The sequence below is a fragment of the Planococcus lenghuensis genome, from assembly GCF_001999905.1.
GTDB classification, from domain to species: domain Bacteria; phylum Bacillota; class Bacilli; order Bacillales_A; family Planococcaceae; genus Indiicoccus; species Indiicoccus lenghuensis.
Genome location: NZ_CP019640.1, coordinates 1,392,207 through 1,622,892 on the forward strand (window position 1 = coordinate 1,392,207; position 230,686 = coordinate 1,622,892).

The window sequence follows — 230,686 nt, forward strand, 5'->3', positions numbered from 1 at the left end:
ATCGGACGCGAGATTCCGATTGTTGCGGACGATTATGTCGACATGGAATTCGGAAGCGGTGCGGTCAAGATTACGCCGGCTCACGACCCGAATGACTTTGAAATCGGCAACCGTCACGATTTGCCTCGCGTTCTTGTGATGAATGAGGACGGCACGATGAATGGAAACGCCGGCAAGTACGAAGGCATGGACCGCTTTGATTGCCGGAAGCAAATCGTCAAGGATCTGCAGGAACAAGGCGTACTATTCAACATTGAAGACCATCTGCATTCCGTTGGCCATTCCGAGCGGAGCGGTGCAGTCGTTGAGCCATACCTGTCAACGCAATGGTTCGTGGATATGCAGCCGCTCGCTGCGGAAGCCGTCAAGCTGCAAAAAGGCGACGATGGAGTCGACTTCGTGCCGGAGCGCTTCGAGAAAACGTATTTGAACTGGATGGAGAACATTCGCGACTGGTGTATTTCCCGTCAGCTGTGGTGGGGTCACCGCATCCCGGCGTGGTACCACAACGAAACCGGTGAGCTGTATGTTGGCCGGACCGCACCGGAAGACGAAGAAAACTGGACACAGGACGAAGACGTACTCGATACGTGGTTCTCATCCGCCTTGTGGCCGTTCTCGACGCTCGGCTGGCCGGACATCGACAACGAAGAGTTCAAGCGTTATTACCCGACGGACGCACTCGTAACGGGCTATGACATCATCTTCTTCTGGGTGTCGCGCATGATCTTTCAAGCGCTGGAGTTCACGGACCAGAAGCCATTTGATGACGTATTGATCCACGGGCTCGTTCGCGCAGCGGACGGCCGCAAAATGTCGAAGTCACTCGGCAACGGCGTCGATCCGATGGATGTCATCGACGAATACGGTGCCGATTCACTCCGCTACTTCCTGGCGACCGGCTCAGCGCCGGGACAGGATCTCCGCTTCTCGATGGAGAAGGTGGAGTCCGTCTGGAACTTTGCGAATAAAATCTGGAATGCGTCGCGGTTTGCCCTCATGAACATGGAAGGCATGACGTATGACGAAATCGACTTGTCGGGCGAGAAATCTGTTGCCGATGCGTGGATTCTGACGCGCCTGAATGAAACCATCGATTCCGTGACAAAACTCGCGGAGAAATACGAATTCGGTGAAGTGGGCCGCGTGCTCTATAACTTCATCTGGGATGATTTCTGTGACTGGTACATCGAAATGGCGAAACTGCCGTTGTACGGGGAAGACGAAGCGGCGAAGAAAATGACGCGTTCGGTTCTGGCGTACGTACTCGATAACACGATGCGTCTCCTGCATCCATTCATGCCATTCATCACTGAAGAAATCTGGCAGAACTTGCCGCATCAAGGGGAATCGATCACAACGGCGGCGTGGCCGACAGCTGACGCATCGCTCACAGATACGGAACAAGCCGACAGCATGAAACTGCTCGTCGACATCATCCGCGCTGTCCGCAACATCCGGGCGGAAGTCTCGACGCCGCTGTCGAAGAAAGTGCCGCTCACGATCATTGCACGTGATGAGAAGACGGAAGGCGTACTGAAAGCGAACTCCGCATACATCGAGCGCTTCTGTAACCCGGACGGCCTGACGATCACGCATAACACTGCGGCGCCGGAAAAATCCATGTCCGCTGTCGTGTCAGGTGCCGAGCTGTTCATGCCGCTCGAAGGCTTGATCGACATCGATGCGGAACTCGCGCGTCTCGGCAAAGAACTCGACAAATGGAACGGCGAAGTCAAACGCGTCCAAGGCAAACTGTCGAACGAGCGTTTTGTCTCGAAAGCGCCGGAAGCAGTAGTCGAAGAAGAACGTGCGAAAGAAAAAGACTACCTCGAAAAACGCGCGGCCGTTGAAAAACGCATTGAAGAATTGAAGAACCTGTAAATGGTATGATGAACCCCCGCTCTCCTGGGAAGGATGCGGGGGTTTTTGGGGTTTCTATGCTTTATTTATGATTTGTACGCGATAAATTGATTTTCTACGCTATATTTCGGGTTTCTACGCCATCATAATGAAGAAAACCATCCGAATTACAGGAAATATATGATCGTTAATTTCAGTTTATGCTCTATAATTCGGATTTATGCTCGATAAATTCACTTTTATGATCGTTAATTTGGATTTATGCTCGATGATCCGGATTCTTACAAAAAAGCGCACGATTCCATCGGCTGATTCGCTGCGCTATCCCAGTAAACTCTCTCTTCAAGGCAGCCGCGTAATCTTCCCATCTGGCCCGAGCACTCATTCCACTTCATCAACCCCTTGGTTCCGGTCTTTCCACTTCATTTCTTCCAATAAATCCTTGAACGTCAGCTCGGCACAATCCACTACGGCTTCATCCGCCAGCGCCAGCAGATCATCAATCAACCTCGGTTCGACATCGATGAAAGCCACAGACAACGGCGTCTCCTCATGCCATTTTTTCATCTCACAGACAATCGTCCGGTAAAGAATAGGGAAGTCCCGGCTGATCGCTTCCTTATGTACCAGAAACGCTTCAGCATAATCGTCAAACGCATAACGGAAGCGTTCATGACTCCTCGGCTGCAGCACACGGGCTACGCCTCTCCGCGTGTTCCCGAGCGCAGACGCAAACACGAGGATGGACAGCTTCCGCACTTCCGGATCAGCGTCGCCAAAATACAGAAAATAATCTTCGTAGTCGTCGCTGTTCCAGTCTTTTGCCGTTTCAAAATGGCCGACTTCCAGTCCCTCCAGCAGCCGCTTCGCTTTTTCGATCAAAGACGCAGACATGGAATTCCTCCTCTACAGTCGATCATCCGCCCATCGCCAGCCGCGCGCTTTCTTGTCCCGCAAGTACTTGCACAATAATTCCGCCACATTCTCCTCATGCGTCTCATAAAATGCCCGCGCACCGACCGGATCCTCGATTTCATTGAACACATGCCGCCCGTCCGGCAGCAATAAAAAATCGATTCCGATGTAATCACTTTTCAGCGCCCGCGCAATCCGCAGCACGTCCCGCTCCTGGGCCGCCGACACCAAAAACTTCTCCGCTTTCCCGCCGAGCGCAATATTGGCTTTAAAGGAATCCACCCCGGACCGCTTCACGGCACCGACGACTTCATCGCCGATCACATACACCCGCACATCCGCTTCGTGTTCCATAAACGGCTGGAAAATAAGCGCCTCATCCGCGTCGCGCGGCGTATCCCAGATCTCGACACCCTCACCGCCATGGCCGTCCCGCGTCTTCGCGACACACGGATAGCCCGGCGGTTCCTTGAACGTCGGAATTACCGGCAGGCCCAATAACTGCATCATTTCAAACGCTGTCCATTTATCATTCGCGATCCGGTTCACTTCCGCCCGGTTCACGAGCCGCACACCGGCATCTTCAAGCGCCCGCGCGGCCACCGGATGCCGCACCCGGAACAGCACCGTCTCGCCGTGCAATCGGTCCGCCAGCTGAAGCAGCCCTGACTCCGACCAGTCATCCCACGTCATGAGCCCGACATCCCCGAACTTCTTTAATTCGGCAATAAACCCCTGATTCCGCTCGGCATCCGCACTCCGGTACAGCGCAATCATGCGAGATCTCTCAAAATATACGTCATCATCGCATCCGCCACATTGATCCCCGTCACGTTCAAAATGTTCCGGATATGTGCCGCCGCATTCACTTCGCACACCAACGGCTCCTCGTCCGGCCCGAACAGCAGATCCACGCCGGCAAACTCCGCACCGACCGCATCCGCCGCCTGCAGCGCCAGCACCCGCTGAACTTCCGTCAGTTCCACGGGCGACGCTTTCCCGCCGTTCGTGATGTTCGCCCGGAAATCCGTCTCCGAATGCCGAACCATCGCCGCAATCACTTCACCGCCGACCACATTCACGCGGATATCCCGGCCGCGGCTCGATGCCACGAATTTTTGGAACACGAAATCCACGCCGCGCAGCGACTCCACTTTGTCATAAAACGCATCTTCCGTTTCGATCAAATACACCTTCATGCCGAACGACCCGTGCCCTTCCTTAATGATCATCGGCAAGCCCAATGTCTCCAGCACCCCTTCAAAATACCCCGACTCGCGGATCGAGAACGCCGGATACACTTTCGGCGCCACAATCGTCTTCGGCATCGGAATGCCGCGAGCCGCGAGCTCAATGTACTGTTTCGCTTTATTGTCACACAGATCGATCACCGCCGGATCGTTATAAACCGGCACCCCTGAGCTCTTCAAAAAATACCCGAGCAGAATGTCCTTATCGAGCAACACGGCAAAATCCGGGGGAAGAACCCCTGCGTCCAGCTGCATCACGATGTCGTAGTTTTTCTTAATCGCGGCATTCACGCCTGCGCGTTCCGCCGCTTCCGCGACCAGTTCCGCCTGATCGCGGAATTTATCACTCGTCAAACTTCCGTTATAAATTACCCAGCAAGTTGTCATAATTGACCCTCCGTACTTTGCTATAATCAGTAAAAGTGTAGCACGAAACGAAAGGAAGAGGTTAAATGATTCCGGGACTCGACCGATATAAAAAGAAATGGAATATTACTACCGATCCAGCCATCAAGCCAGGATTGGATTCCATTACAGCAGCACTCAAAGAACTCGGCAACCCGCAAAAAGAAGGGACGTATATCCATCTCGCCGGCTCGAACGGCAAAGGGTCGACCGCTGCGTTCTTGACGGCCATCTTCAAGGAGCATCATCTGTCTGTCGGCAGCTTCATGTCGCCGCATATTGAAGACCTGCACGATCAAATCCAATTGAACGGGAAACCAGTGACCCCGGACGTGCTCGATCAAGCGATGGAGCAGCTCGCCAATATCCGGACACTGCTCACCGATTTTGAATTGCTGACGGCGGCTGCGTTTCTCGTATTCAAAAACGAACAGCCGGACGTCATCATCCTCGAAGCCGGCATGGGTGGCCGCTTCGACAGCACGAATGTCATCACCCCGGCGGTCGCCATCATTCCGTCCGTTTCATTGGAACATACGAATTTCCTCGGACCGACGATCGGGGACATCGCCTGGCATAAAGCCGGGGTTATCAAAGTGCACATACCTATTATCATCGGGGACTTGCCGGAAGAAGCGGAAGCGGTGATCCGAAAAGAAGCAAAGAAACTCACGGCGCCGGTCGTCCTTCCGGAAGGTGTTCCGAATGTTTCGTTAAAACTGAAAGGCGCTCATCAGCAACGCAATGCGATGCTGGCACAAGCTGCAGCTGCCCACGTATTAGGCGACCGGTTCGACGCCGAGCGAGCCGATCGCGGACTGGCCGCTGCGTTTATTCCGAACCGATTCGAGGAAGTCGCGCCGAATATCTTTTTCGATGGTGCCCATAACCCAGCGAGTGTGGAAAAACTGGTGGAAACCGTGAAAACGGAATTGGCAGATCGGCCGATTCATGTATACGTCGGTATTCTGAAAGATAAGGATTACATAACAATATTACGTAAACTGGAAGAAATCAGCGATAACTTCACGTTTGTCGATTTTCCGCATGAGCGGGCGATGGTGGCAAAAAATTTATATTTGGAAAGTAAAGGAAAAGTAAAGACAATCCAAAAGGTCTGTGATATATTACCTGTATTGCATAAAAATGAAGTGGCTTTAGTCACGGGTTCACTTTATTTATTAGCTGAAATACGTCATTTATTAATAAACAGGCAAGATACGAAGTAACGCAAGGAAATGGGGGAGTGAGCATCAGTGGATTATAAAAAGCGGGCGGTGATTCTCTGGTCGCTCTGGACGTTACTTGTGCCATCGGGGTTTTACATGGTGTACAGGCTAAGCCCGCCAGCCGAAATGGACCTCTCTTATTTGCTTGTGTTCGCCGCGTTCGCTGTGTTCATGATGCTGTTTCCGTTAACGATCAACGGCAATTCAATATTCATCGTTCAATGGGCGACGCTCGCCATTTTCCTGAAATATGGCTTATTCATGGAAATGATCGTCATCCAGCTGTCTGCCGTATTCGTCATTTTACGGGCGCGCAGCAGTGAACCCGTGTACTTGCGATTGCCGTTCAACTCCCTCATGTTTTTTGCGGTATCTATTATTGCCGGAACGGTCTTTTTTGTCTACGGCGGTGAAATCGGAAGTGAAGCATTGGGCCATGTGTTTTTTTACGGGCTTTTGTTTCAGCTCATCTATTTTTTGGCCAACCATTTCATCCTGTATTTTTATTCACTGATCATTGACGAAGAAACGAAATTTATCACGATTGATACCATTTGGGATTTCTGTATCATGCTCACCATTTTTCCATTCACCCTCATCCTGTACTTGGTGGAAGCCCATGTCGGCGTATATGGCGTCTTTCTGCTCGGTCTGCCGTTTATCATCGTGTCCTATTTTCTTCGCATGTATTCGGATTCCGAACGCATCAACCGTGATTTGAAGATCGCCGTCACAATCGGCCATCAGCTGGCCGGCAGCATGACATCAAACGAAGTGCTCGATTTGTTCGTCGTCCGCATTGCGGAGTTATTGCCGGTTGACTATGTGTATCTGATCGACCACCGGCGCAAACAAGGCGATTTTGCAATGCTCCGCCGCTGGCAGGACAGTCGCTTCCTGGATGAGGAATTCCCGATCTGCCAGCGCTCAGAAGGGGTTGCCGGGCATGTACTTGCGCGAAAAAAACCTGTCATTTACCACAGCAGAGAAGAGTGGGAATGGCTGACACTCGGTCATATCGCGGCTGACGCAGAAAGCCTGATGGCGCTCCCGATCAGCCGGAATGGAATCACAGAAGGCATCCTCGTTGTGGCGGCCCGTAAGAAAAACGTCTTTGTCCATCATCAATTGAAGATCCTCGAGATGCTGTGCTCGTATTTCGCAGTCTCACTCGAGCGGGCGGGACTCGTTCAATCGGCGATTGCCCGCAGTGAACGCTGCGGACTCACAAAGCTCTATAATTACCGCTATATTGAAGACCGGCTCGAATCGCTCGTGCAGCAGGTGAATAAAGGCGAAATGGACGCTCTGTCCCTCATCATGATGGATATCGATTTCTTCAAATCCATCAACGACCGTTACGGGCACCAAAGCGGCAACGATGTTCTGATCCGGGTCGCCCGGCTGATTGAAGAAGAAGTCGGAGAGGCCGGAATCATCGCCCGCTACGGGGGAGAGGAATTCATCGTCGCCTTGCCGGATTACAGTAAAACGCTGGCGCTTTTGCTCGGCGAAAAACTGCGGAAGCGGATCGAAGACCATGATTTTGAAATCCAATCCGATCTCGACGAGGGCCGGACCTTGCAGAAAGTGAAAATCACCATGAGCATCGGCATCGCCAGCGCGCCGGAAGACAGCGACGACGCCATGGGACTGATCCGCAATGCCGACCGGGCATTATACATTGGAGCTAAACAAGCCGGCCGCAATAAAGTCGCAGCTTATGCGAAAATGTGAAGAGACGAGACAATCGTCTCTTTTTTTACTTCAATCGCCAAAATAGGTCAAAATATCCTAGAACAATTTATAGTTCTTTATGATAATTAGTATAGGAAATAATGATTATATAAAATAAAAAAGTCCCGAATGACGAAAAAAGATTCCAAGTGCCGGTACATGACTGAGTTTAAGGACCTCCGGCAGAGCGAACTTCCATAACTCGTGCCTATTTTCCTTGTCCTGCCTGGTTTTTTGGTGACTTTATGTAAAAAAATCAGGTTTTACGCAAAAAAATAGTGCAAAATCCCGGGCAACATGTGATAATTCTCTTAAGTGAATTTTTAGATAACATTACATGCGGTCTTGGAATAATAAGTAATATGCCGGAATTAGCTAAAGGACGGGGTGATAAGAGTGAAAAAAGTCTTAATTGCCAAGCAGGATGGACTGACATTGATCGAAGTTCTTGCGGCGTTGGTCATATTGGGGATTCTATTCGTCGGAATCATGTCGGTCTTTCCGCAGATGACTCTTTTTAATGTAAAAACCGAAGCGAAACTGAGTACGATGAACTTGGCCAGACAGGAAATGGCAGATGTGACGGAGCGGACAAAATGGGAAAAGCAATTGCTTGATCTTCCTGCTGAACCGACTGCTGAGGACATGCTCGCCGCTGCCCCAAGCTATTTAACGGACACGAAAATCAGCAGCGAGATGAGTGCTGCCGGGTATTCCTGGATATCCAAGACTGCGGATTACATTCGGTATCAGAAAAACGGCGATTACCGGTATGAGGTTGATGTTTACTTGAAGTGTGAACCATTTCTGAATCCTGAGTCGGTCAACCCCGATGCTGCTGCCCCTGATGCCGGCACCTGCTCAGTTGCTGATAAGCAGAAGCTCTATAAGGTTCACTTGAAAGTTCTGCAGGAAAGCACACCGGGAAGTGGAAATTACCGCTTAAGCAGTGAAACTTTTTCCTATTTGGCTTATACAGCAGTCCCAGCGGCCCCTGTAGCAAGCGCGGGTGGTGGATGAAATGAAGCTGGATGAAAAAGGGATCACACTCGTCGAACTATTGGGAGCGCTGATGCTGGTCGCGTTGATCGCCGTTACAGCGTGGACCACTTTATCGATCGGATTCAAACACACCGACATGGAGACGACAAAAACACAACTTCAGCAAGATGCAAATTTAATCATTACCAGCCTTTCGAATACACATCGCCTGAACAGCACATACACGGTAACATTTGAAAATAATAGGATTAAGGTCGATTCGTGTAAAGCTCCTGGAAATTGCGCTACGGAAACGATTGATAAAGAGTACGATTTCACAGGGACAGTCATTAATGCTACGACGGTTGATTCGCACGACAGTGTAGCAGACATCATTGCGAACATCGAACCTGAAAAGACGCACACCGACCTGACATTGGTCATCACAGACTTGCAGAATCCAAAGCGGACGCTTTCCATAAAAACTACACTGACCCGGGTCCTCACGGGTATGAATTGAAGGGAGCGGGACAGATGAAGCTATTGAAGAATCAGCAAGGATATGCACTTCTCGTGGTACTGCTGATCGTTGTGCTTTTTCTCACGATGTCAGCGACATTCATGATGAAGTCACTGACTAATGCTAAGCAGGAGCAGACGATTGATACATCGAATCAATCAGTCGCCTCAGCGGAAATGGGCGCCCGGTTCTACAGTTCCGATTTTGAACGGGAACTGCAATTGATTAAGCAAGATATTGCCATTCAAACACAGACAGAGATTAATCTTCTTATCGACTGTATTAAAGCTCGGGAGGCCAAATGCGACGATCCGGCGGATATTCCGCTCCGGGAAGCAGAGATCGACGAGAAAATGCGAACGCTTTACATCAAACTGATTGAAGACAAAATCGCAGCATTAGATACATTAGCGAATTCAGGAACAGAAGTCATTCCTTTTTCCGCAGACCAGATCAATTACTCCATTACTTCTGCAGCCGGCACCCGACTAAACGCAGCAGAAGAAGATATATCACTTGCCACGACAATGGATAAGAAAATCAGATTCATTGAAGTGGAACTGGGAATGTCCGGGACATCCAAAAGTGTTACGAAAACGCTGGATGCGCTATTCAAGATAGATGTGCCAAATACATTCCTGAACCCAAGTGAATCATTGATCATCGAAACCGTTGTGCCTGTGGATAAAGAAGCTGTCACTTATGAGGATGTTTTCAGCACGTCGAAGCCGACTATTTCGTGCACTCAATTGGTGGCTGATATTATCGCGAATCCAAGTGGATATTCCGCACCTTTTGAATGTCTGCTAGATGGCAGTACCGACTTGGCGGATTTAATTACTCAAATTGAAGCGGGTGGCCTTGATCCTGAATTGTTCAAAGTGTATACGGATAACTTTGTTGAGAACATCTGTACCACTGAGTGCAACTCGCTGGATTTCAAAGGAATCACGATTGTTGTCAATCCTGATGATGCAGAAGCCATTAAGAACATGAATAATCTAATCAATGCTAATTTGCTCGTCAACGGTGAGCTCCTTACCGGTAATAACCTGATCAATCTAGGGAAGAATAACTCGAAACAGACCATCATTGTCAAAGAACTAAATGTTGGAAGCAACATCCAGAATCTCTACTATACGAATTTCCTTGTTCTTGGTTTGACAGAGGCGACTCCAGGAGATCTCATCTGGGGGCAAAATATCGAAATCGATAATTACTCGAACTTCTGTATCGATATTGACCGGATCAACCCCGACCATTTGAAACGATTGGCTAATGAAGTCAAATTCACCAATAGCGGGAAGTTGATCTACTTTACTCGTTACAACGATGGAGCGACCCGTAAAGAATTCGTGCTGACCGGCAATAAAGTCGAGGAGCGTTCGAAATCAGTAGTCAGGATTGAAGATTATACAACTTTCCTGAATGCCTGCGGAGTTACATTGAAGGACTCTGTGACAGAAACGACTGAAGTCGCTGTTCCAAACATCTTGGATCCAGGTATCGACATCAAGATTCTGTACTAAATAAACCGGAACATCGGGAGAGAAAATAGCTAGCGAATGGGGAAGTGACAAAATGATCAAACTACTGGTGTTCATCATACTGTCGTTACTGGTGCTGCCGTTCATGTATTGGATTGCAAAACAGCGGGGGGATATGAAGCAATTCGGACTGATTACTGCAGGAGCGGTACTGGCATTGCTCGGTATTACTCTCCAGACGCTTTATCCGTTCTATCTGGTGCTGTTGCTGCTTGTATGTGTATCGTTCCTCGGTGCTTTCGGATTTGCGAAATACGATGAAAAACAGGCAGTGTCGGCTTTCGCTGATATGCCTGAAGATTTAGATGTAAAGCAACCGATGCTTGAAAAAGCGGAACCGGGAAAGCTTCCTGAAATCAAAAGTGTCAATCAGCAACCAGAATCAGCGACCGGTATGGCATCAATCGAACCGATCGGAAAGGAGCAGGGCCGTGAATAATAAAATTGTTCTTCAATTGTTTTCCGTTATCGCAGTTTCCGCACTCGCGTTTTTCGGTCTTGCCAATGCCGGTGCGTTTGCAGTCGATAAATTATTGTTTCCTGAACGGGAATTCGGCAGCAACACGAGAATCGGCTCTGTCGATGTATCGAATGTCAGTGAAAGGGAAGCGAAAATTGCCCTTACGCAGCAACTCGCCGGTTGGCAGTCCGGTACAACCCTGCAAGTCGTATACATGGATGCAGTGGCGGATTATCCGATGGATGCCGCAGAGCTTCTATTAGAAGAAAGCGTAGCGACTGCTGAAACCGGCGAACGGAATAAATTGGATGTGAGTTTATCGGAAGAAGCGACGGCGGTATTTTTATCCCAGAATTTCCCGACAGTCACATTCAGTGCGGAAGATATCACGAACATTAACAGCATGCTCGCTGATGCGCTTGGCAGCGGTAACCGCCGGGTATCGATCAGCACCGATGCGGCCGATTTTATCAAAGGTATCACAGCTGAAACGATCTTCCCGGCGATGAGCCCGGAAGCCGCCCTGGTCGCGCAAGTACTGGACGGCATAGAGCTTGCACCGGGCGAGACGTTTTCTCTTCTTGAATCCATTGAAGCCGGAAACCTGGATTCCATCAGCGATGCAGCGTTGACTGAAGTCGCATCGGCTCTTTATAACCTGGTGCTGCAGACGAGTTTTACAGTAGAACAGCGGTCGATCGGAACGAAGATCCCGGAAACGGTCCCGCTTGGCTTCGAGGCGGCAATCGACCAGGATCTGGGCATCGATTTTGCCTTCACGAATACGACGGATAGTTCATTTATATTGAACGCTGATCAATCCGCTGAATCGCTGTATGTAGCATTAACAGGCTACCCGTTTGTGTACACCTATGATGTGTACGCACAGGCGCCGGAAATCGTCGAACCGCGTACGATCAAAGAGTACAGCGCACTTGTCACTTCAGGCAAACAAGTTAAGGAAGAAGGAGAGGATGGTCTCCGGACAACTGTTAACCGCCTTGCCATCGATAATGAAGACAACGTGCTTGAGACGACAGTCGTCTCAACGGACTTCTATCCACCGACACATAAAGTGGAAGTGTATCCATTAGAAGCGGCAGAATCAACTGGAACAGACGGAACTGCGTCGGACGGCACAACAGATGGGACATCTACCGATGGAACACCGACTGATGGCACGTCTTCAGACGGAACCACAGATGGAACAACGACAGATGGAACAACAACTGACGGCACTTCCACAACGGGTGGCGGAACAACAACTGATGGCACTGCCACTGATAAAGGTGGAGAAGATTCAGAGACAGACAGCACAGACTCGGATCAGGGAGATTCAGCTGATGACAGCACGGATTCAGAAAATGAATCGTATGATAAAGGCGGTAACCTGATCGGGTCGGGGAAATGAAGGGAAGTGATCGGGGATGGCTGTAACACGGAGAAGACTCGGCGACATCCTGATTGAACAAGGGCTCCTTACAGAACAGCAGCTGAAAGATACACTGGACGACAAAGCGACTGACCAGAAGCTAGGTGATGCTCTCCTTTTACGGGGGTTCATCACAGAGCAGCAATTGATCGAAACACTCGAAGTGCAGTTGGGCATTCCACATGTGTCCCTGTTCCGCTATCCGTTTGAAGCGAGACTATTCAATATCGTGCCGAAAGAATTTGCGAAGCGGAAATTGCTTGTCCCTTTAAAAGTGGAAGGCAACAAACTGTACGTCGGGATGGCGGATCCGATGGATGTTATTGCAATTGATGATCTCCGGCTGATTACAGGATTTAAAATAGAGCCGGCGATCGCTTCAAAAGATGACATTTTAAAAACCATCACGAAATACTATGAAGAAGAATCTTTTGATGATCTGCTTGATGGACTGGAGCAGGATGAGGAAGATCAATCGGATGAATTGCTTGATATGGATGCGCCGGTTGTCCGGCTCGTCAATCAGCTGTTATCAAATGCAGTGACTCAAAAAGCGAGTGACGTCCATCTCGATCCACAGGAAAACCGGATTGTTGTCCGCTACCGGATTGATGGCACACTCCGCAATGAACGGGTTTTGCCGAAAAGCATGCAAGGCATGATGATCGCCCGGATCAAGATCATGGCGAATCTTGATATCACTGAACACCGAGTGCCGCAGGATGGGCGCATAAAAACGCAAGTGGATTTGCGTCCGATCGACCTCCGGGTATCCACGCTACCGACGGTTTTCGGGGAGAAAATCGTAATGCGGATTTTGGATCTCGGAAGCAATCTGACCGACATCGCCAAACTTGGTTTCGGGCAACTCAATATGGAACGCTTCATGCGGGAAATCGATAAGCCGAACGGCATCGTGCTTATTTCAGGGCCGACCGGATCCGGGAAATCATCCACGCTTTATGCAGCGCTCAGTAAACTTAATAGCGAAGAAGTGAACGTCATTACAGTTGAAGATCCGGTTGAGTATCAATTGGAAGGCATCAATCAAATCCAGGTAAATTCGAACGTCGGCCTGACGTTTGCAGCAGGATTGCGTTCCATTCTCCGGCAAGATCCGGATATCGTCATGGTCGGGGAAATCCGGGATAAAGAAACAGTGGAAATCGCCATCCGGGCTTCACTGACAGGGCATCTCGTTCTGTCGACCATTCACACAAACGACTCGATTGCATCCGTTACCCGACTGATGGACATGGGCGTCGAACCGTTTCTCGTCACGGCATCACTCAATGCGGTCGTTGCCCAGCGGCTCATCCGGCGGGTATGCCGCGATTGCCGGGAGATACATAAACCGACCATGCGTGAACAGGAAATTTTCCGGAAACGCGGACTGGAAATTCATGAAATCGCTCGCGGATCCGGTTGTCCGCAATGCAATATGAGTGGTTACAAGGGCCGGATGGCGATTCATGAAGTGCTCGTTATTACAGATGAAATGAAGACGGTCATCAATTCCGGTGGGTCTGCGGCAGATATCCGGCGCATCGCTGTCCAGGAAAACACTGTTTTCCTGATTGATGATGGACTGATGAAAGTACAGCAAGGACACACTACGACGGAAGAGGTGCTTCGAGTTGCAATTGCCGACTGAGGACGTACAGACGCTAGTTAATATAGATGAAATATTGACCACCGCGCACAAACTCGGTTCATCGGACGTCCACATAACGGTCGGTGTTCCGCCGATTTTCCGTGTGCATGGTCAATTGAAGCGGTATGGCGAAGAAAAAATCACCCCGGAAGTTTCAGAAGTCATTGCCCGGCAAATACTGCCGGCAAAAATGTGGGATCGATTTGTGGAGCGCGGCGAAATGGACTATTCCTATTCCTTGGACGGAGTCGGCCGGTTCCGTGTGAACACATTCCAGCAACGCGGATCAATGTCGCACGCCTTCCGGACGATTCCGACGAAGATTCCGACAGTCGACGACCTCCAAGTACCGCAAGTACTGAAAAAATTGGCGGAAACACATCAGGGCCTGATCCTCGTCACCGGACCGACGGGCTCAGGGAAATCGACGACACTCGCAGCGATGATCCGGCATATCAACGAAAATTTATCGAAACATATCATCACGCTCGAAGATCCGATCGAGTATTTGCATAATCACGGTTCATCCATCATTGACCAGCGGGAAGTCGGATTTGATACGCAGACGTTTGCGAATGGATTGCGTGCAGCCCTCCGTCAAGACCCGGACGTGCTGCTCGTCGGGGAGATGCGCGATCTGGAAACGATTTCGACAGCGATCACTGCTGCAGAAACCGGTCACTTAGTTCTGGCGACACTCCATACATCGAGCGCCGCTTCGACTGTGGAACGAATCATTGATGCATTTCCAGGTGAACAGCAGTCTCAAGTGCGGACGCAACTCGGCGGTATTTTGAAAGCCGTTATTTCCCAGCGACTGCTGCCGACAATTGACGGGCAGGGACGCAAAGCTGCAACGGAGATCATGATCAACAACCCGGCGATCGGCAACTTGATCCGTACAGAAAAAGTACACCAGATTCCGAACGTCATCATGACGAACCGCGCAATGGGCATGCACATGATGTCAACATCTGTGCAGGAACTGTTAACGCGAGGACTCATCAGTAAGCAAGTAGCCCAGCCTTTTTTAACAGAGGAGGAGTAACATGGCTCGTTTTCAGTATGAAGGGCGTGACCATAAACGCGTGAGGGGCGGCGTAGTAACCGCTCAGAGCCGCCGAGAAGCGGTGGAAATGCTGCGGGATCAAGGCGTACGCATCACCGATATCCGGGAAGCGAAAGAAACGACGCTGACAAAAGATATTTCAATCGGTGCCCCTGTAAAGCGCGAGCAGTTCATTATGTTTTTGCGTCAGTTCGCCACGCTCATGAGGGCTGGTGTAACGATTGTCGCGGCTATCGAGATACTGGCTCAGCAAGTGGAGTCAAAAGCGCTCGCTAAAGCATTGGATAAAGTCGGAGATGAACTAAGGACAGGGAATTCACTATCCGATGCATTTGCCAAACATCCGAAGATTTTCGAACCGCTCACGATTAATCTCATCCGTGCGGGAGAAATGACAGGGAATATTGACGAATCGCTTGATCGGCTGGCGGTACATTATGAGAAAGCGTACCAGACGAGACAGAAAGTTATTTCCGCATTGACGTATCCGGTTGTCGTTGCTTTTCTTGCCATTGGTGTTGTGATCTACCTGCTGACTTCTATCGTGCCGATGTTCGTCGATATGTTTAATGATTTCGGCGGGGAATTGCCGCTCGTGACGCAATTTGTCATGGGGGCGAGTGAAGTTGTACAGCAATACTGGTATCTGCTGGTACTTGTCGCACTCATTATTCCTATAGTTCTGACACTAACGCGACGATCGCCACAAGGACGTATGGCGCTTGACACTATTTTATTAAAACTGCCTATATTCGGGAAGATCTTGAAGAAATCCGCGCTCGCGCGAATGACCCGGTCATTAAGCTCATTATTTTCAAGTTCGGTACCGATTCTCCAAGCCATGACGATGGTTGAGAAAGTGGTCGGCAATGAAGTGATGGCAAAAGTCGTTCGGGAATCCCGAGAAGCGCTTCATAAAGGTGGTTCTATGACCGAACCGATGAAGAACCATTGGGCGTTCCCACCACTTATTCCGCATATGATCGCGATTGGGGAATCAACCGGTGCGCTGGATCATATGCTCTCTAAAGTTGCTGATTTCTACGAGAAAGAAGTCGAAGCGGAAACCGATCGTCTAAAGGCGCTGATCGAGCCCTTAATGATTGTTATTTTGGCCGCTTTGGTAGGTACCATTGTACTAGCTATCATGATGCCGATGTTTGAGATGTTCGAGAACGTGGACAAGTTGTAGGATAAAATTAATAAATTTTTCTATAAAAGTGAATAAAAATATCTAAAAAGCTATTGCTTTTATCAAGACAATTGATATAATAAAAATGTACTCAAAGAGTACTAAATTTTTAGAAAACTTAAGGAGGAAAAGAGAATGAAAAAACTGCTTCAAAAGAAACTGAAAGATGAGCGTGGACTCACGCTGATCGAACTTCTCGCCGTTATTGTTATTTTGGCTATCATCGCTGCAATCGCGATTCCAGCTATTGCAGGAATTATCGAGAATAGCCGAGTGGGGGCAGTTAAGTCGGATGCAATTAACTTAATTAATGCTGCAAATCTCTATGAGGCTGATACACCGGTAGATCCCACTACCCCTACTCCTGATACTCGAGTAACTTTAGGCGAACTCGAAGCTGGTGGATACATTGATGATGCAGGATCTTTTGACGGTGCTTCTGCTACTAACGTATTTGTTGATTACGATGCTGAAACTATTACAGGTACAAACACTGCATTAGGGGATGTAGTATTAACTTTCACTGCTACAACGATTGATCAAATTGGTGCTATGCCAAATGGACAAGGAAACGGAACCACATTTGGTGGAGTGGCAGGTGCAGCGAATACAATCGGAGTAGTAAGATAAAGAATTGGAGTTGATTCCATGAAGCTCGCACCCTCATTTCTAAACCGACGCACCCGCGTGATGACGGTGACAATTGAAGAAGATGCAGTTCGCTGTGTTGAGCTGAGAGCGGCTTCGCCGCTCCAGCTGGATTTTGCAGATGAAATCATGTTGCCGCTCGGTACGATCGAGAATGGCAAAGTGATTGACCCGGAAGCGCTGGCGTCGGTGCTGGATGAGGCAGTCGTTCAGTGGAAGCTCTCCAAAAAATTCGTCCGGTTTCTTGCGCCGGACGAATTTGTGGTTATCCGCAAAGTTCCTTATCCGCACGACGTGCAGACAGACGAACTGAAAGGTTACTTCTTTATTGAAATCGGATCGACGCTGCATTTGCCGTTTGATGATCCTGCATTTGATGTCGTTCCATACAAGACCGACGGAGAATCGCCAGAAGCCATCATCATCGCTTCCAAAGAATCGGTCTTGAAGCAATATGAAGACTCGTTATCAAAGTCAAAGATGAAACCGCTTGTTGCAGACATTTCACCGCTCGCACTTTATCGGCTCGCTTACATGCAGCATGATTTCTCAGCTGATGAGCATGTAATGTTACTTGATGTGTATAAGGATTCCGTTACCGTTTCCATCTTTAATGGCCATTATCCATTATTCATGCGTCACGTCGATTTCAGTAAAGAAATGGTTACTGGCGAACAGGAGAAAGTGGCTCTGATCAATACAGAAGCCGAAAAAATAGCGAACTTCTACCGTTATAATATGCAAAATGGTGAAATGGGCGTTTCTAAAATCGTCACGAACGGTGAATTCGAGGATTGGCAAGCGTTTCAGCAGTTAATGGAACAGCGATTCTCGGTTCCGGTCATGCCCATCGTTTTAAAACCGATTCCGTCAGATACAGAACAAGCCGTACCGGCTCGCTTCAATCGCGCAATCGGATTGGCCCTGAAAGAGGTGTAGTGTATGCTCGTCGATATTAACCTGCTGCCGCAGAAGGAACGAAATAATCCGACTGTCATCATCGCAGTCATTGCGCTTCTTTTTGCGGCCCTTCTTTTATGGATTGTCTTTTTCTTTCTGACGAAATCAGAAGAAAACCAGCAGCAGCTACTTTTGGCCGAGAGCCAGGAACTGGCTGCCCTCCAAACCGAATTGCGGGATGAAATTGCGATGCGATCCGGGTTAAGTGAAGAACAGGAACTTCAAGCAACCGTTACGTGGGCACAAAGTTATCAATATGATACTGTCCCTCTTTTGACGGAACTTGCTTCACTTCTGCCAGCTCGAGGGTTCTTTCAGACATTCACTTACACAGGTCCTAACACAGCAAAGCTCGACGTTCAATTCGATAATGCGCGGGAAGCTGCATTTTATTTGACTCACTTAAAAAATTCAGAGCTTTTGAGTGATGTGTCCTTGCTGTCAGTGGCTACAGAAGATCTGGTAACAGAAGAAGCGGAGGAAGAGGTAGACGAGGAAGATACAATGATTCTCCCCCGCTACGTCGCTTCTTACGAAATGACGTTCGTTGATGAACGGATTCCAGCTACTGACGCCGCAACTGTTGCAGGGGAAACGCTACCTGCAACAACAGCGGATGTACCGGTTGACGGCACTGCTCCCGTAGAACCTGTTCCGGCATCAGAAGCGGCTCTGGCAGAACAAGCACCAGCAGAGGAGGTGCCGGCAGATGAGTAATTTAACGAAACGCCAGAAAGAACGGGCGCTGGTCATCCTGGCAGTTGTTCTCCTTCTCGCTGTTGCGGCTTATTCCTATTTCAAGATGTACGCGCCGGCCCATTCTGCTCGGGAACAAGCAGAATTGATCGTTTCATCTGAACGGGAAGTAGTCATTGCGCTGGAAGACCAACTTATGAATTTGCCGATTGCCGAGCCGGTCAGCGCTCGCATGCTGCAGCAGGAAGTGCCGGTCCAGCCGCTTGCAGATCGCCTTTTGTTGCAGATTGAAGAAGCGGAATTCATGTCCGGTACGTTTGTGAACTCTGTTGAGTTTGCTCAAGGTCCGTTCACAATGCCTGCACCTGTTGAAGGCGTGGAGCAGATTGAAGTGGTTACGACGAACGTATCATTCCGGGCAGAAGATTATGAGAACATCACTGATTTCATCACAGAAATTGAAAAAATGGACCGGATCATGGTCGTGGATGCCATTGAGTTTTCTTCATATGAGGAAATGACGGTTGCTGAAACAGAGAACGAACCGATGGAAGTGTCGATTTCTTTCTCGGCGTTTTACCGGCCGGATCTGATTGCATTGGAAAACACAGCGCCACGGGTGGATGCACCGGTGCCCGCAGCAAAAGTCAATCCGCTTCCTATCAATGGTGACACGAATTCTGAAGACGAATGAGACCGGCGCAAGCCGGTCTTTTTTAAAAAGGTGTGAGTGGAATGGAAATCGTTATTGCATTATTTGTGTTCGCGTTTGGTCTCGTATTCGGGTCATTCTATAATGTGGCCGGCCTCCGGATTCCGGTCGGGGAATCGATCGCGTATCCGCCGTCGCATTGCACGACGTGTGACCGCCGGCTGACCGCGGGTGATCTTGTGCCAGTTTTGTCGTTTCTCGTGCTGCGAGGGAAATGCCGGTCGTGTGGCGAGCGCATCCGCTGGGTATATCCGTTCATGGAATTCGTCACGGCGCTATTGTTTGCCGGCGCGTATTTGCAGTTCGGCCTGACGCCGGAATTTTTCGTAGCAGTTTTATTCTTATCACTGCTCGTGATCATTACGGTCTCGGACATTGCCTATATGCTCATTCCGGATAAAGTATTGCTGCCGATTGGTGCCGTGCTGCTCGTGGCCCGTCTGTTCGTGCCGCTCAATCCTTGGTGGGATTCAATCGTCGGCGGCCTCGTCGGATTCAGCTTACTTATGCTTATTGCGCTCGTTTCAAAAGGCGGCATGGGTGGTGGTGACATCAAATTATTCTTTGTCATCGGCCTCGTGCTTGGTACAGCCGGAACCTTACTGACGCTGTTTCTGGCATCGCTCATCGGAGCAGTCGCAGGGATCATCCAGCTCCGTGTCACAAAACAAGGACGCAAAACACCGATTCCGTTCGGTCCGTGGATTGCACTTGCCTCCGTCATCGTCTACTTCTGGGGCAGCCAACTCATGTCCCTTTACATGGGGCTATGGTAAACTCTTTATCTGCCTAAAAGAACTGAATAACTTGAGCGGGAATGCAGGCAGGAATCTTGCGGAACAATGCAAGTAACAATCGCATGTAGGCATTGTATAAGGACAGGAGTTGAGGATCTAATCTAGTTATCTGGATTGATTGTCTACTTTCTGTTGTCTTAAAGAAGGAGCGACAGCCGGCGACTCCTGCGGAATCAGCGGTTTTATCGAGACCCCGGAGAAGCGAAGCGACGAGGAGGCTCGATGGACCGCCCGCGGAAAGCGCCGGCTAGGAACGATTTCGATAAATCAATATTTTCATCTTCCTTGGCTGCCCTTTGGCGGCTTTTTTTATTGAAAACCTTAGTTTCCTCACACTTCCTTCTCCAAATCCCCGTTTTCACGTTTCCTGCACAATTTTCCTTCTCCCGATTTTTGGTTATAGTCATAGAAAGGAGAGTGGACTGCCATGCAATTCAAAAACAATTACCCGATCATTCTCGCTTCGGCTTCGCCCCGCCGCCAGGAACTGCTTGCATCGCTCGGATTTCCGTTCGACGTGATTCCAAGCAAAAAGATGGAGCCGGACCCGAAGGATTTTTATTCACCGATCGCGTATGTCACGGAAACAGCGGAACAGAAAGCGCGCGAAGTCGCCGACGCGCATCCCGGCCATATCGTCATCGGTGCCGATACGATCGTCGTTTGGGAAAACGAGGTGTTACTGAAGCCGGCCAATGCCGAGGAAGCACGAAATTACCTGGAGAAGCTGTCCGGTCACATGCATAACGTCGTGACGGCGGTGGCGGTCATCGACGGGAAGAAATCGATGCCATTTTACGAGCGGACGGAAGTGACATTCCGGGACCTGCCCGCCTCATGGATCAGCGGATACGTTGCAACTGAAGATCCGTATGATAAAGCGGGCGGCTACGGCATCCAGACCGCCGGGAAACTGTTCGTCGAGAAAATCTATGGGGATTACAACAATGTCGTCGGCTTGCCGATCAGCCGTCTGGCTCATTTACTCGACAGCTGCGGTTATATTTCCGTAAAAGGAGGAGAAGAGGGGTGAGCGGAATGATGGAATTGATGATCCGCGATGTGCATATCGCCGACCGGCCGCGCGAACGGCTCATCCGCCAAGGGGCGATGAGCTTGTCGAATCAGGAGCTGATCGCCATCTTGCTCCGGACGGGGACGAAAGACGAATCCGTTCTGCAGCTCGCGAACCGCGTTCTGTTGCACGTCGAGAAAATCCATGAGCTGAAGGATGCGACGATTGAAGAAATGACAGCGATCAAAGGAATCGGGGAAGCGAAAGCGGTCCAGTTGCTCGCTGCGGTCGAGCTCGGCCGCCGGCTCGCCCAGCAGCAGACCGATGAAAAGTTCACGATCCGGTCACCGAAAGACGCCGCGGATTACTTAATGGCGGATATGACATCGCTTAAACAAGAACATTTTGTGGTATTGTTCCTGAACATAAAGAACCAGATTATGCATAAGCAGACGATCTTTGTCGGCTCACTCAATGCCTCGATCGTGCACCCCCGGGAGATTTTCCGTGAAGCTGTGCGCCGTTCATCGGCGTCCATCATCTGCGCGCATAACCATCCATCCGGCAATCCGACGCCATCGCCTGAGGATATTGACGTGACAAAACGATTGGCTGAGGCTGGTTCGATTGTCGGGGTCGAATTGCTCGACCATGTGATAATAGGTGACCATCAATTTACAAGCTTAAAGGAAAAGGGGGTCATGTAGCCCTTTTTCTTTCCCGTGCTTTCCTCTATAATAAACCCTAACTTTGCAATGAAGCACAGAAGGGAAGATCCTAATTGTTCGGGTTCGGTTCAAAAGATGTTGGCATAGATCTGGGAACGGCAAATACGCTCGTATATATGAAAGAACAAGGCATCATCCTGCGCGAGCCATCCGTCGTCACCCGGAATATACATACACGGGAAATTGTGGCAGTAGGTTCGGAAGCATATAAGATGATCGGTCGGACGCCGAATACGCTGGAAACGATCCGGCCAATGAAAGACGGCGTCATCGCGGATTTTGATATGACAGCGGCAATGATGCGGCATTATTTGCGGGAAGCATTGAAGACGGCCGGCGGCTCCATGCTGTGGAAGCCGAATGTGATGGTGTGCGCACCGTACGGCATTACGTCCGTGGAACAGCGGGCGATTATCGATGCCACGTATCAGGCGGGTGCAGGTAACGCATTCACCATTGAAGAACCACTCGCAGCGGCGATCGGTGTGGGACTCCCGGTTTGGGAACCTGCCGGCAGTATGATCGTCGATATAGGTGGCGGGACAACGGAAGTGGCGGTTGTGTCGCTCGGCGGCATCGTCGTCAGCGAATCGGTGCGCATTGCGGGCGATGCGATGGATCACGCCATCATGACGTACGTCCGCAGAAAACATAATGTCATGATCGGGGAACCGACGGCGGAGCGCATCAAGATGGAAGTCGGGACAGCGCGCGTGTACCGGGAAAACAAAAGCATGCAGATCCGCGGACGCGATATGCTTACGGGGCATCCGCAGACGGTGACCATCACGTCAGAAGAAGTGGCGGAAGCGCTCAAAGAGCCGGTTTCTGCTATTATAGAAGGCGTGAAGAAAACACTTGAAACGACACCGCCGGAACTTTCGGTGGATATTCTTGAAACGGGCATCATGCTGACAGGCGGCGGTGCCTTATTGAAGAACCTCGACCGGGTGTTGAGTGAAGAAATGCAGATGGGTGTGAATGTCGCAGATTCACCGCTTGACTGCGTAGCCATCGGTACCGGCATGGCGCTCGAGAATATGCGTCCGGCCCGCCGCCAGGCACGGCAAAGATAAGGAGGGCATTTCATGCCTCGATTTTTTTCAAATAAGCGGCTGATCATTTTGCTGGTGGGGGTTATCATCCTCGTCGCATTGATCGGCTTTTCGCTGCGGGACCGGGATAATGTAACCCTGCCTGAGCAGTTCATTAAAGATGCAGCCGGTATCGGACAGACTATCATCTCGCGTCCGGCGTCATTTGTCGCCGGTGCAATCGAGCAGGCGGATTTGCTCCTCGATTCCTATGAAGAGAACCGGCGGCTGAAAGCGCGGCTCGAGGAATATGCGAGCGTGCAGGCGGAAGTGGCGGATTTACGGATCGAAAATGAAGAGCTCCGGAAAATCGTCGGTAAAGAAGAAGACCTCCGGGATTTTAATCCGATCCAGGCGAATGTCATCGGACGCAATCCCGATCAATGGGAGAACCGGCTGATCCTCGATCAAGGTTCATCGAAAGGCATTGCCCCGAACATGGCCGTGATGACGGCGAACGGATTGATCGGCAAAGTGGCAACAGTCACGCCGCTCACATCGACAGTCGAACTTCTGACATCTGAAAGTGCGGATTACCGCGTATCAGCTATTGTTACGGGTGCAGATGCGCAAGTGCATGGATTGATCGAAGGCTATGATGCCGAGCGAGGGGAATTACTGCTCAAGCGAGTGGCATCGAACTTGGACATCCAACCGGGTCAGCAAGTTGTGACAAGCGGTCTTGGCGGGGTGTTCCCGCGCGGCATCGTCATCGGTGAAATCACGGAAGTGACAGTCGACGAATTCGGTCTGACGAAGCTCGCTTATGTGAAACCGTCAGCTGAATTCCCGCTGCTTGACCACGTCATGATCGCTGACCGGATTGCACCTGAAATCGAACCGGTTGAACTGAACGGACTGGAAGGCGAAGAGGAATGAACCGGGCGTTGATCCCGCTCATCCTTCTGCTGTTGTTTTTTATCGAACCGATTTTTACGCTGTTTTCTCCATTCCGGGTAAGCGATGAATTCTTTATCATCGTCCCAAGGTTCGTGCTCATCTTCCTGATGATGATCGCCATCTATGCGGATCGCATGCATGCGGTCTTGTGGGGGTTTGTGTTCGGTGTGATGCATGACGTGTTTTTCATTGATATCGTCGGCTTGTACGCGCTGTTTTTTCCGGTCGCGGCACTCGTCGCATCGTTCACGGCTTCCCGGTTTGACGACCGGCCGATTATTGGCACGGCAATCGGCTTCGGCATCCTGGTTGCATTTGAAGTCGTTTTATACGGCGTCTTCCTGCTGATCGGTTTTACATCAATGCCGGTGGGCGAATTCCTCGTTTACCGGTTATTCCCGACGGCGCTGATGAATGGCCTGCTGCTTTTCGGCGTTGCGTTTACCCTGTTCCGTTCCCGGGCCAGAGAGCGCAGCTCGAAGTACCAGGTCGGCAGCTTCCGGTGAAGAAAGCTGCTGTTTAAATGAACACTGTTTAGAGAAGCTTTCATACTAAACATGCTTATCTAGTGATTACTGGGCTATCCTGATTAGGGTAGCTTTTTTAATGCCAAAAAGCGGCACGGATTTTCTTATAAACATCAATAAGGAATGAAAGATGAAAAATTGCATTTTGCAAATTTGATTAATAATTATTCATTGATGGATTGGTTTAATTACTGTAAGCAATTAATAGAGCGACTGGAGCGTTGTTAACTTGATTTAATATGAGAGGAGCGGCAGGCGGCGACTCCGGCGGGAACAGCACGAGCTGAAGACCCTGGACTGAGTGAAACGAAGGAAGCGGCTGAAGCCGTGCCCGCGGAAAGCGTCCGCCTGCCGCTATTTCTTTTTTTATAAAGAAATCATGTCCTCTGATGCTCCCAAACTTTCGTAGCGCAATCATTGACAACACTTGTCTGGTGTACTAATATAATACTGTTATGTTTGTAGCACCCCGTGCTACTGTAACCGCTCGAATCGGGTTCAAGCATCTGCGCATGCGGATCACCTGAAGAGGCGAGTCTGAGTCTAAGAGGAGGTGCAAGTATGTACGCAATTATTGAAACAGGCGGCAAGCAAGTGAAAGTGGCGCCAGGCCAGGAAATCTTCATCGAGAAGCTTCCAGCTGAGGCAGGCGACACAGTGACGTTCGATAAAGTTCTGCTCGTAGGCGGAGACAACACGCAAGTCGGTGCTCCTTACGTTGATGGAGCAACTGTTACGGCGAAAGTCGAAAAACAGGGACGCGCGAAGAAAATCACGGTTTTCAAATACAAAGCGAAAAAGAACTACCGGCGCAAGCAAGGTCATCGTCAGCCTTACACGAAAGTCGTAATCGACGGTATCAACCTGTAAGATGATCCAAGTGATTGTTACGGAACATGACGGCCGGGTTGCTTCGTTTGAAATGTCCGGACATGCCGATTATGCAGAACACGGTCAGGATCTCGTCTGTGCCGGCGCTTCCGCTGTCTCGTTCGGGGCAGTGAACGCCATTGTGGAACTGACGGGGATTGAGCCTGCGATCGAGCAGGCCGACAGCGGTTATCTGCAGGTCGGTTTTCCGGAACTGCCAGACAGGGTAAAGGATGAGCAAGTACAGCTCATTGTCCGGTCGATGATTGTTTCCTTACAGACGATTGAACAAGGCTACGGTGATTTTATTGCCATTACCTTCAAAGGGTAGGAGGTGGAACAAATGTTGAAATTGGATCTTCAGTTTTTCGCATCCAAAAAGGGTGTAGGTTCAACGAAAAACGGACGTGACTCCGAATCGAAACGCCTTGGCGCTAAACGCGCTGACGGCCAGTACGTTTCAGGCGGTTCGATCCTTTACCGCCAGCGCGGTACAAAGATCTATCCGGGTGAAAACGTCGGACGCGGCGGAGACGACACACTTTTCGCTAAGGCGGACGGCATCGTGCGCTTTGAGCGTTACGGACGCGACCGCAAAAAAGTGAGCGTGTATCCTGCAGTGCAGGAAGCTTAATACTTGAGAAAAAGGGCTGCGTAACGGCAGCCCTTTTTCTTTTGGCGGAACTGTTGGTATACTAAGGGGAGACACAACAGGAAAGCGGGATCAGACACATGAAGGACAAGCTTACTGTAGCGGAAGCCCTGCAGCATGCGCGCCACGATTTTTTGAATAAACTCCAGCTCATTAAAATCAATGCCGATCTTGGGAAAACGGACCGGATCAGCGGGCTGATCGAGGAGTTTGCGGAACTGGCGAAAGTACAGAGCTGTCTAGTGCGGCTTGGGCTGCCGGTCACGGAAGAGTGGCTGCTGACAGCCGGGTGGCGCTTTCCTGAATTCCTGGTGAATGTGGAATGCAGCGGCGACCGGGCACCGCAGGAGTTGGACCAGCAATTTACTGATTTTCTTGAAGCGCTGTTGATTGGCATCACGGAAACGTGCGATATGGAGACGGAAACCGTCTGTACCGTGCGCCTTGGTGCTGAACAGTCGCTGTTTAAAATAACCGTCCTGTTGAACGGTCATTTGCCGGCACTGCCTTCTTACCCGGAAGATGTGCTGACAGTGGAACAGCAGCAAGCGGAACAGGATACGATTATCACTGTGACCGCGAAGTTGGAGGGATAATATACAATGTTTGTAGATCACGTAAAAGTGTATGTGAAAGGCGGCGACGGCGGCGACGGAATGGTGGCGTTCCGCCGCGAGAAATACGTCCCGAACGGCGGACCGGCCGGCGGCGACGGCGGCAGAGGCGCCGACGTCATATTTGAAGTGGATGAAGGTTTGCGGACATTGATGGATTTCCGCTATAAACGCCATTTTAAAGCGGACCGCGGCGAGCATGGTATGAGCAAAAACCAGCACGGCCGGAAAGCGAAAGAAATGGTGGTTCCTGTACCGCCGGGCACAGTCGTCATGGATGCGGAAACAGGCGCCGTGATTGCGGATCTCGTGGAACAGGGCCAACGGGCAGTCATTGCCCGCGGCGGACGGGGCGGACGCGGCAATACGCGCTTTGCCACACCGAAAAACCCGGCACCGGAACTATCGGAAAAAGGCGAACCGGGCGTGGAGCGCGATGTCGTCCTTGAACTGAAAGTGCTGGCGGATGTCGGCCTGGTCGGCTTCCCGAGCGTCGGGAAATCGACGTTATTATCGGTTGTCACATCAGCGAAACCGAAAATCGGCGCGTATCATTTCACGACGATCGTTCCGAACCTCGGCATGGTCGAAACACCGGACAACCGCAGCTTTGCCATGGCGGATCTGCCCGGACTGATTGAAGGCGCACATGAAGGGGTCGGGCTCGGCCATCAATTCCTGCGTCACATCGAGCGGACTCGCGTCATCGTGCATGTCATCGACATGTCCGGTATGGAAGGCCGCGATCCGTATGAGGATTATGTGACGATCAATGAAGAGCTTAAGCAATACAATTTGCGCCTGACCGAACGGCCGCAATTGATCGTGGCGAATAAAATGGATATTCCGGATTCGGAAGAAAACCTGAAAGCGTTCAAGGCGAAACTGCCGGAAGATGCCAAAGTATTCCCGATTTCCGCCGTATCCCGCGATGGATTGTCGAACCTGCTGTTTGCGATTGCGGACCTGCTCGAAGTCACGCCGGAGTTCCCGCTCATCTCGGAAGAAGAACTGGCGTCTGATAAAGCAGTGCTGTACAAGCATGAAGCAAAAGGTGATGAATTTGTCATCACGCGCGATGATGACGGTGCGTTTGTCGTGACGGGTTATGCAATCGAGCGTCTGTTCAAGATGACCGATTTCTCCCGCGAAGACTCGACCCGCCGGTTTGCGCGACAGATGCGCGGTATGGGCATTGATGACGCGCTGCGTGAACGCGGTGCGGAAAATGGCGACACCGTTCGTCTGCTCGATTACGATTTCGAATTCATTGACTGATTTGATCAATAAAGCTGCCGGCATGTCCGGCGGCCGTACATAGGAGGAGCCGCAGATGATGGAACATTCGACCCGTGGAGCGATATCTTATCTTGGACCGAAAGCGTCATTCACGCATTTGGCCGCAGCCCGATTATTCGGCGATGACAACCTGAAGCCGTATACGACCATACCTGAATGCATCGAAGCGGTGGCGGAAGGTGCGGTGGACTATGCGGTGGTGCCGGTGGAAAATGCGCTTGAAGGTTCAGTCTCGCTGACAGTCGATTACTTGTTTCATGACGTCGAGCTGTACGTGGCTGCGGAAATAACATCACCGATCGAGCAGCATTTGCTTGTCCATCCGGATAACCGGGACGCGGACGCATTTGAAGCGATTTATTCGCATCCGCAGGCGCTTGCGCAATCCCATAAATTCCTGTATTACACGTATCGGTCCACACCGCTCGAGCAGATGACGTCCACGGCAGCGGCCGCCAAAATGGTGAGCGAGCTGCCGGAACGCGCGATTGCCGCAATCGGTAATGAATTTTCGGCGAAAACATACGGACTGACGATTCTCGAGCGCAATATCCATGATTTCCATTTCAATCATACGCGCTTTTTCGTCTTGAGCCGGGATAACCAAAAGCTTGGCTTGCCGAATCATAAAGGGGACGTGAAGACAACGCTGATGATTTCACTGCCGGCGGATGACCGGTCGGGCGCACTTCATCAGGTGCTGTCAGTCTTCGCGTGGCGTCAGCTCAACTTGACCAAAATCGAGTCGCGGCCGCTGAAAACCGGCCTTGGCGATTATTTCTTCATTGTCGATGTGACAGAAGACGCGGCGGCGCGCATGATGCAAGGGGCATTCGAAGAACTCGAAGCTCTTGGCTGTGACGTGAAATCGCTCGGATCGTATTATAGGTATGAGGGCTGATCTGCAGAAGCAGGTCGGCTTTTTTATTGGGAGGTGTTTAAAAGTACTAAATTACAGAAGGTTAATAAAAAACAAAAAAAGACACAAGAAATCTTAAAGCGAACTTAATCGGTCTTAAAGTTAATTCAACCATCCTTAAAGTGACTTCAACCGGTGTTAAAACTCGTTCAGCCACTTTTAAAGTGCACTCAGCCGATCTTAATAGCCACTCATTTGAATTTCCACCACAAATCACAAAAAGCTGATACCGGTTTTCCGGCATCAGCTTTCCTGATCTTCAATAAGAAATCCATGTTCACGCATGGCAACAATCGCGCGTTCGATGGCTGCTTCATTCGGCGCCGTCAGCGTATGGAGATGAAAACCCTCCGTCAGTTCCAGCAGGTAACCGGCATTCGCTTTCCGGATTTTTTCAATGAATGCTTCCGCTTCTTGTTCTGTCGAGACGAACACGTTCGCAGTCAGCTCACCGTATACGGGATGCTCGATTGTGACATCTTTCACTGTGGCACCGGCTGCTGTAATAATCTTTAATTCGCTTGCTGTATCTTCCGGCCGGTGGACGCACGCAATCTGACGGCTGACGATGCGCTCTTTCCGGTCTTCCAAATACAGATAGCCCTGGCTCGTGGAAATGATCGGTTCCTTGCGCGCTTTCAGAAGTGTCATATCGCTTACGATCACTTGGCGGGAGACGTTCGCCAGTTTTGCCAGCTCAGTGCCGGTGAGCGGACCGCCTGCGGTCGCGAGCTGTTCCAGCAAATACGCACGCCGCTCTTCACCGTACATTTTTGTCATCGGATTCACCTGTCCTTTTCGTTTTTCAGTTTAACATGAAACGGCCGGCTTCGCAGGTATCCGTCATACTCCCGGGCCGCACGGAATTGTGATATAATCGAGCTATTGCATTTAAGGAGCGAGGCATATGTACGACTACATAAAAGGGGCAGTCACACGGGTGACGCCTGAATATGTGACGGTGGAGCAAGGGGGAATCGGCTGGCTGATTTATACGCCGAACCCGTACGTGTTTCATTCGTCTGAAGAAACACAGCAAGTATTCATTCACCAGCATATCCGGGAAGATGCGCATTTCCTGTTCGGCTTCAAAAGCATCGAGCAGCGCGAGTTGTTCCGGAAGCTGATTTCCGTCTCCGGCATCGGACCAAAAGGCGCACTGGCCATTCTGGCATCCGGCCAGCCGTCGCATGTGATTGATGCCATTGAACGGGAAGACGAGGCGTTCCTCACGAAATTCCCGGGCGTCGGCAAGAAAACCGCCCGTCAGATGATTCTTGATCTGAAAGGGAAGTTGAAGGATTTATATGAAGGATTCGGTGATGCGCCGGAGCGGATCCTGCCGGAACAGCAGGAGCGGGCGGAGCTGGAAGAAGCGATGCTGGCACTCGGTGCACTCGGATATTCCGAACGTGAAATCAATAAAGTGAAACCGCAGCTTGCGGAAATGGATCTCGATACAGAAGGCTATATGAAACAGGGCTTGCAGCTATTATTAAAAAAGAAATAAGAGGAGGCGGCGGCTATGACTGAACGGATCATTGCGGGCGAGGTATCGGAGTTCGATGAGAACTTTGAACAGTCGCTCCGGCCGCAGTATTTAGCGCAGTATATCGGCCAGCATAAAGTTAAACAGCATTTGGAGATTTTCATCGAAGCGGCAAAGATGCGCGAGGAAAGCCTCGATCACGTCCTTCTGTACGGCCCGCCAGGCCTCGGGAAAACGACGCTTGCATCCGTCATCGCCAATGAAATGGGAGTCGGCATCCGCATGACAAGCGGCCCTGCCATCGAACGGCCGGGCGATCTCGCTGCAATCGTATCGTCACTGGAACCGGGCGATGTGCTGTTCATCGACGAAATCCACCGGCTGAACCGGGCAATTGAAGAAGTGCTGTACCCGGCGATGGAGGATTTCTGTCTGGATATCGTCGTAGGCAAAGGACCGGAAGCGCGCACTGTGCGGCTCGATCTGCCGCCGTTTACGCTGATCGGTGCAACGACACGGGCGGGCGCCTTGTCTGCGCCGCTCCGTGATCGGTTTGGTGTTATGAGCCGGCTGGAGTATTACGATGCGGAAGCGCTGACGGAAATCGCAGTGCGCAGTGCGAAATTGTTCGGCGCCGGCATCTCCCGGGAAGCGGCTGTGGAAATCGCCCGGCGTTCCCGGGGAACCCCGCGAATCGTCAACCGCTTATTGAAGCGGGTGCGGGATTACGCGCAAGTGCGAGGTGATGGCGACATCACACTCGACATGGCGCAGCAGGCGCTTGAACTGCTGCAAGTCGATCCGCTCGGACTTGACAGCGTCGACAGCAAATTGATCGAAGCGATGATCGAGCGCTTCCGCGGCGGACCTGTTGGTCTGGATACGATCGCGGCAAGCATCGGCGAGGAATCGACGACCGTCGAAGACGTCTATGAACCGTATCTCCTGCAGATTGGCTTCATCCAGCGTACGCCGCGCGGACGCGTCGCCTCGCATATGGCATATGAACACTTCGGCTTTGCGCTGCCGGAAGCATAGGATCAACGAATATCGAGTAATTTTGTTTATATCTTAATAATTTAAACGGAAATTTTATCTCAGCACTGCGCGTCTACGGGAGAAGCGGGGCTGTAAGACCGGCGGTGTTTGCCGGGCTTGCGGCGGGAGCTCTCCCAGAGCGGGCGGTGCGGCTGAAAATGAATGGGACTTCTTGCTGGTTACAGAACAAGTAACTTTAATTTAGAAGGTTTTTATCTTTTGGGCTCCAAGCCAAGTCATTATGCTCAAAAAACAACCGCAGTTTAAGCGACGCCACCATAGGAAAAGCGGGAGCTTCCCCAGAGCGGGCGGTACGACTAAAAGAACGCAGATTTTATTCAGAAACAGAATTTCAAATAAGGATTGTGAACGAGTAATGGAAGTAAAAGATTTCGATTTTAATTTACCTGAAGAACTGATCGCCCAGACGCCATTGGCAGACCGGACAGCGAGCCGGCTACTCGTGCTTGATAAAGACACCGGTGACACGGCGCACCGTCATTTCCGGGACATCACCGAGTATTTGACAGCCGGTGATTGCCTCGTCTTGAACGATACGCGCGTGTTGCCCGCTCGGCTTCTCGGTACGAAAGAAGAAACAGGCGCCAATATTGAATTGTTATTGCTGAAACAAACTGAAGACGATGTATGGGAAGCGCTCGTCAAACCGGCGAAGCGCGTAAAAACAGGCACGGTCGTGTCATTCGGCGAAGGGCTGCTGAAAGCGGAATGCATCGGTGAAGCGGATCATGGCGGCCGTTATTTCCGCATGATCTATGACGGGATCTTTTATGAAATCCTCGATCAGCTCGGCGATATGCCACTCCCGCCGTACATCCGCGAAAAACTCGATGACAAAGACCGGTACCAGACGGTGTTTGCCCGCGAGCGCGGCTCGGCGGCGGCACCGACTGCCGGCCTTCACTTCACCGAAGGACTGCTGGATGACTTGCGGGAAAAAGGCGTAAACGTCGTATTTATCACGCTCCACGTCGGACTTGGCACGTTCCGCCCGGTGAGCGTCGAAGACATCGAAAGCCACGATATGCATGCGGAATTTTACCGCATCACGCAGGAAACAGCGGATATCATCAATAACACGAAACGGTCGGGCGGCCGTGTTGTCGCAGTCGGAACGACGTCGGCCCGGACACTGGAGACGGTCGGCACGAAGTTCGGTGACATGCAGGAAGACAGCGACTGGACGGATATTTTCATTTATCCGGGCTATACGTTCAAGGCGGTTGACGCACTTATCACCAATTTCCATCTGCCCAAATCGACGCTTGTCATGCTCGTGAGCGCACTTGCAGGCAGAGACCATATCTTGAATGCCTACCGGGAAGCGGTCGATGAAAAGTACCGTTTCTTCAGCTTTGGCGATGCGATGCTGATCGCACCGCAAACGAAAGGGGAACCACAATGACAGCAATCCGCTATGAGCACGTTAAAACGTGCAAGCAGACCGGCGCGCGTCTGGGCATTGTCCATACGCCGCATGGTTCATTTGAAACGCCGACATTCATGCCGGTCGGCACCCAGGCGACCGTGAAAACGATGTCGCCGGAAGAACTCAAAGAAATGAATGCCGGCATCATCTTAAGCAACACATATCACCTGTGGGTCCGGCCCGGCAATGACATCATCCGCGAAGCGGGCGGTCTGCATAAATTCATGAATTGGGACCGGCCGATTCTGACTGATTCCGGCGGATTCCAGGTGTTTTCACTGAGCGACCTCCGCGACATCAAAGAAGAAGGCGTTCATTTCCGCAACCATTTGAATGGTGATAAATTATTCCTAAGCCCGGAAAAGGCGATGGAAATTCAAAATGATCTCGGATCGGACATCATGATGGCGTTTGATGAATGTCCGCCGTATCCAGCCGATTATGATTACATGAAATCAAGTGTCGAGCGCACGAGCCGCTGGGCGGAACGTTGCCTTGAAGCGCATAAACGCCCACAGGACCAGGGGTTGTTCGGCATTGTGCAGGGCGGAGAGTACGAAGAATTGCGCAAACAGAGCGCGCGGGATCTCGTCTCACTTGATTTTCCGGGTTACGCGATCGGCGGTCTGTCTGTCGGGGAGCCGAAAGATGTCATGAACCGGGTGCTCGACTTTACGACGCCATTGCTGCCGGCGGATAAGCCGCGCTACCTCATGGGCGTCGGATCTGCGGATTCCCTCATCGACGGAGCAATCCGCGGCGTCGACATGTTCGACTGCGTGCTGCCGACCCGCATTGCGCGAAACGGCACGCTCATGACGAGTGAAGGGCGCATGAACATCAAAAAAGCGCAATATAAGACGGATTTCCGGCCGATTGATGAGCACTGCGATTGTTACACGTGCCGCAATTATACCCGGGCGTACGTAAATCACCTGATCCGGGCTGAGGAAACGTTCGGACTTCGGTTAACTAGTTACCATAACCTGCGTTTTCTGATACACTTAATGGAGCAAGTACGCCAGGCGATCCGCGAAGACCGTCTCGGCGACTTCCGCGAAGCGTTTTTCGAGGCATACGGCTTCAATAAACCCAACGCGAAAAATTTCTGAAATCCGCAGATCTGCGGATTTCACCGCAAGCCATAAACAGAGAGAACGATTGAAAGGGGGAACCACCAAATGGAAACACTTTTTGCATTAGCACCGCTTCTGCTCATGTTCGTCCTCATGTGGGCACTCATCATCCGCCCGGCACAGAAGCGACAGAAAACGACAGCGAAAATGCAGTCGGACCTGCAGCGCGGCGATCGCGTGGTTACGGTCGGAGGATTGCATGGCTCGGTCGACGCACTGGATGACACAACTGTCTATCTCACAGTTGCAGACGGCACACGCATGCAATTCGAACGTCAGGCAATTGCACGCGTCGTGGACAAATAAAAGACATGTTCCGCTTTCTCCATAGGAGAGCGGAACTTTTTTAGCGGTTTTATGTCAGAGTATTCGATCAGCTCGTGGTGCAGCTGAAGAAAGGAAAGGCCATGCCTCAACAACCGCAACACTATACACTCTTGCTCCCGGTACTTGAAGCCAAATGTACGGAAATGCGTTTATTGGAATCCGGCCGGCTGACGCCGGAACAATTATGGGCGTATTGCGTCCAGAATATATGGCGAAAAAAGAACATTGACGGGTTGGCGCTGCATGAAAAAGTGCGGGATATCCTGAATGTCCGTTTATCTGGTTATATGGAATTCCGCCAGCTGGAAGGATTCAAGCGGGATAATTGGTTTTCGGAGACCGCTGCAGACGACTGGAAGGAATTGCTGAAGTCACCGGCAAAAGGCGAAAAGCGGTTTGACACGCACTAGGGCGTGTCCCATAATGAAGGTGCTGTGTTTTTAGATAGAGGAGGAAGTGCATAACATGAAAGCAAGAGGCCGGATTATCGTCTTTTTTCTGATTGTTGCGGTACTGTTCGCGACAATTTTGACAACGGCTTTGCCGACTGCCAAAAACATTAATTTAGGACTCGACCTGCAGGGCGGGTTTGAAGTGCTGTATCAAGTGACTGAGCTGGAAGATGGTGTGGAAATCACCGATGACGTGCTCGCCGATACGACGACCGCACTCATGAGACGGATCAACGTGCTCGGCGTCAGTGAGCCGAACATCCAGATCGAGAGCGGTGACCGCATTCGCGTTCAGCTCGCCGGTGTGGAAGATCAGTCGCAGGCGCGGGAGCTGCTGTCGACGGAGGCGAATCTGTCGTTCCGGGACACGGATGACAACCTGCTGCTGGACGGCAGTGATCTCGAACAAGGCGGTGCCAACGCAACAATCGGTCAGACCGGCACGCCGATTGTGACGCTCGAACTGAAAAATCCGGATGAATTCGCCGAGATTACAGAAGAGATTTCACAGCGGCCGTTCGGTGAAAACCGGATCGTCATCTGGCTTGATTTTGAAGAAGGAGTCGATTCCTACCGGTCGGAAGTAACATCCGCCAATCCGGAATTCATTTCAGCTCCTGGCGTGGACCAGCGCATCAATTCGACGAATGTGCAAATTGACGGCATCCCGACAATCGAAGAAGCGACCAACTTGGCGGGTATCCTGAATGCAGGCGCATTGCCGGTTGATCTCGAAGAAATCTATTCGACATCCGTCGGGGCCCAGTTCGGCGAACAGGCGCTTGATAAGACAACATACGCTGCAGCGATCGGCATCACGCTTGTCCTGCTGTTCATGCTTTTCTATTACCGGCTGCCGGGCTTCATCGCCGTCATCACCCTGTCGGTATACGTTTATCTCATCCTCGTGGTTTTTGAATTAATCGAAGGTGTTCTGACGCTCCCTGGTATTGCTGCGATCATGCTCGGGGTCGGGATGGCGGTCGACGCCAACATCATCACCTACGAACGGATCCGGGAAGAACTGCGCACGGGCCGCTCTGTAAAAGAATCGTTTAAAGCGGGCGCAAGTTCATCGTTCTCGGCGATTCTGGATGCGAACATCACGACACTCCTGGCGGCGGCTGTCCTGTTCTATTTCGGGACGAGCTCTGTTAAAGGGTTTGCAACGATGCTCATCATTTCGATTCTGTCGAGCTTTATCACAGCTGTCTGGGGTACACGGGTCCTTCTTGGACTGTGGGTCAACAGCGGCGTGCTCGACGGCAAGTACTGGCTGTTCGGCTTACGTAAGTCGAAAGTGCATGACGCGAAAGAAAATTACAGCATTCTCGATCTCAGCACGAAGTTTGACCGCTTTGATTTTGCCGGCAACCGCCGGAAGTTCTTTGCGGCATCACTCGCGCTCATTACGATCGGCATGATTGTCCTTGCGATTTTCCGCCTCAACCTCGGCATCGATTTTGCCAGCGGAACGCGCGTGGAAGTGACGGCGGACGAAACGCTGACGCAGCAGGAAGTGGCGGCAACGGTCGAGGAAATCGGCTATCCGTCTGATAAAATCGTCATTTCCGGCGATGATGGCTCCATCGGGGTCATCACGTATGTCGAAGAATTCAGTCAGGAACAGATTGAAGAAATCCGGACTGAACTGGCGACGGTTTACGGAGCAGATCCGAATGTGAGCACTGTATCGCCGACGGTCGGCATCGAACTTGCGCAGAATGCGCTTAAAGCCCTTGCCATCGCATCGATCGGCATCATCATCTATGTCGCTTTCCGCTTTGAGTGGCGGATGGGGGTTGCGTCCATCGTGGCGCTCCTGCACGATGCGTTCTTCATTGTGGCGGCGTTCAGCCTGCTGCGGCTGGAAGTGGATATCACGTTCATCGCTGCTGTGCTCACAATCATCGGTTATTCCATTAACGATACGATCGTGACATTCGACCGCATTCGGGAAAACATGCGGCGCATGAAGAAAATCGATACGGTTGAAGCACTGGAGAGCATTGTGAACAAATCGCTCCGCCAGACGCTCGGCCGGTCGGTGAACACCGTACTGACGGTTGTCCTGGTCGTCATCGCCCTCATTTTCTTCGGAGCGGCATCGATCCTGAACTTCTCGATCGCGCTCTTGATCGGTCTGATCGCCGGCACGTACTCGTCAATCTTCATCGCGGCCCAGCTATGGCTCGTGCTGAAGAAACGGGAACTCCAGAAGAGCGGTCCGATCGATATCGAAAAACGGGAAAAAGAACGGCAGTGGGGAACCGACGAGCCGGTTGTATAACGTTTATGTAAGAATCAGAACAGGGTAAAGTACTATAGCCCTGTTCTGATTTTTTTATTGTCCAGACTACAGCGGCCAGACTCTCGGGGTCATAAGTCCCCGCCCTCAGGAATCGGGATTTCCTGAGGATGTCGCCTTATGCCTGTTAAGGGCCCGCACGAAGCGGGTCAGGCAACCGTTGCGGCAGGAAGCCGTGGTCTTAGGTTGCCTTCCTCAATTCGGGCCGCTTGCGCTTTTCTAATTGAGGCGAAAGGAGGAAATGATATGAAAGTGCAATGGTTTCTGATTATCAGTTTATTGTTTGCAATTATCATCGCCGTTTTTGCGGTTAATAATGTGGACGCTGTGCCGGTCAATTACGTATTTGGCGAAGCCCAGTGGCCGCTCATCCTGATCATTCTGCTTTCAGCATTCGCGGGGGCGCTTATCAGCGGCAGCTTCGCATTGTTCCGCAGCTACAGGCTGAGCCGCGAAGTGAAGTCGCTGAAAAAGGAAATGGCTGAAAAAGAGTCGAAGATCGCTTCCCAGCAAAATGAAATCAGTGCATACAAGCGCTCATCCAATGAACCAGGCAAACCGGATGAACGGGACGAGCTGATTGTGGTCACCGACGAAAAAAATCCGACGTGATTTCAACAAGTCCGGATCGACATTGTATTGCTTCATGTTTTTAATGGTAATTGTGGAACCTTCCGGGAATCACCTGGAAGGTTTTTTGGTTTCCGAGAAAAACTAAAGTGATCCATCCAACTCCTTAAAAGAAGTAAATGTAAAAATCCCTTATGGCAGTCCGTCCCACATTTCCTTCTGCATTTGGAACCTGTAATCCCTTTGTTTCCGGCTTACTCAGCTGTGGTCATGCATACGACAGTTAGAAATTCTTAACCGATACAAGCTGACGCCGGGTTTAAATAGGAATGTCAACACTATTCTTACCGGGTCCCTTTTTGTATAATGAATGCGTGAGGAAGTGACATCTATGATTGAATCCAAAAAACAGTGGCAATTGTCCACACCTGATGAACATAAAACTAAACAGCTGGAGCGGGAACTCGATATTCCGCCGGTTCTTGCAAAAATACTCGTTTCCCGCGGCATGGATACGCCTGAAAAAGCCCATGCTTTTATGAATATCGACCATACATCGCTTCACGATCCGTATTTATTGAAAGACATGGATAAAGCGGTCACCCGCATCCGCGAGGCGATCGACAAACAGGAACAGATCATCGTATACGGCGATTATGATGCCGATGGCGTCACGAGCACATCGGTCATGATGACCGTGCTCCGGGACCTCGGAGCGGACGTGACGTTCATGATCCCGAACCGCTTCGATCACGGCTACGGTCCGAACAGTGAACTTTTCCAGTTGGCATCCGACAGCGGCTGCACGCTCTTGATCACCGTCGATAACGGCGTGTCGGGCATCGAACAGGCTAAGCTCGCCAAGCAGCTCGGCATGGATCTCATCATCACCGATCACCACGATATCGGGGAGGTGCTGCCGGAAGCGCATGCTGTCATCCACCCCCGCCATCCGGACTCTACATACCCATTCGGCGAACTGGCCGGCGTCGGCGTCGCCTTCAAATTGGCGCATGCCCTTTACGGCGAAGCGCCTGATCATTTATTGGAACTGGCCGCGATTGGCACCGTGGCGGACCTCGTGCCGCTGCACGGGGAAAACCGCTATCTCGTCCGGGAAGGCATCAGCCGCCTGAAGACGACCGGCCGTGCAGCGATTGCGGCGCTTTGTGAAGTGGCGGGCGTCGGAGCGCATGAAATCACGGAAGAGACGCTCGGCTTCGCTTTCGGTCCCCGCATCAATGCGATCGGCCGGCTCCAGGATGCCGGTCCCGCAGTCGATCTTCTGCTGTCGGCAGACCCGGCGGAAGCGCGGGGGCTTGCCAAGCAACTCGATATGCTCAATAAAGAACGGCAGTCCATTGTCGCGAAAATCACGGAGCAGGCGACAGCCCAAGTGCATGCGAGGCATCCGGACGGCGCGCCGCATGTCATCGTTGTCGCTCAGGAAGGCTGGAATCCCGGTGTCGTCGGCATTGTCGCATCCCGGCTCGTAGAATTGTTCTACCGGCCGACGATCGTCTTGTCGCTTGACCCGGAAACCGGAAAAGCGAAAGGGTCCGCCCGGAGCATCGAAGGCTTTCATCTATACAATGAACTGGCGCAGAACCGGGATATCCTCCCGCATTTCGGTGGCCACCCGATGGCGGCGGGCATGACGCTTGCAGCCGCTGACGTCGATGCGCTGCGGGAGCGGCTCAACCGGCAAGGAGAAGCCGTGCTGACGGACGATCAATTGATTCCGGCAGTGGAGATTGATATTCCGGTGGAACCGGCTGAAATCAGCATTGAGACGCTTGAATCGATTCGGTCGCTCGCCCCGTACGGCATGGGCTTCAGCCGGCCGAAATTTTATCTGAACGGTGTCCGGGCAGCGACGATCCGCAAAATCGGCGCCAATAAGAACCATTTGAAAATGGAACTTGAAAAAGACGGCACGGCGATCGACGCTATCGGATTCAGCCTCGGTCATTTGGCGGATGAGCTGACACCGGAAGTGAAAGTGGAAGCGATCGGCGATCTGCAGATCAACGAATGGAATGGCCGCAAAAAGCCGCAGCTGCTGCTGGAGGACTTGCGGACGACCGAGTGGCAATTATATGACATCCGTGGTGTGCGGCAAGTGACGCGCTGGGCGCCGCTCATTCCTGAAACCGACCAACTGTACGTGGTGTTCCGGAACGAAACGGTGGAAGCATTCCAGAAGCTCGTGAAGGCGCCGATCAAGCAGGCGGACGGACTTGATGAGGCGGATTGTGCTGCCCATCACCTTGTGCTGCTCGATCTGCCGGACAGCGAACAGCAGCTGCAGGATGTGCTGCTGCGCATTCGTCCAAGAAGGGTGTACTGCCATTTCTTCACAGAAGAATCCCATTATTTCGGCACATTGCCGGACCGGGATCAGTTTAAATGGCTGTTCGGCTTCCTGAAGCAGCGGGGCCGGTTCGATGTGCGGAAAGACGGAGAGACGCTCGCAAAGCATAAAGGCTGGAGCCGCGATTCACTCATTTTTATGCTGCAGGTGTTTTTTGAGCTCGGATTTGTTAAAATGAATAATGGACTGACTGAAATCGCGGAAACGCCTGTCAAACGGGATCTTTCAGAAGCACCATCTTATCAGAAACGCCAGCGGCAGATGGAACTTGAACAGAAACTCCTGTATGCGTCGTATCATGACCTGAAGGAATGGTTCAATGCCCAGCTGTCAGCCAGGGAGGAAAAAGTATGGATTTGAAACAATATGTAACCATTGTAGAAGATTGGCCGAAGCCGGGTATCCGCTTCAAGGATATATCAACGATCATGGACAACGGCACCGTTTATAAGTACGCGACGGACCAGATTGTGGAGTTCGCCAAAGAAGTCGGCGCTGAAATCATCGTCGGCCCGGAAGCGCGGGGCTTCATCATCGGATGCCCGGTCGCATATGCCCTTGAAATCGGTTTTGCGCCGGTTCGAAAAGAAGGCAAGCTGCCGCGTGAAGTGATCCGGGAAGAGTACGGACTTGAGTACGGAAAAGACGTTCTGACCATGCATAAAGATGCCATCCGGCCGGGTCAGAAAGTGCTGATCGTCGACGATTTGCTCGCGACCGGCGGCACAGTGGAAGCGTCAGCCAAAATGGTGGAACGCCTTGGCGGTGAAGTGGTCGGCTGTGCCTTCCTCATCGAACTGACCTACTTGGACGGGCGGGACAAGATCAGCCAATTCCCGATCAAAACATTGGTTTCCTACTGAACATAAATCCCCTTCACCGGCAGACGGTGAAGGGTTTTTTGCTTGATCTTTGTGAATATAGCGTGACCTTATGGCAGGAGGCGGCAGCAAGTGAAGTTAACAGAGACGCATAATCCGCTTCAGAATGAAGCATTGATTGACGGATTTTATTTTGATTTGCCGGACAGGCAGACCATCCTTGATGAAACGGCGAAATTATATGCAGAGGTCAGCGGGGGGAAACAACCGGACATCAAATCGGCGCGTCCGTCCATCCGGTCGGCTGATTTCTGGATGCGGCCTTTTTGGCGGCTGTCTGCAGAACCGGTGCCGCCCGCTGTTCCGCTGACGGCAGAAAATGGTTTCTTTCCTGCGTGGAAAGAAGATCTCGATACGGAATACAGCAAATTTGAAGCCGGCACACAGCAAGTGAATGTTGCGGATTTTGGCGCAGTAGGTGATGGCAAAACCGACAGCACGGCGGCCTTCATGAAAGCGATCGGCAACGGCGGCGTTACGGTCCGTGTGCCGGCGGGTGTATTTGTGGTGCGCGGCATTACGCTGCCGGACAATACGCGGCTTATCGGGGCGGGAAAGTCGGAGACCATCATCCGGCTGCACCGGGACGCGCCCAAAAAGCAGCGGCTCGTGGCAAACAGCAATAGCAAGAAAGGCAATCGCCGCATTGCAGTGGAAGAACTGACGCTCGACTGGAATGCGGAACGGCTGCCGACAGAAGGCCGGACAAACACGTGGGGCACTTACTCAAGCTGTCTGACATTCGCCAATGTGACATACGGCTGGGTTAAAAACGTCGGGGCCCGCAACGCCGGTCTCCACGGGTTTGATGTGACGTCCCCCTTGTACAATTATGCGGGGGACGGCCAGCGGGCCAAAAGAGGGAGCCGTTATGTGTGGATTGACGGTGCGAGCGCCTCAGGTTTCGGGGATGATGGCATCACGACGCATCACAGCGATCACATCCTCATTTCCCGGTCGCATGCATGCAACCCGAGCGGCCGGGCACATGAAGCGGGCCGTTCGAATTCGAACGGCATTGAGATTGACGACGGCTCGCGGGATGTATGGCTCGTCCATAACTCGACTTCGAATTGCGTAGGCGGCATCGAAATCAAAGCGCATTCCAATTCATCCGCAGCGGCGGACGTACATATATTCGGCCATCTATCGGTCGGTGATAACCGGTCATTTAATTTCCGTCACATCGGACATCACCGGGACGGCGATCCGGTATCGCAGACAGCTTGGAACATCAAAGCCCAGCTCCTCGTCTCGATGGGGCCGGTGCCGACAGAACTGTATCCTTCGTCGACACCGCGTGCGCTCACGGTTTCTGCTTACCGGCATGTGGCTGTTAACCGGTTTTGCTTTGTGGGCGAGGAACACATCGACTACGGGGGAGAGCCGGCAGCCTCCATTCAGTTCAAAGCGGATTACGTGGGATTGGCGAATGGCTGGATCGAAGGGTTTGGCACAGAAAATGGAATTGCTGTGCCGGCACTGGAAAAAGGCGCGAAATGTGTCTTATTGACGAATATTGTCGAAACGCCATAGTCTAAAGCTTTACATTTGGCAGAAAGTTTTCGATAATAAAGGAATACACTTTTGGAACAGTCCGCACGTGAGATAGCCGGCGATCAGCCAGGCAAGCAAGAATTTCAGGATATCGGCGATCAGTCAGGGCAGCATTGTTTTGCCCTGATTACTTATGGGAAAGCAGATGTTGTCGGGTATTTGAACAAGCAGCTCCCTGCCGGCAGATCCGCCGGCAAAGCTGAAGGAAATAACAAAAGCAAGGTGGGCAATTATGGCGAAAGATCAAATCAAAACAGCCGAAGATGTCTTTGCGGACGCGGCAGCTTATATGAATGAGCAGCATGTCGCGATGGTAAAAAAGGCATACGATGTCGCAGAACTGGCACACCGCGGCCAGCTCCGTAAATCAGGTGAACCGTATATTGTCCATCCTGTTCAGGTTGCCGGCATTCTGACCGATCTGCAGATGGACCCGCAGACCGTCGCAGCCGGTTTCCTGCATGATGTCGTCGAGGATACGGACGTCTCGCGCGATGACATTGTCCGGGAGTTCAGTGAAGAAGTCGCACTCCTGGTGGACGGTGTAACAAAGCTCGGTCAGATTAAATACATGTCCAAAGAAGAGCAGCAGGCGGAAAACCACCGGAAAATGTTTGTGGCCATGGCCCAGGATATCCGGGTCATTTTGATCAAACTGGCGGACCGGCTGCACAATCTGCGGACATTGAAATACCAGACGGCGGATAAACAGCGGATGAAAGCGGCAGAGACGCTTGAAATTTTTGCGCCGATCGCACACCGGCTTGGAATTTCCACCATTAAGTGGGAGCTTGAAGATACCGCCCTCCGCTACTTGAATCCCCAACAGTACTACCGCATCGTGAACCTGATGAAGAAAAAACGCAACGAGCGGGAAGATTACCTGAAAGACGTCATTGAAGAAATCCAGCGCCAGCTCGATGAAGTGGAAATTGAAGCGGATATCTACGGCCGTCCGAAACATATCTACTCCATCTATAAGAAAATGGCGATGCAAAACAAGCAGTTCAATGAAATTTATGATTTGATTGCGGTGCGCATCACGGTCGGCAGCATCAAGGACTGCTATGCAGTGCTCGGCATCATCCATTCGACGTGGAAACCGATGCCCGGCCGCTTTAAGGATTATATTGCAATGCCGAAACAGAATTTGTACCAGTCGCTCCATACGACCGTGATCGGACCGCAGGGCGACCCGCTTGAAGTGCAGATCCGCACGGAAGAAATGCACCGCATCGCCGAATACGGGGTTGCGGCCCATTGGGCGTACAAAGAAGGCAAAAATATTGAAACGACCCAGAATACGGTCGATCAGCGGCTGACATGGTTCCGGGAAATCCTCGAGTTCCAGAATGCTTCGTCCAACGCGGAAGAATTCATGGAGTCGCTGAAATTCGATTTATTCTCGGATATGGTTTACGTCTTTTCACCAAAAGGCGATGTCATGGAATTGCCGGCCGGTTCCTGTCCGATCGATTTCGCTTACCGCGTGCATTCGGAAATCGGCCATAAAATGATCGGGGCCAAAGTGAATGGCAAGATGGTACCGCTCGACACGAAACTGAGCACCGGTGATATTGTGGAAGTGCTGACATCAAAGCAATCATTCGGCCCGAGCCGGGACTGGCTGAAAATCGCTCAGTCCTCTCAGGCAAAGAATAAGATCAAGCAATTTTTCAAGAAGCAGGTCCGCGATGAAAACGTCAATAAAGGCAAGGACATGATCGAACGCGAAATCCGGTCACAGGACTTTACCGTCAAGGATATCCTGACAAATGAAAATATCAAGCGGGTCTGTGAAAAATACAATTTTGCCGGGGAAGAAGATCTGTATGCGGCTGTCGGATTCGGCGGCATCACTGCCCAGCAAATCGTCAATCGCCTGGCGGAGCGGGAACGCCGCAAACGCGAACAGGATGAAGCGCTTGAACGGGTGACGATTGAAATGCGGACGGCTACCCCGAAAAAACCGACGGAATCCGGCGTCGTAGTGCGGGGCATCGATAATTTGATGATCCGCCTGTCCCGCTGCTGCAATCCGGTGCCGGGTGACCCGATCATCGGTTTTATCACAAAAGGACGCGGCGTTTCTGTACACCGCGGCGACTGTCCGAATATTTCGGTTGAAGAAACTGAACGTCTGGTGCCGGTGGAATGGGACGGATCGGAAAAAGAAGCGGCTGCGCTCAAACAGTATTCCGTGGATATCGCAGTGGAAGCGTACGATCGGCCTGGCCTCGTAAATGAAGTGATGCAGCTTGTCAATGACACCCGGACAAGCATCACGGCCGTGAACGCCCAGGCGGATAACGATAAAATTGCAACGATTAACCTGACCATCATGATTCCGAACGTTTCAACGCTTGACCGCGTTGTCGGCCGGATCAAAGGGCTGCCGGATATCTACTCCGTTCAGCGGGTTACGAATTGAGGTGAGACCATGAAGATTGTGCTTCAGCGCTCGAAGGAAGCGGCAGTGACGGTTGACGGTGAAGTTACCGGGAGCATTGCATCCGGCTATGTGCTTCTCGTCGGTCTCACGCATATGGATACACAAGAAGATGTGAAATATACAGCGAAGAAAATTGCCGGGCTCCGGCTGTTTGAAGATGCGGAAGGCAAAATGAACCGATCGATTCAGGAAGCGGGCGGGGAAGTCCTGTCCATTTCCCAATTCACTTTGTACGGCGATGTGCGGAAAGGGCGGCGGCCGAGCTTCACGGAAGCGGCCCGGCCCGAACAGGCGGAACAGCTGTACGAAGCGTTCAACGACGAGCTCCGGAAACACGGATTGACTGTTGAAACCGGCGTATTCGGCGCAATGATGGATGTATCACTCGTCAACGACGGCCCGGTAACGATAATCGTTGAATCCAGGCAAACAGAAAAAGACTGACTCACTTGGAGTCAGTCTTTTTTTTATAGCCGTTTTTGCGACATGGCGTTCCGCATGTTATTGATGGCTTGTTTCCCTTTATCGCCGCGGGCAATCATTAAATTCGTATAAAGGGCGTCAATCAGCGACAATTGGGCGATTCGCGAAGACAGCGCTTCCGAACGGTAATCCGTTTCTTCGGAGACTGTATAAAGTGCAATGTCCGCTTCTTTTGATAGAGGTGACTTGGCGAAATTGGTCACACAAATCACCGTTACTTCCTTTTCCTTCAGCACGCGGAGTACTTCCAGCACATCGGTTGTGGAACCGGAGTGGGAAATGATGATCGCGACATCCCCTTTTTCAAGTTGTGACGCTGACATCAATTGAATGTGCGCATCGAGATTCATCGCCACGTGAAGACCGAGGCGGATGAATTTATGATAGCCGTCCAGTGCCACGATGCCCGATCCGCCGTTTCCAAAAAACTCGATTTTCCTTGCGCTTAAAATTTCTGCTGCGGCTCGTTCGATGGCAGCCTCGTCTAAAATTCCAAGTGTGTCCTCAATGGCTTTCATATTTGTATGGAAAACTTTTTCGGAGACAGTCTTCATGCTGTCTCCTTCTTCAATTTCCTCGTGAATATCTTTCAAAGGTGTCACGATTTCTGCCGCAAGCGCGATTTTGAACGCCTGAAATCCCTTAAAGCCAATGCGCTGACAGAAGCGGAAAATGGTTGATTCCGCCAGATTCAGCTCATCTGCGATTTGATTGATCGTCAGGTGGATGATGTTTTTTGGATCTGCCAGTACAAAATCGGCTATTTTTCGCTCTTTGTCACTGAACTGAGAATAACTGCCGCGGATTGCGGCAAGTGCGTGCGTTTGTCCCTGCAATGAAATCCCTTCTTTCTATCGCTCAGTTTTATTTTACATGAAAAAGAAACTATTGCTTATAGAAAAATATTCGATATAATATTAAATATAAAGAAAAAAATTCTTCCAAACAAAAGGAGTGCTAATATGCAGATCGGAATGATTGGCTTAGGCAAAATGGGAAAGAACCTGGCGCTTAACTTGGCAGATCACGGCCACGAGGTAATCGGATACGACAGCAATGCGGCCGGAGAAGAAAACGGTTTCAAACTGGCGAAATCGGTTGGAGAACTTGTCGAGCGTCTTGAAAAACCCCGTACCGTCTGGCTGATGGTGCCGGCGGGTGACATCACGGAAACGGTCCTGACGGAACTGAGCGGGCTGCTAGAAGCAGGAGATACGATTATCGATGGCGGAAATTCCAATTACAAAGATACCGTCCGGCGGGCGAAGGAATTGAATGAGAAAGAGCTTTTCTTCTTTGATTGCGGCACAAGCGGCGGAACGGAAGGCGCCCGGAACGGGATTTGCGCAATGATTGGCGGAGATGCGGAAAAGTTTAAAGAACTTGAGCCGGTATTCCAAGGGATCTCTGTGACGGATGGCTATCTGTATACCGGAAAAGCCGGGAGCGGCCATTTCCTGAAGATGATTCACAACGGCATCGAATATGGCATCATGCAATCGATTGCTGAAGGGTTCGACATTCTGAATAAAAGTGATTTTGACTATGAGTACGAAAAAGTGGCCCGGGTTTGGAATAACGGTTCGATTATCCAGTCATACCTCATGGGACTCACAGAAAATGCATTTTCGAAAGACCCGGAACTGGAAAGCATCCGCGGTGTGATGAATTCTTCCGGGGAAGGAAAATGGACAGTCGAAACAGCGCTGGACTTCAACGTTCCTGCTCCAGTTATCGCGTTGTCTCTGATGATGCGTTACCGCTCACAAGAAGACGACACATTCACCGGAAAAGTGGTGGCAGCTCTCCGGAATGAATTCGGCGGACACGCCGTTGAGAAAAAATAACGTTTAACGATTGAGTTTGAAACAGCATGTTGAGGAGGGTGACAAATGGATGGATCGTTGTTAATTTTAGTGGCGCTTGCCGGGATTCTGCTGTTATTATTCCTGGTGATTGTAGTGAAACTGCACGCATTTGTTGCGCTGCTGCTCGTCAGCTTACTTGTCGGCATAGCCGCTGGAATGCCGCTGACAGGAGTACTTGAATCGATTATCGAAGGAATGGGCGGCACGCTCGGCTTTGTGGCGATCGTCGTCGGACTCGGTGCCATGTTCGGCAAAATGCTTGAGATCTCAGGCGGAGCGGAGCGGCTTGCTTCCACGCTGATCAAAAAATTCGGGGAAGATAAAGCGCAATGGGCGCTTGGCATCACCGGCTTTATCGTTGCCATTCCCGTATTTTTTGATGTCGGCTTCATCATTTTAGTGCCGCTTGTATACGGTCTGGCAAGAAAGACCGGCCGTTCTTTACTGTATTACGGCATTCCGCTGCTGGCGGGTCTTGCTGTCACGCATAGCTTTATTCCCCCGACCCCCGGCCCGATCGCAGTGGCGGATTTAGTCGGAGCGGAGCTTGGCTGGGTCATCCTGTTTGGTGCGATGGCGGGTCTTCCGGCAATGATTCTGGCCGGACCGCTTTTTGGCCGATTTATCGCGAAGCGAATCCATGTGAGCATTCCGGATTATATGGAAATTGATACGGAGAAGGAATACGATAAAGAAATGCCGAGCTTTGGTATGATCACGTTCCTGATTCTGATTCCGCTGATCCTGATTCTGTCGAATACACTTTCAACCGTGCTGTTGGAAGAAGGGAATGCGCTTCGAAGTGTGTTGGTATTCCTTGGCCATCCGATCGTCGCGTTAATCATTGCGACATTGCTGACTTTTTACTTGCTCGGCACACGTCGCGGCTATACACGACAGGAAGTGCAGGATATTGCGACAAAAGCATTGGAGCCTGCGGGAATTATCATTCTCGTCACAGGTGCCGGCGGTGTGTTCAAACAAGTGCTGATCGATTCCGGAGTCGGTGTGGTATTGGGTGAAATGATGAATAATTCAGCCATGCCTGCAATCGTACTGGCATTCCTTATTGCAACGGCTGTCCGTGTGGCTCAAGGTTCTGCAACCGTTGCCATGGTGACAGCAGCCGGTCTGATTACACCACTGTTGGAGCTAAATAACGTGACGGGACCGGCGCTCGGTTTGATTGTTATTTCCATTGCGTCAGGAGCAACTGTGCTTTCCCATGTGAATGACTCAGGTTTCTGGCTCGTTAACCGGTTCTTCGGTATGGATGTGAAAGACACACTGAAATCTTGGACGGTTATGGAAACCATCATCGGTCTTACCGGTTTCGTCGTGGTGCTTACAATTAGCTTATTCATTTAGCAAAGCGGAAAAAGAAAAAGGGCTGTTCCTTTTTCTTTTTCTTTTGATATAAGGAGAGAATGCAATGACTGAACACCATTATTATTTAGGTGTGGATATCGGGACGACATCCACAAAGGCTGTCCTGTTCAATAAAAGAGGCGAAACGATTGCGAGTGCAACCGTATTGTATCCATTGCATACACCGACACCGACAACAGCTGAGCAGGACCCGGAAGAATTGTTCCAGGCTGTGCTTGAAGCGATCCGCAGCGCGGTCAAGAAAAGTGAAGTCGATGCGAAAGCGATCCGGTTCGTCTCTTTCAGCTCGGCCATGCACAGCCTGATCGCCGTCGACGCAGCGGGGAAGCCGCTGACCAATAGCATTACGTGGGCGGATACGCGAAGTGCACCATTTGCAAAACAAATTTTAAATGAACTGGACGGGCATGCAATTTACTTGCGGACGGGCACGCCGATTCATGCGATGTCACCCCTTTCAAAGCTCGTCTGGCTGAAATCGGAAAAGCCGGCGCTGTTTCAAACGGCTGCAAAGTTCATTGGCATCAAAAGTTTCGTCTTTCATAAATTATTCGGTGAATATATTGTCGATCACTCCATTGCATCGGCTTCAGGGCTGTTCAATTTAAAACAGCTGGACTGGGACAGCGGGGCACTGGAAGTGGCTGGCGTTACGCAGGATCGCTTAGCGAAAGCGGTTCCGACGACATTCCAGCTGTCAGGCCTCAAAGAAAAGTATGCCGCCTTCATGGGATTGCCGGCGAAAATTCCATTTGTCATTGGGGCAAGCGATGGCGTGCTGGCGAATCTCGGTGTGGATGCCATTGAACCGGGGGCTGTAGCAGTGACAATCGGGACAAGCGGAGCGATCCGTACCGTAACACGTGAACCAAAAACAGATCCAAAAGGAAGAACGTTCTGTTACGCGCTGACAGAAGATCATTGGGTAATCGGCGGCCCTGTCAATAACGGCGGGATTGTGCTTCGCTGGCTCCGGGATGAATTCGCTGCAGCGGAAGTGGAAACGGCAAAACGGCTTGGCATCGATCCGTATGATGTGCTGACAAAAATTGCATCCGGCGTGAATCCGGGGGCTGATGGACTGCTGTTTCATCCCTACATGACCGGAGAACGGGCGCCCTTATGGAATGCGGATGCCCGGGGATCATTTTTCGGACTGAGTATCCACCATAAAAAACAACATATGATCCGCGCTGTTCTTGAAGGGATCGTGTTCAATTTATACACTGTCCTGCTCGCTTTGGAAGAACTGGCGGGAGAGCCGCTGCGGATCCAGGCATCCGGCGGGTTCGCGCGTTCAGCTATGTGGCGTCAATTGATGGCGGATATTTTCGATAAACCAGTCATTATACCGGAAAGCTTTGAAAGTTCCTGTCTTGGAGCAATCATCCTCGGCATGTATGCGACCGGTGAAATCCAGGACTTCAATGTGGTGTCCGATATGATCGGCAAAACGCATACCCATCACCCGGAGGCAGAATCGAGCGGCGTTTACCGGGAACTGCTGCCAATCTATATCCGGCTGTCACGGCTGCTGGAAGAAGAGTATGGAAGCATCGCGGAATTCCAGCGAAAACATATTCAGGAATAAGAAAGCTGATGCCGGGTCTCCGGCATCAGCTTTTGTGGTTTGGCGTGAAAATTCGCTGGAAGCAGCAGAAAGGGGTGGAGTGAAACCACGTTAAAAGCCAGTGGGTGCATAATAAAATCTGCTGAGTGCACATTAAGATCTGTTGAACACACTTTAAGAAGGAATGAGCCGCTATAAGTCAAGAGCCAGCCGAGTGTGCTGTCTTTCTTGAGCAGAAGGTCTTTGACAGAACGGGGAATCTTCATAAAAAAACAGGCGGATCAGGAAATTTCCTGATCCGCCTGTTGATCTGCAGATTTAATTAAAATAATCCACAAGTCCTGTGTAAATGCCGTACGCTGCCTGCCGGCGATACTGATCCGTCGACACGAACCGCTCTTCGTTCGGATTGCTCAGGAAACCGAGCTCGACGAGGATGGCTGCCTGGCGATTTTCCCGGAGCACTAAGTAATTGCCGGTACGAACGCCGCGATCCCGCAAGTTCGTCTGGCCGTCAACGCCGTCGCTGACATGCTGGGCGAGGCTCTTTTGATAGTTATGCAGGTAATACGTAGTGAATCCATTGACTGAGCGGTCGTACGTTGAATCGTAATGCAGGCTGATGAATGCGTCAGCATCTGTCTGATGTGCGATGGCCACACGGTCCCGCAAATAGACATAGTGATCGGACGATCGGGTGAGCGTCACGGAAGCGCCTGCCGCCCGCAGATTGGCAGCGAGCAGTTCAGCGGTTTGCAGCGTCAGCGTCTTCTCCACGGTTTTATAATACCCGACGGTTCCGCCGTCAATGCCGCCGTGGCCGGGATCAATCACAATCGACACACCTGAAAGAGACCCGGAACTGGCTGTCTGCTGGGCTGCCGGTGCTGTAATTTTCGAACCGTCACTGGATGAAACGACCCAGCCCGCAATCCATGCGGTTTTGCCATTGCTCAGTTTCACTTGATACCAATTATTGGACATGTCCGTAACATTCAGAACCGTTCCGGCATTCAGCTGCCCGATGACAGCTGATGAAGTTGTCGGGTTGGAACGCACATTGGTGCGGTTTTGCAGGACCGTCACAGTTTTACCGGTGTTTGCGACTGCAGGTTTCGGCTGTGCCGTTTCTTTGCCGGACAGACTGCCGTATGATTTATACACCCAGCCGCTGCCGCCGTCCGCAAGCCGGATATTCACCCAGCTGCCTTGGACGCCAAGAACTTTGAATGATTGGCCTTTATGGACAGTGCCGATTTTTTTCGAATTCAGATCTGCACCTGAACGCACGTTCAATGTGTTTACTGAAACCGTGAATGCCGATGCGGAAGCTTGAGCCGGCTGTGGTTTCGGCTGCGCCTGTGCTGCCGCTTTTGATATTATGTATTGGCTGGAAACAAATCCGCGCGTGCCTTTGAAATCGACTTCCGTCCACCCGCCTGCCGAACTTTTAACCGTTGCCGTGTCTCCTTTGTCCATCTGTGTCAGTACTTGGCCGGACGTGCTTGGCTGGGAGCGGACATTCAACCGGTTGACGCTGGATACAGCAGTTGCGCTGGCGGTTGTCTCTGAAGATACGGTTTTTGTCAGCCAGGAAGCGATCCAGCCAGTTTTACTGCCGACTTTGACTTCATACCAATCTCCTTTTTCCGACAGGACATTGACGTCATTTCCTTTTGACAGGCTGCCGACGAGGCCATGGGACAGGCTTGGACCGGACCGGACATTCAACGATGGAACTGTCACTTCCACGGTGCCGGCCGCAGAAACGGGGGCACTGAAGAACATGGCGATCAATAAGATTAGGATAATATGTAGTGCGACCCATTTTTTGTTCAATTAAACACCTCCTGTTTTCCTATCCATATTATACAATTCCGGTCAAATAAATCTACGTTTTCTGAAAAAATAAGCAAAAATAATGCGGCTTGACAAGTGCATGCCGGATGATTAACATAAGGTTTATTCAATTAGGATGAATAGTTGCCGATATGATGAAGAAAGTAGCAGCAATACCGGCTGTAAAAGAGAGGGAAGACCGAGGCTGAAAGTCTTTCTCCAGACGCTTGCTGTGAACGACACTTCAAAGGCTTTTTTCTGAAAGGGATTGTCCTCATTAGGAAAAGACGGCACCGGCCGTTATCCGGTTTTGAGGCGGGCGCATGATGCGCCAATTAGGGTGGAACCGCGGAAGCTATGAGCTCTCGTCCCTTGCGATAAGCAAGGGGCGGGGGCTTTTTTGTATCCGCAGAAAAGGAGAGATCATTCATGAGCATTCAAGTACCGCGCGGCACCTATGATGTTTTGCCGGACCAGGCGGCGAAATGGCAGGCAGCCGAAGAAAAAATCCGGGAACTGTGCAAGCTTTATCAGTACAAGGAAATCCGGACACCTGTGTTTGAACAGACAGAATTGTTCCAGCGGGGCGTCGGCGATACGACGGACATTGTCCAAAAAGAAATGTATTCATTCACCGACCGGGGAGACCGGTCATTGACATTGCGGCCGGAAGGGACGGCTTCGGTCGTCCGGTCATATGTTGAAAATAAATTATTCGGCTTGCCGGATCAGCCGGTGAAGCTATATTACATGGGCCCGATGTTCCGCTACGAGCGGCCCCAGGCGGGCAGAACCCGTCAGTTTGTCCAATTTGGGATCGAAGCGATCGGATCGAAGCACCCGGCCGTCGATGCGGAAGTCATCGCACTCGCGATGGATGTCTATCGGTCACTCGGACTAAAGAAACTGCGGCTCGTCATCAATTCGCTCGGCGATACGGAAAGCCGCAATGCGCATCGCGATGCGCTTGTGATGCATTTCTCACCGCGGATCGATGAATTTTGCCACGACTGCCAGACCCGGCTGGAGAAAAATCCGCTCCGCATCCTTGATTGCAAAGTGGACCGCGACCATCCGTTGATGGCGACGGCGCCGGCATTGACCAATTATTTGAACGAGGAATCACAAGACTATTTTGATCAAGTGAAAGCGTTCCTTGCCGGATTGGACATTGCGTATACGGTGGATCCGAATCTCGTGCGCGGACTGGATTATTACAATCACACCGCATTTGAAATCATGAGTGACGCCGAAGGATTCGGCGCCATCACGACATTGGCCGGCGGCGGCCGCTATAACGGGCTTGTGGAAGATCTCGGCGGACCGGCTTCGCCGGGCATCGGCTTCGCGATGAGCATTGAACGGCTGCTGCTTGCGCTGGAGATGGAAAAAGTGGAGATCGGGGAAGCGGCGGACCTGGATGTATTCGTTGCGGTACTCGATGAAGCTTCGCGCCAGGATGCTTTCCGGCTTGTCCGGGATTTCCGGGCGAACGGAATCTCCGCGGACATGGATTACGCAGGGAAAAAACTGAAAGCACAGATGAAAGCGGCGGACCGCAAAAGTGCGCGCTTTACAATTGTGCTCGGTGAAACTGAAATCGCTGAACAGCGGGCAGGCATCAAAACAATGGAAACAGGTGAAACAGATCAAGTGGCATTTGCCGATATGGCAGATGCGGTGAAACGTAAATTGAGTGGGGAGGAATCATAATGGCCAGATCACATTATTGCGGCGAAGTAACCGAGCAGCACGCAGGCGAGCGCGTATTATTGAAAGGCTGGGTGCAGAAACGGCGCGACCTCGGAGGCCTGATCTTCATCGACGTGCGTGACCGCACCGGAATCGTACAGGTCGTCTTCAATCCGGAAATCGCGGAAGAAGCGGCGGCGATAGCGGAAAAATTCCGCAGTGAGTTTGTCGTGCACATCGACGGCCTCGTTGTGAAGCGCCAGGAGAACCAAGTGAACCCGGCGATCAAGACCGGCAAAATCGAAGTACAGGCAGACCATGCGAGCATCATCAACACGGCGAAAACGCCGCCGCTCATGATCGCGGACGAAAGCGGCGTCGGTGAGGACCTGCGGCTGAAATACCGCTACCTCGACCTGCGGCGCAAACCGATGTTCGACACGATGAAACTGCGGTCGGATACAACTATTTCCATCCGGAACTTCTTGAATAAAGAAGGGTTCCTGGAAGTGGAAACGCCGATTCTGACAAAATCCACTCCGGAAGGCGCACGCGATTATCTCGTGCCGAGCCGGGTGCATAAGGGAGAATTCTATGCATTGCCGCAGTCGCCTCAATTATTCAAGCAGATGCTGATGGTATCGGGCTTTGATAAGTACTTCCAGATTGCCCGCTGTTTCCGGGATGAAGATCTGCGGGCGGACCGCCAGCCGGAATTCACCCAAATTGACTTGGAAATGAGCTTCAAGTCGATGGAGGAAATCATCGAACTCAACGAGCGCATGATGAAGCAATTGCTTGAAGAAGTGAAAGACCTGAAAGTTGAGACGCCATTCCAGCGCATGACGTATAAAGAAGCGATGAGCCGCTACGGCTCCGATAAGCCGGATGTGCGGTTCGGTCTGGAATTGGTGGATGTATCGGAGGTCGTTAAAGATTCAGCATTCAAAGTATTCTCCGGCGCCATTGAACGCGGCGGTGAAGTGAAATTGATTAATGTAAAAGGCCAGGCGGCGAATTACTCCCGGAAAGATTTGGACGCGCTCGGCGAATTTGCGGCGATTTACGGCGCGAAAGGCCTGGCTTGGCTGAAAGTGGAAGAAGGCGGCATTAAAGGGCCGATCGCGAAATTCTTCGAAGGGGAAAAAGCCGAAGCGCTTATCGCAAAAGCGGAAGCGGAAGCGGGCGATGTGCTGCTGTTTGCAGCGGATGCGGCATCGATCGTTGCAGATACACTCGGCGCATTGCGCTTGAAATTCGGCCGCGAGCTCGGGTTGATTGACGAAAGTGTCTTCAAGTTTCTGTGGATTACGGACTGGCCGTTGTTTGAGTATGATGCATCCGAAGAACGTTTTTATGCGGCGCATCATCCATTCACGGCACCGTTTGAAGAAGACGTCGACAAGCTGGAAAGCGACCCGCACAATGTCCGCGCCCAGGCGTATGACCTCGTGCTGAACGGCTATGAACTCGGCGGCGGCAGCCTGCGGATTTATCAGCGGGATGTGCAGGAACAAATGTTCCGCGCGCTGGGCTTCTCGACGGAAGAAGCGCGGGAGCAATTCGGCTTCTTGCTCGAAGCATTCGAATACGGCACGCCTCCGCACGGCGGCATTGCCCTGGGCCTTGACCGGCTCGTCATGCTGCTGGCCGGCCGCACGAACCTGCGGGATACGATCGCTTTCCCGAAAACAGCGAGCGCCAGTGATCCGCTGACCGATGCACCGAGTGCCGTTGCAGGCGGCCAGCTCACAGAACTTGGTCTGCGTGTGACACCGGCAGCTAAAAAGGAAGCGGCTGCTGAACAGACACAGGATTCTGAATGAGACGAATAGCGCACAGGCAGATTCGTTCGAAAGGTACAGAGTAAAATTATTGTATCAGCATCCCGAATGTGCTAGGATTAAATCAATAAGAATCCTGATGTGTTCGTTTTAAGCCAATCAGTTTTGACCGAACACTTCATCGTCGGGAGACCTACTTTTACCATGGATGGCATGCCTTCATCGGACGTCAAAAGTGGTAAAGGGGTCACCCACCTGCTTATAGTGCGGGTTCAAAACGATGTGCATTAACAAGGACGGCACGATCGGGATTCTTTTTAACTCAACATACCAACCCCACCGGGAATATTACCGGTGGGGTTTTTTTCTGTATGCTGGAAGAAGGCTTGTAGATGGTTAGTGAGAATCGAGGATTTGGCATGATCATCCGGATTATCGCGCATAAAGGTAGGGTTATCGATCATAAATTGGAATTAAAGAGCATAAATCCAAAATAACGATCATAAATTGAAATTAAAGAGCATAAATCCAAAATAACGCTCGTAAATCGAAAATAACTTACGCAGATAGAAAAAGTTTGATGATCTCCTGTTGATATACATAAAAAATTTGTTTTGCATCTCTACTAACGGGGATAAACTGAAAATACTACGTAGAAACTCCGTCTCACCCCGTTCCAATAAAAAAAGACCCGCCCTTCAGGCGGATCTTCGACAACAATCACTTCTTCCGGAACGTCTTCAATTTCTCGTAAATCCCGGCAAGTTTCTTCTCATCTCCGGCAAGCACCGGTTCATAAAACGCTGTTCCGCGCACTTTCTCAGGCAGGTAATCCTGATCGACCCAGCCGCCGAACGAGCCGACGGGTGTGTCATGCGGATAGCGGTAGCCGACATGGCCCAATTCTTTCGCACCGGCGTAATGGCCGTCCCTCAAATGCGGTGGAATGTCGCCGGTTTTGCCGGCGTGGATGGCAGCGGATGCGGCATCGACGGCTCGGTAAGCGGAATTCGACTTCGGTGATAAACACATTTCCGCAACTGCATTTGCGAGCGGGATGCGCGCTTCCGGCAAGCCCAACCGGTCGGCGGCCTGACAGGCGGCGAGCACATGCGCGCCGACGTGAGGGGCCGCAAGACCGACGTCTTCATACGCCATGACAAGCAAACGCCGGGTGACGGCGGTCAAATCGCCGTTCTCCAAAAGATGTGCCAAGTAATACATGGCCGCATCGACATCGCTGCCGCGCACGGATTTCTGGAGCGCCGATAATAAATTGTAAAAATGCGAACCTTTCTTGTCACCGAACACGCCGATGCGCTTCATCATCTGTTCGATGATATCATCCTCGATGCGTACGATGCCGCCCGCTTCATCCGATGCAAATACGACGGATTCGAGCATCGTCAAAGCTTTCCGAGCATCACCGATGGACCCGACCGCGAGCCGTTCGATCTGCTCCGGTGAGATGTTAATGGACTGCCGGCCGAGTCCGCGTTCTTTGTCGTTCAACGCCGATTCGATCAGTTTCACGACGTGCGCTTCTGTCAGCCGTTTTAATTGCTTGATCTCGCCGCAACGCGAGCGGATTGCGGGGTTCACATCATGGAACGGATTTTCGGTTGTCGCGCCGATCAGGACGATTGATCCGCTTTCAACATGCGGCAGCAGGGCATCCTGCTGGAGTTTATTGAACCGGTGGATCTCGTCCAAAAACAGCAGGACTTTTCCGGTCAGCCGGGCTTCGTTGACGACTTCCTCAACGTCTTTTTTTCCGGACGTCGTCGCGTTCAAGGCAATGAATGGCAATTCGGAAGTGCCGGCGATGGCGTACGCGATCGATGTTTTGCCGATTCCGGGCTCCCCGTACAGAAGCATTGATGGGATGTGTCCGTTTTTAATCATTTTATATAATGCGGTGGATGGTCCGATGACCGTTTCCTGCCCAATCACTTCATCGATTGTGCGCGGACGCATCCGGAACGCAAGCGGTTCATTTTGCAAAGCGGTCTCTCCTCTCAAAACACTCCTACCAGTATAGCTTTCATTTGCAGAAAAGTCATTTCCGGCCCGGTGCAGCAAGGAATTATGTTATACTGTCTTGAAGAACATTGGAAATCAAACCAGGGGTGCTTTATGAAAATTTCAACAAAAGGCCGTTACGGTCTGACCATTATGACGGAACTTGCCAAACGCTTTGGAGACGGACCTGTTCCGCTCCGAAAAATTGCGGCGCAGTACGAGCTGTCGGAAGCTTATTTGGAACAGTTGATCCCGCCGCTTCGCAACGCCCAGCTCGTGCAGAGCGTCCGGGGTGCACACGGCGGCTATATGCTTGCCAAAGCACCGGCCACGATCACTGCAGGAGACGTCATCCGCGTCCTTGAAGGACCGATCCAGCCGGTCGAAGGCATTGAAGACGAAAACCAGCCGCAGCGGGAATTATGGATCCGCATCCGTGATGCTGTGCGCAATGTTTTGGATACGACAACGATTGAAGATCTGGCCAAGCATTCGGATGACAGCCCGGCCGATCCATATATGTACTATATTTAGAGGAGAAATATTATGAGCCGGATATATTTAGACCATGCTGCCACATCCCCGATTCATCCGGATGTGGTTGAGGTGTTTACCCGATTGCTGCCGGAATTGTACGGCAACCCGTCAAGCATCCACGACACCGGGAGAAAGTCGCGGAAAGTGCTGGACGACGCCCGCCGGACGTTTGCTGCCAGCATCGGGGCACAGGAAACGGAAATCATCATCACTAGCGGCGGAACGGAAGCGGATAATATGGCGATCTTCGGGACGGCCGCCCGCTTCGGGAAAGGCCATATCATCACGAGTGCCATCGAGCACCATGCCGTACTGAATGCGTGCAAGCAACTGGAGACGGAAGGCTATGACGTCACGTATTTGCCGGTTGACGAAGATGGACTTATCCGGGTCAGCGACGTGGAACAGGCGCTCCGGGACGATACGTTCCTTGTGACAATCATGCTCGGCAATAACGAAGTCGGGACCGTGCAGCCGATCGCTGAGATCGGTAACTTGTTGAGAGACCATGCTGCTGTATTCCATACCGATGCTGTGCAGGCGTACGGTGTCCTGTCGCTTGATGTCAATGAACTCGGGGTCGACTTTCTGTCCGTGTCTGCGCATAAATTGAACGGACCGAAAGGCATCGGGTTTTTATATCAGCGTAAAGGTGTCAATCTGTCACCGCTGTTATTCGGCGGCGAACAGGAACGGAAGCGCCGGGCTGGAACGGAAAATGTTCCGGCTGCCGCCGCGTTCGCCAAAGCGGTCGATATCGCACAGAAGACAATGGATGCAAAGACGGAAGAGTACTTGCGCTATAAGGAAATTTTCCGCAATACATTTACCGATCAGGAAATTTCATTCAAAGAAAATGGCGCGAACCAATTGCCGCATGTCCTGAATCTCAGCATTCCAGGCATCGACATTGAAGCGTTTCTCGTCAATCTCGATCTGGCGGGCATCAGCGCATCAAGCGGTTCCGCCTGTACGGCCGGTTCTGTAGAGCCGTCACATGTGCTTGTTGCAATGTACGGGGAAGAAGCCAGTGAAGGGCGGAACTCCATCCGTTTCAGTTTTGGCATCGGCTTGACGGAAGAAACCGTAACGGAAGCGGCTGTCAAAACAGCGCGGATTGCCAGCCGGCTGATCAAGTAACCGGCACAACGTCAAAGCCAGCAGAGGTGAAGCAGTATGGATTTTTGGATTGGTGTGTTAGCAGCGGCAATTGCAGTGAGTATCGTGTTTCGCAGAGGCAATAAAGACCGGGACCGGCGGACATCGCCCGTCCTGTTCTGGATCGGACTTGCGGCTGCGGCCATCGGACTGATCGGCTATTTGTTTTTCGGCTGGCGGTTCTGAGACCGATCACTACAGGTCCGGCCTCCGGTTCTGGTATTATGGCTTCCGGGAAACCGGATTTCCGGTTCCGCAATCAATCAAAGAAGGTGAATCATATATGACAACAAAAGCTCCGCACGAAACACGCGTCGTGGTCGGCATGTCCGGCGGCGTCGATTCATCAGTTGCGGCTTATTTATTAAAAGAACAAGGGTACGACGTCATCGGGATCTTCATGAAAAACTGGGATGACACGGACGAAAGCGGTTTTTGCACAGCGACGGAAGACTATGACGACGTCATCCGTGTCTGCAACCAGATCGGCATTCCATACTATGCCGTCAATTTCGAAAAGCAGTATTGGGATAAAGTATTCACGTACTTCCTGGAGGAATACCAGGCGGGCCGCACACCGAACCCGGACGTCATGTGCAATAAGGAAATCAAATTCAAGGCGTTTCTCGAGCATGCACTGAACCTCGGGGCGGATTACCTTGCGACCGGTCATTACGCGCAAGTTGAACACGGCGAAGAAACGAAGATGCTGCGCGGCAAGGATACAAATAAGGACCAGACGTATTTCCTGAACCAGCTCTCACAGGATCAGCTGAAGCATGTCATGTTCCCGATCGGCCATTTGGAAAAGAAGAAAGTCCGTGAAATCGCGGCGGAAGCGGGACTCGCGACAGCTGCCAAAAAAGATTCCACCGGCATCTGCTTTATCGGCGAACGCAATTTCAAGGAATTCCTGAGCCAGTACTTGCCGGCACAGCCCGGCCGTATGGAAACATTCGACGGGGAAGTGAAAGGCGAGCATGACGGTCTTATGTATTACACGATCGGTCAGCGCCACGGACTCGGCATCGGCGGAGCAGGCGACCCATGGTTCGTCATCGGGAAAGACCTGGACCGCAACGTGCTGTATGTCGGCCAGAACATCAATAATGACGCATTGTTCTCAGACGCGCTCACTGCTGTCAATTTAAGCTTCACCCGCACAATGGATCGTGAAGGCCCGTTCCCTTGCACAGCGAAATTCCGCTACCGGCAGGAAGATTCACCGGTCACTGTCGAAATTAAAGACGGAGAAGCGATTGTGACATTCGACGAGCCGGTTCGCGCAATTACACCGGGACAGGCAGTCGTCTTTTATGATGGCGCCGAATGCCTCGGCGGCGGAACGATCGACCGCGTTTATAAAAAAGGCGAGCAGCTCGGCTATGTCGGATAACGGAGGGATTCACGTGGATTATAACGAAACAGGCATTCGCGCGCTGCAGGATGGCCGGTACGAAGAAGCGGTGGCGGCTTTTACAAAAGCGATTGAGCAGGAACCGGACAATCCGCTCGGCTACATCAATTTCGGTCATGTGCTCGCAGCAACCGGTGACACCGAGCGGGCGGAGCGCTTTTTCCAGAAAGCGTTGACGCTTGGTGAATCGGCAACCGCCTACTATGGTTTGGCAAATCTTTATTTCAATGAAGACCGGTACGAGGAAGCGTTGAAGCTGTATGAAAAAGCGATTCAGCTGGGCATCGAAGGGCCGGACGCCCATTACATGATGGGCAAGAGCCTGGAGCGGCTGCAGCAGCCAAAACTTGCGCTGCCATACTTGCAGCGTGCAGTGGAGCTTGATGGCGAAGATACGGACGCGCGCATGAGCTATGGAATTGCGCTCGCCACGTTGGAATTATTCGATCTGGCGGAGCCCGAGTTCCAGCAGGTTCTCATTCAGGAGCCGGAACACGCGGATGCCCATTACAATCTCGGCGTACTGTATGCGGTATCGACTGAGAATACGGATGCGGCACTTTCGCATTTGAAGCGGGCATTCACTATTGACGAAAATCATGACCAGGCCCGCTATGTGCATGACATGATTTTGCAGCGATTGAATTAATGGGAAGGAGACGGCCGCTATGACACAACAGCCGGATTTATTCGAACAGGAAAAACAGTTTATATTGGGCCGTCCGGTCGTCTCCATTTTTCACAACCCGGAGAATTTGTTTACGATCGCGAAAGTGAAAATCTCGAAAACGAACACCTCATATGAAGACAAGGAAATTGTCGTTTCGGGTTATTTTCCGGAGCTGTCGACGGACGAGAATTATAAATTCACGGGAAGCGTGAAGCAGCATCCGAAATACGGGACGCAGTTCCAGGCGGAAGCGTTTTCTCAGGAAGTGCCGGAGACGGAGCAGGGCATCATCCATTATTTATCGAGTGATATGTTCCCGGGCATCGGCCGGAAAACGGCAGAGACGATTGTGAAGAAACTGGGGAAAGACACCATCCAGAAAATCCTCGATGACCCATCTGTGCTCGATGTTGTACCGAAATTATCGGATGATAAAAAAGAGACGCTGCAGCAGGGGCTTGAGTCGAATCTCGGACTGGAGCGCGTCATCATCCAGCTGAACGAGTGGGGATTCGGGCCGCAAGTGGCAATGCGAATTTATCAGGCATATCGCGAAGAGACGCTTGAAACTTTATCCAAGAACCCGTACCGGCTCATCGAGGAAATCGAAGGTGTCGGTTTTCAGCGGGCCGATGAGCTCGGTGCCCGGCTTGGTTTGCGGGGCAGCCATCCGGACCGGATCAAGGCTTCGATCCTGCATTTGCTGAATCATTCATCGCTGTCGGATGGGCATGTGTATGCGGAATCGGAATGGATCATTCCGGCTGCGAAAAACATGCTTGAGACGAGCCAGCAGGAGCCGGTCGAAATCGAAGCGATTTCAAAAGCGATCATTGAACTGGCCGAAGAAGGCCGGGTATCCGGCGAAGAAACTCGGCTCTACATGCCATCACTTTATTATTCGGAAGTGGGGATCGCCTCCAAACTTCAGCAGCTGATCGAATCCCAGGAAGAGCGGGACGGATTTCCGTCTTCGGAAGTCCGCATGGCGATCGGGGAAGCGGAAGAGCGGCTCGGGGTCACGTATGCGGAAACGCAGGCGGCGGCTATCGAGAAAAGCGTCAATTCATCGGTGATGGTATTGACGGGCGGACCCGGCACGGGAAAAACGACGGTTGTGCGCGGGCTTGTGGAAGTGTATGCGGAACTGCACGGACTGTCACTCGACCCGAAAGAATACGCCAAGAAAAAAGAGCCGTTCCCGATCATTCTCGCGGCGCCGACCGGCCGGGCTGCCAAGCGGCTGAATGAGTCGACCGGGCTTCCGGCTATGACGATTCACCGGCTGCTCGGTTTCACCGGCCAGGAAAAAGAAGAAGAGACCGAGCGGGAAATTGAAGGCAAACTGATCATTATCGATGAAGTATCGATGGTCGATACGTGGCTTGCCCATCAATTGCTGAAAGCGTTGCCGGATGACGTCCAACTGATCCTCGTCGGCGACCAGGACCAGTTGCCGCCGGTCGGTCCCGGGCAAGTGCTGCGCGATCTGCTCGATTCCAAAGCTGTGCCGGTCATCGAATTAAAAGAGATTTACCGGCAGGCGGAAGGCTCGTCGATTGTGACGCTCGCCCACCAGATGAAGCAGGGCCAGTTCCCGCAGGACATCCTGAATAAAACCGGTGACCGTTCATTTATCCGGGCCGGCACCGAACAAATTCCGTCTGTTGTGGAAGCAGTTGTGAAAAATGCGATCACCAAAGGGCATTCCATCCGGGATATCCAAGTGCTCGCGCCGATGTACCGGGGACCAGCCGGCATCGATGCGCTGAATAAACTCATCCAGGAACTCGTCAATGGCAATCCCGACGGTTCCCGGAAAGAGCTGACATTCGGCGACATTACATACCGGATCGGCGATAAAGTGCTGCAGCTCGTCAATCAGCCGGAAAGCCAGGTCTTTAACGGCGATATGGGTGAAGTGATCGCGATTTTCAAAGCGAAAGAAAACGTGGAAAAACAGGATTTGCTCGTCGTATCGTTCGACGGCATCGAAGTGACGTACCAGCGGAGTGATTTGAATCAGCTGACGCTCGCGTATTGCTGTTCGATTCATAAAGCGCAAGGTTCTGAATTCCCGATTGTCGTCATGCCGGTCGTCCGGAGCTATATGAAGATGCTTCGACGCAATCTTCTGTATACCGGCATCACCCGCAGCAAAAACTTCCTGATCCTGTGCGGTGACCCGGAAGTGTTCCGTTTCGGCATCACCCGCTCGGATGGCACGGAACGTCAGACGACGCTGAAGAGCCGGCTCGCCAAGCCGGTTGAAGAGAAAGCGGACGGACCGGTGCGGCTGACACCGGATAACCTGAACGACATCCCGCCGTTGATCGGCATGGATGGTGTGACACCGCAAGATTTCGTCGGGCGCTGAATTGACAGCGGGAGTTCCGTTTCCTATAATGGAAACACATAAGGCAATACAGAGATGGAGAAACGGCTGAAACCGGCGTGCAAAGAGAGAAGTTCCAAGGCTGCAAGAACTTCCATGCCATTCAAATCCGTGCTGCTCCGGAGTGCAGGCTAATCCCTGCCGTCCTGCCGCGTTAAGGCAGACTTGAGAGACATGGCGATTTGCCGTGTAACTAGGGTGGTACCGCGAACAAAGCTTTCGTCCCTTTTTGGGGCGGAAGCTTTTTTATGTTCAGATTTTCAGAGCGCCTGGCTGAATCCTTGCTGGTCCGCCGCGCTTTCCGTGGGTTCGTGCCGAACTAACTCAAGGCTCCCGCCTTGAGTGGATTTCGCCACTTCACAATCCCACAGGAGTCGCGGCAGCCCAGCTGGAACAGAAGTAAATCCGGCTTTACAGCCAGCTCACTCGTCAGGGGGCGTCTACCCGTAAATCTGTTCAAACTTGTAACCAAACAGCAGGTCGGAGGAACTTTCCTGTATATTCGCTGAATCCTTGCTGGTCTGCTGCGCTTTCCGTGAGCTCGTGCCGAACTAACTCAAGGCTCCCGCCTTGAGTGGATTTCGGCACTTCACAATCCCACAGGAGTCGCAGCAGACCAGCCGGATCATGAGTGAGTTCAGCTCTGTTTTATTGCAGCTAATTCGCTTAAGGGTTGCCTGCGTGATTTTGTATAAGACCGTTTCAGCCAAATTGATGTTTTATGTTTGTCTCTCACCGATTTCTATCTGCAGGTTCATAAAAAACAGTATTTGATTTGTTACTTACTTTTGGGATAGGATTTTTCATTTCGAAGCGAGCGGAGGGCGGTGACTCCTGCGGGAGCAGCGAGCCAGGCAAGACCCTGGAGACGCGGAGCGTCGAAGCGGCTTGCGGATCGCCCCGCGGAAAGCATCCGCCGGCAGCTGCTTCGAAGAAGCCGTAACATACTTTATTATTCGCAAAAAAATCGCAACGGAAAGAACCGGTTCAGAAAGTATTTATAAGCAGTAGTAGAGATTAATAATTAAAAAATGTAAATGCATTATACAAGGAGGAAAACGAAATGGAAAATTTAAAAGCTGCTGATATCCGGCGATTGTTTCTGGAATTCTTTAAGGAAAAAGGACATGATGTGGAGCCGAGTGCACCGCTCGTGCCATTCGAGGATCCATCCCTTTTGTGGATCAACTCAGGCGTTGCCACGCTGAAAAAATACTTCGATGGCCGGGTGATCCCGGAAAATCCGCGCATCGTGAATGCGCAGAAATCCATCCGGACGAACGATATCGAAAATGTCGGACGCACTGCGCGCCACCATACATTTTTTGAAATGCTTGGCAATTTCTCGATCGGCGATTATTTCAAAACCGAATCGATCCACTGGGCATGGGAATTTCTGACCGATGAAAAATGGATTGGTTTCGACCCGGAAAAACTTTCGGTGACAATCCATCCGGAAGATGAAGAAGCGTATGCCATCTGGCATGACGAAGTCGGTGTCCCGGCAGAACGCATCATCCGACTCGAAGGTAATTTTTGGGATATCGGGGAAGGCCCGAGCGGACCGAACTCGGAGATTTTCTATGACCGGGGTGAGTCATACGGCAACGATCCGGAAGATCCGGAACTGTATCCGGGCGGCGAGAACGACCGCTACCTGGAAATCTGGAACCTCGTATTCTCCCAGTTCAATCACAATGCGGACCATACGTACACGCCGTTGCCGAAACAGAATATCGATACCGGCATGGGGCTGGAGCGGATGGCTTCGGTTGTCCAGGATGTGCCGACGAACTATGATACGGATCTGTTCATCCCGATTATCCGGAAAACGGAAGAAATATCCGGCCAGACATACGGCGAGTCAGCTGAAAAGGACATGGCGTTCAAATTGATTGCCGATCATATCCGCACAGTGGCGTTCGCAATCGGTGATGGTGCATTGCCGTCCAATGAAGGCCGTGGCTATGTGTTGCGCCGTTTGCTGCGCCGGGCTGTGCGCTATGGCAAGAAACTTGGCATTGAGAAACCGTTTATGTTTGAATTGGTGCCGGTTGTCGGCGATATCATGAAGGAATTCTATCCGGAAGTGAACGATAAAGAAGATTTCATCATCCGTGTTGTGAAACTTGAAGAACAGCGCTTCCATGAGACGCTTAACGAAGGCTTGTCCATCCTGTACGATATCATCCGTAAGGAAAAAGAAGCCGGTCACACAGTTATCCCGGGCGAAGAAATGTTCCGCCTGTACGATACGTACGGTTTCCCGGTAGAGCTGACGGAAGAGTTCGCGGAAGAAGAAGGCATGACGGCTGACCGGGAAGGATTCGCGCATGCGATGGAACAGCAGCGTGACCGCGCACGGAATGCTCGTCAGGCGACCAATTCGATGCAGACACAGTCGGAAGTACTGGCAAATATCACGGCGCCGAGTGAATTCATCGGCTATGAAACGCTGACGACTGAAGCGGAGATCACAGCCATCGTCCAGCACGGCGAACTTGCCGATCACGTGCAGGAAGGGGAAGAAGCGCAGCTGATGCTCGATATTACCCCATTCTATGCCGAGAGTGGCGGACAGATTGCAGACAAAGGGTTCATTCACAATGATGCTTTCCAGGCTGAAGTGCTCGATGTTAAAAAAGCGCCGAATGGCCAGAACCTGCACACGGTCCGCATCGTATCCGGCGAGCTGTCAAAGGGCCGTGTACACGCGGAAGTATCAGCTGAAGAACGCCGCCATACTGTGAAAAATCATACGGCTACCCATTTGCTGCACCAGGCGCTGAAAGATGTGCTTGGCACGCATGTCAATCAGGCAGGATCGTATGTCGGACCAGACCGGCTCCGCTTCGATTTCTCCCATTTCGGCCAAGTGACGGCTGATGAACTGAAACAGATCGAACGAATCGTCAATGAAAAGATTTGGGAAGGCATCGATGTGGCGACGGGCTATCACAGCCTGCACGATGCGAAAGATATGGGTGCGATGGCATTGTTCGGTGAAAAATATGGAGATACTGTCCGTGTTGTCGACATCGGCGGATTTTCCCTGGAGCTTTGCGGCGGTGTGCATGTCCTCAATACGGCACAGATTGGGCTGTTCAAAATCGTTTCTGAAGGTGGAATCGGAGCTGGCATTCGCCGGATTGAAGCGCTGACCGGCAAGGCTGCTTATGAGAACCTGAAGAATACGGAAACGCAGCTGGAAGAAGCTGCCGGGCTGCTGAAGGCCAATCCGCGGGATCTGGTTCAGAAAGTAACAGCGGTTCAAGGGGAAATGAAAGAACTGCAGCGGGAAAATGAATCGCTGTCAGCGAAAATTGCCGGGGCCCAGTCGGCCGGTCTCCTGGATCAGGCAAGGGAAATTGATGGTGTGACAGTGCTGGCTGCCCGAGTGGATGCAAAAGACAACAACCAATTGCGGCAGATGGTGGATGATCTGAAACAGAAATTGGATCAGGCGGTCGTTGTTCTGGGTGCTGTAGCAGATGGTAAAGTTATGATTGCTGCTGGTGTAACCAAGAATATTGCCGGCAAGGAATACAATGCCGGTCAAATTGTCAAAGCCGTTGCAGAGCAATGCGGTGGCAAAGGTGGAGGGCGTCCGGACTTTGCAATGGCTGGTGCTAAAGACTCATCTAAACTGGAAAATGCACTTGAGTCTGTCTTCGGGACTGTGAAATCTGTTTGATTCAAGACTGTTTTCAGTTATAATTGAATTCATGCAGAGATGAGAGGGTGCTTTTGCCCAAATCCCAAAGTGAGGTGCTTGTCGTGAGCTCGTTTGATAAGACCATGAAATTCAATGCGTCGGATGACTCGATGGAGCGTGAAGTGAAAGAAGTAATGCTCCATGTGCATTCTGCGCTCAAAGAGAAAGGCTATAACCCGGTCAATCAGATTGTCGGTTATCTGCTGTCAGGAGATCCCGCCTATATCCCGCGGCACGAGGATGCCCGGAATCTGATCCGGAAGCTGGAACGTGACGAAATTCTGGAAGAACTGGTCAAGTTCTATGTTAAAAAGAATGAACGGGACAGCGAATGAGGACAATGGGGCTGGACGTTGGCTCAAAAACGGTCGGGGTGGCGGTGAGCGATGCTCTCGGCTGGACGGCTCAAGGAATTGAAACCGTCAAGATTAATGAAGCAAAAGAGGAGTTCGGGCTGGAGCGGATCGGGGAATTGATCCGCCAGTACGAAGTGACGACAGTTGTTGTCGGCTTTCCGAAAAACATGAACAACACGGTCGGTCCGCGCGGAGAGGCATCGCAGAAGTTTGCTGCCCTGCTGGAGGAAGCTCACGGGATCCCGACTGTCCTTTGGGATGAACGGCTATCGACGATGGCTGCGGAACGCATGCTGATTTCAGCGGACGTAAGCCGCAAAAAGCGCAAAAAAGTGATCGACAAAATGGCGGCAGTGATGATTCTGCAGGGCTATCTGGACAGTAAAAAATAAGGAGTGACAGAAATGGAACACGGACAATCACAAATCACCATTATTGACGAAGAGGGAAACGAACAGCTGTATGAGGTGCTGTTTACATTCGATTCCGAGGAATTCGATAAGTCTTACGTGCTGTATTACCCGGTAGGCGCAGATGAAGATGAAGACGGCGAAATTGAGATTCACGCATATTCCTTCACGGAGCGCCCGGGCTCTGAAGCCAGCGAAGCATCCGGTGATCTGCATCCGGTTGAAACGGAAGAAGAATGGGATATGATCGAAGAAGTGCTGAATACGTTCCTCGATGAAGAGGAAGAAGAGTAAACAGCAAGAGGCGGAAAAGTTCCGCCTTTTTCTTTTAAAGGAATTTCCTGTATACTGAACTGGAAAAGATAAGGGGGAGAACCCGTGGAAAACCAGTCAAAAAAAGACGTGATGTTTGAGCGGATGAAAGAGAAAAAAAGAGAAGCAAAGATCATCCGCCGCATTGTATTTGCTGTGTTCCTGATCCTGCTGATCATTGCCGGAACTGCAGGATATAAGGGCTATCAGTACGTCTATGGTGCCCTTCAGCCGGTTGATCCGGAAGCTGCGGATACAATCACAGTTGAAGTGCCGATCGGTTCGAGTGTAGATTCTATCGCTGCTTTGCTTGAAGAAAATGGTCTCGTGGAAGATGAGCGAATCTACCGCTATTACGTTAAATTTAATAACGAAGCCGAGTTCCAGGCGGGCACGTATGAGTTATCGCCTTCCATGACGCTTGCGGAAATCACGGAAAGTCTGAAAACCGGGACCGTGTATCATGAACCGGTATTTACGATGACTGTGCCGGAAGGACTTCAGTTGGAGCAAATTGCTGCTATCGTTGCGGAGCATACCGATTATACAGCCGAAGAGTTTATGGAGCTGGCGACTGATGAGGAGTTCATCGATGAACTCATCGCTCAGTATCCGGGACTTTTGAGTGAAGAGATTAAAGGCGAGGGAATCCGATATGCACTCGAAGGGTATTTGTTCCCGATAACATATTCATTCTATGAGGAAGCCCCGCCGCTTGAAACCATTATCAACGATATGGTTGCCCAGACGGCACTGGTTCTCCAGGACTATACACCTGCTTTGCAGGAACTTGAAAAGTCGCCGCACTGGCTGCTGACATTCGCTTCCCTGCTTGAAGAAGAAGCGACGTCCCAGTCTGATCGGCAAACGATCGCCAGTGTATTCTACAACCGCTTGGATAATTCCATGCGGCTGCAGACAGACCCGACGGTTATTTATGGGATGGATGAGCATCAAGGCCGGCTGACGAATGCGGATTATCAGTTTGATAGCCCGTATAATACGTACTTGATCGACGGCCTGCCGCCCGGTCCAATTGCCGCTCCTGGCAGAGCTTCCATCGAAGCGGTTCTTGACCCGGCCAATACCGATTATCTGTTCTTCCTTGCTGACGAAAACGGCCGCAATTATTTTGCGGAGACGTACGAAGAACATCTGGAAAACCAAGCCGAGCATATTGGAAATTAAGTTGAAAGAGGGGAGGCGTTCTCGCCTTCTTTCTTTTTTTGTGCTATGATTAGTCGTGATTTTTTGTGAGTAAAAGGAGCTTGGCATGGACAGCAATCATTTGAAGTCTGTTTTACAGACGATGAGAGAATATGCACACGAACACCATGTGCCGATTATGGAAGATGAAGGAATGGAAGCACTGCTCGGCAGGCTCAGAAAACAGCGGCCGATCCGGATCCTTGAGATTGGTTCCGCCATCGGCTACTCGGCTCTCCGCATGGCGGAAGAGTTGCCGGATGCAGTGATTGATACAATTGAACGGAATTCGGACCGGGCAGCGCTGGCTGCAACCTTCGTGGCGGATGCCGGATGCACGCAAATAACGGTGCATGAGGGAGACGCGCTTGAATTTGAACCGGACCGGCTGCAGGCGAATTATGATGCCATTTTCATTGATGCCGCCAAAGGACAGTACGGGCGGTTCTTTACAAAGTATGAGCCGCTGCTGGCTGAAAACGGGGTTCTGTATTGTGATAATGTGCAAATGCGCGGACTCGCAGCGCTTCCGCTAGAAGAAGTGCCGAAAAGTAAACGGACGATGATCCGGAAACTGCAGGAGTTCACGGATGGAATGAAGAATCATCCGTCCTATGTGACAGAACTTGTGGAAGCCGGGGACGGGCTGTTAATCTGCAGGAAAAGGAGTGCCGGTATGAAAAAAAAGCGTCCAGTCGTCATTGGAATCGCAGGAGGTTCCGGTTCGGGAAAAACGAGCGTTACCAACGCGATCTATGAGGTATACAAAGAGCATTCAGTCGTGGTGATCGAGCAGGACTATTACTATAAAGATCAAAGCCACCTGGCATTCGAGGAACGCCTGAAGACCAATTATGATCATCCTTTGGCATTCGATACCAATTTGCTGATTGAACATGTGAATGAATTGCTGAAACGCCGGCCGATCGAGAAGCCGGTGTATAATTATGCCATCCACACCCGGTCAGATGAAAAAATTCCAATTGAACCGAAAGATGTCATCATTCTGGAAGGCATTCTCGTCCTGGAAGATGAGCAGCTCCGCAATTTGATGGACATCAAGCTGTTTGTCGACACGGATGCGGATCTCCGGATTATCCGCCGGCTCATGCGCGATATCAATGAGCGGGGCCGAACGATCGATTCAGTTATTGAGCAATACATGTCGGTGGTCCGTCCGATGCATAACCAATTTATCGAACCGACGAAACGCTACGCCGATCTGATCATTCCGGAAGGCGGACAGAACGAAGTGGCCATTGACCTTATGGTGACGAAAATCAAGGCGATTCTGGAAGAACATCTATAGAACGTTCTGAATAAAGTGAATAAATATGTACTTGAAGTTCCAATGATTGTATATTATGATATGACGAGATTGATGCACCGGATTCCGGAGCATCCGCAACTGAAGGGGTGGAAAGTATGTCAACTGAAAAACAATATCCAATGACCATAGACGGCAAACGGAAGCTCGAAGAGGAACTGGATTTCCTGAAGACGGTCAAACGCAAAGAAGTCGTTGAACGAATTAAAGTGGCACGAAGTTTCGGTGATTTATCCGAGAACTCGGAATACGATTCAGCAAAAGAAGATCAGGCATTTGTGGAAGGCCGCATCTCCACGCTGGAATCGATGATCCGCAATGCGGTCATCATCGAAGATGACGAACAGAATAACGGTGTCGTATCACTCGGCAAGACGGTTACATTCGTTGAAATTCCGGATGGAGACAAAGAAGAGTATACGATTGTAGGTTCAGCTGAAGCGGATCCGATCGAAGGAAAAATTTCGAATGACTCGCCAATCGCCAAAAGCCTGATCGGCCGCGGCGTCGGGGAAAAAGTGAAAGTGCTTACGCCCGGCGGCGAAATGGAAATTGAAATCCTATCCATCACATAATGACACCAGTCATTTTCTTTGGGAAATGGCTGGAAGCCTGTAGATAAAAGATTGTTTAGACAGAAAACGGCGCTCCAACATTCCGCGGACTGACTGCCAAGCCTCCTCGTCTCTAAGGATTTCGGGGGGGCGGCAGCCGGTTTTTCGCAGAGTGATGGGGCGATTTTTCTTTCTTCTCCTGATGCTGATATTGGCATAGATTGATATTCTTTAGAATTCGGACCAGTTATACAGCGGCAAGATGAAACATTTTTTTAATGTGGTCGTCTGATTTGTAACGGACTGGCATGGTATAGTAATGCAGAAGGGGGCCTACAGAATGGCAGATAAAAACCAGCGTTTTCCCTCTCGGATGAACAGAAGGAACCGCTCGAATTCAATTCTTAATATTTTAATCGCTCTTGTATTTGGACTAATTTTAATTACTGTGGCATTTATCATAATCGGCGGGGGAGATGACGGAGGCGTCGAACAGGAAACCGTCACTGTTTCTGATGAGCCGGCAGAGGTGATCGTGGAAGAGGACAGCCAGGAAGCAGCGGAAGAAGAACAGCCGGAACAAACCGCGGGGGAAGAAACCGCTGAGGAAGAAGCGGCTGAGGAAGAAACCGTCGGTGGGACAATCACCCGAAAAGATTCCGATGATCCTCTTATAGAAGAGACGGTCGTCAATACAAGCTGGGAGCCGATCGGGACAGAACAGACGGGCAAGCATGTATCACGCTATGACGGGTCGAGTGCCGACTGGCAGGAAAAACTGGATGCCATTGCTTATGCCACTGGCTTGAACGCCAATCAGATGATCGTCTGGATGGTAGAGAACGGCGGTGGACCTCAGCAGTCGGTCGGTGTTGTCTCTTCAGCTGATAATACCAAGCATTACCGGGTATACTTGCAATGGGTCGACGGTGAGGGTTGGAAACCCGAAAAGATGGATGTCTTAACAACGGCAGAAGGCGCCTATTGACGTAGGCGTCTTTTTTTCGGTTTAATAATGAATGGAAAGGTGAGGATGAATCATGAGAATCGGCGTAATCGGCGCGATGGAAGAAGAAGTGGAATTATTGCGTGACAGTTTGGCAGATCCAGTAACGGATACGATTGCCAATTGTGAATTTACACGCGGAACATACGAAGGGCAGGAAATCGTCCTGCTGAAAAGCGGCATCGGGAAAGTGAATGCAGCGATGTCGACAGCACTCCTGCTGCAGGAGTATAAACCGGATTTGGTCATCAATACAGGCTCCGCCGGCGGATTCGATGCTGAGCTTGAAGTCGGGGCAATTGTCATTTCAAGCGAGGTCCGGCATCACGATGTGGACGTAACGGCCTTCAATTACGAGATGGGCCAAGTGCCGCAGCTGCCAGCAGCTTTCCGTGCGAATGAGGAATTGGTCGAACTTGCCCACCAGGCGGCTAAGGAACTGAGCGAACAGATTCCGGCGGTCGGTTTGATTGCAACGGGTGACTCGTTCATGAACGATCCGGAACGGGTACAAAAGGTGCGCGGGTTCTTTCCGGAGATGAAGGCGGCGGAAATGGAAGCGGCAGCTGTGGCGCAGGTATGCTATCAATTTAATGTTCCATTTGTTGTTATCCGGGCACTTTCGGATATAGCCGGAAAAGAATCTTCTGTAAGCTTTGAAGAATTCCTGCACACGGCAGCCAAGAACTCGACAGCCATCGTACTCCGGGTCATCCGGGATTTGACAGCCCGCCAATAATGTGAGAAATCTCACAGCCTTCGTATCCTCCTTATGCTAAACTGGCAGCAGTTACCAAAGTGAAGGAGGGACGGATTATGGTTTTTCTCATGGCGTTCGGCATGCTGGTGCCGGCTGTTCTCATGCTGATCATTTCTGCTGAAGTGGGAGAAAACTGAACCGGAAGCGCATCTACTGCGCTTCCGGTTTAAATTTTCCGTAAAGTGATGTTGCTGATCATCAAGGCGGTGAACAGAAGCAGCAGTACGATATAAAAGTCAGGGTGGAAAAGATCCAGAGTGATCATGGCAAAAGTCGGTGCCATGTTTGCCAATTCGATTGAGCTTACTCACATGGATTCCGTCTGGCAAAAAGGCGGGGAAATCGGTCATTTCTCCTTTGGCTCCACAATCGTGCTGTCCTTTGAAAAAGGGGAAATCGCGTTTGTGACGGACATCGCCGCAGGGAACCGCGTGAAGGTGGGAGAAGCCCTTGCTCATGTGCTATAATGATTTGAATCGCTAAAGAAGGTACGATTAGGAGCTGTTTAAACCGATGTATCGTTTTTTTGTTCCCAATGAATACAAGAATAAAGTGACGGATATAACCCCCGAAATGCTGTTGAAGCGGGGGGTAAGAGGCGTGATCACGGATTTGGATAACACGCTGATTGAATGGGATAGACCGGATGCGACGCCGATGCTGACCGACTGGCTGACATCACTGAAAAATGCCGGTATCCAAGTTGTGGTCGTTTCCAATAATAATGAAGAGCGGGTCCGGAAATTCGCCCGGCCGCTTGGAATTCCATTCATCCACAAAGCCCGGAAGCCGATGGGCAAAGCGTTCAAAAAAGCATTGCAGATCATGGATGTTCCCAAAGACGAAGTGGTGATGATCGGTGATCAGATGATGACGGATGTGTTCGGAGGGAATCTGAAAGGGCTTCATACGATCCTTGTGATTCCGGTTGCCCAATCGGATGGCTTTGTGACCCGGTTTAACCGGCTGCTCGAACGGCGCATCATGAAACGGCTGAAAGAAAAAGGCCATGTAACATGGGAGGATTAGAACTGTTATGACTGAAATAATACAATGCATCGGATGCGGCACTGCAATCCAGACGGAACATCCGAATGAAACGGGCTATGCACCGGCGGCTTCCCTTCAGAAAGAAGAAGTGATCTGCCAGCGCTGTTTCCGCCTGAAAAACTATAACGAACTCCAGCCGGTCTCGCTGACTGACGACGATTTCCTGAACATCCTGAACGGCCTTGGGAGCCGCAAGGGACTGATCGTGAAAATCGTCGATTTATTTGATTTCAATGGCAGCTGGCTGCCCGGGCTCCACCGGTTCGCCGGCGGTAATGATGTGCTGCTGATAGCCAATAAAGTGGATCTGCTGCCAAAATCAATCAAACAGCCGAAGCTCGTCAACTGGCTGAGACAGGAAGCGAATAAACTTGGCCTGAAGCCGGTCGATGTGCTGACCATCAGCGCCCATAAAGGGACAGGGGTCCCTGAAGCGATGGAAGCGATTGAGTCATATCGGAACGGCGGCGATGTATTCGTCGTCGGCAGCACCAATGTCGGCAAATCGACGTTCATCAACCGCGTCATCAAACAGGCTAGCGGTGGAGGGGATGTTATCACGACTTCCCATTTTCCGGGCACGACGCTGGACATGATTGAAATTCCGCTTGATGACGAGCAATCGATGTATGATACACCGGGAATCATTAATCATCATCAGTTGGCGCATTATTTGCATGCGGATGATCTGAAAAAAATCATGCCGAAAAAAGAAATCAAGCCGCGGGTATTTCAGTTGAACCCGGAACAGACGTTGTTCATCGGCGGGCTGGCCCGTTTTGATTTCATCCAGGGGAACCGGTCGTCGTTCACGGTTTATGCCGCGAATGACCTGGATATTCACCGGACGAAGCTCGAGAATGCGACTGACTTGTATGCCCGGCAGCTCGGAGGGGTGCTGAGCCCGCCTTCAGCTGCGCATGCAGATGAATTCCCTGAGTTAGTGCGGAGGGAATTTCGGGTAAAGGATGCTAAAACAGATATCGTGTTCTCGGGCCTTGGCTGGATTACCGTGCAGCACGCGAATGTCACCATAGCGGCATATGCACCGAAAGGCGTTGAAGTGATGGTTCGGCCATCACTTATCTAGGAGGATGCCCATGAAAAAATGGTATGCAGTGATCGGCGATCCGATCTCCCATTCCCTGTCTCCTTATATGCATGACATCTGGTTCCATGAATGCGGCATTGACGCTTCCATGATTCCTGTGCATATCCGGGTAGGTGAATTGAAAGAAGGGGTCGCTGCTCTTAAACGATTGGGCGTCAGCGGATTTAATGTAACGCTGCCGTTCAAACAGGAAATTGTCCCGCTGCTCGGTGGATTGGATGCGGCAGCAGCGGAAATGAACGCAGTCAACACAGTCAGCTGCAACGACGGGCGGTTAACCGGCATGAATACGGATGGCGACGGCTTCGTCCGGGGACTGGCCGGAGAAAATGTGCCGAAAGATGCGCCGATCTTAATGGTCGGCGCGGGCGGGGCCGCCCGGGGCATTGCCTTCGCCCTGAAACGGCAAGGTTTTTCCCGGCTGTATATCGCCAACCGGACATACCGGCGGGCAGAGGAATTGGCAGCGGCGTCCGGTGCCATTCCGCTGTCGATTGCTGAAGCCGAAGAGCAGCTCGGGGCAATGGCCGCTGTCATCAACACCACTTCGGCCGGTCTGCAGGACGATACGGTTCCGCTCAAGCTCACCGGTTTGGCGCCGGGCACGCTTGTGTCGGACATTATCTACAATCCGCTGGAGACACCTCTGCTGAAGCAAGCCGCCGACCAGGGCGGCCGGGTGCAGAACGGTGTGGTCATGTTCGTTCACCAAGGAGCCATTGCTTTTGAAGCATGGACCGGCATCCGGCCGGATACAGAACCGATGATTGAAAAGATTAACAGGAAACTAGGAGGAAGTTATGCTCACAGGTAAACAGAAACGGTTTTTGCGCAGCAAAGCGCATCATTTAGATCCGATCTTCCAGGTCGGCAAAGGCGGCGTCAGCGAAACAATGCTGAAGCAGCTGGAAGACGTGCTTGAAAAGCGGGAACTGATCAAAGTCAGCATCCTGCAGAACAATGAAGACGACAAGCATGAAGTGGCTGAAGCGCTTGCTGAAGGTACGGGTGCGGAGCTGGTGCAGCTGATCGGCCTTACGGTTGTTCTGTATAAACCGTCCGTTAATAACCGCCAGATCCAATTGCCGAAGAGCTGATGCGAAAAATCGGGGTTCTCGGCGGCACGTTCAATCCGCCGCACATCGGTCATCTGATTATGGCGAATGAAGCGCTGTTCAAACTGGGGCTCGATGAAGTGCGGCTCATGCCGAATGCGGTGGCGCCACATAAGGAAGTGGCAGGTGCGGATGCGGCGCAGCGGCTCGAAATGACCCGGCTCGCTGCTTCTGGCTATCCCGGAATTGAAGTGGAGGCGTTCGAGATTGAAAAAGGCGGCGTTTCCTACAGCGTTGATACGATGCAGCAATTGACGGACCGGGAACCGGATGCGGTGTTTTATTTTTTGATCGGCGGGGACATGATCGAAGGGCTGACGGACTGGCACCGCATTGATGACCTGCTGAAGATCGTCACATTCGCCGGATTTCGGCGTCCTGGCTACAATGAAGAAACGGCCTATCCGGTTACTCTTGTGGACGCACCGGAACTGAAGCTGTCGTCGACGTTTCTCCGGGAGCGCATCGCTGCCGGCGGGCCGGTAGCTCATCTGATTCCTGATGCGGTCGAACAGTTCATACGGAAGGAGCATCTTTATGGATCGTAGTGTCGTTCTGCAGAAAGTGAAAAAGCGCCTGCCCGAGAAACGCTATACGCATGTGCTCGGTGTGATGGCATCGGCCGCCGTTCTGGCGAAGGAATTCGGCGTGTCGGAAGAAAAGGCGAATCTGGCCGCCATCCTGCACGACGTGGCGAAGTTCTCGGACCGGGATTGGATGCGCAGCATCATCATCAAGGAAAACATGGATCCGCGGCTCCTGGATTACCATGCCGAACTTTGGCATGCCCCGGTCGGTGCTTATGTCGCCGGGAAGGAGTTCGGCGTGACGGATCCGGATGTGCTGAATGCGATCCGTTATCATACGACGGGCCGGCCGGATATGTCGGATCTGGAAAAAATTATTTATATTGCAGACTTGGTCGAACCGGGTCGCAAGTTCACAGGCGTTGAGGAGCTCCGGGCGAAGAAACAGGAAGGGCTGGATGAAATGCTGACAGCATGTGTCCGCCATTCGGTCGATTTTTTGAAATCAAAAGGCGCCGCTGTCTTTCCGGATTCACTGGATTGTTTAAATTATTATACAAATTCTGAGAGGAACGTGATTGAATGAATAACGAACAATTACTTCAACTGGTACACGATGCAGCAGACGATAAAAGAGCAGAGGATATTGTCGTGCTGAACATGAAAGGCATCTCATTGCTGGCGGATTATTTCCTCGTAGCGAGCGGCGGGTCAGATCGGCAGGTTCAGGCAATTGCGCGTGAAGTGATCGATCAGGCAAATGAAAATGACATCACAGTCAGAAGCGTAGAAGGATTCGATGCTGCCCGCTGGATACTGATTGATCTTGGTGACGTCGTCGCCCATATCTTCCACCGCGATGAGCGGGATTATTACAATATTGAACGCCTGTGGCGGGAAGCGCCAGTCATCGAAATATGATGTATGGCAAATTTGCCGCTGTGTATGATCGGCTGATGGAAGATGTCCCATATGATTCCTATGCCGAATGGGTCATCCGGTTCGCTGGCAGAGGGCAATTGCTCGATGTTGCCGGCGGAACCGGTGTGCTGGCGGAAATGCTGGCGGAAATGGGTTTTCAGGTTACAGCGAGCGACCTTTCCGAGGAAATGCTGGCAGTTGCGGCAGACCGGTTTCAGGCTGGCGGGCATGATATCCCACTGTATTGTCTGTCGATGACCGACCTGGAGGGGCTGTCCGGTTTTGACGCCGTGACAATCGCTATTGATTCCTTGAATTACCTGCAGACCGAACAGGAAGTCAAAGACACGTTCCGTGAGGCGTTCCGCGCTTTGAATGATGGCGGCCAACTGTTTTTCGATGTACATTCCGCCCATAAAATGACGACTATTTACCTGGAAGGCCCATTTGTGTATGACGATGAAGACATCGCTTATATCTGGCATACCGAACCGGGAGATCATGAATTGAGCGTCATTCATGATCTCACCTTTTTTGTCCGGACCGGCGGGCTGTATGAGCGGTTTGAGGAGTCGCACGAACAGCGGACTTATCCGCCTGAACAATATGAGGCGTGGCTCCGGGAAGCGGGATTCCAGCATGTCTTTATTACAGCTGATTTCAGCAGTGATGCCCCTGAAGAAACCAGCGAGCGAATTTTTTTCCGGGCCGTGAAATAGTGCTTTTCAAGCAGGAAGTAATTGGGGTATAGTGAAGACAGCTTCACTGATTGCTTCCTGAAGAGAAGAGGGATTGTCCCTGAAAACAACTGATCTTCGAAGCAAAGCAGGCTGGCTGCTGATCCCCGCAGCGGCTGTGTCTGTGCTTTATTTTACTGTTTTTTCCCCAGCAGAAACCAGCGTGCCGGCCGAATCATTTGCGCCCGCCGCACCACTCCCCCTGGAACAGACCGAACTCCCTGAACCTGAAAATCATTCCATCATCATCGAAATCAAAGGACAAGTGGCAAAACCGGGCGTCTATGAACTGCCGGCCGATTCGCGGATCCAGGATGCTGTCCGGCTCGCCGGCGGCTTATTGCCGGATGCCGAAGACCGGGCGATCAATCTCGCCATGAAAGTGTCAGACGAAATGAGCATCTATGTGCCGGCTTTAGGAGAAGAAGTTGTCGTCCCTGCAACGCCAGCTGCAACGGCAGCGGCGGGCACTTCCGGGTCGGTCAATCTGAATACAGCCGACGAGACAGCGCTCATGGAACTTCCGGGCATCGGTCCGTCAAAAGCTGCGGCTATCATCGCTTACCGGGACGAATCCGGTCCGTTTCAATCCATTGAACAATTGAAAGAAGTAAGCGGTATCGGCGATAAAACATACGAACAGCTGCAGGATAGCATCACGGTAGATTAAACAGCGGTTGACGGTTTTCTTGCCTCTGCTAAACTGTTTTTATACCAATCACCAGGAGGCAATCAGATGAAGCGAATTACATGGGACCAATTTTTCATGGCGCAAAGCCATCTTCTCGCGCTCCGGAGCACCTGCACGCGCCTGTCGGTCGGAGCGACAATCGTCCGGGATCGGCGCATCATGGCCGGGGGCTATAATGGCTCCATCTCCGGCGGCGATCACTGTACGGATAAAGGCTGTTATGTAATCGATAATCATTGCGTCCGGACCATTCATGCAGAAATGAATGCACTCCTGCAATGTGCAAAATATGGCGTGTCGGTAAGTGGTGCTGAAATGTACGTCAGCCACTTTCCGTGCCTCCAATGCACGAAATCGATTATCCAGGCGGGCATTTCGACGCTTTACTATGCCAAGGATTACAAAAACCACCCGTACGGCATTGAACTGCTGGAACAGGCCGGTGTGAAGGTGATCCAAGTGCCGTTCGACGAGAGCGGTGTCGATTTCCAGAGCGACGAGAAGTCCGCTCTCTATACTGAACTGCTCGGCAAGCTCCGTGAGAAGGGAGAAAATGAAGAAACACTGGCCCTTTATGAAGAGCGGGTGAAGACATTATTCGGCTGACAATTACATCAGACCTGTTGCTCACAGCAGCGGCAGGAACCGCAGCAGCGACATATGCGGCACATGAATCACCGGGTTTTCTCGTGTTTCTTGTGCCGCTTTTTGTTTGGCTTTATTGGAAAGGATCTTCAGGCTGGATTCCGCCACTGCTGCTTGTGTTTTTGGTGGTATATGCTGTGCAGCTTGACCGGCTGCCGGAGGAAATGAATTACGGGGCGCCGTTTGAAGGACGCCTGGTGTTTGAAGGGGGCGCTGTCATCGATGGCGATTCCATGCGCGGCTTGGCCCGGATTCAAGACGGTCCGGCCGTCTATGCGACATACCGGCTCAATTCGGCAGCGGAAAAAGCGTTTTATGAAGACCGGCTTTGCTGTTCAGTGCTGTCAGTAAGCGGCACATTCAGCGTGCCCGACCCGCCTCCGCATCGTTTTGCGTTTGATATGCCGGCTTACCTGAAACATAATGGCGCCGCTCGTGTGCTGGAATTAAGCGGAGTCCGCGAGGTGGAAGAGAGGAGGGATGCAGCCGGGCTGCTTGCCCGCAAGCGGCAGGAAGTGGCGCTGCATATTGATCGAGCTTTTCCGGATAGCTTAGAATCAGAAGCGCAAGCCTTATTGATCGGTGAACGCGCCGGTATGTCTCAAGAAGAAGAGCAGCTGTTCCGGACACTTGGTATTTCCCATTTATATGCCATTTCAGGACTGCATATCGCGATTATGACCGGTATTACGTATTTCTTGCTGATTCGGCTGCATGTGCGCAAGGAAACGGCCTGGCTCTTGCTTGCAATCGCATTGCCGCTTTATGCGTTTTTGGCCGGCGGCAGCCCGTCTGTCATCCGGGCCGTCAGCATGGCGGAATTGGTGCTTATACTTCGGCTGGTTGGCACCCGGATCAGCGTGATGCCGGTATTGCTTGCCAGTTTTATCACATTTATCTTGGTAGACCCGTATATTATTTACCAGATTGGCTTTCAGCTGTCCTACGGAGCGGTATTCGGCTTGCTGTGTTCCGGTCAGCTGCTTGGGCAGCTTCCGAAATGGCAGGCGGCATTCGCTATCACAGCGGTTTCACAGCTCGGGCTTTATCCGTTGTTGCTCGTTCATTTTTATGAAGTGTCGTTGTCTGCGTTCGTGGTGAATTTTTTATTTGTGCCGCTGTATTCCATTGTCATTGTCCCGGCGAATTTTTTGCTTCTTGGGCTGACTTTGCTGACACAGCCGGCGGCGGATGTGCTGTTCACGGTATATGAACCAATGCGGGCGGCCGTCGGTTCCTTTATGGCCATGCTCGCATCTTTGCCGTATCAAATGTGGAATCCGGGAAAGCCGGAAGCCGGGTGGCTGATTGTGCTGTTTGGCAGCGTCCTGCTGTTTTTCGTTTCGATTGAAAGGGGGTATCGTCACTGGAAACTTCTCTTTATTTTTGTGCCGGCTCTTGTCTTTACCGCAATCCCCTACCTTGATCCATCGCTTCGCGTGTCATTTATCGACGTCGGACAAGGCGACAGTGCATTGATCGAGCTGCCTCATCGGCAAGGCGTCTATCTTGTGGACACTGGTGGCGTCGTCCGGTTTGGCGGTGAGGAATTCCAGGAGAGGCATGAACCCTATGAAGTCGGACGCCGGGTGGTTGCTCCTTATCTGAAAGGGAAAGGGATTTCTGGGATTGATGCGTTGATTTTAAGTCATGCAGATGCTGATCATATTGAAGGAGCGGAAGAAATCCTGTCTCTGTTCCGTGTCGGTCAGCTGCATGTCTCACCAGGTTCTTTGGAAGCACCTGGCATGGATGTAATCCTTGCGGAAGCGGGGGCGGCGGATGTCCTTGCGATGGGAGATGGGGTCCGCTGGTCTGCCGGGTCCGCGAGTTTTTCCTATTTGGCGCCTGCAGACGCTGATTATGCGGGAAATGATGATTCCCTCGTGCTTCTGCTGGAGCAGGGAGCATTTCGTGTATTATTTACGGGAGATATTGAAGAAGATGGGGAAAGAAAAGTAACGCTGCAGCACGGCGACCGGCTGCGGGGAGTCACGGTTCTGAAAATCGCGCATCATGGCAGTCAGACATCGAGCACTGCAGCATTCCTTGAAGCTGCTGTGCCTGCGTTCGCTATTATTTCTTCCGGTAAAGACAATCGCTATGGTCATCCGCATCCCGACGTAGTGGCGAGACTGGAGACGCTTGGCATTCCGATGTTCAATACAGCGGACAGCGGGACGATTGAATTGATGGTCAGAGACGGAAGTGTCAGGAAAACGACCGTCAGCAAAGAAAACGCCGGACCCCCGTAAGGGCCCGGCGTTTTTGTGCTTATCGTGCGACAACGTCGATAACTGTCGCAATGATGAAGATGGCACTGAAGAATACGAAAGACACAACGAAGCCGACTGCAGAGTCGTTGAAGTCATTCCGCTTGGACTGAACATCGCGTTCAAATGGATTCATAGCTGTCCCTCCTAATTACTTTTCCATTATAAGTGAAGGCACCATGAAAATCTACTTGAAACCGGAACAAACTCGCATGATTAAGTGAAGAGACACCAGTTTTTGAACATCCCGTGACTAAATCCCTGAATCCGCGGCTGCTGCCAGGCTAAATGAACGTTTGCGGTAGAAGAAGCAGGAAAGTAATAACGCTGTTTGGAGACATCATTGTTCAGCGGAACATTAGCAGCGGAAGACCGATCTTTTAATTATTTCCATGGCAGCTCTGACGAGGAAAAGAGAGAAGAAAATCTGCGCAGGATAGCGTATAGTTAAGGAAAAGGGGAGAGACGATGATTACATCTGCATGGAAAACAATCAGAAGCGGCAAAGTGGATCCGGTGTACTTGATCGTCGGGACAGAAAGCCATTTTGCCGAAAAGACCGTGGAACTGCTGAAAGCGAAACTGGCTGAAGATGGCGAGCTGGAATATTCAACAATCGACTTGGATGAAGTGCCGGTCGATGCAGTGATCGAAGAAGCGGATACGGTGCCATTCTTCAGCGACCGGAAGTTGATCGTTGCAAGGAATACATCATTTCTGAAAGCGGCAGAGCGCGGGAAAGAAAAAATCGATCATGATTTCAAAGCGCTCGAACGTTGGCTGGCCGATCCGCCGCTAACAAGTGTGACGGTGTTCATTGCGCCTTACGAAAAGCTGGATGAACGAAAAAAAGTGACAAAGCTCATGAAGAATCACGCGGTGCTGATCGAAGCGAAAGCGCCGGAAGCAAGAGATCTGGAAGTGTGGGCGGATCATGAAGCGAAGTCCCACGGGAAGTCGATTGACAGGGAAGCAGTTCAGAAACTCGTCGAGACAGCAGGAACGAATTTGACGCTCCTGTCTTCAGAGATCGAGAAAATGGCATTATATCTGGGAGCGGAGCAGGAATGGATCACCGTTCCGCTTGTGGAAGAAATGACGCCGCGGACGCTTGAGCAGGATGCCTTCAAAATGCTGCAGAGCTATCTGGACGGCGATGTCGCCAACGCATTATCCGTGTATTACGATCTTCTTGAACAAAAAGAGGAACCGGTGGGGCTGACGGCGCTGCTGGCCTCTCAGATCCGGTTCATGATCCAGGTTTTTTACCTGCTGAAAAAGGGGTATTCTGCTCCGAATATTTCCAAACAGCTGAAAGCCCATCCGTATCGGGTGAAACTGCTGGCCGAGCGAAAACGGCAATTTTCCGATCAGCAGTTGCTCGCAGTGCTTCGGGATTTGGCTGAAATTGATATGCAGTTGAAAAGTCAGTCAGGTTCCCGCGAGCGCATTCTGGAATTCTTCCTGATGAAGCGGGCGAATTAGTATCATGCCCCTCATTGTTTGATATGAAAAAGATTCCGGCCGGCTTTTCATCCGGTTTTTGAAACAGCAGCAAAAAACCGGTCCCCGAAAAGGGAACCGGTTTTCATCATTAGCCCTGAACTTTTTTCATCAGGCTTGATTTTTTGCGTGCAGCTTTATTTTTGTGGATCAGCCCTTTGTTGGCTGCTTTGTCCAGTTGTTTAATCGCCGCTTTCACTGATTCCTGAACGTTGTCACCGTTATTGGCAACCGCCTGGTCAGCCTTTTTCACAGTTGAACGCATTGCGGATTTCAGCTGAATGTTTTGTGCATGCGCTTCTTCGTTCTGGCGTACGCGTTTGATTGCAGATTTAATGTTTGGCATATCTTTCACCTCCCGGATAAGGAACGAGATATCAGTTCTCATAGCTTTCCTGTCTGTTTGCAACAAGCCTCATTTTAGCAAATCGGCACACAGAATGCAACACATACACGCAAAGAAGTTTCCCTTGACACGATGGACAGCCGGCGGATGCATTGCCCATTGTTAAGGACACTGGTATAATTCATTTAGCTTAATTAGGAGTGAACATATGATGAACAGAGAAGAACGACAGAAACGGCAGGAGAAAATCCGCAATTTCTCCATCATCGCCCATATAGATCACGGCAAATCGACACTTGCCGACCGGATTCTGGAGCAGACCAAAGCGCTGACGTCCCGGGAGATGAAAGCCCAGCTGCTCGACTCGATGGATTTGGAGCGGGAGCGCGGCATTACGATAAAACTCAATGCGGTTCAATTGAATTATACAGCGAAAGACGGAGAGACATACACGTTCCACTTGATCGACACGCCGGGTCACGTCGACTTCACGTATGAAGTTTCCCGGAGCCTGGCGGCATGTGAAGGCGCCATTCTGGTAGTGGACGCCGCGCAGGGAATTGAAGCCCAAACGCTGGCGAACGTCTACCTGGCGCTTGATAATGACCTGGAAATCATGCCGGTCATCAATAAAATCGATTTGCCGGCAGCTGACCCTGAACGGGTGCGGCAGGAGATTGAAGATGTGATCGGACTGGATGCATCGGATGCGGTCCTGGCTTCCGCAAAATCAGGAATCGGCATTGAAGAGATCCTCGAACAGATCGTCGAAAAAATTCCGGCTCCGCAAGGCGATCCGGAAAAGCCGCTTAAAGCGCTCGTCTTTGATTCGATGTTCGATCCTTATCGGGGTGTGATTGCCTATATCCGGATCGTACAAGGGACGTTGCGGCCCGGTGACCGGATCAAGATGATGTCAAACGGCAAGGAATTCGATGTAGTTGAAGCGGGAGTCTTTACACCAAAGCCGACGCAGCGGGAAGAACTGACCGTCGGTGATGTCGGGTTCCTGACAGCAGCCATCAAAAATGTCGGCGACACGAAAGTCGGCGATACGATCACGCTCGCCAATGACCCGGCTGAAGAAGCTCTGCCAGGTTACCGCCAGCTGAACCCGATGGTGTTCTGCGGGATGTATCCGATTGACGCGAACCGCTACAACGACATGCGGGATGCGCTGGAGAAACTGCAGCTCAACGATGCGGCGCTCCAGTTTGAAGCGGAATCCTCCCAGGCGCTCGGTTTCGGCTACCGCTGCGGCTTCCTCGGTCTGCTCCACATGGAAATCATCCAGGAGCGGATCGAACGGGAATTCAACATCGATCTCATCACGACGGCACCGAGCGTTATTTATCACGTCCATATGACGGATGGAGAAGTGCTGACGGTCGATAACCCGTCGATGATGCCGGATCCGCAAAAAATCGATCATATTCAGGAACCGTATGTAAAAGCGACGATGATGGTGCCGAACGATTACGTCGGTCCCGTCATGGAATTATCCCAGGCGAAACGCGGCAATTTCATCAATATGGATTATATCGATACAACCCGTGTCGGCATCGTCTATGAAATTCCGCTGTCAGAAATCGTCTATGATTTCTTCGACCAGCTGAAGTCCAGCACGAAAGGCTATGCTTCGTTCGATTACGAAATGATCGGTTATAAGGAATCGAAGCTGGCGAAAATGGATATCTTGCTCAACGCCGAAAAAGTGGATGCCCTCAGTTTCATCGTCCACCGCGACTTCGCTTACGAACGCGGCAAATCGATCGTCGAAAAACTGAAGACGCTCATTCCGCGCCAGCAGTTCGAAGTGCCGATCCAGGCGGCGATCGGCAATAAAATCATTGCCCGTTCCACGATTTCTGCTATCCGCAAGAACGTGCTCGCCAAGTGTTATGGCGGTGACATTTCACGGAAACGGAAACTGCTGGACAAACAGAAAGAAGGCAAGAAACGCATGAAGCAAGTCGGCTCTGTGGAAGTGCCCCAAGAAGCGTTCATGGCCGTCCTGAAAATGGACGATACCTCAAAATAAACCGGGAAGGAGGCTGGAATCTGAGCCTCCTTTTCCATTGGAAAGAAGGATTTTTATGGTGAAAGGATTATATGTCCACATCCCATTCTGCCACCAGATCTGTCATTATTGTGACTTCAATAAAGTGTTTTTCAAAGATCAGCCGGTTGATGGCTATATTGAAATGCTGGGGGAGGAACTCCGGCAGTGGAAGCAGCAGGGAGCACTCGATGTGCCGCTGGAGACGGTGTTTTTCGGCGGAGGAACGCCGACTGCCCTTGAACCGGCGCAGCTTGAGCGGCTTCTGTTCCACATTCATGACAACACAATGCTTGCTGAAAATGTGGAATGGACATCGGAAGCGAATCCGGATGAACTGACGCGCGACAAGATGGATGTGCTGTTTGCCGGCGGCGTTAATCGCCTGAGCATGGGCGTCCAATCATTTGACGAAGATCTATTGAAGCGGCTCGGCCGGACGCATCATAACCGTGATGTTGACCGGGCGATCCATGAAGCTCAGGCGGCGGGGTTCTCAAATATCAGCCTTGACCTGATGTATGGTCTGCCGGGGCAGTCGATGGCGCAGTGGAAACATACACTGAACCGCGCGTTCGCTTATGACTTGCCGCATTTCTCCGCGTATTCGCTCATCGTTGAACCGAAAACGGTGTTTTACAACCTGCTCATGAAAGGCAAATTGCAGACACCGGGTGAGGATCTTGAAGCGGATATGTATAAAGTGCTGATGGATGAAATGGCCGCTCACGGCCTCGAACAATATGAAATCAGCAATTTCGCGAAATCGGGATACCAGTCCCGGCACAACCTGCTGTATTGGAATAATGAAGAGTACATCGGAGCAGGAGCGGGAGCACACGGCTACGTGAACGGCGTCCGCTACTCGAATCACGGCCCGCTCAAGAAGTACATGACCCCGCTTGGTGAAGGCCGGCAGCCCGTGCTGAATGAAAACCGGGTCTCCCGGACGGAGAGCATGGAAGAGGAAATGTTCCTTGGCCTCCGGAAAAACGAAGGGGTGTCTGCTGAACGGTTTGAAAAGAAATTCGGCACCCCGCTTGCCGATGTCTACGGCGATAAGCTGACGCTGCTGCAGGCGCAGGGCAGTCTGGAGCAGCGGGATGGCTTTATCCGGCTGACGGACCGCGGCCGATTCGTCGGCAATAACGTATTTGAACAATTCCTGATCGGAGATTGAATCATTCCCATTGACGGGCAAAATGAAATTTGGTAATTTAAGTGTAGTATTAGCACTCGATTGTGATGAGTGCTAACAGAGGTGATGATCATGTTAACTGAACGGCAGCTGCTCATCCTGAAAGTGATCATTGATGACTACATTGATTCAGCGACGCCGGTGGGATCTCGCCATATTTCAAAAAATCCCGATATCGCCTACAGTCCTGCCACCGTCCGGAACGAGATGGCGGACCTGGAAGAGATGGGCTATATTGAAAAAACCCATACTTCATCCGGTCGTGTGCCGTCTGAAAAAGGATACCGGTACTATGTGGATCACATGCTGACGCCGCGTGCGCTTCCAAAACAGGATACGCTTCAGCTTCGGTCAGTGTTTCGTGACCGGCTTACCGAAACCGAGGAAGTCATCCGGCGGTCAGCTATGATGCTGTCAGAACTGACGAATTATACGTCGATTCTGCTCGGTCCGGATGTCCGCAAGCATACAGTGCGGAAATTCCAGATTGTGCCTTTGACGAACAGCACGGCTGTTGCGATTATCGTCACGGATACCGGCCACGTTGAGAACCGGATCTTTCCGTTGCCTGAAGGCATCAATCCGGCGGATATTGAGAAAATGGTCAATATCCTGAACGATAAGCTGACAGGTGTCCCGCTTCATGAGCTGCATATCCGGCTCGAAAAAGAAGCGGCTTCCATCCTTCGCCAGCACCTGGACCGTTACGGTGACCTTGTGTCGACGTTCCGGGAAACGCTCATCCATCCGCTGGAAGATAAAGTGTTTTACGGCGGCAAGCTCAATATATTGCGGCAGCCGGATTTCCATGATCTGCATAAGATCCGGAATCTGATGGATGTCATTGATGAGGCGAATCACCTGCCGCTCATTCTGCCGGTTGGCAGTGAAGGGCTGCATGTGACGATCGGTTCGGAAAACGCACTGGCCGCTATGGAGGACTGCAGTGTGATTACAGCCTCCTACCGGGTCGGCGAGGAACAGACGGGGCTGATTGCGATTGTCGGTCCGAAACGAATGGATTACAAGCGGGTTGTGACGCTGCTTGATACGCTGAGCGGCGACCTGACAAGAGAACTGACCCGCATCATTCGCGGTGGAGCTTAAAGGAGGAGTTATTTGATGGCTGAACAGACAAATCAGCAGAATGAAAAAGAACAAAAACCAGCTGATACAGAAACAGCGACAGAGCAGGAAACAGCAAACACTGAAACTCCGGAACCGGAAACGGAAGAAGTTTCTGGAGTGCAGGCTGAAGACGCCGGCGATTTGCAGTCCGAAGTTGACCGGCTGCAGGAAGAAGTTGAAAACGAACAGAATAAGTACCTGCGTCTTCTGGCGGACTATGAGAATTTCAAGCGCCGCTCAGTAAAAGACCGGGAAGAAGCGGAGAAGTTCCGCTCAAAAGCGTTATTGTCCGACCTGCTGCCGGTGCTCGATAATTTTGAACGGGCACTTGCTGCTGAAACGGAAAATGAAAACAATAAATCTCTCCTGAAAGGTGTCCGCATGGTTTACAATACACTGCTTGAAGCAGTGAAGCGGGAAGGCCTTGAAGAAGTGAAATCGGTCGGTGAGCCGTTCGATCCGAACGTTCACCAGGCGGTCATGCAGGAAAAAGACGATTCACAGGAACCGGGCATTGTCCTTCAGGAATTCCAGAAAGGCTATATATTAAAGGGCCGCGTACTGCGTCCGGCAATGGTTAAAGTGAACGAATAATCGGTAATTGGAGGAATGGAAAATGAGCAAAATTATTGGTATTGACCTTGGAACAACAAACTCTTGTGTAGCTGTACTGGAAGGTGGCGAACCGAAAGTCATTCCGAATCCGGAAGGCAACCGCACGACGCCTTCAGTCGTGGCATTCAAAAACGGCGAACGCCAGGTCGGCGAAGTGGCAAAACGCCAGTCCATCACGAACCCGAACACAATCTCTTCCGTCAAGCGCCATATGGGTACTGACCATAAAGTGGAAGCTGAAGATAAGAAATACACACCGCAGGAAGTTTCAGCGATGATTCTGCAGTACCTGAAAGGCTATGCGGAAGAATATCTCGGTGAAAAAGTCGAAAAAGCGGTCATTACAGTACCTGCTTACTTCAATGACGCTGAGCGCCAGGCAACAAAAGATGCCGGCCGCATCGCAGGACTTGAAGTGGAGCGCATCATCAACGAACCGACTGCTGCAGCACTCGCTTATGGCCTCGATAAAATGGAACAGGATCAGACCATCCTTGTTTATGACCTTGGGGGCGGTACGTTCGACGTATCCATCCTTGAACTTGGCGATGGTGTGTTTGAAGTCCGTGCCACAGCCGGCGATAACCGTCTTGGCGGGGATGATTTTGACCAGGTGATCATTGATTACCTTGTACAGGAATTCAAGAAAGATAACGGCATTGACTTGTCGAAAGACAAAATGGCGACACAGCGTCTGAAAGATGCAGCGGAAAAAGCGAAAAAAGACTTGTCCGGTGTAACGAGCACGCAGATCTCACTGCCGTTCATCACAGCAGGAGAAGCGGGCCCGCTGCATCTGGAAGTAACATTGACACGCGCGAAATTCGATGACCTGACTTCAGATCTTGTGGAACGCACAATGGGACCTACCCGTCAGGCGATGAAAGACGCCGGTGTCTCGAAATCCGATCTCGATAAAGTTATTTTGGTCGGCGGTTCAACCCGTATTCCGGCTGTACAGGAAGCCATCAAAAAAGAAACTGGGCAAGATCCGCATAAAGGTGTAAACCCGGACGAAGTTGTCGCCATGGGCGCAGCGGTTCAGGGCGGCGTCCTGACAGGCGACGTAAAAGATGTGGTTCTTCTTGACGTAACACCATTGTCGCTTGGAATTGAAACAATGGGCGGCGTGTTCACGAAACTGATCGAGCGCAACACGACTATCCCGACTTCTAAATCACAGACGTTCTCGACGGCTGCAGACAACCAGCCGGCTGTTGACATCCATGTACTGCAGGGTGAACGTCCGATGGCAGCAGACAACAAAACGCTCGGCCGTTTCCAGCTTGCGGACATTCCGCCGGCACCGCGCGGCGTACCGCAGATCGAAGTGACATTCGATATCGATAAAAACGGTATTGTGAACGTTAAAGCGAAAGACCTGGGTACACAGAAAGAACAGAACATCACCATCCAGTCCAGCACAACGCTGTCTGAAGATGAAATCGAGCGCATGGTGCAGGAAGCGGAAGCAAATGCCGAAGCGGATGCAAAACGCAAAGAAGAAGTTGAGCTTCGCAATGAAGCCGATCAGCTTGTCTTCCAGACAGACAAGACGCTTACGGACCTCGGTGATAATGTTTCTGAAGAAGAGAAGCAGCAGGCTGAAACAGCTCGCGATGAACTGAAAACAGCACTCGAGTCAGACTCGATAGATGACATTCGCGAAAAGCGCGACAATCTGCAGAGCGTCCTGCAAGGTCTGGCAACGAAAGCTTATGAGCAAGCAGCCCAGGCAGCACAAGCGGGCGGCGCTGATGGTGCCGGTCAGGCAGACGACGGCGTGGTAGACGCAGATTTCGAAGAAGTCAACGACGACGATAAAAAAGAGTAAGCAGTAGAGGAAAAGTCAAAGCGGAAGATGGCGCTTTGGCTTTTTCACTGTCCAAGCTCCAGCGCCCAGCCCCTCGAGGTCGCTTCGATCCCGCCTGCGATGGCTAAGACGGCCATCACCTGCGGACCCTCCAGCGCTTGTCGGGGCTGAACAGGGCGCTTGTGCTTTTCTTATTGTCTTTTGCAACTGTAATTTTTTCCGTGTACAATAGCTAATGATTGAAGGCAGGAGTGTGACTTATGGAGAAAAGAGATTATTATGAAGTGCTGGGTGTGTCCAAGGATGCATCGAAAGAAGAATTGAAAAAGGCTTACCGGAAGCTGTCAAAGCAGTATCACCCGGATATCAATAAAGAAGCGGATGCTGCAGATAAATTCAAGGAAATCAAAGACGCTTATGAGACGCTGAGTGATGATCAAAAGCGTGCGCATTATGATCAGTTCGGCCATACAGACCCGAATCAGGGCTTTGGCGGGGGCGGATTCGGCGGCGCCGAAGGCTTTGGTTTCGAAGACATCTTCAGTACATTTTTCGGCGGCGGCGCCCGGAGACGGGATCCGAATGCACCGCGTAAAGGCGAAGACTTGCAATATGTCATGGATATCGATTTCATGGATGCCGTGTTCGGCAAAGATGAAGAGATTGAGATCCCGAAAGAAGAAACGTGTGAAACCTGTGACGGTTCCGGTGCCAAACCGGGAACGAAACCGCAGCGCTGTCCGCATTGTGAAGGCACCGGCCAGATGAATGTGACGCAGGACACTGCTTTCGGCCGGATTGTAAACCGGCGGGTGTGCCATTATTGTGAAGGCACCGGCCAAATCATCAAGGAAAAATGCCCGACTTGCCACGGCGACGGCCGGGTCGTTAAATATAAAACGATCAAAGTTGTCATTCCGGCAGGCGTGGAAGATGGCCAGCAGCTCCGCGTAACCGGACAGGGCGGCCCCGGTATCAATGGAGGCCCTGCAGGCGATCTGTATGTCGTATTCCGCGTGAAAGCGCACGATAAGTTCAAACGGGACGGCGATGACATTTATTTGGAACTCCCGATCACATTCCCGCAGGCAGCACTCGGAGATGAAGTGGAAGTTCCCACAGTCAGCGGAAAAGTGAAACTGAAAATTCCAGCCGGCACACAAAGCGGTGCCCGATTCCGTCTTAAAGGCAAAGGCGTGAAAAATGTCCACGGCTATGGCATCGGGGATCAGCATATCATCGTAAAAGTCAAAACACCGACAAAGCTTAGCGATAAACAACGGCAGCTGCTCCGTGAGTTCGCGGAGATCAGCGGAGACATTCCGGAAGAACAGGGAAGTTCATTATTCGCGAAAATCCGCCGGACGATTAAAGGTGAATAAAGGAGCGGAATGCCAGTGAAATGGTCAGAACTGTCCATTCATACAACCAATGAAGCAGTGGAGCCGATTTCGAATATTTTGCATGAAGCCGGTGCCAGCGGAGTTGTCATCGAGGATTCAGAAGAATTGACACGGGAGCATCCGGACCGCTTCGGGGAGATCTATGCCTTGGATCCGGATGAATTCCCGCAGGAAGGGGTCATCGTCAAAGCTTATTTGCCGGTGACAAGTTTTATCGCGGAAACAATTGAAGGAATCCGGCAGGCCGTCCATCAATTGACGGCATTTGATATCAATACCGGCCGGGCGGAGATCACAGTGAGTGAAGTGCACGAAGAGCAATGGGCGACAGCCTGGAAGAAATATTACCATCCGGTAAAGATTTCCCAGCGGTTTACGATCGTACCGACATGGGAAGAGTACACACCTGTTGCAAGCGACGAGCTGATCATCGAACTTGATCCCGGCATGGCGTTTGGCACCGGCACACATCCGACCACGGTGATGTGTCTGCAGGCGCTTGAGAAAACAGTGAACCCGGGAAATCAGGTCATCGATGTTGGAACCGGGTCCGGTGTGCTGGCAGTCGGCGCAGCTTTACTGGGTGCAGCACATGTCCATGCACTCGATTTGGATGAAGTCGCAGTGACTGCTGCCCGGGAAAACGTGAAGCTGAACAATACGCACGACCGGGTGAATGTGGTGCATGGCAATCTGCTGGATACGATTGAGGCGCCAGGAGATGTCGTCATTGCGAACATCCTGGCGGAAGTAATCATCTCGTTCACAGACGATGCCCTAACTGCAGTGAAACCGGGGGGATATTATGTGACTTCAGGCATTATCGGCGCTAAAAAAGAGGATGTGAAACAAGCCCTCATCGCTTCAGGCTTCGTCATTGACGAAGTGATGATGATGGAGGACTGGGTCACGATCATTTCAAAAAAACCGCTTTAACAGGAGGCAGCTGATGCAGCGATATTTTGTGGAAGGGCCTGTGCCGGCAAACGGAGAAGTCCAGCTGTCAGGAGACGATGCACGCCATATCACCAAAGTGATGCGCGGTGCACCCGGGGACAGGATTATCATCGTGATGGAAGAAAAGGCCTACGAGGCAGCGGTGGAATCTGTTTCCCCGGAAGTGACAGCTATACTGCAGACAGAAATAACCGCTCAAGTAGAGCTCCCGGTAAAAGTGACCATTGCCTGCGGTCTGCCGAAGGGCGATAAGCTGGAGCTGATTACGCAGAAAGCGACAGAACTTGGAATGCATGCGCTGCTGCCGATTGAAGCGGAGCGCTCCATTGTGAAATGGGACGCGTCGAAAGCGGAAAAAAAGACCGGCCGGCTTCGGAAAATCGCGAAAGAAGCGGCGGAACAGTCCCACCGGACGCATGTTCCGCACATACATACACCTTGTTCATTCCAGGCGCTTCTGGAGCATATTCCATCATTTGATGCCGTGATTGTCGCATACGAAGATGAAGCCCGGAGTTCAGACCGGACGCGGTTTGCCGATACAGTGAAAAGATTGTATGATAAAGACTCCATCCTGATGGTTTTTGGACCGGAAGGCGGATTTTCAGAAGCGGAAGTCAGCAGACTGCGGAGTGCCGGAGCGCTGTTCACATCACTCGGCCCGCGAATCTTGCGAGCGGAAACTGCGCCGCTTTATGCACTGTCCGCATTTTCCTATGAATATGAATGAAAGAGGTGACCCGCATGCCAACAGTGGCATTCCATACGCTCGGTTGCAAGGTCAATCATTATGAGACGGAAGCAATCTGGCAGCTGTTCAAGGAAGAGGGTTATGAACGGTCAGATTTTGAACACCGTTCAGATGTTTATGTCATCAATACATGTACAGTTACAAATACAGGCGATAAGAAAAGCCGGCAGGTGATCCGGCGTGCCATCCGGAAAAACCCGGATGCTGTCATTTGCGTGACCGGCTGCTACGCCCAGACTTCACCGGCCGAAATCATGGCCATTCCAGGTGTCGACATCGTCGTCGGCACGCAGGACCGCCGCAAAATGCTTGGATACATCGAACAGTACAAAAACGAACGCCAGCCGATCAACGGTGTTGGCAATATCATGAAAAACCGGGTCTACGAGGAACTCGATGTGCCGGCGTTTACCGACCGGACCCGGGCATCTTTGAAAATCCAGGAAGGCTGCAATAATTTCTGCACCTTCTGTATCATTCCGTGGGCCCGCGGTCTTATGCGTTCCCGGGATCCACAGGAAGTCGTTCGGCAGGCGCAGCAACTCGTGGAGGCCGGATATCTGGAAATTGTCCTGACCGGCATCCACACAGGCGGTTATGGGGAAGATTTGAAAGATTATAACCTGGCCCAGCTGATCCGTGATATTGAATCGAATGTGACAGGTCTGAAGCGCCTTCGAATTTCGTCCATTGAAGCGAGCCAGTTAACGGATGAAGTGATCGACGTGCTCCGTGATTCCAACATCGTTGTCCGTCACTTGCATATCCCGATCCAGTCCGGTTCTGATACCGTGCTGAAACGGATGCGCAGAAAATACACGATGGAATTCTTCGCTGACCGACTGAACCGGTTGCGTGAAGCGTTGCCGGATCTTGCCATCACCTCCGATGTCATCGTCGGATTCCCGGGCGAGACGGAAGAAGAATTCATGGATACGTATAATTTCATTCGCGACCACCGTTTCTCGGAACTGCATGTTTTCCCATATTCCAAGCGCACAGGCACACCGGCCGCCCGCATGGAGGATCAGGTGGATGAAGAAGTGAAAAACGAACGTGTCCACCGCCTGATCGGGCTGAACGATCAGCTGGCAAAGGAATATGCATCCCGTTTTGAAGAAGAAGTGCTGGAAATCATTCCGGAAGAAGTCTTCAAGGAAGACGCAGACGGCGGCCGACTCGTCGGCTATACGGACAATTACTTGAAAGTGGTTGTGCCGGGTGACGAGTCACTCATCGGGAAGATCGTTAAAGTGAAAATCACAAAAGCCGGCTATCCATACAATGAAGGGCAGTTCGTCCGGGTGATGGAAAAACTGAGTGTTTAATTCATAAAAATTGAACTATATATCTTGAACTAAAGATTCACCACTCGACCGGACGGCATAAAAGGCAAAAATGTGAGACGCCTGCGACCAGCTCGGCAAAGGAATTGCCATAGCTGTTTGCGGCGAGTAATCGCAGGAGCAGTAAGACAGGACAAGCCCCCGCATGCTGGCAGAGGAGGCTTGTCTGTTCGTCTGCGGCAAGCGAGCATTGATGCCGCAAGTGCTGTTGATCAAAAGTGCTGTTTCTTTAATTTGACTTATACTACATTCTTCTTTTGTGATGAAGCGCGTAGCAGTGACAAGGAATGGTTTTTATCCTCTTTGAGCGATGGAAGCATCTTATAGGGATTCCTTTCTTCAATTCAATCAATAACGATTAATTTAGTGTGAATATAAGACAACCGATGGAGGTTTTTGGATATGTCAACTATTGCATCAGCAATCGATCATACGCTTCTGAAGCCGGAAGCGACGAAAGAACAGATTGACCAGCTTTGTGCGGAAGCGAAAGAATACACATTCGCTTCGGTCTGTGTAAATCCCGGCTGGGTGGAGACCGCCTATGCACATTTGAAGGATACACCTGTAAAAGTGTGCACGGTTATCGGTTTTCCGCTCGGCGCTACCACAACTGAAACAAAAGCCTTTGAAACAAAAGATGCCATTGAAAAAGGTGCCACTGAAGTCGATATGGTTATCAACGTCGGTGCATTGAAAGACGGAGATACCGCCCGTGTTCAGAAGGATATCGAAGCGGTCGTCAATGCTGCATCCGGAAAAGCGTTGGTGAAAGTGATCATTGAAACAGCGCTGCTGACGGACGAGGAAAAACGCACAGCGTCGCAACTGGCCAAAGCAGCAGGGGCGGATTTCGTGAAAACTTCCACCGGCTTTTCCACCGGCGGAGCGACAGTTGAAGACATCCGACTGATGCGTGAAACTGTGGGTCCGGAGGTGGGTGTGAAGGCTTCCGGTGGTGTCCGGAGCCCTGAGGACGTGCAGAAAATGATGGAAGCAGGGGCGACGCGGATCGGTGCAAGTTCAGGCGTTGCAATTGTCCAGGGATATTCAAGTGATTCTGCATATTAAGCGCAGTTTTCTAGTTGACCGGACATTAAAAATAGGGTATACTTTTTAAGTACACGGAACTTCCCGTGTGTGTAACGTGTGTTCGGAGGGAGGGAAAAAGAGATGTCAAAAACTGTAGTTCGTAAAAACGAATCGATTGAAGATGCTCTTCGCCGCTTCAAACGCACTGTTTCGAAATCAGGAGCAATGCAAGAGGTAAGAAAGCGTGAGTTCTACGAAAAGCCAAGCGTGAAACGCAAAAAGAAATCGGAAGCTGCGCGTAAACGTAAATTCTGACTTGTTATTGCCCTGTCACAACTGAAATACCTTACATTAAAATCAAATATGTAAAGATAAAACCGGGATGCGAAGAAATTCGTTCCCGGTTTTTTGCGAAAGCATTTGGAATCGTTTTCATTCGAATTGAAATGAAACTTTTTCTCCAGTTATCCGTAGAATAGCAAGAATAGCCACGAGGGAGTGATCAGATGCAGACAGAATGGCTGAGTGGCAGAAACGGGATGGAATCAACAGTGTTGCTGGCAGCGGATCCATCGTTTTGGGAGCAATTCGCCGCCTTCCTGACCCATCCCATCGTCGTGCCGATTCTGCTGTCGGTTGCAGCGCTTGGGATTCTGATCGAAGCGTATACCCCGGGCATCGGCTTTCCGGGATTGCTGGGATTCTCAGCTCTTGGACTTTTTTATTATGGTCATTTTACAATGGGAACGGCAGGAGTGCCGTCTATCATTTTCCTGGTCATTGGCGGTATACTGATCGTAATGGAACTGGTGCTTCCATCGGGAATTGTCGGCGCGATTGGAGCGGCCGCTATACTGGCAAGCGTGCTGACAGCAGGTGACAGCCTGCTGCAGATGGGGATATCCGTTCTGATTGCCATGGTAATCGCTATAATAGGGGCGGTGATAATAGTGAAGTTGTTCGGAAAGCAGCTGAAGCTCTTCAGCAGAATTATTTTAAGTGATTCCACCAGCACAGAAGGCGGCTATGTGTCCAACGTGAAACGGGCCGAATTAATCGGCCAGACAGCAAAAACGGTCACTGCGCTCAGGCCATCCGGCACCGTGCTTTTGGGGGATGAACGGCTTGATGCGGTATCAGATGGCGGTTTCATCGACCGCGGCCGGGATGTGCGGATTTTAAAGATGGAAGGCTCCTGGATTGTCGTTCGCGAGCTTGAAAAAGAGGAGGAGCAGTAAATGGAAGTGATACTGGGAAGCACAGTTGCAATTATTGCGGTAGTTGTCGGCGTATTCGTTTTACTGGCAGCGTTTTTCGTGCTTGTGCCGATCACCTTGTGGGTTTCGGCTCTGGCAGCCGGCGTGCGGATCAGCATTTTCACGCTTGTCGGCATGCGGCTGAGACGGGTCATTCCGTCCCGGGTCGTCAATCCACTGATCAAAGCATCGAAAGCCGGACTGACGTTGACGATCAATCAGCTGGAAAGCCATTACCTGGCCGGCGGGAACGTGGACCGGGTCGTCAATGCCTTGATTGCAGCACATCGGGCCAATATCGAATTGTCATTTGAGCGGGCGGCCGCCATCGATTTGGCTGGCCGGGATGTGCTTGAAGCCGTACAGATGTCCGTTAATCCGAAAGTGATTGAAACCCCGTTTATCGCCGGTGTGGCAATGGATGGAATTGAAGTGAAAGCGAAGGCGCGGATCACCGTCCGGGCAAATATTGACCGGCTGGTCGGCGGTGCTGGTGAAGAAACGATTGTTGCGCGGGTCGGTGAAGGGATTGTCTCGACTATCGGATCAAGCGTCAATCATAAAAAAGTGCTGGAAAACCCGGATATGATTTCACAGACGGTATTGTCAAAAGGACTTGACTCCGGGACAGCATTTGAAATCCTGTCGATTGATATTGCGGATGTGGATATCGGTAAAAACATCGGTGCAGAACTTCAGACAGAGCAGGCGATGGCCGATAAAAACATCGCCCAGGCGAAAGCGGAAGAACGTCGGGCCATGGCGGTTGCGGGCGAACAGGAAATGAAAGCCAAGACGCAGGAGATGCGCGCAAATGTTGTGCAGGCGGAAGCGGAAGTGCCGCTTGCGATGGCCGAAGCTCTCAGGAACGGAAATATCGGCATTATGGATTATGTCAATTACCGGAATGTCCAAGCGGATACAGGTATGCGGGATTCCATCGGTAAAATGGGTTCCGGGAAAGAAGAACCGGCCAGAAAGAGCTGACTGACCGGATAAGGACAGGAGGCGAAGCCCATGGAAGTGCTTCTTTTAACGTTGGTGATCATGGCCATCGGCGCTGTGGCGAATTTCGTTAAGCCGGCGGATCAGTCGGACCCGGGCGGAAAAGCCGGTCCGAAAAAACGGCTTGGTGATTATGCGAAAGACTTCTACGAAGAAGCAAAAAAAGAAGCTGAATCCGGGAAGAAAACGGTGATTGAAACAGCGAAGGAAAAAGCGGTGGCGGCTACTGAAAAGCAGGCGATTGCCCGGCCCGGCCGCCCTGTCATCGAGCGCCAGACGCGAAGGGAACGGCAGCAGAAAAAACCCGACAGCCAAGCGGTCAATAAAGGAGATCTCACAAAGCGGGACCTGTTCCCGCTCGAAGAAGAAGACGTCTTAAAAGGCATTATTCTCGCAGAGATTTTTTCACCGCCAAAATCAAAAAGATAAATGAAAGCCGGCATGGGAGTGCCGGCTTTCTGTGATTACATGCGGGCAGACGCAATCGTTTTACACTGCTTCCCGTTTAATGGTAGAGTGAATATAACAATTATGATTCAAGGAGCGTATGAATTGACTGAAAATCAAACACTCGAATTACATGTGAATGACCCGAATGAAGCGGTTCTGCTGCTTGGAATTTCCGACAGCCATATGACGCTGATTGAAGAGGCATTTAATATACACATTATTACCCGGGGAGAAGTAGTTCGCTTCACGGGAGAAGAAGAAAACAAACAGCTGGGTAAATACCTGATCGAACAGCTGCTGAAAGTTATCCGAAAAGGAATCAACATCGATCAGCGGGATATTATATCGGCAATTGAGATGGCGAAAGCCGGCACGCTGGAATATTTTGCGGAATTGTACGATGAAGAAATCGCCCGCAATACGACCGGAAAAGCAATCCGTGCAAAGACGATTGGCCAGCGCTACTATATCCGGGGCATCCGCAATCACGATCTTGTCTTCGGAATCGGACCTGCCGGAACAGGGAAAACGTATCTTGCGGTCGTCATGGCTGTCCAGGCACTGAAGAATGGACATGTCAAACGGATTATTTTGACCCGTCCGGCTGTGGAAGCTGGCGAAAGTCTCGGTTTTCTGCCAGGAGATCTGAAAGAAAAAGTGGATCCATATCTCCGGCCGCTTTATGATGCGCTGCATGACGTGTTGGGTGCTGAGCAGACGAACCGGTACATTGAACGCGGAATTATCGAAATTGCCCCGCTTGCTTATATGCGCGGCCGTACGCTTGATGAAGCATTCATCATACTTGATGAAGCGCAGAATACAACAAAAGCACAAATGAAGATGTTTCTGACCCGGATGGGCTTTGGATCGAAAATGGTCATCACTGGAGATAAAACTCAGGTTGACTTGCCGAAAGGCGGCGAATCCGGCCTCTTCACTGCAGAAAACATCCTGAAAAATGTCAATGGTGTATATTTTCAGTACCTCGAGCAAGGAGATGTTGTACGCCATCCGCTCGTTGCACGCATTATCCAGGCATACGACAGCCAGCCTTCTTAAGAAGAGCTGGTTTTCTTTGTGATGCAGCCGTTTGAAATTTGTAATTTTTTGAAATCCCCGTGTTATTTTAAGCTATTCCTTGCTATGATGAAAAGACAATGAGCAAGGGGTGGCATTTGACGAATGATGAGACAAGTGCAGTCGAAAATGGGATACAGGCGGTTTGCGATGCTGATGAGTGTGCTTATCGGTGCGATGCTGTACGTCTTCTTCCTGCAGCATGTTACGGAAGAGACGTACGACGTCCAATTGTTCCAGCTCGCGGATGAAACGATCCGGGCTTCAAAGACGGTGGAAGATCCGATCCGTACAGAACTCGAACGGCAGCGGGCGGCGGAAGACGTGCCGCAGAGCTATCAATTCCATGAAGAAATTGCCCGAAACCAGTCGACAGTCATTGAATCATTTTTTACGTATATTTTAGACATCAAAGAACCGCTGCCAGGGGAGCCGGAGACCAAGGTGAATACATCGGAGACTATGCTGACAGCGCTGCGTGAGCAGCTGCGAACCTTGGAGGCCGAGCAGGCTGAACTGAGGCTGACCGACAGCATGTTGCTTGCTCTTCTGGAACAGCCGGAAGCCGTACTTCAGCGGGTGAGCGGTTATTTGCAGGAGCAGGTGGATACATCGCTGAAGGAGCCGGTCCGGGAAACGGAAGTTCAGGATGTTCAGGACGCAATTGAACAGCGTATTCGGGAAAACAATACGGTTCCTGCTGCCATTGTGCAGCCGGCTGTGATGATTGGACGAGCCGGCATCATCCCGACTGAGACGGTGGATGAAGAACTGACAGCAGCCCAGCGTGAGCAGGCACGGCTCAGTGTGGAACCGACCCGCATTCTTCAGGGACAGGTGCTCGTGCAGGATGGCCAGGTGATTGACCGGGAAGTGTACCGCCAACTCGAGCTTGCCGGTCTGACAGACCAGCAGAACAGCTATGTGCCGCGGCTTGGATTGCTGCTGTTTGTGCTGGTACTTACAGTGCTGCTGATCCTGGCAGTCAGCCGGACGGAAAAAGATGAACGGCGAAAAATTGATGCGTTGTTCGTCACGGCCACAGTGCTGCTGCTGACGCTGATCATCATGCAGCTGATCAGTACGGTCGAAGGTGAATTTGATGTGACAATCGCTTTTTTATTCCCGGCGGCACTTGGCGGTATGATTGCTGTCCTGCTGACAGATGAACGCATTGCTGTTCTCATAACGGCCGTCACAGCAGCGAGCGCCGGCCTCATGCTGATCAGCAGCTATGCCGGTATGCTCCAGGCCTATATCGTATTGTATGTGCTGTTTGGCGGACTGGCCGGTATTTACCTTGTCCGGCCTGAAGACCGGGGAAGCCGGCTGCTGCAAAAGAGCCTGCTCGTATCTGCGGTGAATGTTTTGTTTGTCGGGTTTTATTTACTGGTGAACCAGAGCCAGCATGGCATTATGGAAGTGGCATATTATATCGGCGCCGCATTTGCATCCGGTCTGCTGTCCGGCGCATTGGCGGTCGGTTTGCTGCCGCTTTTTGAATCGGCATTCGGGATCCTGTCGACGCTTCGGCTTGTGGAATTGTCGAATCCGAACCATCCCTTACTGCGCAGAATTCTGACAGAAACACCCGGAACCTATCATCACAGTGTCATGGTTGCCAACCTTGCAGATGCAGCGTGTGAAGAGATCGGGGCGAATGGCCTCCTTGCACGGGTCGGCAGTTATTATCATGATATCGGCAAAACGATCCACCCGGTTTTCTTTATCGAGAATCAAGTGAATATGCGGAATCCGCATGATACAATAGAACCCGAAAAAAGCCGGGATATTATTCTGGCACATTCACCAGACGGGGCAGCTGTGCTGAAACAGTATAAAATGCCGCAGGAAATCATTGATATTGCAGCACAGCATCACGGAACCAGCTTGCTGAAATTCTTCTACTTCAAAGCTAAAGAGCAAGACCCGGACGTGAATGAAAAAGACTATCGTTACATCGGCCCGAAACCGCAGACGAAAGAGACGGCGGTCATTTCTTTAGCGGACAGCGTGGAAGCGGCAGTCCGTTCAATGAAAGAACCGTCACCGGAGAAAATCCGGAATCTGGTGAATGCCATCGTCGAAGATAAAGTGAAGGACGGGCAGCTCGATGACTGCGATTTGACGCTCCACGAATTGAAGATTGTAAAACGGGTATTCTGTGAGACGCTGAATGGCATATTCCATTCACGGATTGAGTACCCCAAAGACTGAACCGGCAGGAGGAAGACGATGCTTGAAGTTGATTTGCTGGATGAAACCGGCACAGTTGCCCAGGAGGAGACGGATTTTATCCAAAAGGTGCTGTTGCATGCCGCCGAGGCGGAAGAGACAGGCGCCGCAGAGGTCTCGGTAACATTGGTGACGAATGAAATGATCCGTACCATCAATCGCGAGTACCGGGATAAAGATGCGGCGACAGATGTAATCTCGTTCGCGCTGGAAGAACAAGGAGAAGATGAAGTGATGATTCTTGGCGGCGCGGAAGTGCGCCATCTGGGCGATATCATCATTTCCACAGAGCGGGCGAAAGAACAGGCAGCTGATTACGGCCATTCGTATGAGCGGGAACTGGGTTTTCTTGCGGTGCATGGTTTTCTGCACTTGCTCGGGTACGATCACCTGACTGAACAGGACGAAAAGAAAATGTTCGGCCGGCAGGAAGAAATTCTTGCCTCGCTCGGTCTGCAGCGTGACGGACATGGACAGGGCTAGGTTCTTCCGTTCGTTCCGTTTCGCTGCAACCGGCATCCGGGCAGCTATCCGGCGGGAGCAGAATATCCGCTTTCATTTTCTTGCAGCACTTGCTGTGATTGTGGCCGGTCTCTTGACTGGCCTTTCCTATGGCGAATGGCTGATTATCATCCTCCTGATAGGGGGCATGATTGCGCTTGAACTGGTCAATACGGCGCTTGAGCGGGCGGTCGATCTGGCTTCCCCCGAATTTCACCCGTTAGCTGGCGAAGCGAAAGATATGGCGGCAGGTGCTGTTTTGGTTTTTGCCGCTGCAAGTGCTATAATTGGATTACTCATTTTTTTGCCAAAATGGTTTTAACTACACAGAGGTGACTTAGGATGAATAAGGAACAATTGATCAACGATTCAAAACAGGCGCGTGAAAATGCATATGTACCCTACTCGAAGTTCCCGGTCGGTGCTGCACTGCTCGCAGCAGACGGTACCGTCTATAAAGGCTGTAATATCGAAAATGCGGCATACCCGATGACGAATTGCGCTGAGCGCACGGCGATTTTCAAAGCGGTTTCCGAAGGCGTGAAGAATTTCTCGGCACTCGCTGTCGTGGCCGACACGGAAGGACCGGTATCGCCATGTGGAGCCTGCCGGCAAGTCATGGCTGAATTTTTCCCGGCCGATCTGCCGGTTTATTTGACCAATATGGCGGGAGAAGTTCAGGAAACGACAGTCCGTGCGCTTCTGCCGGGTGCTTTTACAATGGAGGATCTCAATCATGCAGGAAGAAAATAACGGCTACCGGTCAGGGTTCATTTCAATCATTGGCCGGCCGAATGCCGGAAAGTCAACGTTTCTCAACCGGATCGTCGGTCAGAAAATCGCCATTATGAGCGATAAACCCCAAACGACGCGCAATAAGATTCAAGGTGTCGTGACACTCGAAGACAGCCAAATGGTCTTCATCGATACGCCGGGCATCAATCAGCCGAAAAACAAATTGGGTGATTTCATGCAGAAAGTGGCAAAAAACACATTCCGGGAAGTGGATGTGCTGCTGTTTATGGTGGACGCCACTGAACGGATCGGCAAGCAGGAACGCTATATCATCGACATGATAAGAGGGACCGAAGCACCGGTGTTCCTTGTCATGAATAAAATCGATCAGCTGCATCCGGACCAGCTGCCGAAAGTGATCGACATGTATAAGTCCGAGCTGGATTTTGCAGAAGCGGTGCCGATTTCGGCGCTTGAAGGCAATAATGTGGACCAGCTGCTTGAAAAGATTAAAGCGCGTCTGCCGGAAGGACCGCAGTACTATCCAGCTGATCAGGTGACAGACCATCCGGAACGATTCATTATCTCGGAACTTATCCGTGAAAAAGTGCTGCACCTTACCCGGGAAGAAATTCCGCATTCCATCGCGGTTGTCATCGAAAAGATCGCCCGCGAGGAAGGCAGTGACAAAGTGAATATTCAAGCGACCATCATGGTGGAACGTGATTCGCAGAAAGGCATTGTCATCGGCAAACGGGGAGCGCTTTTAAAGGAAATCGGCACACGGGCCCGGCAAGACATCGAAATGCTGCTCGGGTCGAAAGTATTTCTGGAATTATGGGTCAAAGTTCAGAAGGACTGGCGCAATAAAGCCATCCATCTGCGGGATTTCGGATTCCGCGAAGACGAATATTGAGGTGATGCCATGCTGAGCCAACTCGAAGGCATCGTAATCCGCACGCGGCCGTATGGCGAAACGAATAAGATCGTGACGCTGTTCACCCGGGAAGCCGGCAAGATCACGTGTATGGCGAGAGGTGCCAAGAAGCCAGCCAGCCGGCTGGCTTCTGTCACACAGCCGTTTACGCACGGCACGTATTCCGTCTATAAAGGAAAAGGGATGGGCACGCTGCAGAACGGGGACCGGCTGGAGTCGTTCCGGCACATGCGGGAAGATATTCTTGCGACTGCTTATGTGAGTTATATAACAGAACTGATTGACCGGTTGACGGAACAAGATGAGCCGCAGCCGATCATTTATGAAATCCTGTATCAGGCGCTCCGGGCCATCGAAGAAGAGTATGACCCGGAAGCGATTGCGTTGTTTGTCGAATGGAAGATGCTGCCGGTTGCAGGGCTGACGCCTACGCTACATCAATGCGCAAACTGTGGTGAAACGGAAGGGGAATTCGCGTTTTCCTTCCAGGAGCTTGGGTTTCTGTGCCACCGCTGCTTCCATGTCGATCCTTACATCATCCGGCTGAGCCCGGCACTCATTAAAGTGATCCGGATGCTGTATTCGGTGCCGATTGAACGGGTCGGTTCGCTGACGCTGAAAAAGGAATCGAAGCAATTGCTGAAGACCATCATCAGGACTGTTTACGAGGAACAGGCGGGTATACGGTTGAAGTCACGCCAGTTTCTTGAACAGCTGGAACGCACACCGGAATTTCTGCCGGTGAAAAAAGCGGCAGTGAAAGAGGCACCGGTAAAAGAAGAGCTACCAAAAGAAGAACCGATTGAAGAAATAGCAATTGAAGAAACACCAACAAACGAAAACCCGCCAGAAGACAAATGAGTCTTCTGCGGGTTTTTTTATTGGTTGAGAAACTTTCTATATTGTCGCTTCGCTGCAAAAACACTCGCTTGCTCCTGCGCCGCTTCGATCTCATGCTCTTTTTAGGTCTTAACCAATCCTGCTCCTGCGGTTACTCGTCGCAGGCAAAACCGATGCTCCTGCGCCACTTTGTCGGCTCGTCGCAAACAATCAGGCCGAAATTCTTCGTCCTGATTGCTCGCAGGCGTCTCCTGTTTTCTGCGCTCATAAAATTTCATCCCAAAGAATACTATCTGGAAGTGTATTTTACCTGATTATTTTCGAAGAGCAGTGTGGCAGTACAGGAAAAAAACATTTTTTATAACTACATGCTATAAAGAAGTGCTTTTTCTAGGCGAAGCGGTACTTTCATTCTTGAAAAGCGATGGACACTAATCAACAGTTCGACCGTATTGTTGATTACCAAGCGCACACTTAATGCCTTCCGAAATGGGAAGCTTTTTTGACGTTCGCATTTAAGTGAAAGTATTGTAAAAGCACCGCTAAAAGAGGTGCTAAACGATCTGCTAATTCTACTGCTAAACGGAGTTTAAAATGGGTCTATAACCCCACTGGCATTCCGTATTTCGCGATTTTAATGTGATATTTAATTTCCTTCGTCAACTAAAGCCAATATTAAATCAAGCAACATATTAGTCATTTCTTCTGAGACTGTATAGATTGTATTTGTATTCTCGATTTCCATTAGAGTGCTTCTTTGTCCTTTTTCTCCTATCCATAAATGAAACCCTTGTTCACTACCATCTTTAAATTTAACATTAACATCAAACTCTGGCTCAGCCATACTTACTTCCATTTGCTCTTTAACCATATTTGAGAAAATACTTCTTAATGCTTTAATAGTTTTTTCGTCATCATACTCTGCAAAGAACTCTGGATTTATCTGACCAAAACCATTCGATTTAGAAATACTAACTTTTGTTATTTCTTTATCCATTTTCAATGTATTATCTCCTGATTGGCAACCTATCAAACCGATAGATAACAAAATAGATGCGAAAATAAGAAATATAAACCTTTTCATCTGATAACCTCCCTGAGATATATTTTTCTTATACAAAGGTGACGGACCGAATCCTTTAATTGTCTCAATAATGTTGGTCTTAATTTATTCCAAAGTTCTTGTTCAACTAAACTGCCTCATTAGTTTAAGGGGATAGTGGTGCTCGTTCAACGGGAGCGGGCGTTCTAGTTCGAGGAAAGGGAGATTGGTGCCGATGTACGACCGAATAGACAATTAGAATACAATAAAATACAGAAATCCCTTAAACTCAAGATTAATTGGATTTAAGAGATTTAAATTTCACTTGATTCTAAAGTTTAATTTTTACATCCTTACTGATAACTGACAGAGTCAACATCATTCAATGACCTCTACACTTTCTGCAAGAATTCCTGGTGGTATTGAATCTTCCATACCCAGGGATACATCATAAACAACTTTAACTTTCATGCCTTTTTTCGGCGGCTCAGTCTCTCCCTCTTCCACATAGAAGCGGATAGCTTCATTCATGCCAGCAAATTCTAAAACTTCATCCCTTGCCATTTCCATTAAAGCAGTCCGTTCTATGTTAGGGATTACGAGAATTGTTCCCTCATCATGAGCTTGCACTCCAGTTACATACCCAACAAATTGGGTTAAATTTTCTTCTCGATTCTCATTCGAAAGTTCTTCCTGATTCTCACTCGAAAATTCTTCCTGACCCGTCTGACAACCTGCCGTCAACGATGTGAGAAGAAGTGACGATAGAAAAATATTTCTCTTATTCATGAGTGATGTCACCTTCCTTCAAAGAATTACATTTCTCCTGCTAAATCGAAATTTAAACCAATAGTAGGGTAAGATGTCCCTTTAAATAAATTGCGAAGTCTTTTCCATTTCCTTGATGAGTACGTCTTAGAAACAATAATGTTTCAGTTATAAATGTCGAATTTACTTTTAAAGGGAGTTGATGGACTATATATTTTTTAACCTATTATTCCTTGCTATTACAAAGTTAATAGAGATATATCGCTGTAAAGATTAGAGTGCATATTTTTATGGGTTCTTCTATATTTTTTAGGTAACCATTCGATTCTATTAATGAACATCACCCAATGTTCAATTTGAAGAGCAAAGCGTGGAGTCAATACCTAGGCACGTGTGTCATTATTGGTATCTTCCGCAAAAGAGGAGGTAAAAACGACCACCATTTCACTTGTAGATTGATGACCGTTTTAAGCTATACTTTCTTGTCTTGCGATAGGACACCATATTCAAAACGATTTTTTTAAGCGCCGGCGCGTCCATGGGCTAGTCGTCGTAATGAGACGGGGATTTTTCCGGCTCATTGCGAAAGACATGCCCAGAGCGGCCGGCGCGTTTTATGCATTCATTTGGTTTATATAAGTTGTTGCTGATTCACTCGCTATAAAAGCATCAGAAGTAACTAAAAACCCGCCAGAAGACATGCGGTCTCCGGCGGGTTTTTAGTGTTTTAGTATTCCAGGTGTTTGCTGACGTAATCAGCGACATCTGCGATTGGCAGACGTACTTGTTCCATCGAATCGCGGTGACGGATGGTGACTTGGCCGTCTTCCACGGAATCGAAGTCATACGTAATGCAGAACGGCGTGCCGATTTCATCCTGGCGGCGGTAACGCTTGCCGATTGACTGGGATTCATCATAGTCCACTGCGAAATGTTTCGACAGAGTGGCAAACACTTCTTGTGCCTTGTCACCCAGTTTTTTCGACAGCGGCAGCACAGCTGCTTTGATCGGCGCAATCGACGGATGGAAGCGGAGGACGGTGCGCGAGTCGCCGCCTTCAAGTTCTTCTTCATCATACGCATCAATCAGGAAAGCGAGTGTGACGCGATCGGCGCCAAGTGACGGCTCGATGCAGTACGGCACATAGCTTTCATTCGTCTCGGGATCCGTGTAGGTGAAGTCATCGCCGGAATGTTCCATGTGACGCTTCAAGTCGAAATCGGTCCGGTCCGCAATGCCCCACAGCTCACCCCAGCCGAACGGGAATTTGTATTCAATATCCGTTGTGGCATTCGAGTAATGGGATAATTCATCTTCATCATGGTCCCGGAGGCGGATGCTGTCTTCTTTGATGCCATGAGCAAGCAGCCAGTCCCGGCAATAATTGCGCCAGTAGCTGAACCATTCCAGGTCATCTTCCGGCTTGCAGAAAAATTCAAGTTCCATCTGTTCGAATTCCCGGGTGCGGAATGTGAAGTTCCCCGGCGTGATTTCATTCCGGAAACTCTTACCGATCTGCGCGATACCGAACGGCAGTTTTTTACGCATCGAGCGCTGCACATTTTTATAATTCACGAAAATACCTTGAGCCGTTTCAGGACGGAGGAAGATTTCGTTTGATGATTCTTCTGTGACACCCTGGAACGTTTTGAACATGAGGTTGAACTGGCGGATATCCGTGAAGTCATGTGCGCCGCACACCGGACAGGCGATGTCTTGTTCATCGATCAGTTCCCGCATCTTGCCGAACGACAGGCCGTCCGCAATGATTTCTTCCCCTTTTTGATTATAGGCATTTTCAATCAGTTTATCGGCACGGAGACGTGTCTTGCAGTTTTTGCAGTCGATCATCGGGTCGTTGAAATTGCCGACGTGTCCGGAAGCGACCCATGTTTTCGGATTCATCAGGATGGCAGCATCCAGCCCTACATTATAAGGGGATTCCTGCACGAATTTTTTCCACCAGGCTTTTTTTACGTTGTTTTTCAGCTCGACGCCGAGCGGACCGTAATCCCATGTGTTGGCAAGTCCGCCGTAAATATCGGAGCCCGGAAAGACAAATCCCCGATGCTTCGCCAGTGATACGATTGTGTCCATTGATTTTTCCATAATAAAACCTCCAAAAATAAAAATCGCACCCGCCCACGGACAAATTGTCCGAGGACGAGTGCGTAACACCCGCGGTTCCACCCCGATTGGCTGAAAAAATCAGCCCGCTTGAAACGTGTCAGGCTCCAGACTGCCGCTTTCCGGCCGGTGCGGGCTTTCACTGTCCCCGCTCGCTTTTTGGTGGCCGTACTTATAGGTCCTTCAATGCCTGTATGAACATGTGCTATTATTGTAGCACGGTGCTGTTTTTATCGCAATCAGCCGATTGCTGGTATATAATCAGTTAGATTGAGGAAAACAATTTGAGGCGGTGAGTCCGATCGAACTCAATAAGCGACAGGAAGAAATACTCCAGATTGTCAAAAATAACGGTCCCATAACGGGTGAGCAGATTGCAGATCGCCTCAGTCTGACCCGGGCGACGCTTCGGCCGGACTTGGCCATCCTGACAATGGCCGGTTTCCTGGATGCCCGTCCGCGCGTCGGCTATTTTTATGCTGGAAAAAAGTCGGCTCAGGCGCTCGGGGATACGATGAATAATATGAAGGTTAAGGATTTCCAGTCAATGCCGGTCGTCGTCCGGGAAAGTGTATCTGTGTATGATGCCATTTGCCAGATGTTCCTGGAAGATGTCGGTACACTTTTTGTTGTCGATGAACAGTCATTGCTGGTCGGCGTGCTGTCCCGGAAAGACCTGCTGCGCACAAGTATCGGCCGCCAGGAATTGAACCAGATTCCCGTGCATATCATCATGACCCGCATGCCGAACATTACAACATGCAAGAAAAGTGAATCGCTCATCGAAGTGTCCCGGCGTCTGATCGAACAGCAGATCGATGCAGTTCCGGTTGTTGCGGAAGAGCCGGCTGGCCTGCGTGTGACTGGCAGAATTACGAAGACGACGATTACCCGCGCGTTTTTATCCTTATCTGAAAGCCATGAATTGTGAGGTGCTTCATACTATGAAACCATTGCGTATCTTTATCGTGTCCGATTCCGTCGGTGAAACCGGGGAGTTGGTGGCCAAAGCAGCTGTCAGCCAATACATCAATTCCGATCACCATGCCGATCTGAAGCGATTCCCTTATATTGAGACCATTTCCCAGCTGGATAAAATCATTTCACTTGCCGTGGAACAGAAAGCGTTCATTGTGTACACACTGGTCTCTCAGGAATTGCGCGCTTACATATCTCGTGAAACGGAACGCGTCCGTGTGCCGTCAGTCGACCTTATGGGCCCGCTGATGGATAAACTGGAAGCGGAACTCGGCAGTCCGCCGATGCAGGAAGCCGGACTGGTGCGGAAGCTGGATGATGATTACTTTAAAAAAGTGGAAGCGATCGAGTTTGCCGTCAAATATGATGATGGCCGGGATCCCCGCGGCATCATCCTGGCGGATATCGTACTGGTCGGCGTTTCCCGCACATCCAAGACGCCGCTGTCACAGTATTTAGCGCATAAGCGGCTAAAAGTGGCGAATGTGCCGATCGTACCGGAAGTTGCACCGCCGGATGAATTGTTTACAGTGAACCCTGACAAATGCTTCGGCCTGATCATTTCTCCTGACAAGCTGAACAATATCCGGAAAGAACGGCTGCTGGCACTTGGGCTCAACGATGATGCCAATTATGCACAAGTGGACCGCATTCAGGAAGAGATCGCCTATTTTGAAAAAGTTGCCGGCCGGATTGGCTGTGAAGTGATTGACGTGACAAACCGGGCTGTTGAAGAAACAGCGAACCTTATTCTTGCGAAGCGGAAGTAATCAGGCACAAAAACCTGCACATGCGGGTTTTGTGCTTTTTTGTAGAAAATCCGTGAAAAATGTTTTATAATGATATATTGCGGCAAACGAATAGAGTAAGGCTTCGTTTGCAACTCTTTTTGCGGAAAAAAAGGATTTTATTCATATATCTCGAATTAATTTAAAACAGAAAAATTAAAGATGGTGATGACATGTCCGGCCGTATCCCGGAAGAAACAGTTGAGCAAGTCCGCACAAGCACGGATATCGTGGATGTGATTGGGGAATATGTGCAGCTGACGAAGAAAGGGCGCAATTGGTTTGGGCTCTGCCCGTTCCACGGAGAAAGCACGCCATCTTTTTCTGTCACTTCCGATAAGCAGATTTTCCACTGCTTCGGATGCGGTGCAGGAGGCAACGTCTTTACATTTCTGATGGATTTGGAGAATTTATCGTTTCAGGAAGCTGTGGTGAAAGTCGGTGCGCGTGCCGGCATTGAAATCGAGACGGCCGGCGGACAGGATGCCGGGCGACCTGCCAGGAATCAGCCCAACAGCCGGCTTGTGGAAATGCACGAATACGCTGCAGAACTGTATCAGCATATCCTCTTGAATGCTGAGCAGGGTGAAGAAGCACTGACCTATTTGGAAAAACGGGGATTTACCCGGGAGATGATCGAAAAATACCGCATTGGCTGGGCATTACCCGAATGGCATCATTTGACCCGGATGCTTCAGCGCAAAGGCTACACTCTGGATGAATTGGCAGAAAGCGGTCTTGCGATCCGGAAGGAAGGCGAAGAGGCAGCGTTCGACCGGTTCCGCGGGCGGGTCATGTTCCCGCTGATGGATGAAAACGGCAAAGTCATTGCGTTTTCCGGCCGGATTCTTGGCACCTCAAAAGAGGAAGCCAAGTACCTGAACAGCCCTGAATCGCCGATCTTCAAAAAAAGTGAAGTGCTCTACAACATTCACCGTGCGAAAAGTGCAATCCGAAAGACCCGCCGCATCGTCTTATTTGAAGGATTTATGGATGTCATTGCGGCAGGAACAGCGGGTGTGGAAAATGCGGTTGCAACAATGGGCACATCGTTGACGGCATCGCATATCCGTGAAATGAAACGCTTTGCCCGGGATGTCACCATTTGTTTTGATGGCGATAATGCGGGCTGGGAAGCAGCTAAAAAAGCGTCGGTCCTGTTGAATGATGAACAATTCAACGTAGAAGTGGCAGTCCTGCCGGGGGAATTGGATCCGGATGATTATATACGGGAGCATGGGGAAGAGACTTTCCGGACTCAGATTATCGGAAAGCCACATGCTTTTCTCGCATTTATCATGATGCATGCAAGACGGCATAAGAATTTCCAGTATGAAAACGATCTGCTGCAGTATATTCACGAAGTGCTCAAGCTTTTGTCCGGCCGGTCTTCACCGATTGAGCGGGACTTATACATCAAACAGCTTGCACAAGAGACGGGTCTTTCTGAAGACGCGATTCTCCAGCAATACCGAAAAACCGAAACACGGAGCAGCCGGCGGGAGGCACCGCCGTCTCCGGAAGTGCAGCCAAAACGGAAACCGCAGCAGCAGAAAGAAGGCAATTCGCTCAGTCGGGCTGAGCGCCTGCTGTTTGCTCATCTGCTGGCGGATGGAATTGCCATGGAGCGGATCAGCTCGGAAGAACAGTCCATGCCGTTCATTAGTGAAGAGTATCAGACGCTGTTTGTCTTGCTGTCCGGTTTCCATGAAGAAAACGGACAGAGCGGTTTTCATCAATTCCTGGAAACGCTCGAGGATCCTGACTTGCGAAAGCTGGTCATGGAAGCGGCAATGGCTGAAAATGATCCTGAATATGCCGAGGCAGAACTGACGGACTGTTTGCGCCATCTGCAGAAACACCGGATCAAATTGGAAATCCAGCAGAAAATGCAGCAGTCGAAGGAAGCGGAAAAACAGCATGATATCACCAAAGCGCTGCTGCTTGCACAAGAAGTGATCGCGCTGAGGAAGTCATTAACATAATTCCGGTTGTTTAAAGGAGGAAGGCGCAATGCCTGGTAAAGCGGAACGCCCAAATAAGATTGAAGTAAACACTCCCAAGCAGGGAGCGGATCTTGCAGAACCGAATATGGAAGATGCCAAAAAAGAACTGATTGAACTTGGCAAGAAAGCCGGTGAATTGAGCTACGAGCAAATTGCCGAAAAGCTGGCGATTTTTGATATGGAATCTGATCAGGTGGAAGAGTTCATCGATCAGCTGGAAGGGCATGGGATTGAATTGGAACGAAAAGCGGACGACGAAGAGCATTTGGACCGGCTGATGAAGCAGACTGAAGATAAATTCGATTTAAATGATCTCAGCGTGCCGCCTGGTGTTAAAATCAGTGATCCGGTGCGCATGTACCTGAAGGAAATCGGCCGGGTGGATCTCCTGTCAGCCAAAGAAGAAATCAAACTGGCCCAGAGCATCGAAAAAGGCGTGGCCGCACAAAAGCAGGTTGATGAAGGGGAAGAAGCGACGGAAGAACTGCTGGATCTCATTTATCGCGGAGAATCGGCGAAGAAGAAACTCGCCGAAGCGAACCTGCGTCTCGTCGTATCGATCGCGAAGCGCTATGTCGGCCGCGGCATGCTGTTCCTTGACCTGATTCAGGAAGGAAACATGGGCCTCATCAAAGCGGTCGAAAAATTCGACTACTCGAAAGGGTTCAAGTTTAGTACGTATGCCACATGGTGGATCCGTCAGGCAATCACCCGCGCCATCGCTGACCAGGCGCGGACAATCCGGATTCCGGTGCATATGGTGGAAACGATCAATAAACTGATCCGCGTCCAGCGTCAGCTCCTGCAGGATCTGGGCCGTGAACCCTCACCGGAAGAAATCGGGGAAGAAATGGACCTGCCGGCAGAGAAAGTGCGCGAAATCCTGAAAATTGCACAGGAACCGGTATCGCTGGAAACGCCGATTGGGGAAGAAGATGATTCCCATCTCGGTGACTTCATTGAAGACTCGGATGCGCAGTCGCCATCCGATCATGCAGCTTATGAATTGCTGAAAGAGCAGCTCGAAGACGTGCTTGATACGCTGACCGACCGGGAAGAGAATGTCCTGCGTCTCCGTTTCGGTCTCGATGATGGCCGCACGCGGACACTCGAGGAAGTCGGAAAAGTATTCGGCGTCACACGTGAACGCATCCGGCAAATTGAAGCGAAAGCACTCCGCAAGCTGCGTCATCCTTCGCGCAGCAAGCGCCTGAAAGACTTTTTGGACTAATCACAATCAATTCAATCTGCCGCTTTCTCCCATGGGAGAAAGCGGTTTTTTAGTGTCAAAAGATGGGTGGTTCTGTTTTATCCAATGAACATAGTCCTCAGTTCGAATTTGAACAACGCGCGAAACTTAGGAGAAGCTGCTTTATTTTCATTAAAGGTTGAGTTTCTAGCAGTTTAGCCGATATAATAAAATTGAAAGCGCATTCAAAAACAGGGGGATGGATCCAGATGAATTTTGATTTGACGCAGGAACAGGAAATGATCCGGAAAACAATCCGGGAATTCGCTGATGAAGTGGTGGCGCCGGGCGCGGTTGAACGGGACCGGACAAAGGAATTTCCGAGAGAGATTTTCCGGCAGCTCGCAGACATGGGGATGATGGGGCTGCCATTCGACGAACAATATGGCGGAGCAGGGGCGGACACTACGAGTTTCGCGATTGTCACAGAAGAACTGAGCCGTGCATGTGCGTCTACAGGCATCACTTATTCGGCTCATATTTCACTCGGCGGCGCACCGCTGAATCTATTCGGAACAGAAGAACAGAAAGAAAAGTATTTGACACCGATAGCGACCGGGGAATCGTTCGGCGCATTCGGGCTGACAGAACCGAACGCTGGCAGTGATGCCGGCGGTACACAGACCCGTGCAATTGAAGACGGCGATGACTGGGTGATCAATGGTTCGAAAGTTTATATCACGAATGCCAGTTATGCGAAGCACTTGGCGATCACTGCAATTACCGATATAAAAGACGGACAGAAGGAAATTTCCGCAATCATCGTACCGACGGATGCGGAAGGATTTACGGTCATCGACAATTACGAAAAAATGGGACTCAATGCATCGAATACAACTGAACTCGTCCTTGAGAACGTGCGGGTGCCGAAAGAGAACCTGCTTGGCAAGCGCGGAGAAGGCTTCAAGCAATTCCTCGTTACGCTTGATGGCGGCCGGATCGGCATCGCGGCCATGGCAGTCGGCATCGCCCAAGCTGCATTCAACCGGGCGCTGCAGTATTCGAAAGAGCGGAAACAATTCGGCAAGACGTTATTCGAGTTCCAAATCACGCAATTCAAGCTGGCTGATATGGCGATGAAAATCGAATTGGCGCGCAACATGGTCTACAAAGCGGCCTGGCTGAAAGATGAAGGCCGCCCGTTCACGAAGGAAGCTTCCATGGCGAAATTGTATGCATCAGAAATTGCAACTGAAATCGCCAACCAGGCCATCCAAATTCATGGCGGTTACGGCTATATGAAAGAGTATGAAGTGGAGCGTTATCTGCGGGATACGAAATTGCTTGAAATTGGGGAAGGTACGTCCGAAGTGCAACGCATGGTCATCGCCCGTCAGATCGGCTGCTGAGTTCCGCAATTTGTCACAAACCGGCAAAAGTTATCCCTTACACCTTTTCGTTTTCAGAAGAATGCAGTACAATTAACTACTGTAATGGCTACTTTTTTAGCAGAATGCAGCGAGGGAGGGATAACGTTTGAAAAATGCAGTAATTCCTTATATCTTAATCATGGCTTTTGGGATTGGTCTCATTTTCTTCCTGTCACTTGAAGGTAACAGCAATCAGGAAGAAATCGCAGCTGAAGAAGAAGGCGGCGAAGAAGTGGTTGAAGAAGGCGAAGGTGCTGGAGAAGGCGAAGGTGCAGCAGCAGGGGATTTTGATCCAGTGGCTGTATATGAAGCAAACTGTGCATCTTGTCATGGTGCTAACTTTGAAGGCGGCGTCGGTCCGAATCTGATTACGACTGAACTGCCACCGGAAGAAATTGCGCAAGTGCTGGCTGAAGGGCGCGGCATCATGCCGGGCGGACTCGTGCCGGAAGAGCATATCGATGCAATGGCGACATGGATCACAGAACTCGAATAGAACAGGAAACCCTTGGTTCACAGCGAACCGGGGGTTTTTTCGTCATGATGGAGGGAAAATAATGAATGCACAGCAATTATCAGAGCGCCTTGCCCGTGTCGCTTCGTTCGTTCCGGAAGGAGCCCGGGTAGCGGATATCGGAAGTGATCACGCCTACTTGCCCTGCTACCTCGTAGCTAACGGCAAAGCTCGTGCGGCTGTTGCCGGGGAAGTGGTCAAAGGCCCATATGAGTCCGCATGGCATCAGGTGCGCGAGGAAGGGCTGGAGGACCGGATCACTGTCCGGTTAGCGGACGGATTGAGGGCCATTGAACCGGAAGACCAAATCGACACGGTCACGATCGCCGGCATGGGCGGTTCCTTGATTCGGTCAATTCTGGAAAACGGCAAGGAAGCGCTGACCGGCGTCAAGACGCTCGTCCTGCAGTCGAATATCCATGCGCGCACACTGCGGGAATGGGCTGAACAACACAATTGGCGAATCGCAGATGAAGCGATCCTGGAAGAAAACCGCAAAATTTACGAAGTGCTGGTACTGCAGCCGTCGCAAACTCCTGTGTCATTCACAGCGGAAGAGAAACTGCTCGGTCCGGTGCTCATGAAAGAACGCAGTGACGTATTCCGCAGAAAATGGACTGGAGAAATCATGCAATGGCGCCGCGTGCTGCATTCGATGAAAGAAGCGGAAGCTACACCGGAACTGCAGGCAAGGCGCATGCAACTTGAAGAGAATATCAGCATGGCAGAAGGAGTGATGAGAGGTGAAGACACCGAACGGATTTGAGATCATTGAGCAATTCGAAAAATGGGCACCAAAACACCTGGCACTGGAAGGGGATCCGATTGGACTTCAGATCGGTTCACTCGATAAACCTGTGAACCGGGTGCTCGTGACACTCGATGTCAACGAAGAAGTCGCCGATGAGGCGATTGAAAAAAAGGCGGAGCTCATTATCTGTCACCATCCGCCGTTATTCCGGCCGCTGAAAACCGTGCGGACCGACCAGCCGCAAGGCGCATTGCTGGAGAAGCTGATTAAACATGATATCGCCGTGTATGCGGCGCATACGAACTTGGATGTGGCAGAAGGCGGCGTCAATGATATGTTCGCAGAAGCATTGGGTCTGACCGATACAAAAGTGTTGGTACCGACATACGAGGAAGAACTTGTAAAGCTCGGCGTGTTTGTGCCGGAAAGTCATGAGGAAGCGCTGCGGGAAGCGCTCGGTAAGGCCGGAGCAGGGACGATCGGGGATTATGAATACTGCAGTTACACCTTATCGGGCACCGGTCGCTTCCGACCGACAGAAGCGGCACATCCTTACCTCGGCGAAGCCGGGAAGCTGGAAGTGACCCATGAGTCGAAAATAGAAGTTGTGCTGCGAAAGCATGATACAAACCGGGTCGTGAAGGCGATGATCGCTGCTCATCCTTATGAGGAGCCGGCATACGATATCTTTACGCTGGCTAATCGGGAAAAGGAAATGGGACTAGGCCGCGTCGGCATGCTGAAGAACAGCATGCTGCTCCGGGAATTCATCGAAATCGTAAAAAAGCAACTGAACGTGCCGGCTGTACGGATAGTGGGCGATCCGGATCAGGAAGTGAAAAAAGTGGCGGTACTCGGCGGCGACGGCAATAAATACGTCCAGGCGGCAAAATTCGCAGGGGCCGACGTCTATGTGACGGGGGATCTGTATTACCATACAGCCCATGATGCACGGGCTTTAGGGCTCGCCGTCATCGATCCCGGACATAACACGGAGAAGATCATGATGAAAGGTGTAGCTGACCGCTTCAATGGCAAATGGGCATGCGAATTCATTCCGTCGGACGTAAATACGGAACCGTTCATGTTCAAATAACCGAGGCAGCTTGCCTGATGAAACAACGGAAGGGGCTGTCCCGAAAGGTCATGAAAAATGACCTCGAGGGGCAGCCCCTTTTTTCTATTCGTAAAGAAGTAGCTGGGGTTCGGCCCGGCGGACGCTTTCCGCGGGCACGGCTTCAGACGCTTCCCTCGCTATACTCGGTCCAGGGTCTTCAGCTCGTGCTGATCCCGCAGGAGTCGCCGCCGGCCTTCCCGCTAGTCAAGTCATCAATGCATACAAAAATCGTCCGTTTCTGTAAAATGGGAGTTACCACACAACCACTCAGAAAGGACGATTTTTATGCGCAATCCAACGATTGCTTACACCGATTATACCATGCAACCACCTCTTCCGTCAGGTGAATTACTTGAACATGAAATCGTAGTCTCCACCCAAGGGCGCCGGCCGGCGCCCGCATTCAAACCGTATGATCCGACCCAGGCCTTATCCATTCCTGATATTGGCGCCCTGATTCCCGACCATCATGTGGCTCGTGTGGTGGATCAGTTGGTTGAGGCTTTCCCCGATGAGGTGTTGACCGCCTGCTACCCTGGCGGGGGGCGACCACCCTTTCACCCGAAACTGATGCTCAAGGTTATTCTCTATGCCTATTCCCGAAAAGTTTATTCCTGCCGGGGCATCGCCACGATGCTGCACGAGGATCTTCCGGCGATCTGGCTGGCGGCGATGCAGAAGCCGGATTTCCGGACCATCAACCATTTCCGGAGCGTCCGGATGGGAATGGTCATCGATCAGTTATTCGAGTTCACTGTTTTGGAACTTCACCGGCAAGGGTTTGTCGAGTTTGAGAACTACTTCCTGGACGGGACGAAGATGGAAGCGGACGCCAATAAGTATAGCTTTGTCTTCCGTAAGGCGGTGACGGGGCGGGAAGCGAAACTGAAAATCAGAATCCAGGAAACGCTTCAGGAAATCCAGGAGATTGCCAAGGCGGAGGGATTGGAACTGGGCCAGCTGGCCGAGGAGCCGGCGGCTGTGGAATTGGCTTCAGTTGCGAACCGGCTGGAAGACCAAGTGGATATCCTGACGGATCTCATCGCTGAGGAAAAGCTCGTGGAAAACAGAAAAGGACTCCGCAAACGGCACAGTCTCCTGAAAAAGAAAGTGAAACTGATTCGTGAAAACTTCATTCCCCGCCAAGAAACGTATGCGGAACAGCTCGCAATCTGTGGAGAGCGCAACAGCTTCTCGAAGACGGACCCGGATGCCACATTCATGCGGATGAAAGAAGATCATATGAAGAATGGCCAGCTGAAACCCGGGTACAATATCCAGATGGCGACCGAGAATCAATTCGTGCTGTTCTATACCATTCATCAGCGCCCAGGAGATGCTCGCTGCCTGATTCCACATCTGGAAGCGCTGCAGGCATCTGCCCTGCCTATGCCGAAGACCATCGTCGCGGATGCCGGCTATGGAAGCGAAGAGAACTACCTCTACCTGATCGGGGATGAAAAAGAACCGCTTGCCGGCTTCCTGATCCCGTATGGCACCTATCTGAAAGAGCAGACGAAGAAGTTTAAAAACAATGAATGGAACGCGAAAAACTGGACGTATGAAGAAGCGGATGACCGATTCATCTGTCCAAACGACCGCCGCGTCGTTTTCAAAAAATATCAGGAGAAGAAAACATCGAATTCGGACTTATCGCCATGGCGCATAATTTTCGGAAAGTGGCCGGTTTCCTCCGTTCACTTTCCGAAAAAGTAGACTTTAAAAAACAGGGAGAGAACAACCGATTGGTTATTCTCTCCCTGTTTTTAATTTAGGGGGGCTTTTTGGACAGCCCCTTCCGGTTTTTCTTTCTGTAATGAGATACGGGATAGCTATCAATTTCGGAGATCCGGTTTCGTCCGCTTGTCCCGGCTGGTTTTCCAGAAGGCTGCAGCCAATCCGGCAACAGCAAGTACCGGCAGCCATGGCTGCTTTGTGGCTTGCACATAGAGACTTCTGTGTTTTACCGGGCCTTTATTGGTCCCTTGTTCATGCATGCCGTATCCGGGCTGGTAAAGGGAGTTATCCTCGCCGGGATCCGAAGGCCGGCTGTCGTGATGGGTGGGATACATCGCCACGGCAAGTACTTTATCCATCAGGCGGGGAGCGAGCATAGATGCAGCGGTTAGGAGTTTCGCCTGCGTCCCGATGTACATGTCCCGTCTAGGGTGTGCCGCGCAGTGCAGGATGGCATCAGCGACCGCTTCAGGATGATAAAGGTATCCTCTGTGTGCCGGATGCTTTGGTAAATAATTGACAGCGTGTTCATTGAATGGGGTATCGATCCGGCCGGGGTGGATGAGTGAAACGGATACCGGGACGCGGTCGTTTTCAAGTTCCGTCCGCAGGCTTTCGGTCCAGCCGTGCACCGCGAATTTGGCAGCTGAATAAATGGACTGCAGGTTAGCGCCTCTGCTCCCGTAGATACTGCCGACATTAATCAGGGCACCGGGTTTTCCCGTTCTTTTGAAATAGTTTACTGCTGTCCGCGAACCATGGACGACACCCCAGAAATTCGTATCGATCAGTCGGTGCATATCTGTAGCCGGTACATCCATTGCTTTGCCGAAGATCGTGATGGCTGCGTTGTTCACCCACGTGTCAAAACCGCCGAACGCGGCGATGGCAGTTTCTGCAATCCGTTCTGCTGCCCCTTCTTGTCCAACGTCCGCTTTTATCCATTCCGCAGTATGGCCATGGTTTCTCAATTCGTCAATCAGCTGTCGCAACGCGTCTTCGTTCCTTGAAACGGCTATAATTTTCGCGCCTTTTTCAGCAGCCATCCGGGCAGTGGCGAGGCCGATGCCACTTGTGGCGCCGGTAATGACGATGACTTGGTCTTCAACAGCCCTTAATGGAATTTTCATGCCAGTACCTCCTTAATTGTCTTCAGCCCTTTACCCGGCGTACAATTAAATCAATCACCGAAAGGAAATGGAGGCAGAGAAAAAGCTGACTCATTTCTGCCTTATGACAGAACTGAATCAGCTTGATTGTGCTTTATTTTGCCGGATACGGCTCGATTCGCTTGACCGGTTTCGGATTTTTGATTTTTGGAAGAATCTTATCCACGGTTACTGTACGTGCCAGGCTGTGGGTAGCCGGATCAGCCGGATCGTACTGATCCAGAAACTTCAGGATTTCTTTGACGATCGGCGTCGGTGTCGATGCACCGGCGGTCACCGCCACTGTTTCGATTCCCTCGAGCCATTCCAGTTTTAATTGCGACAAGTCGGTAACGCGGTAAGCAGGTGTACCGGCGATGTCTTGCGATACTTGCGCCAGGCGGTTCGAGTTATTGCTCATCGGATCGCCGACAACAATCAGCAGATCGGCTTCACCGGCCTGTTCGGCAACGGCTTCCTGCCGGACCTGTGTTGCAAGGCAGATTTCCTTATGCACTTCGGCGTTCGGGTAGCGCTCCTGTAGCCGGGCCATTAAATTCTTTACGTCCCACTGGCTCATTGTCGTCTGGTTCGTGATAATGATTTTATCTGAATCAATAGCCAAACCTTCTGCATCTTCCAGTGTCTGGACAAGATGAACTTTGTCTGGAGCGATCCCCATGGCGCCTTCCGGTTCCGGATGGCCTTTTTTGCCGATATAGATGATCTCATAGCCGTTGCCGGTCATTTCCCGGATCAAATCATGGGTAACCGTGACATCGGGGCACGTCGCATCGATGGAAACAAGGCCTTTCTGGCGGGCCATTTCCCGGACTTGCGGAGAAACGCCATGTGCAGTAAAGATGACGGTTCCGCTGTCCACTTTACTTAAGATATCTAACCGGTTTTCACCGTCAAGCGTAATGATGCCGTCCTGTTCGAAGGCATCCGTTACGTGTTTATTGTGTACAATCATGCCGAGAATGTAAATCGGGCGGGGCAAGTTCGGATCGAGGGCGGCATTTTTTGCAATCACCATCGCATCGACAACCCCATAACAATAGCCCCTTGGCGAAATTTTCATTACTTTCACTAATCGGCACTCCTTTCAAGAACGATACCTTCATTATAAACGAGACCGGTGGCCATTACAAAAGTTCAGACAGAAAAGAACCAACAATTCGTGATACAATAGACAAAGCTAAGGAGGAATAAAATTCCCATGACAACTTTTCAAGACTATACACTCAAGCCCTTTTTGAAAGAGGCAATCGGCCGGCTAGGATTTACGGAACCGACGCCGATCCAAAAAGAAATGATGCCGCTGATTTTAAAAGGCACAAGCGCCATTGGCCAATCCCATACCGGAACCGGCAAGACGCACAGTTTTTTGATTCCCATCTTGCAGCGCATCGATGAAACGCGGGATGAAGTGCAAGCGGTCATCTGCACACCGACGCGTGAACTCGGCACGCAATTGTTCAACGAATTGCAGAAGCTGACAGAAGGAACGGACATTTCTTCCCGCCTGCTGATCGGCGGGACGGACAAGCAGCGGGCGATCGGCAGACTGAAAACGCAGCCGCAAATCGTCATCGGCACACCGGGACGGCTGAAAGACCTGGTCAATGAACAGGCGCTGCTCGTCCATAAAGCGGATATCCTTGTTGTTGATGAAGCGGATCTCGCATTCGATATGGGGTTCATCGAAGAAATCGACCAAGTGGCAGGACGCATGCGGGAGAACCTGGAAATGTACGTCTTTTCCGCAACGATTCCTGAAAAGCTGAAGCCGTTTCTGAAGAAATACATGGAATCGCCGATCCATATTAAAATGGGCGACAAAAAACCGGTGGCGGAAGGGCTCGATTTCTATCTCGTGCCGGTGCGCGGCAAGTCGAAAACGAATCGCCTCGTGGAAGTTATGAATGCGATTAATCCGTATTTGGCCATCATCTTCACGAACACGAAGCAGACGGCGGAATCAGTCGCAAAAGAACTTTCCCAGCAAGGCATCCGGGTGGGCCAGATTCACGGCAACCTGCCGCCGCGTGAGCGGACGAAAGTCATGAAACAAGTGCGCGATCTGGAATTCCAGTATATCGTCGCCACAGATCTCGCTGCCCGCGGAATCGACATTCCGGGAATCAGCCATGTCATTAATTATGAAATTCCGGAAGACTTGGAATTCTTCATTCACCGGGTCGGACGAACCGCCCGGGCAGGGATGAAAGGTCTCGCCATCACGCTTTACAACCCCGAAGACGAAGATGCGCTTGTGCGCGTCGAGAAAATGGGCATTCCATTTGAACAGAAAGACGTGAAAGATGGCGAATTCACCGACCTGAAAGAGCGCCACAGCCGCAAAAAACGGCCGAAGACACAGAATGAAGCGGATTTGAAAGCTGATTCACTTGTCCGGAAACCGAATAAAGTGAAACCGGGCTATAAGAAAAAAATGAGCTACGAAAAAGAACAGATCAAAAAGCGGGAACGCCGCGTTAACCGGAAGAAATAAAGGAGGACTTTCAGTTGCTGTTAGGGTCACATGTATCCATGAGCGGAAAGAAAATGCTTCTTGCAGCAAGCGAAGAAGCGGCATCTTACGGTGCATCGACGTTCATGATTTATACAGGAGCGCCGCAGAACACACGGCGCAAACCGATTGAAGAGTTAAATATCGAAGCGGGGCAGGCGCACATGGGGGAAAATGGACTTTCCAATATCATCGTGCATGCACCGTACATCATCAATATCGGCAATAGCGTGAAGCCGGAGACGTTCGAACTCGGCGTGGAATTTCTGCAAAAGGAAATCGAACGAACAGCTGCGCTTGGCGCCAAGCAGATCGTCCTGCATCCCGGTGCGCATGTCGGTGCAGGCGCGGATGCCGGGATTGCGAAAATCATTGAAGGACTCAATGAAGTTCTGTCCCAGGATTACCCGGTCAATATCGCACTCGAGACGATGGCCGGCAAGGGGTCGGAAGTGGGCCGCAGTTTCGATGAAATCGCGCGCATTATGGATGGCGTAACGAATAATGAACGCTTGTCCGTGTGTTTTGACACTTGCCACACACACGACGCGGGTTACGACATCAAGGACGACTTTGATGGCGTGTTGAACGAATTCGATCGCATCGTCGGGATCGACCGCCTGCAGGTACTGCACATCAACGACAGCAAAAACATCCGCGGAGCGGCGAAAGACCGCCACGAAAACATCGGATTCGGTGAAATCGGATTTGATGCATTGCACAAGATCGTCCATCATCCGGATCTCATGCATGTGCCAAAAATTCTGGAAACGCCGTACGTCGGACCGGATGCCAAGAACAAGCAGGCACCTTACCTGCATGAAATCGACATGTTCAGAAATGGTGCCTTCGCGCCGGACAGAATCGACGCACTCAGAACCCCTCAATCATGAGGGGTTCTTTTTTTGGTGCAGGAGGAAAGCATCAAGGTTGATCGCCGTCCACCGGATGTTCTTCATTTCTAAATCGTTTACTTCCCGCGGATTTCGGTCTATACTGATAAACGGGTAAATCGTAATCATTCTGAATTAGAAAGAGGCGGAAGTATGAGTGCGCCATTAATTGAAATCAAAAACGTCAGCTTCCGTTATGAGCAGACAATTGCATTGGAAGCGATCAATATGACGGTGGAGGAAGGAGATTTCCTGGCCATTCTCGGCCCGAACGGTTCCGGAAAGTCCACGCTCCTGAAAATTCTCCTCGGTCTGTTAAAACCGACAACAGGGGAAGTGAAATTATTCGGGAAAGACACGAAACATTTCAAGGAGCGGGAATGGATCGGCTATGTATCACAGAAATCCAATTCCTTCAATTCCGGATTTCCTGCGACGGTGGAGGAAGTGGTGAAAGGCGGCCTGGTTAAAAAAGCGGGACTGTTTCACAGGGTTCCGGCTTCGGCAACTAAGGAAGTTGATCGGGCGCTTCGCTCCGTCGGGATGGAAGAGCTCCGCAAGCGGCCAATCGGGGAGTTATCCGGCGGGCAGCAACAGCGGGTATTCATCGCCCGGGCACTGGTCAGCCGGCCGAAAGTGCTGATTCTCGATGAGCCGACTGTCGGTGTGGATCAGCAGAATGTCCAGGCATTTTACGATATGCTTGACCGGCTCAACCGGGAAGAAGGAATCACGCTGATCTTGGTGACACATGACGCCGACGTGGTGTCAGACCGGATCAGCCACGTTGCTTGCCTGAACCAGACCATTCATTTCCATGGATTTAAAAACGAATTGGAGCGGATGAGCGATGAACAACGGGAAGCCTGGTACGGGCATTCCGTGCGCAAAGTACATCACGTCGGAGGCCGGTCATGATCGAAGCCATACTCACTTATGAATTTTTGCAGAATGCCTTTCTGGCAGGACTGATCATCGGCGTTATCGCCCCGCTGCTTGGTGTGTTCATTGTGGTCCGCCGGCTGTCGCTCATCGCGGATGCATTGAGCCACGTCACGCTCGCCGGTATCGCCGGCAGCTTGTATTTAAGCCAGAGTGTGGCGGTGCTGGCCGCGTTGAATCCGCTTTATCTCGGCATTGCGGCAGCGGTGACCGGGTCCATGCTCATTGAACGGCTCCGCCGACTTTATAAACATTATGAGGAACTTGCAATTCCGATCATCTTATCCGGCGGTATCGGCTTTGGCGCGATTTTCATCTCATTGGCGCAGGGGTTTCAGACGGATCTGTTCGGATACTTGTTCGGATCCGTATCAGCGGTCAGCCGGCAGGACCTTGGAATTGTCGTGGCCATCGCTATCGTAGTCCTTGTTTTCCTCCGGCTGTTCTTTAAGGAATTATTTGTGCTGTCTTTTGATGACGAATATGCAAAAGCAAGCGGCCTGCCTGCAAAATGGATTCACTTTTTCTTCATGATCGTCACGGCTCTGGTCATTGCCGGATCGATGCGCATCGTCGGTATCCTGCTTGTATCATCTCTTATGACATTGCCGGTCGCCGCAGCGATGCGGATTGCCGGAAGCTTTAAAGGGACGATCATCTGGTCGGCGATTTTCGGCGAATTTTCTGTGGTTGCCGGTCTCATTGCCGCTTTCTATTTTAATCTGGCACCGGGCGGTACGATCGTGGTGACATCAATTGCTGTGCTGCTGGCGGTTATTGCATTAAAAAAACCTGTTCGAATGAAAACCAGAGAGGTGACATCATGAATCTCACGAAAGCCTGGACGATTTTAAAAGATAATGGATTCAAGGAAACGAAAAAACGGGATGAAATTCTGCAATTATTTGCTTCGGAAGACCGGTACTTAACCGCACGTGATTTGCTCGATGTGTTGCAAAAGGAGTATCCGGGGATGAGTTATGACACGGTATACCGGAACCTGGCAACATTCGTATCGCTCGGTATTCTGGAAGAGACGGAACTGGACGGTGAACGCCATTTCCGCATGCATTGCGAAAGCAGCGAGCACCATCATCACTTTATCTGCCGGGATTGCGGCAGAGCCAAAGAAATTCTGCTCTGTCCGATGGACCTGCTGTCGGAAGCGCTGCCCGCTTATCAGGTGGACAGTCATAAATTCGAAATTTACGGCGTCTGCCCCGAATGCCAGTAAAGAGCGGCACGTCCGCGGCAAACGGTTTTAACTGCGACGAGCTTGCGCAGGAGCAAGCGAGCATTGATGCCTCAAATGCCATTAATTAAAAATGCTGTTTCTTTAGTTCAATTTATATAGCCTATAAAAAAAGCGTGAACGGCCGAAGCCGTTCACGCTTTTTGTTTGATGAATTCTTTTTGGACCCACCGGTCTGCCTCGAGCCAGTTATTGACCCGGATGACGCCATTGGGGGTGGGTTCCTGATTATAAGGCGTATTGAACAGCAGCACGGGAATATCAAGTTCTTCATGGATATCCACGGCATTATCGTGCTTGTCTTCAAAAAACAAATGCACGCCATGCTTTTTCGCTGCTTCGATTTTGCGGTGCGAACCGATCAATTCGATATGATCATAATGAATAGCCTGTTCAGCGAACCAGTTTTTAGTCACATCGAACACTTCTTCACCCCGTGCTGAAATGTAATACAGCTCGTAACGTTCCTTCCAGGCATCGAGAATTTGTTTTGCATAGTCGGAGACAGGGGAAGCCGCATATATTTTCGGTTCAACTGTCCGGTACCAGCGGTAAAATTCACCCGGCGGAAGGTGGGGAAGAGCCGCCGTCAGATCATATTCCTTAATATCATCAAGTGTCAATTCGGTATTAAACTGTTCGTTGATGTGCGGAATAAGAGATGTCGGGCTCGTAACAGTTCCGTCGATATCAATTCCGAATCGGTATCTCATTCAATCACAACCTGTTTATGCATTTTGTTTTTCGAGTTCCTGCTTTTCGAAATACTCTTGTGCGAGCTTGTCGATTTCCACTTTCAGTTCCTCGACCATCGTTTCCTCAGGCACTTTACGGACGGTTTTCCCTTTCATGAAGAGCAGGCCTTCTCCGCGTGCGCCGGCAATGCCGATATCCGCTTCGCGGGCTTCACCCGGTCCGTTCACTGCACAGCCGAGTACTGCGACTTTCAGCGGCGCTTTGATCGTTGAAATGTATTCTTCGACTTCATTGGCGATTTTGATCAAATCGATTTCGATGCGTCCGCATGTCGGGCATGAAATGAGCGTAGCCGCATTGGAGGAAAGGCCGAAAACTTTCAGCAGTTCACGTGCAACTTTCACTTCTTCAACAGGATCTGCACTCAAGGAAATCCGCATGGTGTTGCCGATGCCCAGGCTAAGAAGCGCGCCGAGACCAGCGGAGCTTTTCACGGTGCCGGAGAACAGCGTACCGGATTCCGTGATTCCCAAGTGGAGCGGGTAATCAAAAGCCTGTGAAGCTTTTGTATAGGCTTCGATTGCCAGCTCGACATCCGATGCTTTCATGGAAACGATGATGTCATGAAAATCAAGATCTTCCAGAATCTTAATGTGATGCAGGGCGCTTTCAACCATGCCGTCAGCTGTCGGGTAGCCGTATTTCTTGATGATATGGCGTTCGAGCGAGCCGGCATTGACACCGATGCGGATCGGAATGCCTTTTGCTTTCGCTGCGTTGACGACCGCTTCGACTTTTTCACGGCGGCCGATATTGCCCGGATTGATCCGGATTTTATCCGCGCCATTTTCGATTGCTTTCAACGCCAGTTTATAGTCGAAATGAATATCGACAACCAGCGGGATATTAATGCGTTTTTTGATTTCACCGATGGCGTCTGCTGCACGCTCATCCGGACAGGCGACACGGACGACCTGGCAGCCTGCTTCTTCCAGCCGCATGATTTCCGCAACTGTCGCTTCAACATCATGGGTTTTCGTCGTTGTCATGCTCTGAATGATGAGTTCGTTGCTGCCTCCGATTGTCAGATCGCCGACTTTGACGGGGCGTGTATTTGAACGGTGAACAATTCCACTCATGAATAACTCTCTCCTTTTCGGTCAGGTAAAACCGGTACCAGCTTTCATTTTATCAGTCTCAGCTGCTAAATGACAAGAAAACTGGCTAGCGGGAAGCCGGACGGGATGACGGCCGGTTGGGATACCAGCGGGCATCTATCCACAACAGCACGAGTGTTGCCGCCATAACGGCTGCCAGTATCCAGAAGGTCACACCAAAGATGGATAGGACTGTGGCAAAAAGTGTCGGACCTGTGGCGGCCAGTGCTGCTGTCCGCCACATATGCCGGTACTCACCTTTTTTCTTGCGGATCGCCAGGAAACCAAGCCCGATGAAGGCGAAGATACTGATCCCTGTGAAGTGATAAACCGTTGTGGTAACGAACAGCATGATAAGTCCGAACGGGTACAGCAGCCAGCCGATATCCGATGTATAGTCGACGAGACCATCCATCCCCAAAGCAGCTTCATCCAGATCGCGGAGCAGTTCGAAAAATGACAGCATTGTCAGAAGCGCAATAAACAGAAAAACAAACTGCAGGATTTTGCCGACAGGCAGGATGCGGGCGGCCGCTTGCTTTTTCGGCTCCATAAGACTAGCCTTCAGCAACTGAAACATGTTCATGAAAATCTCCCTTTCCAGCTCTAATCGTACCACTCGCTATCAGTATATAGGAAGAAAACGGATTGTTAAGAGATTGTAAATTTTAAATAAAGGTATTTACATTCTCACTGTAAACTCTTCATAATAGACAAGGCATGAAAATGACTATTAGGAGTTGAATTTGCATCGTGGAAATAAATTGGCAAGAAGTACTCTTTGGATTCATCGGAGGTCTCGGGATCTTCCTGTTTTCGATTAAATACATGGGGGATGCGCTTCAGAAAGCGGCGGGTGACCGCTTGCGGAATATACTTGACCGGTTCACGACAAATCCATTTATGGGGGTACTCGTCGGTATTATCGTCACGATCTTGATCCAATCCAGTTCCGGGACGACCGTTATTGTTGTCGGGCTCGTGAGCGCTGGTTTCATGACGCTCCGGCAGGCAATCGGTGTCATTATGGGCGCCAATATCGGGACGACCGTTACGGCGTTCATTATCGGGATTGATTTAGGGGAATACGCACTTCCGATTCTTGCGGTTGGTGCGTTCCTGATCTTCTTTTTCAAGAAGAACAAGATCCAGAATTTAGGTGAAGTCATCTTCGGCTTCGGCGGTCTGTTCCTCGGTCTTGAACTGATGAGCAACGGTCTGAAGCCACTTCGAGAGCTTCAGGCATTTGTGGATTTGACTGTCGCGATGGCTGATATTCCGGTCCTGGGCGTGCTGGCAGGTACGATCTTTACCGTCATCGTTCAAAGCTCGAGCGGGACAATTGCGATTCTGCAGGGACTTTACGACGAAGGCCTGGTGACGTTGGATGCTGCGTTGCCGGTTTTGTTCGGGGATAACATCGGAACAACAATCACTGCTGTGCTTGCGGCGATCGGCGCATCTGTCGCTGCCAAACGGGCGGCGGCTGTCCATGTCTTGTTCAACGTGCTGGGATCAGTGATCTTTTTGCTCTTGCTCGTCCCATTCACCGCTTACGTTGAATGGCTCGCTGTAGTACTTAATTTGGATGAAAAAATGCAAATTGCATTTGCACACGGTTCGTTCAACGTCGTTAATACACTGATCCAATTCCCGCTGGTCGGTCTTTGGGCGTATCTCGTAACGAAGGTCATTCCGGGTGAGGATGTGACGATTGAGTTTAAAGCAAAACACCTGGATCCGCATTTCATCGAGCAGTCACCGACCATTGCGCTCGGGCAGGCAAAAGAAGAAGTGCTCCGCATGGGCGAATTCTCCGTGCAGGGACTCCGGGAGACGTATAATTACCTGAAAACGAAAAGCAAAAAGCATGCGGAAACCGGCTACCAGCTGGAAGATGCAATCAATAATCTGGATCATAAAATCACGGAATACCTGGTCCTGATTTCAGCAGAATCCATTTCGTCTGCTGATTCCACCCGGCACACCATGCTGATGGAGACGGTTCGGGACATCGAGCGGATCGGGGATCATTTTGAAAATATTATTGAATTAATCGATTACCAGGAAAACAATAAAGTGAATCTTACAGAAGACGCGATGGCGGATCTGGATGAAATGTTCACGCTGACCATCGGTACTGTACAAAAAGCGCTGGAGTCACTGAATACTACGAGTCATGAACTGGCAAGAGAAGTGGCTGAACAGGAAGACTTGATTGATAAAATGGAACGCAAATTCCGCAAAAAACACATCAAGCGCCTGAATGAAGGCCAGTGTACCGGTCAGGCCGGCATTGTGTTCGTCGACATCGTCAGCAACCTGGAACGTGTCGGTGACCACGCCGTTAACATCGCGGAAGCGGTGCTCGGCAACCGGGCTTAACTGAAAAAACCCTTTTCATCATTTTGCTTTTCGGCACAAGGTCGGGCATTATGGTGAAAAGGGCTTTTTGTCTTAAATTTACCGGGAGCGGATGAGCAAATACTGATCCGGCTCTGTAGTCAGGAGGAGAAGGAAAATGGAAGTCATCGGCTGGACACTCATATGGGTTCTCTTTGTCATCAGTTTCATCGGGCTGGTTTATCCGATCATCCCGGCCGTGTTGTTTCTGGCGGGTGGTTTTGTCACATATGGCCTGTTTTTCGGTTTCGCGGAATTGCCATGGTGGTTCTGGGCAATCGAAATATTATTCGTTGTGCTGCTGTTTGGCGCTGATCTATTGGCCAATGCGCTGAGCGTCAAGCGGTTCGGCGGCTCAAAAGCGGGGCTGTGGGGAAGTACGATCGGGCTCATCATCGGACCATTCGTGATTCCGGTCGTCGGTATTCTGCTCGGTCCGTTCATCGGCGCCATTGCAGCGGAGCTCATTGTAAACCGGACGGATCTGAAGCAGTCGGTCCGATCAGGCGTCGGATCCGTTGTCGGATTTTTAACATCGGTCGCAGCAAAAGGAATCATCCAAATTGTTATGATTGTGATTTTTTTCGTAGCTGTTTGACGGAAGATGAAGCAAAATGGAAAAGCGCAATCGTATCATTTGAAGCGTTCTGACAATTTTGATACGCTTGGAAAGTAGAAATTAATGACTCAAGGAGGAATTTGAACATGGCTTATGAACTACCTGAACTTCCGTATGCGTACGACGCACTGGAACCGCATATCGACAAAGAAACGATGAACATTCACCACACAAAACACCATCAGGCGTATGTCACGAAAGTGAATGCAGCGCTTGAGGGGCAGGATGAACTGGCATCAAAATCGATCGAAGACCTGATTGCGGATCTCGGCGCAGTACCGGAAGAAAAACGCACAGCTGTCCGTAATAATGGCGGCGGGCATGCGAACCACTCGCTGTTCTGGCAAGTGCTTTCTCCAGACGGCGGCGGCAATCCGTCCGGCGCGTTGGCTGATGCGATTGACAGCAAATTCGGCAGCTTTGACAAATTCAAAGAAGAGTTCGAAAATGCGGCTACAACGCGCTTTGGTTCCGGCTGGGCTTGGCTCATTGTCAAAAACGGCGAGCTTGAAGTCACATCCACACTCAATCAGGATTCTCCTCTGATGGACGGCAATACGCCGATCCTTGGCCTTGATGTCTGGGAGCACGCGTATTACCTGAAGTATCAGAACAAGCGTCCTGACTATGTGTCAGCATTCTGGAATGTTGTAAACTGGGATGAAGTGGCAAAACGTTACGAAGCAGCAAAATAATTTTTTAACACCGAACTTCTGCACACACTTTTTCGTCTGAAAAAGTGTGTGTATTTTTTTGTGCCAAATGATATACTAACACGGCAAAGATAAGCAGAAAGGAGCTAACAGCTTCATGAAATCGCCCCAAAACAGGCGGACAGCGCAAGCGGGAGAGAAAATCAAGTCAGACTCGGCTTTCCGGCTGAGCATTCTCTTTTTTTCCGTCTTCCTGCTGTTTGCCCTGCTGATTTTCCGGCTTGGTTATCTTCAAATCGTGAAAGGTGAAGACTTCGTACGGGCAATCGAGCGAAGGGAAGAAGTAGCAGTTGATACCGGTGTGCCAAGAGGGCGCATTTTTGACAGTGAAGGCCGGGTGTTGGTTGATAACCAGCCCTTAAACGCCATTACGTATACAGCAATGCAGTCAACAGGCCGTCAGGAAATGCTGGAAACTGCCAGCAAACTGGCTGCGCTTATCGATCAGCCGGCAGCGAAAGTGACGCGTCGGGATAAACAGGATTTTTATATTCTCCTTTACCCTGAAAAGGCAAAAGCGCTTGTTCCGGAAGAGCAGGCAAACGCCATTTGGGCAGGAGAAGGAACCGAAGGGGAAAAACAGCGCCAAGCTGATCAGCTCATGCGTGAAGGGCTGACTGAAGAGGTGCTGGCCGAACTGACAGCCGACCAGCTGGAAGTGCTGGCGATATACCGGGAAATGACATCGGGCTATGCACTTTCACCGCAGATTATTAAAAGTGAAGGACTTACCACCGAGGAATTCGCACAGGTATCTGAACGGCTGGCCGAATTGCCCGGCGTCAGTACAGTGACGGACTGGAGCCGGGAAAAAGCATCGGATCTCACCGTACTTGGCAGCACGACTTCGCCTGAAGAAGGCATACCAGCGAGCAGTCTCGATTACTTTCTGGCACGCGGCTATTCCAGGAATGACCGCGTCGGCACAAGCTTTCTTGAACAGCAGTACGAAAGCGTCCTGCAGGGACAGAAATCAGTTGTAAAGAAAGTGACGGACGCCCGGGGATCAGTCGTTGATACCGTAGCTGTAAAAGAAGGACAGGCGGGCAAGGACCTGGTACTGTCCATCGACAGCGAACTGCAGAACGAACTTGAACAAATCGTTACTGATAAATTGCTTGAACTGAAAAAAGGTCCTAATTCTGAATTGTTGCAGGATGCTTACCTCGTGATGATGAATCCGCAGACAGGGGAAGTGCTGTCACTCGTCGGCAAGCGGCTTGGCGAAGACGAAAACGGGGAACCGACCGTGTATGATTATGCCTTTGGCACGTTCACTTCCGCTTATGAAATGGGATCAGCCGTTAAAGGAGCGATGGTGCTGACCGGCTATAGTGAAGGCGTGCTTGATGTCGGGGAAGTTCTCATCGACGAACCGATGCAGATCAAGAGCACCGAAAAAATCAGCTCTGTATTCAACCGGAAAATGTTCAACCAGATCCCGATGAATGATAAGGAAGCATTGGCCCGGTCGTCGAATATTTACATGGCGAAAATTGCGCTTCGGCTGACCGGCTCTGAATATGTTTACAACCAGGGGATTCAAGTAATGCCGGAAGATTTCCGGCAACTCCGCAATTCCTTTGCCCAATTCGGGCTTGGTGTTAAAACCGGCATCGACCTGCCGGGTGAGGGAGATGGGCTGTCGAATGAAAATGCGACGGGTGGGACCTTGCTGTATCAGGCGATCGGCCAGTTGGATACGTACACGCCGCTGCAGCTTGCTCAGTACATTTCCACCATCGCGAATGACGGTTACCGGATGGAGCCGCATGTTGTCAAGGAAATCCGCAGCCCGTCCATTGACGGAGAAAGTCTGGGACCGATTGAAACCGTCATTCAGCCAAAAGTGCTGAACCGGATTGACAATACGCCCGAAGAAATCAATCAGGTGAAAGAAGGCATGCGGATGGCGTATACATCCCCTCAGGGCACTGCAGTCCGTTATTTTGGGGATGCCCCTTATACCGCTGCCGGTAAAACAGGAACTGCCCAAGTCACATATTACGGTGAATCGGGCAACCGGCCATCGCTGACGTTGACGCATGTCGGCTTTGCGCCATATGAAAATCCGGAAATCGCCTACGCGGTTGTGGTGCCTTATATCACGACGGATTTCGATTATGTCATAGGTGCCAACAGCCAAATTGCACGTGCGGCGGTAGATACGTATTTTGAGTTGAAACAGGAAGAGACAGATGAAGGAAGCACGGCAATCAAACCGCCTTACGAACCGGCAAGCCGGGAGTCAGCGGAGACCACAGCCGAGTGATCGGTGAAAAATGAAGGAATAGCGGGATTAATGCTGACGGAGCTGCAGCGGGACTTGAATGACAAGTCCCGCTGCAGCTTTTTTGCCGCCGTTCCTGCCATCGGTGATTTTTTCCGGCCCGGCGGGTTGTTCATGCATTTTTAGGGTATAGCGTAAGATGTGCTAAACTGATAATAGCAAACCGGAAACTAGTGTAAGAAGGTGCAGAACAGATGATACGGACAATCGGGGTTACTTATGATAACGAAGTGGAACTGAATGAATCGATTGATGAAGTAGATTTTTCCCGCTACCGCTGGTTTTGGACGGATTTTGATCAGCCGACAGACCATGAACTTCAGCATTTGGCGTATACGTTCCAGTTTCACCCGCTGGCCATTGAGGATTGCATCCATCGGCTTCAGCGTCCGAAACTGGATTATTATGATGATCATACGTTTTTTGTGACCCATATTGTGCGTGAGGAAGAAATGGAAATCATCAAAGAAGAACTGGATTTTTTTGTCGGCGATAATTTTGTAGTCACTTTCCATAACTTGCCTTGCACTGAAGTGGCACAGGTATGGAATCGCCTGCTGGCATACCGGAACCTGGAAAAATGGAATCCCTTTTATGTTTTTTACGAGGTACTGGACAAGATTGTTGATAATTATTTTCCGCTTCTCTATAAAATCGAGGACAGTCTTGACAGGATTGAAGACAATACACAGAACAAATCGATGGATCACCTGATGGATGAATTATTCGATACCCGGTATATGCTGCTGAGCCTGCGGCAGACGATCAACCCGATGCGCGATTTGCTTTACCGGATGCTTAATTCACACCATTTGAACGAAGTGATGGAACGCCGGGAGTATTTCGCGGACATTTACGACCATTTGATTAAATTATCGGATATGGTGACAGCCAACAGGGAAATGACTTCCGACGTCAGGGACAGCTACCTGTCCCTGAATTCCCATCAGACGAATAATGTCATGAAAGTTCTGACAATCATTACATCAATCTTCGCGCCGCTTACGTTCATTGTGGGGATTTACGGGATGAATTTTGAATATATACCTGAACTCGGCTGGCAATACGGCTATTTTCTGACGCTTGGATTCATGGCGGTGATTGCGGTCGTCATGTTCTTGTGGTTCAGAAGACTCGGCTGGTTCAAGTAGCTTTTCCGGCATTGGCGACTCCATAAATTTAAGTGGGAAAACTAATTTTGTCAGTGGATTTTTTTCAGTGATATGGTATAATAGGAAAGTCGTATAAATACTGCTTATTAATTTGCTTGATCCTATATAGTTGGGGAGGGATACAGATGCGTGTTAACATTACACTTGCATGCACAGAATGTGGAGAACGTAACTACCACTCTGTAAAAAATAAACGTAATAACCCTGAGCGTCTCGAGCTGAAAAAGTATTGCCCGCGTGATCAGCAGATGACTGTGCACCGGGAAACAAAGTAATTTTTAACCAAAACCTTGGCGGGTTTTGGTTTTTTCTTTTCGAAAAGGGGAAAATATAATGGACAAAGCTACGTTACGGAAAAAGATGCTGCAGCAGCTGAAAGAACTTGATCCGGAAATGCGCAGCATTAAAACTGAACAAATTACGGAGCGGCTGTTGACCGATCCCGTCTTCCGGGCTGCCGGGTCTATCGGCATCACAGTAGCGGGATTTCCTGAAATTGATACAGCGCCGATTATCCGGCAGGCATGGGCTTCCGGAAAGCGCGTGGCAGCGCCCAAATGCCATCCCGCTTCACGAAAAATGGACTTTTATGTATTCAGTCACATGAATGAATTGGAGACTGTGTACATGGATCTGAAAGAGCCCAACCCTGCAGTGACCCGCTGGCTCCCGCCGGATGACATTGATTTGCTTATCGTCCCGGGCATTGTTTTTTCCCGTTCAGGCTACCGGATCGGTTTTGGCGGGGGATACTACGACCGATTCCTGGCCGGTTACGCCAATCCGACCGTGTCACTCGCATTCGATTTTCAACTTTCAGATAACTTCCCTGCTGAATCACATGACATTCCGGTCAGCATGATATACACTGAGAATCAACTGATCAGAACGGAGGCGTTCCGTTGAAGACACTTTATGATGTCATGCAGCTGCTGAAAACATTCGGTGTTTTCATTTATACAGGCGAACGGCAGTCTGATCTTGATCTGATGGAAGATGAGCTGCGTGATTTATACAGGTCCGGTCTGATTGCACCTGATGTTTTTGCCTCTGCTCTCCTCGTGCTGCGAAATGAACGGCACAGTAAAAAGTGAAGGATTCAAATAGGAATGAAACTTTTTTCTGCTTTATTCGTCTGTACAAGTACGCTTAATATCCAGTAAAAGCAAGTTTATTTTAAAAGAGGAAGTGCAAAGTAATGAAAGCAAATCAATGGCCGAAGCACACTATACTGGCTGTTGCGATCATCACCACCTGGCTGAAGACGTACCTCGTCTACAAAACGAGCTTTCACATGAAAATCGAAAATCCGATGCAGGAGCTGATTCTGTTCATCAATCCGCTCAGTTTTCTGCTGGCTGTATACGGTCTATCGCTGTTTTTCAAGAGCGAGCGCAGCCGAAACCGGTACTTGATATCCGTCAGTGCCCTGCTCGCTGCCGTGCTTTATGGCAACGTGGCTTTTTACCGCTTTTTCAGTGATTTCGTTACACTGCCGGTCCTGTTTCAGACAAGCAATTTCGGCGACTTGGGCACAAGCGTGACAGAGAGTGTCTTTGTTACAGATATCCTATATTTCGCTGATGTGCTGCTGCTGGTCCTTGCAGTTCGCTATCTGAACATAAAAAGTGCTACGGAAGCCTCCCGGTCGCTGTACCGGCGTGCATACTTCGTGCTGACGGCGGCTGTTCTGTTTTTAAACCTCGGTCTTGCAGAAACAGAGCGTCCACAGCTTCTGACGCGCAGTTTTGACCGGGAAATGCTCGTGAAAAACATCGGCACATATAATTACCATTTGTATGATGTTTATATCCAGTCAAAGTCTCAGGCGCAGCGGGCGCTAGCAGACGGTTCGGAACTTGTGGAAGCGAATAATTTCGTTCAGGCTACACAGCCGCAGCCGTCACCGAAAATGACCGGTGTTGCTGAGGGACGCAATTTGATCGTGGTGACACTTGAATCGCTTCAGTCATTTGTCATTGGCAGTGAAATGAAGGATCAGACAGTAACACCTTTCCTGAACAGCCTGACAGAGGATGAGGATACCATTTACTTCCCGAATTTCTATCATCAGACAGGGCTCGGGAAAACATCGGATTCTGAATTTCTCCTGGAAAATTCCCTGTATCCGCTCGGAGGCGGTGCTGTGTTTTTCACACATGGCGGTAATACGTATAACTCAATGGCGGAGAGCCTCGGAGAAGAAGGTTACTTTACAGCTGTACAGCATGCGAATTCCAAAAGTTTCTGGAATCGGGATTTGATGTATCAGTCACTCGGGATCGATAAATTCTATGATGTCGAAAGCTTTACAGTGGAAGAAGGCCAGGCAGTGAACTGGGGGATGAAAGATATCCCATTCCACGAACAGTCGGTTGCCCAGATGGCAGAGATGCAGCAGCCGTTTTATTCCCGGCTTCTTACGCTGACAAATCACTTCCCGTTTTATCTGGATGAGGAAGATAAATTCATCACGGAATATGATTCCGGGTCCAGCACGCTGAATCGTTATTTTCAGACTGCCCGTTATCTCGATGAGTCGATCAAGGTGCTGTTTGACGAACTGAAAGAAAAAGGGCTTTATGAAAACTCGGTCATTGTCATGTACGGTGACCATTACGGGATTTCTGAAAACCATAACGGAGCGATGGCTCAATATCTCGGAAAAGAAGTGACGCCGTATGAATCGGCTCAGCTTCAGCGGGTTCCGCTATTTGTTCATATTCCAGGGTACGGGGAAGGCCATGTCGATGAAGAAATCGGCGGACAGATCGATCTGCGGCCGACGATCCTGAATCTGCTGGGTGTGGATGCAGAAAAAGACCTGCAGCTCGGTGGTGACTTGTTCTCAGAAGAGCATGAGGAGTTTGTGATCTTCCGGGATGGACGGTTTGTAACTGAAGACGTCATCTATGCAGGGAACATCTGTTACGATGCGGAGACCGGAGAAGAGACGGACAGTACGCTCTGTGAGCCGTATATCGACCGGGCATTCGAGGAACTTGGCTATTCTGATTCAGTTATCAACGGCGATCTGCTGCGTTTCTATAACGAAAAGACCGGGCAGTTGATCGAACCGGAGAATACCGAAGAATAAAGTGATGTGTTGAGACGGTTGCCTGCGGGTATCCGTCTTTTTGTGCATGCAAAAAGCCGATGCAGGAAGCATCGGCTTTTAAGCTTAATGAAGGCTTGGCGGATAGCCTTGGAAAATGACAGTGGCTGCTGTAAATGCGCCAAAGATCAGAAACGTCAGCAAGTTAAAAATTAATCCTAAAAATTCTTTTCGTTTAAACGTCTGAACGACACCGATTGCCGCGAATACGGCAACGAGCCCAAAAATGACCATCAGTAAATTCAAGTATGACACTCCCTTCGACAAGTACGCTGCGTGCAGTTTCATTCTCTTCTATTGTAAAGAATGTCCTGATTTTTGTCGAGTGCCATTCGTGTCATTCTGTTGAACAGTGCTGTGCTACAATGGGATTGAGGTGATGAATTTGCTGACAATCGACATATTGACGCTCGGGCCTGTCCAGACGAATTGCTATATTGTGGCACACGAAGATGGTAATTGTCTGATTATCGACCCGGGAGCAGAAAGTGAAAAAATCAAGGCACGGCTTGAAAAAAAGGGCTGGACTCCTCTGGCTGTGCTGCTGACCCATGCCCATTTTGATCATATCGGTGCAGTCGACGAAATGCGGGAGATGTACGACGTGCCGGTTTACGTGAGTGAACTGGAAAAAGACTGGCTCGGGAAGCCGGGACTGAACGGTTCAGGGAAATATCCGATCATCGCCGACATGCGAATCAAGGAAGCTGACTTGCTGATTAGTGGGCGGGAACAGAAACTGGTGATTGGTCCGTTCCAGATTCAATTGTTTCATACACCCGGCCATTCACCGGGCAGCATTACATTCGGGTTCCGGGATGCCGGATTCGCAGTGGTTGGTGATACGCTGTTCCGGGGAAGCATCGGCCGGACAGACCTGGTCGGCGGCAATCACGAGGAACTGATCACCTCCATCCGCAACTCGCTCCTGACATTGCCGGAAGGGACCCGCATCTATCCGGGGCACGGTCCGGCGACAACACCGGCGGCTGAACAGCGGACGAACCCATTTTTATAGGAAGACACAAAAAAAGCGACCGGAAGCCGGTCGCTTTTTTTTGCATATTCATCAGTGGCCGCTGCCAGCTACATGGATGAAGGTTGTGTAGTAAGTGAAACCTACGAAAAATACAGTCAGGTAAGCTCCAAAAACGTACATGTACATGCGCTCTGAAAGATTCAAGAACCCGAAAAGAATGAAGAAGCCGGTATTGCCAAGCATGATGAGTGAGACTTCCGGCATATCGCCCAAATAAAACATGACTGAAAAAATTCCCGTCCAGAAGCCCATTAATTTAAACATATTATCCATGGGTTGTCCCTCCTTTGCGACCAAGCACAATAATCTCTTTCCCATTATATAAGAAACGGAACGGCTGTGTAAATAAAGAGTTCCCTTCGTTTTGTGACAAAGCCGTGGAAAAGGCGGGGAAAACGGGGATTTCAGCCATGCCACTTTCTCCGGATGGACGAAAATAACGCAAAAACATGGATTTCAGCCTATCAGGACCTTGAAAACAGGGACTTGGCAGAACCTCTTTCAATTGCCGGCAGCCCATCCTATACTGATGGAGAACAAAGAGGCGGTCTTTGTATTTCAGTAATCGGAGGTGTCCATGCAGGCAATTATTGAGCGCCGCTGTCTCAGACTTTTGCAATCGGCCATTGATGCAGAGACAACGGACATACACATCAAACCTGAATTCGACAGTTATTCTGTCTCGTTCCGCAGTTTCCAAGCCATGCAAACCGTTTCCGTCATCCCCTTTGATCTCGGCGATCGGATGATCGCTTACTTCAAATATCTTTCCCTGCTGGATATGAGTGAACGCCGAAAACCTCAGACCGGTTCATTTCAGCAGACAATCGATGAAGTCTCCTGCTTTTTCCGAATCTCGACTCTTCCGTCTGTTCTCACGCGAGAATCAATCGTCATCCGAATCGTCTCGGATAAAACGGCGCTTCCACTCGAGGAATTAGCCTTATTCAGGGATTCTGCCCGATTGCTCAAAAAATTGGCTGCTTCCCGCCAAGGGCTGTTTCTGCTGACTGGACCGACCGGGTGCGGAAAATCCACAACTTTGTACTCGCTCCTGAATCATTGCAACAGCCAGCTGAACCGAAATATCATAACGCTTGAAGACCCTGTAGAGCGTAAAAACCAGACGATGCTGCAAATTCAAGTGAATGAAAAAGCCGGGCTCAGCTATGCGGCCGGCTTGAAAGCGATACTTCGGCATGATCCGGATATCATCATGATCGGGGAAATCCGGGATGCCGACACGGCGAAAATCGCTGTCCGGGCAGCGCTTACCGGACATCTGGTGTTTTCAACCATCCATGCCCGTAATGCAGCCGGCTGTCTTCACCGTCTGCACGACTTGGAAGTATCCTATGAAGACCTGTCTCACACGCTTGTAGCTATATCCGCCCAGCAGCTTGTCCCGGCATATCAGTCGGAAGAACCGGAACAGATCCGTCATGCCGCTCTGTTTGAAGTGTTATATGGAGCTTATTTGGAAGAGGCGACGGAAGCCGCCCGGAACCGGCGTCTGTACCGGCTGCCTGAGGAGCTGTCACTGACCGGCCAGGTCATGGAAGGGGTGAAGATCGGTGCGATTCCTCCACATTTCAGACCGGAAACCGTTCCGGATCCGTGAGCGGACAGCATTTTTAAATCGGCTGGCCAAGCTAATGAAGGAAGGGTACTTGTTCCCTGCAGCGCTGCATCTGCTGCTGCCGGTCCATGCCGGAAAACCGGAAGAGGCGGCAGCAGGGGTCCATTCTGTGCTGAGCGGCGGCGGGACTGCGGCTGAAACACTTCAGCTGCTCGGGTTCCGGAAGGATGTGCTTTTTGCAGCTGAAATTGCTGAATACCACGGCCGGCTGGCAGAGTCTCTCGCATTAATCGCCGCCGGGTTCGACAGGACTGAAAAACTGCGGAAAAAATTCACATCGGTACTCCTGTATCCCGTCTCTTTACTGCTATTTACATTCGTGCTGTTTTCCTTGTTCCGCACCCGCTATATTCCGGAACTCCATAAGCTGATTGCCACGGTCGGCAGTGAAGAAAGCGCATCTGCAGTGCCGGTACAGTTGCTGAAGCTGCCGGATCTGTTTCTCGGTCTTCTCTTGCTGGTCGTCGTTTCTGCAGTCAGTTTGGTCACATGGCAGAAAAAAAGGCCGGCTGAAGACCGGGCAAACACATGGCTGAAGATTCCGGTGGCCGGTCATATACTGCGCATGTATTGGTCCCATTTGTTTTCGCGTGAACTTGGCACGCTTCTGCATAGCGGCATCTCGCTTCAGGAGGCATTGACTTTCCTGAAGAATCAGGAACATGACCAAATGATCCAGCTTATTGCGGATACGATTCATTCAGAGGTGATGACCGGGCAGCCGCTGTCGGTCGCCGTAAGTTTTCACCGGTACTTTCCGCATGATTTTCAATCGTTTATCACTCACGGGGAAGCAGCGGGGCATCTCGGCAAGGAATTGCTGCTCTACAGTGAAGTGCTGCTTGAACGGCTTGAACGGCAGCTGGCGCAGGCCATGCGCATCATTCAGCCGCTGTTTTTCCTGGTTATTGCTTTGTGCATCATCGGTGCATATTTAGCGATACTGCTGCCGATGTATAATCTCGTCCACACGATCTAAGGAGGAAAAAGGAGAATGAAACAATTAAAAAAACAAGGTGGATTCACACTTATTGAAATGCTGATTGTCCTCTTGATTATCTCAGTGCTGATTGCGATAGCGATCCCGAACGTCACAAAGCAGACGGCATCGGTGGATGAAAAGGGCTGTAAGGCGTTCGTGCAAATGGTTCAGGGGCAAGTGGAATCCTACCGGATGGATCTCAAAAAAGTGCCGGCGATCACTGATCTTGTAAGCGGCGGTTATTTGAAGACAGATGAAACCAGCTGTCCGAACGGCACTGCCATTGCGATTGCAGCGGATGGAACGGTATCGGCTGTTGAAGCGGCTGCTGGGCAATAAAGGATTTACACTTGTTGAAATGCTGGTGGTGCTCAGTCTGCTGATGACGATGGCATTTGCAATTCCCATCTACACGGCAGCTGAAGAAGAAAGGACTGAACAGCGTTTTTTTCAGACATTGCTTGCTGATATTTATTTCATGCAAAGCGAGAGCTATAGAAGCGGGGAGTGGGTTCAGCTCACGTTCGGACCGGACGGCGGTTCGTACACCATTTCCCGGAACTACAGTGCGGCACTTGTCAGCCGGAACATGCCGGCCGGTGTCCGGATGGATAAGACAAGTTACCTGAAAAATATCCGGTTCAATCCGATCGGCAGCATTGAAACCGCCGGCACCATCCGGTTTCTTACACCGGAAGGCCCTAAGGTGCTGACGGTCCATCTGGGGAAAGGGAGAGTGGTGCTGTCTGGGTGAACGGGGAATTTCATTTGCAGAAACCATGCTCAGTCTCACGATTGTATTCATATTGTTCGGATCTCTTGTCCCGCTGATGCAAGGGATGCATACATCCCTTCAATTGAAAAAAGAGCGGGTTGCAGCGTACGAAACATTGTACGAGGGAGCCCGGCTTGGAACACCCGGCGGCACGCGGATGGCAGAAGGAATCCGCTTTACGTGGCAGATGACGGATCGGCTTTGTGTGTATTATGATAATTTCCGGAACGAGAAAGAAACAATATGCGCCGGCTGATGGACACCCGGCAGAATGGGTCCACATTCATCGGACTGCTGCTCGATTTAGCCATACTTTTGCTGCTGCTTCCGCTCATCGTGCTGTTTTTTCGATTGGCTGCCGCTTACTCTGCCGATCTGGATGTGAAGCATGCGGAATGGGAGCTGTTCACTTACGAACTCAGGACTTACTTGAATACCGGGAGCAATGTGGCAGTCATTAATGGCGGCAAAGGAATCCGGATGACGGAATCCGGCACATTACTGACCATTGAATGGTATTCGCCGATCATCCGCAAGCAGCGTTCCGGTCAGGGGCACGAAGTCATGCTGACGGATGTGCAGCATGTCACATTTGCAATTGCCGGAGCCGTGTTGACGGCGCAGGTCGTTTTCCGGAACGGCATAAGGAAGGAGGAAACGTATGCAATTCCTCCGGCGCCTGGATGAACGTGGAGCGCTGTATCCGGTGACGATTGTATTCTTTTTTGCCGCACTTTCCCTGCTGCTCCATACTGCCGTCCTCTATACGATTCAGTACCGCACATATGATGGATTGGAAAATACCTACCGTCGTGCTACGATACTGTTACTGGAATCATCGGATGTAAGTGCGGCATTTCAGGAACATGGGAACAGCAGGTGGTTGGATGAAGAGGATTTATTTAATCGGATTTATGGGATGCGGCAAGAGCGCGATCGGCAGGCGGCTGAGCTTCATGCTGAAACTGCCGTTTTATGACATGGACAAAGAAATCGTCCGCCGGGAAGGCAAAACGATTCCTGAAATTTTCGAAGAGCACGGCGAACCGTATTTCCGGAGCCTGGAAGCCCGGTTTTTACGGGAGTTTAAAAGTGACTGCTGCATCATTTCAACAGGTGGCGGCACCGCCATTAATGCAGAGAACCGCAAAATCATGCGGGAAACGGGCCTCGTGCTGTTTCTCGATGCACCGTTTCGGGACATTTGGCGGCGGATTCACCGCGACCCGAACCGGCCGATTGTCAGACGGTCGACGAAAGAAGAAATTGAATCACTTTACCATCAGCGCCATTCAGCGTACAAGCGGGCAGCTCACATCAGTGTCCGGACGGAGCACCGATCGCTCCGGCAGATCACTGAATTCGTCGCTTTTCAAGTGCATCGTCTAAAAGGCGAATAAAAAAACATTTAGCCTAATTATCGTTCGTGTTTGATGACGTATCACAAAAAGATTGCACGGATTTGTTCTGAATGTTAGGATATAGTCAAAGAATTGAGTATTCTATACAGTCAGGACCATTGATTCTAATGGGCGGATGAGTGTGCGAGGAGAGAACGCAGCATTATTGCGTCGCCGAAGGAGCAAATAACAGCCGTTATGAATCTCTCAGGCAAAAAGACTCGTACAGGACGCATCTCTGGAGAATGCTGCGCACGCAGCTGCCAACGAGGAAAACCGTCAAGGTAAACTTTCAGGCTCCAGGACAGAGAATTCCCGAATACCGGGAGTACTCTGTCTTTTTTTGTGTGATTGCAGCAGGAGAAGGGAGACGGCAGGACATGAGTGAGTTAAAGCGCACGCCGCTTTTTGAGTCGTATAAGAAGTATGGCGGCAAAACGATTGATTTTGGCGGCTGGGAATTGCCGGTGCAGTTTTCAGGCATTAAACAGGAACATGAAGCAGTCCGGACGAAAGCAGGGTTGTTTGATGTGTCCCATATGGGAGAAATCACGGTTGAAGGGCCGGAAAGCCTGGCATATTTGCAACGAATGCTGACGAATGACGTATCGAAACTGAAAACTGGTCAGGCGCAGTATACGGTCTTATGTTATGAAGATGGCGGTACCGTTGATGATCTTCTTGTATACAAGCTGACGGATGAACGCTACTTGCTTGTCGTGAATGCAGCCAACATCGAGAAGGATTTTGATTGGCTGAAAGCGCATGCACAGGACGGGGCGGAAGTGGTGAACCGTTCAGAGGAATATGGACAGCTTGCGTTCCAAGGGCCGCTTGCTGAGTCTGTACTGCAGCGGCTGACCGATACGGATCTCACTGACATCAAGTTCTTCCGCTTTCAGGAAAATGTGGATGTTGCCGGGCGAAACGTTCTTGTGTCCCGTACCGGTTACACAGGGGAAGACGGATTTGAAATCTACGGTTCGCCGGAAGATATCATCGCTTTATGGGGTGCCATCCTTGAAGAAGGCAAGGAAGACGGAGCGGTGCCTGTCGGTTTAGGTGCCCGGGACACACTCCGCTTTGAAGCTTGCCTTGCATTGTATGGCCAGGAATTGACAAAGGATATCTCGCCGCTTGAAGCGGGGATTGGGTTTGCGGTCAAACTGAAAAAAGATGCGGATTTCATTGGAAAAGAAGCGCTGCTGAAACAGAAAGAAGAAGGCATTGTACGGAAATTGACCGGACTGGAAATGCTGGATAAAGGGATTCCGCGTCCCGGCTATAAAGTATTCAAAGACGGCGAGGAAATCGGGCACGTAACGACAGGTACACAGTCGCCGACACTAGGGAAGAATATCGGTCTTGCACTCGTCGGAACAGAATTTACAGAGCCGGGAACCGAAGTGGAAGTCGAAGTGCGAAACCGCCGCCTGAAAGCTGTGACAGTGGAAACTCCGTTCTATAAGCGTTCAACTAACTCATAAAGGAGATTGACAGAATGAAGCACCGCTACTTGCCGATGACGGCACAAGACAAAGAAGCCATGCTCAAAACGATCGGCGTCGACTCGATCGAAGAACTCTTTTCCGATATTCCCGAAAAAGTGCGTTTCCAAGGCGAATATGATCTTAAACCGGCAAAATCGGAATCCGCACTTTTGAAAGAACTGAGCCGGCTCGCTGCTAAAAATGCGGATCACCGGAATTATGCATCTTTCCTTGGTGCCGGCGTTTATGATCACTATAAGCCGGTGATTGTCGACCATGTCATTTCCCGTTCTGAATTTTATACCGCCTACACGCCGTATCAGCCCGAAATTTCCCAAGGGGAACTGCAGGCGATCTTTGAGTTCCAGACGATGATTGCGGAATTGACCGGCATGGACATCGCCAACTCGTCGATGTATGACGGCGGCACCGCGCTGGCGGAGGCAGGAATGCTTGCGGCCGGTCACACCAAGCGCAAAAAGATTCTTGTTTCGCGTGCCGTTCATCCGGAATCCCGTGAAGTGGTGCGCTCCTATGCGCTCGGCCAATCGATCGATGTGCAGGAAGTGCCGCTGAAGGATGGTGTAACTGATGTGGAAGCACTCCGTTCGCTTCTGAACGAGGATGTTGCGGCTGTGATGGTCCAGTACCCGAATTTCTTCGGCCAGGTTGAGAACCTGAAAGAGCTGGAACCGGTCATCCATGGCAGTGGCGCGCTGTTCATCGTATCGGCCAATCCACTCGCCCTTGGCGCACTTGAAGCGCCCGGCAAGCTCGGCGCGGATATCACCGTCGGCGATGCGCAGCCGTTCGGCATCCCTGAAGCATTCGGGGGCCCGCATTGCGGTTATTTCGCCGTGACGAAAAAGCTGATGCGCAAAGTGCCGGGACGTCTCGTTGGGGAAACCGTCGATGAAGACGGACGCCGCGGGTTTGTGCTGACACTCCAGGCGCGCGAGCAGCACATCCGTCGGGATAAAGCGACATCCAATATCTGTTCGAACCAAGCACTCAATGCGCTTGCGGCTTCTGTCGCCATGACGGCGCTCGGTAAAAAAGGAACAAAAGAAATGGCCGTGCAAAATATCGCCAAGACCCGCTACATGAAACAGCAGCTGGAAGCGGCAGGTCTGACCGTCGCGTTCGGAAATGCGCATTTCAATGAACTCACCGTTAAACTTGGCAAGTCCGTAAAGCAGTTGAACGACCGGCTTTTTGATCAGGGCGTCATCGGGGGCTATGATCTTGGCCGGACATATGAAGAACTGGCAGGACACGTTCTCATTGCTGTGACGGAACAGCGCACAAAAGAAGAAATCGATCTGTTCGTGCAGGAAATTGCTGCATTCACTCAGGAGAAGGAGGCCGCTCATGCGTAAAGACGAAAACCAGCCGCTCATTTTTGAAGTATCCACAAAAGGCCGCATCGGCTATAGCTTGCCGGTGCTGGATGTGCCGGAAGTGGAATTGGATGATGTATTGCCGGCTGACCTGATCCGTTCGGAAGAGCCGGAGCTTCCGGAAGTGGCGGAACTCGATATCATGCGGCATTACACGGCGTTGTCAAACCGCAACCATGGCGTCGATTCCGGTTTTTATCCGCTCGGTTCCTGTACGATGAAATACAATCCGAAGATCAATGAATCCGTCGCCCGGTTCCCGGGATTCGCTGATATTCACCCGCTGCAGGACGAATCGACGGTCCAGGGTGCGATGGAACTTATGTATGACCTGCAGGAGCATTTGAAGGAAATCACCGGCATGGATGAAGTAACGCTGCAGCCGGCGGCAGGCGCCCACGGGGAATGGACGGGTCTCATGATGATTCGCGCGTTCCATGAAGCGAATGGCGACTTCGAACGAACAAAAGTGATCGTACCGGATTCTGCCCATGGCACAAATCCGGCATCTGCGACGGTTGCCGGTTTTGACACGGTGACGGTGAAATCGGATGACAATGGCCTTGTCGACTTGGAAGACTTGAAGCGGGTTGTCGGACCGGATACGGCAGCGCTCATGCTGACGAACCCGAACACCCTCGGTTTATTTGAAGAAAACATCCTGGAGATGGCGGCGATCATCCATGAAGTCGGCGGCAAGCTGTATTATGACGGTGCCAATTTGAATGCGGTCATGAATAAAGCGCGTCCCGGCGATATGGGCTTTGATGTGGTCCACTTGAACTTGCACAAAACGTTCACAGGCCCGCACGGCGGCGGCGGTCCGGGATCCGGTCCGGTCGGCGTGAAGAAGGGACTGCTCCCGTATTTACCAAAACCCGTTCTGATCAAGACAGACGACGGGTACACATTTGATGACAACCGTCCCGAGTCGATCGGCCGCGTGAAGCCGTATTTCGGAAATTTCGGCATCAACGTGCGCGCATACACGTATATCCGTTCCATGGGGCCGGATGGGCTGAAGGCTGTGTCCGAATATGCTGTACTGAATGCCAATTACATGATGCGCCGGCTCGCTCCGTATTTCGACTTGCCTTACGACCGCCACTGCAAGCATGAATTCGTGTTGAGCGGCCGCCGTCAGAAGAAACTCGGCGTGCGTACACTTGATATGGCGAAGCGGCTCCTCGATTTCGGCTATCACCCGCCGACGATCTACTTCCCGCTTAACGTGGAAGAAGGCATGATGATCGAACCAACGGAAACCGAATCGAAAGAGACGCTCGACGCGTTTTGTGATGCGATGATCCAAATTGCGAAGGAAGCGGAGACCAATCCGGAAATCGTGCAGGAAGCGCCGCATACGACGGTCATCAGCCGGCTGGACGAAGCGCAGGCTGCGCGTAAGCCGGTTCTGCGGTATCAGAAAGCGGAATAAGGAGAAAAGAGGCATGCCGGAAGTGGCATGCCTCTTTTTTGCGGTCGGGCGGTAGTGGAGTCAGTGAATTCCACTAAAGTAATCGTGGGGTCCGCTAATTTGGAGTTGAATTTCGCTAAACGGAACCGGAGTGGAACAAAAATTAGAGGCCGACACGCTGAAGTGCCGGCCTCATTTATATCATTTCGAGCGGACTTTACCGGTCCAGGTTCTGAAGCCGCCTTTGAGCAGATAAAGGTCAGTGTAGCCCTTTTTCTTCAGGAACATGGCAACCCGTGAACCGTTGATGCCGTTTTGGTCATACAGATAGACCGGTTTATCCGGACGGATTTCCTTGAAGCGCTGACGGAGCTGCGACTGCGGGATGTTGCGGGCGCCGAGAATGTGGCCGGCGGCATAATCTTTCGATTCACGCACATCGATCAACTGCGCTTTGCGGTAGCCTTCAATGAATTGCTCTTGTGTCAGAATCGTGACCGTCTTTTTTGTCCGGAAATAATTGACCAGGATCAATACGGTCAGGATGAATAAAAAGCCGGCGATGATGTACAGAAATTCCACTGGTGTTGCCCCTTTCTTCAAGCCCGGTAATCCCGGACCGTGAAGGCGCTTGTAGTTTGCCTTCTTTACCTTGTTCATTATAAAAGAAACAGAGCAGAGAATTCAATGCCGGATTTCACAAAGTCGAAGCTGAAAATTTTTTTAGGCTGATTTTGCGGCGTCAAATCAACGTTCGACAAATAGCGACGCCGTTGTGAATGAAAAAAACCGATTGACTGGAAGTTTCAATATATAGTATGGTGGGAACTATAATTAATACAACATGTTGTGTTAATCCTATATAACATTAAGGAGGATTTGTCAATGGTGCTTGTATCTCAAAACCAAAAACCGGCGCTCGATACCGGATCGCTGAACAAGGACATTCGTCTCTTCCCGCAGGTTCACCCCATCACTGATGACATGAAAACAGTGCATAAGGGTGTATCCCGGCTGGTGATGATTGACCGCTATTCATTTAAGGACACAGAAAAGAAAACGCTCAAACCGGGTGATTTCGTCGTCCTGACAGTGAAAGAGGATCCGAAATTCCCTGCCCGCGGCCTTGGCTTCATCAAGTCGATCGACAAGCAGGCGAACAAAGCGGAAGTATGGATTGAAGAGGATTACCGGAGTGCGATCGATGATGCGAAAGAACAGGAAGCGGGAATTGTCAGACGGCCGCTCGACGTCATTGAAAAGCCTTTGGAAGTATACTACGAACAGATTGCCAAACGCAATGCGACTGGGCTTTCTTCCATCGAAAAAACACAGGAAAAGCGCGACGAGTGGTTTAACAAGTTTTATGAGCAGCTTGCAGACCTGAAGTTCATTCCGGCAGGACGCGTCATCTACGGAGCAGGTGCAGACACCGATGTTACATACTTCAATTGCTACGTGATGCCATTTGTGGCGGATTCACGGGAAGGCATTTCAGATCATAGAAAACAAGTCATGGAAATCATGAGCCGCGGCGGCGGTGTCGGCACGAACGGCTCGACACTTCGGCCGAGAAACACGCTCGCACGCGGTGTGAACGGTAAATCGTCCGGGTCGGTATCATGGCTTGACGATATCGCGAAATTGACGCATCTCGTGGAACAGGGCGGAAGCCGCCGCGGGGCGCAGATGATTATGCTGGCGGACTGGCATCCGGACATCTGTGAATTCATCATTTCAAAAATGCAGAACCCGCGCATTTTGCGCTACCTCATCGAAAACACGGAAGATGAGACGATCAAGAAACTTGCAAACGACAAACTGAAATTCAAGCCACTGACAGAGCAGGAAGAAGCGATGTACACAGGGCTCCTGAACTACCGCGCAATCCCAGGGATGGGCGGCTTCAATGAAGGCATCATGCGCGACGCGGAAACGAAATTGCGCGATGGCGGGACGTATTCGGTTCATAATGAAGAATTCCTGACAGGCGCGAACATTTCCGTAACCCTTACAAAAGATTTCATGGAAGCGGTCGAAGCGGATGCGGAATATGATCTGCGCTTCCCGGCAGTCGAGAACTACTCGCCGGAAGAAATGGCTGTCTACAATGAACAATGGCACGAAGTGGGCGACGTGCGCGAATGGAAAAAAGCGGGTCATGAAGTCCGCGTCTATCGCACGATGAAAGCTCGTGAACTGTGGAATTTGATCAACGTCTGTGCGACTTATTCGGCAGAGCCGGGCATCTTCTTCATCGATAATGCCAACGAACAGACGAATGCACGTGCGTACGGACAGAAAGTTGTCGCGACGAACCCGTGCGGTGAACAACCCCTTGCACCATACTCCGTCTGTAACCTTGCCGCAGTTAACCTGGCAAAATTTGCAGATATGCAAACACAGGAAGTGGATTTCGAAGGACTGAAAGAAACGGTCCGGATCGGTGTCCGCATGCAGGATAACGTCATCGACGCCACACCTTACTTCCTGGAAGAGAACCGCGTCCAGGCACTCGGTGAGCGCCGCGTCGGACTCGGCGTTATGGGTCTTGCCGATCTGTTGATCAATACAGGCAAGAAATACGGTTCGCCGGAAGGCAACGAACTCGTCGATAAAATCTTTGAGACGATCGCCACTGCCGCTTACGAAGAATCAGCGAAGCTCGCCACAGAGCGCGGGAGCTTCCCGTTCCTCACTGGCAAAACGGACGAAGAAACACAGGCGCTCCGCAAAGCATTCACGGAAACAGGATTCATGCAGAAAATGCCGGAGCATATCCGGAAAGCGGTGCTGGAAAACGGCATCCGCAACTCGCATCTCCTGACTGTGGCACCGACTGGCTCAACCGGTACGATGGTCGGCGTGTCAACTGGTCTTGAGCCTTACTTCTCATTCACGTACTACCGTTCGGGCCGTCTCGGCAAGTTCATTGAAGTGAAAGCGGACATCGTCCAGGAGTACCTGAAGAACAATCCGGAAGCGGACGAGAACAACCTGCCGGAATATTTCATTTCTGCAATGGATCTTGCACCGGAAGCACATGCGGATGTCCAGTGTGTCATCCAGCGCTGGATCGATTCCTCGATCTCGAAGACCGTGAATGCCCCGCGCGGCTACACTGTCGATCAGGTGGAAGGGATCTATGAGCGCCTTTACAAAGGTGGCGCGAAAGGCGGAACAGTATACGTCGACGGTTCACGCGACGCGCAAGTGCTGACGCTGAAAGCGGAAGAAAACTCATTTGATGAAGTTCATGAAGAGCAAGTGACTGAAAAGCGGCCGGTCGTCCTGATCGACACGATCCAGGATCTCCGTTCCACTAACGTCACGATCGGTTCTGAAGTCGGTAACACCTGCCCGGTTTGCCGCAAAGGAACCGTTCAGGAAGCGGGCGGCTGCAACACATGCACAAATTGCGGCGCGCAGCTGAAATGCGGTCTTTAAGCAACTATACTGACAGAACCCGGTCTGCTGATGCAGGCCGGGTTTTCCTGTTGCAGCTGTCCTGCAAGTAAAAGGACCAATTTCGCAAGTAACACGCCCGACATCGCAAATAAACCCAGGGGATTCGCAGGTAACGGATCCGACTTCCTTAAACCCTGTCCTCCGCATAGGCCAAGTTTGCATATTGCCGGGAAACGCCGTTATGTTAGAATGAGAAAGATACGAATGGAGGTGCTGATTATGCGGATTCTTTGTCTGAATGGCCCGAACCTGAACCGGCTCGGCAAACGGGAAAAAGAAGCATACGGAACATTCACGCTCGCTGAACTCGAGCAGGACCTGAAAGCGGTGGCAGAAACAGCAGGTGTGACGCTGGAATGCCGGCAGTCAAACCACGAAGGGGAATTGATTGACTGGATCCACGGAGCGGAGGATGAAGAGATGGCCGGCATTATTCTGAATGCCGGCGCGTATACACATACGAGCGTCGCAATCCGGGACGCCATCGCATCGGTCAAAGTGCCGGTCATCGAAGTGCATATATCGAATATCCATGCACGGGAGGAGTTCCGGCATCATTCCTACATCGCCCCTGTGGCGGCCGGGCAGATCGCCGGATTCGGACAGGATGTATATGAATTGGCACTTCACGCATTTATTCTAAAACGGAAGAGGGAACAGGGATGAAAATCGAAAAACTGCGCAATGAATTTGAACAGCACGGAATCGATGCAATGCTCCTGACAAGTACATATAATCTGCGCTACATGACCGGATTCACAGGTTCTGCAGGCGCAGCGGTCGTAACAAAAGATAAAGCGGTATTCGTGACGGATTTCCGCTATATCGAACAGGCGGGCAAGCAGGCAAAAGGCTATGAAGTGCGCCAGGCGACTAAAGGCTTGGTCGATGAAATCGCGGCAGTCCTGAAAGAACTTGGCGTTCGCCAGCTTGGATTTGAGCAGGACCATATGACGTATGCCCTGCACAGTAAATTCAGCGGGCAAGTGGAAGCGGCGTTGGTGCCGGTCAGCGGGCTCGCTGAAAAAATCCGGATGATCAAAACAGCGGATGAACTTGCGGTGCTGAAAAAAGCCGCTGAAATCGCAGATGCGGCGTTCGAACATATCACAAAATTCATCGCACCGGGAAAAACCGAATTGGAAGTTTCCAACGAACTTGAATTCTTCATGCGCAAGCAAGGAGCGACATCATCGTCATTCGACATCATTGTGGCGTCCGGCACGCGTTCAGCGCTGCCGCATGGTGTGGCAAGCGATAAAGTCATCGAAACCGGAGATTTCGTCACGCTGGATTTCGGTGCCCTCTATGATGGTTATGTATCCGATATCACTCGAACGGTGGCTGTCGGTGAACCGTCAGATCAATTAAAAGAAATTTATAATATCGTCCTTGAAGCGCAAGTAACCGCCCTCGAAAAAATTAAGCCGGGCATGACCGGCAAAGAAGCGGATGCCATTTCACGGGACATCATCAAAGCGAAAGGCTACGGCGATGCGTTCGGCCACTCACTCGGCCATGGCATCGGTCTGGAAGTACACGAAGGACCGGGACTTTCCCATCTGTCTGATACCGTGCTGCAGGAGGGCATGACAGTCACAGTTGAACCTGGCATTTATTTGCCGGGGGTTGGCGGAGTCCGCATCGAAGATGATATAATCATTACCGGGACAGGGAATGAGCGGTTGACCCATTCGACAAAAGACCTGCTTATTTTATAATAATTGGAGGAACAAACATGATATCAGTTAACGATTTTAAAACAGGACTTACCATCGAAGTGGACGGCGACATCTGGCGTGTCATGGATTTCCAGCATGTCAAGCCGGGGAAAGGCGCGGCATTCGTCCGCTCCAAGCTCCGCAACTTGCGCACGGGCGCAGTCAATGAAAAAACGTTCCGTGCAGGTGAAAAAGTGGCGAAAGCCCAAATCGATAACCGCCGTATGCAGTACTTGTATGCAAATGGCGATATGCATGCCTTCATGGATACAGAGACGTATGACCAGATCGAACTTCCGGAAAAAAACCTGGCATACGAATTGAAGTTCCTGAAGGAAAACATGGATGTACAGGTCATTCAGTATGAAAGCGAAGTGCTTGGTGTCGAATTGCCGAATACGGTTGAATTGAAAGTGACGGAAACAGACCCCGGCATCAAAGGAGATACGGCAAGCGGGGGCTCAAAACCGGCAACACTTGAGACAGGGCTGGTCGTGCAAGTGCCTTTCTTTATCAACGAAGGTGACGTCTTGATCGTCAATACGACAGATTCATCATATGTGTCACGCGCATAAATTGCATATGGAACGGACAATATCTGCATGGGAGTGAAGTAAAGTTGAAAATCCAGGAAATCAGAGAAATGATCAAATTGGTGGATCAGTCATCCATTGAAGAGTTTGTATATGAAAGTGAAGGCACGAAAGTGAAAATGAAGAAAACAGGGGGAGCTGTTCAAGCGGCGGCAGCGCCTGCACCGACCCCGGCGGCAGCTCCTGCCCCAGCTCCGGCGCCGGCTCCGGCAGCGAAGCCTGAACCCGAAACAGAGGCAGTTCCGGCTGATACCGCTTCTTCATCATCATCGGATTCGCTTACTGAAATCCCGTCTCCGATGGTTGGGACTTTTTACCAATCTCCATCTCCGGAAGAGCCGGCCTTTGTAAAAGTCGGTGATAAAGTCTCGGCAGAAACTGTGGTGTGCATCGTCGAAGCAATGAAATTATTCAATGAAATCGAGGCGGAGACAGAAGGGGAAATCGCTGAAATTCTCGTCAAAGACGGTCAGCTTGTGGAGTACGGCCAGCCTCTGTTCCTCGTTAAAACTAAGTAAGGGAGGAATCAGCATGCTGAAGAAAGTACTCATCGCAAACCGCGGGGAAATCGCTGTGCGGATTATCCGCGCATGCAAGGAAATGAATGTGAAAACGGTCGCTGTTTACTCGCAGGCAGACCGGGAGGCCCTTCATGTACAAATGGCGGATGAAGCATACTGCATCGGTCCGACTGCATCGAAAGACAGCTACTTGAATTTCTCGAACATCATTTCAGTCGCCAGGCTCACCGATTGTGACGGCATTCATCCCGGCTACGGCTTCCTGGCGGAGAATTCCAGTTTCGCTGAGCTGTGCGAGCAAGTGGATATCACATTCATCGGACCGACCTCAAGCGCCATATCGAAGATGGGCACAAAAGACGTCGCCCGTGAAACGATGCGCAAAGCCGGTGTGCCGGTTGTGCCGGGTTCACAAGGCATTGTGGACGGGGTGGAAGACGCGCTCGACATTGCTGAAGGCATCGGTTACCCGGTCATCATCAAAGCGACAGCAGGCGGCGGAGGCAAAGGGATCCGCGTCGCGCGTTCGAAAGAAGAACTCATAAAAGGCATCCAGGTGACCCAGAAAGAAGCGGCTGCTGCGTTTGGCAATCCGGGCGTCTATCTGGAGAAATTTATTGAGGATTTCCGGCATGTCGAGATCCAGGTGCTGGCGGATAATTACGGAAATGCCATCCACCTGGGTGAACGGGACTGTTCAATTCAGCGGCGCATGCAAAAACTTGTGGAAGAAGCTCCTTCTCCTGCACTCACACCGGACATACGGCATGCAATGGGATATGCGGCAGTGAAAGCTGCCCAGGCAGTCGACTACCGCGGAGCCGGCACGGTTGAATTCATCTTCGATGTAGGCGAACAGAAATTCTACTTCATGGAAATGAACACCCGCATTCAAGTGGAACATCCGGTGACGGAAATGATTACCGGCATCGACCTTATTCAGCAGCAGCTGAAAGTGGCATCGGGTGAAAAGCTGGCATTCGCCCAGGAAGACATCGAGTTCCGGGGATGGGCGATTGAGTGCCGCATCAATGCTGAAAACCCTGAAAAGAACTTCATGCCATCTGCCGGAACGATCGATATGTATCTGCCGCCGGGCGGTTTTGGTGTGCGGGTCGATTCAGCCGTCTATCCAGGCTACACCATCCCGCCTTATTACGATTCTATGGTGGCCAAGTTGATCACGTATGCGGATACGCGGGAAGAAGCCGTCGCCAAAATGAAACGGGCACTTGACGAGTTCGTCGTTGAAGGCGTATTCACGACGATTCCGTTCCATGCACGGCTCATGGATCATGAAGTGTTCAAGTCAGGCGACTTCAATACGAAATTCCTGGAGAAGTATAACGTACTGAATCCATAGAGGGGGGCTATCCATGGCAGAAAAACCACTGACTTATGTGAAAATGCAGCAGCCGGCCGGCAAGGAACCGATCGGCAGTATTGAAGCTGCAGCGGAAGTGCTTGAAATCATCGCCAGCATTGCTGCAAATGAAATCAACGGCGTTGCGGCGATGCGCGGGAATTTCGCTTCCGGAGTAGCGGAACGGCTCGGCAAAAAAGTGCATGGCAAAGGCGTCAAGACTGAATTGCATGAAGACAGCCTGGCCATCGATGTGTTTCTCGTCGTCAATTACGGTGTCTCCATTCCGGATACGGCACGGAAAGTGCAGCAGCAAGTCCGGCAGGCACTGTTTAATATGACGTCACTGCAGACGCAGGAAGTGAACGTGCACATTACGGGCATTCAATTCGAACAGCTGCAGCCCCAAGCTGAATAACAAGCAGGCACTGCCATCCAGGCAGTGCTTTTTGACTGAACAATCTAAACACGGAACTTCCGAACAATCCACGTTATAATGGGACAAAATGAACGGAAATGAGGTTCGCACGATGAAACGACATGAAGCGCGGGAAAAAGCATTCCAGACGCTTTTCCAGCTGGACAGCACTGAAATGACAGTGGAAGAAGCAACGGACCATATCATGGAAGGAAAGACGGACCAGTTTTTCAATCTGCTCGTGGAAGGAACGTTCCGCAACCGGGCGGCGATTGATGAAAAACTGCGTGCCAATCTGGAGAAATGGTCGCTTGACCGGCTTCCGAAAGCGGAACGGACCATTCTCCGGCTTGCCGTATTCGAGCTGGAATATCTTGAAGACGCACCGGACCGGGTCGTGCTGAATGAAGCGATTGAATTGAGCAAATCTTACGGGGATGATCGGTCGCCGAAATTTGTCAATGGGGTACTTTCGAAATTCACCGATAAGGGAATCACCGACTGAGGGAGGAACAAGGATGACAGCGAAACTGATGGATGGCAAAAAAGTGGCGGCGGCTATACGGGAAGACGTCGGGAAACGGGTGGAAAAACTGGCTGCCCGAGGTGTGACACCGGGTCTTGCCGTCATTCTTGTTGGAGAAGATCCGGCATCGCAGACATATGTCAAAAGCAAGCAGCGGACTTGCGAGAAACTCGGCATGCGCTCTGATCTTCTGGAATTTCCGGACACGCTGTCAGAGACAGACTTGCTGGCAGCAATTGATAAGCTGAACCGGGATCCAGGCATCCACGGCATTCTCGTCCAGCTTCCGCTGCCGGCCCATATTGATGAAACCCATGTGATTTTAGCCATTGATCCGACGAAGGATGTGGATGGTTTTCATCCGATCAGCGCCGGTCGCCTGCTGATCGGTGAAGACGGATTCGTCCCGTGCACACCGAACGGCATCATGCGGCTGCTGGATTATTATGAAATCGATCCGGCAGGAAAGCACGCGGTGATCATCGGTCGCAGCACCATCGTCGGTAAGCCGGCAGGTCTCCTTCTGCTGCAGCGGAACGCGACGGTCACGTTCTGTCACTCGAAAACCGAAAACCTCGAACAGTATACGCAATCGGCAGACATCGTTATTGCAGCTGTCGGCCGGCCGGGTATGCTGAAAGCGCATCACATCAAAGCCGGTGCAGTTGTCATCGATGTCGGCATTAATCGCGGAACCGACGGCAAATTGACCGGTGATGCGGCGTTTGATGAATTGCAGGACAAGGCATCCTTTATCACGCCGGTGCCCGGCGGTGTCGGTCCGATGACCATCGCGATGCTGATGGACAATACGGTCCGCTCCGCAGAGTGGGCCGCTGAAGGACAAACAGCCGGCAACGGTGTAAAATAAGAAAAAGCGGGCTGTTTTTCGAAAGAAAGACAGCTTTTCCAATTCAGCTGAAGGAGATGACAATGTGAGCGCTGATTCTTATTTATCTGTCAGGGCGCTGACAAAATACATAAAGCGCAAATTCGATGCAGATCCTTACCTTCGGGATGTTCATATAAAAGGTGAACTGTCGAATGTTAAAATCCATACGAGCGGCCATATTTATTTTACGCTGAAAGACAATGCGGCGCGGCTGTCCGGCATCATGTTCGCGGCTCAGGCGAATAAAGTGAAGTTCCGGCCTGAAAGCGGAATGACGGTACTGATCCGCGGCGATGTTACGGTGTATGAAACGAGCGGCCAATACCAATTGTACGCCCAGATTATGCAGGCTGACGGCATCGGGGATTATTACCTGGCATTCGAACAGCTGAAAGAAAAGCTGGCGAAAGAAGGACTGTTCGAAGCGGGACGAAAGAGGCGGCTGCCGCGCTTCCCGAAAGAAATCGCGGTCATTACAGCGCCGACCGGAGCGGCCGTTCGGGATATTGTTACAACGCTGAACCGGCGCTATCCGCTTGCGAAGGTCATCATTTATCCGACACTCGTTCAGGGCGGCCAAGCGGCGGCGTCAATTGTCGGATCCATTCAGGCGGCGAACCGTAACGGCCATGACGTGATCATCGCCGGGCGCGGCGGGGGATCGATTGAAGATCTGTGGGCGTTCAATGAAGAAGCGGTGGCCCGTGCCATCGTGGACTCCCGCATACCTGTCATCTCGGCAGTCGGCCATGAAACGGATACAACGATCGCTGATTTTGCAGCTGATCTGCGGGCACCGACGCCGACTGCCGCTGCAGAACTTGCCGTTCCGAGCCGCCAGGAGCTGCTTGAACGGCTCCTGGGCGCGAAGAGCTGGTTGTATAAGCAATCGGCTGCCCGACTTGAGCAGGAGCACAAAGCGCTCGACCGGCTCCGATCTTCTTTTCCGCTCGCGCATCCCGACCGGCTGTACCGGCCGTTCATCGAGCGGGCAGACCGGGCAGAAGATGCATTGAGACGCGCGATGCAGCAGCACTTGGGCGAACAGCAGGACGGATATGCCAATTTACGTTATAAGCTGGGGCGCCTGTCACCCGGCGTGAAAGTGACCGGCCTGCAGCAGGAACTTGGCTATTTGGAGAAGCGGCTCAGCCGCCAGATGGCGGTGCTGCACCGAGAACGGAAAGCTCAGCTGTCCGGAGCGATCCGGACGCTCGACGCCCTCAGTCCGCTTAAAATCATGGACCGGGGCTATTCCATCACTTATTTGGACAATGAATTGATCAAAAGTGCCGATCAGGCGAAACCAGGAGACGAGCTGGAGATCCGGCTGCATGATGGTTCCCTGAAAGCGGAAGTGAAAGAAAAAACAGTAAAAGACGATAAAGGAGCGAACCAGCATGGCAGAAAATGAGTTATTATTCAATGAAGCAATGGAACAGCTTGAGGATATCGTTCGCCGGTTGGAAATGGGGGATGTGCCGCTTGAGGAGTCACTGAAGCTTTATCAGAAGGGCATGGAATTGTCCAAGGTATGCCATGATAAATTGCAGCATGCCGAAAAACAGCTGGTCACGATGATGGATGACGGGAAAGAAGTGCCGTTTTCAGCAGACGGGGACGGGCGGGAAGCATGAAGCTGACCGAATTCAGACAGCAGAAGGAAATTGCGGTTCAAGAGGAATTGGGCCGTCAGATTCAGGCTCTTGCGATTCCCGCCGTGCTGAAAGAGTCGATGAATTATTCGCTGCAGGCCGGCGGAAAGCGCATCCGGCCGATTCTGCTGCTGGCCGTTCTGGAAGAAAAAGGCGTGCAGCATCCGGATGCGCTGAAAGTCGCTTGCGCAATCGAGATGATCCACACGTATTCACTCATCCATGATGACTTGCCAAGCATGGATAATGATGATCTGCGGCGCGGACAGCCGACGAATCATAAAGTTTACGGGGAAGCGGCGGCGATCCTTGCAGGCGACGCATTGTTGACCTATAGTTTCGGGCTGATTGCCCGCCTTGAAACCGTGCCGGCAGAAGACCGCCTCCGGCTGATCGACCTGCTCAGCACAGCGGCCGGTGCAGAAGGAATGGTCGGCGGACAGGTGCTGGATATGGAAGGGGAGGAACGAAAACTTTCGCTTGAGGAGCTCGAACAGGTGCATCAGATGAAAACAGGCGCGCTGCTGACCTACAGCATTGTGGCCGGGGCTGTGCTCGCCGGCTGTCCGCCGGGGGAAATTCCGGTGTATGCAGCGTTTGGCCGGCATCTCGGACTCGCCTTCCAGATCCAGGATGACATTCTGGATGTCACGGGTTCTTCCGCAGAACTCGGCAAGACGGCCGGGAAGGATGCTGCGAGCGATAAAAGCACATATCCGGGTCTGCTGACACTGCCCAAAGCGCAGGAGAAGCTCGTCCACCATGCGGAAGCGGCAAAAACAGCGCTTCAGAAACTGCCGGGAGACCATCTGCTGCTGGAGCAGTTGACGGATCTTATCGTGCACCGCACCAGCTGAAGCGGGACTTCCAGTTTGTACAATCGAAATTCGCTGTTATAATAAAGTTAATATAAAACTTGGCAAATTTTTAATTAAAGGTGTGTGACAGCGATGGATCTTCTATCGATAACTAGCCCGGCTTTTGTCAAAAAGCTGGATCATAAACAGCTGGAACAGCTCAGCGCCGATGTTCGGCGCTTTCTGATTGAAAACCTCTCCAAAACCGGCGGCCATATCGGTCCGAATCTTGGCGTGGTGGAACTTACCATCGCCCTGCATAGGGTGTTTAATTCTCCTCAGGATAAAATCATCTGGGATGTCGGCCATCAGGCATATGTGCATAAAATACTGACGGGCCGTGCCGGGCAGTTTGAAACGCTGCGTCAGTTCAAAGGACTATGCGGATTTCCGAAGCGCAATGAGAGCAGCCATGATGTCTGGGAAACCGGCCATAGTTCCACGTCGCTGTCGGCGGCAATGGGGATGGCGGCGGCGCGCGACATCAAAAACGAAAGCAATCACGTGATTCCGGTCATTGGAGACGGCGCGCTGACCGGCGGTATGGCGCTTGAAGCGCTGAATCATATCGGTCATGAACAGACGAACATGACCGTCATTTTGAATGACAATGAAATGTCGATCGCGCCGAATGTCGGCGCGCTTCACAACGTACTCGGCCGCCTTCGCACAGCCGGCAAGTACAATAAAGCCAAAGATGAACTGGAAGATTTGCTGAAAAAAGTACCGGCTGTCGGCGGAAAGCTGGCACAGACAGCTGAACGGGTAAAAGACAGCCTGAAGTATTTGCTTGTTTCCGGCGTGTTTTTTGAAGAGCTCGGGTTTACGTATCTCGGACCGATCGACGGCCATGATTTCGAAGACCTTGAAGCGAACCTGGAATATGCCAAAAAAGTGGAAGGACCTGTCCTTCTGCATGTCATTACGAAAAAAGGCAAGGGCTATCAGCCGGCTGAAAACGACAAAATCGGCACATGGCACGGAACCGGGCCCTATAAAACAGATACCGGCGACTTTGAAAAATCAGCGGCTAAAGCACCATCGTGGAGCGGGCTTATTGCAGAAACTGTGCGGAAACTTGCCCGCACTGACGGGCGAATCGTGGCAATCACACCGGCAATGCCGGTCGGTTCCAAGCTTGAAGGGTTTGCTTCCGAATTCCCGAATCGCATGTTTGACGTCGGGATTGCCGAACAGCATGCCACAACAATGGCGGCAGGACTCGCTACCCAGGAAATGAAACCGTTCCTGGCGATCTATTCGACCTTCCTTCAGCGGGCTTACGACCAGATGCTGCATGATGTCAGCCGGCAGAATCTGAACGTCTTCATCGGCATTGACCGGGCTGGATTGGTCGGAGCAGACGGAGAAACCCATCAGGGCGTGTTTGATATTGCGTTTCTGCGCCCGCTGCCGAATATGGTGATCATGATGCCGAAAGATGAGAACGAAGGGCAGCACATGGTTAAAACAGCGATTGATTACAATGACGGCCCGATCGCTCTCCGGTATCCGAGAGGAAACGGAGTGGGTGTGCCGATGGATACGGAATTGAAAGCTTTGCCGATCGGTTCATGGGAAGTGCTTGAAAAAGGGACGGACGCTGTGATCCTGACGTTCGGCACAACGATTCCTTTGGCGCAAGAAGCGGCTGAACAGCTTCGGCGGGACGGCATTTCAGCGGAAGTCGTCAATGCCCGGTTCATCAAACCGATGGATACAGCGATGCTTCATAATATCATGAAGCGTGGAGTGCCGGTGCTGACGATTGAAGAAGCGGTGCTTGAGGGCGGTTTCGGAAGCGGCGTTCTGGAATTCGCCAGCGACAACGGTTACGACAGCGCAGTCATCGATCGGCTCGGAATTCCGGATCAATTTATTGAACATGGCAGCGTGAAAGAATTATTGGCTGAAATCGGGCTGACGAGCACAGAAGCGGCGGATCGCATCCGCAGCCATGTCTCTCCGAAGCGGAAATCAGGATTTAAAGCGCTATGATGAAAGTGAAAAAAGAACGGGTGGACGTCCTGCTTGTGGAACGGGGCTTGTGTGAAACCCGAGAAGCGGCAAAACGCGCCATCATGGCAGGCATTGTCTACACGGAGACAGAGCGTCTGGAGAAGCCGGGAGTGAAAATCCCGGCTGATTCGCCGCTCACCGTAAAAGGCAATGCCTCTAAATATGTGAGCCGGGGCGGACTGAAACTCGAAAAAGCGCTCGACGTTTTTGATGTGGAAGTGCAGGGGAAGCTGTTATTGGATATCGGTGCATCGACCGGCGGCTTTACAGACTGTGCACTGCAGAACGGAGCGCGGCACAGCTATGCACTGGATGTCGGCTATAACCAGCTCGCCTGGAAAATGCGGCAGGATCCGCGCGTGACCGTCATGGAACGCTTTAATTTCCGTCACGCCAAGCCGGAAGATTTCACAGAAGGACTGCCGGAAGTGGCCACGATCGATGTCTCGTTCATTTCGCTTCGACTGATTCTGCCGGTACTTCATACCGTGCTTGTTCCGGGCGGGGACGTCATCGCCCTGGTGAAACCGCAGTTCGAGGCGGGAAAGGACCGGGTCGGAAAAAAAGGCATCGTCCGGGATCCGAAAGTGCATGAAGAAGTGCTCGCCGTAATCGCCTCCTTCGCAGAAGAAACGGGATTCGGGTTAATGGATGCCGCCTATTCACCGATCACCGGAGGAGAAGGCAATATTGAGTTTCTTTTTCATTTAAAATCAGGAACCCGTTCCGGACAAGCTGAAGACCGCTCGCCTGAATCATTCAGGCGCCTGGTGACCGAAGCCCATAACGCCTTGTAGGGACTTGCGCTTCGCTCCAGCCGGACCGGCCATTCCTGAATGAAAGAACCTATGCTTATTCTGCAGATCGACTGCCGGAATAAGCACGGGTTTTTCTTTTTGCCGACTGGCAGGATCGGTTGGCGGAAGCTGCTGTACAGCAACCCGGTTCAAACGAAATATGTTTTCTTGTATTTCCACATAGGACACGTTAAGATGAATAAAGGACTGTATAATTATTCATTTTCGGAGGAATTACATGAACAAGGGACAGCGTCATATTAAAATACGGGATATCATCTCGAATATGGAAATTGAGACACAGGACGATCTTGTCCACCAGTTGAAATCGTCCGGATACGATGTCACACAGGCAACAGTATCCCGGGACATCAAAGAAATGCATTTAGTGAAAGTGCCGCTTCAGGACGGACGCTATAAATACAGCCTGCCGGCGGATCAGCGGTTCAATCCCGAGCAGAAACTGCACCGGGCAATGACGGATGCGTTCGTCAGTATCAATGGCGCAAATCATTTTCTGGTGATGAAGACATTGCCGGGTAACGCGCATGCCATCGGCTCATTGATCGATCTGCTCGGCTGGGAAGAAATTCTCGGCACGATCTGCGGCGATGATACGTGCCTGATTATTTGCCGGACACAGGATGAACGGGAACCTTTGAAACAGCGGCTTATTGAAATGCTTTAAGCGGGAAAGGTGAGGAATTCATGCTCAGGGAATTGGATATACGGAATTTCGCAATTATCCAGGAGCTGTCTGTCGGATTCACAGACGGGCTGACCGTGCTGACAGGTGAAACAGGAGCCGGTAAATCGATCATCATCGATGCGGTCCAGCTGCTGGCCGGCGGACGCGGCAGCCAGGAATTCATCCGCCACGGTGCGAAAAAGGCGGAAATTGAAGGATTGTTCTCACTCGAGACGGACAGCCATCCGGTATTCAGTAAACTGGAGGAGTTCGGCATTCCGCATGAGGACGGCGATATCCTGCTCCGCCGGGAAATCAATGACAAAGGGAAAACGGTCTGCCGGGTGAACGGCAAGCTCGTCACCATCGCGATTTTGCGGGAAGTGGGGGCGGCCCTCATTGATATCCATGGCCAGCATGAAACGCAGGAACTCATGGATGAAAAAAAGCACATCCGGCTGCTTGACCAATTCGCCGGTTCACGGCTGGACCAGGCGAAGGAAAGCTATACGAAGACGTACGATAATTACATGAAACTGAAGCGGGAGTTTTCTTCCTATAATGAGAACGAACAGCAGATCGCCCAGCGTATCGATTTGCTGACATTCCAGCTGGATGAGATAAATGCGGCCGGCCTTCAGCCGGGCGAAGAAGAAACGCTGCTTGCTGACCGCAAGCGGCTGCAGAACTTCACGAGAATCTATGAAGGCCTGTCGCAAGCCTATGAAGCGATCCAAGGGGAATCCAAAGGGCTGGACTGGATCGGCAACGCCATGTCGGAACTTGAACATGCGGCAGCGGTCGATGACGAGTTCCAGGAGACCGCCGAATCGCTCTCCGGTGCCTTTTATCAGATTCAGGACACAGCAACCGTCGTCAAACGCTCACTGGATTCCATGGAATTCGATCCCGAGCGGCTGAATGAAATCGAAGACCGGCTATCAGCGATCCAGTCACTCAAGCGGAAATACGGGGCTTCAATTAAAGAGATCTTGCAATATGCGGACAAACAGGCCGATGAACTTGACCGGCTTGTCAATCGGGATAAACGGATTCAGCTGGATCAGGAACGGCTGAGCCAATTGGCGGCGGATCTGACCGTTGAGGCGGAAGAACTGACCGTGCTCCGGAAAAAGACAGCGAAAGAGCTGGAGAGCGCCATCATGGAGCAATTGACGGCTCTTCATATGGGAAAAGCGGCATTTCAAGTGCAATTTGATGAGCTGCCGGAAGGCAAATTCGACCGGAATGGACGGGACGCCATCTCGTTCCGGATTTCAACAAACGTCGGAGAGCCGTTGAAGGCGCTGACGAAAGTGGCATCCGGCGGCGAACTATCCCGGATGATGCTTGCCTTGAAAACCATTTTCTCCCGGCACCAAGGCATCACCTCCATCATTTTTGATGAAGTCGATACGGGCGTGAGCGGCCGGGTGGCTCAGGCGATTGCCGAGAAGATTGCAGCCATCTCCATGCATTCCCAAGTATTGTGTATTTCTCATTTACCGCAAGTGGCCGCTATGGCAGATCAGCATTTATTCATCGAGAAAAAAGTGGAACAGGAGCGGACTGTGACTTCTGTGGAAGAATTGGACGGTGCGGAACGGACAAAAGAAATGAGCCGCATGCTGTCCGGGGCAGAAATTACCGAATTGACGCTGCAGCATGCCGAGGAGCTGCTGACACTGGCAGACGAGCGGAAGTCAGGCATGCGGGCGGCAGCCGGAACGATGTGAGACGTGGAGGAATAGCATGAGTAAAATACGGGTAGGAATAGCGGACGATAACCGCGAACTCGCGGCGCTGATCAAAGAGTATGTGGAAGGCCATCCGGAAATGGAAGTCAGTTTCATAGCGCATAATGGGAAAACGTGTATTAAGCACCTGGGGGAGCAGCAGGTCGATGTGCTGCTGCTTGATGTCATTATGCCTTATCTGGACGGCATCGCTGTACTGGATGCCATTCAGGGAGACGGCAGTTTATCCGATCTTCAGGTGATCATGCTGACAGCATTCGGCCAGGAAAGCGTCATGAGCCAGGCGGCGGAAAACGGAGCCGCTTATTTTATGCTGAAACCATTTGAGATGGATCGCCTGGGGGTGCAGATTAAGCACGCTGCAAAAGGGGCACGGACCGGCAGGGAAGCCGGACCGTCTCTGCTCGATAAACTGATAACAGACCGGGTGAAAGAAATCGGTGTGCCACCGCATATTAAAGGCTATGCCTACCTGAAGAAAGCGATAGAACTCGGGCTGGCGGACCCTGCTGTGCTCAATTCGGTTACAAAAGTGCTGTACCCGTCAGTTGCTGAATGCTTCGGAACAACTGCTCCGCGAGTCGAGCGGGCCATCCGCCACGCCATCGAAGTGACGTGGAACAGAGGGGATATGGACCAGCTGTCGAAACTGTTCGGCTATGATGCCATTCATTTGAAGAACAAACCGACCAATTCGGAATTTATCGCGATGGTCACGGATCAGATCAGTTCCGAAATGGGCAGCTATCGCTGATGTTCTCCTATGGGGTTAGACTGCCGGCTTTTCTGCCGGCAGTCTTTTTCTTTTTCTTTTAAAAAAAGTACGAAATTACTAAAGGTAAAATAAAAATCAACCCCAAACTAAGGTGTAAAGCAGCAAAACCAGCCGCTATAATGGAAATAACAGGAGGTGAAAGACGGTGTCAGACGGATTTAGTGGATTTCTTTTTCAAAGCGCCCCGATTTTCATTGCGGCAATCTTCATTATCGTAATAAGTGTTATTGCATTCATGGCGATGAAAGGGATTGTGACATGGTCGCGCAATAACGCACAGCCGGAGCAAGTGAAAGAAGCGAAGGTGGCGACGAAGAGGACGGATGTGCGAGGAGGCGGCGAAACGCAGGCTCGGAGTATATACTACGTCACATTCAAAACCGGCGAGGGGGATCGGCTTGAATTCAGAGTGAATGGCCGGGAGAGCGGACAGCTTATCGAAGGCGACCAAGGAGAACTGCGATTCCAAGGGACCCGTTACCGGGGATTTGCCCGAAAGAAATTAATACATAGTTAAGCCATGAAAAAGAGAGCCCCGTTCAAATCGATCGATTTGAACGGGGCTCTGTTGTGCTGTTGAATATGTGCGCATTATATTATTTCACAAATCGCTTTTGGACTTTTCCGCGTTTGCGGTCCCGGTGCAGCAAAAATCCTGCAAAAAACCAGAGGCTTACCGTCAGGAAAAGTGCACCCGTGATGAACTGCAGCCACAATGCCGGAAATGGAGCAAGCAGATCGGCGAATAAGGTATCTCGCATGAATTTGATCCCTGCCGCTGCCATGATGCCCGGAATAAGCAGGACAAGAAATGCTAAGAATCTGGCCATGATTCTCCTCCTTCTATCCATATTGTTCCCCCTTAGTCCATAGTTGTCAAGAGAAGTTGACTGCGCTATGCTGAAACTGACTTGCATGTTATTGCACGCTTAACAGAAGGGTATGAACAAATTTGCAAAATGTATTGATTGTTGGCGGAGGCAGTGGCGGTTCTGCGATTTTAAACTTGCTTTTGGAATCAGAGTATTTGACGGTGGTCGGCGTAGTGGATAAGGATTTAAAAGCTCCGGCGCCTCAAACTGCCCGGGAAAATGGAATTCCGGTATTCACCGATTTCACAGAAGCGACCGGTGACCGAGTGGATATTGTCTTTAATGTGACAGGTAACGGGCGGATGCAGCAGGAGCTCGTGAATTATTTTCCGGCAGAATCGGTCGTGATTCCTGGAAGCATTGCCACCGTGCTGTTCAAATTGCTGACAGAAAAAGAGCATTTCATCACGAGGCTAAGTGAAGAAGCCCATAAAACGAACACGATTTTTAATTCCATTGAAGAGGGCATGATTGGCATTGATAAAAAGCGCAAGGTTACGTTCATCAATAAAAGCGCTGCCAGAATGACAGGCGTATCCGTTGAAGAAGCGCTCGGCAAGCCGATTTATGAGGTCATTCCGGAAAGCAGCCTGCCCCGGATCATGGAATCCGGCCGGACGGAAATCAACAAAAAGCTGCAGCTTGGAACGGGCATCAGCATTGTGTCATCCCGCTTTCCGATGATCGATGAACAAGGAGAAGTGTTTGGTGCGGTTTCCGTATTCAAAGACATCACGGAAGTGGTGACGCTTGCTGAAGAAATCACGAACATGAAAGAGATTCAGACAATGCTTGAAGCGATCATTCAGTCGAGTGATGATGCCATTTCTGTAGTGGATGAAAATGGCAACGGACTGCTGATCAATCCTGCGTATACCCGCATTACAGGTTTGGAGACAGAAGCTGTGATCGGCCAGCCGGCGACTGCAGACATCACGGAAGGTGAAAGCATGCACATGAAAGCTCTCCAGCAGCGCAAGCCGATTCGCGGCGTTAATATGAAAGTGGGACCGGCCAAACGGGATGTGATCGTCAATGTAGCACCTATCATAGTGGGTGGAAAGCTGAAAGGAAGCGTCGGTGTCATCCATGATATGACAGAAATCCGGACGCTGATGAAAGAGCTTGACCGGGCCCGGAGTATCATCCGGACATTGGAGACAAAGTATACATTCAACGACATCATTGGTCAGTCTGCCGAATTGCAGCTGTCGCTCCAACAGGCGAAACTGGCCGCGGAAACCCAGGCGATCGTGCTGCTCCGCGGAGAGTCAGGCACCGGGAAGGAATTATTTGCTCATGCGATCCATTCAGCGAGCGGCCGTAAATTCAATAAGTTCATCCGGGTTAATTGCGCCGCGCTTACAGAAGAACTGCTTGAAACCGAGTTGTTCGGTTTTGAAGAAGGGGCGTTCGACCATAGCCGGAGCAGCCGGAAAGGGATGTTTGAAGAAGCGGACAACGGCAGTATCTTTCTTGATGAAATCGGGGAGTTATCACTTGCGGCCCAAGCAAAATTACTGCGCGTTCTGGAAGAACATGAAGTGTTGCGGATCGGGGGCACAAAACCAATACCGATCAATGTCCGCGTGATTGCTGCAACGAACATAAATATGGAACAGGCCCTGCTGAAAGGGACTTTTCGGGAAGACTTGTATTACCGGCTCAACCGCATGCCGATCCATCTGCCGCCGCTCAAAAAGCGGAAGCAGGACATTCCCCTCATCGCTGACCGGCTGCTCTTGAAACTCAATCAGGAGTACGGCCGCAATATCCAGGCGCTGTCCGACCGGGCAGTCCAGCTCCTGAAGATTTATGACTGGCCCGGAAATGTCCGGGAACTTGAGAATGTGCTCAGTCGGGCAATGATTTTCATGCCGGCGCAGGAAAGCATCATGACTGACCGGCACATCCCGCTTAACATGATTAAAGGTGATGAAAAGCAGCAGGGGGCAGCGCTTCAATTGCAAACTGCCGTACCGCTGCAGGAGCAGATGGATACGGTGGAACGGCGAATCCTCGAGCATACGATGGAGGAATGTGAAGGCAATAAAACCCAAGCAGCACGCCAGCTCGATATCTCGCTCCGGTCACTCTATTACAAACTTGAAAAACACGGTCTCGCATGACTTTGCAAAGAATTGCAAGGTTTTGCAAGTATTTGCACTGCTCTTGCGTTGAAACCTATGAAAACCTTTACATTAAGACTGTATTTAATTGCAGGATATTGATTAAATTAGAGGTGGTAAAGGGGTGACAGCATGCTGAAATTGGATGATCTTATCAATCCTGAAATGCCGCAGGCAACCCGCACAGTCTCTATAGCAGCTGCAGCAGACAGTGCAGTGCTTGAGACGGTTAGCTTAGCGGTCGGACAGGGACTGTGCACATTTCTGCTGATTGATGACAGGCAGGAATTGGCGAGTCTGATGGCGGATGATTTCCCGCATCTGGTAAATCATGCTGATGTGCGTACTTCTCATGCGAGGGATTTTACGGACGCGGCAGCACAGGCAGTGAAGGCAGTCCGGGAAAATGATGCTGCGGTGCTCATGAAAGGCCGGATTCCGACAGCCCTGCTGATGAAAGCGGTATTGCATGCAGAGAAGGGGCTGCGGATCGGCCGGACGCTTTCACACGTGGCAGCTTTTGAAGTGGCCGGATACGACCGGCTGATTTTCATCACGGATGCAGGGATGAATCCTGAGCCGGATTTGAACAGCAAAGCGGCCATCATACAAAATGCAGTGGAGATTGCACAAAAGCTGGGGATTGAAAAGCCGGTTGTTGCACCGCTTGCTGCCGTGGAGATCGTGAATCCGAAAATGCAGGCAACACTGGATGCCGCGGCTCTTGTTGCCATGAATGTCCGGGGACAGATCACCGGCTGCATCGTGGATGGCCCGCTCGCGCTGGATAATGCGGTTTCAGTTGAAGCGGCCCGCCATAAGGGGCTGACCGGCGAAACAGCCGGACGGGCAGATATCCTTCTCGTCCCGAATATCGAATCAGGAAACATCCTGTATAAATCGCTTGTCTATTTCGCCAAGGCGAAAGTAGGTGCGGTCATCACAGGCGCAAAGGCGCCGATCGTCCTGACATCACGCTCCGACAGCGCACAAAGCAAATTATATTCATTGGGTCTTGCACTGCACGCATCCGATTAATCACTGATAATCAGGGAGGAAATGAAAATGGAAATCTTCAAAAGAATGGAAAGCCAAGACTATGAACAACTGGTGTTTTGCCAGGATAAAACATCCGGCCTGAAAGCGATCATCTGCATCCATGACACAACACTCGGTCCGGCGCTTGGCGGAACCCGGATGTGGAATTATGAATCAGAAGAAGAAGCGATTGAAGATGCCATCCGTCTTGGCCGGGGAATGACATACAAAAATGCGGCAGCCGGTCTGAATCTCGGCGGGGGGAAAACCGTAATCATCGGCGATCCGCTGAAAGATAAGAATGAAGAAATGTTCCGGGCATTCGGCCGGTTCATTCAAGGACTGAACGGCCGTTATATAACAGCGGAGGATGTCGGCACTACAGTTGCAGATATGGACCTGATCCATGAGGAAACCGATTTCGTGACAGGCATCTCACCTGCATTCGGTTCTTCGGGTAATCCGTCTCCAGTCACTGCGTATGGCTGCTACCTCGGTATGAAAGCGGCAGCGAAGGAAGCTTTCGGCGACGATTCACTGGAAGGTAAAACAATTGCTGTCCAGGGAGTCGGCAATGTGGCTTTCACATTATGCCGCTATCTTCATGAAGAAGGCGCGAAGCTGATCGTGACCGATATCAACCAGCAGGCTGTGCAGCGGGCAGTGGATGAGTTCGGTGCAACAGCAGTCGGCATCAATGAGATATATTCCCAGGAAGCGGATATTTTTGCACCATGTGCCCTCGGGGCGATCATCAATGACGAAACAATCCCGCAGCTGAAAGTGAAAGTCGTGGCCGGATCCGCAAACAACCAGTTGAAGGAAGAGCGCCACGGGGATATGCTCGAAGAGCGCGGCATCGTTTATGCGCCGGATTTTGTTATCAACGCGGGCGGTGTGATCAACGTTGCGGATGAATTAAATGGCTATAACCAGGAACGGGCCATGAAGCGGGTGGAAACGATTTATGACAGCATTTCACGGATTTTCGAAATTGCAAAGCGGGATGGAATTCCAAGCTATCAGGCTGCAGACCGCATGGCGGAAGAACGGATCGATCGCGTCTGCAGATCGAGAAGCCAATTCCTCCGCAACGAACATAATATCTTGAGCCGCCGCTAAAGACGGTTAAGGAGGAGAGCGGAATGCGGGATACTCTCTGCAGGATTCTTGTCATCAATCCAGGGTCCACGTCGACAAAAATCGGTGTTTACGATAATGAAGCGATGATCATGGAGAAGACCATTCGCCATGCACCGGAAGAAATCAGTCATTTCTCATCCATCATTGAGCAGTATGATTACCGGAAACAGACGGTTCTTGAAGCGCTGGATGAAGAAGGCATCAACCTGTCGAAGCTGTCAGCAGTCTGCGGCCGCGGAGGTCTTCTCCGGCCGATCGAAGGCGGTACGTATGCGGTGAATGAAGCGATGCTTCAGGATCTCCGGATCGGCTATTCCGGCCAGCACGCGTCGAATCTCGGCGGCATCATTGCCTATGAGATCGCTGAAGCGCTAAATATTCCTTCTTATATTGTAGATCCGGTTGTCGTGGATGAACTGGATGATATCGCCCGGGTTTCCGGGTTCCCGATGATTGAGCGGAAATCCATCTTTCATGCACTGAACCAAAAAGCGGTCGCCCGCCGCTTTGCGGCTTCTGCCGGCAGACGCTACAGCGATCTCCGGCTTATTGTGGCGCATATGGGCGGCGGAATCACAGTCGGCGTGCATAAGCATGGCCGCGTTACCGATGTCAATAACGGATTACACGGCGATGGTCCGTTCAGTCCGGAACGGGCCGGGACAATACCGGCCGGTGATCTGGTTGAACTCTGTTTCTCCGGCCAGTACTACCGGCAGGAGATCATGCGGATGGTCGTCGGTAAAGGCGGGCTGGCCGGCTATCTCGGCACGAGTGATGCCGTAGCGGTCGAAAATAGGATTGCACGGGGAGACGGCGAAGCGGGACTGATATATGAAGCGATGGCGTATCAAGTCGCAAAAGAGATCGGTTCCGCAAGCGCTGCGCTTGAAGGTGAAGTGGATGCAATTCTGCTGACAGGCGGGCTGGCATACGGCAAATTGTTCACAGAGGCGATCAGCAGAAAAATCAGCTGGATAGCGGACGTCATTGTCCTGCCCGGTGAAAATGAACTTCAGGCACTTGCTGAAGGTGCAGCCCGGGTACTGAACGGAGAAGAACAGGCAAAGACTTACCCGATGTGACAGCGGATACTTAAGGAGGATAAATGATATGGCACAGGATTATGATCTCGTCATACTCGGCGGTGGAACAGGCGGCTACGTGGCTGCCATCCGAGCAGCCCAGCTGGGTCTGAAGACGGCAGTCGTGGAGAAAGGCAATCTTGGCGGCACATGTCTCCACAAAGGCTGCATTCCAAGCAAAGCGCTGCTCCGAAGCGCAGAAGTTTTCAGGACTGCCAAGCATCACGCCGCGGATTTTGGTGTGAAAACCGGCGAAGTGACGCTCGAGTTCGGACGCGTGCAGGAGCGCAAACAGGACGTTGTTAATCAGCTGTACAAAGGCGTGCAGGCATTGATGAAAAAAGGGAAGATTGATGTGTATGAAGGATTCGGCCGCATTCTGGGGCCTTCCATCTTTTCTCCAATGCCCGGCACCGTTTCGGTTGAAATGACGAACGGGGAAGAAAATGAAATGCTCATTCCCAAAAATGTGATTATCGCAACAGGTTCCCGGCCCCGCACATTGCCGGGGCTCGATATTGATGGCGACCGCATCATGAGTTCCGATGAAGCGCTGTCGCTTGAAGAGCTTCCAAGCTCGATTCTAATCGTTGGAGGCGGTGTGATCGGCATTGAATGGGCATCGATGCTCCATGATTTCGGCGTCGATGTAACGGTTATTGAATATGCTGACCGCATCCTGCCGACGGAAGATGAAGACATTTCAAAAGAAATGCTGAAACTGCTGAAGAAAAAAGGCATCAAGTTCGCCACAGGGGCCAAAGTGATGGGCGATACACTTCAAAAAGATGAAGAAAGTGTTACCATCCAGGCAGAACTAGGCGGTAAGAGCCAGACATTCACGGCTGAGAAAATGCTTGTCTCCGTCGGCCGCCAGGCGAATGTTGAAAACATCGGACTTGAAAACACTGAAATTCAGACGGATAAAGGATTCATCCAAGTGAAAAGGACATTCCAGACAAAAGAGGCCCATATCTACGCGATTGGGGATGTGATCGGCGGTCTGCAATTGGCACATGTGGCTTCTCATGAAGGCATTGCAGCAGTGGAGCACATCCATACGGAAACTGCCCATTCGATTAATTATGATCACGTCTCCCGCTGTATTTATTCCAGTCCGGAAGCCGCGAGTGTCGGGATCACCGAAGCGCAGGCGAAAGAGCAGGGATATGATGTGAAAATCGGGAAGTTCCCGTTTACAGCAATCGGAAAAGCGCTTGTATACGGCGAATCAGACGGCTTCGTAAAAATCATTTCTGATAAAGCGACAAATGACCTGCTCGGTGTCCATATGATCGGTCCGCATGTGACGGATATGATTTCAGAAGCGGGCCTTGCAATGGTGCTTGATGCTACTCCTTGGGAAGTCGCAGAAACCATTCACCCGCACCCGTCCCTGTCCGAAGTGATCGGGGAAGCGGCACTTGCCGTTGACGACAAAGCAATCCATATGTAGACAGAAAAGCGAAGGCACCCCCTAGCCCTGACAGACGCTGGAGAATCTGCCGAAATGGCGTCTTTCGCCATCGAGACGGATGTGAAGCGACCCAGAAGGGCTGGGTGACAGAGTCTGGACAAAAGAAAAGCGAAGGCACCCCGCTAGCCCTGACAGGCGCTGGAGGATCTGCTGAAATGGCGTCTTTCGCCATCGAGGCGGATATGAAGCGATTTTTACTTAAAGAGACACAATGCCTTTAAGATTTTTATAAAGGAGGAAGAGCAATGGCGAATCGTCATGAAGAATTAGGTTTATCGAACGATGATGTGCTGAAAATGTATGAGACGATGCTGATGGCCCGCCGGGTGGATGAACGGATGTGGCTGCTGAATCGCGCAGGGAAAATCCCATTCGTTATTTCCTGTCAGGGACAGGAAGCGACACAGGTCGGAGCGGCATATGCGCTCGATAACACAAAAGATTATATTGCACCGTATTACCGCGATCTCGGCGTTGTCCTGCATTTCGGCATGACGCCGCAGGACTTGATGCTGTCGGCATTTGCGAAAGCGGAAGATCCCAACTCAGGCGGCCGGCAGATGCCCGGGCATTTCGGCCAGAAGAAAAACCGGATTCTGACCGGATCATCGCCTGTTACGACCCAGCTGCCGCATGCCGTCGGTGTTGCGCTCGCCGGGAAAATGACCGGGGAAGATTTCATCACGTTCACCACGCTTGGCGAAGGATCTTCCAATCAGGGGGATTTTCATGAAGGGCTGAACTTCGCGGGTGTCCATAAACTGCCGGTCGTCACGGTAGTCGAGAATAATAAATATGCAATTTCTGTACCGCTTGACCGGCAGGTGGCTGCCAAACAGGTTTCGGACCGCGCGGCCGGGTACGGCATGCCGGGTGAGACAGTGGACGGCAACGATCCGCTTGAAGTCTACCGTTCTGTAAAAGCTGCGGCGGACCGCGCGCGCCGCGGGGAAGGACCGAGCCTTATTGAAGCGGTATCTTCCCGGATGACTGCCCACTCGTCAGACGATGACCACCGGGCTTACCGGTCAGCGGATGAGCTGGAAGCACAAAAATCATCCGATCCGGTCCTGACATTTGCAGCGTACTTGACGGAAGCCGGTGTACTGGACGACGATCTGGCAAAAGAAATCAACGACCGGGTTATGAAAACAGTCAATGAAGCCACGGATTATGCAGAAAATGCACCGTATGCAGATCCGGAATCCGCGCTTGATTACGTATATGCTGAAGAAGGAGGGGACGAATAATGCCGGTAATGTCTTATATCAATGCGATTACGCTCGCAATGAAAGAAGAAATGGAGCGGGATGACCGGGTATTCGTTCTCGGTGAAGATGTCGGAAAAAAAGGCGGCGTTTTCAAAGCGACAGCAGGGCTGTATGACCAATTCGGTGAATACCGGGCACTCGATACGCCCCTTGCAGAATCGGCAATTGCCGGTGTCGGGATAGGCGCCGCCATGTATGGCATGCGGCCAATCGCTGAATTCCAATTTGCCGATTTCATTATGCCGGCGGTCAATCAGATCATCTCGGAAGCATCGCGCATCCGTTACCGCTCCAATAACGACTGGTCATGTCCGATCGTGTTCCGGGCTCCCTTCGGCGGCGGTGTGCACGGCGCGCTGTATCATTCCCAGTCGGTGGAAGCGGTTTTCGCAAACCAGCCGGGCCTTAAAATTGTCATCCCGTCAACGCCGTATGACGCAAAAGGACTCCTGAAAGCCGCGATCCGCGATCCGGATCCGGTCATGTTCTTTGAGCATAAACGGGCGTACCGGCTCATTAAAGGCGAAGTGCCGGAAGACGATTATACAATCGAAATCGGCAAAGCCGACGTGAAGCGGGAAGGCGAAGATATCACAGTCATTACATATGGTCTGGCTGTTCATTTCGCACTTCAGGCTGCAGAACGTCTCGCAGAGGATGGTATTTCCGTTCATGTGCTGGATCTGCGCACGATTTATCCGCTCGATAAAGCAGGCATCATTGAGGCAGCAAAGAAAACCGGGAAAGTTCTTCTTGTGACTGAGGACAACAAGGAAGGGAGCATCATCGGGGAAGTCGCGGCAATCATTGCCGAAAATTGCCTGTTTGACCTGGATGCGCCGATTCAGCGCCTTGCCGGTCCGGATGTGCCGGCGATGCCATACGCTCCGACGATGGAGAAATTCTTCATGATCAATCCGGATAAAGTCGAAAAAGCGATGCGTGATCTGGCGGAATTCTGATCAGCATAAAGAACAGGAGGCGATTCCTTTGGCGATAGAAAAAATTACGATGCCCCAGCTCGGGGAGAGTGTGACAGAAGGAACCATTGAAAAATGGCTGGTTGCACCGGGCGATCACGTCAATAAGTACGATCCGCTGGCGGAAGTCAATACGGACAAAGTAACGGCTGAAGTTCCGTCATCGTTTACCGGTGTGATCAAGGAACTGAAAGCGGAAGAAGGCGATACGCTTGCTGTCGGTGATCTTGTCTGTACCATCGAGACAGAAGGCGGTGACGGGGCAGAAGAAGTGACCGACGCAAAACCGGCAGCCGGTGAAGAAGCGAACGAGCAGCCTGTCGCTGGCGGTCAGCAGGAAGTGGAATTGAGCGGCACGAAAGGCTCATCCAAACCCGCGGCACCCACTGGAGCAAAAGGCCGTTATTCTCCTGCCGTACTGCGACTTTCGCAAGAAAATGACATTGACCTGTCACAGGTTGAAGGGTCAGGACGCGATGGCCGGATCACCCGTAAAGATCTGATGAAACTGATTGAAAGCGGCAATATTCCAAAGCCGGGCGAACCGTCTGCAAAGGCATCAGCGTCCCAGCCGGCGCCGCAAGCGCAGGAATCCGCTGCCCCGGCCGCCCCGTCTCAGCAGCCAGCCGCCTCACCGGCGATCGAGTCCGCACCAGGTGATATTGAAGTTCCGGTGACCGGCGTCCGCAAGGCGATTGCAGCGAACATGGTGAAAAGCAAGCACGAAGCACCGCATGCCTGGACGATGACGGAAGTGGATGTGACGAATCTCGTTCAGTACCGGGATTCCCTGAAAACGGAGTTCAAGCAGCGGGAAGGGTTTAACCTTACGTATTTCGCATTTTTCGTCAAAGCGGTATCCCAGGCACTGAAGGAATTCCCGATGATGAATTCCATGTGGGCCGGCGATAAAATCATTCAGAAAAAAGATATCAATATCTCAATCGCTGTGGCGACTGAAGAAGCGCTGTACGTGCCAGTCATCAAAAATGCTGATGAGAAATCGATTAAAGGCATTGCCCGGGAAATCAACGACCTGGCAGCGAAAGTCCGGGCAGGCAAACTGAAAGCCGACGACATGAAAGGCGGCACATTCACCGTCAACAATACAGGCTCATTCGGTTCTGTTCAGTCGATGGGCATCATCAATCATCCGCAGGCGGCCATTCTGCAGGTGGAATCGATTGTGAAGCGGCCGGTCATCCTGAATGGCGGTATGATCGCTCCTCGCGATATGGTGAATCTGTGCCTGTCGCTTGATCACCGGGTGCTCGATGGTCTGGTGTGCGGCCGTTTTCTGGCACGGGTCAAAGAAATTCTTGAAAACATTTCGAAAGAGAACACATCTGTGTACTAAGTCTCTAATGACCGGTACCGGCAGTTGCCGGTACCGGTTTTTCTTTCAAGTGACAGAAGCTTGCAGTAAAATAAAAGGGAATGAACTGAAGCGCAGGAGGAGGATGGACGTGTCAATTGAAAGGATGAAACAGCAGCAATTCACTGATGTCACTTATGGTGAATGGAAGCAGCATGCAGAAGCTGTCCTGAAAGGGAAACCGTTTGACAGCCTGCAGACCCGGACGGCAGAAGATGTTGAACTGCAACCGCTTTATACTAAGGAAACAGCTGAAGCGCTAGGGGATGCGCTCGAACGCCAAGTGCGGGCGATGCGGCTCTCGAAAACGGCTCGGGATTTTCTGATTGCCCAGGAAGCGAACGGACAGCCGGCGGTAAATGCGGAAAAGCTCCTGAAGAAAATCCGCGACAGCCTGGACAGAGGCAATGAAATGATCGTTTATACGCACGCGGAAGGGCTTGATTGGACCGCGGATAATCTTGACGAGTTCCGGGAGCTGCTTGCCCGTTACCCGTTTTATTTGAAAACAAGAGGAGACGGCAAGTTCGTCCGTCAGCTGCTGGATGAAATGACAACTGAGCAGGCTGAAAATGTATCCGGTGTCATTTTATCGGATAAACCGATTGAAGCGCCCCGCGGTGTGCGGAACAAATGTGCGGATACGGTTCCGGTTCATCTGGCCGGAGGATCGGCAGTGCAGGAAATTGCCGTTGCGCTGAGTTTGCTGGCTGAAAAAGCAGACGCAGACAACTTTGAAGAAAGTGCTGCCAGTCTCTGGGTGCGTTTTGCTGTAAATACTGATTTCTTCTCTGAGATTGCAAAACTTCGGGCATTCCGCACTGTATGGGCGGCATTTTGTTCAGCCTACGGTTCGGCAGTTCCATCCATACCGGTGTTTACGGAAACTTCCCTCCGCTCGTATTCAAAAGCGGATCCTTACGTCAATCTGCTCAGAGCCGGCAATTCCGCGTTCTCTGCAGTGCTGGGCGGGAGTGATGCACACACCGTCCTGCCGCACGACATTTTAACAGGTTCCACACCGGCCAGCTTGCGGGTCGCCCGCAATGTGCAGCTGATCATCCGGGAAGAGACGCATACCCGGCATGTACAGGACGCTGCAGCCGGTTCGTTCTTCATTGAACAACTGACTCATGACTATGCCGAAGCCGCGTGGGCGCATTTTCTGAAGATCGAAGAAGCCGGCGGGTACTCGGAAGTGATCCGGAGCGGCTGGCTGGCAGATGAACTCCAGGCGAAATGGCAGGAACGGGAACACCGGGCAGCCATCAGAAAAGAAGTGCTGGTCGGCACTAATAAGTACGCAGACCCGGAAGAGCGGATGCAGGAAGTGGATTTGGAATCGAAAGCGGAAATCATGACTGCCAAACGGCTTGCACAACCATTCGAACAAGTCCGGGAACGGCTCAGCCGGACCTCGCTTAAAACGGCGATCCTGCACCTTGGCCCATTGAAGGAAGTTAAAGTGAAATCGGATTTCGTGAAAGGTGTGCTGGCAGTCGGCGGCCTGATTCCGGAAGACAGTCCGGAAAACACAGATGGCCCGGCAGCTTCTGCGTTTATCCGGAAGCACGGAATTCAATATGCAGTTCTCGTCGGCAGCGAAGAAGAAATTGAACGCGCGGTCCTGCACTTGGCGTCAGCCGGGGCTGTTCTTGATGTGGCGGGCCGGTACGGGGCGGGTCAACTGGCGCAATGGAGAGGCCAGGGGATCAGTGGTTCTGTATTTACAGGGCAGAACATACTGGAAAAACTGGAACAGCTGGCAGCAATCGGACAGGGAGGCGAGCAGAATGACGAAACCTGATTTTTCTAAAGTGGATATTAATGCGATAACGGTTCCGGAACCTGAACAGCAGGAGACAGAACCGTTCCAGACCAATGAAGGCATCCCGGTGAAATCCTTTTACTCAAAAGAAGATGGGGAAGGAATGACTGCCGGCATGCCCGGCAGCCCGCCGAATGTCCGAGGGCCGTATCCGACGATGTATGTAACCCGTCCATGGACGGTTCGTCAGTACGCCGGTTTTTCAACAGCCGAGGAATCGAATGCGTTTTACCGGCGAAACCTCGCAATGGGGCAGAAAGGACTGTCCGTGGCATTCGATTTGGCGACGCACCGCGGATATGATTCCGACCACCCCCGAGTGAAAGGAGATGTCGGGAAAGCGGGCGTTGCCATCGATTCCGTCGAGGATATGAAAATCTTATTCGACGGCATCCCGCTTGACCAAATGTCAGTGTCGATGACGATGAACGGTGCGGTCATTCCGATCCTCGCTTTTTATATCGTGGCGGCGGAAGAGCAGGGCGTGCCGCCGGAAAAACTGACCGGCACGATTCAAAATGACATTTTAAAAGAATATATGGTGCGCAATACCTATATTTATCCGCCGGACATGTCAATGCGGATCATCGCAGATATTTTCGATTTTACTTCCCGTAATATGCCGAAATTCAATTCCATCTCCATCTCGGGCTATCATATGCAGGAAGCGGGGGCGACAGCCGACATCGAATTGGCGTATACGCTGGCGGATGGACTCGAATACGTCCGGACCGGACTTCAGGCCGGCATCGGCATTGATTCGTTTGCCCCGCGGCTGTCATTTTTCTGGGCGATCGGCATGAATTATTTCATGGAAATCGCCAAAATGCGGGCAGCCCGGGCTATATGGGCGAAAATGATGGCCTCGTTCGATCCGCAGAATCCGAAGTCCCTGGCGCTCCGTACCCATTCGCAAACATCCGGCTGGAGTTTGACGGAACAGGATCCATTCAATAACGTGACCCGGACACTGATCGAAGCGAATGCGGCGGCCATGGGGCATACGCAATCGCTCCACACCAATGCGCTGGACGAAGCGATTGCTTTGCCGACGGATTTTTCGGCCCGGATCGCCCGGAATACGCAATTATTCCTCCAGGAAGAGACCAAAATGACGAACGTGATCGATCCATGGGGCGGCTCGTACTACGTTGAAGCCCTGACAGCCCAGCTGACAGAAAAAGCATGGGAACTCATCGAGGAAGTGGAGAATCTCGGCGGCATGGCCAAAGCGATTGAAACCGGTCTTCCGAAGATGCGCATTGAGGAAGCCGCAGCCAGACGGCAGGCCCAGATTGATTCGGGCAAAGAAACGATTATCGGCGTCAATCGCTACCGGCTTGATGAGGAAGACCCGATTGATATTCTGAACATCGATAACCCGGCCGTCCGCAAAAAGCAGATTGAGCGAATCGAGCAGGTCCGCAGCAGCCGCAATGAATCCGATGTCCAGGCAGCATTGCGTCAGCTGACGGAAACGTCGAGGGGAACAGAAGACAATTTGCTTGCGGCTGCCGTAGAAGCGGCCCGGCACCGGGCGACGCTCGGTGAAATATCCGATGCCATCGAAGCGGCATCCGGCCGGCATAAAGCAGTAATCCGTTCGATAAGCGGTGTGTACAGCGCCAATTTCTCCAATCAGGAAGAGATCGGGACAGTAAAAGAAATGGCGGAAGAATTCCTGGAGAACGAAGGGCGGCGGCCACGTATCCTGATTGCCAAAATGGGACAGGATGGCCATGACCGCGGCGCGAAAGTGATTTCGACCGCGTTTGCGGACCTCGGGTTTGATGTGGATATCGGACCGCTGTTCCAGACGCCCGCGGAAACGGCCCAGCAGGCAGCAGAGAATGACGTGCATGTCATTGGCGTCAGTTCCCTCGCTGCAGGTCATAAAACACTCGTCCCGGAACTTCGGGATGAACTGAATGCTATCGGCCGCAGCGATATCCTGATTGTGGTCGGCGGCGTCATCCCGGCTCAGGATTATCACTTCCTGCGCGAAAACGGGGCGAGTGCTATTTTCGGCCCGGGCACGGTTATACCGGTGGCTGCTCAAAAAGTGATTGAAGAGATCTATTCGCGGCTCGGTTACGAGGAAGTGCAGGGCTGATGCAGGAGCAAAACGGTTCACGACGCGTCATGGATGGTGTACGGGAAGCACATGATGGCATGAATTCCCGGCCGCGGCGGCGTTTTCGGAAACGCGCGGAATCTCCTTTATCACCGGATGCGCTTGCCCGGGAAATTGAAGCGGGCTCCAGGCAGCATTTAAGCAAAGCGATTACACTCATTGAAAGCGCGGATCCCGATCATCAGCGGAACGGCCAGGAGCTCCTGAACCGGCTGCTGCCAAAAACCGGCAACAGCATCCGGATCGGTATCACCGGTGTACCTGGGGCTGGCAAGAGCACTTTCATCGAGACATTCGGCACCATGCTGACGGAGCGGGGCCACCGGGTAGCTGTTCTCGCTATTGATCCGAGCTCTACCGTGACGGGCGGCAGCATACTGGGGGATAAAACCCGGATGGAGCAGCTCGCCCGCAATCCGCGCGCATTTATCCGTCCGTCTCCGACTGCCGGCACACTCGGCGGTGTTCACAAAAAAACCCGGGAAACGATGCTCTTGTGTGAAGCGGCAGGTTATGATGTCATATTAGTGGAAACGGTCGGCGTCGGGCAGAGCGAAACGATTGTGCGCGGCATGGTCGATTTGTATCTGCTGCTTGTTCTGACAGGTGCAGGGGATGAACTGCAGGGAATGAAAAAAGGGATCATGGAACTGGCGGATGCCATTGTCGTGCATAAAGCGGATGGACCGAATGAAAAACTGGCAAAGAAAACCGTCTCTGAATACAAACAGATGCTGAAATTTCTGCAGCCGGCGACGCCTGGATGGGTGACGTCGGCAATCAGCGCATCTTCTGTAACGGGAAATGGAATCGAGGATATCTGGAATCTTGTCCAGCGATTCAAAGAGACCGGCACAGCATCGGGAAGTTTCGAAGAGCGGCGTAGAAGCCAAACGAAAGACTGGTTCCATGCGATGATCCAAGATGAACTGTTTCGGCGATTTTATGCCGAAGACCGGCGGAAATCGCAAGTGAAGTCGCTCGAAGCGGCCATTTTGAATGATGAACTGACGGTGTCCCAGGCCATCCGTGATCTTTTCGATTAGTTTTTTTGCGCTAATCCCGTCCACCTGATATGATAAAAACAGGAAAACGTAAGGAGTGACGACGATGAACATGGATTTCGATCTGTTGATGAATGATATAGTCAGACAAGCCCGTCAGGAATTGGTGACTGGTGGATACGAAGAACTGCGGACGCCGGAAGAAGTCGAGCAGGCATTTGCTGAAAAAGGAACAAGCCTTGTCATGATAAACTCGGTATGCGGCTGTGCCGGCGGGATTGCACGTCCGGCAGCGCTTCATTCGCTTCATTATGATAAGCGTCCGGATCATCTGTATACAGTGTTTGCGGGACAGGATAAAGAAGCGACAGCACAGGCACGCGCTTTGTTCGGCGAAGACCATTTGCCGTCATCCCCGTCTTTTGCACTTCTGAAAGATGGCCAGGTCGTCGCGGAAGTCGGACGGCATGAAATCGAAGGCCACGACCCGATGTCGGTTATTACACATCTGCAGGCATTGATGGAAGAGCATTGCGAAGAAGTATGATGGAAAAATGCCCCTTATAGGGGCATTTTTCATTTTCAGGAAGGAGTCATGTATGAAGCTGAAACCTTTTTCGATCGGCTACCGGACCTTAAAAACGGCAGTCGGGGCGCCGGTCGCCATCTATATTGCATTGCTGCTGGATCTTGAATATTATGTCTCCGCCGGCATCCTGGCGATCTTGTGCATCCAGCCGACGAAACGGCGATCAGTGCGTGCCGTTTTCTCCCGCTTTGCAGCTTCACTCATTGCGATTCTGTATGCGTTCTTGTTTTTCGAAGCCTTCGCCTACGAGCCATTCGTGCTCGGTCTCATACTGGTGTTGTTCATTCCTGTCCTTGTCTCGCTTGGACTGACGGATGGCTTCATATCCAGCACGGTCATTTTGCTGCATATTCTCAATTTCGGCAGTCTGACGTGGAGTTTTTTCGGCAATGAACTGCTTTTAATGATCATCGGTTTCGGCACAGCGCTTCTCGTTAATCTTTATATGCCAAGCATTGATAGAAAACTAGAGCAGTACCGGATTCGGCTGGAAGATTATTATTCCACCATTTTCCGGGAAGTGGCGACTTATCTCCATAAAGGGGAATCGATGTGGGATGGCCGGGAGCTTACGGAAGTGGAACAACTGCTGTCGAAAGCAAAAGCGTTGGCTTACCAGGATGTTGAAAATCATTTGGCGCGGAAAGAAAACCGTTACTATATGTATTTTGATATGCGTGAACGGCAATTTGAAATCATTGAACGGGTACTGCCGGCAATCACGACGCTGCCGGTCATCGTCGGCCAGTCGCATCTCATTGCGGAATTCATGGAAGACATTTCAGAACATGTGCATTCCGGCAATACGGCCGGCGATTACCTTGAAAAACTGAACCGGGTCAAGAAGGAATTTGCTGAAATGCCGCTCCCGAAAAATCACGAAACTTTTATCGCAATGGCGGGACTGTACCGATTCATCGGTGAAATGGAAGAATATTTAGAGATCAAACAATCATATAAAGGGTTTGAACCGAAAAAATCCATGCCTCTTGCCAATGCGGCAACCTCCTGAGTGTCGGGTGTTTTACTTTGCATAATTAAAGATTCTTCTTTATTTAATCAGAAAATTTAGATAAATTAAAAGTGGAATAATAAGAGATGCATACCTTTTGGCCACAATTGAATTCCCCTGAAAACGAACTGCAGCACAGTGGTGTTTCTTATGTTTGCTTGCCGGTGACCGAGCACTTGCAAACTGATGAACAGGGGTGGGTGAAGTGAAAAAACTGGTTCTGTTGATTCTGTCAGCGGGACTGCTGCTTACCGGGTGCGGAGATGGCGGAGACGGAGGATACAGTATGGAAATGAGGGAAGAATTGAGAGCGGTTATGCAGTAAATAGAAAACGCTGATCCAAATGGGTCGGCGTTTTCCTTTATGCAAAGGCCGAAATTGCTGAAAAACCGCCGGTCCGATGATCGGACTGGCGGTCTGCAGTTTCTTACACCTGAGATTCTTTCCCGGCAGCCCGGCGGTTTTCCATCTTTTTAAGCACAGCAATTGTCTGATCATCCGTAGCAGGTGCAATTTTATTGGCCTGTACATAATCCAGCAAATTTTCAGCAACGATCCGGGCGGGCAGGCTCCGGTCCACTTGGAGCATTCCTGCTTTCAGTACATCAGGTGAATCGATTTCTTCACGTCCCCGGTCTTCTGAAATGCCATCTGTATACAGCACGACAAAATCACCATCAAAGAGGCGGGTGAATCTTGTTTCATACGTTGGTGTTTCTATGAATCCGAGACCTGCTCCTTTTGTCTGCAGCTCTTCAATTTCCCCGGTAGCCGCCCGGTATACAAGCGCCGGTTCATGGCCGCCTGAACTATAGGCAAGCTCGCCGGTAAGTTCATTGAAGAAACAGATGAACATCGTGATGAAATTGGTATCAGCTGTATAGCGGCTGACGAAATGATTAAGCGAGCCGAGCACTTCATGCGGCTCTTCGATCATCGGGTTGCTCTGTTCCATGGCGTATGTAATCATGGACATCTGAATGGCAGCCGGTATCCCTTTGCCGCTGACATCCGCCACGGAAAACAGCGTGTAATTGCGGGTGACATTGATATCATAGAAATCACCGTTCAGCTGCCGGTACGGGATGCTGATGACGCCGATATGGTCATGCTGATTGTGCGTATTGGACTGCAGGAGGGAATTCTGGACGGCGGCAGCAGTTTTCAGTTCAAATTCCAGCTGCTGCTGTTCTTTTTCCATTTCCTCCTGCCGGATAGCATCCGTCAAATCCCGCATGGTGTATACATAACCGGTGACGCGCCCTTTTTCCATAAGCGGGAACCGTTCCACTTCTGCGGGGAACTGCTCCCCGTTTGTGCGTTTCATCGTCGTGAAATCATGGACGTTTTCGCCGGCTGCGTTAAATGTATACACAGACTTGCCGAGCCCCTGCTGATCGGATGTCTGAAGGGCAAGCTTTGCCGGGATATTGAGAAAACGGATCACCCCATGGGCGTCAGTCTCGATCATGCCGATATCCACCGTATTCAAAATGCTGCGGTTGCGGTCATGCAGCAATTTGATTTTCAGGAAAGGTTCTTCGATATTCCGCAAGTACACGACCCGCATGATGGCTACATAACCGATCGCTTTAAAAATATGGCCGGACAAGCTGAAGAAATCCGTGGTCGTACTGTAACTCATAAAAAAGATGGAAGCGAAAATAATTGCAACGGAAGCGATGAAAAATTCGCCCGGAACATTCCGCTTTTCATGGCGCACCTGCCGGAACAGGACGAAAATCGCTGTCAGGTGCAAAACGGCAACTATGGTTTCCAACAGCACTTTCAATTGATTTGGTCCATTTTCGCCAAGAAGCTGCGGAAGGAAAAAAGATTCTGAAAAAATCACATATGAAACAAAAACAGTGTAAGCGGCCGCCAATAAAAACAAGTTATGGCTCGGTTTTTGTTGTTTCCGGCTGAGCAGGGAAGCACTTGCCAGGAAAACAACCGCTTCCGTCAGGCGGGCCACTGTCCAGAACCACGTGGAATTATGGTTATTGACTTCACCGAAAAATTCGGGCATTCCCATAAACGTAAACGCGTGGAATAAATCAAAAACAGCGACTGCTAAAAAGAATGCCGGCAAAAGCGGCGGGATTTCCTGCTCCATATGCCGGGTCGAGACCCAGCCATATAAGGCGATACTGAAAGAGGTGAAAATGGCGGTTATTTCAAACAGCAAGTGAATGGAGATGAAACTGTCTTTCACCAATGAAAAAAAAGATTCAAATAAAGGCGGAAAGAAAAAAGTCAGCACAAAGAGCACAACAAGCAGCGCTATGATGGCACCCGTGCGGAAAGATGAGCGTCTGTAGACTTGTGATAGCATCTGATCCTCCAGAACTGAAAATGAAAAGCAGGGGAGCAGTAAAGCGACCCTGCTTTTATCATATATACGTACTCATTACTTACAGGATGAAACTGATCCCGAACAGCAAGCTCGAGAGAACCATGATACCGATCATCATATAAATGATGAATGTACGGAAATTTTTGTTTCGCATGCGGTCATTCTACTCCTTTACGTTCGATTCCTGACAAAATCATACCACATAACGGGAGGAAGTTAAAAGCGGAGTGGCGAATTGCACATTGAATCAGTACAATGAAAAGAGAGAACAGCAGGAGGTGGAAGGGAAATGGAACGTGTTGATCATATCGGCATTGCTGTAAAAAACCTGGACGAAGCAGTTTCCTATTATACGGATACGTTCGGCTGTCCGCTGCTGAAGATTGAAGAAGTGGAATCCGAGCAAGTGCGGGTAGCCTTCATCGATGCAGGCAATGTTAAACTTGAACTGCTGGAACCCATGAGTGAAACAAGTGCGATTTACAAATTCATTGAGAAAAAAGGGGAAGGTGTGCATCATATCGCCTTCGGGGTCAATGATATTGACAGCCGGATGGAAGAATTGCGCGGCAACGGGGTTCAGCTATTGAATGAGGTGCCGAAAAAAGGGGCAGGCGGTGCGCTTGTTGCATTTCTTCACCCGAAATCCTCAAAAGGCGTCCTTTACGAATTATGTGAAAAAAGCGGCGAAAAGGAGAAACGGTAATGGACATTTACGAAAAGATCAATGAATTGTATGACCGTAAAACGAAAATCGAACTCGGCGGCGGCAGCGACCGGATTGACAAACAGCATGAAAAAGGCAAACTGACAGCCCGGGAACGGATCGATTTACTGGTGGATGAAGGATCATTTGTCGAACTCAGTCCATTCGTCGAGCACCGGACGACAGACTTCGGAATGGGCGAAGGACCGGGTGAAGGTGTCGTGACCGGTTACGGGAAGGTGGATGGCCGGCCCATCTATTTGTTCTCACAGGACTTTACCGTATTCGGCGGTGCGCTTGGTGAAATGCATGCGCAAAAAATTGCCAATGTCATGGATCTGGCTGCGAAAAATGGCGCTCCGTTCATCGGCTTGAATGACTCGGGCGGCGCCCGTATCCAGGAAGGCGTCCTGTCACTTGATGGCTATGGCCACATTTTTTACCGCAATGCGATTTATTCCGGTGTCATGCCGCAAATTTCGGTTATTATGGGGCCGTGTGCGGGCGGAGCGGTGTATTCACCGGCCATCACGGATTTCGTGTTCATGGTCGATAAAACGAGCCAGATGTTCATCACCGGTCCGAAAGTGATTGAAACGGTCACAGGCGAGAAGATTTCATCCGAAGATCTGGGTGGTTCCAAAGTACATAACGCCATCAGTGGCAATGCGCATTTCCGGGCGGAAACAGAAGAAGAAGCTTTGGAGCAGGTGCGGCAGCTAATCAGCTACTTGCCACAGAACAATGAAGAAAAACCGCCGCGGCTCGACGGCGGACAGACCGATGATTACCGGCCGGATCTAGCGGATCTCGTGCCATATGAAGCGACGCGACCGTATGATGTGCGCAACGTGATCCGGGAAGTGGCCGATGCCGATTCCTTCATGGAAGTGCAGAAGGAATTTGCCCGCAATATTGTTGTCGGTTTCGCCCGCATCAAAGGTGAAACGGTCGGATTGGTGTGCAACCAGCCAAAAGTGATGGCCGGCGGTCTGGATATTGATTCATCGGATAAGGCGGCCCGCTTCATCCGCTTCTGTGATTCATTCAATGTGCCGATTATCACATTTGAAGATGTCACCGGTTTTTTCCCGGGCATCAAGCAGGAACATGGCGGCATTATCCGCCACGGCGCAAAAATCCTGTACGCGTATTCGGAAGCGACGGTTCCGAAGATGACGGTGATCACGCGCAAAGCCTATGGTGGTGCGTATGTCGCACTGAACTCGAAATCAATCGGGGCGGATCTCGTGTTCGCTTGGCCGAATGCGGAAATCGCCGTCATGGGGCCGAACGGGGCGGCGAATATCATTTTTGCCCGGGATATCCAAAAAAGCGATAACCCGGAAGAAACCCGGGCCCAGAAAATCGAAGAGTATCGGGAGAAGTTCGCCAATCCCTATGTCGCAGCATCCCGAGGCATGGTGGATGATGTCATCGATCCGCGCGACACCCGGATCAAACTGATCCAGGGGCTGGAGATGATGCGCAATAAAAAAGAGAGCCGGCCATTCAAAAAACACGGCAATATTCCATTATAAGGAAATTTTTAACCAGACTTAATGAGGTGACAGGATGAATAAAGAACGGTTGCTCCAGGAATTTCTGGAGCTGGTCCAAATCGATTCGGAAACAAAACAGGAGGCGGAAATTTCAGCCGTCCTGCAGAAGAAACTGGCAGATCTCGGATTTGATGTAACGGAAGACGACGCGGCGTCCCGAAACGGGCACGCATCCGGCAACTTGATCGCAACGCTTGCGGCGACGAAAGATGAAGCGGATTCAATCTATTTCACCGTCCACATGGACACAGTCGTACCAGGAAAAGGCGTGAAGCCCTCGGTGAAAGACGGTTATGTGGTGACGGACGGCACAACGATTCTGGGTGCGGATGACAAAGCGGGGATTGCCGCGTTATTTGAAATGGCCCGTGTGCTTAAAGAGCAGAAGATCGATCATGGGAAAATTCAGTTCGTCATCACAGCGGGGGAGGAAAGCGGCCTCGCCGGTGCAAGAGAACTGGACCGGTCGCTCGTGGAAGCTGAGTATGGCTACGCCGTGGACAGTGACGGCAAAGTCGGCGGCATTGTGACGGCTGCGCCGTATCAGGCGAAGCTTCACACAACAATTTACGGCAAAACCGCTCATGCCGGTGTGGCACCGGAAAAAGGTGTATCGGCCATCACGCTGGCAGCCAAAGGGATTTCAGCGATGAAACTCGGACGCATCGATGAGGAAACGACCGCAAATATCGGCCGGTTTGAAGGCGGTCAGGCAACGAATATCGTTTGTGAGGAAGCATACGTACTGTCCGAGGCCCGTTCGATCAATCCGGACAAACTGAATAAGCAAACGGACCATATAGTGCAGGCGTTCAGCGAAGCGGCCGAAAAATTCGGCGGCCGGGCTGAAACGGATGTGCAGCTCATGTACCCGGGTTTCCGCTTTGAAGAAGGCGCCCGGGTTGTGGAAGTGGCGAAACAGGCGGCGGCGGCGATCGGCCGTCCGTCACCGATCCTGACGAGCGGCGGCGGGAGTGACGCCAACATCATTGCCGGGTTCGGCATCCCGACTGTCAATTTATGCGTCGGCTATGAAGAAATCCATACAAAAAATGAACGCATGCCGGTGAAAGAACTTGAAAAACTGGCGGATCTGCTTGTGGAAGTTGTAAAAGCGGCAGCTGAATAAGAGATATTCTGAATGAGGCTGTCCAAAAAGCCCTTAGACTTATCTTGCCCAGATGTTCTTCCATAACGGAACGGCTTCTGCTGCGTAAACACTCGCTTGCTCCTGCGCAAGCTCGTCGCAAATAGCAGCGGCAACGGCTTTGCCGCTGCTGTTCGCTGGCTTCCGCTGTTCCGTGCCAGGCCAGTGAAAGAGACAACCATAATAAAAAATGTATAAAGGCGGGAAGAGGGTTCCAATCCTCTTCCCGCCCTTTTTAATCTACTATTTGCTGATCCCATTCACTGAAACGGTGAGATACGCGTTTTTCTGATCTGCCCCTGTCTCTTAAGCCGGGATGGACAGGAAACCGGCGACTCCGGCGGAAGAACGGGTGGCCGAGACCCTCGCCGTGAAGCATGAGCGGCGGTGGCTCGGACGTCCGTCCGCGGAAAGCGTCCGGTTTCCCCATCCCGGGCCGAGAGGTGCCGTCAACGAATCTTTTGACCTTTTCGGACAGCCCCTTTTTGTGTTGGGTGGAATAGCGCTGAAGTATATAGAAAAACAAAAATTTGGTACACTGAAGAAAACACTGCATTGGAGCGATTAGCATGGCGGGACGGGTGATTTTCCATATCGATATGAACAGTTTTTATGCTTCGGTCGAGCAATCCCATGATCCCTCCCTAAAGGGAAAAGCGCTCGCGATAGCCGGAAATCCGAAAGAACGCCGGGGAATCATCGTAACGTGTTCCTATGAGGCGCGGGCCCATGGCATCTATACGACGATGCCGGTGTTTGAAGCAAAGCGCAAATATCCCGAACTGTTGATTTTGCCGCCGAATTTTGACCGGTATCGGGCTGCCTCCAAAGCGATCTTCGATTTGCTGCGTTCTTACACCCCGTTTGTTGAACCGGTATCGATTGATGAAGGATATCTCGATATCACGGAATTGGCGCAAACCCGCCATGCGATTGGAATCGCGGAAGAAATCCAGCAGCGCATCAAGTCTGAGCTCGACCTCCCCTGCTCCATCGGCATCGCTCCTAATAAATTTTTGGCAAAGACAGCGTCGGATATGAAAAAACCAATGGGCATCACAGTCCTCAGAAAGCGGGATATCGAAGAAAAGCTGTGGCCGCTTGAGGTCATTGAAATGCACGGCGTCGGTGAAAGCACTGCCCGGAAATTGAATGAGCTGCGCATTAAAACCATCGGCGATCTGGCCGGGGCCAATGAAGGACAGATTAAAGAGAAGCTCGGCAAGTACGGCACCCGGCTCCGGAAACGGGCGAACGGCATCGACGGACGGGACGTTGATCCGGAATCCGTCTATGATACGAAAAGTATCGGCGCGTCGACAACACTGCCGATGGATGAAACGGAGGATGCCCGGCTTCATGAAACACTCCGGTCACTCAGCCGGACCGTGGCCCGCCGGCTCGATGCCAAAGAACTGGCCGGTCCGACCGTTACAGTTCATATGCGCACGGCCGACTGGCAAAACCGGACGCGCAGCGTCACACTCAGAAATCTTGTTTATGCGGAAGAGGCCATCGCAAAAGAAGCGATTTCGCTGTTCGACCGCCATTGGGATGGAGAACCGCTTCGTTTGCTCGGCGTTACTATATCTAATGTGACAGAGAAGCAGAGCGCGACGGAACAGCTGTCGCTTTTTGATTATGAAAAGCATGCAAAAGACGAGCCGATCCTAGATGTCATGACCAGCCTTGAAGCGAAATTCGGCAAAAAGATGCTCCGAAAAGGAACGGCACATAAACGGCCGGCAACAGGATCGGAGACAAGTTTCAGTAAGGATTTTCTGGATGATCATGAGAGGAAGTAAAAAACTATGCAATTACTGTTTTTAGGCACCGGCGGCGGCATGCCGTCGAAAGAACGCAATACGAGCGCACTTGCGATGAAACTGCTCGAGGAGCGAGGAGCGGTCTGGCTCTTTGACTGCGGGGAAGCGACCCAGCATCAGATTCTCCGGACGACCCTGAAGCCCAGGAAAATAGAAAAGATCTTCATCACCCATATGCATGGGGATCATATCTTTGGACTGCCCGGGCTGCTCGGCTCCCGGTCATTTCTTGGCGGCAGTGAACCGCTGACACTATACGGACCCAAAGGGCTTGAGGAGTGGGTGCTTGCGACGCTCCGGCTCAGCCGGACGCATCTGTCTTATCCGCTGGAGTTCGTGGAAGCGGAGGACGGAGTGGTCTTTGAAGACGATATGTTTTCGGTGGAAGCGCATCTGTTGGAACATGTGATTCCATGCTATGGCTACCGGATCCGTCAGAAGCCGCTGCCGCCTGTGCTGCTTGCAGAGAAAGCCCGCGAACTGGGTGTGCCGAAAGGGCCGCTTCTCGGCCGGCTGAAGAACGGGGAGGATGTAACACTTGAAAATGGAGTGATCATCAGAAGCGCAGAAGTGACAGCTCCGGGCAAGGACGGATTTACTGTTGCGATCCTCGGCGATACCCGGTATACCGAAGCGGCTGTGAAGCTCGCCCGGAATGCAGATGTTCTCGTCCATGAAGGGACATTCGATCAGACAACAGCGGACCTGGCCCGGGACTACGGTCATTCGACGGTGAAAGAAGCAGCCGAAACCGCCCGGCAGGCAGGCGCTAAAGCCCTGATCATTAACCACCTGAGTGCCCGGTTTTTGCCCAGCGATCATAGGGAGCTCCTTGGGGAAGCGGGATCTGTATTCAACCCGGTGTATATCGCGGAAGATTTCCGGGAATTTTACTGGAATAAAGACCGGCTGCTTCCGGATGAATAAAAAAGCTGGTTCCTTTTGGGGGAACCAGCTTTTTTTACGTCACGACCAGCCGCGCACATATGGCACAGGTACGTCGATGTCCGCCTTCAATTCTTTTGCTGCCCGGTTCGGCCAGTACGGATCCCGCAGCAGTTCCCGGGCAAGGAAGATGAGATCCGCCCGGTCGTTTTTCAGGATTTCCTCGGCCTGGACCGGTTCTGTGATCAGGCCGACAGCCCCGGTGGCAATCGGTGTGCCGTGCTTGATGGTCTCGGAGAATGGCACCTGGTAACCCGGGTACGCATCGATTTTCGCAGGTACTACAGCGCCGGAGGATACATCGATCAGGTCAACACCCTGTTCTTTCATCCATTTGGTCATCTGTACATAATCCTCCGGAGTCATGCCGCCTTCTGTCCAGTCCGATGCGGAAATCCGGACGAACAGCACCCCGTCCCACACTGAACGGACTGCATCCGTGACTTCCCGGAGGAAGCGGTAACGGTTTTCAGCACTTCCGCCGTAATCATCCTTCCGCTTGTTCGTGAGTGGGGACAGGAATTGATTGATCAGGTAGCCGTGGGCCGCATGCAGTTCAATCACATCAAAACCGGCTTTCTCTGAACGCACAGCTGCTTTTTTAAATGCCTCGATTGTTGCTTTAATGTCATCGGCCGTCATTGCAGCCGGTGTTTTATAATTATCGCTGAATGCTTCAGCACTCGGTGCATGGATTGTGCCATCGACTGTTGCCTTGCGGCCGGCGTGGGCAAGCTGGATTCCGGCTTTGGCGCCGTGTGCCTGAACAAGGCGCACAACATCAGCCAGGCCTTCGATATGTTCATCGGCCCAGATGCCGAGATCCTGTGAAGAAATCCGGCCTTCCGGCTGAACAGCGGTCGCTTCCAGGATGACGAGTCCCGCTTGGCCGACGGCGCGTGTCGCGTAATGGATGCGATGCCAGTCGGTGACGATCCCATCTTCTTCAAATACTTCATACATGCACATCGGTGCCATCACGATGCGGTTTTTGAATGTGACGTTCCGGATTGTATACGGTTCAAATAATTTTACCATTCTGTTTTCCTCCTCTGACTGTGCAGACGCTTCTGTGATTTTATGGAATGAAACCTGCAGGACGCAGCAAATATTCCGATTCTATTATAGACAGTTCTTTCACGGCGACGCAGTAAAAATGCCTGATTGATTCTGATACCATGTAGCTGACAGGTGCGGTTTTTTGCAGCCCCGGACAAAAAAGCAAACGATAAAAAAACAGAAGGCAGCTGTTTAGCTGCCTTCTGAGCGTTCATTAATTATATTCCTGGCCAAGTTCTTTCGAGCGGGCCACGGCACTGCGGACACCTTCATGGACGGTCTCTTTAAAACCGTTTTCAATCAGGGCGTTCAATCCCGCAGCTGTTGTGCCGTTCGGACTCGTGATTCTCTTGCGGAGCACGCTGAAGTCGTCATGCTGCATCATATCGGCAGCACCGAGGAATGTCTGCCGGACGAGCCGCATCGCATCGGCATGTTCAAGGCCGCTTTCCATTCCCGCTTCCACCATCGCTTCTGCCATCAGATACAGGTAAGCAGGCCCGCTGCCGGCGATTCCGGTTACGCCGTGCAGTTTGTCTTCAGGAACAACGGTCACACTCCCGATGGAATTGAGCAGGTCCCGGATCTCGTACTGCTGTTCTTTTGTAACCGCTTTGCTCCAGACGACCCCTGTCGCCGACTTCCCGACGTGTGCCGATGTATTCGGCATCGTGCGGGCCACGGCAATATTGCCGGCTGCTTCCTGAATGGAATCGATCGATACACCGGCAACGACCGATAGAATAACCGCATCCGGCCGGATGAATTCCCGGACCGCAGACAGCGCGACTTTTACATCTTTCGGTTTGACGGCTAAAAGGATGAACGGCGCTTCTTCGAGCATGCTCATTTCGTCATTCACTTGCCTCACGCCATATTCGTGTGTAAGATAATCCAGCCGATCTTCATCTGACTTGTTCATGACCGCAATATCGCCCGGCCGTAAAATCCGCTTCCGGATCCAGCCGTTGATCATGGCTTCGGCCATCGATCCTGCACCTACGCATACAATTTTCATCTTTTTCACTCCTTCAAAATAAAAAGCGGTTCCATCCTTGAATAACCCTTCAAGGACGAAAACGCTTTGTTTCCGCGGTACCACCTGAATTTGTCCGCAGCGGGACACGCTCAAAAGCCCTTAACGCGGACAGTCGGCCATGTTTCCATGGCGGCTCAAAAGCAGGTTCGGGACATGATAGGAGACGGCTTTCTCAGCTGCGGGCCGTTCTCTGTGCACCTTCATCGTCCGTACTGGTCTTTTTCAGTGCCTTATATAGTCAAAAGGATTATACGGGGAATAGCTGTGTTTGTCAAACGGCGGCCGGCACTGTACACTGAGTGAATAAGCATTCATTTTGAGAGGATGAGCAGTATGCCTATACATAAAATCGTGATCCCGACGCCGTTCGCAGTTGGAGATGTCAATTCCTATCTGATGGAAGGGGATATGCTGACCCTTGTGGATGCCGGGCCGAAAACCCCGGATGCATGGAAGGCTTTGAAAAAGGGAATAGAACAGGCAGGATTCCGTACAGAAGACGTGGAGCAGGTGGTTCTGACGCATCATCATCCGGACCATGCAGGCTGGGTGGATGGATTCCCTGATGCCCGGCTATACGGTCACATTTATAATGATGCTTGGCTGAAGCGCGATGAAGCGTTTCTTCAGTATCATGATGCATTTTACAGCGACCGGCTGCACGAGGAAGGCGTGCCGGGTGAAGCAATGCATTGGGTGGAGAAGATGAAACGGCCGGTTCAGCTGATCGGCAGCAAACCCCTCGACGGATATCTAAAAGAAGAGGATCAGCTGCCGGGCCATCCCGAATGGCTTGTCATGGAGACACCCGGCCATGCGCAAAGCCATTTGGCATTCTGGAACCCCGTGTCCGGGGAATTGATCGGCGGGGATAATGTGCTGGCGACAGTATCTTCCAATCCGCTTATCGAACCGCCGCTTGACCCGGAAGACGGCCGGCCGAAATCGCTGATTCAATATAACAGCGTGCTGAAGCGCCTGCTTGAAATGCCGGTCAATATTGTCTACAGCGGACATGGAATCGATGTCCGGAATATTCACGAATTGATCGCTGCCCGCCTGGTGAATCAGCACGAGCGGGCTATGAAAGTGTATGGCATGCTGGCAGATGAAAAAGCGACGACATATGAACTTGCGAAGCGCTTGTTCCCCCGAAAATATGAAAAAGAATTGGGACTGACTTTGTCTGAAACAATCGGCCAGCTTGATTATCTGCTCGAAGACGGGCTTATTACCGAACAGACGGATGACCGGGGAGTACTGTGGTATGCCCGGGCGTAAAACCGTGCTCGTGACAGGCGCCACCGGTGGAATCGGGAAAGCGCTGGCATTGCAGCTTCTGGCAGCTGGCCACCGGGTCATTGCAGCTGGCCGCAGTGAAACGGAATTGGGGCAATTGGCGGCAGCCGGAGCAGAGACCATCCAGGCGGATTTCCGGCACAGCCGGGACACAGACCGGCTCCTTGCCAGCCTGCCGGTACTTGATGCGGTTGTGTTCGGAGCGGGCATCGGTTTTTTTCAGTATGCCGAAACCCAGGCCGAAGAAGAGATGCGGGACACGTTTGAAGTGAATGTGCTGTCAGTTATGACGATGACCGGTCATCTGCTGAAAACGAATCCCGGAATTCATTTGATTTATATCGCGTCGCTGGCCGGCAAGGTGGCAACACCGAAAGCATCGGTGTATGCTGCGAGCAAACATGCGCTGCTCGGCTATGCAAGCGCAGTGCGGATGGAGACGGAAGGACGCGCAGTGGTGACGGTAGTCAACACCGGGCCGGTGGATACGGGATTTCTCGATTTGGCGGATACTACCGGCCGTTACCGGCAGAGCGCAGGCCGTTTTCTCTTGAAACCTGAAACAGTTGCCCGTAAAATCGTCAGTGTATTGGAACAACCGGTAAGGGAAGTCAATCTTCCGCGGCTCTCAGGTGCAGGCGCGAAGCTTCATCAATTGCTGCCACGGCTTTCAGAACGGTTCGGAAGGCGGTTTTTTGATAAAAAATGAAAAGGAGGATGACCGATGAAAAAATGGACATTGATCGCAATCACTGCGTTATTCCTGTCGGCCTGTGCAGATGAAACTGCACCTGAAGAGGAAACAGTCGAAGAAGAAGTGGTAACAGAAGAAGAAGTAGTCGAAGAGGCTGCACCTGAAGAGGAACCAGTCGAAGAAGCGGTGGAAGAAGAAGAGACGGTCGAAGAAGAGACTACTGTGGAGCCGGATGAAGAACTGCAGGCTTTTGAAGAAGAAGGCTTTGTAACACAAGTGACCGCAGAAGGATTCCTCGTGAATAACGTTTTCTTTTCCGTCGGGGAAGAAACCGAAGTGTTTGCAGACGACGGATCTGAAGTGACTGAATCGGCATTGAACCAGATTGCGGCCGGACAGAAAGTGCTTGTAGAATATGAAGGCACGCCGAGCGGTCAGTTCCCGCTTGAAGCGGAAGCTGGAACCATCACGATTCTCGAAGATGAAGAGTCTGCCAGACAGGCTGCCGCCCTTGAAGCGTTCATTCAAGGCGAAGAACTGGCACGACTTGCCATTCTCGGTCAGCCGATCGTCCGGGAAGATGAGATCGGCTTCCTGTTCACCAATTTTGAGAATGGCAAAATAGCCGAAGTCCGGATCAATCTTGAAACGCACGAGTATACGATTGACGGAGAAGCGATTTCTGCAGAAGAAGAAGCTGGAACAGAAGCGGAAACCGAGACGGAAACAGATACAGCTGAATAAGCAATGGGAAGCTGACAAGCAAAAGGATGGAATACCAATATTCCATTCTTTTTTTTGAGGTTTTTAATGAAAGGGCATTCAAAAAGTTTTTTTAAATATGCATGCTTATTCGGTTGAATCATTAATTATGCCGTGTTATACTCCTTTCATTGATTAAATATGAATAAAAATTCAAAGGAGTGTTTGTTTATGAAAAAGAAAGTAGTGCTGGCCTATTCGGGCGGCTTGGATACATCCGTTGCAATTCCGTGGCTTGTGGAAAAAGGATATGAGGTCATTGCTGTCTGTCTGGATGTTGGTGAAGGAAAAGACTTGGCGGCCATCAAGCAGAAGGCGTTAACGATCGGCGCTTCTGAGAGCCTGATGGTGGATGCGAAAGACGAATTCGCTGAACAGTTTGCGCTCACCGCACTGCAGTCGCACGCTTTATATGAAGGCAAGTATCCGCTTGTGTCTGCGCTGTCCCGTCCGCTCATCTCTAAGAAACTTGTGGAAATCGCAGAAGAATACAAAGCGGATGCGGTCGCGCATGGCTGCACAGGGAAAGGGAACGACCAGGTTCGCTTTGAAGTTTCCGTTAAAGCGCTGAATCCATCACTTGAAGTGTTGGCACCGGTGCGTGAATGGGGCTGGACGCGTGATGAAGAAATCAATTATGCAAAAGAACATGATATCCCGATTCCGATAAACCTGGATAGCCCGTTCTCGATTGATATGAATCTATGGGGCCGTTCCAATGAATGCGGGATTCTTGAAAATCCTTGGATTGCACCGCCTGCTGAAGCTTACGCGCTGACAGTGCCGCTGGAAGAAACGCCGGATGTGCCGGATGTCGTAGAGATCGGATTTGAAAAAGGCGTACCGGTTTCGCTCAATGGCATTCCATATAAGCTTGCTGATCTGATTGGCGCATTGAATGGGGTTGCCGGCAAACATGGTGTCGGGCGTATCGATCACGTCGAGAACCGCCTCATCGGCATCAAATCCCGTGAAATTTATGAGTGCCCGGGGGCAATCACACTTCTCACGGCCCATAAGGAACTGGAAGATTTGACGCTCGTTAAAGAGCTGGCGCATTTCAAGCCGGTAATCGAGAAAAAATTGACGGAATTGATTTATGAGGGACTGTGGTTCTCCGCGCTCACTCCCGCATTGACAGCGTTCCTCGATGAAACCCAGCAATACGTGAACGGAACAGTCCGCGTGAAGCTGTTTAAAGGCCATGCCATCGTGGAAGGCCGCAAATCACCGAATTCCCTGTACGACGAAAACTTGGCGACGTATTCTGCAGGTGATGCGTTCAATCACGAATCAGCGCCTGGATTCATTGAATTATGGGGACTGCCGACTGTCGTCCATTCAAGCGTTCATGCCAAGGAAAAGGTGAAAGCATGACCAAAAAACTGTGGGGCGGGCGTTTTCAGAAGTCGGCAGAGGAATGGGTGGATGAATTCGGCGCCTCCATTTCGTTTGACCAAAAGCTCGCCGCAGAAGATATTGAAGGAAGCATCGCGCACGTAACGATGCTTGAACAATGCAAGATATTATCGCAGGAAGATGCGCAAGTGATCCGGGCGGGACTCAGCCGGCTGCAAGAAAAAGCGGCAGCCGGTGATCTTGCTTATTCAGCGGCACAGGAAGATATCCACCTGAATTTGGAGAAGCACCTGATTGATGATGTCGGACCGGTCGGCGGCAAGCTGCATACCGCCCGGAGCCGGAATGATCAAGTCGCGACAGATATGCATTTGTATTTGAAACGCAACGTGCAGGAAATCACTGAATTGATCGGCGGCTTCCAGGAAGCGCTGATCAGCCAGGCTGAGCAGCATGTGGAAACACTGGCACCGGGATATACGCATCTTCAACGGGCCCAGCCCGTTTCATTCGCCCATCATCTGATGGCGTATTTCTGGATGCTTCAGCGCGACCGGGAACGTTTGACGGAATCACTGAAGCGCATCGACGTATCGCCCCTTGGGGCCGGCGCGATGGCCGGGACGACATTCCCGATCGACCGGGAGCTGTCGGCTGAACTGCTCGGCTTCTCGGACATTTATCCGAACAGCATTGACGCGGTGAGCGATCGGGATTTCATCCTGGAATTCCTGTCTGATGCTTCAATTCTCATGATGCATTTGTCGCGTCTGGCCGAAGAGATCATCTTATGGTCGAGCGAAGAATTCCGGTTCATTGAACTGGATGATGCCTTTTCAACCGGATCGAGCATTATGCCGCAGAAGAAGAATCCGGATATGGCGGAATTGATCCGCGGGAAGACCGGCCGCGTTTACGGCAATTTGATCGGGTTGCTAACAATATTAAAAGGGCTGCCGCTTGCCTATAATAAGGACATGCAGGAAGACAAGGAAGGCATGTTCGATACGGTGGAAACACTGAAGGGCTCATTGCGGATTTTCGAAGGGATGGTCAGCACGATGACCGTGCAGACTGAACGGCTGACAGCAGCCGTCCATTCGGATTTTTCGAATGCGACCGAGCTCGCGGATTATCTGGCGGCAAAAGGGATGCCGTTCCGCGAAGCGCATGATGTGACGGGCCGCTTGGTCTTTACGTGCATTCAGCGGGGAATTTACTTGAAAGACCTGCCGCTTTCCGAACTGCAGGAAGCAAGTCCGCTGTTCGGGACGGATATTTATGAAGCCCTCGCACCAGAGAATGCCGTGGCGAGACGAAATTCCGCTGGCGGTACAGGATTCGAACAAGTTCGCCGACAGCTTGAGCAAGCGAAAGCCAATTTAACGGGTGCCTGAAAAGACAGAGCCGAACATTTCTCTATTGCAGAGAAATGTCCGGCTCTTTTTGGTTTGCTTCCGGGTCGTCATTTTTAATAGTAGGAAATTACAAAAGAAAATAAAATTCAACAATAAAAAAATAATAAACAAGGACTTGCTGTCGGTCATTTGCTAAAATAGACAGGTTGAGAAACTTTGAAACAAGGAGATAGCATATGCGCGTGTTCTTGGATTTAAGCTGGTTTTTTAAAGAACGAAAAAAGCAGTATATCATCGGTGTCATCATGCTGCTGCTTGTCGCATTGCTGCAGCTCTTGCCGCCGAAAATCATCGGGTTTGTCGTCGATGAAATCAGTGCCGGATCCCTGACTTCTTCGTTTCTGATCAGCTGGCTTGGCATTCTGGCAGCGGCAGCGGCAGGTATGTATGTGCTGCGCTATTGGTGGCGTCAGATGATATTTGGTTCATCGCTCGTGCTGGCAAGGAATTTACGGCGGGACCTGTACCATCATTTCACCCAGATGTCACCGGCATTTTATCAGAAACGGCGGGTCGGCGATCTCATGGCACATGCCACGAACGATTTGCAGGCAGTTCAGCAGACTGCGAGTGCGGGTGTGCTGACACTGGTCGACTCGATTGTCACCGGCGGGTTTGTCATTGCTGCGATGGCTATTACAATCAATTGGAAGCTGACCTTGATCGTGATTCTGCCGTTCCCGGTCATGATTATCCTGACAAGCTGGTATGGTCGGCTCCTTCACGAACGGTTCCATGGCGCTCAGGAAGCATTTTCGGATCTGAATGACAAAACGCAGGAAAGCGTGTCCGGTATGAAAGTGTTAAAGACATTCGGACAAAGCGGAGAAGATATCGCAGATTTTAAGCGCAAGTCAGCGGACGTGGTCGAGAAAAATGTCCGGGTTGCAAAAATCGACTCACTGTTTGATCCGACTATTTCTGCGATCATTGGAATCTGTTACATGCTGTCCATCGGATTCGGGGCTTATTTCGTCGTGAACAGCGACATGACAGTCGGTGATCTGATTGCGTTCACGACATATCTCGGCTTGCTTGTATGGCCGATGCTTGCGTTCGGCTGGTTGTTTAATATCGTGGAACGCGGCCGTGCTTCATACGACCGGATCCGGTCCCTGCTGGCAGTACCGGCGGATATTACCGATAAAGAAAAAGCGCTGGATTCACAGCCGGAAGGGGACATTGCATTTCAAGTAGAGGAATTCCGGTTTGAGGATCACGAAGAACCGGTGTTAAACGATGTTCACTTCACACTTCAGCGCGGGGAAACACTCGGTATTGTCGGGAAGACCGGTTCAGGGAAAACGGCGATTCTCCGGCTCCTGCTCCGCGAATTTGAAGGATACAGGGGAACCATTACATTCGGCGGCATTCCGATTGGCGATTTCAGACGCCAGAAACTCCGGGAAGCGATCGGTTATGTGCCGCAAGATCATTTTCTGTTTTCGATGGATATCCGCAACAATATCGCTTTTGCCCGTCCGGAGGCAACCGATGCTGAAGTGGAACAGGCAGCGCGGCTCGCGCACATCCATGAGGATATTCTTCAGTTTGCTGAAGGGTATCAAACAGTCGTCGGTGAAAGAGGCGTATCGTTATCGGGCGGCCAGAAACAACGGATTTCCATCGCCCGGGCATTGCTGACTTCACCGGAACTGCTGATTCTGGATGATTCCCTGTCGGCTGTGGATGCAAAAACCGAGGAAGCCATTCTGGAATCTTTGAAAGCGGCACGGACCGGGGAGACGACGATCATCACGTCCCACCGGCTGAGCGCCATCCAGCATGCTCATCAGATCATCGTCATGCATGAAGGCCGAATTACGGAAGCCGGTACGCATGACGAATTGATGGCACTGGATGGTCGCTACCGGGAAATGTACGACTTGCAGCAGTTGGAGGCGCTCGTCGAACAAGGAGGCACAATGTAATGGAGCAGCAGCCGAAATTATCGGGCAAAGATCAATGGAATGTATTCAAGCGCCTGCTCACTTATTTGAAACCGCATAAAAAAGTACTGGCACTCGCGCTTCTTCTGCTCGCGCTGACCGTAGCAGGCGATGTGCTCGGGCCGCTTATCATTAAGCGGTTTATCGATCAATACTTGACACCCGGCTTCTTTCCGACCGATGCCATTATAAGCCTGGCCGCCGCCTATGCCGCGATTCAGATTATGAATGTATTCGTCAGTTATTTTCAGCTCCTGAAATTCCAGGAAGTGGCATTGGCAGTCATCCGAGAGCTGCGGATTGATGTGTTCAGTAAAGTGCATAGTCTTGGGATGAGGTATTTCGACAGAACACCGGCTGGCAGTACGGTGTCCCGTGTGACGAATGACACGGAAGCAATCAAGGAAATGTTTGTCGGCGTGCTTGTCGGATTCGTGCAAAGCGCTTTTCTCGTCGTCGGCGTGTACATCGCCATGCTGTTGCTGAACTGGCGCCTTGCATTGCTCGTCCTGCTGTTGGCTCCGATCATCGTGTGGATCATCACTGCATACCGTAAACACAGTTCGGTGTTTTATCAGGATCTGCGGGAACGGCTCAGCCAATTGAATGCCAAGCTCTCGGAATCGCTCCAAGGTATGTCGATGATCCAGGCATTCCGTCAGGAGGACCGGCTGCAGGACGAATTCGAGCAGATTAACGAACAGCATTACAAAGCGGGCCGGCGAAATATCCGGATGGACAGCCTGATGCTGCATCCGGCGATTGATCTGATTTATGCAGGTGCAATTATTCTGCTGCTGAGTTATTTCGGCGTTACATCATTCTCGAATACAGTGGAAGTCGGTACCGTTTATGCGTTCGTCACCTATATCGACCGCTTTTTTGAACCGGTCAACCAAGTTATGCGAAGGCTGTCTGTTTTTCAGCAGGCGATTGTGGCCGCATCCCGCGTGTTTACAGTGCTTGATGAAGAGGACACAGAACCGGCACAGCAGGAAACGAAGGCGGAAATTACAGCAGGCCGCATTGAATTCGATAACGTAACATTTTCTTATGATGGGAAAAACGACGTGCTGAAAAATATATCCTTCACGGCGAATCCGGGAGAAACGGTTGCACTTGTCGGCCATACCGGAAGCGGCAAAAGCTCCATCATTAACCTGCTGATGCGGTTCTATGAGTATGAGCGCGGTGATATCCGGATTGACGGACGTTCGGTCAAAGCTTATCCGAACGAGGAACTCCGAAAGAAGATGGGACTTGTCCTGCAGGATCCGTTCTTATTCTATGGTACGATTGACAGCAATATCCGGCTGCATAATGAGACGATGACGGATGAAGAAGTCCGGGCAGCGGCTGAGTTCGTGCAGGCGGACGCATTCATCCAAATGCTGCCGCATGGTTATGAACAGAAAGTGACCGAGCGGGGGTCGACATTCTCAAGCGGTCAGCGACAGCTTCTGGCGTTCGCCCGCACCGTCGCAGCTGATCCGCGCATTCTGGTCCTGGACGAAGCGACGGCCAATATCGATACGGAAACAGAAGTTGCCATCCAGACGAGCTTGGCCCGGATGCGGCAAGGCCGGACGACGATTGCGATCGCTCACCGTTTATCCACCATTCAGGATGCTGAACTGATTTTAGTGCTGCACCATGGTGAAGTCATTGAACGCGGGACTCACCAGGAACTGCTGGCAGCCCGCGGTCTGTATCATAAAATGTACCTGCTTCAGAATAGTCTTGTCGAACAGCCCTAGAATGGCAATATCTCTGGTATCTGTCAAAAAGATTTCACAATCAGACATCCTTCTTTTTGACTTGAAGTTTGGTACGATGGGGAGAGGAAATTAGAGGGAGTGACGGTGTTGACTGCGGAGTTATCTTTATTTTTAGCGTTCGGCGCAGGGTTTTTAAGTTTCATCTCCCCTTGCTGTCTGCCGCTGTATCCAGCCTTTTTATCTTATATTACCGGCATGAGTGTCAATGAACTGAAAAACGAGCGCGGCATGATGCAGCAGCGGGCGATTTTGCATACGATTTTCTTTCTGCTTGGCTTTTCAGCAATTTTCATCGCACTCGGTTTTAGCACATCGCTCTTCAGTGATTGGTTCATCATTTATGATGATGTGATCCGCCAGGTCGGCGCGATTTTCATCGTGTTTTTCGGTCTTGTTATTTTGGGGATATTCACACCGAGCTTTCTAATGAAAGATAAGAAAATCACATTTCAGAACCGGCCATCCGGCTACTTCGGTACATTTATCATCGGAATCGCCTTTGCAGCAGGCTGGACGCCGTGCACAGGCCCGATCACCGGCGCTGTCTATGGACTGGCCGCAACCAATCCCGGGGCCGGTGTATGGTATATGCTTGCCTATGTGTTGGGATTTGCCATTCCATTTTTCGTTCTGTCGTTTTTTATCACCCGGATGGATTGGGTTCGCAGAAGAAGCAGAACCATCATGAAAGTAGGCGGAAGTGTCATGATCGCGGTCGGCGTCCTGCTGTTTTTTGATGGCATGACTTACCTGATCCGTGTCATGAGCCCATTTTTCGGCGGGTTCCAGGGATTGTAGTCACGGTGGTATTATGGAAGAGGCAACTGCCTCGTTTAATCGCATTGGCAGTTTTGCCTGAGGAGGATCGCGATGCTTGAACGTATATCGCCGGAATTGATGCTGATTGCGACAACCGTCATCGCATTGTTCATGGGTACTCTGCTGGTTGTCGTCCGTTCAAAAGCAGCGAAGTATCCGGTCACGGCTAAAAAAATCATCTTACCGCCGCTGTTTATGTCGACGGGAGCGCTCATGTTTGTTTTTCCTTTTTTTCGGGTAGAACCGCTTCAGGTGCTTGAAGCATTCGCGGTCGGCATGCTGTTTTCGACTGTGCTGATCTGGACATCGAGTTTTGAAGTGCGCGGTGATAAAATTTATATGAAGCAGTCCAAGGCCTTTGTTTTTATTCTGATTGGGCTGCTCGTGCTGCGGCTGATCATCAAATCGATTATTGGCACATCAGTCGATGTGGGCGAGCTGAGCGGCATGTTTTGGATTTTGGCATTCGGCATGATTCTGCCGTGGCGGATCGCCATGCTGTGGAAATATAAAAAACTGGAAAATGAAACAAAAAGCGCTGTCCCGGATTAACGGGCAGCGCTTTTATTTTTGGAAATAGTCTTCGTATGGTGCGGCATCGATCTGCATTTCATTGAGCTTTTTGCGCAGGAATTTATGATCCCGCTTGGGGGTGGCCAGAATATAGCCGCGAATAATGTGTTCATGCTCCACCGCTTTTGCTTTTTCAGCCAGGACAAGTTGACCGATCCGGCCGGCGATTTTCTGCTTGGCGACCGGACGGAACAGATCCGGAACCGGCTGCACAAGCTCATTCAGCAATTGCTTGTCATCTTCACCCCATAAATGCACCGTCTGGTCCACATAATATTCTTCCCAGTCCATGTCCGAACGGCCATCCTGCTTCGGCATCTTCTTCAGGAATTTCCGGAACATGAAAAAACCGCCGATGGCAAATGAAGTGATCAGCACAACCGTCCAAAACAGGATAAACCAAAGAAACGGTCCTTCTAATACCACGGTGTTCACCTCGTTTCGTCTCTTTTTTCATTATAAGAGCTAATCAAAGAAAATTCATTAAAAATGTATCCCTCTTCTCATCGGATTTCTATATAGCGGGTGAGAGGAGGTGAGCAGCATGGCAGTAATCGAATTCAACGATGCCATCCTCCGTCTGACACTTGACGACGGATTGGATGCGAACGGCAAGCCGAAAAAGAAAGTGAAAGCGTACCGCAATGCAAGTGACACAGCAACACCGGAAGGGATGTCCCAGTCCGCACAAGTACTGGCCGGATTTGGCACGAAACCGCTGATTTCAGTGGAAAAACAGACAACACATAACATTTACGCGTAAGCGGAGAGGAGAAGTAATTGATGGCTAAAACGCTGGAACTGAGCTTTGAATCAGCACTCGGAAAAGAAGTGACCTTCTCGGTGGAAGCGCCCAGGGAGGATCTGACGGCAGCTGAATTGAAAACCGGCATGGATTCGATTATTGCACTCGGTGTCTTTGCTGTGGAAGGTTCCCCTTTTGCGGTGGCGAAAGGTGCCCGGATCGTCGAACGCAATATTCAGGATTACGAGATTTAATGAATGCAAGCCCTCCGGAAAACCGGAGGGCTTTTTATGAACAGGAGGTGTACAAAATGGAAGAATGGATGCGGCTTGTCCAGGAAGTGGGTTTTCCGATTTTTGTATCATTTTATCTGATGCACCGGGTGGAAACGAAACTTCAGGCAATCCACGATGCATTGCTCGGTCTGAAGGCGCTGTGACGTCACAAAACTGTGACAAAGGCCGCCGGCAGGGAGTTGTGCAGGTAAAGTCTATCCGCTAAGATGAAATGAGCAACAGAGTGGAGGAGACGCGCATGAAACGGCTGATGCAAACATTTGGGATGAGCGGGGCGATTTTGATCGCCGGCTGTTCGAACAGTGCATTGGAAGCGGAGATGAACTGGGAAGTGCAGGATTTCTCTTATATGGATCAGCGCGGGGAGGAAGTATCGCTCGACAGCCTGGAAGGAACACCTTGGCTTGCCGCTTTCATTTTTACGAGCTGCGAGACGGTCTGTCCGCCGATGACATTCAACCTGACAGATATCCAAGGAGAATTGGAAGCAAAAGGGATTGAAGACTATAAAATTGTCGCATTCAGCGTGGATCCGGAAAATGACACCCCGGAACAGCTGCAGGAATATTTATCGAATTACCCGGTGCCCGACGAGTCTAAATGGCATCTATTGACTGGTTATTCACAGGAAGAAGTGAAGGCACTCGGGGCTGAGTCATTTAAGACACTTGTCCAGAATGATCCGAACAGCGACCAGGTGGTTCATGGCACGACATTTTATCTTGTGAACGGGGAAGGAACAGTCGTGAAGGACTATAACGGCTATCAGGACGTACCCGTCGATATGATTGCGGCGGATTTGGAAACACTGATTGAAGAACAGAGCTGAAAACCCGGTTAAACACCGGGTTTTTGCTTTGCCAGTAAATCGCGGATTTCTGTGAGAAGTTCTTCTTTCGTATCAAGAACGGCAGGTTCTTCTTTACCGGCTTCCTGCGGCTCTTCTTCTTTGCGTTTGAATTTGCTGAACAGCCGGATGACCAGGAAAATTGAAAACGTGACTATGAAGAAATCAATGATGGCTTGAAAGAATTCTCCATAGCGCAGTGCTGCGTCTTCCGCTTCGCCGAACCGGTAAGCCCAGTCGGCTACACTATACCCGCCGAGCAGAATACCAGTGAGCGGCACAATCAGGTCTTCGACGAGCGACGTCACGATTTTGCTGAAAGCGGCACCGATAACGACAGCGATGGCCAAGTCGAGAACATTCCCTCTTACCGCAAATTTTTTAAAATCATCCCACATGCAGATGCACCTCCCGTTCCTTATTGTACCGGACGGGAAAGCTGAAAACAGCGGAATTTGACAGCGGTATGATAGACTGAAACTAACAAAGAATAGTCGGTGGTGTGAAATGAAAAAGAACAAACAACAGAGACGGATGAACTGGACGAGAGTCTGGGTCGCGGGACTTCTCGCTCCCGTTACATTCGTCTTCCTGACCCTGCTGGTGGTCGTCTATGCCGAGGAGCTGGAATTTCCTCAGGTGATTGAAGAACGCACCCAGCAATTGTTCGATGTGCCGGTACCGGAAGCAAATATCCCGCTGTATAAAGAAGCGGCGGATGCTTACGGGATCCCATGGACGTTGCTCGCTGCCCATCACCGGGTGGAAACCCGCTTTTCAAAGATGGACCCGCTCATATCACCAGTAGGGGCAGAGGGCCATATGCAATTCATGCCCTGTACGTTCGTGGGCTGGAGCCATCCGACTTGCGGCGGTCTCGGTGAAGGCGCAATCGAAGACGGGGAAAAGACGGATCCGGCTGTTATTCACCAATATGGCGGATATGGAGTCGATGGAGACGGGGACGGCATTGCCGATCCGTTTAATCTGACGGATGCCATGTACAGCGCCGCCAATTATCTTGCAGCAAATGGAGCCGCAGAGGGAGACCTGGAGAGGGCGGTTTTCAACTATAATCACAGTGATGAATATGTCCGGAAAGTGCTGTCATTCTATGAAAAGTATGAACAGCAGCTGACTGGAAACTGAATGCCGCTGGGTCCGGCTTGAAATATGGATGCCAGGAGTGCAAGCTGGATGAGCTTGTGCAGGAGCACGCGAAGCGGCTGCGGATTCGCGACGTCTTCCGTCGTGCAAACTCATGGTTTGCCTAATAACAAAAAAAATTTGCTCAACCTATTGAAAACGGCCGCCGGTTCAAACTGAACCGGCGGCCGTTTTGGTTTGTGCTTTTACGTCTGTTTTAACCGGTCACGCTTTTCATCAAGTGCGGCTTCTGCGGCGGTTACCCATTGACCCGAGAACCAGACTTACAATAAAGACCAGAATCAATGCACCGATCAGAGCGGGAATCACATAAACACCCCAAATTTCGGGTCCCCAGTCTCCAAAGATGGCGCCGCCGATCCAAGCGCCGATGATACCGGCAAGGATATTGCCGATCACGCCGCCCGGGATGTCTTTTCCGAGAATCAGACCGGCCAGCCAACCAATAATGCCGCCCACGATAAGATAAAGAATGAACTCCACGCTGTTCATCTCCTTTATGAAATATGAAAACAAAAAGCATATATTAATTAAAGTATACCTGTTTTCATCCTAATCGAAACGCAGTGAGAGCAAGTGATGCAGCCGTAACCAGCTTGAAATATGAAAGAATATTCTGTACAATGAAAGTGAAAGCGGGAGGTGATGAGATGGATCAGCGTGCAATGAAGCGGCTGAACCGGCAAGGGTTACTGTTCGTCTTGCTGCATACCGTCATCCTGTTGAATTTCGCAGTCGATCTCATGATTTTCTGAGTGAATTTAAGTGCTTGAACCGTTCCGGGGCTTCCGGGTAACGGTTTTTTATTTTCCGGAATTTTGTTGCTATCGCTGCATTGTAATCGCTTTCATAACATTTTGGGTTTTTATTGCTAAATATTTTATATTTATTCAATTGTCAGACCATGCTATTCTAGTAATATACTAATTTTCGGCAGTGAAGGAGGCGCTTAAATGAATAAGCGAGAATACCCGGTACGTCAAGGGCTATATGACCCGGAACATGAACATGAGGCATGTGGCATCGGCATGATAGCCTCAGTTAACGGAGAGCAGTCCCATGAGATTGTTCAGAACGCTATAAACATTTTATGCAATTTAGAACATCGTGGCGGCCAGTCTGCCGATACGAGCACCGGGGACGGGGCTGGAATTCTGACACAGATCCCGCACCGCTTTTTCAAGAAGCAGTGTGAAAAAGAAGGGATTGTGCTGCCGGACGCCGGGCGCTACGGCATTGGCATGGTGTTTATGCCGCAGGATTATAATCTGCGGATGGAAACAAAAGAAATCGTCCAGCGCATTATTGAAGAAGAAGGCCAGGAATGTCTCGGCTGGCGGCCGGTGCCGCTCAATGATTCGTTTGTCGGGCAAGTGGCCCGCGGCACCCGCCCGGTCATCCGGCAAGTCTTCGTTAAAGCGGCTGATGGCCTGATGGATCCGACTGATCTGGAACGCAAGCTGTATGTGATTCGAAAGCGCATTGAAAACGAAGTGGCTGGACGGGAAGCGTTCAGAGATGTCTATTTCTGCAGCTTGTCGGCAATGACGATTGTCTATAAGGGGATGCTGATTCCTGAACAGCTCGATTCGTTCTATATTGACCTCAACCACCCCGAATTCAAATCGGCGCTGGCACTTGTCCACTCTCGTTTCAGCACAAATACTTTTCCGAGCTGGCAGCGGTCTCACCCAAATCGCTACTCGATCCACAATGGCGAATTCAATACGCTGCGCGGAAATGTCAATTGGATGCGCGCGCGTCAGGCACTCAGCAGTTCGCCGCATTTCAGCCGGGAAGATCTGGATAAACTGCTGCCTGTCATCGATGAAAGCGGAAGCGATTCATCAATGTTTGATAATTGTTTTGAATTTCTGCACTTATCCGGGCGCTCGCTTGCTCATACAGCGATGATGATGGTGCCTGAGCCATGGGTGAACGACCCGCTCATCAAACAGGAAAAACGGGATTTTTATGAGTACCACAGCACATTGATGGAACCATGGGACGGTCCGGCTGCACTGGTCATGACCAACGGGCGTCAAATTGTCGCTTGTCTTGACCGCAACGGACTCCGCCCGGCCCGTTATTATGTGACGAAAAGCGGCATGATTGTCCTCGGTTCCGAAGTCGGCGCATTGGATATTTTCTCGGATGACATCATCTACAAGGAACGGCTGCATCCCGGAAAAATGCTGCTTATTGACCTCGAAGAAGGAAAAATCGTTCCCGATGAAGAGATTAAGATGCAAGTGGCAACTGAACTGCCATATAAGGACTGGATTGCGAGCCATATGATGGATCTTGAAGATCTGCCGGCTGCAGAAGATGCTTCTGCCCCGATTGACAGTGAGGAATTACTGGATCAGCACCTCGCCTTCGGCTATACGATGGAAGAAGTGCAGCAGATTGTCCGGCCGCTTGCCTGGGATAAAAAAGACCCGGTCGGCTCCATGGGCTATGATTCGCCGCTTGCGGTTCTGTCGCATAAGCCGCAGCTTTTATACAGTTATTTCAAACAATTATTCGCCCAAGTGACGAACCCGCCGATCGATGCGATCCGGGAACAGATTGTCACTGCGACCCGCACGACCATCGGACGGGAAGGGAATCTTGTGGAACCGTCCATGGAGAGCTGCCGTCACATCCGGCTGGAAACGCCGATTTTGACAAATGAACAGCTGGAAACATTACGGAGCCACCCTGTGGATGACTTCAAAGCTATCACATTGCCGATTTTGTTCCGCGCAAACGGCGGTGCAGAAGCGATGGAGCAGGCACTCGAAGCGTTATTCGCACGGGCAGACCGGGCATATAAGGACGGTGCAGTGCTGCTTGTTCTTTCTGACAGAGGCGTAAATAAGAAATATGCGGCAATTCCGGCTTTGCTCGCTGTATCCGGACTTCACCATCACCTGATCCGCAAAGGCACCCGGACGAAAGTAAGCATTCTCCTCGAGTCTGCAGAACCGAGAGAAGTGCATCATTTCGCTGCACTGATCGGGTATGGGGCAGAAGGGATCAATCCATATCTCGCGCTTCGCACGGTGGAAGAACTCGTTAAAAATGGCGATCTTCCAGGTGAAGATGAAACAGAAGCGAAGGAAAGCTATATCCAGGCTTCAACCGACGGCATCGTAAAAGTGCTGTCGAAGATGGGCATTTCCACCGTTCAGAGCTACCGGGGCGCCCAGATTTTTGAAGCGGTCGGCATCCATCAGGATGTTATCGATAAATACTTCACTCGCACATCATCACGCATCGGGGGAATCGGCCTGGATATCATTGCGGCAGAAGTACTGGCCCGCCATGAGGAAGCATTTCCGGAGCGCCCGCGTGTCAGACAGGCATTAAAGTCCGGTGATGAGTATCAGTACCGGGCAAACGGCGACAGCCATTCGTATAATCCGATGACCATCCATACGCTGCAGCAGGCCTGCCGGACGGATAATTTTGAGACCTTCAAGAAATATTCCCGTCTGCTGACAGATGAAAAAGCGAACCTGCAATCACTTCGGGGACTGCTGGCATTCAAACAGCGACAACCGGTACCGATTGAGGAAGTGGAACCGATCGAAGCGATCACGGCCCGCTTCAAGACCGGAGCCATGTCTTACGGTTCAATCAGCGAAGAAGCGCATGAAGCGCTCGCAATTGCCATGAACCGCATCGGCGGCAAAAGTAATTCCGGCGAAGGCGGCGAAAATTCGGCCCGTTTCGAGCCGGATGAAAACGGCGACAGCCGCCGAAGCGCGATCAAGCAAGTCGCGTCCGGCCGGTTCGGTGTGACAAGCCATTATTTGGTGAATGCCGATGAAATTCAGATTAAAGTTGCCCAAGGGGCAAAACCGGGCGAAGGCGGTCATTTGCCGGGCAAGAAAGTGTATCCGTGGATTGCAGAGGTCCGTGGTTCCACACCGGGCGTGGAATTGATTTCACCGCCGCCTCACCACGATATCTATTCGATTGAAGATTTGGCTGAACTGATTTTCAACCTTAAAAATGCCAATCCGAAAGCGCGGATCAGCGTCAAACTCGTTTCCGCTGTCGGAGTTGGAACCATTGCAACCGGCGTTGCAAAAGGACGGGCCGATCTCGTGCTGATCAGCGGTTATGACGGCGGTACAGGGGCAGCACCGAAAACGAGCCTGAAAAACACCGGACTGCCATGGGAAATCGGATTGGCGGAAACGCATCAAACGCTGATGCTGAACGGGCTCCGCGACCGCATTGTCGTTGAAACCGATGGCAAGATGATGACTGGCCGCGATGTGGTCGTCGCTTCACTGCTCGGTGCAGAAGAATTTGGATTCGCGACTGCGCCGCTTGTTGTGCTCGGCTGTGTCATGATGCGGGTGTGTCACTTGGATACCTGCCCGGTCGGCATTGCCACCCAAAATCCGGAACTCCGGAAAAAATACGGGGGAGATCCGGAACATGTCGTGAACTTCATGCGCTTTATTGCAATGGAAGTACGCGAACTGATGGCAGAACTCGGATTCCGGACAGTTGACGAAATGATCGGCCGGACCGATGTGCTGGAAGTCAACGAAGCGGTCGATCACTGGAAGACGAAAGGGCTTGATTTGTCTGCCCTTCTGTACCAGCCTGAACTGCCGCCATCCGTCGGGCGCCATGCCATGATTCAGCAGGATCATAACCTTGAGCAGACGCTGGATTATCAGGAATTGCTGCCGCGGTGTGAAAATGCGATTGAAACAGGCGAACCGGTGGAAGTGATGTATGCAATCCGCAATATCCACCGGGCGGCGGGCAGCATGATTGGCAGTGCCATTTCCCGTAAGTACGGGGCTGAGGGGCTGCCGGAAGATACGATTAAACTCAATTTTGCCGGATCCGCCGGCCAAAGTTTCGGAGCGTTCATTCCGAAGGGGATGACAATGCGCCTGACGGGAGATTCCAATGACTTTGTCGGCAAGGGGCTCTCAGGCGGTAAAATCATTGTGCACCCGGCAAGTGATTCAACATTCATTCCGGAGAAAAACATCATTATCGGCAACGTATCATTCTATGGCGCGTCCGCCGGCGAAGCTTATATTTATGGGCTTGCGGGAGAACGGTTTGCTGTCCGTAACAGCGGGGCAGATGTGGTGGTTGAAGGAATCGGTGATCACGGGTGCGAATATATGACGGGCGGCCGAGTTGTTGTGCTTGGACCGACTGGCAAGAACTTTGCGGCCGGTATGTCCGGAGGCGTGGCTTATGTGCTGGATGAGTTTGATACATTCTCGAATTACTGCAATCAGGAACTCGTCCACTTGCAGCCGCTTGCAGACCCGGCAGAAATCGCAGGGCTTAAAGAGATGATTGAGAAACACGCAGACTATACAGGCAGCAATAACGCCAAACGGATTTTGGAGCATTGGGAGATCTTCACCACGAAGTTTGTGCGGGTCATTCCAAAAGCGTATCTGGAGATCAACGAACGAATCAGCACGCTGCAAAAAGGCGGAATGGATAAATCTGCAGCTGAAATGATTGCCTTTGAAGAAAGCAAGCTGGCAAAAGCCGGCAAATAAGCCTGCTAAGGAGGGATATGATGGGAAAACCTACAGGATTCATGGAATACGAACGGCAGACGGTCAAGGAACGCCATCCATCGGAACGGGTCAATGACTGGGCGGATTACACACTTCCACTGTCAGAAGAAGAAGTTCAGAAACAGGGAGCGCGCTGCATGGAATGCGGCGTGCCAACCTGTCAGTCAGGAATGGAATTGGAAGGCGTCACCACAGGCTGTCCTGTTTATCATCTCATTCCCGAGTGGAATGACTTGGCGTATCGGGGGCATTGGAAAGAAGCGCTTCAGCGGGAACATGTGATGAATAACTTCCCTGAATTCACAGGAGCTGCTTGTCCTGCTCCTTGTGAAAGCGCCTGTGTGCTCGGAATCAACGAACCGCCTGTCGCAATCCGAACAATTGAACGGTCGATTATTGAACGCGGCTTTTCGGAAGGCTGGGTTGTACCGAAGCCGCCGAAAAGCCGGACAGGAAAAAAAGTGGCGGTTATCGGCTCTGGCCCGGCAGGACTTGCTGCAGCGGATCAGCTGAATCAGGCAGGGCATCTTGTAACTGTTTTTGAACGGAGTGACCGGGTTGGCGGTCTGCTGACATATGGCATTCCGGAAATGAAAATTTCTTATGATATGGTCATGCGCCGGGTGGACTTGCTCGAACAGGAAGGAATCACGTTTGTCACAAACACAGAAGTCGGAAAAGATCTACCGGCGGCTGCCTTGAAGTCGGAATTTGATGCGACAATCATGTGCACGGGCTCAACGGTCCACCGTGATATGCAGATTGAGGGCCGGGAACTCTCCGGCATCCACTATGCAATGGATTTCCTCCATACATCGACGAAGAGTTTGCTGGACTCCAATCTGGAAGATGGCCAGTTCATTTCTGCGGAAGGCAAAGATGTGATCGTTATCGGCGGTGGTGACACAGGCACGGATTGCCTGGCAACAGCCGTCCGGCAAAACTGCAAGAGCCTTATCCAGTTTGATATCTATGATAAAAAAGGGGCCATGCGGGATGAAGTCGGCAACCCATGGCCGCAATATCCGGCGATCCATCGGGTTGAATACGGTCAGAAAGAAGCGGCCGAAGTATTCGGAGATGACCCGCGAGCTTATGCAGTCATGACAACGAAATTCGTTGGTGACGCACAGGGCCAACTGAAAGAAGTGCATACAGTAAATGTGAAACTGCGCATAGATGATGCCGGCAACCGTATCCGTGAAGAGATTCCGGGAACGGAAAAAGTATGGAAAGCGGACCTTGTCCTGCTTGCGATCGGTTTTCAGGGACCGGATCAGCACTTGATCCAGGAGATGGCAATCGAGACGGAAACAAATTCCACTGTAAAAGCGGAATATGGAAAGTTCCAGACAAATGAAGAAGGCGTATTCGCTGCCGGTGATGCCCGGCGCGGTCAAAGCCTGATCGTCTGGGCGATCAATGAAGGTCGCGGAGCAGCACGGGAATGCGACCGCTTCCTGATGGGCTCGACCATTTTGCCTTAAATGAAGCAATTTAACAGAAACAGCCGCTCCTTCGGTATTGAACCGAAGGAGCGGCTGTTTTGTGTTTTATCGAAATTTATTCCGAGCCGGTCAGGCGTTGTGTTTTCAGCACCGGGCACACCAGTGGGGCGGCTTATTTCTTCTTCGGTCTGACACGCGTCAGCGCTTCTTTCAGAATCCGGGCGGCAGATTCCAGCGTGATGCCAAGCGCTTCCTGGATTTCCTCCACGTTTTTCCCTTCTTCTGCATACAAATGCCGCACGTAAGCAAACCGGATATCGCCGGAGCGAATCGGACGGCCGAGCAGTTCAGCCAGTGCATCGGTGTAATCAGACAGCGACCCCATCTGAAATTCGGTGTAATTGTCTTTCACTTTCGACGCAAGCAGAAAAGGAGTGCCGCGCTCGTGTGCGAGATCAATCCCTTTTTGAATGATCGGAATTTCACTGCCCATGAAATCCAGCGGCCGGGTATAACCATCTTTTTTATCAACCGTCAACCGGAGTTTATAGCCGAAATCCTCAACCCGGCTGATATCGATTGCAGTCATATCCCGCACCCGCAGCCCCCGCATATAAAGGAGGAACAGGATTTTGGCATAAAGAGCCAATTTATCCGATTGCAGAATCTCTTCCTGACGCCCGAGCAGTTCCTTATAATCGAGATCGATTTCCGAAGGAGTGAGATCAAGCTTTTCAGGCAGCTTGAATTTCGGCATGAAATCAACCGGAATTTTGCCGATCTGCCACATATAATCAAACCACTTACGGACAAAGACCAGTTTGCGGTTAATGGTATTATCCTTCAGCCCTTTATCGCGCTGTTCTTTGAAAAACCGCTGGATATCAGAAGGGCGGATCTCATGCGGTTCAATCGGTCCATTATGATAGCGGGAAACAGAGGCCAGCAAGTGTTCAATCAGCTGTACTTCATGGACGACCGTATTCGGGCTTATGCCATTTTTCAGCCTGAATTTCTCGTAACCAAAGGGCATGAATGCCACAACCTTTCAATTTAATTTATGTATGTACAGTATAGCATATATCTTTTAAAGTACGAAATTACAAAAGGAAAAATAAAAATTCCTGAACACAATAAAGAAGAAAAATTGTCACGGAAAATAATGTATGCAATAGTAGATACAAAGAATGCAGAGAGGGGAAGAATAGGTGCACAGAAAGAAGAACGCGGAAATCCGTGAAAAATTATTCCAGCTGCTGGAAGGATATTCGAACGATGAAGTCAATATCAAGCCATCAGCGGGAGAGTGGTCGCCGGTGCAAATCCTGGAACATCTCTACTTGATGGAACTTACAATCATCAAAGGAATTGAACAGGAACTGCAAAATCCGGAGAGCAGCACAGCAAAACCAAAACCGATCGCCCTTACTGTAAATCGGTTCATAAAAGTGGAAGCGCCGGGGCGGACCAAGCCTTCTGACATCTACCAGACCATTCCGCAAATCAAAGATAAACTGAATCAGTCACGCGCCAGTCTCGATGCTTTATACAATGCTGCCGATAAGGAAGAGCTTAAGCGGAAATCCATGCGGCATCCCGTGTTCGGGCTTGTCCCGCTTGATCAATGGTTTTCATTTGTCGGGCTCCACGAAAAACGGCATGCGAAACAGCTGAAGCAGACCTTGAAAAAAATTAAATAAAGCTATATTCATAAAACTTATCACTTCATATAGTTTTAATGTAATTTACTTATGCACCGATTTTCGTTATGATAATAGATGGAGAAAAGATACTGATAGTGCCTTTTCATGAGAATAAAAGGAGGAACGAACATGGCAAACAGCAATTTGCACAACAGCCGCACATCATTTGAGCTGAATGGCAAAACGTACAATTATTATCGCTTGGCTGCTTTGCAGGAAGCAGGAGTCGCTGATATTTCACGTCTTCCATATTCCATCAAAGTTTTGCTCGAGTCCGTACTGCGCCAGCATGATGGTTATGTCATTACCGACGAACACGTAGAAGAACTGGCGAAATGGGGCGCCAATGCAAACAAGGAAGCGGAAGTGCCATACAAGCCTTCCCGTGTTATCCTGCAGGATTTCACAGGCGTTCCCGTTGTAGTCGACTTGGCTTCCCTCCGTTCAGCAATGGCTGAAATGGGCGGCGATCCGGATAAGATCAATCCGGAAATCCCGGTTGATCTCGTCGTTGACCACTCCGTGCAGGTAGACAGCTACGGAACACCGGAATCCATGAAAATCAACACGAAACTTGAATTCGAACGGAACAAAGAACGGTATCAGTTCTTGAACTGGGCACAAAAAGCATATGATAATTACCGCGCCGTTCCGCCGGAAACCGGTATCGTACACCAAGTGAACCTTGAGTACCTGGCGAATGTTGTTCATGCAATTGCAAATGAAGACGGCACTTTTGAAGCTTATCCGGATACGCTTGTTGGGACTGACTCACACACCACTATGATTAATGGTCTCGGCGTACTCGGCTGGGGTGTTGGGGGCATCGAAGCGGAAGCGGGCATGCTCGGACAGCCATCTTATTTCCCGATTCCTGAAGTGGTCGGCGTTAAACTGACAGGTGCACTGCCTGAAGGCACGACGGCAACTGACCTTGCGCTAAAAGTGACACAGACGCTCCGCAGCCATGGGGTTGTTGGCAAATTCGTGGAATTCTTTGGCCCGGGTGTACCGGCACTGCCGCTTGCTGACCGTTCAACGATTGCCAACATGGCACCTGAATATGGCGCAACTTGCGGTTTCTTCCCGGTAGATGAGGAATCACTAGATTATATGCGCCTGACAGGCCGTGACCCGGAACACATCGATGTGGTCAAAAAGTACTTGCAGGAAAATGGCATGTTCTTTGATCCATCTGTTGAACCGATCTACACGGATGTTGTGGAACTTGATCTTTCCGCGATCGAACCGAACCTGTCCGGGCCGAAACGTCCGCAGGATCTGATTCCGCTGTCACAGGTGAAGGAATCGTTCAATAAAGCGGTAACGGCACCGGAAGGGCCGCACGGTTTCGCACTTCCTGAAGAAGAATTCAACAAAACGGCTACAGTCGAGCTTGAAGACGGCCGCACAGCTGAGATGAAGACAGGGGCCTTGGCGATTGCAGCCATCACATCCTGTACAAATACATCGAATCCGTATGTTATGCTCGGATCTGGTCTTCTTGCGAAAAAAGCTGTTGAAAAAGGCCTGAAAGTTCCAGCTTACGTGAAAACATCACTGGCGCCGGGCTCAAAAGTCGTTACGGGTTACCTGCGTGACGCAGGACTCCAGGATTATCTGGATGAACTCGGGTTCAACCTTGTCGGTTACGGCTGTACAGTTTGTATCGGCAACTCCGGTCCGCTGCTGCCTGAAATCGAAAAAGCGATTATGGACAGTGATTTGCTTGCGACTTCTGTCCTTTCCGGTAACCGGAACTTTGAAGGCCGGATCCACCCGCTTGTCAAAGCGAACTACCTGGCTTCACCGCCACTCGTCGTCGCTTACGCACTTGCAGGAACAATGGATGTCGACTTGAATAATGATCCGCTTGGCCAGGACAAAGACGGCAATGACGTCTTCCTAAAAGACATTTGGCCGTCTACTGAAGAAGTGAAAGAGGCGGTTATGAGCACAGTTACGCCGGAATTGTTCCGTGAACAGTACGAGCGTGTATTTGATGAAAATGAAACTTGGAATGCGATCGAAACTTCCGAAGAAGCGCTTTATTCATTCGACGATGATTCGACGTACATCCAGAACCCGCCATTCTTTGCAGGTTTGACAACAGAGCCGGCTGATATCAGCTCGTTGAAAGATATGCGCGTGCTTGCGAAATTTGCGGATTCCGTTACGACGGACCACATTTCACCGGCAGGAGCGATCGGCAAAGATACACCGGCCGGTAAATACCTCCGTGAACACGGCGTGGAACCGCGTCACTTTAACTCTTATGGTTCCCGGCGCGGAAACCATGAAGTGATGATGCGCGGGACGTTCGCCAACATCCGGATCCGTAACCAGATTGCACCGGATACAACCGGCGGCTATACAACGTATTGGCCATCAGAAGAAGTTATGGCGATTTACGATGCAGCCATGAAATACAAAGAGGACAACACAGGTCTTGTCGTTCTTGCCGGTAAAGACTACGGCATGGGCTCATCCCGTGACTGGGCTGCAAAAGGCCCGTTCCTCCTCGGCGTTAAAGCGGTCATCGCAGAAAGCTATGAGCGGATCCACCGTTCAAACCTTGTGATGATGGGTGTGCTGCCGCTGCAATTCGTCAATGGCGAAAATGCCGATTCACTCGGTCTGACCGGACGCGAACAAATCAGTGTGAACATCACAGATGATGTTAAACCGCGCGATTTGCTGACAGTCACTGCGACTGCTGACGATGGCACGACCACTGAGTTTGAAGTACTGGCCCGTTTCGATTCCGAAGTGGAAGTGGATTACTTCCGTCACGGCGGAATCCTGCAGATGGTGCTTCGCAACAAAATGGCAACAGCTTAATAAATAGAGAAAAGGAAGCTGCCCAGTCGGGCAGCTTCCTTTTTTGTTCAGAGACCGACTGACAGCTCGCTGGTGAGCAAGAGACGGGGGATCGGCATCCAAGGGATGGGTATAACGAATAACACGGCGCTATGCCTCTTTCTATGCGCTCTGTGAAGAAAAAACGCAAACTATAGGGATATCATTCAATGGGACTGTAAGCAGCAGGACCTGTTTTTTTCGACCTCCTCCGGTATAATAAGTAGGTGAGGTGACAGATACGTGTTCATAAGCGAAAAAGAAATTGAAATCCGTTATGCCGAAACAGACCAGATGGGCGTTGTGTATCACGCCAATTACTTGATCTGGCTGGAACTTGGCAGAACAAAATTAATCGAAGACATCGGCTATACCTATGCCGGTTTGGAAGAACAGGGAGTGCTTGCTCCTGTGACAGACTTATCGATCCAGTACAAGCAGGCGCTTCGCTATGGCCAGAAAGCGATTGTGCGCACATGGGTGGAACAGCACGGCCGGCTCCGCACTGTCTATGGCTATGAAGTGCTGCATGCGGATGGGACGCTGGCTGCAACTGCCAAGTCTGAGCACGTGCTGGTCAAAAAAGACTCTTTCCGCCCGGTATCGCTCAAAAAAATCGATCCTGACTGGCACGAAAAATACGAAGAAATTAAAAAGGCTCCCGATGGCGTTCGGAATTAAGCGGGAAGAATTGAAGCAGTGGAAACAGGATGTAGCTGAAGGGAAAATCGCTTTTTTGACTCATTATTGGCTCGATCCGCGGTTTCCGGGCTGTGACACGGTGACGAAAGTCGGTTGCTGTGATCTTGACCGGCTTGCAGCATGGGGCGAACAGTATGGCTTACGGCGGGAATGGATTGATGACCGACGCGATGACTACCCTCATTTTGATTTGTTTGGTGAACGCCAGCGAATGATTCTCGAAGCCGAACAGCAGACCCGGCAGCTCGATAAGTTTGTACGAAAAAAAGCCTGAGAGAACTCAGGCTTTTTTGTAATCGTATTCGAGTTCCCCTGTCGACTCATTAAACAGGACGTGCAAATTGTGCCCATCAAAATACCACTTATCCCGCTCTTCCACGAAAAACAGCAGGTTATCGTACGTACTTTCAGCTGCTGCTTCATCCGGCGTGTCTTTTGTCACGCCGAGCGAGAAGCCCGCATGCAGTTTACTCGAACCGCCGTAGCGGGCGAAAAATCGGATGTTTTCTCCAGGTTCCGCTTCCATTTCATCCTTGAACCAGTTCAGCGCTTCTTTCGAGACTACGATATCCAATCGGATCACGTCCTTTTCTAAGCGTTTTACATCCACTTAACTTTTGGTTCTGTGCCAGCACGGATTCTGGCTATGTTTGAACGGTGCCGGTAAATGATGAACACAGACAAAATGACAATGACGATAAACAGAAGCCAATCTCCCGTCAGCCACACATAGACGGCCGTGTATGCCATGGCGATAAACCCGAGAGAGATGGATGTCAGGGAGACGATCTTCGTGAGTTTCAGCACGAGGAAGAACGACAGAACCATGACAACGAACAGCGGCCAGTGATAAGCTAAGAGCACGCCTCCGCTTGTGGCCACAGCTTTTCCGCCACGGAATCCGGCGAATACCGGAAAAATATGTCCGACGACAGCTGCAACACCGAGGATGAGCGGGTGAATGTCCGTCTCAATAACAAGCGGCAACAAAACCGCAGCCGTTCCTTTCAGGATGTCGATGAGGGTGACCGCTGCACCCGCTTTTTTTCCGAGCGTGCGAAAAGCATTCGTAGCGCCGAGGTTACCGCTTCCCATTTTTCGGATGTCTGTGTTATAAAATGCTTTCCCTACCCAAAGCCCTGCCGGAATGGAACCGAGCACATACGCCGCAATGACGGCAAACAAAGTTTCCATAGTTTGCTCCTTCATTCCTTGATAATCGTGTATACTGTATACGACTGATGCAGTCTCAGTTTATCACGAGATGCAAAGAATGGACAATAGCAGAGCTGAACTAGTTATTGCAGAGGCACAGCCAGTATGATAAAAGAAAAGGACAGGTGATTTTTTATGCAGAACCCTTCCCGAAACGAAATCAGGTCCATACTGGATCAGGCCGAAACGATTGCAGTCATCGGCTTGAGTCCGAATCCTGCCCGGACCTCTCATATGGTGTCAAAAGCGATGCAGGATGCCGGTTACCGGATTATTCCGGTCAATCCGATGGCCGATGAAGTACTCGGCGAAAAAAGTTATGCCCACCTGACGGATATGCCGGAACCAATCGATATCGTCAACGTCTTCAGAAGGAGTGAATTTCTGCCGGAAATTGCAGCCGAATATTTACAGACGAAGGCGCCGGTATTCTGGACGCAATTGGATGTCACGGACGAAGCCGTAGGGGAACAACTAAGACAAGCAGGACGTCAAGTGGTGATGGACCGCTGCATCAAAGTGGAGCACGCCATAGCGAAATAAGCGACTGAAGGGCGCCATAGCGCTCTTTTTATTTGACAAAAAGATTAATTTGACAGAAACTCACAGGACCGATACGATTAAACAGAGAAGCGAACATGTGTTTGTTGGAGGGAAATTAATGGCAAAATTACAGGAACACACATATAACGAAGATGCCATTCAGGTGCTTGAAGGGCTCGATGCTGTCCGGAAACGACCAGGTATGTACATCGGTTCAACCGATACCCGGGGGCTTCATCATCTTGTGTACGAAATCGTTGATAATTCCGTGGATGAAGTGTTGGCCGGCTACGGCAGCCGCATTTCCGTTACCATTCATGAAGACAATTCAGTAAGCGTGCGGGATTATGGTCGGGGAATGCCGACGGGGACACATGCAAGCGGTAAGCCGACACCGGAAGTTATTCTGACCGTGCTCCATGCCGGCGGAAAATTCGGCCAGGGCGGCTACAAGACCAGCGGCGGATTGCACGGCGTCGGTGCTTCAGTTGTGAATGCGCTGTCGGAATCACTTAAGGTGACCATCTACCGGAACGGCAAAGTATTCGAACAGCGATTTGAAAAAGGCGGAAAACCCGTCACAACACTTGAGGAAAAAGGAAAGACGAAGGAAAGCGGCACACTTATCCATTTCAAACCGGATGCGTCGATCTTTTCTGCAACGAAATTCAATTACGAAACGTTGAGCGAGCGGCTGCGTGAGTCGGCGTTCCTGCTGAAAAATACAGCAATTGAATTGAAAGACGAGCGCACAGCCGAAGAGGAGACGTTCCTGTTCGAAACCGGTATTGAAGCATTTGTCCGGTACTTGAATGAAGAGAAAGATGTGCTCCATAAAGTGGGATACATTGAAGGGGAACAGCAGAGCATTGAAGTGGAATTTGCGTTCCAGTTCAATGACGGCTATTCGGAGACGATTCTGTCGTTCGTCAATAACGTGCGGACGCGGGACGGCGGGACGCACGAGACAGGCGCAAAAGCGGCGATGACCCGGGTATTCAACGATTACGCAAGAAAGATCAACTTGCTGAAAGAAAAAGATAAAAACCTGGATGGCTCGGATATCCGGGAAGGCCTGGCGGCGATCGTATCCGTCCGGATTCCGGAAGAATTGCTGCAATTTGAAGGACAAACAAAAGGCAAGCTTGGCACAAGTGAAGCGCGAAGCGCGGTCGATGCGGTCGTATCGGAAAAGCTGATGTACTTCCTCGAAGAAAACGCGGAACTCAGCGCATCGCTCGTCCGGAAAGCCATCCGGGCATCGCAGGCGCGGCTTGCAGCCCGAAAAGCGCGGGAAGATGCACGGAACGGCAAGAAACGCAAAAAGTCCGATACGCTGCTTTCCGGTAAACTGACACCGGCCCAGTCCCGCAATGCAAAGAAAAATGAATTGTATCTCGTGGAAGGGGATTCGGCCGGCGGATCTGCCAAACAAGGGCGCGACCGCAGCTTCCAGGCGATTTTGCCGCTCCGCGGGAAAGTCGTCAACACGGAAAAAGCGAAACTTGAAGATATCATGAAAAATGAAGAAATTTCCACGATCATTCACGCAATCGGCGGCGGTGTGGCGTCTGAGTTCGCGGTGGATGACATCGCCTATAACAAAGTCGTCATCATGACGGATGCCGACACGGATGGCGCGCATATCCAAGTGCTTCTCCTGACATTCTTCTACCGCTACATGAAACCGCTGATCGATGCCGGGAAAGTCTATATCGCACTTCCGCCGCTGTATAAAGTCTCCAAAGGCGCCGGCAAAAAAGAAGTGATCGAATATGCTTGGACAGAAAACGAGCTGGATGCCGCCATCAAAAAAATCGGCAAAGGCTATGGAATTCAACGCTATAAAGGACTTGGCGAGATGAACGCTGACCAGCTGTGGGAGACGACGATGAATCCGGAAACGCGCACGTTGATCCGCGTGACGATCGAAGACGGCGCGCGTGCAGAGCGTCATATCACAACATTGATGGGCGATAAAGTGGAACCGCGCCGCAAATGGATCGAAAGCCATGTGGACTTTGGTCTTGAAGACGATAACAACATTCTGGAAAACGATTTGATTCATGAAGAGGAGGAAGTGATTTGACGCAGCTCGAAAAGTTTCAGGACCTTCCTCTGGAGGAAGTGATCGGCGACCGCTTCGGCCGCTATTCAAAATACATTATTCAGGACCGGGCGCTGCCGGATGCACGCGACGGCCTGAAACCGGTACAGCGACGCATTCTGTATGCGATGTTCCGGGAAGGCAACACAAACGATAAAGGGTTCCGGAAATCGGCGAAAACCGTCGGAAACGTCATCGGTAACTATCATCCGCACGGTGACAGCTCGGTATACGAGGCGATGGTCCGGATGAGCCAGGATTGGAAAGTCCGGCACATGCTGGTTGAAATGCATGGTAACAACGGTTCAATGGATGGCGATCCGCCGGCAGCGATGCGTTATACAGAAGCCCGATTGTCAGCCATTGCATCTGAAATGCTGCGGGACATCGATAAACGGACCGTGGATTTTATTCCGAATTTCGATGACACCGAGAACGAGCCGACGGTTCTGCCGGCGAAATTCCCGAGTCTTCTCGTCAACGGATCGACAGGTATTTCCGCGGGGTATGCGACGGATATTCCGCCGCACGCCCTCCACGAAGTGCTCGATGCCGTGCTGATGCGCATGGATAAATCGGATGCGACGGTCGAGGAACTGATGACCGTACTGAAAGGGCCGGACTTTCCGACCGGGGGCACCATTCAAGGGACCGACGGCATTCGCCAGGCATACGAAACCGGTAAGGGCCGGATCGTTGTTCGGGCCAAATCGGGAACTGAAAGCCTGAAAGGCGGCAAGGAACAGATTGTCATTACGGAAATTCCGTATGAAGTGAATAAAGCAAACCTTGTCAAAAAGATTGACGACCTCCGGTTTGACCGGAAGCTGGAAGGCATCGCGGATGTGCGGGATGAATCAGACCGAACGGGTCTCCGCATGGTCATTGAGCTGAAAAAAGACATCGATGCAACCGGTGTGTTGAATTACCTGTACAAGAATACCGATCTGCAGATCAGCTACAACTTTAATATGGTTGCGATTTACAAGCGCCGGCCGACGGTGATGACCTTGCCGAAACTGCTGGATGCGTATATCGACCATCAAAAAGAAGTGATCACAAAGCGGTCTGAATTCGATTTGCAGAAAGCGAATGACCGGCTTCATATTGTCGAAGGGCTCATGAAAGCCTTGTCAATTCTCGACAAAGTGATCAAGACGATCCGGGCATCGACGGATAAGCGGGATGCAAAAACCAATTTAAAAGAAGCGTATAAGTTCACGGAAGCACAAGCGGAAGCAATCGTATCGCTTCAGCTTTACCGCCTGACGAATACCGATATCTCGGAACTTCAGAAAGAAGAGCAGGAACTGCGCAAAAAAATTGAAGAGTTGACCGGTATCCTGACGAGCCCTAAAAAATTAAACAAAGTGATTAAGAAAGAACTGACCGCTGTCCGGAAGCAATTTGCAGAGCCGCGCCGGTCGGTCATCGAAGAGAAGATCGAAGAACTGAAAATCACGAAAGAATTGCTCGTGCCAAGCGAGGAAGTGATCGTGACCGTCACGAAAGATGGTTACGTCAAACGGACGAGCCTGCGCTCGCATGCAGCATCCAATGGCCAGGAGTTCGCGATGAAAGAAAGTGATATGCTGCTGTTCGAAGGCAATTTGAATACACAGGATACGCTCCTCATCTTCACGACAGCCGGGAATTTTGTCTACCAGCCGGTTCACGAATTGCCGGATATCCGCTGGAAAGATCTCGGCCAGCATTTATCGAGCATTGTCCCGCTTGACGACGAGGAAGCCGTTCTGTCAGTGCTGCCCGTTAAATCATTTGAAGAGGAAGCAACGATTGTAACAGCTTCCGCGAATGGTCTCGTGAAACAATCGGCACTGAAAGATTATCAGATGCAGCGTTATTCGAAGCCGATCAAGACGATGAATTTGAAGAAAGATGATCGCATGATTTTTGCAGCACTCCACACGGATGAACCGGAATTCTTCATGGCGACCCGGTTCGGATACGGCGTGCGATTCCAGATGGAGGAAGTGCCGGTGACGGGACTTAGGACAGCGGGCGTAAAAGGCATCAACTTGAAAGATGGCGATGAGACCGTATCTGCTCTCCTGATCAAAGAAGGGCCAGACTTTGAATTGCTCCTCCTCACCCAACGCGGGGCTGTGAAGAAAATGAAGCCATCTGAATTTGAAACAGGCACCCGTGCCAAACGGGGGCTGGTCATGTTGCGGGAAGTGAAGTCCAATCCCCATAGTGTGGCAGGCGTCATCGGAGTACAGGGTACGGAAGAAATTATCATTGAAACCGAAAAAGGGCACCGGATTCCGGTCAGTATTAAGAAACTGAAAGCGGCAGACCGGTATTCCAATGGTTCGTTCCTGCTTGATGAGAAAACGGATGGCCGGGCGGTCACTGTTTATCGTGTGGAACAGCCGGAATAAAACAATATAGGAAACAAATGAAAAGCATCGCCTGCGGGCGGTGCTTTTTTGTATGCAAGAATCTAGTCCCGAAATGATGCAATGGCAATGCAGGAACTTTGGAGAAGCAGGTCGAATAATAAAAAGTAAATGATCGAGAGGAGATACAAGACCATGATCCTACAGTATGATCGGATTCTTGTTGCTGTCGATGGCTCAAAAGAAGCGGAATGGGCGTTTCAAAAATCCATTGGTATTGCCCAGCGGAACCGGGCTGCTTTGTTCATAGTCAACATTTTGGATGCCCGTTTGTTCCAAGGGAATAAAATGTATGACAGTTCTGTCATGAGGGGAGGCGAACAGCAAGCGAGAAAGGCGGCAGAAAAGCTGTTGAACCGCTATAAAGCAGAAGCGGAAGCGGCGGGTGTGAAGCCGGTGGAGATCATTATTGAGCGCGGTTCTCCACGAGTTACGATTCCACGCGGGGTGGCCCGGAAAATTGACGCAGATCTGATCATTTGTGGTGCCAGCGGGCTGAACCGGGTGGAACGGTTTATCATGGGCAGTGTCTCCCAGTCGATCGCAAGGATGAGTGCATGTGATGTGCTGGTTGTCCGGACAGAAGAAGAAATCGATGAAGCAGCCGCGGAAGCCTGAAGAAACGCATTTCCCTACATGGAGGCGAGCGCATGAAACTGGCAAAAGTTCCTGAACATAAACCGATTCCTACAAGCGAAACCCGGGTGTTGAAATGGGTCGGAGGCGGACTGGAAGCGGCGCTAGGTATCCCGATTATTGGCGGATTATTCATCATTAGTTTGAATTGGATGCCACTGCTCATCATGCTGGCTTTTCATATTGTTGCCTTAATCCTGACCATCCAAGCAGGCCGCAAAAGAACGGGCCATATATTGGGCATTATCGCATCGGCTGTTGGCTGGATTCCTCTCATAGGCATGATCATGCATATCATCACGGCCACATTCCTGATGATCGAAGCCGGACAAGATGAGTGATCCGCAGTAAAAGCGCTGATCAAAATACGGCAGAGAATTGGGCAAAGAGCACCGGATGACGGTGCTTTTTTGCTTGATAACGTTAGACTGGTCGTAAATACATATAATGAATTTAAGTCAACTGATCCGGAGGCTGGACATGAAGAATACTATCATTCAATCGGCATTCATTATCATAACAATCAGTCTTTCTGCCTGCGGGCAAGCAGAGAGCCCGCAAGCAGAAAATAGACAGGAAATGGCGGAATTCTATATCGCCGCATTTGAGACCCTCCTGGCCGAAGATTCGGGGCTCAATGAAGGGATGGAGTATTTGATCATTGATTTCGAGGAGCTGCCTGCAGCTGACGGCGGGCCTACGGGGAATGCGGCGACAGAACCACAAACTGCTGAAGAGAGTGGGGAAAAGCCAGGGCCAGAAGTGATCGCAGAGGTCCTGGTATATTTCGAAGATACCTATGGGGTGGAGACCCGGGAAGGCGACATGCAGACAATTGAACAGGAAGGAATGATGGATGAAGAGACAATGACCATTGATGGCATTCTCCTGACGATTGAAGACGTTCGGTTTACCAGCAAGACGGAGGCCATCATGGAAGGAACAAAATTTAAAGGCGGTCTCGGTGCGATCGGACTTCGAATGGAATTGAAGGAACGGGAAAGTACTTGGTCAGTCGAGCAAACGGAAATGCTGTGGGTCAGCTGACCAAGCATGCTTTCAGAGCAGAAATTCAAGGATATCATGGCGGCTATTGATGGCTGTTCCGGTAAACTGCAAGTTCTGTTTAAGCATTTTTGAGAAAGTTTCGCTTTTATGGTATAGTGATTCCGACAACAAAATATCGCAATCCACTAGGGGAGCCGTATGAAAAACGGCTGAGACGGGCAGAGCCTGGACCCTTTGAACCTGATCTGGATCATACCAGCGGAGGGAAGTGGGCGAATGCACGCTTATTTTTCATCTCAGCTGAATTGCAGACGCCGCTTTCCTTTACTGGAAAGCGGTGTTTTTTATTTGCAGAAAAGGAGATGGAAAAGATGACTTTTTGTGAGGAAATCCGGTTGGAAAATGATGCGCTATGGGAAGCGAGCTTTAATCATCCATTCGTAAAGGGAATCGCGGAAGGGTCGCTGCCATTGGATGTGTTTCGGTTCTATGTGATGCAGGATGCGTATTACTTATCCCATTTTGCGAAAGTGCAGGCACTCGGAGCTGCAAAAGCGAAAGACTTGGAAACGACGAGAAGTTTCGCTCATCATGCAGAACAGACATGTGCGGCAGAAATGGCGCTGCATGAATCATTCATGGCGTTACTTGGTGTGACAGAAGCTGACTGGGCCGCATTTGAACCGTCGCCGAGCGCATATGCCTATGTAAATCACATGCATGTTTCGGCGGAAGGGGATCTTGCTGACGTGCTGGCTGCAATTCTACCTTGCTATTGGCTCTATCACGAAGCCGGCGAACGCCTGAAGGGAGCACAACCCGACCATCCGATTTTCGAGAAATGAATCGGGACTTACAGTTCCGAATGGTTCGGCGAATTGGTGAATGAACAAATTAATCGGATGAATTCCCTTGCAGAAGATTTGCCGGAACAGCGTCGACAAGAATTGAAAGAGCGCTTCCGACGGAGCAGCTATTACGAATGGAATTTCTGGGAACAGGCGTGGACAATGGAAAATTGGGCGCTAAAAACCAAAAAAGAAGCGGGTGTGTAACATGCTGACACAAATCAGAGCCGAAAAGCCGATTATTCACTGCCTTACAAATCATGTCGTCTCAAATTTCCAGGCGAACGGGCTTCTATCACTCGGAGCTTCCCCAATCATGGGAGA

The 230,686-nt window shown here is 51.0% G+C and carries 224 protein-coding genes, 1 other RNA gene, 2 pseudogenes, 2 riboswitches and 3 other annotated features (2 of these 232 only partly in view); of the genes and pseudogenes, 196 read left to right on the forward strand and 31 right to left on the reverse strand.

The genetic code is table 11. The annotated features are described in order from the left end of the window. On the forward strand, nucleotides 1-1,884 hold the 3' portion of the coding sequence (locus tag B0X71_RS07100; protein WP_077588760.1) for a valine--tRNA ligase. It extends 765 nt beyond the left edge of the window; the window shows 1,884 of its 2,649 coding nt (coding positions 766-2,649); its start codon lies beyond the left edge, outside the window; its stop codon occupies nucleotides 1,882-1,884. Nucleotides 1,885-2,244: 360 nt separating this feature from the next. Here the strand turns inward: B0X71_RS07100 and B0X71_RS07105 are convergent, their stop codons facing one another. From B0X71_RS07105 to B0X71_RS07115, 3 genes are read right to left on the reverse strand one after another with little or no spacing between them, the layout of a single operon-like run. Continuing rightward, entirely contained in the window at nucleotides 2,245-2,757 is a 513-nt protein-coding gene (locus B0X71_RS07105; protein WP_077588761.1) for a hypothetical protein, read from the reverse strand. A 12-nt stretch (nucleotides 2,758-2,769) separates the two neighbouring features. Next, entirely contained in the window at nucleotides 2,770-3,555 is a 786-nt protein-coding gene (locus B0X71_RS07110; protein ID WP_077588762.1) for an ATP-grasp domain-containing protein, read from the reverse strand. After that, nucleotides 3,552-4,415 (reverse strand): ATP-grasp domain-containing protein, encoded by an 864-nt coding sequence (locus B0X71_RS07115; protein ID WP_077588763.1) that lies wholly within the window; start codon nucleotides 4,413-4,415, stop codon nucleotides 3,552-3,554. Before B0X71_RS07115 ends, B0X71_RS07110 begins: the two co-directional genes overlap by 4 nt. 65 nt (nucleotides 4,416-4,480) lie before the next feature. Here B0X71_RS07115 and B0X71_RS07120 point away from each other — a divergent pair, with 65 nt between their 5' ends. The 26 genes from B0X71_RS07120 (at nucleotide 4,481) to pheA (ending at nucleotide 28,667) form a co-directional block, all read left to right on the forward strand. Then, the gene (locus B0X71_RS07120; RefSeq protein WP_077588764.1) at nucleotides 4,481-5,662 is read left to right on the forward strand and encodes a bifunctional folylpolyglutamate synthase/dihydrofolate synthase; all 1,182 of its coding nucleotides are present in this window, start codon (nucleotides 4,481-4,483) and stop codon (nucleotides 5,660-5,662) included. Between the two features lie 27 nt (nucleotides 5,663-5,689). Further along, complete coding sequence (locus B0X71_RS07125) at nucleotides 5,690-7,399, forward strand: GGDEF domain-containing protein (protein WP_077588765.1); 1,710 nt, start codon at nucleotides 5,690-5,692, stop codon at nucleotides 7,397-7,399. A gap of 396 nt (nucleotides 7,400-7,795) precedes the next feature. After that, nucleotides 7,796-8,419, forward strand: coding sequence for a type IV pilus modification PilV family protein (locus B0X71_RS07130; RefSeq protein ID WP_198038699.1), 624 nt, complete (start codon nucleotides 7,796-7,798; stop codon nucleotides 8,417-8,419). A 1-nt stretch (nucleotide 8,420) separates the two neighbouring features. Then, a complete protein-coding gene (locus B0X71_RS07135; RefSeq protein ID WP_077588767.1) occupies nucleotides 8,421-8,900 on the forward strand; it encodes a hypothetical protein in 480 nt (159 codons plus the stop codon). 14 nt (nucleotides 8,901-8,914) lie between these two features. Further along, complete coding sequence (locus tag B0X71_RS07140) at nucleotides 8,915-10,429, forward strand: hypothetical protein (protein ID WP_077588768.1); 1,515 nt, start codon at nucleotides 8,915-8,917, stop codon at nucleotides 10,427-10,429. Between the two features lie 52 nt (nucleotides 10,430-10,481). Next, nucleotides 10,482-10,886 (forward strand): hypothetical protein, encoded by a 405-nt coding sequence (locus B0X71_RS07145; RefSeq protein ID WP_077588769.1) that lies wholly within the window; start codon nucleotides 10,482-10,484, stop codon nucleotides 10,884-10,886. Next, nucleotides 10,879-12,318, forward strand: a complete 1,440-nt coding sequence (locus B0X71_RS07150) for a VanW family protein (protein ID WP_077588770.1) — start codon at nucleotides 10,879-10,881, stop codon at nucleotides 12,316-12,318. Before B0X71_RS07145 ends, B0X71_RS07150 begins: the two co-directional genes overlap by 8 nt. A gap of 16 nt (nucleotides 12,319-12,334) precedes the next feature. Next, nucleotides 12,335-13,993 carry a GspE/PulE family protein gene (locus B0X71_RS07155; protein ID WP_077588771.1) on the forward strand — a complete coding sequence of 553 codons (1,659 nt, stop codon included), beginning with the start codon at nucleotides 12,335-12,337 and terminating at the stop codon, nucleotides 13,991-13,993. Then, on the forward strand, nucleotides 13,977-15,041 hold the full coding sequence (locus B0X71_RS07160; protein WP_232336806.1) for a type IV pilus twitching motility protein PilT: 1,065 nt from the start codon (nucleotides 13,977-13,979) through the stop codon (nucleotides 15,039-15,041). The genes B0X71_RS07155 and B0X71_RS07160 overlap by 17 nt, the downstream gene beginning before the upstream one ends. A 1-nt stretch (nucleotide 15,042) precedes the next feature. After that, nucleotides 15,043-16,254: a type II secretion system F family protein gene (locus B0X71_RS07165; RefSeq protein ID WP_077588772.1), complete on the forward strand. Its 1,212-nt coding sequence runs from the start codon at nucleotides 15,043-15,045 to the stop codon at nucleotides 16,252-16,254. A 135-nt stretch (nucleotides 16,255-16,389) separates the two neighbouring features. After that, a complete protein-coding gene (locus B0X71_RS07170; RefSeq protein ID WP_077588773.1) occupies nucleotides 16,390-16,884 on the forward strand; it encodes a prepilin-type N-terminal cleavage/methylation domain-containing protein in 495 nt (164 codons plus the stop codon). An 18-nt stretch (nucleotides 16,885-16,902) separates the two neighbouring features. After that, complete coding sequence (pilM, locus tag B0X71_RS07175; protein ID WP_077588774.1) at nucleotides 16,903-17,841, forward strand: type IV pilus biogenesis protein PilM; 939 nt, start codon at nucleotides 16,903-16,905, stop codon at nucleotides 17,839-17,841. Nucleotides 17,842-17,844: 3 nt separating this feature from the next. Beyond that, a complete protein-coding gene (locus tag B0X71_RS07180) occupies nucleotides 17,845-18,579 on the forward strand; it encodes a PilN domain-containing protein (protein ID WP_077588775.1) in 735 nt (244 codons plus the stop codon). Next, a complete protein-coding gene (locus B0X71_RS07185) occupies nucleotides 18,572-19,252 on the forward strand; it encodes a hypothetical protein (RefSeq protein WP_077588776.1) in 681 nt (226 codons plus the stop codon). The genes B0X71_RS07180 and B0X71_RS07185 overlap by 8 nt, the downstream gene beginning before the upstream one ends. 41 nt (nucleotides 19,253-19,293) lie before the next feature. Beyond that, nucleotides 19,294-20,046 carry a prepilin peptidase gene (locus B0X71_RS07190; RefSeq protein WP_077588777.1) on the forward strand — a complete coding sequence of 251 codons (753 nt, stop codon included), beginning with the start codon at nucleotides 19,294-19,296 and terminating at the stop codon, nucleotides 20,044-20,046. Nucleotides 20,047-20,494: 448 nt separating this feature from the next. Continuing rightward, nucleotides 20,495-21,100 carry a Maf family protein gene (locus tag B0X71_RS07195; protein ID WP_077588778.1) on the forward strand — a complete coding sequence of 202 codons (606 nt, stop codon included), beginning with the start codon at nucleotides 20,495-20,497 and terminating at the stop codon, nucleotides 21,098-21,100. 17 nt (nucleotides 21,101-21,117) lie between these two features. Continuing rightward, a complete protein-coding gene (radC, locus tag B0X71_RS07200) occupies nucleotides 21,118-21,789 on the forward strand; it encodes a RadC family protein (protein ID WP_198038741.1) in 672 nt (223 codons plus the stop codon). 74 nt (nucleotides 21,790-21,863) lie between these two features. Beyond that, nucleotides 21,864-22,886: a rod shape-determining protein gene (locus B0X71_RS07205; protein ID WP_077588779.1), complete on the forward strand. Its 1,023-nt coding sequence runs from the start codon at nucleotides 21,864-21,866 to the stop codon at nucleotides 22,884-22,886. Nucleotides 22,887-22,898: 12 nt separating this feature from the next. Further along, entirely contained in the window at nucleotides 22,899-23,783 is an 885-nt protein-coding gene (gene mreC / locus B0X71_RS07210) for a rod shape-determining protein MreC (RefSeq protein WP_077588780.1), read from the forward strand. Next, entirely contained in the window at nucleotides 23,780-24,310 is a 531-nt protein-coding gene (gene mreD / locus B0X71_RS07215; RefSeq protein ID WP_077588781.1) for a rod shape-determining protein MreD, read from the forward strand. Before mreC ends, mreD begins: the two co-directional genes overlap by 4 nt. Nucleotides 24,311-24,802: 492 nt before the next feature. After that, nucleotides 24,803-24,880 (forward strand) — a sequence feature (ribosomal protein L21 leader region). A gap of 12 nt (nucleotides 24,881-24,892) precedes the next feature. Then, on the forward strand, nucleotides 24,893-25,201 hold the full coding sequence (gene rplU, locus B0X71_RS07220; protein WP_077588782.1) for a 50S ribosomal protein L21: 309 nt from the start codon (nucleotides 24,893-24,895) through the stop codon (nucleotides 25,199-25,201). 1 nt (nucleotide 25,202) lies between these two features. Further along, nucleotides 25,203-25,532 carry a ribosomal-processing cysteine protease Prp gene (locus B0X71_RS07225; protein WP_077588783.1) on the forward strand — a complete coding sequence of 110 codons (330 nt, stop codon included), beginning with the start codon at nucleotides 25,203-25,205 and terminating at the stop codon, nucleotides 25,530-25,532. 12 nt (nucleotides 25,533-25,544) lie between these two features. Further along, a complete protein-coding gene (gene rpmA, locus B0X71_RS07230; protein WP_077588784.1) occupies nucleotides 25,545-25,835 on the forward strand; it encodes a 50S ribosomal protein L27 in 291 nt (96 codons plus the stop codon). Nucleotides 25,836-25,933: 98 nt separating this feature from the next. Beyond that, nucleotides 25,934-26,449 (forward strand): Spo0B domain-containing protein, encoded by a 516-nt coding sequence (locus tag B0X71_RS07235; protein WP_077588785.1) that lies wholly within the window; start codon nucleotides 25,934-25,936, stop codon nucleotides 26,447-26,449. A 6-nt stretch (nucleotides 26,450-26,455) separates the two neighbouring features. Continuing rightward, on the forward strand, nucleotides 26,456-27,745 hold the full coding sequence (obgE, locus tag B0X71_RS07240) for a GTPase ObgE (protein ID WP_077588786.1): 1,290 nt from the start codon (nucleotides 26,456-26,458) through the stop codon (nucleotides 27,743-27,745). Nucleotides 27,746-27,800: 55 nt separating this feature from the next. Next, a complete protein-coding gene (gene pheA, locus B0X71_RS07245) occupies nucleotides 27,801-28,667 on the forward strand; it encodes a prephenate dehydratase (protein ID WP_077588787.1) in 867 nt (288 codons plus the stop codon). A gap of 261 nt (nucleotides 28,668-28,928) precedes the next feature. On the opposite strand, the gene B0X71_RS07250 is transcribed toward pheA, so the two are convergent. Further along, nucleotides 28,929-29,465, reverse strand: a complete 537-nt coding sequence (locus B0X71_RS07250; RefSeq protein WP_077588788.1) for a transcription repressor NadR — start codon at nucleotides 29,463-29,465, stop codon at nucleotides 28,929-28,931. Nucleotides 29,466-29,592: 127 nt separating this feature from the next. Here B0X71_RS07250 and ruvA point away from each other — a divergent pair, with 127 nt between their 5' ends. The 14 genes from ruvA to dtd all read left to right on the forward strand — a co-directional run bounded on the left by ruvA (nucleotide 29,593) and on the right by dtd (nucleotide 45,163). Then, complete coding sequence (ruvA, locus tag B0X71_RS07255; protein ID WP_077588789.1) at nucleotides 29,593-30,195, forward strand: Holliday junction branch migration protein RuvA; 603 nt, start codon at nucleotides 29,593-29,595, stop codon at nucleotides 30,193-30,195. A 15-nt stretch (nucleotides 30,196-30,210) separates the two neighbouring features. Beyond that, the gene (gene ruvB / locus B0X71_RS07260) at nucleotides 30,211-31,212 is read left to right on the forward strand and encodes a Holliday junction branch migration DNA helicase RuvB (protein WP_077588790.1); all 1,002 of its coding nucleotides are present in this window, start codon (nucleotides 30,211-30,213) and stop codon (nucleotides 31,210-31,212) included. Nucleotides 31,213-31,588: 376 nt separating this feature from the next. After that, entirely contained in the window at nucleotides 31,589-32,638 is a 1,050-nt protein-coding gene (gene queA, locus B0X71_RS07265; RefSeq protein ID WP_077588791.1) for a tRNA preQ1(34) S-adenosylmethionine ribosyltransferase-isomerase QueA, read from the forward strand. Next, the gene (tgt, locus tag B0X71_RS07270) at nucleotides 32,635-33,774 is read left to right on the forward strand and encodes a tRNA guanosine(34) transglycosylase Tgt (RefSeq protein ID WP_077588792.1); all 1,140 of its coding nucleotides are present in this window, start codon (nucleotides 32,635-32,637) and stop codon (nucleotides 33,772-33,774) included. Before queA ends, tgt begins: the two co-directional genes overlap by 4 nt. A gap of 69 nt (nucleotides 33,775-33,843) precedes the next feature. Continuing rightward, nucleotides 33,844-34,104: a preprotein translocase subunit YajC gene (gene yajC / locus B0X71_RS07275; RefSeq protein ID WP_077588793.1), complete on the forward strand. Its 261-nt coding sequence runs from the start codon at nucleotides 33,844-33,846 to the stop codon at nucleotides 34,102-34,104. 101 nt (nucleotides 34,105-34,205) lie between these two features. Then, nucleotides 34,206-34,535, forward strand: a complete 330-nt coding sequence (locus B0X71_RS07280; RefSeq protein WP_156889808.1) for a post-transcriptional regulator — start codon at nucleotides 34,206-34,208, stop codon at nucleotides 34,533-34,535. A 55-nt stretch (nucleotides 34,536-34,590) separates the two neighbouring features. After that, a complete protein-coding gene (gene secDF / locus B0X71_RS07285; RefSeq protein WP_077588795.1) occupies nucleotides 34,591-36,867 on the forward strand; it encodes a protein translocase subunit SecDF in 2,277 nt (758 codons plus the stop codon). 264 nt (nucleotides 36,868-37,131) lie between these two features. Beyond that, nucleotides 37,132-37,497 carry a LapA family protein gene (locus B0X71_RS07290; RefSeq protein WP_077588796.1) on the forward strand — a complete coding sequence of 122 codons (366 nt, stop codon included), beginning with the start codon at nucleotides 37,132-37,134 and terminating at the stop codon, nucleotides 37,495-37,497. Nucleotides 37,498-37,846: 349 nt separating this feature from the next. Beyond that, a complete protein-coding gene (gene recJ, locus B0X71_RS07295; protein ID WP_077588797.1) occupies nucleotides 37,847-40,189 on the forward strand; it encodes a single-stranded-DNA-specific exonuclease RecJ in 2,343 nt (780 codons plus the stop codon). Then, complete coding sequence (locus tag B0X71_RS07300) at nucleotides 40,180-40,692, forward strand: adenine phosphoribosyltransferase (RefSeq protein WP_077588798.1); 513 nt, start codon at nucleotides 40,180-40,182, stop codon at nucleotides 40,690-40,692. The genes recJ and B0X71_RS07300 overlap by 10 nt, the downstream gene beginning before the upstream one ends. Nucleotides 40,693-40,782: 90 nt before the next feature. Beyond that, the gene (locus B0X71_RS07305; RefSeq protein WP_232336807.1) at nucleotides 40,783-42,246 is read left to right on the forward strand and encodes a glycoside hydrolase family 55 protein; all 1,464 of its coding nucleotides are present in this window, start codon (nucleotides 40,783-40,785) and stop codon (nucleotides 42,244-42,246) included. A 51-nt stretch (nucleotides 42,247-42,297) separates the two neighbouring features. After that, on the forward strand, nucleotides 42,298-42,564 hold the full coding sequence (locus B0X71_RS21215) for a hypothetical protein (protein ID WP_077588799.1): 267 nt from the start codon (nucleotides 42,298-42,300) through the stop codon (nucleotides 42,562-42,564). Then, nucleotides 42,500-44,698 carry a RelA/SpoT family protein gene (locus B0X71_RS07315; RefSeq protein WP_077588800.1) on the forward strand — a complete coding sequence of 733 codons (2,199 nt, stop codon included), beginning with the start codon at nucleotides 42,500-42,502 and terminating at the stop codon, nucleotides 44,696-44,698. The genes B0X71_RS21215 and B0X71_RS07315 overlap by 65 nt, the downstream gene beginning before the upstream one ends. Nucleotides 44,699-44,707: 9 nt before the next feature. After that, nucleotides 44,708-45,163 (forward strand): D-aminoacyl-tRNA deacylase, encoded by a 456-nt coding sequence (gene dtd, locus B0X71_RS07320; RefSeq protein WP_077588801.1) that lies wholly within the window; start codon nucleotides 44,708-44,710, stop codon nucleotides 45,161-45,163. A gap of 23 nt (nucleotides 45,164-45,186) precedes the next feature. Here the strand turns inward: dtd and B0X71_RS07325 are convergent, their stop codons facing one another. After that, complete coding sequence (locus B0X71_RS07325; protein ID WP_077588802.1) at nucleotides 45,187-46,038, reverse strand: MurR/RpiR family transcriptional regulator; 852 nt, start codon at nucleotides 46,036-46,038, stop codon at nucleotides 45,187-45,189. 126 nt (nucleotides 46,039-46,164) lie between these two features. On the opposite strand from B0X71_RS07325, the gene gnd reads away from it, so the two are divergent. The 3 genes from gnd to gntK all read left to right on the forward strand — a co-directional run bounded on the left by gnd (nucleotide 46,165) and on the right by gntK (nucleotide 50,050). Continuing rightward, nucleotides 46,165-47,049, forward strand: coding sequence for a phosphogluconate dehydrogenase (NAD(+)-dependent, decarboxylating) (gene gnd, locus B0X71_RS07330; RefSeq protein ID WP_077588803.1), 885 nt, complete (start codon nucleotides 46,165-46,167; stop codon nucleotides 47,047-47,049). 45 nt (nucleotides 47,050-47,094) lie between these two features. Then, nucleotides 47,095-48,438 (forward strand): GntT/GntP/DsdX family permease, encoded by a 1,344-nt coding sequence (locus tag B0X71_RS07335; RefSeq protein ID WP_077588804.1) that lies wholly within the window; start codon nucleotides 47,095-47,097, stop codon nucleotides 48,436-48,438. Between the two features lie 64 nt (nucleotides 48,439-48,502). Beyond that, nucleotides 48,503-50,050, forward strand: coding sequence for a gluconokinase (gene gntK / locus B0X71_RS07340; protein WP_077588805.1), 1,548 nt, complete (start codon nucleotides 48,503-48,505; stop codon nucleotides 50,048-50,050). 297 nt (nucleotides 50,051-50,347) lie between these two features. Here gntK and B0X71_RS07350 read toward each other — a convergent pair whose 3' ends face one another. Next, a complete protein-coding gene (locus B0X71_RS07350; RefSeq protein ID WP_156889809.1) occupies nucleotides 50,348-51,868 on the reverse strand; it encodes an N-acetylmuramoyl-L-alanine amidase family protein in 1,521 nt (506 codons plus the stop codon). A gap of 141 nt (nucleotides 51,869-52,009) precedes the next feature. Continuing rightward, nucleotides 52,010-52,244: a binding site (T-box leader), on the forward strand. Between the two features lie 53 nt (nucleotides 52,245-52,297). On the opposite strand from B0X71_RS07350, the gene hisS reads away from it, so the two are divergent. From hisS to ssrS, 3 genes are all read left to right on the forward strand, one after another. Further along, entirely contained in the window at nucleotides 52,298-53,581 is a 1,284-nt protein-coding gene (gene hisS, locus B0X71_RS07355) for a histidine--tRNA ligase (protein ID WP_077588807.1), read from the forward strand. After that, a complete protein-coding gene (gene aspS / locus B0X71_RS07360; RefSeq protein WP_077588808.1) occupies nucleotides 53,581-55,386 on the forward strand; it encodes an aspartate--tRNA ligase in 1,806 nt (601 codons plus the stop codon). The genes hisS and aspS overlap by 1 nt, the downstream gene beginning before the upstream one ends. 88 nt (nucleotides 55,387-55,474) lie before the next feature. Next, nucleotides 55,475-55,660, forward strand: a non-coding RNA gene (gene ssrS / locus B0X71_RS07365) — 6S RNA. 404 nt (nucleotides 55,661-56,064) lie between these two features. On the opposite strand, the gene B0X71_RS07370 is transcribed toward ssrS, so the two are convergent. Continuing rightward, nucleotides 56,065-57,348, reverse strand: coding sequence for a replication-associated recombination protein A (locus tag B0X71_RS07370; RefSeq protein ID WP_077588809.1), 1,284 nt, complete (start codon nucleotides 57,346-57,348; stop codon nucleotides 56,065-56,067). Between the two features lie 132 nt (nucleotides 57,349-57,480). Here B0X71_RS07370 and cymR point away from each other — a divergent pair, with 132 nt between their 5' ends. The 28 genes and pseudogenes from cymR to B0X71_RS07500 all read left to right on the forward strand — a co-directional run bounded on the left by cymR (nucleotide 57,481) and on the right by B0X71_RS07500 (nucleotide 82,241). After that, nucleotides 57,481-57,900, forward strand: a complete 420-nt coding sequence (cymR, locus tag B0X71_RS07375) for a cysteine metabolism transcriptional regulator CymR (RefSeq protein WP_077588810.1) — start codon at nucleotides 57,481-57,483, stop codon at nucleotides 57,898-57,900. 12 nt (nucleotides 57,901-57,912) lie between these two features. Continuing rightward, nucleotides 57,913-59,043, forward strand: coding sequence for a cysteine desulfurase family protein (locus tag B0X71_RS07380; RefSeq protein ID WP_077588811.1), 1,131 nt, complete (start codon nucleotides 57,913-57,915; stop codon nucleotides 59,041-59,043). 36 nt (nucleotides 59,044-59,079) lie between these two features. Next, on the forward strand, nucleotides 59,080-59,247 hold the full coding sequence (locus B0X71_RS20855; RefSeq protein WP_156889810.1) for a hypothetical protein: 168 nt from the start codon (nucleotides 59,080-59,082) through the stop codon (nucleotides 59,245-59,247). A gap of 97 nt (nucleotides 59,248-59,344) precedes the next feature. Next, complete coding sequence (mnmA, locus tag B0X71_RS07385; RefSeq protein ID WP_077588812.1) at nucleotides 59,345-60,457, forward strand: tRNA 2-thiouridine(34) synthase MnmA; 1,113 nt, start codon at nucleotides 59,345-59,347, stop codon at nucleotides 60,455-60,457. A gap of 13 nt (nucleotides 60,458-60,470) precedes the next feature. Beyond that, nucleotides 60,471-61,127 carry a tetratricopeptide repeat protein gene (locus B0X71_RS07390; RefSeq protein ID WP_198038700.1) on the forward strand — a complete coding sequence of 219 codons (657 nt, stop codon included), beginning with the start codon at nucleotides 60,471-60,473 and terminating at the stop codon, nucleotides 61,125-61,127. Between the two features lie 19 nt (nucleotides 61,128-61,146). Further along, nucleotides 61,147-63,525: an SF1B family DNA helicase RecD2 gene (recD2, locus tag B0X71_RS07395; protein WP_077588814.1), complete on the forward strand. Its 2,379-nt coding sequence runs from the start codon at nucleotides 61,147-61,149 to the stop codon at nucleotides 63,523-63,525. A 1,081-nt stretch (nucleotides 63,526-64,606) separates the two neighbouring features. After that, nucleotides 64,607-67,237, forward strand: a complete 2,631-nt coding sequence (gene alaS, locus B0X71_RS07400) for an alanine--tRNA ligase (RefSeq protein WP_077588815.1) — start codon at nucleotides 64,607-64,609, stop codon at nucleotides 67,235-67,237. Between the two features lie 83 nt (nucleotides 67,238-67,320). Beyond that, nucleotides 67,321-67,593 carry an IreB family regulatory phosphoprotein gene (locus tag B0X71_RS07405; protein WP_077590932.1) on the forward strand — a complete coding sequence of 91 codons (273 nt, stop codon included), beginning with the start codon at nucleotides 67,321-67,323 and terminating at the stop codon, nucleotides 67,591-67,593. Further along, entirely contained in the window at nucleotides 67,590-68,006 is a 417-nt protein-coding gene (gene ruvX, locus B0X71_RS07410) for a Holliday junction resolvase RuvX (RefSeq protein ID WP_077588816.1), read from the forward strand. The genes B0X71_RS07405 and ruvX overlap by 4 nt, the downstream gene beginning before the upstream one ends. A 12-nt stretch (nucleotides 68,007-68,018) precedes the next feature. Further along, nucleotides 68,019-68,318: a DUF1292 domain-containing protein gene (locus tag B0X71_RS07415; RefSeq protein ID WP_077588817.1), complete on the forward strand. Its 300-nt coding sequence runs from the start codon at nucleotides 68,019-68,021 to the stop codon at nucleotides 68,316-68,318. Between the two features lie 84 nt (nucleotides 68,319-68,402). Further along, a complete protein-coding gene (mltG, locus tag B0X71_RS07420; protein ID WP_077588818.1) occupies nucleotides 68,403-69,524 on the forward strand; it encodes an endolytic transglycosylase MltG in 1,122 nt (373 codons plus the stop codon). 85 nt (nucleotides 69,525-69,609) lie between these two features. Next, nucleotides 69,610-70,194, forward strand: a pseudogene (locus tag B0X71_RS21360) (O-methyltransferase); the annotation flags it as partial. A 24-nt stretch (nucleotides 70,195-70,218) separates the two neighbouring features. Beyond that, entirely contained in the window at nucleotides 70,219-70,851 is a 633-nt protein-coding gene (udk, locus tag B0X71_RS21365; RefSeq protein ID WP_232336839.1) for a uridine kinase, read from the forward strand. Nucleotides 70,852-70,967: 116 nt separating this feature from the next. Beyond that, nucleotides 70,968-71,444 (forward strand): transcription elongation factor GreA, encoded by a 477-nt coding sequence (greA, locus tag B0X71_RS07430; RefSeq protein ID WP_077588820.1) that lies wholly within the window; start codon nucleotides 70,968-70,970, stop codon nucleotides 71,442-71,444. A 319-nt stretch (nucleotides 71,445-71,763) separates the two neighbouring features. Then, a complete protein-coding gene (locus tag B0X71_RS07435; protein WP_077588821.1) occupies nucleotides 71,764-72,411 on the forward strand; it encodes a YrrS family protein in 648 nt (215 codons plus the stop codon). Nucleotides 72,412-72,463: 52 nt separating this feature from the next. After that, nucleotides 72,464-73,168, forward strand: a complete 705-nt coding sequence (mtnN, locus tag B0X71_RS07440) for a 5'-methylthioadenosine/S-adenosylhomocysteine nucleosidase (protein WP_077588822.1) — start codon at nucleotides 72,464-72,466, stop codon at nucleotides 73,166-73,168. Nucleotides 73,169-73,452: 284 nt separating this feature from the next. After that, nucleotides 73,453-73,656, forward strand: coding sequence for a phosphatidylserine decarboxylase (locus tag B0X71_RS07445; protein ID WP_232336840.1), 204 nt, complete (start codon nucleotides 73,453-73,455; stop codon nucleotides 73,654-73,656). Nucleotides 73,657-73,702: 46 nt separating this feature from the next. Beyond that, on the forward strand, nucleotides 73,703-74,218 hold the full coding sequence (locus B0X71_RS07450; protein WP_077588824.1) for a YqeG family HAD IIIA-type phosphatase: 516 nt from the start codon (nucleotides 73,703-73,705) through the stop codon (nucleotides 74,216-74,218). A 7-nt stretch (nucleotides 74,219-74,225) separates the two neighbouring features. Beyond that, nucleotides 74,226-75,329 carry a ribosome biogenesis GTPase YqeH gene (gene yqeH, locus B0X71_RS07455; protein ID WP_077588825.1) on the forward strand — a complete coding sequence of 368 codons (1,104 nt, stop codon included), beginning with the start codon at nucleotides 74,226-74,228 and terminating at the stop codon, nucleotides 75,327-75,329. A gap of 10 nt (nucleotides 75,330-75,339) precedes the next feature. Beyond that, nucleotides 75,340-76,164 (forward strand): shikimate dehydrogenase, encoded by an 825-nt coding sequence (aroE, locus tag B0X71_RS07460; RefSeq protein ID WP_077588826.1) that lies wholly within the window; start codon nucleotides 75,340-75,342, stop codon nucleotides 76,162-76,164. After that, a complete protein-coding gene (gene yhbY / locus B0X71_RS07465) occupies nucleotides 76,151-76,447 on the forward strand; it encodes a ribosome assembly RNA-binding protein YhbY (RefSeq protein ID WP_077588827.1) in 297 nt (98 codons plus the stop codon). Before aroE ends, yhbY begins: the two co-directional genes overlap by 14 nt. Beyond that, nucleotides 76,447-77,013, forward strand: coding sequence for a nicotinate-nucleotide adenylyltransferase (locus B0X71_RS07470; RefSeq protein ID WP_077588828.1), 567 nt, complete (start codon nucleotides 76,447-76,449; stop codon nucleotides 77,011-77,013). The genes yhbY and B0X71_RS07470 overlap by 1 nt, the downstream gene beginning before the upstream one ends. Continuing rightward, the gene (gene yqeK / locus B0X71_RS07475) at nucleotides 77,003-77,578 is read left to right on the forward strand and encodes a bis(5'-nucleosyl)-tetraphosphatase (symmetrical) YqeK (protein WP_077588829.1); all 576 of its coding nucleotides are present in this window, start codon (nucleotides 77,003-77,005) and stop codon (nucleotides 77,576-77,578) included. The genes B0X71_RS07470 and yqeK overlap by 11 nt, the downstream gene beginning before the upstream one ends. Beyond that, nucleotides 77,575-77,913: a ribosome silencing factor gene (gene rsfS, locus B0X71_RS07480; RefSeq protein ID WP_077588830.1), complete on the forward strand. Its 339-nt coding sequence runs from the start codon at nucleotides 77,575-77,577 to the stop codon at nucleotides 77,911-77,913. The genes yqeK and rsfS overlap by 4 nt, the downstream gene beginning before the upstream one ends. Further along, nucleotides 77,910-78,632, forward strand: a complete 723-nt coding sequence (locus tag B0X71_RS07485) for a class I SAM-dependent DNA methyltransferase (RefSeq protein WP_077588831.1) — start codon at nucleotides 77,910-77,912, stop codon at nucleotides 78,630-78,632. Before rsfS ends, B0X71_RS07485 begins: the two co-directional genes overlap by 4 nt. Before the next feature lie 73 nt (nucleotides 78,633-78,705). Continuing rightward, the gene (locus B0X71_RS07490; RefSeq protein WP_077588832.1) at nucleotides 78,706-79,320 is read left to right on the forward strand and encodes a helix-hairpin-helix domain-containing protein; all 615 of its coding nucleotides are present in this window, start codon (nucleotides 78,706-78,708) and stop codon (nucleotides 79,318-79,320) included. A gap of 66 nt (nucleotides 79,321-79,386) precedes the next feature. Beyond that, nucleotides 79,387-79,947 carry a ComE operon protein 2 gene (locus B0X71_RS07495; RefSeq protein ID WP_077588833.1) on the forward strand — a complete coding sequence of 187 codons (561 nt, stop codon included), beginning with the start codon at nucleotides 79,387-79,389 and terminating at the stop codon, nucleotides 79,945-79,947. Between the two features lie 17 nt (nucleotides 79,948-79,964). Then, on the forward strand, nucleotides 79,965-82,241 hold the full coding sequence (locus B0X71_RS07500; protein WP_232336808.1) for a DNA internalization-related competence protein ComEC/Rec2: 2,277 nt from the start codon (nucleotides 79,965-79,967) through the stop codon (nucleotides 82,239-82,241). Nucleotides 82,242-82,260: 19 nt separating this feature from the next. Here the strand turns inward: B0X71_RS07500 and B0X71_RS07505 are convergent, their stop codons facing one another. Beyond that, a complete protein-coding gene (locus tag B0X71_RS07505; RefSeq protein WP_077588834.1) occupies nucleotides 82,261-82,395 on the reverse strand; it encodes a YqzM family protein in 135 nt (44 codons plus the stop codon). A gap of 332 nt (nucleotides 82,396-82,727) precedes the next feature. Here B0X71_RS07505 and holA point away from each other — a divergent pair, with 332 nt between their 5' ends. Next, nucleotides 82,728-83,744 carry a DNA polymerase III subunit delta gene (gene holA, locus B0X71_RS07510; RefSeq protein ID WP_077588835.1) on the forward strand — a complete coding sequence of 339 codons (1,017 nt, stop codon included), beginning with the start codon at nucleotides 82,728-82,730 and terminating at the stop codon, nucleotides 83,742-83,744. 109 nt (nucleotides 83,745-83,853) lie between these two features. Here the strand turns inward: holA and rpsT are convergent, their stop codons facing one another. Further along, nucleotides 83,854-84,108 carry a 30S ribosomal protein S20 gene (gene rpsT, locus B0X71_RS07515; RefSeq protein ID WP_077588836.1) on the reverse strand — a complete coding sequence of 85 codons (255 nt, stop codon included), beginning with the start codon at nucleotides 84,106-84,108 and terminating at the stop codon, nucleotides 83,854-83,856. A gap of 211 nt (nucleotides 84,109-84,319) precedes the next feature. Here rpsT and lepA point away from each other — a divergent pair, with 211 nt between their 5' ends. From lepA to recO, 21 genes are all read left to right on the forward strand, one after another. Next, nucleotides 84,320-86,149 carry a translation elongation factor 4 gene (lepA, locus tag B0X71_RS07520; RefSeq protein ID WP_077590934.1) on the forward strand — a complete coding sequence of 610 codons (1,830 nt, stop codon included), beginning with the start codon at nucleotides 84,320-84,322 and terminating at the stop codon, nucleotides 86,147-86,149. A 55-nt stretch (nucleotides 86,150-86,204) separates the two neighbouring features. Continuing rightward, on the forward strand, nucleotides 86,205-87,347 hold the full coding sequence (hemW, locus tag B0X71_RS07525; RefSeq protein ID WP_077588837.1) for a radical SAM family heme chaperone HemW: 1,143 nt from the start codon (nucleotides 86,205-86,207) through the stop codon (nucleotides 87,345-87,347). 90 nt (nucleotides 87,348-87,437) lie between these two features. After that, entirely contained in the window at nucleotides 87,438-88,472 is a 1,035-nt protein-coding gene (gene hrcA, locus B0X71_RS07530; RefSeq protein ID WP_077588838.1) for a heat-inducible transcriptional repressor HrcA, read from the forward strand. 15 nt (nucleotides 88,473-88,487) lie between these two features. Beyond that, nucleotides 88,488-89,087 carry a nucleotide exchange factor GrpE gene (grpE, locus tag B0X71_RS07535; RefSeq protein ID WP_077588839.1) on the forward strand — a complete coding sequence of 200 codons (600 nt, stop codon included), beginning with the start codon at nucleotides 88,488-88,490 and terminating at the stop codon, nucleotides 89,085-89,087. A gap of 22 nt (nucleotides 89,088-89,109) precedes the next feature. Beyond that, nucleotides 89,110-90,942: a molecular chaperone DnaK gene (dnaK, locus tag B0X71_RS07540; protein ID WP_077588840.1), complete on the forward strand. Its 1,833-nt coding sequence runs from the start codon at nucleotides 89,110-89,112 to the stop codon at nucleotides 90,940-90,942. Between the two features lie 239 nt (nucleotides 90,943-91,181). Beyond that, nucleotides 91,182-92,303, forward strand: coding sequence for a molecular chaperone DnaJ (gene dnaJ, locus B0X71_RS07545; protein ID WP_077588841.1), 1,122 nt, complete (start codon nucleotides 91,182-91,184; stop codon nucleotides 92,301-92,303). Nucleotides 92,304-92,318: 15 nt separating this feature from the next. Continuing rightward, nucleotides 92,319-93,260 (forward strand): 50S ribosomal protein L11 methyltransferase, encoded by a 942-nt coding sequence (prmA, locus tag B0X71_RS07550; RefSeq protein ID WP_077588842.1) that lies wholly within the window; start codon nucleotides 92,319-92,321, stop codon nucleotides 93,258-93,260. Nucleotides 93,261-93,273: 13 nt separating this feature from the next. Then, the gene (locus B0X71_RS07555) at nucleotides 93,274-94,011 is read left to right on the forward strand and encodes a 16S rRNA (uracil(1498)-N(3))-methyltransferase (protein WP_077588843.1); all 738 of its coding nucleotides are present in this window, start codon (nucleotides 93,274-93,276) and stop codon (nucleotides 94,009-94,011) included. Nucleotides 94,012-94,025: 14 nt separating this feature from the next. Next, complete coding sequence (mtaB, locus tag B0X71_RS07560; protein WP_077588844.1) at nucleotides 94,026-95,360, forward strand: tRNA (N(6)-L-threonylcarbamoyladenosine(37)-C(2))-methylthiotransferase MtaB; 1,335 nt, start codon at nucleotides 94,026-94,028, stop codon at nucleotides 95,358-95,360. 420 nt (nucleotides 95,361-95,780) lie between these two features. Beyond that, nucleotides 95,781-96,449 carry a deoxyribose-phosphate aldolase gene (gene deoC, locus B0X71_RS07565; RefSeq protein ID WP_077588845.1) on the forward strand — a complete coding sequence of 223 codons (669 nt, stop codon included), beginning with the start codon at nucleotides 95,781-95,783 and terminating at the stop codon, nucleotides 96,447-96,449. A 102-nt stretch (nucleotides 96,450-96,551) separates the two neighbouring features. Further along, nucleotides 96,552-96,725 (forward strand): 30S ribosomal protein S21, encoded by a 174-nt coding sequence (gene rpsU, locus B0X71_RS07570; RefSeq protein WP_077588846.1) that lies wholly within the window; start codon nucleotides 96,552-96,554, stop codon nucleotides 96,723-96,725. A 191-nt stretch (nucleotides 96,726-96,916) separates the two neighbouring features. Next, nucleotides 96,917-97,648, forward strand: coding sequence for an NfeD family protein (locus tag B0X71_RS07575; protein ID WP_077588847.1), 732 nt, complete (start codon nucleotides 96,917-96,919; stop codon nucleotides 97,646-97,648). Then, on the forward strand, nucleotides 97,649-98,653 hold the full coding sequence (floA, locus tag B0X71_RS07580) for a flotillin-like protein FloA (RefSeq protein ID WP_077588848.1): 1,005 nt from the start codon (nucleotides 97,649-97,651) through the stop codon (nucleotides 98,651-98,653). It abuts the gene before it with no gap. A gap of 30 nt (nucleotides 98,654-98,683) precedes the next feature. Continuing rightward, nucleotides 98,684-99,100: a YqfB family membrane protein gene (locus B0X71_RS07585; protein ID WP_077588849.1), complete on the forward strand. Its 417-nt coding sequence runs from the start codon at nucleotides 98,684-98,686 to the stop codon at nucleotides 99,098-99,100. Between the two features lie 102 nt (nucleotides 99,101-99,202). Then, nucleotides 99,203-100,183, forward strand: coding sequence for a PhoH family protein (locus tag B0X71_RS07590; protein ID WP_408634122.1), 981 nt, complete (start codon nucleotides 99,203-99,205; stop codon nucleotides 100,181-100,183). 123 nt (nucleotides 100,184-100,306) lie between these two features. Beyond that, entirely contained in the window at nucleotides 100,307-102,418 is a 2,112-nt protein-coding gene (locus B0X71_RS07595) for an HD family phosphohydrolase (RefSeq protein ID WP_077588850.1), read from the forward strand. An 18-nt stretch (nucleotides 102,419-102,436) separates the two neighbouring features. Further along, nucleotides 102,437-102,919: an rRNA maturation RNase YbeY gene (ybeY, locus tag B0X71_RS07600; protein ID WP_077588851.1), complete on the forward strand. Its 483-nt coding sequence runs from the start codon at nucleotides 102,437-102,439 to the stop codon at nucleotides 102,917-102,919. After that, nucleotides 102,906-103,259: a diacylglycerol kinase family protein gene (locus B0X71_RS07605; protein WP_077590936.1), complete on the forward strand. Its 354-nt coding sequence runs from the start codon at nucleotides 102,906-102,908 to the stop codon at nucleotides 103,257-103,259. The genes ybeY and B0X71_RS07605 overlap by 14 nt, the downstream gene beginning before the upstream one ends. A 20-nt stretch (nucleotides 103,260-103,279) precedes the next feature. After that, nucleotides 103,280-103,690 (forward strand): cytidine deaminase, encoded by a 411-nt coding sequence (locus B0X71_RS07610; RefSeq protein ID WP_077588852.1) that lies wholly within the window; start codon nucleotides 103,280-103,282, stop codon nucleotides 103,688-103,690. Further along, a complete protein-coding gene (gene era / locus B0X71_RS07615) occupies nucleotides 103,674-104,588 on the forward strand; it encodes a GTPase Era (protein WP_077588853.1) in 915 nt (304 codons plus the stop codon). Before B0X71_RS07610 ends, era begins: the two co-directional genes overlap by 17 nt. Nucleotides 104,589-104,597: 9 nt before the next feature. Beyond that, entirely contained in the window at nucleotides 104,598-105,470 is an 873-nt protein-coding gene (gene recO, locus B0X71_RS07620; RefSeq protein ID WP_077588854.1) for a DNA repair protein RecO, read from the forward strand. Nucleotides 105,471-106,095: 625 nt separating this feature from the next. On the opposite strand, the gene B0X71_RS07625 is transcribed toward recO, so the two are convergent. The 3 genes from B0X71_RS07625 to B0X71_RS07635 form a co-directional block, all read right to left on the reverse strand. Next, complete coding sequence (locus tag B0X71_RS07625) at nucleotides 106,096-106,533, reverse strand: YhfM domain-containing protein (protein WP_077588855.1); 438 nt, start codon at nucleotides 106,531-106,533, stop codon at nucleotides 106,096-106,098. Nucleotides 106,534-106,869: 336 nt separating this feature from the next. Further along, complete coding sequence (locus B0X71_RS07630) at nucleotides 106,870-107,280, reverse strand: DUF3221 domain-containing protein (protein WP_077588856.1); 411 nt, start codon at nucleotides 107,278-107,280, stop codon at nucleotides 106,870-106,872. A 706-nt stretch (nucleotides 107,281-107,986) separates the two neighbouring features. Continuing rightward, nucleotides 107,987-109,369 carry a glycine--tRNA ligase gene (locus B0X71_RS07635; RefSeq protein ID WP_077588857.1) on the reverse strand — a complete coding sequence of 461 codons (1,383 nt, stop codon included), beginning with the start codon at nucleotides 109,367-109,369 and terminating at the stop codon, nucleotides 107,987-107,989. Nucleotides 109,370-109,679: 310 nt separating this feature from the next. Between B0X71_RS07635 and B0X71_RS07640 the strand changes: the two genes are divergently transcribed. From B0X71_RS07640 to B0X71_RS07680, 9 genes are all read left to right on the forward strand, one after another. Then, entirely contained in the window at nucleotides 109,680-110,318 is a 639-nt protein-coding gene (locus B0X71_RS07640; protein ID WP_077588858.1) for a transcriptional regulator CcpN, read from the forward strand. A 13-nt stretch (nucleotides 110,319-110,331) separates the two neighbouring features. Then, nucleotides 110,332-111,135 (forward strand): pyruvate, water dikinase regulatory protein, encoded by an 804-nt coding sequence (locus B0X71_RS07645; protein WP_077588859.1) that lies wholly within the window; start codon nucleotides 110,332-110,334, stop codon nucleotides 111,133-111,135. Nucleotides 111,136-111,326: 191 nt separating this feature from the next. Continuing rightward, nucleotides 111,327-113,138 (forward strand): DNA primase, encoded by a 1,812-nt coding sequence (dnaG, locus tag B0X71_RS07650; protein WP_077588860.1) that lies wholly within the window; start codon nucleotides 111,327-111,329, stop codon nucleotides 113,136-113,138. A 106-nt stretch (nucleotides 113,139-113,244) separates the two neighbouring features. Continuing rightward, nucleotides 113,245-114,390, forward strand: a complete 1,146-nt coding sequence (rpoD, locus tag B0X71_RS07655) for an RNA polymerase sigma factor RpoD (protein ID WP_232336841.1) — start codon at nucleotides 113,245-113,247, stop codon at nucleotides 114,388-114,390. Between the two features lie 227 nt (nucleotides 114,391-114,617). Then, nucleotides 114,618-115,757: an acyl-CoA dehydrogenase gene (locus B0X71_RS07660; protein ID WP_077588862.1), complete on the forward strand. Its 1,140-nt coding sequence runs from the start codon at nucleotides 114,618-114,620 to the stop codon at nucleotides 115,755-115,757. Between the two features lie 160 nt (nucleotides 115,758-115,917). Continuing rightward, a complete protein-coding gene (locus tag B0X71_RS07665) occupies nucleotides 115,918-116,274 on the forward strand; it encodes a c-type cytochrome (RefSeq protein ID WP_077590937.1) in 357 nt (118 codons plus the stop codon). A gap of 61 nt (nucleotides 116,275-116,335) precedes the next feature. Beyond that, on the forward strand, nucleotides 116,336-117,058 hold the full coding sequence (locus B0X71_RS07670; RefSeq protein ID WP_077588863.1) for a tRNA (adenine(22)-N(1))-methyltransferase: 723 nt from the start codon (nucleotides 116,336-116,338) through the stop codon (nucleotides 117,056-117,058). Beyond that, entirely contained in the window at nucleotides 117,036-118,139 is a 1,104-nt protein-coding gene (locus tag B0X71_RS07675; protein WP_077588864.1) for a Nif3-like dinuclear metal center hexameric protein, read from the forward strand. The genes B0X71_RS07670 and B0X71_RS07675 overlap by 23 nt, the downstream gene beginning before the upstream one ends. Before the next feature lie 306 nt (nucleotides 118,140-118,445). Then, on the forward strand, nucleotides 118,446-119,876 hold the full coding sequence (locus B0X71_RS07680; protein WP_077588865.1) for an IS1182 family transposase: 1,431 nt from the start codon (nucleotides 118,446-118,448) through the stop codon (nucleotides 119,874-119,876). 119 nt (nucleotides 119,877-119,995) lie between these two features. Here B0X71_RS07680 and B0X71_RS07685 read toward each other — a convergent pair whose 3' ends face one another. Then, nucleotides 119,996-121,027 (reverse strand): SDR family oxidoreductase, encoded by a 1,032-nt coding sequence (locus B0X71_RS07685; RefSeq protein ID WP_077588866.1) that lies wholly within the window; start codon nucleotides 121,025-121,027, stop codon nucleotides 119,996-119,998. Between the two features lie 133 nt (nucleotides 121,028-121,160). Next, nucleotides 121,161-122,138, reverse strand: coding sequence for a 4-hydroxy-3-methylbut-2-enyl diphosphate reductase (locus tag B0X71_RS07690; protein WP_077588867.1), 978 nt, complete (start codon nucleotides 122,136-122,138; stop codon nucleotides 121,161-121,163). Between the two features lie 129 nt (nucleotides 122,139-122,267). Here B0X71_RS07690 and B0X71_RS07695 point away from each other — a divergent pair, with 129 nt between their 5' ends. The 5 genes from B0X71_RS07695 to B0X71_RS07715 all read left to right on the forward strand — a co-directional run bounded on the left by B0X71_RS07695 (nucleotide 122,268) and on the right by B0X71_RS07715 (nucleotide 126,650). Further along, entirely contained in the window at nucleotides 122,268-123,563 is a 1,296-nt protein-coding gene (locus B0X71_RS07695) for a DEAD/DEAH box helicase (protein ID WP_077588868.1), read from the forward strand. A gap of 14 nt (nucleotides 123,564-123,577) precedes the next feature. Further along, nucleotides 123,578-124,474, forward strand: a complete 897-nt coding sequence (locus B0X71_RS07700; protein WP_077588869.1) for a deoxyribonuclease IV — start codon at nucleotides 123,578-123,580, stop codon at nucleotides 124,472-124,474. Between the two features lie 153 nt (nucleotides 124,475-124,627). Next, nucleotides 124,628-125,392 (forward strand): metal ABC transporter ATP-binding protein, encoded by a 765-nt coding sequence (locus tag B0X71_RS07705; protein ID WP_077588870.1) that lies wholly within the window; start codon nucleotides 124,628-124,630, stop codon nucleotides 125,390-125,392. Then, nucleotides 125,389-126,243 carry a metal ABC transporter permease gene (locus tag B0X71_RS07710; RefSeq protein ID WP_077588871.1) on the forward strand — a complete coding sequence of 285 codons (855 nt, stop codon included), beginning with the start codon at nucleotides 125,389-125,391 and terminating at the stop codon, nucleotides 126,241-126,243. Before B0X71_RS07705 ends, B0X71_RS07710 begins: the two co-directional genes overlap by 4 nt. Beyond that, nucleotides 126,240-126,650: a Fur family transcriptional regulator gene (locus B0X71_RS07715; RefSeq protein ID WP_077588872.1), complete on the forward strand. Its 411-nt coding sequence runs from the start codon at nucleotides 126,240-126,242 to the stop codon at nucleotides 126,648-126,650. Before B0X71_RS07710 ends, B0X71_RS07715 begins: the two co-directional genes overlap by 4 nt. Before the next feature lie 152 nt (nucleotides 126,651-126,802). Here B0X71_RS07715 and B0X71_RS07720 read toward each other — a convergent pair whose 3' ends face one another. From B0X71_RS07720 to B0X71_RS07730, 3 genes are all read right to left on the reverse strand, one after another. After that, nucleotides 126,803-127,381: a hypothetical protein gene (locus B0X71_RS07720; protein WP_077588873.1), complete on the reverse strand. Its 579-nt coding sequence runs from the start codon at nucleotides 127,379-127,381 to the stop codon at nucleotides 126,803-126,805. A gap of 15 nt (nucleotides 127,382-127,396) precedes the next feature. After that, a complete protein-coding gene (gene ispG, locus B0X71_RS07725; protein ID WP_198038743.1) occupies nucleotides 127,397-128,494 on the reverse strand; it encodes a flavodoxin-dependent (E)-4-hydroxy-3-methylbut-2-enyl-diphosphate synthase in 1,098 nt (365 codons plus the stop codon). 94 nt (nucleotides 128,495-128,588) lie between these two features. Beyond that, on the reverse strand, nucleotides 128,589-129,107 hold the full coding sequence (locus B0X71_RS07730) for a DUF1189 family protein (RefSeq protein ID WP_077588875.1): 519 nt from the start codon (nucleotides 129,105-129,107) through the stop codon (nucleotides 128,589-128,591). A 167-nt stretch (nucleotides 129,108-129,274) separates the two neighbouring features. Between B0X71_RS07730 and B0X71_RS07735 the strand changes: the two genes are divergently transcribed. The 9 genes from B0X71_RS07735 (at nucleotide 129,275) to B0X71_RS07775 (ending at nucleotide 138,815) form a co-directional block, all read left to right on the forward strand. Next, the gene (locus B0X71_RS07735; protein ID WP_077588876.1) at nucleotides 129,275-130,906 is read left to right on the forward strand and encodes a Na/Pi cotransporter family protein; all 1,632 of its coding nucleotides are present in this window, start codon (nucleotides 129,275-129,277) and stop codon (nucleotides 130,904-130,906) included. A 136-nt stretch (nucleotides 130,907-131,042) separates the two neighbouring features. Further along, the gene (locus B0X71_RS07740; protein ID WP_077588877.1) at nucleotides 131,043-131,522 is read left to right on the forward strand and encodes a DUF456 domain-containing protein; all 480 of its coding nucleotides are present in this window, start codon (nucleotides 131,043-131,045) and stop codon (nucleotides 131,520-131,522) included. Nucleotides 131,523-131,629: 107 nt separating this feature from the next. After that, nucleotides 131,630-132,238, forward strand: a complete 609-nt coding sequence (locus B0X71_RS07745) for a superoxide dismutase (RefSeq protein ID WP_077588878.1) — start codon at nucleotides 131,630-131,632, stop codon at nucleotides 132,236-132,238. Between the two features lie 115 nt (nucleotides 132,239-132,353). Beyond that, nucleotides 132,354-134,528 carry a peptidoglycan D,D-transpeptidase FtsI family protein gene (locus B0X71_RS07750; RefSeq protein WP_077588879.1) on the forward strand — a complete coding sequence of 725 codons (2,175 nt, stop codon included), beginning with the start codon at nucleotides 132,354-132,356 and terminating at the stop codon, nucleotides 134,526-134,528. A 212-nt stretch (nucleotides 134,529-134,740) separates the two neighbouring features. Then, a complete protein-coding gene (gene corA, locus B0X71_RS07755) occupies nucleotides 134,741-135,697 on the forward strand; it encodes a magnesium/cobalt transporter CorA (protein ID WP_077588880.1) in 957 nt (318 codons plus the stop codon). Nucleotides 135,698-135,843: 146 nt separating this feature from the next. Beyond that, the gene (rpmG, locus tag B0X71_RS07760) at nucleotides 135,844-135,993 is read left to right on the forward strand and encodes a 50S ribosomal protein L33 (RefSeq protein WP_077588881.1); all 150 of its coding nucleotides are present in this window, start codon (nucleotides 135,844-135,846) and stop codon (nucleotides 135,991-135,993) included. A 58-nt stretch (nucleotides 135,994-136,051) separates the two neighbouring features. Next, entirely contained in the window at nucleotides 136,052-136,624 is a 573-nt protein-coding gene (locus B0X71_RS07765; protein ID WP_077588882.1) for a 5-formyltetrahydrofolate cyclo-ligase, read from the forward strand. Continuing rightward, nucleotides 136,621-136,812, forward strand: coding sequence for a YqgQ family protein (locus B0X71_RS07770; RefSeq protein ID WP_077588883.1), 192 nt, complete (start codon nucleotides 136,621-136,623; stop codon nucleotides 136,810-136,812). The genes B0X71_RS07765 and B0X71_RS07770 overlap by 4 nt, the downstream gene beginning before the upstream one ends. A 104-nt stretch (nucleotides 136,813-136,916) precedes the next feature. Then, a complete protein-coding gene (locus tag B0X71_RS07775; protein ID WP_077588884.1) occupies nucleotides 136,917-138,815 on the forward strand; it encodes an LTA synthase family protein in 1,899 nt (632 codons plus the stop codon). 84 nt (nucleotides 138,816-138,899) lie between these two features. Here the strand turns inward: B0X71_RS07775 and B0X71_RS07780 are convergent, their stop codons facing one another. Continuing rightward, entirely contained in the window at nucleotides 138,900-139,079 is a 180-nt protein-coding gene (locus tag B0X71_RS07780; RefSeq protein ID WP_198038701.1) for a DUF2759 domain-containing protein, read from the reverse strand. Nucleotides 139,080-139,218: 139 nt separating this feature from the next. Here B0X71_RS07780 and B0X71_RS07785 point away from each other — a divergent pair, with 139 nt between their 5' ends. Further along, nucleotides 139,219-139,851, forward strand: coding sequence for an MBL fold metallo-hydrolase (locus B0X71_RS07785; RefSeq protein ID WP_077590939.1), 633 nt, complete (start codon nucleotides 139,219-139,221; stop codon nucleotides 139,849-139,851). A gap of 51 nt (nucleotides 139,852-139,902) precedes the next feature. Here B0X71_RS07785 and B0X71_RS07790 read toward each other — a convergent pair whose 3' ends face one another. Then, the gene (locus tag B0X71_RS07790) at nucleotides 139,903-140,145 is read right to left on the reverse strand and encodes a DUF2626 domain-containing protein (protein WP_077588885.1); all 243 of its coding nucleotides are present in this window, start codon (nucleotides 140,143-140,145) and stop codon (nucleotides 139,903-139,905) included. A 304-nt stretch (nucleotides 140,146-140,449) separates the two neighbouring features. On the opposite strand from B0X71_RS07790, the gene comGA reads away from it, so the two are divergent. The 11 genes from comGA to gcvPB all read left to right on the forward strand — a co-directional run bounded on the left by comGA (nucleotide 140,450) and on the right by gcvPB (nucleotide 148,996). Then, entirely contained in the window at nucleotides 140,450-141,493 is a 1,044-nt protein-coding gene (gene comGA / locus B0X71_RS07800; RefSeq protein WP_077588887.1) for a competence type IV pilus ATPase ComGA, read from the forward strand. Further along, nucleotides 141,447-142,490, forward strand: a complete 1,044-nt coding sequence (comGB, locus tag B0X71_RS07805) for a competence type IV pilus assembly protein ComGB (RefSeq protein WP_232336809.1) — start codon at nucleotides 141,447-141,449, stop codon at nucleotides 142,488-142,490. The genes comGA and comGB overlap by 47 nt, the downstream gene beginning before the upstream one ends. Nucleotides 142,491-142,505: 15 nt before the next feature. Beyond that, nucleotides 142,506-142,832, forward strand: a complete 327-nt coding sequence (comGC, locus tag B0X71_RS07810; RefSeq protein WP_077588888.1) for a competence type IV pilus major pilin ComGC — start codon at nucleotides 142,506-142,508, stop codon at nucleotides 142,830-142,832. Beyond that, a complete protein-coding gene (locus tag B0X71_RS07815; RefSeq protein WP_198038703.1) occupies nucleotides 142,792-143,247 on the forward strand; it encodes a type II secretion system protein in 456 nt (151 codons plus the stop codon). Before comGC ends, B0X71_RS07815 begins: the two co-directional genes overlap by 41 nt. Nucleotides 143,248-143,272: 25 nt before the next feature. Continuing rightward, entirely contained in the window at nucleotides 143,273-143,524 is a 252-nt protein-coding gene (locus tag B0X71_RS07820) for a hypothetical protein (RefSeq protein WP_077588890.1), read from the forward strand. Then, a complete protein-coding gene (gene comGF, locus B0X71_RS07825) occupies nucleotides 143,512-143,955 on the forward strand; it encodes a competence type IV pilus minor pilin ComGF (RefSeq protein ID WP_077588891.1) in 444 nt (147 codons plus the stop codon). The genes B0X71_RS07820 and comGF overlap by 13 nt, the downstream gene beginning before the upstream one ends. Beyond that, nucleotides 143,930-144,247: a hypothetical protein gene (locus tag B0X71_RS20860; RefSeq protein WP_156889811.1), complete on the forward strand. Its 318-nt coding sequence runs from the start codon at nucleotides 143,930-143,932 to the stop codon at nucleotides 144,245-144,247. Before comGF ends, B0X71_RS20860 begins: the two co-directional genes overlap by 26 nt. Continuing rightward, nucleotides 144,156-144,668: a shikimate kinase gene (locus B0X71_RS07830; RefSeq protein ID WP_077588892.1), complete on the forward strand. Its 513-nt coding sequence runs from the start codon at nucleotides 144,156-144,158 to the stop codon at nucleotides 144,666-144,668. Before B0X71_RS20860 ends, B0X71_RS07830 begins: the two co-directional genes overlap by 92 nt. Nucleotides 144,669-144,804: 136 nt before the next feature. Next, nucleotides 144,805-144,901, forward strand: a riboswitch (glycine riboswitch). 147 nt (nucleotides 144,902-145,048) lie between these two features. Beyond that, nucleotides 145,049-146,155 carry a glycine cleavage system aminomethyltransferase GcvT gene (gene gcvT, locus B0X71_RS07835; RefSeq protein WP_077588893.1) on the forward strand — a complete coding sequence of 369 codons (1,107 nt, stop codon included), beginning with the start codon at nucleotides 145,049-145,051 and terminating at the stop codon, nucleotides 146,153-146,155. Nucleotides 146,156-146,169: 14 nt separating this feature from the next. After that, nucleotides 146,170-147,537: an aminomethyl-transferring glycine dehydrogenase subunit GcvPA gene (gene gcvPA, locus B0X71_RS07840; protein WP_077588894.1), complete on the forward strand. Its 1,368-nt coding sequence runs from the start codon at nucleotides 146,170-146,172 to the stop codon at nucleotides 147,535-147,537. Continuing rightward, the gene (gene gcvPB, locus B0X71_RS07845; protein WP_077588895.1) at nucleotides 147,530-148,996 is read left to right on the forward strand and encodes an aminomethyl-transferring glycine dehydrogenase subunit GcvPB; all 1,467 of its coding nucleotides are present in this window, start codon (nucleotides 147,530-147,532) and stop codon (nucleotides 148,994-148,996) included. The genes gcvPA and gcvPB overlap by 8 nt, the downstream gene beginning before the upstream one ends. A 180-nt stretch (nucleotides 148,997-149,176) precedes the next feature. On the opposite strand, the gene B0X71_RS07850 is transcribed toward gcvPB, so the two are convergent. Next, nucleotides 149,177-149,557, reverse strand: a complete 381-nt coding sequence (locus B0X71_RS07850; RefSeq protein ID WP_077588896.1) for a rhodanese-like domain-containing protein — start codon at nucleotides 149,555-149,557, stop codon at nucleotides 149,177-149,179. Nucleotides 149,558-149,860: 303 nt separating this feature from the next. On the opposite strand from B0X71_RS07850, the gene B0X71_RS07855 reads away from it, so the two are divergent. The 18 genes from B0X71_RS07855 (at nucleotide 149,861) to B0X71_RS07945 (ending at nucleotide 167,542) form a co-directional block, all read left to right on the forward strand. Next, nucleotides 149,861-152,422, forward strand: a complete 2,562-nt coding sequence (locus B0X71_RS07855) for a vitamin B12-dependent ribonucleotide reductase (RefSeq protein WP_077588897.1) — start codon at nucleotides 149,861-149,863, stop codon at nucleotides 152,420-152,422. Between the two features lie 240 nt (nucleotides 152,423-152,662). Beyond that, nucleotides 152,663-153,109, forward strand: coding sequence for a type II 3-dehydroquinate dehydratase (gene aroQ, locus B0X71_RS07860; protein WP_077588898.1), 447 nt, complete (start codon nucleotides 152,663-152,665; stop codon nucleotides 153,107-153,109). Further along, nucleotides 153,106-154,164, forward strand: a complete 1,059-nt coding sequence (locus B0X71_RS07865) for a M24 family metallopeptidase (RefSeq protein WP_077588899.1) — start codon at nucleotides 153,106-153,108, stop codon at nucleotides 154,162-154,164. The genes aroQ and B0X71_RS07865 overlap by 4 nt, the downstream gene beginning before the upstream one ends. 17 nt (nucleotides 154,165-154,181) lie before the next feature. Next, entirely contained in the window at nucleotides 154,182-154,739 is a 558-nt protein-coding gene (gene efp, locus B0X71_RS07870; RefSeq protein WP_077588900.1) for an elongation factor P, read from the forward strand. Nucleotides 154,740-154,783: 44 nt separating this feature from the next. Beyond that, nucleotides 154,784-155,275, forward strand: coding sequence for an acetyl-CoA carboxylase biotin carboxyl carrier protein (accB, locus tag B0X71_RS07875; protein WP_077588901.1), 492 nt, complete (start codon nucleotides 154,784-154,786; stop codon nucleotides 155,273-155,275). 13 nt (nucleotides 155,276-155,288) lie between these two features. After that, a complete protein-coding gene (gene accC, locus B0X71_RS07880; RefSeq protein ID WP_077588902.1) occupies nucleotides 155,289-156,641 on the forward strand; it encodes an acetyl-CoA carboxylase biotin carboxylase subunit in 1,353 nt (450 codons plus the stop codon). A 13-nt stretch (nucleotides 156,642-156,654) separates the two neighbouring features. Continuing rightward, on the forward strand, nucleotides 156,655-157,059 hold the full coding sequence (locus B0X71_RS07885; protein ID WP_077588903.1) for an Asp23/Gls24 family envelope stress response protein: 405 nt from the start codon (nucleotides 156,655-156,657) through the stop codon (nucleotides 157,057-157,059). 112 nt (nucleotides 157,060-157,171) lie between these two features. Next, nucleotides 157,172-157,564: a transcription antitermination factor NusB gene (nusB, locus tag B0X71_RS07890; protein WP_077588904.1), complete on the forward strand. Its 393-nt coding sequence runs from the start codon at nucleotides 157,172-157,174 to the stop codon at nucleotides 157,562-157,564. Nucleotides 157,565-157,577: 13 nt separating this feature from the next. Further along, complete coding sequence (gene folD, locus B0X71_RS07895) at nucleotides 157,578-158,456, forward strand: bifunctional methylenetetrahydrofolate dehydrogenase/methenyltetrahydrofolate cyclohydrolase FolD (protein WP_077588905.1); 879 nt, start codon at nucleotides 157,578-157,580, stop codon at nucleotides 158,454-158,456. Nucleotides 158,457-158,520: 64 nt separating this feature from the next. After that, nucleotides 158,521-159,891: an exodeoxyribonuclease VII large subunit gene (xseA, locus tag B0X71_RS07900; protein WP_077588906.1), complete on the forward strand. Its 1,371-nt coding sequence runs from the start codon at nucleotides 158,521-158,523 to the stop codon at nucleotides 159,889-159,891. Then, on the forward strand, nucleotides 159,878-160,114 hold the full coding sequence (gene xseB / locus B0X71_RS07905; RefSeq protein ID WP_077588907.1) for an exodeoxyribonuclease VII small subunit: 237 nt from the start codon (nucleotides 159,878-159,880) through the stop codon (nucleotides 160,112-160,114). Before xseA ends, xseB begins: the two co-directional genes overlap by 14 nt. Further along, complete coding sequence (locus tag B0X71_RS07910; protein WP_077588908.1) at nucleotides 160,111-160,989, forward strand: polyprenyl synthetase family protein; 879 nt, start codon at nucleotides 160,111-160,113, stop codon at nucleotides 160,987-160,989. The genes xseB and B0X71_RS07910 overlap by 4 nt, the downstream gene beginning before the upstream one ends. A gap of 93 nt (nucleotides 160,990-161,082) precedes the next feature. Beyond that, nucleotides 161,083-162,987, forward strand: a complete 1,905-nt coding sequence (gene dxs / locus B0X71_RS07915) for a 1-deoxy-D-xylulose-5-phosphate synthase (RefSeq protein ID WP_077588909.1) — start codon at nucleotides 161,083-161,085, stop codon at nucleotides 162,985-162,987. Beyond that, entirely contained in the window at nucleotides 162,987-163,805 is an 819-nt protein-coding gene (locus tag B0X71_RS07920; protein ID WP_077590941.1) for a TlyA family RNA methyltransferase, read from the forward strand. Before dxs ends, B0X71_RS07920 begins: the two co-directional genes overlap by 1 nt. Before the next feature lie 238 nt (nucleotides 163,806-164,043). After that, the gene (gene ahrC, locus B0X71_RS07930) at nucleotides 164,044-164,493 is read left to right on the forward strand and encodes a transcriptional regulator AhrC/ArgR (protein ID WP_077588911.1); all 450 of its coding nucleotides are present in this window, start codon (nucleotides 164,044-164,046) and stop codon (nucleotides 164,491-164,493) included. 20 nt (nucleotides 164,494-164,513) lie between these two features. Beyond that, complete coding sequence (gene recN, locus B0X71_RS07935; RefSeq protein ID WP_077588912.1) at nucleotides 164,514-166,229, forward strand: DNA repair protein RecN; 1,716 nt, start codon at nucleotides 164,514-164,516, stop codon at nucleotides 166,227-166,229. Nucleotides 166,230-166,245: 16 nt separating this feature from the next. Further along, on the forward strand, nucleotides 166,246-167,004 hold the full coding sequence (spo0A, locus tag B0X71_RS07940; RefSeq protein WP_077588913.1) for a sporulation transcription factor Spo0A: 759 nt from the start codon (nucleotides 166,246-166,248) through the stop codon (nucleotides 167,002-167,004). Nucleotides 167,005-167,170: 166 nt separating this feature from the next. Then, the gene (locus B0X71_RS07945) at nucleotides 167,171-167,542 is read left to right on the forward strand and encodes a DUF2500 domain-containing protein (RefSeq protein WP_077588914.1); all 372 of its coding nucleotides are present in this window, start codon (nucleotides 167,171-167,173) and stop codon (nucleotides 167,540-167,542) included. A 79-nt stretch (nucleotides 167,543-167,621) separates the two neighbouring features. Here B0X71_RS07945 and B0X71_RS07950 read toward each other — a convergent pair whose 3' ends face one another. Beyond that, nucleotides 167,622-167,855 (reverse strand): DUF2627 domain-containing protein, encoded by a 234-nt coding sequence (locus B0X71_RS07950; protein ID WP_077588915.1) that lies wholly within the window; start codon nucleotides 167,853-167,855, stop codon nucleotides 167,622-167,624. A 122-nt stretch (nucleotides 167,856-167,977) separates the two neighbouring features. Here B0X71_RS07950 and B0X71_RS07955 point away from each other — a divergent pair, with 122 nt between their 5' ends. The 13 genes from B0X71_RS07955 (at nucleotide 167,978) to B0X71_RS08015 (ending at nucleotide 184,962) form a co-directional block, all read left to right on the forward strand. Continuing rightward, the gene (locus B0X71_RS07955) at nucleotides 167,978-170,026 is read left to right on the forward strand and encodes a sigma 54-interacting transcriptional regulator (RefSeq protein ID WP_077588916.1); all 2,049 of its coding nucleotides are present in this window, start codon (nucleotides 167,978-167,980) and stop codon (nucleotides 170,024-170,026) included. 135 nt (nucleotides 170,027-170,161) lie between these two features. Next, on the forward strand, nucleotides 170,162-171,064 hold the full coding sequence (yqiS, locus tag B0X71_RS07960) for a phosphate butyryltransferase (protein WP_408634139.1): 903 nt from the start codon (nucleotides 170,162-170,164) through the stop codon (nucleotides 171,062-171,064). 27 nt (nucleotides 171,065-171,091) lie between these two features. Next, a complete protein-coding gene (gene bcd, locus B0X71_RS07965; RefSeq protein WP_077588918.1) occupies nucleotides 171,092-172,186 on the forward strand; it encodes a branched-chain amino acid dehydrogenase in 1,095 nt (364 codons plus the stop codon). A 23-nt stretch (nucleotides 172,187-172,209) separates the two neighbouring features. Further along, nucleotides 172,210-173,292, forward strand: a complete 1,083-nt coding sequence (buk, locus tag B0X71_RS07970) for a butyrate kinase (RefSeq protein ID WP_077588919.1) — start codon at nucleotides 172,210-172,212, stop codon at nucleotides 173,290-173,292. 28 nt (nucleotides 173,293-173,320) lie between these two features. Then, a complete protein-coding gene (gene lpdA, locus B0X71_RS07975; protein WP_077588920.1) occupies nucleotides 173,321-174,748 on the forward strand; it encodes a dihydrolipoyl dehydrogenase in 1,428 nt (475 codons plus the stop codon). Between the two features lie 266 nt (nucleotides 174,749-175,014). Then, nucleotides 175,015-176,019, forward strand: coding sequence for a thiamine pyrophosphate-dependent dehydrogenase E1 component subunit alpha (locus tag B0X71_RS07980; protein ID WP_077588921.1), 1,005 nt, complete (start codon nucleotides 175,015-175,017; stop codon nucleotides 176,017-176,019). Beyond that, nucleotides 176,019-177,002, forward strand: coding sequence for an alpha-ketoacid dehydrogenase subunit beta (locus tag B0X71_RS07985; RefSeq protein ID WP_077588922.1), 984 nt, complete (start codon nucleotides 176,019-176,021; stop codon nucleotides 177,000-177,002). The genes B0X71_RS07980 and B0X71_RS07985 overlap by 1 nt, the downstream gene beginning before the upstream one ends. 28 nt (nucleotides 177,003-177,030) lie before the next feature. Beyond that, nucleotides 177,031-178,377, forward strand: a complete 1,347-nt coding sequence (locus B0X71_RS07990) for a dihydrolipoamide acetyltransferase family protein (protein ID WP_077588923.1) — start codon at nucleotides 177,031-177,033, stop codon at nucleotides 178,375-178,377. Nucleotides 178,378-178,486: 109 nt separating this feature from the next. Next, nucleotides 178,487-180,202, forward strand: coding sequence for a methylmalonyl-CoA mutase family protein (locus B0X71_RS07995; protein ID WP_077588924.1), 1,716 nt, complete (start codon nucleotides 178,487-178,489; stop codon nucleotides 180,200-180,202). After that, nucleotides 180,189-182,336, forward strand: a complete 2,148-nt coding sequence (scpA, locus tag B0X71_RS08000) for a methylmalonyl-CoA mutase (protein WP_077588925.1) — start codon at nucleotides 180,189-180,191, stop codon at nucleotides 182,334-182,336. Before B0X71_RS07995 ends, scpA begins: the two co-directional genes overlap by 14 nt. Further along, nucleotides 182,336-183,403 (forward strand): methylmalonyl Co-A mutase-associated GTPase MeaB, encoded by a 1,068-nt coding sequence (meaB, locus tag B0X71_RS08005; RefSeq protein WP_077588926.1) that lies wholly within the window; start codon nucleotides 182,336-182,338, stop codon nucleotides 183,401-183,403. Before scpA ends, meaB begins: the two co-directional genes overlap by 1 nt. A gap of 64 nt (nucleotides 183,404-183,467) precedes the next feature. Beyond that, on the forward strand, nucleotides 183,468-183,908 hold the full coding sequence (locus B0X71_RS08010; protein WP_077588927.1) for a BrxA/BrxB family bacilliredoxin: 441 nt from the start codon (nucleotides 183,468-183,470) through the stop codon (nucleotides 183,906-183,908). A gap of 52 nt (nucleotides 183,909-183,960) precedes the next feature. Beyond that, the gene (locus B0X71_RS08015; protein WP_198038705.1) at nucleotides 183,961-184,962 is read left to right on the forward strand and encodes an aromatic acid exporter family protein; all 1,002 of its coding nucleotides are present in this window, start codon (nucleotides 183,961-183,963) and stop codon (nucleotides 184,960-184,962) included. 428 nt (nucleotides 184,963-185,390) lie between these two features. Here the strand turns inward: B0X71_RS08015 and B0X71_RS08020 are convergent, their stop codons facing one another. Beyond that, complete coding sequence (locus B0X71_RS08020) at nucleotides 185,391-187,298, reverse strand: MASE3 domain-containing protein (protein WP_077588928.1); 1,908 nt, start codon at nucleotides 187,296-187,298, stop codon at nucleotides 185,391-185,393. Between the two features lie 79 nt (nucleotides 187,299-187,377). After that, entirely contained in the window at nucleotides 187,378-187,473 is a 96-nt protein-coding gene (gene prli42 / locus B0X71_RS20865) for a stressosome-associated protein Prli42 (protein WP_156889813.1), read from the reverse strand. A gap of 135 nt (nucleotides 187,474-187,608) precedes the next feature. On the opposite strand from prli42, the gene mce reads away from it, so the two are divergent. The 5 genes from mce to rnz all read left to right on the forward strand — a co-directional run bounded on the left by mce (nucleotide 187,609) and on the right by rnz (nucleotide 193,487). Further along, entirely contained in the window at nucleotides 187,609-188,025 is a 417-nt protein-coding gene (gene mce, locus B0X71_RS08025) for a methylmalonyl-CoA epimerase (protein WP_077588929.1), read from the forward strand. After that, nucleotides 188,025-189,566, forward strand: coding sequence for an acyl-CoA carboxylase subunit beta (locus B0X71_RS08030; RefSeq protein WP_077588930.1), 1,542 nt, complete (start codon nucleotides 188,025-188,027; stop codon nucleotides 189,564-189,566). The genes mce and B0X71_RS08030 overlap by 1 nt, the downstream gene beginning before the upstream one ends. A gap of 34 nt (nucleotides 189,567-189,600) precedes the next feature. Then, a complete protein-coding gene (locus B0X71_RS08035) occupies nucleotides 189,601-190,716 on the forward strand; it encodes a M20/M25/M40 family metallo-hydrolase (protein WP_077588931.1) in 1,116 nt (371 codons plus the stop codon). Nucleotides 190,717-191,303: 587 nt separating this feature from the next. Then, nucleotides 191,304-192,539: a DNA polymerase IV gene (locus B0X71_RS08045; protein WP_077588933.1), complete on the forward strand. Its 1,236-nt coding sequence runs from the start codon at nucleotides 191,304-191,306 to the stop codon at nucleotides 192,537-192,539. 6 nt (nucleotides 192,540-192,545) lie between these two features. Then, nucleotides 192,546-193,487 carry a ribonuclease Z gene (rnz, locus tag B0X71_RS08050; RefSeq protein ID WP_077588934.1) on the forward strand — a complete coding sequence of 314 codons (942 nt, stop codon included), beginning with the start codon at nucleotides 192,546-192,548 and terminating at the stop codon, nucleotides 193,485-193,487. Between the two features lie 39 nt (nucleotides 193,488-193,526). Here the strand turns inward: rnz and namA are convergent, their stop codons facing one another. Next, nucleotides 193,527-194,543: an NADPH dehydrogenase NamA gene (namA, locus tag B0X71_RS08055; protein ID WP_077588935.1), complete on the reverse strand. Its 1,017-nt coding sequence runs from the start codon at nucleotides 194,541-194,543 to the stop codon at nucleotides 193,527-193,529. A 235-nt stretch (nucleotides 194,544-194,778) separates the two neighbouring features. Continuing rightward, the gene (gene proC, locus B0X71_RS08065) at nucleotides 194,779-195,582 is read right to left on the reverse strand and encodes a pyrroline-5-carboxylate reductase (RefSeq protein WP_077590943.1); all 804 of its coding nucleotides are present in this window, start codon (nucleotides 195,580-195,582) and stop codon (nucleotides 194,779-194,781) included. 48 nt (nucleotides 195,583-195,630) lie between these two features. Then, nucleotides 195,631-195,838 (reverse strand) — a binding site (T-box leader). Nucleotides 195,839-195,936: 98 nt separating this feature from the next. Between proC and B0X71_RS08070 the strand changes: the two genes are divergently transcribed. From B0X71_RS08070 to B0X71_RS08110, 9 genes are all read left to right on the forward strand, one after another. Then, a complete protein-coding gene (locus B0X71_RS08070) occupies nucleotides 195,937-196,884 on the forward strand; it encodes an MBL fold metallo-hydrolase (RefSeq protein WP_077588937.1) in 948 nt (315 codons plus the stop codon). Further along, on the forward strand, nucleotides 196,871-197,611 hold the full coding sequence (locus tag B0X71_RS08075; RefSeq protein ID WP_198038706.1) for an SDR family NAD(P)-dependent oxidoreductase: 741 nt from the start codon (nucleotides 196,871-196,873) through the stop codon (nucleotides 197,609-197,611). Before B0X71_RS08070 ends, B0X71_RS08075 begins: the two co-directional genes overlap by 14 nt. Before the next feature lie 15 nt (nucleotides 197,612-197,626). Next, on the forward strand, nucleotides 197,627-198,340 hold the full coding sequence (locus B0X71_RS08080; protein WP_198038707.1) for a hypothetical protein: 714 nt from the start codon (nucleotides 197,627-197,629) through the stop codon (nucleotides 198,338-198,340). Between the two features lie 183 nt (nucleotides 198,341-198,523). Then, entirely contained in the window at nucleotides 198,524-199,735 is a 1,212-nt protein-coding gene (locus B0X71_RS08085; RefSeq protein WP_269750103.1) for an argininosuccinate synthase, read from the forward strand. After that, on the forward strand, nucleotides 199,732-201,114 hold the full coding sequence (argH, locus tag B0X71_RS08090) for an argininosuccinate lyase (RefSeq protein WP_077588940.1): 1,383 nt from the start codon (nucleotides 199,732-199,734) through the stop codon (nucleotides 201,112-201,114). Before B0X71_RS08085 ends, argH begins: the two co-directional genes overlap by 4 nt. A gap of 197 nt (nucleotides 201,115-201,311) precedes the next feature. Next, on the forward strand, nucleotides 201,312-203,066 hold the full coding sequence (locus tag B0X71_RS08095) for an ABC transporter ATP-binding protein (protein WP_077588941.1): 1,755 nt from the start codon (nucleotides 201,312-201,314) through the stop codon (nucleotides 203,064-203,066). Continuing rightward, nucleotides 203,066-204,841: an ABC transporter ATP-binding protein gene (locus B0X71_RS08100; RefSeq protein ID WP_077588942.1), complete on the forward strand. Its 1,776-nt coding sequence runs from the start codon at nucleotides 203,066-203,068 to the stop codon at nucleotides 204,839-204,841. Before B0X71_RS08095 ends, B0X71_RS08100 begins: the two co-directional genes overlap by 1 nt. 108 nt (nucleotides 204,842-204,949) lie before the next feature. Then, on the forward strand, nucleotides 204,950-205,660 hold the full coding sequence (locus tag B0X71_RS08105; RefSeq protein ID WP_077590944.1) for a cytochrome c biogenesis CcdA family protein: 711 nt from the start codon (nucleotides 204,950-204,952) through the stop codon (nucleotides 205,658-205,660). A gap of 96 nt (nucleotides 205,661-205,756) precedes the next feature. After that, the gene (locus tag B0X71_RS08110; protein ID WP_232336844.1) at nucleotides 205,757-206,233 is read left to right on the forward strand and encodes a CcdC family protein; all 477 of its coding nucleotides are present in this window, start codon (nucleotides 205,757-205,759) and stop codon (nucleotides 206,231-206,233) included. Nucleotides 206,234-206,245: 12 nt separating this feature from the next. On the opposite strand, the gene B0X71_RS08115 is transcribed toward B0X71_RS08110, so the two are convergent. Beyond that, the gene (locus B0X71_RS08115; RefSeq protein ID WP_077590945.1) at nucleotides 206,246-206,680 is read right to left on the reverse strand and encodes a DUF2621 family protein; all 435 of its coding nucleotides are present in this window, start codon (nucleotides 206,678-206,680) and stop codon (nucleotides 206,246-206,248) included. 118 nt (nucleotides 206,681-206,798) lie between these two features. Between B0X71_RS08115 and B0X71_RS08120 the strand changes: the two genes are divergently transcribed. From B0X71_RS08120 to B0X71_RS08135, 4 genes are all read left to right on the forward strand, one after another. After that, complete coding sequence (locus B0X71_RS08120) at nucleotides 206,799-207,017, forward strand: DUF1659 domain-containing protein (protein ID WP_077588944.1); 219 nt, start codon at nucleotides 206,799-206,801, stop codon at nucleotides 207,015-207,017. Nucleotides 207,018-207,037: 20 nt separating this feature from the next. Next, nucleotides 207,038-207,253 carry a DUF2922 domain-containing protein gene (locus B0X71_RS08125; RefSeq protein ID WP_077588945.1) on the forward strand — a complete coding sequence of 72 codons (216 nt, stop codon included), beginning with the start codon at nucleotides 207,038-207,040 and terminating at the stop codon, nucleotides 207,251-207,253. Between the two features lie 56 nt (nucleotides 207,254-207,309). After that, on the forward strand, nucleotides 207,310-207,438 hold the full coding sequence (locus tag B0X71_RS08130) for a YvrJ family protein (RefSeq protein ID WP_077588946.1): 129 nt from the start codon (nucleotides 207,310-207,312) through the stop codon (nucleotides 207,436-207,438). 95 nt (nucleotides 207,439-207,533) lie between these two features. After that, the gene (locus B0X71_RS08135; protein ID WP_077588947.1) at nucleotides 207,534-208,124 is read left to right on the forward strand and encodes an SCO family protein; all 591 of its coding nucleotides are present in this window, start codon (nucleotides 207,534-207,536) and stop codon (nucleotides 208,122-208,124) included. An 8-nt stretch (nucleotides 208,125-208,132) separates the two neighbouring features. Here the strand turns inward: B0X71_RS08135 and mscL are convergent, their stop codons facing one another. Next, nucleotides 208,133-208,540 (reverse strand): large conductance mechanosensitive channel protein MscL, encoded by a 408-nt coding sequence (gene mscL, locus B0X71_RS08140; protein ID WP_077588948.1) that lies wholly within the window; start codon nucleotides 208,538-208,540, stop codon nucleotides 208,133-208,135. A gap of 109 nt (nucleotides 208,541-208,649) precedes the next feature. On the opposite strand from mscL, the gene B0X71_RS08145 reads away from it, so the two are divergent. Beyond that, nucleotides 208,650-209,291 carry a lytic transglycosylase domain-containing protein gene (locus B0X71_RS08145; RefSeq protein ID WP_077588949.1) on the forward strand — a complete coding sequence of 214 codons (642 nt, stop codon included), beginning with the start codon at nucleotides 208,650-208,652 and terminating at the stop codon, nucleotides 209,289-209,291. 234 nt (nucleotides 209,292-209,525) lie between these two features. On the opposite strand, the gene B0X71_RS08150 is transcribed toward B0X71_RS08145, so the two are convergent. Continuing rightward, nucleotides 209,526-209,792, reverse strand: a complete 267-nt coding sequence (locus B0X71_RS08150) for a GlsB/YeaQ/YmgE family stress response membrane protein (RefSeq protein ID WP_077588950.1) — start codon at nucleotides 209,790-209,792, stop codon at nucleotides 209,526-209,528. A gap of 470 nt (nucleotides 209,793-210,262) precedes the next feature. Here B0X71_RS08150 and gltB point away from each other — a divergent pair, with 470 nt between their 5' ends. Together gltB and B0X71_RS08160 are read left to right on the forward strand one after the other, a co-directional pair. Next, the gene (gene gltB, locus B0X71_RS08155; protein ID WP_077588951.1) at nucleotides 210,263-214,849 is read left to right on the forward strand and encodes a glutamate synthase large subunit; all 4,587 of its coding nucleotides are present in this window, start codon (nucleotides 210,263-210,265) and stop codon (nucleotides 214,847-214,849) included. A gap of 20 nt (nucleotides 214,850-214,869) precedes the next feature. Next, nucleotides 214,870-216,357, forward strand: coding sequence for a glutamate synthase subunit beta (locus B0X71_RS08160; RefSeq protein WP_077588952.1), 1,488 nt, complete (start codon nucleotides 214,870-214,872; stop codon nucleotides 216,355-216,357). A 133-nt stretch (nucleotides 216,358-216,490) separates the two neighbouring features. On the opposite strand, the gene B0X71_RS08165 is transcribed toward B0X71_RS08160, so the two are convergent. After that, nucleotides 216,491-217,351, reverse strand: a complete 861-nt coding sequence (locus B0X71_RS08165; RefSeq protein WP_077588953.1) for a tyrosine-type recombinase/integrase — start codon at nucleotides 217,349-217,351, stop codon at nucleotides 216,491-216,493. 175 nt (nucleotides 217,352-217,526) lie between these two features. Between B0X71_RS08165 and B0X71_RS08170 the strand changes: the two genes are divergently transcribed. From B0X71_RS08170 to B0X71_RS08185, 4 genes are all read left to right on the forward strand, one after another. Next, nucleotides 217,527-218,018: a DinB family protein gene (locus tag B0X71_RS08170; RefSeq protein ID WP_077588954.1), complete on the forward strand. Its 492-nt coding sequence runs from the start codon at nucleotides 217,527-217,529 to the stop codon at nucleotides 218,016-218,018. A gap of 132 nt (nucleotides 218,019-218,150) precedes the next feature. Next, nucleotides 218,151-220,862: an aconitate hydratase AcnA gene (gene acnA / locus B0X71_RS08175; RefSeq protein ID WP_077588955.1), complete on the forward strand. Its 2,712-nt coding sequence runs from the start codon at nucleotides 218,151-218,153 to the stop codon at nucleotides 220,860-220,862. 261 nt (nucleotides 220,863-221,123) lie between these two features. Further along, nucleotides 221,124-221,561: an acyl-CoA thioesterase gene (locus tag B0X71_RS08180; protein ID WP_077588956.1), complete on the forward strand. Its 438-nt coding sequence runs from the start codon at nucleotides 221,124-221,126 to the stop codon at nucleotides 221,559-221,561. Beyond that, entirely contained in the window at nucleotides 221,545-221,856 is a 312-nt protein-coding gene (locus B0X71_RS08185) for a hypothetical protein (RefSeq protein ID WP_077588957.1), read from the forward strand. Before B0X71_RS08180 ends, B0X71_RS08185 begins: the two co-directional genes overlap by 17 nt. A gap of 6 nt (nucleotides 221,857-221,862) precedes the next feature. Here the strand turns inward: B0X71_RS08185 and B0X71_RS08190 are convergent, their stop codons facing one another. Next, nucleotides 221,863-222,165 carry a HesB/YadR/YfhF family protein gene (locus B0X71_RS08190; protein ID WP_332309468.1) on the reverse strand — a complete coding sequence of 101 codons (303 nt, stop codon included), beginning with the start codon at nucleotides 222,163-222,165 and terminating at the stop codon, nucleotides 221,863-221,865. Nucleotides 222,166-222,182: 17 nt separating this feature from the next. Next, on the reverse strand, nucleotides 222,183-222,776 hold the full coding sequence (gene plsY / locus B0X71_RS08195) for a glycerol-3-phosphate 1-O-acyltransferase PlsY (RefSeq protein ID WP_077588959.1): 594 nt from the start codon (nucleotides 222,774-222,776) through the stop codon (nucleotides 222,183-222,185). 156 nt (nucleotides 222,777-222,932) lie between these two features. Between plsY and B0X71_RS08200 the strand changes: the two genes are divergently transcribed. The 8 genes and pseudogenes from B0X71_RS08200 to thiM all read left to right on the forward strand — a co-directional run. Further along, the gene (locus B0X71_RS08200; RefSeq protein WP_077588960.1) at nucleotides 222,933-223,340 is read left to right on the forward strand and encodes a CoA-binding protein; all 408 of its coding nucleotides are present in this window, start codon (nucleotides 222,933-222,935) and stop codon (nucleotides 223,338-223,340) included. A 118-nt stretch (nucleotides 223,341-223,458) separates the two neighbouring features. Continuing rightward, on the forward strand, nucleotides 223,459-225,429 hold the full coding sequence (parE, locus tag B0X71_RS08205) for a DNA topoisomerase IV subunit B (protein WP_077588961.1): 1,971 nt from the start codon (nucleotides 223,459-223,461) through the stop codon (nucleotides 225,427-225,429). Continuing rightward, nucleotides 225,426-227,852 (forward strand): DNA topoisomerase IV subunit A, encoded by a 2,427-nt coding sequence (gene parC / locus B0X71_RS08210; protein WP_077588962.1) that lies wholly within the window; start codon nucleotides 225,426-225,428, stop codon nucleotides 227,850-227,852. Before parE ends, parC begins: the two co-directional genes overlap by 4 nt. 153 nt (nucleotides 227,853-228,005) lie before the next feature. Further along, nucleotides 228,006-228,488: a universal stress protein gene (locus B0X71_RS08215; protein WP_077588963.1), complete on the forward strand. Its 483-nt coding sequence runs from the start codon at nucleotides 228,006-228,008 to the stop codon at nucleotides 228,486-228,488. Nucleotides 228,489-228,520: 32 nt separating this feature from the next. Further along, on the forward strand, nucleotides 228,521-228,847 hold the full coding sequence (locus B0X71_RS08220) for a hypothetical protein (protein ID WP_077588964.1): 327 nt from the start codon (nucleotides 228,521-228,523) through the stop codon (nucleotides 228,845-228,847). A 139-nt stretch (nucleotides 228,848-228,986) separates the two neighbouring features. After that, nucleotides 228,987-229,553: a hypothetical protein gene (locus tag B0X71_RS08225; RefSeq protein ID WP_077588965.1), complete on the forward strand. Its 567-nt coding sequence runs from the start codon at nucleotides 228,987-228,989 to the stop codon at nucleotides 229,551-229,553. Between the two features lie 138 nt (nucleotides 229,554-229,691). Then, a riboswitch (TPP riboswitch) is annotated at nucleotides 229,692-229,798 on the forward strand. A gap of 87 nt (nucleotides 229,799-229,885) precedes the next feature. Beyond that, a pseudogene (gene tenA / locus B0X71_RS08230) lies at nucleotides 229,886-230,569 on the forward strand (thiaminase II). Between the two features lies 1 nt (nucleotide 230,570). Then, nucleotides 230,571-230,686, forward strand: partial view of a hydroxyethylthiazole kinase gene (gene thiM, locus B0X71_RS08235; protein WP_077588966.1) — the 5' end (the start) only. Its footprint extends 670 nt past the window's final position; the window shows 116 of its 786 coding nt (coding positions 1-116); the start codon lies at nucleotides 230,571-230,573; its stop codon lies off the right edge, out of view.

Bases quoted from the DNA above. Each gene is read 5' to 3' on its own strand.
- B0X71_RS07115 (WP_077588763.1), bottom strand. From the start codon at position 4,415: ATGACAACTTGCTGGGTAATTTATAACGGAAGTTTGACGAGTGATAAA.
- B0X71_RS07315 (WP_077588800.1), top strand. From the start codon at position 42,500: ATGGCGAAAGATCAAATCAAAACAGCCGAAGATGTCTTTGCGGACGCG.
- ruvA (WP_077588789.1), top strand. From the start codon at position 29,593: ATGTACGACTACATAAAAGGGGCAGTCACACGGGTGACGCCTGAATAT.
- deoC (WP_077588845.1), top strand. From the start codon at position 95,781: ATGTCAACTATTGCATCAGCAATCGATCATACGCTTCTGAAGCCGGAA.
- B0X71_RS07720 (WP_077588873.1), bottom strand. From the start codon at position 127,381: ATGAGATACCGATTCGGAATTGATATCGACGGAACTGTTACGAGCCCG.
- dxs (WP_077588909.1), top strand. From the start codon at position 161,083: ATGGATCTTCTATCGATAACTAGCCCGGCTTTTGTCAAAAAGCTGGAT.
- B0X71_RS07635 (WP_077588857.1), bottom strand. From the start codon at position 109,369: ATGGAAAAATCAATGGACACAATCGTATCACTGGCGAAGCATCGGGGA.
- floA (WP_077588848.1), top strand. From the start codon at position 97,649: ATGGAAGTGATACTGGGAAGCACAGTTGCAATTATTGCGGTAGTTGTC.
- B0X71_RS07590 (WP_408634122.1), top strand. From the start codon at position 99,203: ATGATTCAAGGAGCGTATGAATTGACTGAAAATCAAACACTCGAATTA.
- dtd (WP_077588801.1), top strand. From the start codon at position 44,708: ATGAAGATTGTGCTTCAGCGCTCGAAGGAAGCGGCAGTGACGGTTGAC.
- aroE (WP_077588826.1), top strand. From the start codon at position 75,340: ATGAAAAAATGGTATGCAGTGATCGGCGATCCGATCTCCCATTCCCTG.
- alaS (WP_077588815.1), top strand. From the start codon at position 64,607: ATGGAAAATTTAAAAGCTGCTGATATCCGGCGATTGTTTCTGGAATTC.
- comGF (WP_077588891.1), top strand. From the start codon at position 143,512: ATGCGCCGGCTGATGGACACCCGGCAGAATGGGTCCACATTCATCGGA.
- B0X71_RS07595 (WP_077588850.1), top strand. From the start codon at position 100,307: ATGATGAGACAAGTGCAGTCGAAAATGGGATACAGGCGGTTTGCGATG.
- B0X71_RS20860 (WP_156889811.1), top strand. From the start codon at position 143,930: ATGCAATTCCTCCGGCGCCTGGATGAACGTGGAGCGCTGTATCCGGTG.
- B0X71_RS08225 (WP_077588965.1), top strand. From the start codon at position 228,987: ATGAAGAATACTATCATTCAATCGGCATTCATTATCATAACAATCAGT.
- B0X71_RS08215 (WP_077588963.1), top strand. From the start codon at position 228,006: ATGATCCTACAGTATGATCGGATTCTTGTTGCTGTCGATGGCTCAAAA.
- B0X71_RS07910 (WP_077588908.1), top strand. From the start codon at position 160,111: ATGAAGCTGACCGAATTCAGACAGCAGAAGGAAATTGCGGTTCAAGAG.
- B0X71_RS20855 (WP_156889810.1), top strand. From the start codon at position 59,080: ATGGATTTTTGGATTGGTGTGTTAGCAGCGGCAATTGCAGTGAGTATC.
- B0X71_RS08070 (WP_077588937.1), top strand. From the start codon at position 195,937: ATGCCTATACATAAAATCGTGATCCCGACGCCGTTCGCAGTTGGAGAT.
- B0X71_RS08135 (WP_077588947.1), top strand. From the start codon at position 207,534: ATGAAACGGCTGATGCAAACATTTGGGATGAGCGGGGCGATTTTGATC.
- era (WP_077588853.1), top strand. From the start codon at position 103,674: ATGCAGGAAGAAAATAACGGCTACCGGTCAGGGTTCATTTCAATCATT.
- B0X71_RS07105 (WP_077588761.1), bottom strand. From the start codon at position 2,757: ATGTCTGCGTCTTTGATCGAAAAAGCGAAGCGGCTGCTGGAGGGACTG.
- gltB (WP_077588951.1), top strand. From the start codon at position 210,263: ATGAATAAGCGAGAATACCCGGTACGTCAAGGGCTATATGACCCGGAA.
- B0X71_RS07280 (WP_156889808.1), top strand. From the start codon at position 34,206: ATGCCTCAACAACCGCAACACTATACACTCTTGCTCCCGGTACTTGAA.
- B0X71_RS07920 (WP_077590941.1), top strand. From the start codon at position 162,987: ATGAAAGTGAAAAAAGAACGGGTGGACGTCCTGCTTGTGGAACGGGGC.
- B0X71_RS08015 (WP_198038705.1), top strand. From the start codon at position 183,961: ATGAAGCTGAAACCTTTTTCGATCGGCTACCGGACCTTAAAAACGGCA.
- comGA (WP_077588887.1), top strand. From the start codon at position 140,450: ATGCAGGCAATTATTGAGCGCCGCTGTCTCAGACTTTTGCAATCGGCC.
- hisS (WP_077588807.1), top strand. From the start codon at position 52,298: ATGAGCATTCAAGTACCGCGCGGCACCTATGATGTTTTGCCGGACCAG.
- B0X71_RS07705 (WP_077588870.1), top strand. From the start codon at position 124,628: ATGAGTGCGCCATTAATTGAAATCAAAAACGTCAGCTTCCGTTATGAG.
- pheA (WP_077588787.1), top strand. From the start codon at position 27,801: ATGATGGAACATTCGACCCGTGGAGCGATATCTTATCTTGGACCGAAA.
- prli42 (WP_156889813.1), bottom strand. From the start codon at position 187,473: ATGCGAAACAAAAATTTCCGTACATTCATCATTTATATGATGATCGGT.
- hemW (WP_077588837.1), top strand. From the start codon at position 86,205: ATGGTGAAAGGATTATATGTCCACATCCCATTCTGCCACCAGATCTGT.
- comGC (WP_077588888.1), top strand. From the start codon at position 142,506: ATGAAACAATTAAAAAAACAAGGTGGATTCACACTTATTGAAATGCTG.
- corA (WP_077588880.1), top strand. From the start codon at position 134,741: ATGATACGGACAATCGGGGTTACTTATGATAACGAAGTGGAACTGAAT.
- B0X71_RS07235 (WP_077588785.1), top strand. From the start codon at position 25,934: ATGAAGGACAAGCTTACTGTAGCGGAAGCCCTGCAGCATGCGCGCCAC.
- B0X71_RS07470 (WP_077588828.1), top strand. From the start codon at position 76,447: ATGCGAAAAATCGGGGTTCTCGGCGGCACGTTCAATCCGCCGCACATC.
- B0X71_RS07790 (WP_077588885.1), bottom strand. From the start codon at position 140,145: ATGGATAATATGTTTAAATTAATGGGCTTCTGGACGGGAATTTTTTCA.
- B0X71_RS08010 (WP_077588927.1), top strand. From the start codon at position 183,468: ATGAACATGGATTTCGATCTGTTGATGAATGATATAGTCAGACAAGCC.
- B0X71_RS07415 (WP_077588817.1), top strand. From the start codon at position 68,019: ATGGAACACGGACAATCACAAATCACCATTATTGACGAAGAGGGAAAC.
- dnaG (WP_077588860.1), top strand. From the start codon at position 111,327: ATGTCCGGCCGTATCCCGGAAGAAACAGTTGAGCAAGTCCGCACAAGC.
- B0X71_RS08125 (WP_077588945.1), top strand. From the start codon at position 207,038: ATGGCTAAAACGCTGGAACTGAGCTTTGAATCAGCACTCGGAAAAGAA.
- B0X71_RS07585 (WP_077588849.1), top strand. From the start codon at position 98,684: ATGGAAGTGCTTCTTTTAACGTTGGTGATCATGGCCATCGGCGCTGTG.
- B0X71_RS07505 (WP_077588834.1), bottom strand. From the start codon at position 82,395: ATGAATCCATTTGAACGCGATGTTCAGTCCAAGCGGAATGACTTCAAC.
- pilM (WP_077588774.1), top strand. From the start codon at position 16,903: ATGAAGCTCGCACCCTCATTTCTAAACCGACGCACCCGCGTGATGACG.
- B0X71_RS07775 (WP_077588884.1), top strand. From the start codon at position 136,917: ATGAAAGCAAATCAATGGCCGAAGCACACTATACTGGCTGTTGCGATC.
- namA (WP_077588935.1), bottom strand. From the start codon at position 194,543: ATGGTAAAATTATTTGAACCGTATACAATCCGGAACGTCACATTCAAA.
- B0X71_RS07865 (WP_077588899.1), top strand. From the start codon at position 153,106: ATGAAAATCGAAAAACTGCGCAATGAATTTGAACAGCACGGAATCGAT.
- B0X71_RS08165 (WP_077588953.1), bottom strand. From the start codon at position 217,351: ATGCCCTTTGGTTACGAGAAATTCAGGCTGAAAAATGGCATAAGCCCG.
- ruvB (WP_077588790.1), top strand. From the start codon at position 30,211: ATGACTGAACGGATCATTGCGGGCGAGGTATCGGAGTTCGATGAGAAC.
- B0X71_RS07695 (WP_077588868.1), top strand. From the start codon at position 122,268: ATGACAACTTTTCAAGACTATACACTCAAGCCCTTTTTGAAAGAGGCA.
- B0X71_RS08020 (WP_077588928.1), bottom strand. From the start codon at position 187,298: ATGCTATCACAAGTCTACAGACGCTCATCTTTCCGCACGGGTGCCATC.
- B0X71_RS08045 (WP_077588933.1), top strand. From the start codon at position 191,304: ATGGCGGGACGGGTGATTTTCCATATCGATATGAACAGTTTTTATGCT.
- B0X71_RS07625 (WP_077588855.1), bottom strand. From the start codon at position 106,533: ATGAAAAGGTTTATATTTCTTATTTTCGCATCTATTTTGTTATCTATC.
- B0X71_RS07815 (WP_198038703.1), top strand. From the start codon at position 142,792: ATGGAACGGTATCGGCTGTTGAAGCGGCTGCTGGGCAATAAAGGATTT.
- gcvPB (WP_077588895.1), top strand. From the start codon at position 147,530: ATGCGTAAAGACGAAAACCAGCCGCTCATTTTTGAAGTATCCACAAAA.
- mce (WP_077588929.1), top strand. From the start codon at position 187,609: ATGGAACGTGTTGATCATATCGGCATTGCTGTAAAAAACCTGGACGAA.
- recN (WP_077588912.1), top strand. From the start codon at position 164,514: ATGCTCAGGGAATTGGATATACGGAATTTCGCAATTATCCAGGAGCTG.
- recO (WP_077588854.1), top strand. From the start codon at position 104,598: ATGCTGAGCCAACTCGAAGGCATCGTAATCCGCACGCGGCCGTATGGC.
- B0X71_RS08185 (WP_077588957.1), top strand. From the start codon at position 221,545: ATGGCGTTCGGAATTAAGCGGGAAGAATTGAAGCAGTGGAAACAGGAT.
- rpsU (WP_077588846.1), top strand. From the start codon at position 96,552: ATGTCAAAAACTGTAGTTCGTAAAAACGAATCGATTGAAGATGCTCTT.
- lpdA (WP_077588920.1), top strand. From the start codon at position 173,321: ATGGCACAGGATTATGATCTCGTCATACTCGGCGGTGGAACAGGCGGC.
- rpoD (WP_232336841.1), top strand. From the start codon at position 113,245: ATGGAAGATGCCAAAAAAGAACTGATTGAACTTGGCAAGAAAGCCGGT.
- rpmA (WP_077588784.1), top strand. From the start codon at position 25,545: ATGTTGAAATTGGATCTTCAGTTTTTCGCATCCAAAAAGGGTGTAGGT.
- B0X71_RS08030 (WP_077588930.1), top strand. From the start codon at position 188,025: ATGGACATTTACGAAAAGATCAATGAATTGTATGACCGTAAAACGAAA.
- radC (WP_198038741.1), top strand. From the start codon at position 21,118: ATGATCCGCGATGTGCATATCGCCGACCGGCCGCGCGAACGGCTCATC.
- accC (WP_077588902.1), top strand. From the start codon at position 155,289: ATGCTGAAGAAAGTACTCATCGCAAACCGCGGGGAAATCGCTGTGCGG.
- B0X71_RS07155 (WP_077588771.1), top strand. From the start codon at position 12,335: ATGGCTGTAACACGGAGAAGACTCGGCGACATCCTGATTGAACAAGGG.
- B0X71_RS07660 (WP_077588862.1), top strand. From the start codon at position 114,618: ATGAATTTTGATTTGACGCAGGAACAGGAAATGATCCGGAAAACAATC.
- B0X71_RS07335 (WP_077588804.1), top strand. From the start codon at position 47,095: ATGGATGGATCGTTGTTAATTTTAGTGGCGCTTGCCGGGATTCTGCTG.
- nusB (WP_077588904.1), top strand. From the start codon at position 157,172: ATGAAACGACATGAAGCGCGGGAAAAAGCATTCCAGACGCTTTTCCAG.
- recJ (WP_077588797.1), top strand. From the start codon at position 37,847: ATGATTGAATCCAAAAAACAGTGGCAATTGTCCACACCTGATGAACAT.
- B0X71_RS07985 (WP_077588922.1), top strand. From the start codon at position 176,019: ATGCCGGTAATGTCTTATATCAATGCGATTACGCTCGCAATGAAAGAA.
- mtnN (WP_077588822.1), top strand. From the start codon at position 72,464: ATGAGAATCGGCGTAATCGGCGCGATGGAAGAAGAAGTGGAATTATTG.
- B0X71_RS07225 (WP_077588783.1), top strand. From the start codon at position 25,203: ATGATCCAAGTGATTGTTACGGAACATGACGGCCGGGTTGCTTCGTTT.
- B0X71_RS08145 (WP_077588949.1), top strand. From the start codon at position 208,650: ATGAAAAAGAACAAACAACAGAGACGGATGAACTGGACGAGAGTCTGG.
- B0X71_RS07855 (WP_077588897.1), top strand. From the start codon at position 149,861: ATGGTGCTTGTATCTCAAAACCAAAAACCGGCGCTCGATACCGGATCG.
- B0X71_RS07555 (WP_077588843.1), top strand. From the start codon at position 93,274: ATGCAGCGATATTTTGTGGAAGGGCCTGTGCCGGCAAACGGAGAAGTC.
- rpsT (WP_077588836.1), bottom strand. From the start codon at position 84,108: ATGCCAAACATTAAATCTGCAATCAAACGCGTACGCCAGAACGAAGAA.
- mtaB (WP_077588844.1), top strand. From the start codon at position 94,026: ATGCCAACAGTGGCATTCCATACGCTCGGTTGCAAGGTCAATCATTAT.
- B0X71_RS08200 (WP_077588960.1), top strand. From the start codon at position 222,933: ATGCAGAACCCTTCCCGAAACGAAATCAGGTCCATACTGGATCAGGCC.
- B0X71_RS07145 (WP_077588769.1), top strand. From the start codon at position 10,482: ATGATCAAACTACTGGTGTTCATCATACTGTCGTTACTGGTGCTGCCG.
- B0X71_RS07290 (WP_077588796.1), top strand. From the start codon at position 37,132: ATGAAAGTGCAATGGTTTCTGATTATCAGTTTATTGTTTGCAATTATC.
- mscL (WP_077588948.1), bottom strand. From the start codon at position 208,540: ATGTGGGATGATTTTAAAAAATTTGCGGTAAGAGGGAATGTTCTCGAC.
- B0X71_RS08100 (WP_077588942.1), top strand. From the start codon at position 203,066: ATGGAGCAGCAGCCGAAATTATCGGGCAAAGATCAATGGAATGTATTC.
- yajC (WP_077588793.1), top strand. From the start codon at position 33,844: ATGGAAACACTTTTTGCATTAGCACCGCTTCTGCTCATGTTCGTCCTC.
- B0X71_RS07685 (WP_077588866.1), bottom strand. From the start codon at position 121,027: ATGAAAATTCCATTAAGGGCTGTTGAAGACCAAGTCATCGTCATTACC.
- hrcA (WP_077588838.1), top strand. From the start codon at position 87,438: ATGTTAACTGAACGGCAGCTGCTCATCCTGAAAGTGATCATTGATGAC.
- B0X71_RS07665 (WP_077590937.1), top strand. From the start codon at position 115,918: ATGGCTTTTGGGATTGGTCTCATTTTCTTCCTGTCACTTGAAGGTAAC.
- B0X71_RS07820 (WP_077588890.1), top strand. From the start codon at position 143,273: ATGCTCAGTCTCACGATTGTATTCATATTGTTCGGATCTCTTGTCCCG.
- B0X71_RS08160 (WP_077588952.1), top strand. From the start codon at position 214,870: ATGGGAAAACCTACAGGATTCATGGAATACGAACGGCAGACGGTCAAG.
- secDF (WP_077588795.1), top strand. From the start codon at position 34,591: ATGAAAGCAAGAGGCCGGATTATCGTCTTTTTTCTGATTGTTGCGGTA.
- B0X71_RS07670 (WP_077588863.1), top strand. From the start codon at position 116,336: ATGAATGCACAGCAATTATCAGAGCGCCTTGCCCGTGTCGCTTCGTTC.
- udk (WP_232336839.1), top strand. From the start codon at position 70,219: ATGAAAAAAAAGCGTCCAGTCGTCATTGGAATCGCAGGAGGTTCCGGT.
- rnz (WP_077588934.1), top strand. From the start codon at position 192,546: ATGCAATTACTGTTTTTAGGCACCGGCGGCGGCATGCCGTCGAAAGAA.
- B0X71_RS07575 (WP_077588847.1), top strand. From the start codon at position 96,917: ATGCAGACAGAATGGCTGAGTGGCAGAAACGGGATGGAATCAACAGTG.
- xseB (WP_077588907.1), top strand. From the start codon at position 159,878: ATGGCAGAAAATGAGTTATTATTCAATGAAGCAATGGAACAGCTTGAG.
- recD2 (WP_077588814.1), top strand. From the start codon at position 61,147: ATGACACAACAGCCGGATTTATTCGAACAGGAAAAACAGTTTATATTG.
- yqeH (WP_077588825.1), top strand. From the start codon at position 74,226: ATGACTGAAATAATACAATGCATCGGATGCGGCACTGCAATCCAGACG.
- aspS (WP_077588808.1), top strand. From the start codon at position 53,581: ATGGCCAGATCACATTATTGCGGCGAAGTAACCGAGCAGCACGCAGGC.
- dnaJ (WP_077588841.1), top strand. From the start codon at position 91,182: ATGGAGAAAAGAGATTATTATGAAGTGCTGGGTGTGTCCAAGGATGCA.
- B0X71_RS07180 (WP_077588775.1), top strand. From the start codon at position 17,845: ATGCTCGTCGATATTAACCTGCTGCCGCAGAAGGAACGAAATAATCCG.
- B0X71_RS07885 (WP_077588903.1), top strand. From the start codon at position 156,655: ATGGCAGAAAAACCACTGACTTATGTGAAAATGCAGCAGCCGGCCGGC.
- B0X71_RS07745 (WP_077588878.1), top strand. From the start codon at position 131,630: ATGGCTTATGAACTACCTGAACTTCCGTATGCGTACGACGCACTGGAA.
- B0X71_RS07710 (WP_077588871.1), top strand. From the start codon at position 125,389: ATGATCGAAGCCATACTCACTTATGAATTTTTGCAGAATGCCTTTCTG.
- B0X71_RS07165 (WP_077588772.1), top strand. From the start codon at position 15,043: ATGGCTCGTTTTCAGTATGAAGGGCGTGACCATAAACGCGTGAGGGGC.
- bcd (WP_077588918.1), top strand. From the start codon at position 171,092: ATGGAAATCTTCAAAAGAATGGAAAGCCAAGACTATGAACAACTGGTG.
- B0X71_RS07950 (WP_077588915.1), bottom strand. From the start codon at position 167,855: ATGGCCAGATTCTTAGCATTTCTTGTCCTGCTTATTCCGGGCATCATG.
- B0X71_RS07190 (WP_077588777.1), top strand. From the start codon at position 19,294: ATGGAAATCGTTATTGCATTATTTGTGTTCGCGTTTGGTCTCGTATTC.
- B0X71_RS07610 (WP_077588852.1), top strand. From the start codon at position 103,280: ATGAATAAGGAACAATTGATCAACGATTCAAAACAGGCGCGTGAAAAT.
- B0X71_RS07300 (WP_077588798.1), top strand. From the start codon at position 40,180: ATGGATTTGAAACAATATGTAACCATTGTAGAAGATTGGCCGAAGCCG.
- queA (WP_077588791.1), top strand. From the start codon at position 31,589: ATGGAAGTAAAAGATTTCGATTTTAATTTACCTGAAGAACTGATCGCC.
- gcvPA (WP_077588894.1), top strand. From the start codon at position 146,170: ATGAAGCACCGCTACTTGCCGATGACGGCACAAGACAAAGAAGCCATG.
- B0X71_RS07120 (WP_077588764.1), top strand. From the start codon at position 4,481: ATGATTCCGGGACTCGACCGATATAAAAAGAAATGGAATATTACTACC.
- B0X71_RS08120 (WP_077588944.1), top strand. From the start codon at position 206,799: ATGGCAGTAATCGAATTCAACGATGCCATCCTCCGTCTGACACTTGAC.
- dnaK (WP_077588840.1), top strand. From the start codon at position 89,110: ATGAGCAAAATTATTGGTATTGACCTTGGAACAACAAACTCTTGTGTA.
- lepA (WP_077590934.1), top strand. From the start codon at position 84,320: ATGAACAGAGAAGAACGACAGAAACGGCAGGAGAAAATCCGCAATTTC.
- B0X71_RS07750 (WP_077588879.1), top strand. From the start codon at position 132,354: ATGAAATCGCCCCAAAACAGGCGGACAGCGCAAGCGGGAGAGAAAATC.
- B0X71_RS07445 (WP_232336840.1), top strand. From the start codon at position 73,453: ATGGCAAAAGTCGGTGCCATGTTTGCCAATTCGATTGAGCTTACTCAC.
- gnd (WP_077588803.1), top strand. From the start codon at position 46,165: ATGCAGATCGGAATGATTGGCTTAGGCAAAATGGGAAAGAACCTGGCG.
- mreD (WP_077588781.1), top strand. From the start codon at position 23,780: ATGAACCGGGCGTTGATCCCGCTCATCCTTCTGCTGTTGTTTTTTATC.
- B0X71_RS07645 (WP_077588859.1), top strand. From the start codon at position 110,332: ATGAAACCATTGCGTATCTTTATCGTGTCCGATTCCGTCGGTGAAACC.
- tgt (WP_077588792.1), top strand. From the start codon at position 32,635: ATGACAGCAATCCGCTATGAGCACGTTAAAACGTGCAAGCAGACCGGC.
- B0X71_RS07450 (WP_077588824.1), top strand. From the start codon at position 73,703: ATGTATCGTTTTTTTGTTCCCAATGAATACAAGAATAAAGTGACGGAT.
- greA (WP_077588820.1), top strand. From the start codon at position 70,968: ATGTCAACTGAAAAACAATATCCAATGACCATAGACGGCAAACGGAAG.
- aroQ (WP_077588898.1), top strand. From the start codon at position 152,663: ATGCGGATTCTTTGTCTGAATGGCCCGAACCTGAACCGGCTCGGCAAA.
- proC (WP_077590943.1), bottom strand. From the start codon at position 195,582: ATGAAAATTGTATGCGTAGGTGCAGGATCGATGGCCGAAGCCATGATC.
- B0X71_RS07630 (WP_077588856.1), bottom strand. From the start codon at position 107,280: ATGAATAAGAGAAATATTTTTCTATCGTCACTTCTTCTCACATCGTTG.
- meaB (WP_077588926.1), top strand. From the start codon at position 182,336: ATGCAGGAGCAAAACGGTTCACGACGCGTCATGGATGGTGTACGGGAA.
- B0X71_RS07110 (WP_077588762.1), bottom strand. From the start codon at position 3,555: ATGATTGCGCTGTACCGGAGTGCGGATGCCGAGCGGAATCAGGGGTTT.
- ahrC (WP_077588911.1), top strand. From the start codon at position 164,044: ATGAACAAGGGACAGCGTCATATTAAAATACGGGATATCATCTCGAAT.
- B0X71_RS07830 (WP_077588892.1), top strand. From the start codon at position 144,156: ATGAAGAGGATTTATTTAATCGGATTTATGGGATGCGGCAAGAGCGCG.
- B0X71_RS07140 (WP_077588768.1), top strand. From the start codon at position 8,915: ATGAAGCTATTGAAGAATCAGCAAGGATATGCACTTCTCGTGGTACTG.
- cymR (WP_077588810.1), top strand. From the start codon at position 57,481: ATGAAAATTTCAACAAAAGGCCGTTACGGTCTGACCATTATGACGGAA.
- B0X71_RS08075 (WP_198038706.1), top strand. From the start codon at position 196,871: ATGCCCGGGCGTAAAACCGTGCTCGTGACAGGCGCCACCGGTGGAATC.
- B0X71_RS07435 (WP_077588821.1), top strand. From the start codon at position 71,764: ATGGCAGATAAAAACCAGCGTTTTCCCTCTCGGATGAACAGAAGGAAC.
- B0X71_RS07250 (WP_077588788.1), bottom strand. From the start codon at position 29,465: ATGACAAAAATGTACGGTGAAGAGCGGCGTGCGTATTTGCTGGAACAG.
- acnA (WP_077588955.1), top strand. From the start codon at position 218,151: ATGGCAAACAGCAATTTGCACAACAGCCGCACATCATTTGAGCTGAAT.
- B0X71_RS08095 (WP_077588941.1), top strand. From the start codon at position 201,312: ATGCGCGTGTTCTTGGATTTAAGCTGGTTTTTTAAAGAACGAAAAAAG.
- obgE (WP_077588786.1), top strand. From the start codon at position 26,456: ATGTTTGTAGATCACGTAAAAGTGTATGTGAAAGGCGGCGACGGCGGC.
- B0X71_RS07980 (WP_077588921.1), top strand. From the start codon at position 175,015: ATGGCGAATCGTCATGAAGAATTAGGTTTATCGAACGATGATGTGCTG.
- B0X71_RS08130 (WP_077588946.1), top strand. From the start codon at position 207,310: ATGGAAGAATGGATGCGGCTTGTCCAGGAAGTGGGTTTTCCGATTTTT.
- B0X71_RS08080 (WP_198038707.1), top strand. From the start codon at position 197,627: ATGAAAAAATGGACATTGATCGCAATCACTGCGTTATTCCTGTCGGCC.
- B0X71_RS07195 (WP_077588778.1), top strand. From the start codon at position 20,495: ATGCAATTCAAAAACAATTACCCGATCATTCTCGCTTCGGCTTCGCCC.
- B0X71_RS07495 (WP_077588833.1), top strand. From the start codon at position 79,387: ATGAAGCGAATTACATGGGACCAATTTTTCATGGCGCAAAGCCATCTT.
- B0X71_RS07170 (WP_077588773.1), top strand. From the start codon at position 16,390: ATGAAAAAACTGCTTCAAAAGAAACTGAAAGATGAGCGTGGACTCACG.
- argH (WP_077588940.1), top strand. From the start codon at position 199,732: ATGACCAAAAAACTGTGGGGCGGGCGTTTTCAGAAGTCGGCAGAGGAA.
- yhbY (WP_077588827.1), top strand. From the start codon at position 76,151: ATGCTCACAGGTAAACAGAAACGGTTTTTGCGCAGCAAAGCGCATCAT.
- B0X71_RS08220 (WP_077588964.1), top strand. From the start codon at position 228,521: ATGAAACTGGCAAAAGTTCCTGAACATAAACCGATTCCTACAAGCGAA.
- grpE (WP_077588839.1), top strand. From the start codon at position 88,488: ATGGCTGAACAGACAAATCAGCAGAATGAAAAAGAACAAAAACCAGCT.
- scpA (WP_077588925.1), top strand. From the start codon at position 180,189: ATGACGAAACCTGATTTTTCTAAAGTGGATATTAATGCGATAACGGTT.
- rsfS (WP_077588830.1), top strand. From the start codon at position 77,575: ATGAATAACGAACAATTACTTCAACTGGTACACGATGCAGCAGACGAT.
- B0X71_RS07605 (WP_077590936.1), top strand. From the start codon at position 102,906: ATGGACAGGGCTAGGTTCTTCCGTTCGTTCCGTTTCGCTGCAACCGGC.
- B0X71_RS07185 (WP_077588776.1), top strand. From the start codon at position 18,572: ATGAGTAATTTAACGAAACGCCAGAAAGAACGGGCGCTGGTCATCCTG.
- efp (WP_077588900.1), top strand. From the start codon at position 154,182: ATGATATCAGTTAACGATTTTAAAACAGGACTTACCATCGAAGTGGAC.
- gntK (WP_077588805.1), top strand. From the start codon at position 48,503: ATGACTGAACACCATTATTATTTAGGTGTGGATATCGGGACGACATCC.
- B0X71_RS07380 (WP_077588811.1), top strand. From the start codon at position 57,913: ATGAGCCGGATATATTTAGACCATGCTGCCACATCCCCGATTCATCCG.
- buk (WP_077588919.1), top strand. From the start codon at position 172,210: ATGCGGGATACTCTCTGCAGGATTCTTGTCATCAATCCAGGGTCCACG.
- holA (WP_077588835.1), top strand. From the start codon at position 82,728: ATGATTACATCTGCATGGAAAACAATCAGAAGCGGCAAAGTGGATCCG.
- spo0A (WP_077588913.1), top strand. From the start codon at position 166,246: ATGAGTAAAATACGGGTAGGAATAGCGGACGATAACCGCGAACTCGCG.
- gcvT (WP_077588893.1), top strand. From the start codon at position 145,049: ATGAGTGAGTTAAAGCGCACGCCGCTTTTTGAGTCGTATAAGAAGTAT.
- parE (WP_077588961.1), top strand. From the start codon at position 223,459: ATGGCAAAATTACAGGAACACACATATAACGAAGATGCCATTCAGGTG.
- plsY (WP_077588959.1), bottom strand. From the start codon at position 222,776: ATGGAAACTTTGTTTGCCGTCATTGCGGCGTATGTGCTCGGTTCCATT.
- B0X71_RS07740 (WP_077588877.1), top strand. From the start codon at position 131,043: ATGGAAGTCATCGGCTGGACACTCATATGGGTTCTCTTTGTCATCAGT.
- mnmA (WP_077588812.1), top strand. From the start codon at position 59,345: ATGACAACAAAAGCTCCGCACGAAACACGCGTCGTGGTCGGCATGTCC.
- folD (WP_077588905.1), top strand. From the start codon at position 157,578: ATGACAGCGAAACTGATGGATGGCAAAAAAGTGGCGGCGGCTATACGG.
- B0X71_RS07135 (WP_077588767.1), top strand. From the start codon at position 8,421: ATGAAGCTGGATGAAAAAGGGATCACACTCGTCGAACTATTGGGAGCG.
- ybeY (WP_077588851.1), top strand. From the start codon at position 102,437: ATGCTTGAAGTTGATTTGCTGGATGAAACCGGCACAGTTGCCCAGGAG.
- B0X71_RS07730 (WP_077588875.1), bottom strand. From the start codon at position 129,107: ATGAACATGTTTCAGTTGCTGAAGGCTAGTCTTATGGAGCCGAAAAAG.
- mreC (WP_077588780.1), top strand. From the start codon at position 22,899: ATGCCTCGATTTTTTTCAAATAAGCGGCTGATCATTTTGCTGGTGGGG.
- ruvX (WP_077588816.1), top strand. From the start codon at position 67,590: ATGAGGACAATGGGGCTGGACGTTGGCTCAAAAACGGTCGGGGTGGCG.
- B0X71_RS07485 (WP_077588831.1), top strand. From the start codon at position 77,910: ATGATGTATGGCAAATTTGCCGCTGTGTATGATCGGCTGATGGAAGAT.
- rplU (WP_077588782.1), top strand. From the start codon at position 24,893: ATGTACGCAATTATTGAAACAGGCGGCAAGCAAGTGAAAGTGGCGCCA.
- B0X71_RS07765 (WP_077588882.1), top strand. From the start codon at position 136,052: ATGGACAAAGCTACGTTACGGAAAAAGATGCTGCAGCAGCTGAAAGAA.
- rpmG (WP_077588881.1), top strand. From the start codon at position 135,844: ATGCGTGTTAACATTACACTTGCATGCACAGAATGTGGAGAACGTAAC.
- B0X71_RS07680 (WP_077588865.1), top strand. From the start codon at position 118,446: ATGCGCAATCCAACGATTGCTTACACCGATTATACCATGCAACCACCT.
- B0X71_RS08035 (WP_077588931.1), top strand. From the start codon at position 189,601: ATGAATAAAGAACGGTTGCTCCAGGAATTTCTGGAGCTGGTCCAAATC.
- yqeK (WP_077588829.1), top strand. From the start codon at position 77,003: ATGGATCGTAGTGTCGTTCTGCAGAAAGTGAAAAAGCGCCTGCCCGAG.
- B0X71_RS07715 (WP_077588872.1), top strand. From the start codon at position 126,240: ATGAATCTCACGAAAGCCTGGACGATTTTAAAAGATAATGGATTCAAG.